215 protein-coding genes, 3 tRNA genes and 2 riboswitches (2 of these 220 only partly in view) are annotated in these 222232 nt (G+C 67.3%); of the genes, 110 read left to right on the top strand and 108 right to left on the bottom strand.

Translation table 11 applies throughout. The annotated features are described in order from the left end of the window. From FOA17_RS09905 to FOA17_RS09810, 21 genes are all read right to left on the bottom strand, one after another. Positions 1–799, bottom strand: partial view of a type II secretion system F family protein gene (locus tag FOA17_RS09905; protein WP_149141304.1) — the 5' portion only. It extends 131 nt beyond the left edge of the window; the window shows 799 of its 930 coding nt (coding positions 1–799); its start codon is at positions 797–799; the stop codon falls past the left edge of the window. A gap of 22 nt (positions 800–821) precedes the next feature. After that, on the bottom strand, positions 822–1772 hold the full coding sequence (locus tag FOA17_RS09900; protein ID WP_149141303.1) for a type II secretion system F family protein: 951 nt from the start codon (positions 1770–1772) through the stop codon (positions 822–824). A gap of 8 nt (positions 1773–1780) precedes the next feature. Continuing rightward, positions 1781–3193 (bottom strand): TadA family conjugal transfer-associated ATPase, encoded by a 1413-nt coding sequence (locus FOA17_RS09895; RefSeq protein WP_238991775.1) that lies wholly within the window; start codon positions 3191–3193, stop codon positions 1781–1783. A gap of 27 nt (positions 3194–3220) precedes the next feature. Further along, a complete protein-coding gene (locus tag FOA17_RS09890) occupies positions 3221–3790 on the bottom strand; it encodes a L,D-transpeptidase (protein ID WP_149141302.1) in 570 nt (189 codons plus the stop codon). Beyond that, positions 3787–4965: a CpaE/TadZ family protein gene (locus tag FOA17_RS09885; RefSeq protein WP_149141301.1), complete on the bottom strand. Its 1179-nt coding sequence runs from the start codon at positions 4963–4965 to the stop codon at positions 3787–3789. The genes FOA17_RS09890 and FOA17_RS09885 overlap by 4 nt, the downstream gene beginning before the upstream one ends. After that, positions 4962–5564: a TadE/TadG family type IV pilus assembly protein gene (locus FOA17_RS09880; protein ID WP_203232293.1), complete on the bottom strand. Its 603-nt coding sequence runs from the start codon at positions 5562–5564 to the stop codon at positions 4962–4964. Before FOA17_RS09880 ends, FOA17_RS09885 begins: the two co-directional genes overlap by 4 nt. Before the next feature lie 2 nt (positions 5565–5566). Further along, positions 5567–6022, bottom strand: coding sequence for a TadE/TadG family type IV pilus assembly protein (locus FOA17_RS09875; RefSeq protein ID WP_203232292.1), 456 nt, complete (start codon positions 6020–6022; stop codon positions 5567–5569). A 91-nt stretch (positions 6023–6113) separates the two neighbouring features. After that, positions 6114–6284, bottom strand: coding sequence for a hypothetical protein (locus FOA17_RS19740; RefSeq protein ID WP_162528219.1), 171 nt, complete (start codon positions 6282–6284; stop codon positions 6114–6116). 4 nt (positions 6285–6288) lie between these two features. Next, a complete protein-coding gene (locus FOA17_RS09870) occupies positions 6289–7734 on the bottom strand; it encodes a type II and III secretion system protein family protein (protein ID WP_203232291.1) in 1446 nt (481 codons plus the stop codon). 52 nt (positions 7735–7786) lie between these two features. After that, complete coding sequence (cpaB, locus tag FOA17_RS09865) at positions 7787–8854, bottom strand: Flp pilus assembly protein CpaB (protein ID WP_149141297.1); 1068 nt, start codon at positions 8852–8854, stop codon at positions 7787–7789. A 202-nt stretch (positions 8855–9056) separates the two neighbouring features. Further along, entirely contained in the window at positions 9057–9275 is a 219-nt protein-coding gene (locus FOA17_RS09860) for a hypothetical protein (RefSeq protein WP_162528218.1), read from the bottom strand. 427 nt (positions 9276–9702) lie between these two features. Beyond that, positions 9703–11238, bottom strand: a complete 1536-nt coding sequence (locus FOA17_RS09855) for a pilus assembly protein TadG-related protein (protein WP_149141296.1) — start codon at positions 11236–11238, stop codon at positions 9703–9705. A gap of 88 nt (positions 11239–11326) precedes the next feature. Continuing rightward, positions 11327–11815, bottom strand: coding sequence for a prepilin peptidase (locus FOA17_RS09850; RefSeq protein ID WP_149141295.1), 489 nt, complete (start codon positions 11813–11815; stop codon positions 11327–11329). 24 nt (positions 11816–11839) lie between these two features. Beyond that, the gene (locus tag FOA17_RS09845) at positions 11840–12361 is read right to left on the bottom strand and encodes a tetratricopeptide repeat protein (RefSeq protein ID WP_162528217.1); all 522 of its coding nucleotides are present in this window, start codon (positions 12359–12361) and stop codon (positions 11840–11842) included. Positions 12362–12494: 133 nt separating this feature from the next. After that, complete coding sequence (locus tag FOA17_RS09840; RefSeq protein ID WP_149141293.1) at positions 12495–13289, bottom strand: hypothetical protein; 795 nt, start codon at positions 13287–13289, stop codon at positions 12495–12497. A gap of 175 nt (positions 13290–13464) precedes the next feature. Then, a tRNA-Phe gene (locus tag FOA17_RS09835) sits at positions 13465–13540 on the bottom strand. Between the two features lie 80 nt (positions 13541–13620). Continuing rightward, positions 13621–13812: a DNA gyrase inhibitor YacG gene (locus tag FOA17_RS09830; protein WP_149141292.1), complete on the bottom strand. Its 192-nt coding sequence runs from the start codon at positions 13810–13812 to the stop codon at positions 13621–13623. Continuing rightward, positions 13809–14855, bottom strand: a complete 1047-nt coding sequence (locus FOA17_RS09825) for a ribonuclease E/G (protein WP_149141291.1) — start codon at positions 14853–14855, stop codon at positions 13809–13811. Before FOA17_RS09825 ends, FOA17_RS09830 begins: the two co-directional genes overlap by 4 nt. After that, the gene (locus FOA17_RS09820) at positions 14852–15430 is read right to left on the bottom strand and encodes a Maf family protein (RefSeq protein ID WP_149141290.1); all 579 of its coding nucleotides are present in this window, start codon (positions 15428–15430) and stop codon (positions 14852–14854) included. Before FOA17_RS09820 ends, FOA17_RS09825 begins: the two co-directional genes overlap by 4 nt. After that, the gene (gene infA / locus FOA17_RS09815) at positions 15427–15645 is read right to left on the bottom strand and encodes a translation initiation factor IF-1 (RefSeq protein ID WP_054301515.1); all 219 of its coding nucleotides are present in this window, start codon (positions 15643–15645) and stop codon (positions 15427–15429) included. The genes FOA17_RS09820 and infA overlap by 4 nt, the downstream gene beginning before the upstream one ends. Positions 15646–15737: 92 nt before the next feature. Next, positions 15738–16772 (bottom strand): dipeptidase, encoded by a 1035-nt coding sequence (locus FOA17_RS09810; RefSeq protein ID WP_149141289.1) that lies wholly within the window; start codon positions 16770–16772, stop codon positions 15738–15740. A 153-nt stretch (positions 16773–16925) separates the two neighbouring features. On the opposite strand from FOA17_RS09810, the gene FOA17_RS09805 reads away from it, so the two are divergent. From FOA17_RS09805 to FOA17_RS09785, 5 genes are read left to right on the top strand one after another with little or no spacing between them, the layout of a single operon-like run. Beyond that, the gene (locus FOA17_RS09805; RefSeq protein WP_149141288.1) at positions 16926–18524 is read left to right on the top strand and encodes an ABC transporter substrate-binding protein; all 1599 of its coding nucleotides are present in this window, start codon (positions 16926–16928) and stop codon (positions 18522–18524) included. Positions 18525–18569: 45 nt separating this feature from the next. After that, the gene (locus FOA17_RS09800) at positions 18570–19625 is read left to right on the top strand and encodes an ABC transporter permease (RefSeq protein WP_149141287.1); all 1056 of its coding nucleotides are present in this window, start codon (positions 18570–18572) and stop codon (positions 19623–19625) included. Between the two features lie 6 nt (positions 19626–19631). Beyond that, positions 19632–20534, top strand: a complete 903-nt coding sequence (nikC, locus tag FOA17_RS09795; RefSeq protein WP_149141286.1) for a nickel transporter permease — start codon at positions 19632–19634, stop codon at positions 20532–20534. Then, the gene (locus FOA17_RS09790) at positions 20531–21367 is read left to right on the top strand and encodes an ABC transporter ATP-binding protein (protein ID WP_149141285.1); all 837 of its coding nucleotides are present in this window, start codon (positions 20531–20533) and stop codon (positions 21365–21367) included. The genes nikC and FOA17_RS09790 overlap by 4 nt, the downstream gene beginning before the upstream one ends. 1 nt (position 21368) lies before the next feature. Beyond that, positions 21369–22118 carry an ABC transporter ATP-binding protein gene (locus tag FOA17_RS09785; RefSeq protein ID WP_149141284.1) on the top strand — a complete coding sequence of 250 codons (750 nt, stop codon included), beginning with the start codon at positions 21369–21371 and terminating at the stop codon, positions 22116–22118. Here the strand turns inward: FOA17_RS09785 and FOA17_RS09780 are convergent. Together FOA17_RS09780 and FOA17_RS09775 are read right to left on the bottom strand one after the other, a co-directional pair. Beyond that, the gene (locus FOA17_RS09780; protein WP_149141446.1) at positions 22115–22996 is read right to left on the bottom strand and encodes a carbon-nitrogen hydrolase family protein; all 882 of its coding nucleotides are present in this window, start codon (positions 22994–22996) and stop codon (positions 22115–22117) included. The genes FOA17_RS09785 and FOA17_RS09780 overlap by 4 nt on opposite strands. Before the next feature lie 78 nt (positions 22997–23074). Beyond that, positions 23075–23992 (bottom strand): LysR family transcriptional regulator, encoded by a 918-nt coding sequence (locus FOA17_RS09775; protein WP_149141283.1) that lies wholly within the window; start codon positions 23990–23992, stop codon positions 23075–23077. Between the two features lie 102 nt (positions 23993–24094). Here FOA17_RS09775 and FOA17_RS09770 point away from each other — a divergent pair, with 102 nt between their 5' ends. From FOA17_RS09770 to FOA17_RS09750, 5 genes are all read left to right on the top strand, one after another. Next, on the top strand, positions 24095–25303 hold the full coding sequence (locus FOA17_RS09770) for an acyl-CoA dehydrogenase (RefSeq protein WP_149141282.1): 1209 nt from the start codon (positions 24095–24097) through the stop codon (positions 25301–25303). Between the two features lie 65 nt (positions 25304–25368). After that, the gene (locus FOA17_RS09765; RefSeq protein WP_149141281.1) at positions 25369–27552 is read left to right on the top strand and encodes a dehydrogenase E1 component subunit alpha/beta; all 2184 of its coding nucleotides are present in this window, start codon (positions 25369–25371) and stop codon (positions 27550–27552) included. Beyond that, positions 27549–28580, top strand: a complete 1032-nt coding sequence (locus FOA17_RS09760) for an ACP S-malonyltransferase (RefSeq protein WP_149141280.1) — start codon at positions 27549–27551, stop codon at positions 28578–28580. Before FOA17_RS09765 ends, FOA17_RS09760 begins: the two co-directional genes overlap by 4 nt. 1 nt (position 28581) lies before the next feature. Further along, positions 28582–30081 carry an L-piperidine-6-carboxylate dehydrogenase gene (gene amaB / locus FOA17_RS09755; RefSeq protein WP_149141279.1) on the top strand — a complete coding sequence of 500 codons (1500 nt, stop codon included), beginning with the start codon at positions 28582–28584 and terminating at the stop codon, positions 30079–30081. A gap of 147 nt (positions 30082–30228) precedes the next feature. Further along, positions 30229–31308 carry a saccharopine dehydrogenase family protein gene (locus FOA17_RS09750; protein WP_149141278.1) on the top strand — a complete coding sequence of 360 codons (1080 nt, stop codon included), beginning with the start codon at positions 30229–30231 and terminating at the stop codon, positions 31306–31308. A 209-nt stretch (positions 31309–31517) separates the two neighbouring features. Here the strand turns inward: FOA17_RS09750 and FOA17_RS09745 are convergent, their stop codons facing one another. The 5 genes from FOA17_RS09745 to FOA17_RS09725 form a co-directional block, all read right to left on the bottom strand. Then, positions 31518–32420 carry a peptidoglycan DD-metalloendopeptidase family protein gene (locus FOA17_RS09745; RefSeq protein ID WP_149141277.1) on the bottom strand — a complete coding sequence of 301 codons (903 nt, stop codon included), beginning with the start codon at positions 32418–32420 and terminating at the stop codon, positions 31518–31520. A gap of 9 nt (positions 32421–32429) precedes the next feature. After that, entirely contained in the window at positions 32430–33029 is a 600-nt protein-coding gene (recR, locus tag FOA17_RS09740) for a recombination mediator RecR (RefSeq protein WP_149141276.1), read from the bottom strand. Beyond that, on the bottom strand, positions 33026–33370 hold the full coding sequence (locus FOA17_RS09735; RefSeq protein ID WP_149141275.1) for a YbaB/EbfC family nucleoid-associated protein: 345 nt from the start codon (positions 33368–33370) through the stop codon (positions 33026–33028). The genes recR and FOA17_RS09735 overlap by 4 nt, the downstream gene beginning before the upstream one ends. Positions 33371–33380: 10 nt before the next feature. Then, positions 33381–35138, bottom strand: a complete 1758-nt coding sequence (locus tag FOA17_RS09730) for a DNA polymerase III subunit gamma/tau (protein ID WP_149141274.1) — start codon at positions 35136–35138, stop codon at positions 33381–33383. A gap of 81 nt (positions 35139–35219) precedes the next feature. Then, positions 35220–36104, bottom strand: coding sequence for a DMT family transporter (locus tag FOA17_RS09725; protein WP_149141273.1), 885 nt, complete (start codon positions 36102–36104; stop codon positions 35220–35222). Positions 36105–36290: 186 nt separating this feature from the next. On the opposite strand from FOA17_RS09725, the gene FOA17_RS09720 reads away from it, so the two are divergent. Continuing rightward, the gene (locus FOA17_RS09720) at positions 36291–37610 is read left to right on the top strand and encodes an aminotransferase class I/II-fold pyridoxal phosphate-dependent enzyme (RefSeq protein WP_149141272.1); all 1320 of its coding nucleotides are present in this window, start codon (positions 36291–36293) and stop codon (positions 37608–37610) included. A 348-nt stretch (positions 37611–37958) separates the two neighbouring features. Next, the gene (locus tag FOA17_RS09715; protein WP_149141271.1) at positions 37959–39902 is read left to right on the top strand and encodes an AfsR/SARP family transcriptional regulator; all 1944 of its coding nucleotides are present in this window, start codon (positions 37959–37961) and stop codon (positions 39900–39902) included. Here the strand turns inward: FOA17_RS09715 and FOA17_RS09710 are convergent. The 3 genes from FOA17_RS09710 to FOA17_RS09700 all read right to left on the bottom strand — a co-directional run bounded on the left by FOA17_RS09710 (position 39878) and on the right by FOA17_RS09700 (position 43015). Continuing rightward, entirely contained in the window at positions 39878–40441 is a 564-nt protein-coding gene (locus tag FOA17_RS09710; RefSeq protein ID WP_149141270.1) for a hypothetical protein, read from the bottom strand. The two genes, FOA17_RS09715 and FOA17_RS09710, sit on opposite strands and share 25 nt — an antisense overlap. Positions 40442–40490: 49 nt before the next feature. Beyond that, complete coding sequence (locus FOA17_RS09705) at positions 40491–41978, bottom strand: peroxidase family protein (RefSeq protein ID WP_149141269.1); 1488 nt, start codon at positions 41976–41978, stop codon at positions 40491–40493. 107 nt (positions 41979–42085) lie between these two features. After that, the gene (locus tag FOA17_RS09700; protein ID WP_149141268.1) at positions 42086–43015 is read right to left on the bottom strand and encodes a YcaO-like family protein; all 930 of its coding nucleotides are present in this window, start codon (positions 43013–43015) and stop codon (positions 42086–42088) included. Between the two features lie 110 nt (positions 43016–43125). On the opposite strand from FOA17_RS09700, the gene FOA17_RS09695 reads away from it, so the two are divergent. The 3 genes from FOA17_RS09695 (at position 43126) to FOA17_RS09685 (ending at position 45263) form a co-directional block, all read left to right on the top strand. After that, a complete protein-coding gene (locus tag FOA17_RS09695; protein WP_149141267.1) occupies positions 43126–44400 on the top strand; it encodes a caspase family protein in 1275 nt (424 codons plus the stop codon). Between the two features lie 65 nt (positions 44401–44465). After that, a complete protein-coding gene (locus FOA17_RS09690; RefSeq protein ID WP_149141266.1) occupies positions 44466–44906 on the top strand; it encodes a DUF6484 domain-containing protein in 441 nt (146 codons plus the stop codon). Between the two features lie 6 nt (positions 44907–44912). Beyond that, entirely contained in the window at positions 44913–45263 is a 351-nt protein-coding gene (locus FOA17_RS09685) for a hypothetical protein (protein ID WP_149141265.1), read from the top strand. On the opposite strand, the gene FOA17_RS09680 is transcribed toward FOA17_RS09685, so the two are convergent. Genes FOA17_RS09680 through tssH form a run of 5 tightly spaced genes read right to left on the bottom strand, consistent with a single transcriptional unit; the run spans position 45254 to position 51992 of the window. Further along, the gene (locus FOA17_RS09680; protein WP_149141264.1) at positions 45254–46105 is read right to left on the bottom strand and encodes a hypothetical protein; all 852 of its coding nucleotides are present in this window, start codon (positions 46103–46105) and stop codon (positions 45254–45256) included. The genes FOA17_RS09685 and FOA17_RS09680 overlap by 10 nt on opposite strands. 13 nt (positions 46106–46118) lie before the next feature. Beyond that, on the bottom strand, positions 46119–47084 hold the full coding sequence (locus FOA17_RS09675) for a DUF4150 domain-containing protein (protein WP_149141263.1): 966 nt from the start codon (positions 47082–47084) through the stop codon (positions 46119–46121). After that, complete coding sequence (locus FOA17_RS09670; protein ID WP_149141261.1) at positions 47081–48133, bottom strand: 3-oxoacyl-ACP synthase; 1053 nt, start codon at positions 48131–48133, stop codon at positions 47081–47083. The genes FOA17_RS09675 and FOA17_RS09670 overlap by 4 nt, the downstream gene beginning before the upstream one ends. Further along, complete coding sequence (locus FOA17_RS09665) at positions 48130–49236, bottom strand: DUF2169 family type VI secretion system accessory protein (RefSeq protein ID WP_149141260.1); 1107 nt, start codon at positions 49234–49236, stop codon at positions 48130–48132. The genes FOA17_RS09670 and FOA17_RS09665 overlap by 4 nt, the downstream gene beginning before the upstream one ends. A 29-nt stretch (positions 49237–49265) precedes the next feature. Beyond that, positions 49266–51992 (bottom strand): type VI secretion system ATPase TssH, encoded by a 2727-nt coding sequence (gene tssH, locus FOA17_RS09660; RefSeq protein WP_149141259.1) that lies wholly within the window; start codon positions 51990–51992, stop codon positions 49266–49268. Positions 51993–52155: 163 nt separating this feature from the next. Between tssH and FOA17_RS09655 the strand changes: the two genes are divergently transcribed. The 14 genes from FOA17_RS09655 to tagF all read left to right on the top strand — a co-directional run bounded on the left by FOA17_RS09655 (position 52156) and on the right by tagF (position 70394). Continuing rightward, positions 52156–54276, top strand: coding sequence for a protein kinase domain-containing protein (locus FOA17_RS09655; protein WP_149141258.1), 2121 nt, complete (start codon positions 52156–52158; stop codon positions 54274–54276). A 93-nt stretch (positions 54277–54369) separates the two neighbouring features. Continuing rightward, positions 54370–55497 (top strand): type VI secretion system protein TssA, encoded by a 1128-nt coding sequence (locus tag FOA17_RS09650; protein ID WP_149141257.1) that lies wholly within the window; start codon positions 54370–54372, stop codon positions 55495–55497. Positions 55498–55500: 3 nt separating this feature from the next. Beyond that, positions 55501–56031 carry a type VI secretion system contractile sheath small subunit gene (gene tssB, locus FOA17_RS09645; protein WP_149141256.1) on the top strand — a complete coding sequence of 177 codons (531 nt, stop codon included), beginning with the start codon at positions 55501–55503 and terminating at the stop codon, positions 56029–56031. A 3-nt stretch (positions 56032–56034) separates the two neighbouring features. Continuing rightward, positions 56035–57549, top strand: a complete 1515-nt coding sequence (gene tssC, locus FOA17_RS09640; RefSeq protein ID WP_149141255.1) for a type VI secretion system contractile sheath large subunit — start codon at positions 56035–56037, stop codon at positions 57547–57549. A gap of 116 nt (positions 57550–57665) precedes the next feature. After that, on the top strand, positions 57666–58157 hold the full coding sequence (locus tag FOA17_RS09635) for an Hcp family type VI secretion system effector (RefSeq protein ID WP_149141254.1): 492 nt from the start codon (positions 57666–57668) through the stop codon (positions 58155–58157). Positions 58158–58183: 26 nt separating this feature from the next. Beyond that, a complete protein-coding gene (gene tssE, locus FOA17_RS09630) occupies positions 58184–58900 on the top strand; it encodes a type VI secretion system baseplate subunit TssE (protein ID WP_149141253.1) in 717 nt (238 codons plus the stop codon). 3 nt (positions 58901–58903) lie between these two features. After that, on the top strand, positions 58904–60784 hold the full coding sequence (tssF, locus tag FOA17_RS09625; protein WP_149141252.1) for a type VI secretion system baseplate subunit TssF: 1881 nt from the start codon (positions 58904–58906) through the stop codon (positions 60782–60784). Then, positions 60748–61806 (top strand): type VI secretion system baseplate subunit TssG, encoded by a 1059-nt coding sequence (tssG, locus tag FOA17_RS09620; protein ID WP_149141251.1) that lies wholly within the window; start codon positions 60748–60750, stop codon positions 61804–61806. The genes tssF and tssG overlap by 37 nt, the downstream gene beginning before the upstream one ends. Continuing rightward, positions 61803–63137 (top strand): type VI secretion system-associated FHA domain protein TagH, encoded by a 1335-nt coding sequence (gene tagH, locus FOA17_RS09615; protein WP_149141250.1) that lies wholly within the window; start codon positions 61803–61805, stop codon positions 63135–63137. The genes tssG and tagH overlap by 4 nt, the downstream gene beginning before the upstream one ends. Beyond that, a complete protein-coding gene (tssJ, locus tag FOA17_RS09610) occupies positions 63124–63570 on the top strand; it encodes a type VI secretion system lipoprotein TssJ (protein ID WP_149141249.1) in 447 nt (148 codons plus the stop codon). The genes tagH and tssJ overlap by 14 nt, the downstream gene beginning before the upstream one ends. A gap of 23 nt (positions 63571–63593) precedes the next feature. Beyond that, a complete protein-coding gene (gene tssK, locus FOA17_RS09605; RefSeq protein WP_149141247.1) occupies positions 63594–64925 on the top strand; it encodes a type VI secretion system baseplate subunit TssK in 1332 nt (443 codons plus the stop codon). Between the two features lie 4 nt (positions 64926–64929). Next, a complete protein-coding gene (gene tssL, locus FOA17_RS09600; protein WP_149141246.1) occupies positions 64930–66348 on the top strand; it encodes a type VI secretion system protein TssL, long form in 1419 nt (472 codons plus the stop codon). 3 nt (positions 66349–66351) lie between these two features. Further along, positions 66352–69897, top strand: coding sequence for a type VI secretion system membrane subunit TssM (gene tssM, locus FOA17_RS09595; RefSeq protein WP_149141245.1), 3546 nt, complete (start codon positions 66352–66354; stop codon positions 69895–69897). Beyond that, the gene (gene tagF / locus FOA17_RS09590) at positions 69879–70394 is read left to right on the top strand and encodes a type VI secretion system-associated protein TagF (protein WP_149141244.1); all 516 of its coding nucleotides are present in this window, start codon (positions 69879–69881) and stop codon (positions 70392–70394) included. The genes tssM and tagF overlap by 19 nt, the downstream gene beginning before the upstream one ends. Here tagF and FOA17_RS09585 read toward each other — a convergent pair. The 4 genes from FOA17_RS09585 to FOA17_RS09570 all read right to left on the bottom strand — a co-directional run bounded on the left by FOA17_RS09585 (position 70366) and on the right by FOA17_RS09570 (position 76915). Further along, positions 70366–72696 (bottom strand): type VI secretion system Vgr family protein, encoded by a 2331-nt coding sequence (locus FOA17_RS09585; RefSeq protein WP_149141243.1) that lies wholly within the window; start codon positions 72694–72696, stop codon positions 70366–70368. The two genes, tagF and FOA17_RS09585, sit on opposite strands and share 29 nt — an antisense overlap. Before the next feature lie 99 nt (positions 72697–72795). Next, on the bottom strand, positions 72796–75234 hold the full coding sequence (locus tag FOA17_RS09580) for an ImcF-related family protein (protein ID WP_149141242.1): 2439 nt from the start codon (positions 75232–75234) through the stop codon (positions 72796–72798). 3 nt (positions 75235–75237) lie between these two features. Beyond that, positions 75238–76143 carry a M15 family metallopeptidase gene (locus tag FOA17_RS09575; RefSeq protein ID WP_149141241.1) on the bottom strand — a complete coding sequence of 302 codons (906 nt, stop codon included), beginning with the start codon at positions 76141–76143 and terminating at the stop codon, positions 75238–75240. A gap of 4 nt (positions 76144–76147) precedes the next feature. Next, positions 76148–76915 carry a PP2C family protein-serine/threonine phosphatase gene (locus FOA17_RS09570; protein ID WP_149141240.1) on the bottom strand — a complete coding sequence of 256 codons (768 nt, stop codon included), beginning with the start codon at positions 76913–76915 and terminating at the stop codon, positions 76148–76150. A gap of 187 nt (positions 76916–77102) precedes the next feature. On the opposite strand from FOA17_RS09570, the gene FOA17_RS09565 reads away from it, so the two are divergent. Further along, a complete protein-coding gene (locus FOA17_RS09565) occupies positions 77103–77765 on the top strand; it encodes an OmpA family protein (RefSeq protein ID WP_238991774.1) in 663 nt (220 codons plus the stop codon). 10 nt (positions 77766–77775) lie between these two features. Further along, a complete protein-coding gene (locus FOA17_RS09560; protein WP_149141239.1) occupies positions 77776–78126 on the top strand; it encodes a hypothetical protein in 351 nt (116 codons plus the stop codon). A 4-nt stretch (positions 78127–78130) separates the two neighbouring features. On the opposite strand, the gene FOA17_RS09555 is transcribed toward FOA17_RS09560, so the two are convergent. Both FOA17_RS09555 and FOA17_RS09550 read right to left on the bottom strand, forming a co-directional pair. Next, entirely contained in the window at positions 78131–78556 is a 426-nt protein-coding gene (locus FOA17_RS09555) for a hypothetical protein (RefSeq protein WP_149141238.1), read from the bottom strand. A 2-nt stretch (positions 78557–78558) separates the two neighbouring features. Next, on the bottom strand, positions 78559–80718 hold the full coding sequence (locus tag FOA17_RS09550; protein WP_149141237.1) for a caspase family protein: 2160 nt from the start codon (positions 80716–80718) through the stop codon (positions 78559–78561). Between the two features lie 99 nt (positions 80719–80817). Here FOA17_RS09550 and FOA17_RS20295 point away from each other — a divergent pair, with 99 nt between their 5' ends. The 8 genes from FOA17_RS20295 to lptB all read left to right on the top strand — a co-directional run bounded on the left by FOA17_RS20295 (position 80818) and on the right by lptB (position 89253). Continuing rightward, on the top strand, positions 80818–83058 hold the full coding sequence (locus FOA17_RS20295; protein ID WP_149141236.1) for a hypothetical protein: 2241 nt from the start codon (positions 80818–80820) through the stop codon (positions 83056–83058). 83 nt (positions 83059–83141) lie between these two features. Further along, the gene (locus FOA17_RS09540) at positions 83142–83432 is read left to right on the top strand and encodes a hypothetical protein (protein WP_149141235.1); all 291 of its coding nucleotides are present in this window, start codon (positions 83142–83144) and stop codon (positions 83430–83432) included. Positions 83433–83439: 7 nt separating this feature from the next. Next, complete coding sequence (locus tag FOA17_RS09535; protein ID WP_149141234.1) at positions 83440–85710, top strand: glycosyl transferase; 2271 nt, start codon at positions 83440–83442, stop codon at positions 85708–85710. 105 nt (positions 85711–85815) lie between these two features. After that, complete coding sequence (locus FOA17_RS09530) at positions 85816–86430, top strand: ribonuclease D (protein ID WP_149141233.1); 615 nt, start codon at positions 85816–85818, stop codon at positions 86428–86430. Beyond that, a complete protein-coding gene (locus FOA17_RS09525; protein WP_149141232.1) occupies positions 86411–87376 on the top strand; it encodes a KpsF/GutQ family sugar-phosphate isomerase in 966 nt (321 codons plus the stop codon). The genes FOA17_RS09530 and FOA17_RS09525 overlap by 20 nt, the downstream gene beginning before the upstream one ends. A 4-nt stretch (positions 87377–87380) precedes the next feature. Then, positions 87381–88022: a hypothetical protein gene (locus tag FOA17_RS09520; RefSeq protein WP_149141231.1), complete on the top strand. Its 642-nt coding sequence runs from the start codon at positions 87381–87383 to the stop codon at positions 88020–88022. A gap of 8 nt (positions 88023–88030) precedes the next feature. Then, positions 88031–88516, top strand: coding sequence for a lipopolysaccharide transport periplasmic protein LptA (lptA, locus tag FOA17_RS09515; RefSeq protein ID WP_149141230.1), 486 nt, complete (start codon positions 88031–88033; stop codon positions 88514–88516). Further along, positions 88516–89253, top strand: coding sequence for an LPS export ABC transporter ATP-binding protein (gene lptB, locus FOA17_RS09510; protein WP_149141229.1), 738 nt, complete (start codon positions 88516–88518; stop codon positions 89251–89253). The genes lptA and lptB overlap by 1 nt, the downstream gene beginning before the upstream one ends. A 32-nt stretch (positions 89254–89285) precedes the next feature. Here lptB and FOA17_RS09505 read toward each other — a convergent pair whose 3' ends face one another. After that, positions 89286–90578 (bottom strand): calcium-binding protein, encoded by a 1293-nt coding sequence (locus FOA17_RS09505; RefSeq protein ID WP_149141228.1) that lies wholly within the window; start codon positions 90576–90578, stop codon positions 89286–89288. A 339-nt stretch (positions 90579–90917) separates the two neighbouring features. On the opposite strand from FOA17_RS09505, the gene hpf reads away from it, so the two are divergent. Further along, entirely contained in the window at positions 90918–91493 is a 576-nt protein-coding gene (gene hpf / locus FOA17_RS09500; protein ID WP_149141227.1) for a ribosome hibernation-promoting factor, HPF/YfiA family, read from the top strand. A gap of 31 nt (positions 91494–91524) precedes the next feature. Continuing rightward, a complete protein-coding gene (locus tag FOA17_RS09495) occupies positions 91525–91989 on the top strand; it encodes a PTS sugar transporter subunit IIA (RefSeq protein WP_149141226.1) in 465 nt (154 codons plus the stop codon). A 6-nt stretch (positions 91990–91995) separates the two neighbouring features. On the opposite strand, the gene FOA17_RS09490 is transcribed toward FOA17_RS09495, so the two are convergent. The 8 genes from FOA17_RS09490 to cysQ all read right to left on the bottom strand — a co-directional run bounded on the left by FOA17_RS09490 (position 91996) and on the right by cysQ (position 101275). Continuing rightward, complete coding sequence (locus FOA17_RS09490) at positions 91996–93393, bottom strand: nodulation protein NodH (RefSeq protein ID WP_203232290.1); 1398 nt, start codon at positions 93391–93393, stop codon at positions 91996–91998. A gap of 1 nt (position 93394) precedes the next feature. After that, entirely contained in the window at positions 93395–95092 is a 1698-nt protein-coding gene (locus FOA17_RS09485; RefSeq protein ID WP_149141225.1) for a DUF5927 domain-containing protein, read from the bottom strand. After that, positions 95089–96099 carry a glycosyltransferase family 2 protein gene (locus FOA17_RS09480; protein ID WP_149141224.1) on the bottom strand — a complete coding sequence of 337 codons (1011 nt, stop codon included), beginning with the start codon at positions 96097–96099 and terminating at the stop codon, positions 95089–95091. The genes FOA17_RS09485 and FOA17_RS09480 overlap by 4 nt, the downstream gene beginning before the upstream one ends. Before the next feature lie 37 nt (positions 96100–96136). Further along, positions 96137–97369 carry a glycosyltransferase family 4 protein gene (locus FOA17_RS09475; protein WP_149141223.1) on the bottom strand — a complete coding sequence of 411 codons (1233 nt, stop codon included), beginning with the start codon at positions 97367–97369 and terminating at the stop codon, positions 96137–96139. Between the two features lie 9 nt (positions 97370–97378). Further along, entirely contained in the window at positions 97379–98278 is a 900-nt protein-coding gene (gene galU, locus FOA17_RS09470; RefSeq protein ID WP_149141222.1) for a UTP--glucose-1-phosphate uridylyltransferase GalU, read from the bottom strand. 194 nt (positions 98279–98472) lie between these two features. Further along, positions 98473–99693 (bottom strand): glycosyltransferase family 2 protein, encoded by a 1221-nt coding sequence (locus FOA17_RS09465; protein ID WP_162528215.1) that lies wholly within the window; start codon positions 99691–99693, stop codon positions 98473–98475. Continuing rightward, positions 99690–100484: a 3-deoxy-manno-octulosonate cytidylyltransferase gene (locus FOA17_RS09460; RefSeq protein ID WP_149141220.1), complete on the bottom strand. Its 795-nt coding sequence runs from the start codon at positions 100482–100484 to the stop codon at positions 99690–99692. The genes FOA17_RS09465 and FOA17_RS09460 overlap by 4 nt, the downstream gene beginning before the upstream one ends. After that, on the bottom strand, positions 100481–101275 hold the full coding sequence (gene cysQ / locus FOA17_RS09455) for a 3'(2'),5'-bisphosphate nucleotidase CysQ (protein ID WP_149141219.1): 795 nt from the start codon (positions 101273–101275) through the stop codon (positions 100481–100483). The genes FOA17_RS09460 and cysQ overlap by 4 nt, the downstream gene beginning before the upstream one ends. Before the next feature lie 145 nt (positions 101276–101420). Between cysQ and FOA17_RS09450 the strand changes: the two genes are divergently transcribed. The 4 genes from FOA17_RS09450 to dnaJ all read left to right on the top strand — a co-directional run bounded on the left by FOA17_RS09450 (position 101421) and on the right by dnaJ (position 106209). Further along, positions 101421–102242, top strand: a complete 822-nt coding sequence (locus tag FOA17_RS09450) for an ABC transporter permease (RefSeq protein ID WP_149141218.1) — start codon at positions 101421–101423, stop codon at positions 102240–102242. Then, positions 102239–102880, top strand: a complete 642-nt coding sequence (locus tag FOA17_RS09445; protein ID WP_149141217.1) for an SH3 domain-containing protein — start codon at positions 102239–102241, stop codon at positions 102878–102880. Before FOA17_RS09450 ends, FOA17_RS09445 begins: the two co-directional genes overlap by 4 nt. Before the next feature lie 198 nt (positions 102881–103078). After that, positions 103079–104986 carry a molecular chaperone DnaK gene (dnaK, locus tag FOA17_RS09440; protein WP_149141216.1) on the top strand — a complete coding sequence of 636 codons (1908 nt, stop codon included), beginning with the start codon at positions 103079–103081 and terminating at the stop codon, positions 104984–104986. Positions 104987–105051: 65 nt separating this feature from the next. Beyond that, positions 105052–106209: a molecular chaperone DnaJ gene (gene dnaJ / locus FOA17_RS09435; RefSeq protein ID WP_149141215.1), complete on the top strand. Its 1158-nt coding sequence runs from the start codon at positions 105052–105054 to the stop codon at positions 106207–106209. 24 nt (positions 106210–106233) lie between these two features. On the opposite strand, the gene FOA17_RS09430 is transcribed toward dnaJ, so the two are convergent. Genes FOA17_RS09430 through dapF form a run of 3 tightly spaced genes read right to left on the bottom strand, consistent with a single transcriptional unit; the run spans position 106234 to position 110226 of the window. Next, entirely contained in the window at positions 106234–108114 is a 1881-nt protein-coding gene (locus FOA17_RS09430; protein ID WP_149141214.1) for a heavy metal translocating P-type ATPase, read from the bottom strand. Positions 108115–108139: 25 nt separating this feature from the next. Then, positions 108140–109393, bottom strand: a complete 1254-nt coding sequence (mtaB, locus tag FOA17_RS09425) for a tRNA (N(6)-L-threonylcarbamoyladenosine(37)-C(2))-methylthiotransferase MtaB (RefSeq protein WP_149141213.1) — start codon at positions 109391–109393, stop codon at positions 108140–108142. After that, on the bottom strand, positions 109390–110226 hold the full coding sequence (dapF, locus tag FOA17_RS09420) for a diaminopimelate epimerase (protein WP_149141212.1): 837 nt from the start codon (positions 110224–110226) through the stop codon (positions 109390–109392). Before dapF ends, mtaB begins: the two co-directional genes overlap by 4 nt. 109 nt (positions 110227–110335) lie before the next feature. Between dapF and FOA17_RS09415 the strand changes: the two genes are divergently transcribed. Continuing rightward, positions 110336–110411, top strand: a tRNA-Lys gene (locus FOA17_RS09415). 57 nt (positions 110412–110468) lie between these two features. On the opposite strand, the gene FOA17_RS09410 is transcribed toward FOA17_RS09415, so the two are convergent. Continuing rightward, entirely contained in the window at positions 110469–112079 is a 1611-nt protein-coding gene (locus FOA17_RS09410; RefSeq protein ID WP_149141211.1) for an FMN-binding glutamate synthase family protein, read from the bottom strand. A 240-nt stretch (positions 112080–112319) separates the two neighbouring features. Between FOA17_RS09410 and FOA17_RS09405 the strand changes: the two genes are divergently transcribed. Then, a complete protein-coding gene (locus tag FOA17_RS09405) occupies positions 112320–112646 on the top strand; it encodes a DUF3775 domain-containing protein (RefSeq protein ID WP_149141210.1) in 327 nt (108 codons plus the stop codon). 18 nt (positions 112647–112664) lie between these two features. Here FOA17_RS09405 and hemN read toward each other — a convergent pair whose 3' ends face one another. Next, complete coding sequence (gene hemN, locus FOA17_RS09400; protein ID WP_149141209.1) at positions 112665–114020, bottom strand: oxygen-independent coproporphyrinogen III oxidase; 1356 nt, start codon at positions 114018–114020, stop codon at positions 112665–112667. A 67-nt stretch (positions 114021–114087) separates the two neighbouring features. Between hemN and fnrL the strand changes: the two genes are divergently transcribed. Further along, a complete protein-coding gene (gene fnrL, locus FOA17_RS09395) occupies positions 114088–114828 on the top strand; it encodes a transcriptional regulator FnrL (RefSeq protein WP_149141208.1) in 741 nt (246 codons plus the stop codon). Here the strand turns inward: fnrL and FOA17_RS09390 are convergent, their stop codons facing one another. Continuing rightward, positions 114829–115509, bottom strand: coding sequence for an ArsR/SmtB family transcription factor (locus tag FOA17_RS09390; protein ID WP_149141207.1), 681 nt, complete (start codon positions 115507–115509; stop codon positions 114829–114831). It abuts the gene before it with no gap. A 72-nt stretch (positions 115510–115581) separates the two neighbouring features. Between FOA17_RS09390 and FOA17_RS09385 the strand changes: the two genes are divergently transcribed. Both FOA17_RS09385 and FOA17_RS09380 read left to right on the top strand, forming a co-directional pair. Further along, positions 115582–115911 (top strand): NIPSNAP family protein, encoded by a 330-nt coding sequence (locus FOA17_RS09385; RefSeq protein WP_149141206.1) that lies wholly within the window; start codon positions 115582–115584, stop codon positions 115909–115911. Then, positions 115908–116252 carry an antibiotic biosynthesis monooxygenase family protein gene (locus FOA17_RS09380; protein ID WP_149141205.1) on the top strand — a complete coding sequence of 115 codons (345 nt, stop codon included), beginning with the start codon at positions 115908–115910 and terminating at the stop codon, positions 116250–116252. Before FOA17_RS09385 ends, FOA17_RS09380 begins: the two co-directional genes overlap by 4 nt. Positions 116253–116288: 36 nt before the next feature. On the opposite strand, the gene FOA17_RS09375 is transcribed toward FOA17_RS09380, so the two are convergent. Then, a complete protein-coding gene (locus tag FOA17_RS09375) occupies positions 116289–117134 on the bottom strand; it encodes a universal stress protein (protein ID WP_149141204.1) in 846 nt (281 codons plus the stop codon). A gap of 206 nt (positions 117135–117340) precedes the next feature. On the opposite strand from FOA17_RS09375, the gene ccoN reads away from it, so the two are divergent. From ccoN to ccoP, 4 genes are read left to right on the top strand one after another with little or no spacing between them, the layout of a single operon-like run. Then, positions 117341–118948 (top strand): cytochrome-c oxidase, cbb3-type subunit I, encoded by a 1608-nt coding sequence (ccoN, locus tag FOA17_RS09370; protein WP_149141203.1) that lies wholly within the window; start codon positions 117341–117343, stop codon positions 118946–118948. A gap of 12 nt (positions 118949–118960) precedes the next feature. Beyond that, positions 118961–119686: a cytochrome-c oxidase, cbb3-type subunit II gene (gene ccoO / locus FOA17_RS09365; RefSeq protein ID WP_149141202.1), complete on the top strand. Its 726-nt coding sequence runs from the start codon at positions 118961–118963 to the stop codon at positions 119684–119686. A gap of 10 nt (positions 119687–119696) precedes the next feature. Next, positions 119697–119891: a cbb3-type cytochrome c oxidase subunit 3 gene (locus FOA17_RS09360; protein WP_149141201.1), complete on the top strand. Its 195-nt coding sequence runs from the start codon at positions 119697–119699 to the stop codon at positions 119889–119891. Between the two features lie 3 nt (positions 119892–119894). After that, positions 119895–120776, top strand: coding sequence for a cytochrome-c oxidase, cbb3-type subunit III (gene ccoP, locus FOA17_RS09355; RefSeq protein ID WP_149141200.1), 882 nt, complete (start codon positions 119895–119897; stop codon positions 120774–120776). Positions 120777–120859: 83 nt separating this feature from the next. Here ccoP and FOA17_RS19735 read toward each other — a convergent pair whose 3' ends face one another. Then, entirely contained in the window at positions 120860–121012 is a 153-nt protein-coding gene (locus FOA17_RS19735) for a hypothetical protein (protein ID WP_162528214.1), read from the bottom strand. A gap of 99 nt (positions 121013–121111) precedes the next feature. On the opposite strand from FOA17_RS19735, the gene FOA17_RS09350 reads away from it, so the two are divergent. After that, entirely contained in the window at positions 121112–122005 is an 894-nt protein-coding gene (locus tag FOA17_RS09350) for a LysR family transcriptional regulator (protein WP_149141199.1), read from the top strand. A 119-nt stretch (positions 122006–122124) separates the two neighbouring features. On the opposite strand, the gene FOA17_RS09345 is transcribed toward FOA17_RS09350, so the two are convergent. Beyond that, positions 122125–122805 (bottom strand): DUF2270 domain-containing protein, encoded by a 681-nt coding sequence (locus FOA17_RS09345; protein WP_149141198.1) that lies wholly within the window; start codon positions 122803–122805, stop codon positions 122125–122127. Between the two features lie 208 nt (positions 122806–123013). Here FOA17_RS09345 and ccoG point away from each other — a divergent pair, with 208 nt between their 5' ends. From ccoG to ccoS, 4 genes are all read left to right on the top strand, one after another. Next, positions 123014–124456, top strand: a complete 1443-nt coding sequence (ccoG, locus tag FOA17_RS09340; protein ID WP_149141197.1) for a cytochrome c oxidase accessory protein CcoG — start codon at positions 123014–123016, stop codon at positions 124454–124456. 61 nt (positions 124457–124517) lie between these two features. Beyond that, on the top strand, positions 124518–124973 hold the full coding sequence (locus tag FOA17_RS09335) for a FixH family protein (RefSeq protein WP_149141196.1): 456 nt from the start codon (positions 124518–124520) through the stop codon (positions 124971–124973). 3 nt (positions 124974–124976) lie between these two features. After that, positions 124977–127196: a heavy metal translocating P-type ATPase gene (locus FOA17_RS09330; protein ID WP_149141195.1), complete on the top strand. Its 2220-nt coding sequence runs from the start codon at positions 124977–124979 to the stop codon at positions 127194–127196. Continuing rightward, complete coding sequence (gene ccoS, locus FOA17_RS09325; RefSeq protein ID WP_149141194.1) at positions 127196–127354, top strand: cbb3-type cytochrome oxidase assembly protein CcoS; 159 nt, start codon at positions 127196–127198, stop codon at positions 127352–127354. The genes FOA17_RS09330 and ccoS overlap by 1 nt, the downstream gene beginning before the upstream one ends. A 24-nt stretch (positions 127355–127378) precedes the next feature. Here ccoS and FOA17_RS09320 read toward each other — a convergent pair whose 3' ends face one another. The 3 genes from FOA17_RS09320 to hemE all read right to left on the bottom strand — a co-directional run bounded on the left by FOA17_RS09320 (position 127379) and on the right by hemE (position 130624). Then, positions 127379–128584 carry an aminotransferase-like domain-containing protein gene (locus tag FOA17_RS09320; protein ID WP_149141193.1) on the bottom strand — a complete coding sequence of 402 codons (1206 nt, stop codon included), beginning with the start codon at positions 128582–128584 and terminating at the stop codon, positions 127379–127381. Between the two features lie 101 nt (positions 128585–128685). Continuing rightward, a complete protein-coding gene (locus tag FOA17_RS09315) occupies positions 128686–129588 on the bottom strand; it encodes a DMT family transporter (protein WP_149141192.1) in 903 nt (300 codons plus the stop codon). A 4-nt stretch (positions 129589–129592) separates the two neighbouring features. Continuing rightward, positions 129593–130624, bottom strand: coding sequence for a uroporphyrinogen decarboxylase (gene hemE / locus FOA17_RS09310; RefSeq protein WP_149141191.1), 1032 nt, complete (start codon positions 130622–130624; stop codon positions 129593–129595). A 132-nt stretch (positions 130625–130756) separates the two neighbouring features. Between hemE and hemC the strand changes: the two genes are divergently transcribed. After that, positions 130757–131701, top strand: a complete 945-nt coding sequence (gene hemC / locus FOA17_RS09305; RefSeq protein ID WP_149141190.1) for a hydroxymethylbilane synthase — start codon at positions 130757–130759, stop codon at positions 131699–131701. A gap of 4 nt (positions 131702–131705) precedes the next feature. On the opposite strand, the gene FOA17_RS09300 is transcribed toward hemC, so the two are convergent. The 3 genes from FOA17_RS09300 to FOA17_RS09290 all read right to left on the bottom strand — a co-directional run bounded on the left by FOA17_RS09300 (position 131706) and on the right by FOA17_RS09290 (position 133593). After that, positions 131706–132044 carry a hypothetical protein gene (locus tag FOA17_RS09300; protein WP_149141189.1) on the bottom strand — a complete coding sequence of 113 codons (339 nt, stop codon included), beginning with the start codon at positions 132042–132044 and terminating at the stop codon, positions 131706–131708. Positions 132045–132153: 109 nt separating this feature from the next. Continuing rightward, entirely contained in the window at positions 132154–132642 is a 489-nt protein-coding gene (locus tag FOA17_RS09295) for a hypothetical protein (protein WP_149141188.1), read from the bottom strand. 150 nt (positions 132643–132792) lie between these two features. Then, complete coding sequence (locus tag FOA17_RS09290) at positions 132793–133593, bottom strand: response regulator (RefSeq protein ID WP_149141187.1); 801 nt, start codon at positions 133591–133593, stop codon at positions 132793–132795. A 107-nt stretch (positions 133594–133700) separates the two neighbouring features. Between FOA17_RS09290 and FOA17_RS19730 the strand changes: the two genes are divergently transcribed. From FOA17_RS19730 to FOA17_RS09275, 4 genes are all read left to right on the top strand, one after another. Beyond that, positions 133701–133868, top strand: a complete 168-nt coding sequence (locus tag FOA17_RS19730; RefSeq protein WP_162528212.1) for a NepR family anti-sigma factor — start codon at positions 133701–133703, stop codon at positions 133866–133868. Continuing rightward, entirely contained in the window at positions 133865–134428 is a 564-nt protein-coding gene (locus FOA17_RS09285) for an RNA polymerase sigma factor (RefSeq protein WP_149141186.1), read from the top strand. The genes FOA17_RS19730 and FOA17_RS09285 overlap by 4 nt, the downstream gene beginning before the upstream one ends. 52 nt (positions 134429–134480) lie before the next feature. After that, positions 134481–136265, top strand: a complete 1785-nt coding sequence (locus tag FOA17_RS09280; protein ID WP_149141185.1) for a sensor histidine kinase — start codon at positions 134481–134483, stop codon at positions 136263–136265. A gap of 85 nt (positions 136266–136350) precedes the next feature. Next, on the top strand, positions 136351–136548 hold the full coding sequence (locus FOA17_RS09275; RefSeq protein ID WP_149141184.1) for a CsbD family protein: 198 nt from the start codon (positions 136351–136353) through the stop codon (positions 136546–136548). Between the two features lie 83 nt (positions 136549–136631). On the opposite strand, the gene FOA17_RS09270 is transcribed toward FOA17_RS09275, so the two are convergent. Next, the gene (locus tag FOA17_RS09270) at positions 136632–136997 is read right to left on the bottom strand and encodes a hypothetical protein (protein WP_149141183.1); all 366 of its coding nucleotides are present in this window, start codon (positions 136995–136997) and stop codon (positions 136632–136634) included. 55 nt (positions 136998–137052) lie between these two features. Beyond that, on the bottom strand, positions 137053–137397 hold the full coding sequence (locus FOA17_RS09265) for a hypothetical protein (protein ID WP_149141182.1): 345 nt from the start codon (positions 137395–137397) through the stop codon (positions 137053–137055). 230 nt (positions 137398–137627) lie between these two features. Between FOA17_RS09265 and FOA17_RS09260 the strand changes: the two genes are divergently transcribed. Next, entirely contained in the window at positions 137628–137801 is a 174-nt protein-coding gene (locus FOA17_RS09260; protein WP_149141181.1) for a DUF1328 domain-containing protein, read from the top strand. 110 nt (positions 137802–137911) lie between these two features. Here FOA17_RS09260 and FOA17_RS09255 read toward each other — a convergent pair whose 3' ends face one another. The 3 genes from FOA17_RS09255 to FOA17_RS09245 form a co-directional block, all read right to left on the bottom strand. Further along, positions 137912–138379, bottom strand: a complete 468-nt coding sequence (locus tag FOA17_RS09255; protein WP_149141180.1) for a hypothetical protein — start codon at positions 138377–138379, stop codon at positions 137912–137914. Positions 138380–138467: 88 nt separating this feature from the next. Further along, entirely contained in the window at positions 138468–139478 is a 1011-nt protein-coding gene (locus tag FOA17_RS09250) for a sensor histidine kinase (RefSeq protein WP_162528211.1), read from the bottom strand. 239 nt (positions 139479–139717) lie between these two features. Next, on the bottom strand, positions 139718–139999 hold the full coding sequence (locus tag FOA17_RS09245; protein WP_238991773.1) for a glycine zipper domain-containing protein: 282 nt from the start codon (positions 139997–139999) through the stop codon (positions 139718–139720). A gap of 99 nt (positions 140000–140098) precedes the next feature. Here FOA17_RS09245 and FOA17_RS09240 point away from each other — a divergent pair, with 99 nt between their 5' ends. Then, the gene (locus FOA17_RS09240) at positions 140099–140992 is read left to right on the top strand and encodes a ketopantoate reductase family protein (RefSeq protein ID WP_238991772.1); all 894 of its coding nucleotides are present in this window, start codon (positions 140099–140101) and stop codon (positions 140990–140992) included. 1 nt (position 140993) lies between these two features. Here FOA17_RS09240 and FOA17_RS09235 read toward each other — a convergent pair whose 3' ends face one another. Continuing rightward, positions 140994–142280 carry an ROK family transcriptional regulator gene (locus FOA17_RS09235; protein WP_149141178.1) on the bottom strand — a complete coding sequence of 429 codons (1287 nt, stop codon included), beginning with the start codon at positions 142278–142280 and terminating at the stop codon, positions 140994–140996. Positions 142281–142493: 213 nt separating this feature from the next. Here FOA17_RS09235 and FOA17_RS09230 point away from each other — a divergent pair, with 213 nt between their 5' ends. The 6 genes from FOA17_RS09230 (at position 142494) to FOA17_RS09205 (ending at position 149906) form a co-directional block, all read left to right on the top strand. Then, a complete protein-coding gene (locus tag FOA17_RS09230) occupies positions 142494–143519 on the top strand; it encodes a substrate-binding domain-containing protein (protein ID WP_149141177.1) in 1026 nt (341 codons plus the stop codon). A 123-nt stretch (positions 143520–143642) separates the two neighbouring features. Next, the gene (locus tag FOA17_RS09225) at positions 143643–144962 is read left to right on the top strand and encodes a sugar ABC transporter permease (protein WP_149141176.1); all 1320 of its coding nucleotides are present in this window, start codon (positions 143643–143645) and stop codon (positions 144960–144962) included. A gap of 12 nt (positions 144963–144974) precedes the next feature. After that, entirely contained in the window at positions 144975–145733 is a 759-nt protein-coding gene (locus tag FOA17_RS09220) for an ATP-binding cassette domain-containing protein (RefSeq protein ID WP_149141175.1), read from the top strand. 62 nt (positions 145734–145795) lie between these two features. Continuing rightward, a complete protein-coding gene (xylA, locus tag FOA17_RS09215) occupies positions 145796–147097 on the top strand; it encodes a xylose isomerase (RefSeq protein WP_149141174.1) in 1302 nt (433 codons plus the stop codon). Beyond that, entirely contained in the window at positions 147097–148383 is a 1287-nt protein-coding gene (locus FOA17_RS09210) for a vanadium-dependent haloperoxidase (protein ID WP_149141173.1), read from the top strand. The genes xylA and FOA17_RS09210 overlap by 1 nt, the downstream gene beginning before the upstream one ends. After that, on the top strand, positions 148380–149906 hold the full coding sequence (locus tag FOA17_RS09205) for a CRTAC1 family protein (RefSeq protein WP_149141172.1): 1527 nt from the start codon (positions 148380–148382) through the stop codon (positions 149904–149906). Before FOA17_RS09210 ends, FOA17_RS09205 begins: the two co-directional genes overlap by 4 nt. An 82-nt stretch (positions 149907–149988) precedes the next feature. On the opposite strand, the gene FOA17_RS09200 is transcribed toward FOA17_RS09205, so the two are convergent. Genes FOA17_RS09200 through thiB form a run of 3 tightly spaced genes read right to left on the bottom strand, consistent with a single transcriptional unit; the run spans position 149989 to position 153150 of the window. Continuing rightward, positions 149989–150678, bottom strand: a complete 690-nt coding sequence (locus tag FOA17_RS09200; RefSeq protein ID WP_238991786.1) for a thiamine ABC transporter ATP-binding protein — start codon at positions 150676–150678, stop codon at positions 149989–149991. Further along, the gene (locus tag FOA17_RS09195) at positions 150668–152194 is read right to left on the bottom strand and encodes an ABC transporter permease family protein (protein ID WP_149141171.1); all 1527 of its coding nucleotides are present in this window, start codon (positions 152192–152194) and stop codon (positions 150668–150670) included. Before FOA17_RS09195 ends, FOA17_RS09200 begins: the two co-directional genes overlap by 11 nt. Next, positions 152170–153150: a thiamine ABC transporter substrate binding subunit gene (thiB, locus tag FOA17_RS09190; protein WP_149141170.1), complete on the bottom strand. Its 981-nt coding sequence runs from the start codon at positions 153148–153150 to the stop codon at positions 152170–152172. Before thiB ends, FOA17_RS09195 begins: the two co-directional genes overlap by 25 nt. A 39-nt stretch (positions 153151–153189) precedes the next feature. Beyond that, positions 153190–153288: riboswitch (TPP riboswitch) on the bottom strand. A gap of 95 nt (positions 153289–153383) precedes the next feature. On the opposite strand from thiB, the gene FOA17_RS09185 reads away from it, so the two are divergent. From FOA17_RS09185 to modC, 4 genes are all read left to right on the top strand, one after another. Continuing rightward, positions 153384–153746: a winged helix-turn-helix domain-containing protein gene (locus tag FOA17_RS09185; protein WP_149141169.1), complete on the top strand. Its 363-nt coding sequence runs from the start codon at positions 153384–153386 to the stop codon at positions 153744–153746. Between the two features lie 62 nt (positions 153747–153808). Beyond that, positions 153809–154558 carry a molybdate ABC transporter substrate-binding protein gene (gene modA / locus FOA17_RS09180; RefSeq protein ID WP_149141168.1) on the top strand — a complete coding sequence of 250 codons (750 nt, stop codon included), beginning with the start codon at positions 153809–153811 and terminating at the stop codon, positions 154556–154558. Further along, on the top strand, positions 154559–155257 hold the full coding sequence (modB, locus tag FOA17_RS09175; RefSeq protein WP_149141167.1) for a molybdate ABC transporter permease subunit: 699 nt from the start codon (positions 154559–154561) through the stop codon (positions 155255–155257). Next, positions 155254–156318, top strand: coding sequence for a molybdenum ABC transporter ATP-binding protein (gene modC, locus FOA17_RS09170; RefSeq protein WP_149141166.1), 1065 nt, complete (start codon positions 155254–155256; stop codon positions 156316–156318). The genes modB and modC overlap by 4 nt, the downstream gene beginning before the upstream one ends. A 3-nt stretch (positions 156319–156321) precedes the next feature. Here the strand turns inward: modC and FOA17_RS09165 are convergent, their stop codons facing one another. Further along, positions 156322–156960: an NrsF family protein gene (locus FOA17_RS09165; protein WP_149141165.1), complete on the bottom strand. Its 639-nt coding sequence runs from the start codon at positions 156958–156960 to the stop codon at positions 156322–156324. After that, on the bottom strand, positions 156957–157505 hold the full coding sequence (locus tag FOA17_RS09160; RefSeq protein ID WP_149141164.1) for a sigma-70 family RNA polymerase sigma factor: 549 nt from the start codon (positions 157503–157505) through the stop codon (positions 156957–156959). The genes FOA17_RS09165 and FOA17_RS09160 overlap by 4 nt, the downstream gene beginning before the upstream one ends. Before the next feature lie 178 nt (positions 157506–157683). Between FOA17_RS09160 and FOA17_RS09155 the strand changes: the two genes are divergently transcribed. The 5 genes from FOA17_RS09155 (at position 157684) to FOA17_RS09135 (ending at position 162148) form a co-directional block, all read left to right on the top strand. Beyond that, positions 157684–157959, top strand: a complete 276-nt coding sequence (locus tag FOA17_RS09155; protein WP_149141163.1) for a BufA1 family periplasmic bufferin-type metallophore — start codon at positions 157684–157686, stop codon at positions 157957–157959. An 83-nt stretch (positions 157960–158042) separates the two neighbouring features. Continuing rightward, positions 158043–158879 carry an MNIO family bufferin maturase gene (gene bufB / locus FOA17_RS09150; RefSeq protein ID WP_149141162.1) on the top strand — a complete coding sequence of 279 codons (837 nt, stop codon included), beginning with the start codon at positions 158043–158045 and terminating at the stop codon, positions 158877–158879. Then, complete coding sequence (locus FOA17_RS09145) at positions 158866–159633, top strand: HvfC/BufC N-terminal domain-containing protein (protein WP_149141161.1); 768 nt, start codon at positions 158866–158868, stop codon at positions 159631–159633. Before bufB ends, FOA17_RS09145 begins: the two co-directional genes overlap by 14 nt. Next, positions 159630–160061, top strand: coding sequence for a DoxX family protein (locus FOA17_RS09140; protein ID WP_149141160.1), 432 nt, complete (start codon positions 159630–159632; stop codon positions 160059–160061). Before FOA17_RS09145 ends, FOA17_RS09140 begins: the two co-directional genes overlap by 4 nt. A 74-nt stretch (positions 160062–160135) precedes the next feature. Next, positions 160136–162148: an NADPH-dependent 2,4-dienoyl-CoA reductase gene (locus tag FOA17_RS09135; RefSeq protein ID WP_149141159.1), complete on the top strand. Its 2013-nt coding sequence runs from the start codon at positions 160136–160138 to the stop codon at positions 162146–162148. 4 nt (positions 162149–162152) lie between these two features. Here the strand turns inward: FOA17_RS09135 and FOA17_RS09130 are convergent, their stop codons facing one another. Further along, entirely contained in the window at positions 162153–163166 is a 1014-nt protein-coding gene (locus FOA17_RS09130) for a TraB/GumN family protein (protein ID WP_238991771.1), read from the bottom strand. Positions 163167–163347: 181 nt separating this feature from the next. Between FOA17_RS09130 and FOA17_RS09125 the strand changes: the two genes are divergently transcribed. The 4 genes from FOA17_RS09125 (at position 163348) to FOA17_RS09110 (ending at position 166780) form a co-directional block, all read left to right on the top strand. Next, positions 163348–163635 (top strand): co-chaperone GroES, encoded by a 288-nt coding sequence (locus FOA17_RS09125; protein WP_149141158.1) that lies wholly within the window; start codon positions 163348–163350, stop codon positions 163633–163635. A gap of 106 nt (positions 163636–163741) precedes the next feature. After that, the gene (groL, locus tag FOA17_RS09120) at positions 163742–165379 is read left to right on the top strand and encodes a chaperonin GroEL (RefSeq protein WP_149141157.1); all 1638 of its coding nucleotides are present in this window, start codon (positions 163742–163744) and stop codon (positions 165377–165379) included. 114 nt (positions 165380–165493) lie between these two features. Further along, positions 165494–166318: a DMT family transporter gene (locus FOA17_RS09115; RefSeq protein ID WP_149141156.1), complete on the top strand. Its 825-nt coding sequence runs from the start codon at positions 165494–165496 to the stop codon at positions 166316–166318. A 57-nt stretch (positions 166319–166375) separates the two neighbouring features. Then, a complete protein-coding gene (locus tag FOA17_RS09110; RefSeq protein ID WP_149141155.1) occupies positions 166376–166780 on the top strand; it encodes a low affinity iron permease family protein in 405 nt (134 codons plus the stop codon). A gap of 145 nt (positions 166781–166925) precedes the next feature. On the opposite strand, the gene FOA17_RS09105 is transcribed toward FOA17_RS09110, so the two are convergent. The 3 genes from FOA17_RS09105 to FOA17_RS09095 form a co-directional block, all read right to left on the bottom strand. Continuing rightward, on the bottom strand, positions 166926–167993 hold the full coding sequence (locus tag FOA17_RS09105; protein WP_149141154.1) for a 5-(carboxyamino)imidazole ribonucleotide synthase: 1068 nt from the start codon (positions 167991–167993) through the stop codon (positions 166926–166928). Continuing rightward, complete coding sequence (gene purE, locus FOA17_RS09100; protein ID WP_149141153.1) at positions 167986–168471, bottom strand: 5-(carboxyamino)imidazole ribonucleotide mutase; 486 nt, start codon at positions 168469–168471, stop codon at positions 167986–167988. Before purE ends, FOA17_RS09105 begins: the two co-directional genes overlap by 8 nt. A 64-nt stretch (positions 168472–168535) precedes the next feature. After that, entirely contained in the window at positions 168536–168754 is a 219-nt protein-coding gene (locus FOA17_RS09095) for a YdcH family protein (protein ID WP_149141439.1), read from the bottom strand. 223 nt (positions 168755–168977) lie between these two features. Between FOA17_RS09095 and FOA17_RS09090 the strand changes: the two genes are divergently transcribed. Together FOA17_RS09090 and FOA17_RS09085 are read left to right on the top strand one after the other, a co-directional pair. Continuing rightward, positions 168978–169433, top strand: a complete 456-nt coding sequence (locus FOA17_RS09090; RefSeq protein ID WP_149141152.1) for an Hsp20 family protein — start codon at positions 168978–168980, stop codon at positions 169431–169433. 12 nt (positions 169434–169445) lie between these two features. Further along, entirely contained in the window at positions 169446–169673 is a 228-nt protein-coding gene (locus tag FOA17_RS09085) for a DUF1150 family protein (RefSeq protein ID WP_149141151.1), read from the top strand. A gap of 150 nt (positions 169674–169823) precedes the next feature. On the opposite strand, the gene trxB is transcribed toward FOA17_RS09085, so the two are convergent. Next, entirely contained in the window at positions 169824–170762 is a 939-nt protein-coding gene (gene trxB, locus FOA17_RS09080) for a thioredoxin-disulfide reductase (protein ID WP_149141150.1), read from the bottom strand. A 209-nt stretch (positions 170763–170971) separates the two neighbouring features. Here trxB and FOA17_RS09075 point away from each other — a divergent pair, with 209 nt between their 5' ends. Next, the gene (locus tag FOA17_RS09075; RefSeq protein ID WP_149141149.1) at positions 170972–171472 is read left to right on the top strand and encodes an Lrp/AsnC family transcriptional regulator; all 501 of its coding nucleotides are present in this window, start codon (positions 170972–170974) and stop codon (positions 171470–171472) included. A gap of 462 nt (positions 171473–171934) precedes the next feature. Here the strand turns inward: FOA17_RS09075 and FOA17_RS19725 are convergent, their stop codons facing one another. From FOA17_RS19725 to lgt, 4 genes are all read right to left on the bottom strand, one after another. Then, complete coding sequence (locus FOA17_RS19725) at positions 171935–172093, bottom strand: hypothetical protein (protein ID WP_162528210.1); 159 nt, start codon at positions 172091–172093, stop codon at positions 171935–171937. Between the two features lie 230 nt (positions 172094–172323). Next, a complete protein-coding gene (gene pgeF, locus FOA17_RS09070; protein WP_149141148.1) occupies positions 172324–173094 on the bottom strand; it encodes a peptidoglycan editing factor PgeF in 771 nt (256 codons plus the stop codon). Positions 173095–173097: 3 nt separating this feature from the next. Next, the gene (locus tag FOA17_RS09065) at positions 173098–174153 is read right to left on the bottom strand and encodes a class I SAM-dependent methyltransferase (RefSeq protein ID WP_149141147.1); all 1056 of its coding nucleotides are present in this window, start codon (positions 174151–174153) and stop codon (positions 173098–173100) included. After that, on the bottom strand, positions 174140–175057 hold the full coding sequence (gene lgt / locus FOA17_RS09060; protein ID WP_149141146.1) for a prolipoprotein diacylglyceryl transferase: 918 nt from the start codon (positions 175055–175057) through the stop codon (positions 174140–174142). Before lgt ends, FOA17_RS09065 begins: the two co-directional genes overlap by 14 nt. Before the next feature lie 146 nt (positions 175058–175203). Here lgt and FOA17_RS09055 point away from each other — a divergent pair, with 146 nt between their 5' ends. Genes FOA17_RS09055 through FOA17_RS09045 form a run of 3 tightly spaced genes read left to right on the top strand, consistent with a single transcriptional unit; the run spans position 175204 to position 177559 of the window. Beyond that, positions 175204–175473: an accessory factor UbiK family protein gene (locus FOA17_RS09055; RefSeq protein WP_149141145.1), complete on the top strand. Its 270-nt coding sequence runs from the start codon at positions 175204–175206 to the stop codon at positions 175471–175473. A gap of 53 nt (positions 175474–175526) precedes the next feature. Beyond that, complete coding sequence (locus FOA17_RS09050) at positions 175527–176900, top strand: sensor histidine kinase (RefSeq protein WP_149141144.1); 1374 nt, start codon at positions 175527–175529, stop codon at positions 176898–176900. 8 nt (positions 176901–176908) lie between these two features. Then, entirely contained in the window at positions 176909–177559 is a 651-nt protein-coding gene (locus tag FOA17_RS09045) for a response regulator (protein ID WP_149141143.1), read from the top strand. Here the strand turns inward: FOA17_RS09045 and FOA17_RS09040 are convergent. Both FOA17_RS09040 and FOA17_RS09035 read right to left on the bottom strand, forming a co-directional pair. Next, the gene (locus tag FOA17_RS09040; RefSeq protein ID WP_149141142.1) at positions 177556–178173 is read right to left on the bottom strand and encodes a hypothetical protein; all 618 of its coding nucleotides are present in this window, start codon (positions 178171–178173) and stop codon (positions 177556–177558) included. The genes FOA17_RS09045 and FOA17_RS09040 overlap by 4 nt on opposite strands. Before the next feature lie 6 nt (positions 178174–178179). Continuing rightward, complete coding sequence (locus FOA17_RS09035; protein ID WP_149141141.1) at positions 178180–178713, bottom strand: hypothetical protein; 534 nt, start codon at positions 178711–178713, stop codon at positions 178180–178182. Positions 178714–178952: 239 nt separating this feature from the next. Here FOA17_RS09035 and FOA17_RS09030 point away from each other — a divergent pair. Next, positions 178953–179026: transfer RNA gene (locus FOA17_RS09030), tRNA-Gly, on the top strand. 207 nt (positions 179027–179233) lie between these two features. On the opposite strand, the gene FOA17_RS09025 is transcribed toward FOA17_RS09030, so the two are convergent. The 3 genes from FOA17_RS09025 to fabA all read right to left on the bottom strand — a co-directional run bounded on the left by FOA17_RS09025 (position 179234) and on the right by fabA (position 181845). Beyond that, positions 179234–180022: an enoyl-ACP reductase FabI gene (locus FOA17_RS09025; protein WP_149141140.1), complete on the bottom strand. Its 789-nt coding sequence runs from the start codon at positions 180020–180022 to the stop codon at positions 179234–179236. Between the two features lie 63 nt (positions 180023–180085). Then, positions 180086–181315, bottom strand: coding sequence for a beta-ketoacyl-ACP synthase I (gene fabB, locus FOA17_RS09020; protein WP_149141139.1), 1230 nt, complete (start codon positions 181313–181315; stop codon positions 180086–180088). 20 nt (positions 181316–181335) lie between these two features. Next, on the bottom strand, positions 181336–181845 hold the full coding sequence (fabA, locus tag FOA17_RS09015; RefSeq protein WP_149141138.1) for a bifunctional 3-hydroxydecanoyl-ACP dehydratase/trans-2-decenoyl-ACP isomerase: 510 nt from the start codon (positions 181843–181845) through the stop codon (positions 181336–181338). 127 nt (positions 181846–181972) lie between these two features. Here fabA and FOA17_RS09010 point away from each other — a divergent pair, with 127 nt between their 5' ends. Then, positions 181973–183235, top strand: a complete 1263-nt coding sequence (locus FOA17_RS09010; RefSeq protein ID WP_149141137.1) for an MFS transporter — start codon at positions 181973–181975, stop codon at positions 183233–183235. A gap of 77 nt (positions 183236–183312) precedes the next feature. Further along, positions 183313–183741, top strand: a complete 429-nt coding sequence (gene irrA / locus FOA17_RS09005; protein ID WP_149141136.1) for an iron response transcriptional regulator IrrA — start codon at positions 183313–183315, stop codon at positions 183739–183741. Positions 183742–183770: 29 nt separating this feature from the next. On the opposite strand, the gene FOA17_RS09000 is transcribed toward irrA, so the two are convergent. Further along, complete coding sequence (locus FOA17_RS09000; RefSeq protein ID WP_149141135.1) at positions 183771–184481, bottom strand: porin; 711 nt, start codon at positions 184479–184481, stop codon at positions 183771–183773. A 192-nt stretch (positions 184482–184673) separates the two neighbouring features. Between FOA17_RS09000 and FOA17_RS08995 the strand changes: the two genes are divergently transcribed. Both FOA17_RS08995 and aspA read left to right on the top strand, forming a co-directional pair. Then, positions 184674–185561, top strand: coding sequence for a LysR substrate-binding domain-containing protein (locus FOA17_RS08995; protein ID WP_149141134.1), 888 nt, complete (start codon positions 184674–184676; stop codon positions 185559–185561). Positions 185562–185725: 164 nt separating this feature from the next. Then, positions 185726–187132, top strand: a complete 1407-nt coding sequence (aspA, locus tag FOA17_RS08990) for an aspartate ammonia-lyase (protein ID WP_149141133.1) — start codon at positions 185726–185728, stop codon at positions 187130–187132. A 44-nt stretch (positions 187133–187176) separates the two neighbouring features. Here aspA and FOA17_RS08985 read toward each other — a convergent pair whose 3' ends face one another. The 4 genes from FOA17_RS08985 to FOA17_RS08970 all read right to left on the bottom strand — a co-directional run bounded on the left by FOA17_RS08985 (position 187177) and on the right by FOA17_RS08970 (position 191892). Further along, positions 187177–188253, bottom strand: a complete 1077-nt coding sequence (locus tag FOA17_RS08985) for an FAD-binding oxidoreductase (protein WP_149141132.1) — start codon at positions 188251–188253, stop codon at positions 187177–187179. Between the two features lie 5 nt (positions 188254–188258). Then, on the bottom strand, positions 188259–189494 hold the full coding sequence (locus FOA17_RS08980) for an aromatic ring-hydroxylating oxygenase subunit alpha (protein WP_149141438.1): 1236 nt from the start codon (positions 189492–189494) through the stop codon (positions 188259–188261). Between the two features lie 76 nt (positions 189495–189570). Continuing rightward, a riboswitch (cobalamin riboswitch) is annotated at positions 189571–189746 on the bottom strand. A 67-nt stretch (positions 189747–189813) separates the two neighbouring features. After that, positions 189814–190404 (bottom strand): DNA-3-methyladenine glycosylase, encoded by a 591-nt coding sequence (locus tag FOA17_RS08975; RefSeq protein ID WP_149141131.1) that lies wholly within the window; start codon positions 190402–190404, stop codon positions 189814–189816. Positions 190405–190644: 240 nt separating this feature from the next. Next, positions 190645–191892 carry an AGE family epimerase/isomerase gene (locus FOA17_RS08970; protein WP_149141130.1) on the bottom strand — a complete coding sequence of 416 codons (1248 nt, stop codon included), beginning with the start codon at positions 191890–191892 and terminating at the stop codon, positions 190645–190647. Between the two features lie 117 nt (positions 191893–192009). On the opposite strand from FOA17_RS08970, the gene FOA17_RS08965 reads away from it, so the two are divergent. Then, positions 192010–192609 (top strand): LolA family protein, encoded by a 600-nt coding sequence (locus FOA17_RS08965; protein WP_149141129.1) that lies wholly within the window; start codon positions 192010–192012, stop codon positions 192607–192609. 3 nt (positions 192610–192612) lie between these two features. On the opposite strand, the gene FOA17_RS08960 is transcribed toward FOA17_RS08965, so the two are convergent. Beyond that, entirely contained in the window at positions 192613–193200 is a 588-nt protein-coding gene (locus FOA17_RS08960) for a transglycosylase SLT domain-containing protein (protein ID WP_149141128.1), read from the bottom strand. A 219-nt stretch (positions 193201–193419) separates the two neighbouring features. Here FOA17_RS08960 and hspQ point away from each other — a divergent pair, with 219 nt between their 5' ends. Continuing rightward, positions 193420–193746: a heat shock protein HspQ gene (hspQ, locus tag FOA17_RS08955; protein WP_149141127.1), complete on the top strand. Its 327-nt coding sequence runs from the start codon at positions 193420–193422 to the stop codon at positions 193744–193746. 4 nt (positions 193747–193750) lie between these two features. Here the strand turns inward: hspQ and FOA17_RS08950 are convergent, their stop codons facing one another. The 3 genes from FOA17_RS08950 to FOA17_RS08940 all read right to left on the bottom strand — a co-directional run bounded on the left by FOA17_RS08950 (position 193751) and on the right by FOA17_RS08940 (position 196320). Further along, positions 193751–195322 (bottom strand): gamma-glutamyltransferase family protein, encoded by a 1572-nt coding sequence (locus FOA17_RS08950; RefSeq protein WP_149141126.1) that lies wholly within the window; start codon positions 195320–195322, stop codon positions 193751–193753. 211 nt (positions 195323–195533) lie between these two features. After that, positions 195534–195962 (bottom strand): ATP-binding protein, encoded by a 429-nt coding sequence (locus FOA17_RS08945; protein WP_162528209.1) that lies wholly within the window; start codon positions 195960–195962, stop codon positions 195534–195536. Positions 195963–195984: 22 nt separating this feature from the next. Continuing rightward, positions 195985–196320, bottom strand: coding sequence for an STAS domain-containing protein (locus FOA17_RS08940; protein WP_149141124.1), 336 nt, complete (start codon positions 196318–196320; stop codon positions 195985–195987). Between the two features lie 84 nt (positions 196321–196404). On the opposite strand from FOA17_RS08940, the gene FOA17_RS08935 reads away from it, so the two are divergent. Genes FOA17_RS08935 through FOA17_RS08925 form a run of 3 tightly spaced genes read left to right on the top strand, consistent with a single transcriptional unit; the run spans position 196405 to position 198455 of the window. Next, positions 196405–196863 carry a GAF domain-containing protein gene (locus tag FOA17_RS08935; RefSeq protein ID WP_420841698.1) on the top strand — a complete coding sequence of 153 codons (459 nt, stop codon included), beginning with the start codon at positions 196405–196407 and terminating at the stop codon, positions 196861–196863. Further along, on the top strand, positions 196850–197638 hold the full coding sequence (locus FOA17_RS20375; protein ID WP_149141123.1) for a GFA family protein: 789 nt from the start codon (positions 196850–196852) through the stop codon (positions 197636–197638). The genes FOA17_RS08935 and FOA17_RS20375 overlap by 14 nt, the downstream gene beginning before the upstream one ends. Before the next feature lie 46 nt (positions 197639–197684). Continuing rightward, on the top strand, positions 197685–198455 hold the full coding sequence (locus tag FOA17_RS08925) for a DeoR/GlpR family DNA-binding transcription regulator (RefSeq protein WP_149141436.1): 771 nt from the start codon (positions 197685–197687) through the stop codon (positions 198453–198455). Here the strand turns inward: FOA17_RS08925 and FOA17_RS08920 are convergent. Then, on the bottom strand, positions 198452–198880 hold the full coding sequence (locus tag FOA17_RS08920; RefSeq protein ID WP_149141122.1) for a glyoxalase: 429 nt from the start codon (positions 198878–198880) through the stop codon (positions 198452–198454). The genes FOA17_RS08925 and FOA17_RS08920 overlap by 4 nt on opposite strands. Positions 198881–198998: 118 nt before the next feature. Between FOA17_RS08920 and FOA17_RS08915 the strand changes: the two genes are divergently transcribed. Genes FOA17_RS08915 through FOA17_RS08905 form a run of 3 tightly spaced genes read left to right on the top strand, consistent with a single transcriptional unit; the run spans position 198999 to position 201168 of the window. Continuing rightward, a complete protein-coding gene (locus tag FOA17_RS08915) occupies positions 198999–199619 on the top strand; it encodes a LysE family translocator (RefSeq protein ID WP_149141121.1) in 621 nt (206 codons plus the stop codon). Between the two features lie 2 nt (positions 199620–199621). Then, the gene (locus tag FOA17_RS08910) at positions 199622–200518 is read left to right on the top strand and encodes a homocysteine S-methyltransferase family protein (RefSeq protein ID WP_149141120.1); all 897 of its coding nucleotides are present in this window, start codon (positions 199622–199624) and stop codon (positions 200516–200518) included. Next, positions 200518–201168: an RluA family pseudouridine synthase gene (locus FOA17_RS08905; RefSeq protein WP_149141119.1), complete on the top strand. Its 651-nt coding sequence runs from the start codon at positions 200518–200520 to the stop codon at positions 201166–201168. The genes FOA17_RS08910 and FOA17_RS08905 overlap by 1 nt, the downstream gene beginning before the upstream one ends. A 3-nt stretch (positions 201169–201171) precedes the next feature. Here the strand turns inward: FOA17_RS08905 and FOA17_RS08900 are convergent, their stop codons facing one another. The 6 genes from FOA17_RS08900 to FOA17_RS08875 all read right to left on the bottom strand — a co-directional run bounded on the left by FOA17_RS08900 (position 201172) and on the right by FOA17_RS08875 (position 208371). Continuing rightward, the gene (locus FOA17_RS08900) at positions 201172–201567 is read right to left on the bottom strand and encodes a hypothetical protein (protein WP_149141118.1); all 396 of its coding nucleotides are present in this window, start codon (positions 201565–201567) and stop codon (positions 201172–201174) included. Next, positions 201567–201905 carry an ElaB/YgaM/YqjD family protein gene (locus tag FOA17_RS19720; protein ID WP_162528208.1) on the bottom strand — a complete coding sequence of 113 codons (339 nt, stop codon included), beginning with the start codon at positions 201903–201905 and terminating at the stop codon, positions 201567–201569. Before FOA17_RS19720 ends, FOA17_RS08900 begins: the two co-directional genes overlap by 1 nt. Before the next feature lie 13 nt (positions 201906–201918). Beyond that, complete coding sequence (locus FOA17_RS08890; RefSeq protein ID WP_149141116.1) at positions 201919–203877, bottom strand: AI-2E family transporter; 1959 nt, start codon at positions 203875–203877, stop codon at positions 201919–201921. A gap of 151 nt (positions 203878–204028) precedes the next feature. Next, positions 204029–206401 (bottom strand): aldehyde dehydrogenase family protein, encoded by a 2373-nt coding sequence (locus FOA17_RS08885; RefSeq protein ID WP_149141115.1) that lies wholly within the window; start codon positions 206399–206401, stop codon positions 204029–204031. A 13-nt stretch (positions 206402–206414) separates the two neighbouring features. Further along, positions 206415–207374, bottom strand: a complete 960-nt coding sequence (deoC, locus tag FOA17_RS08880; RefSeq protein WP_149141114.1) for a deoxyribose-phosphate aldolase — start codon at positions 207372–207374, stop codon at positions 206415–206417. Continuing rightward, on the bottom strand, positions 207367–208371 hold the full coding sequence (locus tag FOA17_RS08875; protein WP_149141113.1) for a sugar-binding transcriptional regulator: 1005 nt from the start codon (positions 208369–208371) through the stop codon (positions 207367–207369). Before FOA17_RS08875 ends, deoC begins: the two co-directional genes overlap by 8 nt. 133 nt (positions 208372–208504) lie before the next feature. Between FOA17_RS08875 and FOA17_RS08870 the strand changes: the two genes are divergently transcribed. Next, positions 208505–211033, top strand: a complete 2529-nt coding sequence (locus tag FOA17_RS08870; protein WP_149141112.1) for a cation:proton antiporter — start codon at positions 208505–208507, stop codon at positions 211031–211033. Between the two features lie 25 nt (positions 211034–211058). Here the strand turns inward: FOA17_RS08870 and dnaE are convergent, their stop codons facing one another. Next, on the bottom strand, positions 211059–214553 hold the full coding sequence (gene dnaE, locus FOA17_RS08865; RefSeq protein WP_149141111.1) for a DNA polymerase III subunit alpha: 3495 nt from the start codon (positions 214551–214553) through the stop codon (positions 211059–211061). Between the two features lie 263 nt (positions 214554–214816). Between dnaE and xdhA the strand changes: the two genes are divergently transcribed. The 5 genes from xdhA to FOA17_RS08840 form a co-directional block, all read left to right on the top strand. Further along, entirely contained in the window at positions 214817–216214 is a 1398-nt protein-coding gene (xdhA, locus tag FOA17_RS08860; protein ID WP_149141110.1) for a xanthine dehydrogenase small subunit, read from the top strand. Further along, positions 216211–218628 (top strand): xanthine dehydrogenase molybdopterin binding subunit, encoded by a 2418-nt coding sequence (gene xdhB / locus FOA17_RS08855; protein WP_149141109.1) that lies wholly within the window; start codon positions 216211–216213, stop codon positions 218626–218628. Before xdhA ends, xdhB begins: the two co-directional genes overlap by 4 nt. Then, on the top strand, positions 218621–219571 hold the full coding sequence (gene xdhC / locus FOA17_RS08850; RefSeq protein ID WP_149141108.1) for a xanthine dehydrogenase accessory protein XdhC: 951 nt from the start codon (positions 218621–218623) through the stop codon (positions 219569–219571). The genes xdhB and xdhC overlap by 8 nt, the downstream gene beginning before the upstream one ends. Further along, positions 219568–221097, top strand: coding sequence for an ABC transporter ATP-binding protein (locus FOA17_RS08845; protein ID WP_149141107.1), 1530 nt, complete (start codon positions 219568–219570; stop codon positions 221095–221097). Before xdhC ends, FOA17_RS08845 begins: the two co-directional genes overlap by 4 nt. Positions 221098–221193: 96 nt before the next feature. After that, positions 221194–222232, top strand: partial view of an ABC transporter permease gene (locus FOA17_RS08840; RefSeq protein ID WP_149141106.1) — the 5' portion only. The gene runs 47 nt beyond the window's last position; 1039 of the gene's 1086 nt are visible here — the first part of the coding sequence; the start codon lies at positions 221194–221196; the stop codon falls past the right edge of the window.

The raw sequence follows: 222232 nt of genomic DNA, 5'->3' as shown, positions 1-222232 counted from the left end.
TGGCCTTTTCCTCGGCCTGGATCAGCCGCAACTCGCGCATTTCCTTGCTGTAGACCCGAAGCGTCTTGATGATGCTGGCGCCAAGTTCCTGCGACTGGCGGAACAGCACGGCCATGGTGCGCACCTCCTCCACATCCACACGCTGCGCCAGATTGCCAAGCGCCTCGTGCAAGGGGCGGCCGGCGCGGGTCTCCAGGCTGACCACCGCCAGATGCAGGCCGAAACTGGGATGGGTGCGCAGGAATTCGCGCGCCACGCGGTCAAGGGCGGCCTCGATGCTCATGCCCGCATCGACGCAGACGATGATGAGATCGAGCAGATCGGGAAACAGCCGGCGGAACTGCGTGACCTGGCGGTTGCCGATATGCTCCAGCACGATATTGCTGAGGATGAACGACACCCCACTGGCCAATGCGGCGAACAGAAAGACCAGCGCCGCCGAACTGGACTGGCGCAGGGTCTGGATCAGCAGCCAGACCCCGATGAACACCACCACCGCCACCAGCAGCCGCAACAGGTTGTAGCTGCGCTGCGCGTCGCGCGAAAAGAACCCCGCCCGGATCAGCCGCATTTCCAGCGAATTCGGCTCGGCCCGGCGCTGCACCTCCATGAAATAGGCGATCTCGTCATTCTCGCCGGCGAAAAGCTGATCGGGATCGAAGGCATGGCCGCGCTGTGCGCTGGTCACCTGCGCGATGTTGCGCCGGATCTGGCGCCGCCCGGTGATGAAGTTCAGCAGGCTGAACACCATGATCACGATGGCCAGGAATACCGCCGAGAGGATGAGGATATCGGTCACTTGGAATGCCCCCCGCGCAGCATCAGAAATCGAAGCGGACCATGCGGAACAGGATGTAGACCCCGACCGACATGTAAAGGATGGTGCCCACCACGATGGCGGTGCCGTGCCCGGTTTCCCAGATCGGGTCAAAGTAATCGGGCGCCAGCGTGTCGATGATCAGGAACAGGATGCCGGGAAAGACCGACATCAGGACGGCGGTGAACCGCCCTTCGGCGGAAATCGCCTTGATCTTGTTCTTGAGCATCATGCGGTCGCGGATCAGCCCGGCCAGGTTTTCCAGGATCTCGGTCAGGTTGCCGCCGGTATTGCGCTGCACGCTGATCGTGACGGCCAGCAGGTTCAGTTCATCCGCGCCGACCCGTTCATACAGGTTGTGAAACGCCTCGTCGAATTCCGACCCGAAGGTCAGCTGATCGGTCAGGATGCCGAATTCGCTGCCGATCGGGTCAGGCATCTCGCGGCCCACCAGCGACACCGCGGCATTCAGCGGATGGCCCGCCTGAAGCGAGCGCACGATGATGTCGATGGCCGGCGGCAACTGGATCACGAATTGCCGGATGCGTCGCCGTCGCACATGCGCCAGCGCGAACCACAGGATAAGCGGGGTGACGATCACCGTCACCGCCAGCCGCACCGGCAGCGAGGGCGTCGCCAGCATCACGAGGATCAGCACGACCAGCGTCACCAGCAGCACATAGAGCACCTTTTGCCGGGTGCTGAGCGTCAGCCCCGACTGGGTATAGAGATGGCGCAGGTCGGACATCAGCGCCAGCCGGCCGCCGCGCGACAGCGAACGATCCTTCAGCAGGCTCTGATAGGTGGCGTGGTGATCGCTGCCCCGGCTGATGCGGGACAGCCGGTCATTCACCTCTTGCCGGGCGGTGCGGCGCGCCACGATGCGGCGCAGCAGCGTATCCACCGCCAGAAGCGTGGCGGCAAAGACGAAGGCATAGATGATCAGCAGCGACATGCGGGGCCTTAATGCTTGATGGTCGGGTCAAAGACCCGCGCATCGACCTTGAGGCCGATGGTGGAAATCTCGGCCAGAAAGCGCGGGCGGATGCCGGTCGCGCGGAACTCGCCCTGGATGCGGCCCTGGTCATCGACGCCCAGCCGGTTGAAGCGCATGATGTCCTGGATCTGCACCACGTCGCCTTCAAGCCCGGTCAGTTCCGAAATCGCCGTCACCCGCCGCGTGCCATCGCGCAGGCGATTGAGCTGGAGGATGACATGGATCGCCGAGGCGATCTGCGCCCGGATCGACAGTTGCGACATCGGCATGCCCGCCATGCCCACCATCTGTTCCAGACGCGACAGGGCGTCGCGGGTATTGTTGGCGTGGATCGTGCTCATCGACCCTTCATGGCCGGTATTCATGGCCTGCAACATGTCAAAGGCCTCGCCGCCGCGCACCTCGCCGATGATGATGCGGTCGGGGCGCATCCGCAGCGCGTTCTTTACCAGATCGCGCTGCGTGATCTCGCCTTTGCCCTCCAGCGTGGGGGGGCGGGTTTCCAGCCGCACGACATGCTTTTGCTGCAATTGCAGTTCGGCCGCGTCCTCGATGGTGACCAGGCGTTCCTCATGCGGGATGAAGCCCGACAGCGCGTTCAGCATCGTCGTCTTGCCCGAGCCCGTGCCGCCGGAAATCAGCATCGACACCTTGCCCTCGACCGCCGCCGCCAGAAGCTGCGCCATACTTTCGGGCAGGGCATTCTTGGCCACCAGCGTGGACAGGCTGAATGGCCGGCGCGAGAATTTGCGGATGGAGACCTGCGGCCCGTCCACCGCGATGGGGCGGATCGCGGCGTTGACGCGCGACCCGTCGGCCAGACGCGCATCGACAAGCGGCGAGCTTTCGTCGATCCGCCGCCCGACCGAGGCCACGATCTTGTTCACGATGCGCAGCAGATGGCGTTCATCCTTGAACCGCACATCGGTCAGCGCCAGCTTGCCGTTGCGTTCGACATAGACCGTCTTCGGCCCGACGATCAGGATGTCGGCAATGCTGTCATCCTTCAGCAGCGGCTCGATCGGGCCAAGGCCCAGCATCTCGTCCGCCAGATCGGACACCAGATTGTCCACCTCGCGCGCGTTCAGCGCGACATTCTGGTTCTTGAGATAGTCGCGCACCATCGGGCGCAATTCGTCATGCAGCTGCGCGGGCTCCAGCGTGTCCAGCACGGCAAGGTTGATCTTGTCGAGCAGGAAACGATGCAGGTTAACCCGTTCCGAGACCAGATCGACCTCGGCCATCGCCTCGGCGGGCAGCACCAGCGGCGCGCGCGGATCTGGCGCAGGGGGGGGCGCGGGTTGCGGCGTGGACTGGGCCTCGGGGGCGGGGGCGACCGGCGTCGCATCGCCCGAGCTACGGAAAAAACGACCGACCACCGTGATCCTCCCTTGCGTCGAAACCCGTCATTTCACGATCACCTTCGCGCCCATGCGCACCTGATCGTAAAGCTCCATCACATCGGCATTGCTCAGGCGGAAACAGCCCGAGGTTTCATAGCCGCCCACCGTTTCGGCGGTATTGGTGCCGTGGATGCGGTAAAGCGTATCGCCCCCGCCGCTGAACAGATACAGCGCCCGTGCCCCCAGCGGGTTGTAAGGCCCCGACGGCACCATGTTCGGCAAGGACGGGTCGCGCTGGCGCATGGCGGCAGGCGGGCGCCATTCGGGCCATTCGGCCTTGCGCCCGACCGTGGTCGTGCCCGTCCACAGAAACCCGTCGCGCCCGACACTGATGCTGTAGCGCGCGGCCTTGCCGCCCCCCAGCACCAGATGCAGCGTCCGCTCGGTGTTGGAGATGATTATGGTGCCCGGCGCCTCGGAGGTCTGAAAGGGCACCACCTCGCGCGTGGTGCGGCCATGGTCGCGCGGCACCGGCTTCATCTCGACCCGGTGCAGGCCGGGGGGCAGATCGGAGGGCAGGGCGGGCTGCGCTCCGGGCAGGGCCAGCGCGGCCAGCAGGGCCAGAAGGATCATGCCTTGACCCCTTCGATATGCAGCACCTTGCCCGCATAGCGCGCCAGCGCCTTGAGCATCCGCGACGAGCGATTGAGATCCGACAACGGGATGCCGCGATCCATCGCCTCCAGCAGGGCATCGGTTTCCTCGGGCAGATAGCCGTAATCCACGCCGGCAAAAAGTTCGCGGATCCGCGCCTCGGCGATGCGCTGGCTGCCGAACAGCCCGCGCCGGCGCTTGTTGATCAGCACATGAAGCTGCGGTTTGCGCCCGCCGATATCGCGGAACCGCCCACAGAGCGCCAGCGCCTGCTTGATCGAGGGCAGGTTCAATTCGCAGACCAGCGTGATCGTGTTGACCTCGGCCAGCACATCCTGCCGCCAGTCGGTTTCGTGATAGGGGATGTCCAGCACCGTATGGGCATGCTGCGCCGTGACGGCATCCAGCATCCGCAACACCAGTTCATAGCAGTTCAGATGCGTGACCAGATCGGGATTGCGAAAGGAATAGATCGCAAAACCATGCGGGTGGCGCTGCTGGATCAGGCTGACGAATTCGGCATCCACCCGGCCCGGATTGTTCAGAACCCCGTCCAGGCTGAAGGTGTTTTCGGTGTTCAGCAGATCGCCGCAGCCGCCGGTCGAGAAATCCAGATCGAACAGCCCGACGCCGCCCCGGCCCGGATCGTTGCCCTGCGCCAGAAGATCGGCCAGCAGCACCGCGACCGTGGTCGCCCCGGCGCCGCCATTGGCCGATACCACCGCATGCACCTTGTTGCTGGATTGCTTGGTGACGCGCACACCGGTCAGAATGGCGTTGATCAGATCGCCCGAAGACAGCGGATGGCGCAACCAGTCATGCACCCGCAGCTTCATCAGCCGCCGCATCTGCGCATCGTCCAGCGCATCGCTGACCACGATCAGCGGCAGGTCCGGCGACAGCGCGCGCAGATTGCCCACCAGCTCGGCCTCCTCCAGGCCAAAGCCGGTCACATCCAGCACGACGATATCTGGCGCGTGGTCGCGCGCCTGTGTCACGGCCTTGTCGGCGGGGGCGGTGCTGGCATTGACGCCGGGCATGGTCTCCAGCACCTCCAGCACCTGCCGGAACCCGTCGCGCCCGGAATCGACCGCCAGAACGCTGGTCTTGCGACGGGATTTGGTATCGGAAAGCACAGGGTCGGCAGCGTTCATGTCGGAGGTCCGTTCAAAAGATCTTCGCTCGTGAAGGTTACGGAATGCGGAGGAATGGGAATGCTGTTGGCGCCGATCAGCGCATCCAAGATCAGAAAGTCGAAGGTCATGCCAAAGGTCTCGACCGTGATCGACAGGACCGGGCCGCCCGGCCTGCCCACATAGCCCAGCCCGTCGCGGCGATAGGTCACGCGCACGTTCTGGGCATTCAGCCGTGGAAAGAAATCGCACATGCCGCTGACGCCGCCGCCGATATTGGCATTGCAGGTGCCGTCGCTGCCCTGGATCAAACGGGTCATCCCCGCCGTGTCGCAGGCGGTGGTGCCGGCGCCGCAGGTGACCGAAACCACCGTGGCGGGGATCGCCACCCCGGCCTGAAGCCCCGACAGATCGTCGGTGAAGGGCGTCATGCTGGTCAGGATCGGCGCCGAGACCGCCAGTTGCCGCGCGCCGATCTGCACCGCCTTGACCGTCTGGTTCCACTGGAACATGGCAAAGCCAAACTCCACGAAAGCCGCCATGACCAGCACCAGAATGGGCAGCACCAGCAGCCCTTCGACCAGCACGGCGCCTTCTTCCGACCGGATCCCTTCGCGCATGGTTACCATCCGATATACCTCTGGCTGTAGGTATAGGTGAAGGTGATCGCCCCGATATTCAGCGCCCCGAACATGGGCGAGGTGACATAGCTGGCACTGCCGGTGCCGGTGACCAGCGACGCCGCGTTGGGGCTGGCCGGCGGGGTGACGGGGGTCAGCGTCAGTTCCGACGCCGCATCCCAGCCCGGCACCCGCAAGGTGCCGGTGCCCGCCGGATTGCCGTAAAAGGCGATATTGCGCGCAATGGCCTGGGTGCAGGGGTTGAAGGTCGGCCGGCAGCGCGACCAGTAGCGCACCGCATCCCGCACGCCGATCTGCATCTGCTGGCGCTGCCAGAGCATGTTGGAAAACTCCATGACACCGGCGGTCATGATGGTCAGCACCGGCACAACCAGCAATGTTTCCGCCAGCACCGCGCCGGTTTCTTCCCGGCCGAGACGGGCAAAAAGGTTTTTCAACGCGAACGGCACGGTCTTGCCTCCGGTTCCATGATCTGCCGTTGCGCGCCGGGCTGGTCTGTGCCGCTCCGTGATGTGACCCGGTCCGCGATCAGCGGCTGAAGGTGATATCGGTGTTCTCGGCATTATCCGGGAACGGATCTATCGTCTGAATCATCGCATTGGCCTCGGGCGCATTGCCGGCCCCGAGGGTAATACTGTCGCGCCGGTTCAGGTAATCGGCGCAGCCGCCCAGCATCAGGGCGACCGCCGCCAGCAGCACCAGCCTATTTCTTCTTGATGAGCGCATCGTCAAATTCCAGATCAATGATATGGCCATAGGGCCCCAGCACGCCATCCCCGCTGCGGAAGCCGCGGATCATGTCCTTGTTGACCTCCAGCATGCCCAGCATGAACAGTTCCACGTCATTGGAGGACCGCGCGCCATCCAGCGGCGAGACCATCGGCTCTGACGGGGCGCCCGGCCGCACCAGGCGCGGGGTGACCAGGATCACCAGATCGGTTTCCTTTTTCTGGAAGGCGGTGGAGCGGAACAGCGTCCCCAGGATCGGCACCTGGCCGATCCAGGGCACCTGTTTCAGGTTGCGTTCGTTATCCACCTGCAACAGGCCCGCAATGGCAAAGCTCTGGCCGTCGCGCAGCGTGACGGTGGTATCGGCCTTGCGCGAGATGAAGGCGGGCTGGCCGTTCACCGTGACCGAAGTGTCGATATCGCTGACCTCGGGGCGGACACGCAGGCTGATCATGCCGTCATCCAGCACGACCGGCATGAAATTCAGCCGCACGCCATATTCGCGGTAATCGGTTTCGGTGGCCACGGTGCCATTCTCGCCGGTGACGGCGCTGGAAATCGGCACCTCGCCGCCCACGACGAAATTCGCCTCGACCCCGCTGGTGGTCACCAGCGTCGGGTTCGCCAGGCGCCGTGCCAGGCCCCGGCCCTCCAGCACGTTGATGACATAGTCGATCTGGGTGCCCGCGATCTGCAACAGATTGCCGACAAAGCTGCCAAAGGGCGTATCGCCCGACACGCTGCCGCCGGTGGTCAGGCGGCGCTGGCCGTCATTGGTGCCGGTCAGGTTCACGCCCAATTCCCGCCCCGAGGTGCGGCTGACCTCAAGAATACGGACCTCAAGCTGCACCTGCTGCGGATCGGTGACGCGGATCGCGTTCACCACCGGATCGGTGGAGAATTGCGCCGCGATCTCCAGCACGCGCTTCAGATCCACACCATCCTTCACCGCGCCCGACAGCCGGATCCGGCCATTCACATTGTCCACCTCGACCCGCGCACTGGGCACGGCCGACCGGATCGCCCCGCGCAATTCGCCGAAATCGACCTCGACCTTGAGGATCAGCCCCCCCATCAGCACCTTGTTCGCGTCATAGAAACTGACATTGGTCGCGCCGGCGTTATTGCCCTGCACATAGGCCGAACTGCTGGTCAGCGGAAACACGTCGGCCACATCGGCATTGCCCACCACCACATCCGAATAGGGGACATTGGTGTTCAGCGTGACGGTGAAGCCCGGCTTGATGGTGATCGTCGTGACCGGCGCCCCCTCGCCCAGCGAGATGAAGCGTTCCTGCGCGCGGGCGGTGCCGGGGGCCGTTGCCAGGCTCAGCCCCAGGGCGCAGAGCGCCAGGAACAGCCGCCATCCCCCTCTTTTCACGGGGCCGCCATGTCCGGTCTTCGGGTCTGTGAGTTGCATCTGTGTCCGCCCATTTGCGACAGAGCGGCCCCGGGGGCCGCCGCGCCGCGCCTCAGTTTTCGTTCGACGTAACCACATAATCTTGACGTTTCCCGTTGCGCACCACGCCCACCGTCACGAAGGCGGGCTTGGTCGGCTCGGGGGGCACCTCGACCACCGGCTGCGGGGTCGGCTCGGGGGCGGGCAGCACAACCGGCGTGCCCGCCTTGGCAATCTCGTCCTTCAGCGCATCCAGCTGGGCGCCCACATCGCCGCCCATCGAACGCACCATCTCCTCCAACGAGGCGATGCGGCTGTCCTGTTCCTGCTGGCGCGCGACGGCGGCCTGACGCTCCGCCTCGGCGCGCAGCGCCAGTTCCGCCTCCAGATCCGAGGCGGTCGCGGATTGCGACATTTCGGCAAGCGTGACGCGCTGGCTGTTTTCGGTGTCCGACGACACGACATTGCGCAGCGCCAGCGACAGCGTGCCGACCGACGAGCCGAGCGTCAGCTTCTGCGCCTCTTCGGTCGAGACCTCGAAGGTCACGGTGCGCACGACGCTGGGCTGATCCTTGCGGTCATCGGCGATCTGGTCGATGGCCAGCACCCGCACGCCCTGCAACAGCACATCGACATAGGCGTCTTCGTCATTGTTCACCTCGGCCCGGGTCAGCAGCACATCGACCCGGTCGCCCGGCAGCACGAAACCCGCGACGCCCGCCACGTCATTGACGCGGATCGACATCGCCTTGAGGCCGGGCTTGATCGCGGTGGACAGTTTCGCGCGCTGGCCCGGATCGGTGATGCGGCTGGCCAGAACCGGCTCGCCCATCTCGATGGAGGACAGCACGAAACGGGCCTTTTCCTCGGAATTGTCGCCGATCTCCTCGATCGTGCGGAAGGCGCCGTTGGGCAGCGTGGCACTGGCCCAGGTGATGACCTCCAGCCGGTCGGGCGACACGCGGTCGCCAAAGCGCAGCGGCTCCTTGGCCACGACGATGGTGTTCTGGTTCTGGGCGGGCGTGCTGGAGGATGCGGCGATTTCCGCCCGCTGTTCGGCCAGCCAGGCCCGGGTGCCGAATACGGCCGCCAGGCCCAGAATGGCCGCGACCAACAAGCTCAGAAGTGTCGAAGTGCGCATGCCTGCCCCGTATCGTTATCTCTTGGTCGCCCCTTTCCGGGGTCTTGACCAGCCATCACCGGAAAATAAACCCGGTATGTTGCCCCAAGGTCAGCCTGTCTGCCCCGGGATGCCAATCCCCGACCCGCTTTGCGGGCCGGGGCTGAGTGAAGGCAATAAGCGCAATCACAAAGGTATTGGCGTGAAATGGAATGGGGGCAGGTTACGGGTTCGTCCAGCCCGTCGTCGGCACGGCAGTGTCGGCGAGGCCAATCCAGGCGGCCCATGCCTCCCAAGCGTCGCCCAGGTTGGTGCCGAACAGCAGCACGGCCGCGATCACACCGCCGACCAGCAGACCGAGCAGGATGAGGTATTCCGACAGCGCCACACCGTCTTCTTCGTCACGGATGCGCGAGGCCATGTATTTGATGAAGCTGAACATTTGTTACTCCAGATTGTTGCAAGGGTTTCAGGCACAAGCGCCACCCCGCCTGCCTGCACGTAGCTGCACTGGTCATGTGAAATTCGCTGAAACTGGCACTGATTATCACTCAACCGGGCCCGAGCCCTTGCCTTGAATTTGCCCCAGTTGGGCCGGATGCGTCAAGAAAATGTCCCAATTGCGGCGCTTTTGCCCAAGATCTTAAGGAACTGGCAAGGATTGTTCGCCAAATCGGAACAGGGCCGACCAAGGTGAAATGCGCCCCGGCAATTCAGGAATGACGACATAAACCGATCATAAACCTGTGGTTGTCGCACCTCTGTTTTCTGCTGCGAATCGGTCCAGGGTGATTCGTGTCAATTGCGAATTGCCATGCAGCCGCAACCGCGGAGGAAATCCGCCGAAACCGCGCCGCCAGACCCGCGGATCAGCGGACCAGCGTCGCCTCGTCGCGCACAAAGGTATCCAGCGACCCGTTGCCACCCCAGCCGGTGATATCCACGATCTCCACGTCGATCGTGCCATCCTCGCCGCCGCTGTTCTGTTCCATGGGCCGCGTCAGAAACAGCGAGGCATAGGAATTGACCCGCATCTCGGTGGCGCCGCCGCCTGCCTCGGCCAGGCAATCAATCAGCGCGGCAAAGATGATGCGCCGCCCTTCCTCGGCCGGCAGGGCGCCGTTCTTGCTTTGCGAACAGATCGGGGTGCCGACTTCCTCATACTGATCGGTGGCCGCCGGGTTGTTGCCGGTCGAATGCCGCGCGACCAGATCGTTGGCCGTGCCGCGCGTGGACAATTCATAGCGATAGACATCATAGCGCGAGGGCATGGCGATGCCGGGCGACTGCGCCGCGGGAAACGAGTTGAAATCGGCCAGGGCCGCAGGCGGTGTCGTCTGGTAATTCGCCTGCCAATAGGCGTTGATATCCCAGTTGCCCGACCCGATGAAGGCGCCGGGCACCCCCGATCCGGGCGCCTGCATCACCGCATTGGCAGGAAAATTCTGCGCCCAGGCTGGGGTCGCGGTCAATTCCTTGTTGCAGGCGTTGTTCGGCCCGGTGTTGGCCCGGACATAGCCCTTACGCACGTTCACATCCGGCGGATATTCGTCGGCGTCATTGCCCATCGGCCCGTCATAGATATCCATCCGCACATTCAGACCCTGGCGGATGCTGGTGGCCGCGCCGGGTTTCGTCGTCACCCGGCGGGCGCTGTAACAGGTCGGGTTGTAGGCGCCGGCAAAGACCCGGCGAATGGCATTGGCCGAGGCGGTCGTATTGTCATTCGCGCCATTGACCTGAAGAAAGCCGAAATTCCCCGGCGCCGCGGTGCCGTTGCCCTTGGGGTGCAACCGCAGCAGCCGGCCATGCAGCTGCCCGTTGGCAAAGGATTGTTGAAGATCGAGGTTCTGGCTTTCAAACGGATTGCAGATGAACAGCGGCGTCACATCGCAGGCGGCGGTCGCATAGGTCGCCACGGCCTCGGCCGCGACGGGGGCCGCGCCCAGCAGGTTGCCGGTGGTCAGCAGGTTCTGGCTCTGGGCATGGACCAGCACATAGGCGGCCTCTGTGCCGTCGGTCGTGCTGTTGGCGGCGATGAAGGTCGCATCCAGCGGCAGGTCGTCGCTCGCCGGGATCGCGGTCAGATAGGTGATCGTATAGGCGCTGTTCGTCCCGCCCATTTGCAGCGTGATGCGGGCGGTCGCGTCGGTCTGGCCCAGATAGCTGACCGAATTCGACAGGTTCGCCATGGCGGCATTGGCGCGGGTGATCGAATCCACCCCGCCATCCAGTTCGCGCGCACCGGCAAGCGCCATGGCATCGGCGGCGGCCTGAAGATCGGAATGGGCGTTGTTGCCGCGCCCCACATCAATCAGGACGACGGTAAACAGGATGAGGGCGGGCATCAGCACCAGCCCCAGTGTGGCGGCAAAGCCGTCGGTATCGCGGGTGAAATCACGCATGGTAATCCTCGGCGCAGGCTGAAAACGGGGCTTGGCAGGAACTGCGGTGATTATGCCTGTCCCGGGGGGGCGGTGTAAAGCGTTGCGGTCAGGCGCCGCGCAGGGCCAGCGCGACGAGCGCCGCCGCGATCATCGGCACCGCATAGGGATAGCGGCGGGTGCTGGCGAAATGCGCAAGGCGCGCGCGCAGCGCCCCTTCGGGCAGGATCGCCGGGCCCAGCCGCACGCTGAGCCACAGCAGAAGCGAGGCGGGGATCAGCGCCAGCGCGTAAAAGGCAAGGCCGCCCCAGCCGATCACGACGCCCAGCGGGAAATAGAGCTTGGCATCGCCCGCGCCCATCATGCGCAGCAGCCAGAAGACAAGGCCCAGCAGGAACAGCATCGCCCCCGCCGCCAGATCGGGCAGGATCGCATGGCCCGCGCGGCTGACCGAAAGACCAAGCGCCAGCGCGGTCAGCACCAGCACATCCGCGTTGCGGATCTTGAGCCGCTGCGCATCCCCCCAGGCGATGCGCAGCAGTTGCAGGATGACGGCGATCAGCAGCGCGCCCGCGATCCAGGGCAGAAGGGTCGCCATCCCCTGCACGCGCGCGCCCCTCGATCAGATCCCCCTCAGGTCGCCCTTGGCGCGGCGCTGGTAGCTGACCGAATTGCGCAGCAATTCCAGATTGTTGGCGACCTGCGGATTGTTGGGCGCCTTTTCATAGGCGGCAAGGAATTGCTTGCGTGCGCCTTGCAGATTGCCGCGCAGCAACAGCGAATAGCCGTAATTGTTGCGGAAGACGACGGTGGTGCCGATGATCGGCTCCAGCTTGCGATAGGCCAGGTCGGCCTGATCGAAACGGTTGAGCATGTCCGACGCGGCGGCATAGCCCAGAAGCGCCTCGGGGTCGCTGGGGGCGACATCGAGCGCTTTCTTGTAGAGCGTGGCGGCCTTGCCGTAATTGCGCGATTTGAACTGCGTCTTGGCCGAGACGAGCAACTGGTCATCGGGGTAATAGTCGCGATTGGCGGTATCGGCCACGGTGCTGGCCTTGTCGCCGAAACCGGAAACGTCCCCGGGGCCGCCATCCACACAGGCTGCGAGGGCCAGAAGGATCATCGCGGGCAAGAATCTGCGCATTTCATCGTCCCAATGCTCGAAATTGGGCCATCTTTGCGCGGCGGGGTAGGCGGTGTCTACCCATTGTGTTGCAGAACGGGGGCGGCCGGGCATTTTGGCGCAGACCTAGTGCGCCTTTGCCACGCTTGCCGGATCAAAGCCCGCTGAACAGGAACCACTTCAGCATCCACCAGCCACCCGCCAGATGGGTGGCAAAGATCGCCGCCCATGTCGCCGTGACCAGCAGCGCAAGCCGGCGCGGCATGGCGGTCTGCCGGGGGGCAAAGCTGTCGGGATGGTAAAAGATATGCGCCCCGATCAGACAGGTGAAGGCGAGCGTGGTGGATTGCACATGAACCGCCAGCGCGGTTGCAAAGGCCGAACAGGCCAGCAGCAGCGGCGCCGCCATCCGGGCCGAGAAGGCGCGGCTGATCAGCGCCAGGCAGCGCGCGCCATCCATCGGCCAGAGCGGCAGCAGATTGAGCGCGTTGAGCGCGGCGATCGTGCCGCCCATCCCCATCAGTTGCGCATGCAGCGGGCTGCCGGCGGTGGCGAATTGCGCCGCCCCGATCAGCAGCACCATCGGCCCGATCGACAGACCTGCGCCCATCAGGGTGACAAACGCCTCATGCCCCGCGCTGCGCAGCGCCTGTTCCGAGGCCGGGCCACGCGCCGCCATCGGCAGCAGGCGGAACCGCACGTCACTGTGCCCGCAGGCGCGATAGGCCAGGAAATGCCCCAGCTCATGCAGCACCAGCCCGACCACCAGCCCCGAGGCATGCGGCAGCCGGAATACCGAAAAGACCAGCGCAAAGAAGGCAAGGCCCAGCCAGAAGGACCGATACTCGACCTGCGGCAGCGTCAGGTTGCCCTGACCCACAGCCTGCCCGGGTCGCATCGCGACGGATGCAACAAGTGCGAGCGCAAGAATGACGATCAATCCGGCCATGTCGGTTTCCCTCTGCGTTACAATACGATCTTTCCGCATGGATTGGGCGCTAATTTGCAGGAATTGTGACCGCTTTGGGACAGATTGCCGTAAGACCCCTGCGAAAGGGTTAATAAAGCCGGGCCAAAAACGTTCCCGCGGCGGCAGTCAGATTTTTGCGAGGATAGGATATAAGTGGTGCCCAGAGCCGGAATCGAACCAGCGACACACGGATTTTCAATCCGTTGCTCTACCAACTGAGCTATCTGGGCACGCTGTCAGCCTGTGGCTGCTTGGTGGGGGCGTATTAAGCGAGGGCGCGGGGGCTGTCCAGAGGGATTTGCCGAAAAAATCAGTGCCGGGGCGGATTTTCGCGGGCGGCTTGCAGCAGGCCGTCAGGGGCGGTGTCGTCTTCCTCTTGCGCGGGGCCGGGAATGACATAGCCGCCCTTCAGCCAGCGCCCGAGGTCAATATCGGCGCAGCGGCGCGAACAGAAGGGGCGGTATTGCGGATCGCTGTCCTTCTGGCAGATCGGGCAGGTCATGCCCGGTCCCCCAGCAGGTCGCGCAGCGCCAGCCGGTCACGCTTGCGCACCAGCTCGTAAAGCCCCAGATGCGTCCAGCCCGACAGGCTGGTTTCCGCGGATTCGCCCTTGAATGCCGCGCGCAGCACCTGATCCAGCGTGGCGCGGTCTTTCTTGGGCATCGGGGCGAAGTCGATCACCACCTGACCGCCCAGACCCCGCAGCCGCAACTGCCGCGGCAGATCGCGGGCCGCGGCGATATTGGCCTTGAGGCTGGCGGCGGGCGAGGTATCGGCGCCGGTATTGACATCCACCGCCACCAGGGCGCGCGTCGGCTCCACCATCATATGCGCGCCGCCGGGCAGGGAGACCCGCGGATCGGCCAGCGCATCCAGCATCTCGTCAATGCCATGATCGGCAAAGCGGCCCTGCACCACCTCGTCGGGCGCGGGGTCGGCCCATTCGCGCCAGGCGGTTTCATGGGCGTTCGGGCCTTCGACCAGCAATTCGGGCGTGCCGTCCACATCATTCAGCACGGCAATGGCCAGATCGCGGGCCTCGAGGATATCCTCGCCGATCTCGGCCTCGTCGGCCTCGGCGCAGGCCGAGCGCAGGATCAGCCCGAGATCGCGGGGCGCCCCGTCCATCGCGGCCTGGGCCAGCGCATCCAGATCTGCGCGCAGATCCTCGTCATGAATGCGGCGGCTGATGTTCAGCCCCGGCGCGCCGGGCGTCAGAATGGCATAGCGGCCCTTGAACAGAAGCCGCGTCGTCACCGGCACGGCCTTGCCCGGTTCGGCGGTGCCGGAAACCTGCACCAGCACCGGCTGGCCCGGCGTCAGACCCGACACCTGGCGCAGAAAGCCGGTCCGGCCTTCGGGCAGGCGCACGAAGACACCGCCCTGGCCCTTCATCGGGCGATCCACCGTGCCGCGATAGATCGCGCCGGGCAGGGGCGCGTCATCGACCGGGTCGATCGCCAGATCCTGCAACACGCCATCCACGACCAGGGCGGCGGCCTGCCGGTCGCCCCAATTGTCCAGCACGATCACGCGGCCCTTCATGCGTCACTCCGATAGAGGGGATAGCCCGCCGCCGTCAGCAGCGCGGCGGTTTCAGCCACGGGCAGACCCACGACCCCGGTGAACGACCCGGAAATCCACGGGATAAAGGCCCCGGCCAGGCCCTGAATGGCATAGCCGCCCGCCTTGCCCTGCCATTCGCCGCTGGCGAGATAGGCGTTCAGCTCGGCATCCGACAGGCGCTTCATCTTTACATCCGTCACCACCTCGCGGCACCAGAGGCGGTCGCCCCGGCGCACGGCTACGGCGGTGATCACCTGATGGCGCCGCCCGCCCAGCAGGGTCAGGAACTGCGCGGCCTCGCCCGCATCGGCGGGCTTGCCCAGAATGCGGCGGCCAAGCGCCACGGTCGTATCGGCGCAGAGCACGACATCATCGCCCTCCGCCGCGACCGCCAGCGCCTTTTCCCGCGCCAGACGCGCGCAATAGGGGCGCGGCAATTCGCCCTTGCGGGGGTCTTCGTCGATATCGGGGGGCAGGATGGCATCGGGCACAAGCCCAAGCTGCGCCAGAAGATCCTTCCGGCGCGGGCTGGCCGATCCGAGGATCAGCTTCACTTGAAACGATAGTTGATGCGGCCCTTCGACAGGTCGTAAGGGGTCATTTCCACCTGAACCTTGTCGCCAGCCAGAACACGGATGCGGTTCTTGCGCATCTTGCCTGCCATCGTCGCGATCAGTTCATGGCCGTTTTCCAGCTCGACCTTGAATGTCGCGTTCGGCAGGAGTTCCTTCACGACACCGGGGAATTCGAGCAGTTCTTCCTTGGCCATGGTCACTCCAAATGGGTCTGGCCCGCGAGGGGTCGCAGGCTCGGGCGGTAAATGCGCCTGATTCCCCTGATTTTCAAGCGCGAAATGCGCGCCTAGCCGATCACGCGACGCAAAAGATCCATCCAGTTGCCCCAGCAGAGGCGCGCGATCAGCGTCTCGCCATAGCCGGCGGTGCGCATGGCGGCCACCAGGCGGGGCAGGTCGGCGGCTGATTCCATCCAGTCGGGCACCGTGGTGCCGTCGAAATCCGACCCGAGCGCCACCCCCCCTTCGCCCAGCCGCGCGATCAGGTGATCCAGATGTTCGATCATGCGGCTGGCCGGCATGGCGGGGTTCTTCACGCCGTCGGCACGCAGGAAGCCCACGCCGAAATTCAGGCCCACCAGCCCGCCGGTTTCGGCCATGGCGTCCAACTGCCGGTCGGTCAGGTTGCGCGTGGCGGGGCAAAGCGCATGGGCGGCGGAATGGGTGGAGACCAGCGGCCTTGTGCTGATCCGCGCCACGTCCCAGAAACCGGCCTCGTTCAGATGCGCCAGATCGACCAGCACGCCCAGCCGGTCGCATTCGACGACCAGCCGTTTGCCGGCCTCGGTCAGGCCGGGGCCGGTATCGGGCGAGGCGGGAAAGTTGAAGGGCACGCCATGGCCAAAGATGTTGTCCCGGCTCCAGACCGGGCCAAGGCTGCGCAGCCCGGCGGCATGGAGGACGTGCAATTCATCGAGCCCCGCGCCGATGCCCTCGGCCCCCTCGACATGCAGGATCGCGGCCAGCGCGCCGGCCGCGCGGGCGGTCTCGATCTCGGCCACCGTCCGGCACAGGCGGATCGCGTCGGGGCGGGCGGCGGCCATGCGGATCAGGATCGCCGCCTGTTCCATGGTGACGCGATGCGCCTTTTCCACGCTGACGGGCGGATAGGCGCGATAGGTGGCCATGGGATCGGGCGCACCGGCCTTTTCGCCGGGCACCCAGATGGCAAAGAAACCGCCCGCCATGCCGCCCGCATGGCAGGCCGCCTGCGACACCATGCCCGCGCGCCCCTCGAAATAGCTGCGCCCGTCATGATCGCCCTCGGACCAGAGGCAGGAGAGCAGATCGTTATGGCCATCGAAAATGGCAGGGCTGGTCATGGATGCTCCTTTTCCGGGCAGGCGTCGTGCCGGATCACGTCACGATTCAGCGCCGTTGACAAGGCTGCGCAAAAGTTGCCCAATTGGTCAAGGATTCTGGCCGGACCGCCAGAGGCCATCTAAAAAATGACAAACAAAAACAGGGAGTTCATCATGTTCCTTTCCCCGATCCTGCGCCATGCGGGTGTCGCTGCGACGGCTGCGCTGATGCTGGGCACCGCGCCGGGCGTCCTGCTGGCGGAAACCCCGCCCGATACGCTGGTCATCGCGGATGCGATCGACGATATCGTCTCGCTCGACCCGCATGAGGCCTATGAATTCTCGGGCCTCGATGTGGTCAACAACGTCTATGACGGCTTGGTGGAACTGGATCCGTCGCAACCGACCGGACCGCAGCCGGGTCTGGCGGAAAGCTGGTCGGTCAGCGAAGACGGCATGACCTTCACCTTCAAGATGAAGCCGGGCATCACCTTTTCCTCGGGCAATCCGGTGACAGCGGCGGATGCGGCCTATTCGCTGCAACGTGCGGTCAAGATCAACAAATCGCCGGCCTTCATCCTCAACCAGTTCGGCTGGACGGCGGAAAATGTCGATCAGATGGTCACGGCCGACGGCGATACGGTCGTGCTGAAGACCGACAAGGCCTATGCGCCGACCTTTCTCTATAACTGCCTGACCGCGGGCGTGGCCTCGATCGTCGATATGAAGACGGTGATGGAACATGACGCGAATGGCGACATGGGCAATGAATGGCTGAAAACCAATTCGGCGGGGACGGGCGCCTATGTGCTGAAATCCTACAAGCCGAACGAGGGCTATATCCTTGAGGCCCGCGCCGGGCACTGGCGGGGCGATGCGGCGATGAAGGCCGTGTTCATGCGCCATGTCCCCGAGGCCGCGACGCAGCGCCTGCTGCTGGAAAAGGGCGATATCGACATCGCCCGCGAACTGACCCCGGTCGATATCGAAGGCATCACCGGCAATGCCGACCTCAAGATCCAGAAGGATGTCGGCGGCCAGATCTTCTACCTGTCGTTCAACCAGAAGAACGAGCTTTACAAGAACCAGAAGTTCCTGGAGGCGATGCGCTATGCGATCGACTATCAGGGGCTGGCGGAAACCGTGCTGAAAGGCAGCATGGTGCCGCATCAGGCCTTCCTGCCGAACGGCTATCTGGGCGCGCTGGAAGACACGCCGTTCAGCTTAGACGTGGAAAAGGCCAAGGCCCTGCTGGCCGAAAGCGGCGTGACCGCGCCCAAGATCGTGATGGATGTGCGCAACGCCACCGACCGGATGGAAATGGCGCAGTCGATCCAGAACACCTTTGGTCAGGCCGGCATCACGGTGGAGCTGAATATCGGCGAGGGTGCCGAGCAGCTGAAACGCTACCGCGCCCGCCAGCATGACGCCACGCTGCAAAGCTGGGGCCCGGATTACCCCGATCCGCAGACCAATGCCGGGTCTTTCGCCTGGAACGACAACAATGCCGACGATGCCTCGACCGGCACGCTGGCCTGGCGCAACAGCTATGACCCCGGCCCGCTGAATGACATGACGGCGGCCGCCGTGATGGAGCGTGACGGCGACAAGCGCGCGGCGATGTATCGCGACCTGCAAGAGCAGCACCGCACCACCTCGCCCTTCATCGTGATGTTCCAGATCGGCTACAATTCGGCGATGCGCGGCAATGTGAACAACTTCTTCACCGGCGGCGCCATCGACAGCGCGGCCTACTGGCTTGTGACCAAGTAAGACGAGGCGCCCCCGGGGTTTGCTCCGGGGGCGCGGCTTTTTCCCATGACCGCATCCTCCGCCCCCGTCTCGCCCTGGCCTGCGCGTCTGCGCGGGCTTGCCGGTGCGCTGATTTCGCTGGCCCTGACCCTGCTCGGGCTGTTGTTCGTCACCTTCATCATCAGCCGCGTGGTGCCCATCGACCCGGTTCTGTCGATCATGGGCCAGCGCGCCTCGGATGCGCAGATCGAGGAGGCGCGGGTGGCGCTGGGGCTGGACAAGCCCCTGTGGCACCAGTTCCTGATCTATGTCGGCAACATGCTGCGCGGCGATCTGGGCACCTCCATCGGATCGGGCGAGCCCGTGTTGCAGGCGGTGGCGCGGGTGTTTCCGGCCACGCTGGAGCTGGCGACGCTGGCCACCATCTTTGGCGTGCTGGCGGGGGTGCCCGCGGGGGTGCTGGCCGCCACGCGGCCGGGCAGCCTGGCCGACCATCTGGTGCGGCTGGTCGGGCTCATGGGCTATTCCATGCCGGTCTTCTGGCTGGGGCTGATCGGCCTTTTGCTGTTTTATGGCATCCTGGGTTGGGTCGGCGGGCCGGGGCGGCTGGACGCGCTTTATGACATGCAGTTCCAGTTCGAGGTGACGCCCGTCACCGGGATGATCCTGCTCGATACCGCGCTGGCCGGCAAATGGGACATGTTCGCCAATGCCTTCAGCCATATCGTATTGCCGGCGGCGCTGCTGGGCTATGTCTCCATGGCCTATATCAGCCGCATGACCCGCAGCTTCATGATGAACGAGCTGGGGCAGGAATATATCACCACCGCCCGCGTCAAGGGCATGCCGGAATGGCGGGTGATCTGGGTCCATGCCATGCGCAACGTGCTGGTGCCGCTGATCACGGTCATCGCGCTCAGCTATGCCTATCTGCTGGAAGGGTCGGTCCTGACCGAGACAATCTTTGCCTGGCCCGGCCTTGGCAGCTACATCACCGAGGCGCTGGGCCGCAACGACATGCCCGCCGTGCTGGGCGGCACGGTCGTCGTGGGCGTGGCCTTCATCACGCTCAATCTGGTTTCCGACCTGCTCTACCGGCTGGTCGATCCGCGCGCGAGGTAAGCCGCCATGACCCTGACCGAATGGTTGCGCGACCCCAATCCGGCCTCGCGGCGGCAGGCCCGTCTGGGCCAGGCCTGGCTGGCCTGGCTGCGCCTGAAACGCAATCCGCTGGCGATGGCGGGGCTTGCCATCATCGTGCTGCTGCTGGTGCTGGCCGCGTTTGCGCCGGTTCTGGCCACGCATGACCCGATCGCGCAGAACCTGCAAAACCGCCTGCAACCGCCCGGCAGCCCCGGGCACTGGCTGGGCACCGACGATTTCGGCCGCGATATCTGGAGCCGGATCGTCTATGGCGCGCGGATCACCCTTTCGGTCATCGCGCTGGTTGCGGTGACGGCGCCGGTGCTGGGGCTGATCATCGGCACGGTGGCGGGGTATTTCGGCGGCTGGGTCGATGCGGTGCTGATGCGGGTGACCGACATCTTCCTCGCCTTCCCGCGCCTGATCCTGGCGCTGGCGCTGGTGGCCGTGCTGGGGCCGGGGATCGAAAACGCGGTGCTGGCCATCGCGCTGACCGCCTGGCCGCCCTATGCCCGCGTCGCCCGGGCCGAGACGCTGACCGTGCGCAATTCCGACTATATCGCCGCCGTGCGCCTGCAAGGGGCGGGGCCGGTGCGCATCATCTGGGGCCATATCATGCCGATGTGCCTGCCCTCGGTCATCATCCGCGTCACGCTGGACATGGCCGGCGTCATCCTGATTGCCGCCGGTCTGGGCTTTCTGGGGCTGGGTGCGCAGCCGCCCTTGTCGGAATGGGGCCTGATGATCAGCGCCGGCCGCAAATACCTGTTCGAGCAATGGTGGGTCGCCACCATGCCGGGCCTCGCGATCTTTATCGTGTCGCTGGGTTTCAACCTTCTGGGCGATGGTCTGCGCGATGTGCTGGACCCGAGGAGCGCGGGCAAATGACCCTTCTGTCGGTGGAAAACCTGCGCGTCACCTTTGACACCGAGGCCGGGCGGGTCGAGGCCGTGCGCGGCGTTTCGTTCAGCCTGGGCCGCGAACGGCTGGGCATCGTGGGCGAAAGCGGGTCGGGCAAGACCATGACAGGCCGGTCGGTCCTGCGGCTGATCCGGCCACCGGGGCGGATCGAGGCCGACCGGATGGAGTTTGACGGCCAGGATCTCATGCGCCTGTCCGAGCGCGAGATGCGCGCCCTGCGCGGGCCGCGCATCGCCATGGTGATGCAGGATCCGAAATACAGCCTGAACCCGGTGCTGCGGGTCGGCGATCAGTTGATGGAGGGGCTGCGCCAGCGCGACCGGCTGGGCCGCGCCGCCGCCCGCGCCAAGGCCATCGCCGCGCTGGAGGCCGTGCAGATCCGCGATCCCGAACGGGTGATGGATGCCTATCCGCACGAGCTTTCGGGCGGGATGGGCCAGCGGGTGATGATCGCGATGATGCTGATCCCCAACCCCGACCTGCTGATCGCGGATGAACCGACCAGCGCGCTGGATGTCACCGTGCAGGCAGAGGTGCTGCGCATCCTGGACGATCTGGTGCGCGAACGCGGCATGGGGTTGATCTTCATCAGCCATGACCTGCGGCTGGTCGCGCGGTTCTGCGACCGGGTGCTGGTCATGTACAAGGGCCGCGTGGTCGAGGAACTGGCGGCGGCCGATCTGCTGAATGCGCGCCACCCCTATACGCAGGGCCTGTTGAACTGCCTGCCGCGCATCGGCGGCGACCGTGGCCCCCTGCCGGGGCTGGACCGCACCGCCCCCTGGGCGCAGGAGGCCTGACATGGCGCTGATCGAGATCGACAATCTATCCGTCACCTTCACCGCGCAGGGCCGCCATGTCCGCGCGGTGGAGGGTGTCAGCCTTTCGGTGCCGGCCCGCGAAAGCTATGGTCTGGTGGGCGAAAGCGGATCGGGCAAATCCACCATCCTGCGCGCGATCTGCGGGCTGGCGCCGGTGTCGGCCGGCACGATCCGCATCGGCGGCGAGGTCTTGCGCCATGACAAGGCCTTTGTGCGCCGCGTGCAGATGGTGTTCCAGGATCCCTATGCCAGCCTGCACCCCCGGCACACGCTGGACCGCACCCTGTCGGAACCGCTGGCAATTCACGGTCTTGGCGATGCGGACCGCCGCGTGATGCAGGCGCTCGAGGCCGTGGGCCTGCCCACGAGCTTTCGCTTCCGCTATCCGCATCAGCTTTCGGGGGGGCAGCGCCAGCGCGTCGCCATCGCCCGCGCCCTGATGCTGGAGCCGGAGATCGTGCTGCTGGACGAACCGACCAGCGCGCTGGACGCCAGCGTGCAGGCCGAGGTGCTGAACCTGCTGTCGCGCCTGCGAGACGAACGCGGCCTGACCTTCCTGATGGTCAGCCATGACCTCGCGGTGATCGACCATATGTGCGACCGCGTTCTGGTCATGCAGCATGGCCGCGCGGTCGAGGAACTGACCCGAGACGCCCTGGCCGGCGCGCAGATGAAGACCGATTACGCCCGCAGCCTGTTCGAGGCTTCGGCCGACCGGATGATGGGCTAGGCGCGGGTCACGCCGGCGGCGATGCGCGCCGCCTGCTCGTCCCAATGCATGTGGTTCAGCACGCCGCCCGCCCGCCGCACCGCCGCGATATCGGCACGCGAGACGGTGGCATAGGCCCAGCCGGGCTGGTTGAGCGGGGTTTCGGCAAAGATCCCGCTTTCGGGAAAGCCCAGATCGGGCGGGCCATAAATCGCGGCGGCGCCGATGTTTTCATCGACCGCCGGGCAGAAGTCGCACAGGCCCACCGTGGGCGCATGCACGACGACGCACTGGTTTTCCAGCGCCCGCGCCATGGCGCCGACCCGCACGCGGGAAAAGCCGCGCAGGCTGTCGGTGCAGGAAGGTGCGAGCAGGATCTCCGCCCCCGCCTCGACCAGGGCGCGCGAAAGCAACGGAAATTCGCTGTCATAGCAGATGACCACGCCGATACGTCCCAGGGCCGTGTCGAACAGCGTCAGCCCCGTGCCGGGTTCGACAAACCAGGTCTCGCGTTCGAACCGCGTCATGATCTGCTTGTCCTGATGGCCCAGCACGCCGTCCGGGCCATAGAGCGTGGCCCGGTTCACCGGGCGGTCGCGGCCGGGCAGAAAGACCGGGCCCGAGGCGCCGAGGATATGAACGCCGTAGTGCCGGGCAAGCCGCTGATGCAGCAGATCGACCTGCGGTTTCCAGCGCGCGACTTCGTGCAGGCAGGCCTCCAGATCGCCGGCAACGGCGCGACCGCCCAGGCTTCCCAGTTCCATCGCGCCATATTCGGGAAAGACCAGAAGCTGCGCGCCATGGTCGGCGGCGCCTGCCACCCAATCGGTCAGCTTGGCCTCATAGGCGGCGAAATCCGTCAGGAAATCCAGCGGATAGGCGGCGGCGGCAATGGTCAATGCGGTCATCTTCGATCCCTTGGTTGCGGGGTCAGTCTGGCGGGCCGAGGCGGGCATGGCGCGCCCGGGGGCGACACCTTACCATGCCAGCACGCCGTCATCGGTTTCACCGCGCACCTCGCGGCGCAGCCAGTCGCGAAAGGCCACCAGCGGCGGATAGGTCTCGGCGGCCAGCGGCCAGACCAGGTAATAGCTGCCCCGGCTGGGCACCGGCCCGCCCCAGGCATCGACCAGCCGCCCGTCGGCCAGTTCGGCCTTGGCCAGAAATTCCGGCAAGAGCGCGACCCCCATGCCATAGATCGCCGACTGGATCATCGGCGCGAACTGGTCAAACAGCATCCCCAGCGGCGCGCTGCCCGTCACCCCGTGATGCGCCAGCCAGTCCGCCCAGGCATTCGGCCGGGTCTCCAGTTGCAGCAGGGGCAGGCCGATCAGATCTTCGGGGCCGGAAACCGGATGGCTGGCCAGAAAGCCCGGCGCGGCGCAGGCGACCATGCGTTCGTCAAACAGCTTGGCAAAGCCCGCGCCCGGCCAGGTCGCCTCGCCGAAATGGATGGCCGCGTCAAAGCCCTCTTCGGCGAAATCGAAGGGGCGCAGCCGGGTGCCAAGGTTGATCGTCACCCCGGGATGCGCTGCCAGAAAGCCCGGCAGCCGCGGCGCCAGCCAACGTGTGCCGAAGGTCGGCAGGATCGACAGCGCCAGCGTGCCGCCGCCGGGGGCCGAGCGCACCCGCATCGAGGCGCGACTGATCAGATCCATCGCCTTGGCCACGTCGCGCGCATAGGCCAGCGCGGTGTCGGTCGGCACCAGCCGCCGCCCCTCGCGCCGGAACAGCGCGACGCCCAGCTGCGCCTCAAGGTTCTGGATCAGCCGGCTGACCGCACCCTGGGTCAGACTCAGGTCATGCGCGGCGGCCAGCGTCGATCCGGTGCGGATCACCGATTCGAACGCCATGAGCAGCGAAACAGAAGGCAAGAGGCGGCGAGGGGTGGCCATGATGTATGTCTTTTAGGCATTCATAAACGCCAATCTAACGTTATTCAGCCGTGAAACAATCCCTTATACACATATCCAACAGATCACCCGAAAGGCAGACCGATGGCCCTGAAACCGAAAGACGCCCCCGACCTTGGCCGCTTCGACTGGGAAGATGCGTTCCGGCTGGACGCGCAGCTGACCGATGACGAACGCGCCCTGCGCGATGCCGCCCGCGCCTATGCGCAGGACAAGCTGCAACCCCGCGTGATCAAGGCCTTCGCGGCCGAGGAAACCGATCCGGCGATCTTCCGCGAGATGGGCGAGATGGGCCTTCTGGGCGTGACCGTGCCCGAGGAATATGGCGGGCTGGGCGCCTCCTATGTGGCCTATGGCCTGGTGGCGCGCGAGGTGGAGCGGGTCGATTCGGGCTACCGTTCGATGATGTCGGTGCAGTCCTCGCTGGTGATGTATCCGATCTATGCCTACGGGTCGGAGGAGCAGCGGCTGAAATACCTGCCGAAGCTCGCCTCGGGCGAATATATCGGCTGCTTTGGCCTGACGGAGCCCGATGCCGGTTCCGACCCGGCGGGGATGAAGACCGTGGCGCGCAAGACGGCCAATGGCTATGTGCTGAACGGCTCGAAAATGTGGATCTCCAACGCGCCGATCGCGGATGTCTTCGTGGTCTGGGCCAAGTCCGAGGCGCATGGCGGCAAGATCCGGGGTTTCGTGCTTGAAAAGGGCATGAAAGGTCTCTCGGCGCCGAAGATTGGTGGAAAGCTCTCCCTCCGCGCTTCGGTGACCGGCGAGATCGTGATGAAGGATGTCGAGGTCGGCGAAGATGCGCTCTTGCCCGGCGTCGAGGGGCTGAAGGGGCCGTTCGGCTGCCTCAACCGCGCCCGCTATGGCATCAGCTGGGGCGTGCTGGGCGCGGCCGAGTTCTGCCTGTCGGCGGCGCGTCAATACGGGCTGGATCGCAAGCAGTTCAACAAGCCGATCGCCGGCACGCAGATCTATCAGCTGAAGCTCGCGAACATGCTGACGGAAATCAGCCTGGGCCTGCAAGCCAGCCTTCAGGTCGGCCGGCTGATGGATGCCGCCAATGCGGCGCCCGAGATGATTTCCATCGTCAAGCGCAACAATTGCGGCAAGGCCTTGGATATCGCCCGCTGGGCGCGCGACATGCATGGCGGCAACGGGATTTCCGAGGAGTTCCAGGTCATCCGCCATATGGTGAACCTGGAAACGGTGAATACCTATGAAGGCACCCATGATGTGCATGCCCTGATCCTGGGTCGCGCCATCACCGGCCTGCAAGCCTTCTTCTGAGCCAGACCGGCCTCCGGATTTTCGTCGAAAATCCGGGCGCCACACTCATAGCGACGGAACAGGGCATGGATCGCGCCGATATCGTTCACGACAATTTCCTGCGTCGCGTCGCGACGCGGGACTTTTCCCATGGCCGCGCCCCTTCGGGGGCGCTTTCGGCGTTTCAGGCGGTGGAGATTTACCGCTCCGCCTGTCTGAGCCGCGCGCTTGACCGGCAAAGCCGGGTGATGCAGCGGGCAGGGCAGGGGTTCTATACCATCGGCTCGTCCGGGCATGAGGGGCTGGCGGCGGTTGCGACCGCGCTGCGCCCGACCGACATGGCCTTCCTGCATTACCGCGACGCGGCCTTTCAGATCGGCCGCAGCGCGCAGGTGCCGGGGCAGAGCATCGCCTGGGACATGCTCTTGTCCTTTGCGGCCTCCAGCGAAGATCCGATTTCCGGCGGGCGGCACAAGGTGTTGGGATCAAAGGCGTTGAGCATTCCGCCCCAGACCTCGACCATCGCGTCGCATCTGCCCAAGGCCGTGGGCGCGGCCTATGCCATTGGTGCGGCACGGCGCCATCGGCCCGAACATGCCGAACTGCCCGACGATGGCATCGTCTATTGCAGTTTTGGCGATGCCTCGGCCAACCATTCCACCGCGCAGGGCGCCTTCAACACCGCGCAATGGACCTCGTATCAGTCGATCCCGCTGCCGCTGCTGTTCTGCTGCGAGGATAACGGCATCGGGATTTCCACCAAGACGCCAAAGGGCTGGATCGGGGCCACGTTCCAGAACCGCCCCGGCCTGAAATATTTCGCCTGTGACGGGCTCGACATCTTTGACACTTTCGCCACCGCGCAGGCGGCGGCGCATTACGTCCGCACCCGGCGCAAGCCCGCCTTCCTGCATATCCGCACCATCCGGCTTTATGGCCATGCCGGCGCGGACATGCCCACCACCTATCTGCCGCGCGAGGAGGTCGAGGCCGAAGAGGCACAGGATCCGCTGCTGCATATGGTGCGGCAACTGGATCAGATGGGGGCGATGACGGCCGAGGCCGCCTTGCAGGTCTATAACGACACAAACGCCCGCGTCGCCCGTATCGCCGCCGAGGCGGTGACGCGCCCGCGCCTGCGCGATGCGGCCGGCGTCATGGCCTCGTTGATCCCGCCGAAGCGCGATTGCGCGCCGACCAACGGCCCCTCGACTGATGCCCGCGCGGCGGTTTTCGGCAGCGACATGAAGCAGATGGCCGAGCCGCAGATCATGTCGCGCCTGATCAACTGGGCGCTGACCGACCTGATGCTGGCGCATCGCGAAATCGTCATGATGGGCGAGGATGTCGGCCGCAAGGGCGGCGTCTATGGCGTCACGCAAAAGCTGCAACAGCGTTTCGGCCCCGACCGGATGATCGACACGCTGTTGGATGAACAAAGCATTCTGGGCCTTGCCATCGGCATGGCGCAGAACGGCTTCATCCCGATGCCGGAAATCCAGTTCCTCGCTTATCTGCACAATGCCGAGGATCAGCTGCGCGGCGAGGCCGCGACGCTGCCCTTCTTCTCCAACGGGCAATATACCAACCCGATGGTGCTGCGCATCGCGGGGCTGGGCTATCAGAAGGGCTTTGGCGGGCATTTCCACAACGACAATTCCTTCGCCGTGCTGCGTGACATTCCGGGGCTGATCCTGGCCTGCCCGTCCAACGGCGCCGATGCCGCGCGGATGCTGCGCGAATGCGTGCGGCTGGCGCGCGAGGAGCAGCGGCTGGTGGTGTTTCTGGAACCCATCGCGCTCTATCCGATGCGTGACCTGCACGCCGACAAGGATGGCGGCTGGATGCAGACCTATCCCGACCCGTCGGAGATCATCCCCTTCGGGCGGGTGGGCAGCCATGGCGCGGGCGAAGATCTGGCCATCGTCACCTTCGGGAACGGGGTTTACCTGTCCCGCCAGGCCGAACCCGCGCTGGCGGCGGCCGGGATCAAGACCCGGATCATCGACACGCGCTGGCTGTCACCCCTGCCGAAAGCGGCGCTGACCGAGTCGGTCAGGGGCGCGAAACGCATCCTGATCGTCGATGAAACCCGCCATACCGGCGGCTTTGCCGAAGCGCTGATGGCGCATTTCCACGAGGCCTGCCCGGGCACGCCGCTGTCGCGCCTGACGGCCGAGGACAGTTTCATCGCGACCGGCCCGGCCTATGCGGCCACCATGCCCTCGGCCGCGCAGATCGTCGCGGCGGCGCAGGAGATGATGCAATGAAAACCGCGGTCGTGATCTGCCCCGGCCGGGGCACCTATACCAAGACCGAACTGGGCGTGCTGGGCCGGCATTTCCACGACAAGGCGCTGCTGGCGCAGTTCGACGCCCGCCGCGCGGCCTTGGGGCAGGAAACCCTGTCGGCGCTCGATGGTGCGGCCAGCTATTCGGTGGCGAAACACACGCGGGGCGACAATGCCAGCGCGCTGATCTATGCCGCGACGCTGGCAGATTTTCGCGCGCTCGAAGGCGTGGAGGTGGTCGCCGTCACCGGCAATTCGATGGGCTGGTATTCGGCGCTGGCCTGCGGTGGCGCGCTGACGCCCGAGGGCGGGTTCGAGGTGGTCAACACCATGGGTACGCTGATGCAGGAACGGCTGATCGGCGGCCAGATCATCTATCCCTTCATGGGCGAGGACTGGCGCCCCGACCCGGCCCGCAAGGCCGAAATCATGGGCATTGTCGCCGTGATCGGCGCCCGCCCCGATCATGTGCTGGGCCTGTCGATCGACCTTGGCGGCATGCTGGTTCTGGCCGGCAATGAGGCCGGGCTTAAGGCGTTTGAAACCGCCGTGCCGCCGGTGCAGGGCCGCTTTCCCATGCGCCTGGCCAATCACGCAGGCTTTCACACCGCGATGCAGGCCCCGGTGGCCGAGGCCGGGCGGGCGCGCCTTGCCCCCGGCCTGTTCGCGCAGCCGAAGATCCCGATGATCGACGGGCGCGGCCATGTCTGGTGGCCCGGCGCCTGCGATCTGCACGCGCTGTGGGACTACACGCTGGGGCATCAGGTGGTGGAACCTTATGACTTCACCCGCGCCATCACCCACGCGGCGCGCGAATTCGCGCCCGACCTCTTTGTCGTCACCGGCCCCGGCACCACATTGGGCGGGGCGGTGGCGCAATCGCTCATCCTGGCCAACTGGCGCGGGATGGGTGGCAAATTCGATTTCCAATCGCGGCAATCCGCCGATCCCCTTCTGGTTTCGATGGGGATGGAGGATCAACGCCGTCAGGTCACCAAGGGAGACTGATATGACCCATGCCGACATCCTTCAGGCCAACGGCCTGAGCCAAGCCGAACTGACTGGCGGCACGCTGGCCGTGCGTTCGCCCATTGATGGCGAGCTGGTGGCTCATGTCCACGAAACCGACGCCGCCGACATGCCCGCGATCATCGCGAAATCGCAAGCCGCCTTCCGCGCCTGGCGCAGCGTCCCGGCCCCGCGCCGGGGCGAACTCGTCCGTCTGCTGGGCGAGGAGCTGCGCGCCAGCAAAGAGGCGCTCGGTGCGCTGGTGACGCTGGAGGCGGGCAAGATCACCTCCGAAGGTCTGGGCGAAGTGCAAGAGATGATCGACATCTGCGATTTCGCCGTCGGCCTGTCGCGGCAGATCTATGGCCTGACCATCGCGTCGGAACGCCCGTCGCACCGGATGATGGAAACCTGGCACCCGATGGGGCCCTGCGGCATCATCTCGGCCTTCAACTTCCCGGTCGCGGTCTGGTCGTGGAACGCGGCGCTGGCGCTCGTGTGCGGCGACCCGGTGATCTGGAAACCGTCGGAAAAGACCCCGCTGACCGCCATGGCCAGCATGAAGATCATGGAACGCGCGCTGGCCCGCTTTGGCGACGCGCCCGAGGGGCTGGTGCAACTGGTGATCGGCGGCCCGGCCGTGGGCGAGGCGCTGGTCGCGTCGAAAGACGTGCCGATCATTTCGGCCACCGGCTCCACCCGCATGGGCGGTATTGTCGGCCCGAAAGTCGCGGCCCGCTGGGGTCGCCCGATTCTGGAGCTTGGCGGCAACAATGCGATGATCGTGGCGCCCTCGGCGGATCTCGACATGGCGGTGCGCGCCATCGCCTTTTCGGCGGTCGGCACCGCGGGCCAGCGCTGCACCACGCTGCGCCGCCTGATCGCGCATAATTCGGTCCGTGGCGAACTGGTGGAGCGGCTGACCAAGGCCTATGCCAGCCTGCCCATCGGCGACCCGCGCCGCGCGACCACGCTGATCGGCCCGCTGGTCGATCATGCCAGCCGCGACCGGATGCTGGCCCAGATCGAGAAGGCCCGCGCCGAGGGCGGCACCGTCCATGGCGGCCAGACCGTGACCGACGGCGTGCCGCAGGGCGGCGCCTATGTCAGCCCCGCCCTGATCGAGATGCCGCAGCAGACCGACACCGTGCGCGAGGAAACCTTTGCCCCCATCCTCTATGTCATGGGCTATGACACGCTGGACGAGGCGCTGGCGATCCAGAACGACGTGCCGCAGGGCCTGTCCTCCTGCATCTTCACGCTGAACATGCGCGAGGCCGAGACCTTCCTCTCGGCCGCGGGTTCCGATTGCGGCATCGCCAATGTCAATATCGGCCCCTCGGGCGCCGAGATCGGCGGCGCCTTCGGCGGCGAAAAGGAAACCGGCGGCGGGCGCGAAAGCGGCTCGGACGCCTGGAAGGGCTATATGCGGCGCCAGACCAATACCATCAACTACGGCGCCACCCTGCCGCTGGCGCAGGGCGTGAAGTTCGACTTCTGATCCTTCGCGGTGCGGCTGGCATTTTGCCCGCCGCACCGATTTTTCGCCGAAAAATCGCTACACTTCGGGCGGTCTGTCTGGCGAAATCGGCAAGCCTGTCGCTTACCCTGAATCTCTCAAGACAGGTTCAGCGGACAGGAAATTCCCATGTCATTCAACAAGATCGCGGTTCTCGGCCTCGGCAAGGTCGGCCATCTGGCGGCCGAGCTGCTGGTGGAAAGCGGTTTTACCGTCACCGGCATCGACGCGCGCCCCACCGAGGCCGCCTTTGCCACGAAAACCGTGGATCTGAGCGACGCCGCCGCGCTGAAAGCCGCGCTGGCAGGGCAGGAGGCGGTGCTGTCCTGCCTGCCTTATCACCTGAATATCAGCGTCTCGACCGTCGCGCATGGGCTGGGCCTGCATTACTTCGACCTGACCGAGGACGTGCCGACAACGAAGCACATCCGCGAGCTTGCCGAGACCTCCAAGGGTCTTATGGCGCCGCAATGCGGCCTCGCCCCCGGTTTTGTCGGCATCGTCGCCGCCGATCTGGCGGGGCAGTTCGATACCGTGCGCTCGATCAAGCTGCGCGTCGGCGCCCTGCCGCAGAACCCCACCGGCCTGCTGGGCTATGCCTTCAACTGGTCGCCCGAAGGCGTGGTGAACGAATACCTCAACGATTGCGAGGTGATCGAGGAGGGGGTGCTGAAAACCGTTTCGGCAATGGAATGGCTGGAGACGATCTATATCGACGGCATGCAGCTGGAGGCCTTCACCACCTCGGGCGGCCTGGGCACCATGTGCGAAACCTATCTCGGCCGCATCGAGAACCTGGACTACAAGACCATGCGCTATCCGGGCCATGTGCAGCTGATGAACTTTTTCTTCCACGAACTCCTGATGCGCGAGAACCGCGCCGAGGCGGGCCGTATCCTGACCAATGCCAAGCCCCCGGTGGATGAGGATGTGGTCTATGTCCATGTCGCCGCCGAGGGCCGGGTCAACGGACAGATGCGCCGCAAGGAATTCGTGCGCAGCTATTACCCGATCGAGATCGGCGGCAAATCCCGCACCGCGATCGCCTGGACGACCTCGGCCTCGGTCGTGGGCGTGATCGAGATGGTGCGTGCCGGCGCCCTGCCGCAGCAAGGCTTCCTCAAGCAGGAGGATATTCCGCTGAAGCCCTATCTGGAAACCCGGACCGGGAATTATTACCAGATCGGCCACCGCGCGCGCCACGCCTGAACCTGATCCAGCGGAGCGGGGCCTGTCGGCCCCGCACGTCTTTTGCCTCGGCCGCGCCCGCCTTCGGCGGGGACGGCCTCAGGCGTTCTTGAGTATTTTTGCAAGAAGCAAAACCCGAAGGGGCGCGCCGTTTGGCCGCCCCTTTCTGCGTTCTGGCATTTGCTCCTTGCCCAAATACTCAAATGCCGCCGCTTGCCGCGGGCGCCCGGTCAGCGGGTGAAGGCGGATGCGGGCAGGCGCAGGATCAGGTTGGGATCCGGGCTGATCTGTTGCCAGATATCCCACAGGCTTTCATGGCCGACGCCGAAGAAATTGCCGTCGGTCTGGTCGAGCATGTCGGTGATGATCTGGAAATGCAGGTGGGGCGCCCAGCCGCCGTTTTCGGGCCAGTCGCCCAGATGGGCGATCACGCTGCCTGGGGCGACAATCTGGCCCGGCTGGCACAGAGAGGGGAGGCTGGCGCCGAGATGGCCGTAAAGCGTGCGGAAGCGGGTGCCGTTTGCCTCATGTTCCAGCATCAGCGTATGGCCGTAATCCAGCGGGTCGGCATTGTAGCTGACCGAGGCGACGCGACCGGGCAGCGGGGCATGGACCGGGGTGCCGGCAGGGGCGAAGACGTCGATGCCCAGATGGATCATCCGGCGTTCCGGGCTGGCGCGGTCGGCGAATTGGGCGGCGGTATAGACGCTGCGCTTTTCGCCATAGGGGCCAAGGCCGTAGCGCGCGCCCTGTGCGGCGAACCATTGGTCGAAGGCCGGGTCGGAATAGGCGGGCATGTCGGGCATCTGGCCGGCGGTCAGCAGCGCCATATGCGGGCTGGTCGCGATATCAGGGGCAAAGACCGGCGCCGGCGTCGTCATCGCAAGGTGGTCGGTCACGATCTGTGCGCCGCGCAGGGCGGGCAGGCCGGCTCCGCTGCGGATCACAGCGCGCAGCAGCCCCTGATCAACCGAGCGCAGGCGCGCAGCCTCCTCTGCCGGGCCAAGCGCGGCATAAAGGGCCGGCAGCAGGTCTTCGGCCTGGGCGGGGCCGAGGCCGGTGCCGGCCCGGCGCAGGCCGGCGTAAAGATCGCTTTGGCCGATCAGGCTGGCGGCGATGCGGGCGATGTCCATTCCGGTCTCCTATAGCTGGCGCCGCGCCCGCAGCGCCGCGCCGATGGTGCCATCGTCGAGATAATCCAGCTCTCCCCCGACCGGCACGCCCTGCGCCAGCGAGGAGAGCCGCACCCCGGTTCCGGCCAGGGCATCGGCGATGTAATGCGCGGTGGTCTGGCCATCGACCGTGGCATTGAGCGCAAGGATCACCTCGCGCGTGGTCTCGTCGCGCACACGGGTCACCAGTTGCGGGATGCGCAGATCCTCGGGGCGGATATTGTCGAGCGCGGAGAGCGTGCCCCCCAGCACATGATAGCGGCCCTTAAACACGCCCGCGCGTTCCATCGCCCAGAGGTCGGCGACATCTTCCACCACGCAGATCTCGCCCGTGGCGCGGCGCGGATCGGCGCAGATCGGGCACAGATCTTCGGTGCCGATATTGCCGCAACTGGCGCAGTCGCGGGCCGTTAGGGCGACATGCGCCATGGCCTGCGCCAGCGGCGCCATCAGCGGCCCGCGTTTGCGCAGCAATGCCAGCACCGCCCGGCGGGCCGAGCGCGGGCCGAGGCCCGGCAGGCGGGCCATCAGCGCGATCAGATCCTCGATATCGCCGGGGGCGGACATCAGAAGGGCAGTTTGAAATCGGGCGGCAGGCCAAGCCCTTCGGTCAGGCGGGCCATTTCCTGCTGACCGCGGGCCGCGGCTTTGGCCTGCGCGTCCTTGATCGCGGCGACGATCAGGTCTTCCACCACCTCTTTTTCCGAGGGCACCAGAATGGCCGGGTCGATCTCCAGCCCGGTCAATTCGCCCTTGGCGGTGCAGCGCGCCTTGACGAGGCCGGCGCCGGCCTCGCCCATTACCACGGTATTGGCCAGGGTTTCCTGCAATTCGGCCATCTTGGCCTGCATGTCCTGCGCGGCCTTCATCATCTTGGCCATGTCGCCCAGGCCACCGAGATTCTTGAACATGCGCGTCTCCTCAGTCTTCCTCGAAGGGATCCCATTCATCCTCGACCTCGGGCAGGGCCTGCACGGCGGCGGCCTGTGCCAAAGCCTCGGGGGTGCGGATTTCGGTGATCTTCGCGCCGGGAAAGCTGGCCAGAACCGCCTGCACCAGCGGGTTTTCCAGCGCCTCCGTCTCGGCCTGGCGGCGGTCGGCGTCGCGCAGTTCGGCCACGGTCGGCGCGCCGCCCGAGCCCACGACCGAGACCGCCCAGCGGCTGCCGGTCCAGCCTTGCAGGCGCTGCGCCAGCGTGGCGGCCAGATCGCGCGGGGCATTCGCGGCGGGTTCGAACTCGATCCGGCCGGGGGCGTATTTCGCCAGCCGCACATGGCTTTCCACGGCGAATAGCAGCGTCATGTCGCGCTTGTCGCGGATCAGGTCCAGCACATGATCGAAGGTGGCATAGACCTGAAGCCGGTCCTCGGCCATGGCCAGCGCGGCGCCCCCCTGCATCGTCGGGCCCATGGCGGGGCCGCGGGCGGGCGCCATCATGCGCGGCGCGGCATGGACCATGCCGCTACCACCGCCGCCCGCCGGCGCACCGCCCCCGCCCGGCTGCACCGGCGGCGGGCCGGATTGCAGGCGGCGCAGCAGCGCCTCGGGGTCGGGCAGATCGGCGACATGGGTCAGCCGGATCACCGCCATTTCGGCAGCCATCATGGCATTCGGCGCCAGCGCCACCTCCTCGATGGCCTTGAGCAGCATCTGCCACATGCGCGTCAGCACCCGCATCGGCAGGCGCCCCGCCATATCCAGCCCGCGCGCGCGTTCATCCGGCGGCACGGTCGGGTCTTCGGCGGCCTCGGGCGTGATCTTGATCACGGAAATCCAGTGCGTGATCTCGGCCAGGTCGCGCAGGACCGCCATCGGGTCGGCGCCGTCGGAATATTGCGCGGCAAGTTCGGCCAGCGCCTCGGGGGCGGCACCCCGCAGGATCATGTCGAACAGATCGAGCGTGCGGCCCCGGTCGGCCAGGCCGAGCATGGCGCGCACCTGATCGGCCGTCGTCTCGCCCGCGCCATGGGCAATCGCCTGATCCAGCAGGCTCATGGCGTCGCGGACCGACCCTTCGGCGGCGCGGGTGATCAGCGCCATCGCGTCGGGGGCAAGCTGCGCGCCCTCCAGCCCTGCGATGCGCGCCAGATGCGCCATCATCACCTCGGGTTCGATCCGTTTCAGGTCGAACCGCTGGCAGCGTGACAGGACGGTGACCGGCACCTTGCGGATCTCGGTCGTGGCAAAGATGAATTTCACATGGGCCGGCGGTTCCTCCAGCGTCTTGAGCAGCGCGTTGAACGCGCTGGTCGAGAGCATGTGAACCTCGTCGATGATGTAGATCTTGTAGCGCGCGCTGGCGGCCCGGTAATGCACGCTGTCGATGATTTCGCGGATGTCGCCCACGCCGGTGCGGCTGGCGGCGTCCATCTCCATCACATCGACATGGCGGCCCTCGGCGATGGCCTTGCACTGGTCGCAGACCAGACAGGGTTCGGTCGTCGGCCCGCCCTGGCCATCGGGGCCGATGCAGTTCAGCCCCTTGGCGATGATGCGGGCGGTGGTGGTCTTGCCCACGCCGCGCACCCCGGTCATCACGAAGGCATGCGCGATCCGGTCCGCCGCGAAGGCGTTTTTCAGCGTGCGCACCATCGCCTCTTGCCCGATCAGATCGGCAAAGGTGGCGGGGCGATATTTGCGGGCCAGAACCTGATAGCCCTGCGCTTCGGTCTCGGACATGCGTATTCCCGGATTCTTGCCGTGCCAACCTAAGCATTGGCGGGGGCTTCGTCCACCCGCCGCCTTGCGCGTCGTCGCGGCTCAGGCCGGTTTCGGGCGGCGGCTGGCCAGTGCCACGCCAAAGGCCGACAGCGCCATGCCCGCCCAGGCGGCCGGCGGCATCGCCTCGCCCAGCAGGGGCCAGGCAAACAGCGCGGCGAAGGCCGGCACCAGATAGAACAGGGCGGAAACGCGGCTGACCTCTCCCGCGCGGATCATCGCCAGCAAAAGCGACATGGCGAGCAGCGAATTGCCGATCACCAGATACACCATGATCCAGACGAATTCGGCGTTCCAGTCCAGCCGGGTTTCCTCGGTCAGCAGGGCCAGCGGCACGGTAAAGCCGGCGCCGACCGCATATTGGATCAGGTTCGAGGTGACGGGATGATGGCTGACGCCAAAGCGTTTCTCATAGAGCGTGCCGCCCGTCATCCCCAGCAGAGCCAGCACCGTCAGGGCGATGCCCAGCGGCGGTTCGGCCTGCACCGATCCGCGCGACAGGATCACGATGATCGCCCCGGCCAGCCCCGCGCCCAGCCCCAGCCAGACACGGCGGCCCACCGGCTCGGCCACGAAATGCGGGGCGACCAGGGCGACCAGCACGGGTTGCAGGCAGACGATGATGGCCACCCCTGCCGCCGACATGCCGATCTTGAAGGCGACGTAACACAGGCCGAAATAGCCGACCTGGATCAGAAACCCCACCAGCGCCACATCCGCCCAGGCGCGCGGAGTGCGAGGCATCGCCGGCCGCAGAATCAGCGCGACCGGCGCCAGCACCGCCAGAACCAGACTGTAGCGTAGCGCCAGCAGCGTGAGGGGCGGCGCATGGGCAAGGCCCAGCTTGGCGATGGCGAAGCCCGCCGACCACAGGATCAGAAAGATGGCGGGCGCGGCGATCAGCCAGAGGGGGCGGTGCGGTGTCATGGCGCGACTATCGCCGCCTTTCGCCGGCCGGGCCGCGTCAGACCCGACAAGGATGTGTCGCTTTTACGCAGCTGCCCTGTGCCGTCAGGCGGGACATTGCGGCGCTGACGCTGGGCTGACGCTGGCTTTGGCAAGGTGGATGAAAGGCCCGTGACGGGGCCGCTTCCACACGAAGGACCGACAGCCATGACCCGCCGGATCGCCCAGGATGACCTGCTTCACAGCACCGCCGCCGATTGGCGCGATGCCGACAATGTCGATCTTCTGGCGCGCTGGCAGCCGATGACCGACTGGATGGATGCCCGCCTTGCCGAAGGGCTGGATGCCGGCTGCAAGTCGAACTCGGCCCGGATCGGGCCGCATGTCGTGGGGCGCGACCGGGCGGGGCGCGGGCTTTCGGGCCTCAATCTCGCGATGCAGGACGCGCTGTCGCTGGCCTCGCATCCGCAGATCCTGACGGCGGCCTCGGCGGCGGCGCGGCGTTTTGGCGTGCATGCGGCGGGGCCGGCGGCGCAGATGGGCCTGTCAACCCTGACCGCGATGCTGGAGGACCGCCTGTCGATGTTCCTCGGCTGCGAGGATGCGACGGTTTTCGCAAGCGGCTGGCTGGCGGGCTATGGCGCTGTCACGACGCTGGTGCGCGAGGGCGATCATGTGCTGATCGACCGCTGCACCCGGTCTTGCCTGCAAGACGGCGCCCGGGCCTCCGGCGCGCGGCTTCATCCCGTGCCGCATCGGGGTGAGGGCACCATCGCGGATCGCCTGGAACGCCTGCGCGACGAGGATCCGCAGGCCGGCATTCTGGTGGTTGTTTCGGCCATGGCCCCCTGCGAGAGCGAGGCCGCCGATTTGGAGCGCCTGCAACGCCTGTGCAAGCGCCATGCCGCCACGTTGATGGTGGATGTGACGCATGATCTGGGCATTCTGGGCCAGACCGGGCGGGGCGTGCTGGAAATGCAGCAGATGCTGGGCAAGGTGGATGTGGTTCTGGGCAGTTTCGCCCGGGTCTTTGCGTCGAATGGCGGCTTTGTCGCCTCCAGCCATCCGGCGCTGAAGCTGGCGCTGCGACTGGGCAGCAGCACGCAGGCCGATACCACGGCGCTATCGCCCGTGCAGGCGGCGGTGGCGCTGGCCGCGCTGGACATCATCACCAATCAGGAAGGCGCCGAGCGCCGCGCCCGGCTGATCGACAATGCCCGCCGGCTGCGGCAGGGGCTGGATGCGGCGGGTTTCCGCAGTTCGGGCCAGCCCGGCGCGGTGATCTCGGTGCCGCTCGGCCGGGTGGGACCGGCGCGGCGACTGACCGCCGACTTGCTGGCCCATGGCGTGCTGGTCAACCTTGAGGAAGGGCTGGACGATCCCGGCGATGCCTGCTGGCGGCTCAAGCCGATGGCCGATCATTCGCCCGAGGATATCGACACCTTCATTTCGGTGCTGACCGCCGCGCGCGATCGCCTGATCGCGGCCGATGAAAGCAGCTACCGCGCCCGTTACGCGGTGGCCTGACCCTATTCCCGAGTGTCTGAAGTGCGAGTTGCGGCCAGGGCGCCGCGGGCGAATCATGCGCGTCCGCCCGGTGCCCGCGCCGATCTGCATCCCGTGTTGCGGTGCTTTCGCCCTTTGGGTGGACCCGCGATTGCGGGCCGCGCCCGCTTCGGTTCCCCTCCCGAGGCGGGCGCCTGGCATTCCGCGCCCCTGCCGGGCGGCTGTAGGGCGCTAAGCCTGCCGAGGTGCTGAATATTCAAGCATCTCGCGCGCAGGTTTTGCGCCCTGCGCGCCAATCGCGCATGGACGCAACCGCCCGCCTGTTCTATCCCTGAGAACAGGGAACAGGACATTGGGGCAAGGGAGTGCATGGCCGCAGGCTATGGGTATCGAATCCTGGACAGGTTCAGCCTGTCGCGGGACGACGCCGAAATTCCGGCGCGCGGGCAGAAGCACAAGGCGATCCTCGCCTGGTTCTGCCTGACCGGTGCCGGCACGATTGGGCGCGACAAGATGGCCGACCTGCTCTGGTCCGATTCCGGTGCCGACAAGGCGCGCGGTTCGCTGCGCAACACCCTGCATGTGCTGGCCAGGGACGCCCAGCCGCATGAGCTTTTCGTATCGGGGCGCAGCGATCTGCGCAGCCTGATCGGCGCCCCCCCCGACGAGATCGAGCGCGATCTGGCCGATTGGGATGCCGGGCACACCGCGCCCTTGGCCGCGCGGTCGCTGACCGATGCCGACATGCGCTTTGCCGCCGATCTCTGGGGGCTGGATCCGGTCTTTGACGCCTTTCTGGCCGAACGGCGCGCGACCTGGCTGACGCAGACCGCGCTGGCGCTGCGCAGCCGGCTGATCCAGGCCACCGCCCCCTCGGCCCGGCGCATTCTGGCCGAACGCCTGCGCGAGCTGGAACCGCAGGACGAAGAGGCGACCCGCGCCCTGATGCGGATCGAGATCGCGGCGGGCAACAATGCGGCGGCGCTGGATCATTACCGCCGGCTCTGGGATGTGCTGGACGAGGAATTCGACATCGAACCCTCGCAGGAGACCCAGGCCCTTGCCGTCGCGGTCAAGATGGCCGGCGGCCCCCCCGCCCCGCCCGAGACCGATCCGGGCGCCGGGGCCGAACGGATCACCATCTTTCTGCACCCCTTCGCCTTTGGCGCCGTGCCCGACGATATCCAGATCCTCGTGACCTCGGTGCAGGCCGAACTTTCGGCCGCGCTGTTCGCGGTCGAGGATTGGGTGACGATCGAAGCGATGCCGGGCATCGACCTGCCGCGCCGCGCCGGTCATTACGAATTGCGTGGCACCCTCTCGCCGGGGCTGGAGGAGATGCGGCTGATCCTCACGCTGAAGGATCTGGCCTCGGGCACGATCATCTGGACCTGGCCGCTGAGCCTGCACCCGGATGAATGGCTGCGCAATTCCGGCTTTGCCGTGCAGCGCATGGCGATCCGCCTGACCGGCAAGCTTGAGGCGCATTACATTTCGCGCATTGGCGATTATCGCGACGAGGAGCTTGCCGATTTCCGCAAGCTGATGCGGGCGCGCTGGCTGATGCGCGACTGGTCTGCCGATGCCGACCGCCGGGCCGAGGCCTTGTTGCGGTCGGTCGCCTCGGCGGGGGAGCTGGGCATCCGCGCGCGGGTCGGCCTGGCCGAGATCCTCAATAGCCGCGAGCTGATCTTTCCGGGGCTGGGGCCGGTGCATGCCGGCGTGCCCGAGGCGCTGGAAATCGGGCGCCACTGCACCGAGGCCGCGCCCGACCGGGGCGATGCCTGGCTGGCCTATGGCTGGAGTTCGATCCTGTGCGACGATGTGGAAACCGCCGGTCAGGCGGCGGGCATCGTGGCGGATCTGTCGCAAAGCAACCCCCGCCGCCTGTCCGGCGCGGCCGAGATGATGGCGCTGTCGGGGCAGGTCGCCCGGGCGGTGCGGCTGGCCGATGCGGCGGCGCGGCTGGATGCCGGGGTCTGCCGTGTGTCGCTGGGCTATCGCGTGCCGGTCGCCTTTCTGAACGGCGATTATGCGGCGGCGATGGATCTGGCGGAACGGTCGGGCGGGCCGATCCCCTTTACCTATGCCTATGCCGCCGCCGCCGCGCATCTTGCACGAGAGCCGCTGCGCGCGCGGTCATTCTGGACGCGGTTCTGTGCCGATCTGAACCGGCGCTGGCAGGGCAGCGCCCCGCCATGCCCCTTGCAATGGTTCCTGGCCGCCAGTTCGATGCGGCGTGGCCATGGCCTCGACCTTGTGGCCGAGGCCCTGTCCGCGCTGGACGATCAGCGGCAGGAACGCGTGGTGTAATCGCCGACATTTGCCCAGACGAACTGCATCGACGACATCTCGCCTTCGAAATAGGGTTCGATATAGGGCATGTTGTCAAAGCGCGTGCCGGCGGCATCATGTTCCAGCGCGAGATCTTCCTTGGCGGCGATGTTATGCGGCTCGGGCAGGCGGATATTGACGTGATCGGCGGTGTTGTGAAACAGCCGCATCTTGGCGCCACGCCGCACATTGCGGACCTCCAGCACCGTCTCCACCGCCCAGATGCCCAGCGGATCGGCCGAACCGTCCCCCTCCAGCGGGGTGAAGGTGACGGCGAACTTGTCGCCCGCGACCGGCGCATCGGGGATATCGGGCGACCGTTCGATCCGGCCGGTTTCCGAGGTCAGCGTGCCGGCATGGGCGCGGGCATAATTGCCCAGCAGCGTCACGAACCCCTCGACCGTGGTCGGCAGCGCGGATTCGGGCTGGCGGGTCAGCGCGATCATGAAGGCGCCGGTCAGGGTAAAGTTGATGGTTTCGTATTTCACATCGGCCGGGATCGGGGTGTCGGGGGTCATTCAGGCAGTCTCCCTTGGGTTCTGGATGGGCCAGATCCGGGGCTGAATCTCAGGCGCTCAGCTTGCGGATCAGGTCGGGCATCGACACGGGCAACTCATACCCCGCCCGTATGGGGGCTGCCGGCAGCGCGGCCTCGGAAGCCGCGAGGGCCGCATGGATCGAGGCCATGAGGATACCCGACCCAAGCGCGCCCAGACTTGCGCCATTGCCATAACCTTCGGCCTGTGGCCCCGCGCCCGCCTCTGCCAGCACATACAGATAGAGCGGGGGATCTTCGATCAGATGGCGCTGCGGGGCAAGCCCCGCCTGCGCATAAAACCGCTGGATCACCCCGCGCCGCCCCCGTGCCGTCCAAAGCCGCCAGTCGGGAAAGCTGCCCTGCCAGCGCGGCGCCAGCCGCTTGGCCAGCACGCTGACCCGTTGCAGCCCGCCATCCACGCTGCGCGCGAGGTCACGCAGGCACAGGTCATTGTCGCTGCTGGCCAGCGCGGAATGGATCTCCAGCCGGTCGGGCAGCGCATAATCCGACCCGAACATCGCCGCCACGCCCCCCCCAAGCGCCAGCGCATGTTGCGGCGGGTGGGCGGGGTCGAGGTCAAAGAAATTGCGCCAGTCGATGCGCCAGAAATTCTCGCTGCCCGGGCGGCGGCGGCGCTCTTCGATATCGTCGATGCCGGCCAGTAGATCGGCGGTGGCGACGGTATCGCGGTTCATGCGGTACTGGCTGCGCACCATCCAGTGCCCGAAGCGCATCACCGCATGGGTCAGCTCCACCGGAATGGCGGCGGCACCGCGCCGGTCGGGGCGGGTGCCGGTCATGCCGGGCAGGCACAGGCGCGGCAGGTAATCGCGGCGCAGGATGTTGTGCCAGGACCGCACCGTGCGCAGCCGCGCGGTCAGCCGAGCCGTCGCCGGATCGGTCCCCGCATCCAGCAGGCCCGCCTCGATCCGCTGCGCAAGCAGGATGAACAGCGCGCAAAGCTGCGCGATCATCGGGTTGTCGTCATTTCGCGCGTCCGCCACCGCGCCCAGGCTGCGCTTTGCCCGCCCCTGCCGCCGCAGCCGGGGCAGATCGACCGAGACGAAGGGAAAGCCGGGCGTCGGCGTCGGAAACCGCCACAGCGCCGGCCCCGCCGACCGGGCCGCGACTGGCCCCAGCAGCGATTCCAGTTGCAGGGGCTGGCCCCGCCGCGCCGAGGGTTGCGCCACCGCCTGCGCAACGCCATTCAGCGGGTAGTCGAACACCCCCTCCGATGCGCCGCAAAGATCATGCGCCAGCAATTGCCCCAGATAGGTATAGCCCGCCGGGATCGGGCTTTCCTCCTTGGCCGGCTTGACCAGACAGTCGGCGATCGGCACCAGTTCGCGCACCGATTGCAGCAGACCGCCGCCCCCGCAATGCAGCGCGTTCTGCGCCGTGGCGCGGTGCGGGCAGCCGAAGTTCCGGCGGTCGTCGGGCAGGCTGCGGGCGGGAAGGCGGGCCTGCGCCGGATCGGCCCGCCAGTCGAGATAGGGGGAATCGTCCTTGGGAACCATCGCAAATACCACATGTCGATCCCGGCACGCCGGGCATTGAAAAAGGATCACGAGGAAATCAGGCAACGCTGTGCGTCCAGTCTGGCGCAGCGAACGTCAGCGCAGCGTCATTGCCCGCGCGCGGGTGGCGACAGGGGCGGGGCCGGGGCCAGCGCCTGCCGCGCCAGCGGCCAGCCGGGGCAGATGCAGCGCGCCGCCGGCAGCCCAAGGGTCGGGTGGCTCAGATCGGCAAAGCCGCAGTCCAGCCCCGCCGCCCGCATCCGGGCGATCAGCTCGGGCAGGTCGGCCGGGGGATCGGCCTCGGTCGGCGCGCAGCTGCGGGGCAGGCGGGCGCGCAGGCCCTGGTCGCGGTGGTCACGCTCGGCCTCATCGGGGTGCCGGGGCGGCAAGAGCCAGGCCAGTTCGGCCTGACACATCTCGCGCAGCGCGGCGCCGGCGGCGCGGGCGGGGTCGGGATGGGCGGCGCTGCCCATCGACTGCCGCGCGCCATCGGCATCGGCACTGACGGCCAGCCGGATCGCCAGCCCGGGCAAGAGCGGCAGCGCGAACAGCCGGGTGATGCGTTCATGGCCGGCCCCAAGGCGCAGGCGCCGCAGATCGGGCGCCGCGTCGGCACGGATCGCCAGCCGCCCCTGCCACCACAGCGCCAGCGCCGCGCGCTCGGCCCTTTCGCAAAAGGCGGCGGCGCGGGCAGCCTCGGGCGTGGGGCCGGCGGCGCACCCCTCGCTGCCCGGGCCATCGGCGCCCGGCACCGCGCGGGCATCCGCGCAGAGGATCCGTCCCCCCGCCGAAACCAGCACGGGCGCCGGATGCGCCGCCGCGCAGATCGCCAGGCTTTCGCCCAGTTCCCCCAGGGCGCGACGGCGGGCCTCGGCCTGGGTCTGCCCGATCCCCGCCGCGCGCGGATCGAGGATCGGCGCCGCGCCCTGCCAGCGCGCCAGAACCAGCACCAGCCCCGGCGCCCAGGGCGGGCGCAAGGCGCGCAGGTCGGCCTCGGCGGCCAGGGCCTCGAAGGCGGGGGAAAGCGGCGCGTCCATCGCCCCATGCAAGGCCGCCCCCGCCCGGATTGCAAGCCCCTTTGCCGGAAAGCGCTTGGCGGGAATCGCCGGCCGACCTAGCCTTGCCCCGTTCCGGGACCGGAGAAGCGATGTCTTTCCTGCGCCTTGCCCTGCGCCTTTGCGGTGCTGTTCTGCTGTTGGTCACGCTGGCGGCGCCGGCCCTTGCGGGGCAACGGCTCGCGCTGGTGATCGGGATCGACGATTATGCCGCGCTGAGCGATCTGCAAAAGGCGCGCAACGACGCCACCGCCATTGCCGCGCTGCTGGAGCGAGAGGGCTTTGCCGCGACGCTGCTGCTTGACGCCGACCGGCGCGCCATCGGGCGGGCGGTGTCGGCGGTCGCGGCGCGGCTGGGGCCGGGCGACGAGGTGCTGTTCTATTTCGCGGGCCATGGCGTGCAGATCGCCGGGCGCAATTATCTCATCCCCGCCGATGCCCCCGCTGTCGGCCCCGAGGACGAGGCCTTTCTGACCTCGGAAAGCATTGCCGTCGATCAGGTGCTGGAGACGTTTCAGGCGCGCGGCACGCGGGTGGCGGTGCTGATCCTCGATGCCTGCCGCGACAACCCGTTTCCGCGCAATGCGACGCGCGCGGTCGGGTCGGGGCGGGGGCTGGCGCCCGCCAACCCGACCGAGGGCGCCTTCATCCTGTATTCCGCCGGGTCGGGGCAGACCGCGCTGGACCGGCTGGGCGATGGCGATGCCAACCCCAATTCGGTCTTTACCCGCACCCTGCTGCCGCTGCTGGCCCAGCCGGGGCGCCCCTTGCAGGATATCGCCCGCGCCCTGCGCGCCGAGGTGGAGGCCCAGGCCGCCCGTATCGGCCATGACCAGCGCCCGGCCTATTACGATGAACTGACCGGCGATTATGTGCTGCGCGCCGGCGCGGCCCCCAGCCCGCAGGCGGCGGCGCCGGATGAACCCTGCACTGCCGCCCGCCGCGAATGGGACGGCATCGCCGTCGAGAAAGACCCCGCCCTGCTGCGCGCCTTTGCGGTGCTGCATTTCGCCTGCGAGCCGTTCCGCCGCGCCGCCCTGGATCGTGCCGCGATGCTGGAGCGGGTGGCGCCCCAGCCGCAGCCCCAACCCCAGCTTCAAACGCGCGCCGACCCCGCGCCCGCCGATCCGCCGGCGGCGGGGCCGACCTGGCGGGTGCGCCCCGATGTGTCGGACGGGTTTCTGAACCTGCGCAGCGGCCCCGGCACCCGCCATCCGGTGCTGATGCGGTTGGATGCGGGCACCGGGGGCCTGCGGCTGGGCAGCTGTCGGGCACCGGATTCGGGGCAAAGCCGGCTTGACTGGTGCCAGGTCGCCCTGCGCGGCCGCGAAGGCTGGGTCTGGAGCGGCGGGATCGAGCGCGACTGACGAAAACGCTTCGTTCCCCGGGCGATTCGGCCCTATGCTGCGGCATTCTTGCAGGAATTTTCGCGATGATTTCAGACCCTGTCGAAACTGCGGCCCGGCCGGTGGATGGCGTGGTGATCGGCCTGTTCCTGGGCTTTCAGGACGCGGCGCCGCTGGTCGTCTTTCCCGGCAATGCCGCAGATCATGCGATCCCCGCGCGCAGCCTGGCGCGGCTTGGCCCCGAGGATGCGGGATCCGAGGTCGCGCTGCTGTTCGAGGACGGGCGCCGCGACCGGCCGCTGATCGTGGGTCGTGTCGTAGAACCCGTGCGCGCGCCCGATGCCGCCCGGGTGGTGCATGATGGCGAATGCCTGCGCCTGACCGCGCAGGAACGGATCGAACTGCGCGTCGGCCGTGCCTCGATCATTCTGGAAAAAGACGGCCATATCACCATTCGCGGCACCTATCTGGTCAGCCATGCCTCGGCGTCGAACCGCATTCGCGGCGGCTCGATCAACCTGAACTGACCCGCGATGGCCGCCCCCGTCCTGCCGCTGATCCTGCGCCAGCATGCCGAACAGGCGGCCTTTCTCTGGACGGTCTATGACCGCGCGCGGCTGTTTCCCGACGAAAACCCCGAGATGGACGATCTGCGCATCGCCCGCCTGCTGGAGCGGCTGGAGGCGCATCTGGACGGGCTGCGCATCGCCGGCGACGAGGGCCGCGCCATCGCCGAGGCCCGCTATCAGGATTACCCCGAGGCGGGCGAGCTGTTCGTGCTGCGCATGCTGCAACCCGGCGCCGAAAACCATCGGATTGCCGATCTCGATCTGGGCCGGGTGCGCGACTATCTGGCGGCAAAGCTGGGCGCGGGTCAGCCGTAGCTGTAGCGCAGCCAGATCTCGCCATCATGGCGGATGACCGAGGGGCCGCCGGCAAAAGCGGCATAGCGGCCGGCGGTGCGGATGCCGTGGGCGATGAACGTATCCCGCACGATCTCAATGCCGTTATCGGTCAGGCGCCCCACACCGGCCTCGCCGCATGCCAGCCAGACTTCATCGCCGTAGCGCGCCATCTCGTAAAGATCATGAGCTGTCGCGGTCAGGTCGGCCCAGTCCTCACCTGCGCCCCGAAACAGCGCGCCGTTGTCGCCGCAGACCAGATAGCCCGCGCCGTCACGCAGAAGGTCCTGAAAGGTTGCGTCGGTGGGCAGGTCCACGCGGCGGCCTGGCCCTTCGCCTCGCCAGAGCCATAGGGCCCCTTCATCCCCCGCCGCCGCGAAATCCTGCGCGCCTTGCCCAGCCAGCGCGTTGATCCAAATACCCAGATCCGGTGCCATTGCGCGCCAGCCCCTAGCGTCCAGCCGGTAGACCCGCCCACCAGTGCCGCCGGTGATGACCGTGCCATCGGGCAGGCAGGCAATCGCGCGCAGCCCGTCGGGGGCGACCGGGGTTACGCGCCAGGTGCCGCTGGCATTGTCATGCACATGACCATCGGCATCGCAGGCATAGACCGCCCCGTCCGGCCCCTGCGCCAATGCGGTGATCCAGAATTGCCCTTCATAGGCGGCCTCGGCCGGGCCACCTTCGGCGGGGCGGGCAATATCGGGGATCTCCGACAGCATGGTATAGAAATCCTCGCCATCCGTCGCCGTGAGGTTCACGAGGATCTGGCCGCCGGGATGCAAAAGCAGGCCGGTCACGGTCCAATCGGCGTCATCGCTCATCGCTCTCTCCTTGTCATGCCGAACCCGATGTTATCTTTGGAGCTTTGGGCTTGAATTTGCCGGAGCCCGGGCAGCGCACCTGGGTATTTTCACCTGTCTTCTTGTCCATCTTCGGGAGGAAGAAAGCATCGCAGACCATGCGCAGGCATTCGATGGCAGGATGTTCCTTGCCATCGGGGGAATCCGCGATGGCGGGCTTGGCCTTTTTCATCGCTTCCATATTGCCATCGCGGGCCTGCTTGTAGGTCGGGTTCTTGCCGCTGGCGCGCTGTTTTCTGGTCCATTCCTTCTGGGCCTGGGTCTTGCGCCCGTGTTGGGTTTTTTTGTTCGTCGCATCATTCAGGCAGACGCAGGGCGCCTCGTTCAACTGGTAATCCGGCACCGAGGAGATCCCTCCGGCGGCGTTGCGGCTGTTCATGAAACAGGCATTCTGGATGATGTGATCGGATTGCTGGCCGGTTTTGCATTCCTTGCCCGCATGTTTGTAGGCATGCACCTTCATCCCGTGTTCGGCGAGAATCTTGGCGCAGCTGATGCCCCCCACCGACAGTTTGGCGATCTCGGGCCAGGGCGGGGCATTGCCGGCGGGCGAGGCATGGTTATGGGTCGCGAGGTCGGTCATGCGGATGACCGGCTCGCCCTCGAATTTCACGTCGCCCGACCAGCTGTTGAAATATTTCTTGCCGGTATTCTTGGAGGTGATGATGCCCTTCTTGGGCGCGCAGCCGGCCTCGGTGCCGCTGGTCTTGGATTCGTCGGACTTGTTCTTGATGTTCACGGGCTTGCCCGCGATCATCACCGTCGCCGTGCCGTTTTCGGTATCCGAGGCCATGCCGAAGGACGGGTAGGGGATCGGCACGCCGGGCGGCGTGGCGGGGGTCTGCGGCGGGGTGAAACAGGTATCGGGAAAGGCCGCGATGGTCTTGGCATCCACCGCCTTGCCCGAGATCTCCAGCCCGTTGGCATAGACATTGGTCATGCGGGCGCCCTCCGGTCTGCCGGGCGCACCTCATGCAGCACGCAGGCCCCGCAGGCGCCGTCATCGCCCGATCCCTCGATCAGCACCGGGCTGCCGGGGGCATAGGCCTTGCGGCTGGCGGCCAGCGCCATGGCCAGCATCGCCGGCACCACGGCGGCCCCGATATTGCCCAGACTTTCCGCCGGGCTCCACAAATCCTGAAACGGGGTGCGGCCGCGTTCCAGTCGCAGGCTCGCCAGCGCGGCCTGCTTGAAGAAATACTGTTCCCCGATCAGGTCCGAGATGCGGTATTCCACATGCGCCAGATCGACATTGGCCTCGGTCAGCGCCTGGCGATAGGCCTCGGTCATGCCATCGCCGCGCAGGGGCAGGGGGGCGCCATCCTCGCCCAGCGTGTTATGGGCATGTGCCACCTCACGCGCGAGGCCAAGGCCGGTCAGCCGCAGGGGGCCGACGCCGGCGCGGCACAGCACCGCCGCCGCCGCCTCGCCCGGGACGAAACCGTCGGCGATGCCGGGGGCCATCAGGCGCGCGTGATCCAGGTAATGCGCGATGCTGCGCGCGGTCAGGTAGCTGTCCACCCCCAGGATCATCACCTGCGCCGCGCCGCCGGCGATCATGCGCCGCGCCCGTTGCAGCGCGACAAAGCCCGACGGCCGCCCATGCGCGATGACATGAACCGAAGGCGCGGCCGGCAGGGCCAGGATCTCGGCCAGCAGCCGGGCAAAGGCGGCAGGATCCGGGATGGGGCGACCCGGGCGCCCCTCTTCGGCCAGGCACAACAGCAGCGGCGTGCCCGCGGCGGCGTCGCCCTTGCCCTGCATCACATCCGACAGCGCGCCGGCCGCCAGATGCGCCAGCCGCCGCATGCCGATCCAGTTGCGCGGCAGCGGCACCGGCGCCCCGATCAGCCAGTTGCCATCGCCCCCCATGAAGCGCGTTTCGGCAAAGCCGTCCAGCCGCCCGCGCATCGCCGCACAGGCCGAGGCCGCGTCCAGCCCGACCGCCGTCACCAGCCCCGCCGCAGCGATATGGAGCGGCAGGTTCATGGCAGCGGTTCCTCCGGCGCGTCTTCTTCGGTCGCGACCGCGCGCAGATAGTCGCGCCCTTCGGCCCGGGCGCGCAGCATGGCAGGGGTGGGCGGGCCGATCCAGGCCTCGGTCCATTCGGCCAGCGTGCGGCGGATCGGCGCCCAGGTGCGCCAGACCAGCATGAAGACCCGTGCCTCGGTGTCAAAGATCAGCGTATCGGGCAAAAGCACCGCCTCATGCGCGATGTCGCGGCCGCGCAGCAGGGTGACGGGCAGGCGGGTCTCGGGCAGGCGGAATTCCTCGCGCCCTGCCGGCGTCAGGCCCACGACCACCACGGGGGTCATCGGCGCGGGCGGGTCGATCTGCTGATCCTCGGGCGCCATCTGGTAATAGCGTTCGTCGAAATCGGCGGGCAGGAAGGGGAACACATTGTCCTTCCAATGGTCGTCATAGGTGCCGGCATGGCGCGCCCGCGCCGGCCAGGCCCGCCCGATCGGGCCAAGCGCCATGGGCCGATGCGCGCCAAAGGGCGAGGTGACGGGATCGTCCACCGCCTCGGTATTGGGCAGGGCCAGCCCGTCGATCTGCGCGCCGGGCGACAGGGTTGCAAAGCCCAGACCCACCGGATTGTCGGCAAAGACCGGCGGCGCCGGATCGTCGGGGCGCGCGCGGTCGGGGCCGCCAAAGGCCGTGTCATAGGAAAACGGCTGGCGGGTAAAGGGATGGGGGCGGGTCGCGGTGATCGCGGGGCCCAGCACGCGCCATTGCCGCGGCCCCACCACATCGAACTGCTTTACCCACTGGCCCACCCGCAGCCCCACGCGCACCCGTTCGGCCGGGCGCCCGCCGGGGGCATGTGCGGCACCCTGCGCCACCACATCGCAGCGCGCCTTGCGAAAGGCGAAGTCTGTTTCCCACAGCGTCGCGGAAAAGCCCGGCGCGCCGGTCGCCTCATCCGCCATCACCAGCGGGCGCTGCGGATCCAGCAGCCCGGGTGCAGCGCCGGGCTGGTCGGGGAAGGCGAAGCTGCCCTTGATCACCAGCGAGACAAATTCCCGCCCCGCCACATCCATGCCCATTGTCATCTGATGCACGAAGCGCGTCTGGTTATGGACCTGCATCTTGCCGCGCCTCCGCTGGCCGACCCCTTTCAGGCAAAGTCATAGGCAAAACCGTCCGTCGTGCCGGTGACGGTGACACGGGTCAGCGGGCTGCCCTCCAGCTTGCGGTTCAGCACCTGCCGGCTGAGTTCGGGCAGCAGCGTGTTGGTCAGGATCGCGTCGATCATCCGTCCGCCGCTTTCGATCTCGGTGCAGCGCGCCTTGATCTGATCCATCACGCCCTCGCCGATCACCAGTTCGGCGTCATGCCCGGCCATCAGCCGCCGCGCGATGCCGCGCAGCTTGTGCCCGGCAATCGTCTCGATCATCGCATCCGACAGCGGATAATAGGGGATGGTGACGATCCGCCCCAGCAGGGCGGCGGGGAACACATCCAGCAGCGGCGGGCGCAGCGCGGCGGTCAGATCCTCCAGATCCGCGCCGGTCTTGCCGCTGTCGGTCATGGTCATGATCTCGTCCGAGCCGACATTGGAGGTCAGCAGGATCAGCGTGTTCTTGAAGTCGATCCGCCGGCCCTCGCTGTCATCCATCATCCCCTTGTCAAAGACCTGGAAAAAGATCTCATGCACATCGGGATGGGCCTTTTCCACCTCATCGAGCAGGATCACCGAATAGGGCTTGCGCCGCACCGCCTCGGTCAGGATGCCGCCCTTGCCATAGCCGACATAGCCGGGCGGCGCGCCCTTGAGGGTGGAGACGGTATGCGCCTCCTGAAATTCGCTCATGTTGATGGAAATCAGGTTCTGTTCCCCGCCGAACAGGGTTTCGGCCAGCGCCAGCGCGGTTTCGGTCTTGCCCACGCCCGAGGGGCCGCAGAGCATGAACACCCCCACCGGCTTTTCCGGGGCGCCAAGGCCCGCGAGGCTGGTCTGGATGCGGTTCGCGATCATGCCCATGGCGTGATCCTGCCCGACCACCCGTTCCGCCAGAATGCTGGCCAGCGTCAGCGCGCGTTCGGTCTGGCTGGCCAGCATCCGCCCCATGGGAATGCCGGTCCAGTCCTGCACGACCGACCCGACCGCCAGCCGATCGACCGAAGGCAGGATCAGCGGGCGTTCGCCCTGAAGCGCCGCAAGCTCCGCAGTCAGCGCGCGCAGCCGGTCAAGCGCGATGGCGCGTTCGGCCTCGGTCATGCGCGGGGCCGGGGCATCTTCGGCGGCATCGACCCCAGCGGGCGGTTCGCCCGTGTCCTCGGGCAGTTCGGCGGTGTCATCGACCGCCAGCCCCTCGCCGCGCAGCGTGGCACGCAGCGACAGCACCTCGTCCACCAGCCCGCGCTCGGCCTCCCAGCGGGCCTTCGCGGCCTCCAGTTCCGTCGCGGCCGCGGCCAGCGCGGCGGTCACCGCGGCGCGGCGGTCCTCCACCTCCATGCCCACGGCGGCCTCGCGCGCGATGATCGCGGCCTCCACCTCCAGCGCTTGCTGGCGGCGCTCGATATCCTCGACCTCGGCGGGGGTGGCGTGCTGGCTGACGGCCACGCGGGCGCAGACGGTATCCAGCAGGCTGATCGCCTTGTCGGGCAATTGCCGGGCCGGGATATAGCGGTGCGACAGGCGGACGGCGGCGTCGATCGCCTCGTCCAGGATTTCCACCCGGTGATGTTTCTCCAGCACCCCGGCCACGCCGCGCAGCATGCGGATCGCGGCCTCCTCTGAGGGTTCCTCGACCTTGACCACCTGAAAGCGGCGGGTCAGCGCCGGGTCTTTCTCGATATGTTCCTTGTATTCGGCCCAGGTCGTTGCGGCGATGGTGCGCAATTCGCCCCGCGCCAAGGCGGGCTTGAGCAGATTGGCCGCATCGCCGGTGCCCGCGGCGCCGCCGGCCCCGATCAGGGTATGCGCCTCGTCGATGAACAGGATCACGGGTTTCGGGCTGGCCTGCACCTCGTCGATCACCGCTTTCAGGCGCTTTTCAAATTCGCCCTTCACGCTGGCCCCCGCCTGCATCAACCCGATATCGAGCATATGCAGATCGACCGCCTGCAATTGCGGCGGCACATCGCCGCGCGCCAGGCGCAGGGCAAACCCCTCGACCACCGCCGTCTTGCCCACCCCGGCCTCGCCGGTCAGGATCGGGTTGTTCTGCCGCCGCCGCATCAGGATGTCGATGATCTGGCGAATTTCGGCGTCGCGTCCGATCACCGGGTCGATCTTGCCGGCCTTGGCGCGTTCGGTCAGGTTGGTCGCATATTGCGCCAGCGCCGATTTGCCCTGGGGTTTGGCCCCCTGCGGCGTCGCCTGCGCCGGGGCGGCGGCGGTGGTCTCGACCGAGGCCTCCAGCAGCCCCTCCAACTGGCCTTCCATCGCTGCCGGGTCGATCTTGTCGAATTCGGCCGAGATCTTCAGCAACAGCCCTTCCAGCACCGGCACCTTGAGCGCGGCCAGCAGGATGAAGCCCGACCGCACACTATCCTGCCCGCGATCGAGCGAGCCAAGCGTCCAGCCCTCGCGGATGGCGTGAAAGATGTGGTCAGAAAATTCCTCCACCGCGCCGGCGCCATAGGGCAGGCGATCCAGCGCGCGCTGGATATCGCCCTCCAGCCGGGCGGCATCGACACCGGCCGACTGGCACAGGATCTCGAAATCCGACCGCTCCGCGCGACTGAGCTGTTCGATGAAATGCGCCAGTTCCACATAGGGATTGCCGCGGGCCTTGGCGCTTTGCGCGGCGGCGGAAAAGGCGCGCAGGCAGGTTTCGTTCAGCTTGCCGACAAGCTCTTTGCGTTTCACGGTTTCCTGGGAACCACGCGGGGCCATCCAGTTGCCCTTTCGTCAGAAAATGGGGTGCAAGAACGTCTGATGCAGAAAAAACGGGAAAACTCCCGGGACTCAGTCTAGTCTGGAATCATCCGTTGCGCGACAGTTTTGCGAGGGGCACGATTTTTCGCCCCGAAGGCTTTGAGAGCATGAGGGTTTTCAGATGATCGAGGCTTTGCCGGGCGACATTTTCCAGCGCGGGCAGGTGCTGAACAACACCTATGAGATCGAGGGCGTGCTGGGCCGGGGCGGCACCGGCGAGGTGTATCGGGCGCGCAACCTCATCTCCGGTCGCGTGGTGGCGATCAAGGCGCTGAACGCGCAATTCTCCGGGCAGGACGGCTACATCGAACTGATGCGCCGCGAGGAACAGATGCGCGACATCCGCGATGATGCGGTGGTGCGCTATACCGAATGTTCGCGCAGCGATCAGGGGCATGTGTTTCTGGTGATGGATTACATCGCCGGCCCCTCCATCGCCGATCTGATGCAGCAACGCCGGCTGGAGCCGCGCGAGCTGATGATCATTGCGCATCGCATCGCCGAGGGGCTGACGGCGGCGCATCGTCAGGGCATCGTGCATCGCGACCTGTCGCCCGATAATGTGATCCTGCGCGATGGCAGCCCGGAGCGCGCGACGATCATCGACTTTGGCATCGCCAAGGATACGGCGGCGGGCGCGCGCACCATTGTCGGCAACGATTTCGCCGGCAAATACGAATATGCCGCGCCGGAACAGCTTGAGGGCCGGGCCGAGCCGCGATCGGATCTCTATGCGCTTGGCGCGCTGCTGCTGGCGGCCTATCGCGGGCAGATCCCCTTTGCCGGGCAGACCCCGGGCGAGATGATCCGCCGCAAGCAGGAACCGCTGGAAACTCAAGGGTTGCCCGAGCCGCTGAAGGGGCTGATCGAATGGCTGTCGGCCCCGAAGGCCGAGGCGCGCGCGCCCAGTGCGGCGGCAGTGGTCGCGCAACTGGACAAGACGCTGAAGGGTGGGGGCGCGCCCGAAACCCGCGCAGCCCCGCCGCCCCGCCGCAAGGAGGCCGCCCCCGCACGGCGCGGGGCGGGCTGGCTGTGGCTGCTGCTGCCGGTCGTGCTGGGGCTGGGGGGGGCGGGCGCCTGGATCGCCGGGGTGTTCGACCCGTTCCTGACGCCCACGCTGCCCGTGGTCAGCCCCTACACGCTGGAGGCATCGGCCCCCGAGGGCGGCGCGCCGCAACTGGCGGCCCATGCTCCCGATGCCGCCGGGGCGGCGGCGCTGCGGGCGGGGTTCGCCGCCCTGGCCGGGGCCGAGGCGCCGGAAAGCGCCGTCACGCTGGCCGCCGGCGCGCCTGCGCCCGACTGGCCGCAAACGGCGGCGGCGGGCTTCGCGGCGGCCAAGGGCGTGCAGGACTGGTCGTTCCGGCTGAGCGACCGCAAGGCCACCGTCACCGGCCTTGCCCCCGATGCCCGCACCGCCGAAACCATCCGCGCGGCCCTGGAGGGCTGGGCCAGGGCGGGCCAGATCGACCTGAGCCTGTCGCTGACCGTCGGGCCGAAACTGCTGGGCCGCGATGTGCTGGACCCGGTGCTGGAATCGCGCGCGACCTGCGGGCGGCTCAGCCTGGTGGACCCGCCGGCGGGGGGCTATCCGTTCGGGGCCACCATCGCCATCACCGGCGCCGCGCCCGATACCGGGCTGGCGACGGATCTGCAACTGGCGCTGCGCGACATCGTGGGGGATCGCACCGTGGCGCCCGCGCTGACCGTGCTGAACCCCGACCTCTGCGCCGTGCGGCAGGTGCTGCCCGATGTGCCGGGCAATGCGCTGTCGGTCTGGCTGGGGCAGGGCGCCACGGGCGAGGCCAATCTGACCGGCGTCTATCACAAGGGCGACAATCCGGTGGTGGAGGTGCTGGCCCCCGCCACGCTGAGCGAGGGGCGGCTCTGGGTCATGGCGGTGGACAATACCGGCAAGGTCTTCAACCTGGTGCCGAACATGAATGCCGGCGAAACCGCGCTTTCGGCGCTTGGCACCGTGGCCGACGGGGTGCGGCGGGTGCGGGTGCTGTGGTCGGTCGATGAATTCAAGGCCGACCGCACGCGGCTGGCGATGCAGGTCACCGACCGCGATTTCGGCAAGAGCGAGATCCTCGCCATCCTGACCCGCGAGGATCTGTTCGACACCCGCCGCCCGCGCGACGAATCCATCGCCTCTTTCGCGGAATCGCTGGCCGTGGCGCAGAAAGAGCGGCCGGGCAACATCATCGGCCTGGCCTCGCGGCTGCTGGAATCACGGCCCTGATCGCCGCGCGTCGGTCCTGCACGGCAGCGTTGCAAGAATCGCGGTGCCGTGCCAACCTTGGCCACATTCTTTTTGATTTACAGTTCTGGCACCATGGATATTGAGGCGTTTCTGCAACCGCTTGATTCCACGCATCCGTCCGGTTCGGATTTGCGGAACGATGCCCGCTTTCACGCCCTTGAAAATCGACTGCAACCCGCCGGCCGCGCCGCGCGTCTGCGCGCCGTAGAAAATGGCGGCACCGGCGCGGTGGAACTGGATTGGTCCGAAATGGCCGATGAGGCGCGGGTGCTGGCGCAATCGGGCCGCGACCTGCGGTTGCTGGTCATTGTCGCGCGGCTGATGACCAACGAAGACGGGCTGGCCGGGCTGGCGGGCGGGCTGGATCTGATCACCCGCAGCGTCGCCGGGTTCTGGGAAAGCCTGCACCCCGCGCTGCGCCCCTCGCCCTCGCCGCGCGAGGCGGCCTTGCGGCGGATCAACGCGCTTTTCCAGCTGGAAAACAACGATGGCGGCGTGCTGGGCGATCTGGAATTCGTGCCGCTGCTGGCGCCGCGCGGTCTGGGCGTCATCACCGGCGGCGATCTGGCCGCGGCGGCGCTGACCCGGCAGGCCTTTCTGGCCGAATGCCCCAGCGGGCTGAACGACAAGGAACTGGCCGATCTGGCCACGAAACACGAGGCGCGGCTGAACCGCGTGACGGCGGCCTGTCGCGCCACCACCGCCGAACGCCCCGATGAAATGGCCGCCCTGCGCGAGGCCACCGCCGCGGCGCTGGCCGGTATCGCCGCATTGGAAACCGCGCTGGCCCCCCATGTCACCGATAATGGCGTCGCGGTGAAATTCGACGGGCTGAGGAAATTCCTTACCCGCATCGCCACCGCGCTCAATGCCAGCGACAGCACGCCGCAACCCGAGGCCGCCATGACCGCCGCCGCCCCCCAGACCGCCGCCGCAGCTGTGCCCGCCGCCGCCATGGCACCCGCCATCCCCGGCCAGATCAACACGCGGCGCGATGTCGAGAAATGTCTCGACCTCATCATAGACTTTTACGAACGCACCGAGCCTTCGTCGCCGATCCCGCATCTGGCACGGCGGATGCGCAAGATGGTGCCCATGAATTTCATGCAGTTGATGGAAGAAATCGCGCCCAGCGGCCTGAAGGAATTTCGCAGCGTCGCCGGGGTTTTTGAAGACAAATCCAAAGCCGGGAGAGAATGAGCGATGAGCGAGAGCAAGGCGAAGGTCATTGAGCGGAACCGCGCCCCGCGGGTGCAGATCGCCTATGATGTGGAGCATTACGGAAGCCCGACCACGATCGAACTGCCCTTCGTCATGGGCGTCATGGCCGATCTCGCGGGCAGTTCCGAAACCCGCGAGGCGCAGAAACCCCCGGCCGAGCGCGCCTTTGTCGAAATCGACGCGGGCCGCTTCAACAAGTTCATGGAGGCGCTGTCGCCCCGGGTGAAGGCGCGGGTGCCCAACACGCTGCCTGCCGCCGACGGCGCCGCGGCCGATGAGGAGATGTTCGTCGATCTCTCCTTCCGCAACATGGGCGATTTCGCCCCCGACAAGGTGGCCGAACAGGTGCCCGCCCTAGCCGAACTGCTGGCCATGCGCCGCCAGCTTGAGGAACTGCTGGGCTATATGGATGGCAAGGTGAATGCCGAGAAACGCATCGCCCAGCTGCTGACCAATGAGCCGCTTCTGGCGCAGGTCGCCGAAGAGGCGATGAAATCCGAAAGCGGGGAATAAGCCATGAGCGACGCGAAACAGACCGAAGGCGCCGCCGGAGCCGCCGAGGCCCAGGCCATCGACCTGGGCGAATTCAACGACCTGCTGGAAAAGGATTTCCGCGTCCGCGAGGATGACGGCGCCAAGTTGCAGAAACTGGTGCAGAACCTGGCCGTCGCCGCCCGCGACCGTTCCGGCACCGCCACGATTTCCGGCAATGCGGTCAAGTCGATCAAATCGCTGATCGCGGGCATCGACCAGATCCTGACCAAACAGGTGAACGAGATCCTGCACGCGCCCGAGATGCGCCAGATCGAAGGCACCTGGCGCGGGCTGCATTACCTGGTCAACAACACCGAAACCGACAGCAAGCTGAAGATCCGGGTGCTGAACATCACCAAGGATCAGCTCGCCGACCAGCTGGAGGATTTCGAGGGCCAGATGTGGGACCAGTCCCCCGCCTTCAAGAAAATCTATTCCGACGAATATTCCATGTTCGGGGGCGAGCCCTTTGGCGCGCTGGTGGGGGCCTATGAATTCAGCCATCACCCGCGCGATGTGGGCCTGTTGCGCAACCTGTCTGGCATCTGCGCCAGCGCGCATGCGCCCTTTATCGCGGCCGCCGCGCCGCAGCTTTTCCGCATGGAAAGCTGGCAGGAACTGCCCAATCCGCAAGATCTCAAGCAGATCGTCTCCTCGCCCGATTACGCAAGCTGGCAAAGCCTGCGCGAAAGCGAGGATGCGCGCTATATCGGCCTGACCATGCCGCGCGTGCTGGCGCGGCTGCCCTATGGCGCCAATACCGTGCCGGTCAAGGGTTTCGCCTTCGAGGAGGAAATCGACGGCAAGCACGATCATTACGTCTGGATGAACGCGGCCTTTGCCATGGGGGTGAACATCAACCGCAGCCACAAGCTCTATGGCTGGGGCACCCAGATCCGCGGGGTGGAATCGGGCGGCACGGTCACCAATCTGCCGGTGCATACCTTCCCCACCGATGACGGATCGGTCGCGATGAAATGCCCGACCGAGATCGCCATCGACGATCGGCGCGAGGCGGAACTGGCCAAGCTGGGCATGATGCCGATCCTGCACCGCAAGAATACCGATCTGGCGGCCTTCATCGGTGCGCACAGTCTGCAAGACGATGACGCCCGCGCCGGGCGGCTGGTGGACCCGGACGCGCAGGCGAATGAGCGGCTCTCGGCCAATCTGCCCTATCTGCTGCCGGTCTGCCGCTTCGCGCATTACCTCAAGGCCATCGCGCGCGACAAGATCGGCACCTTCAAGGAACGCAACGACATGCAGATCTGGCTGTCGGAATGGATCAACCGCTATGTGCTGGCCAATACCGCCATGGCCGATGACAAGGCCAAGGCCAAGCGGCCGCTGGCCATGGCAGAGGTGCAGGTGGACAGCGTCGAGGGGCGGCCGGGCTATTACAATGCGCGCTTCTTCCTGCGGCCGCATTACCAGCTTGAGGGGATCAACGCCTCGCTCCGGCTGGTGTCGGAACTGCCCTCGGTCAAGGGCTCCTGATCCGGTTTCCCTGTCCCGGGGCCGGTTTGCGGCCCCGGCTTTCCCTTTCCAAGACCCGCCCCTTGCCGGGGTGGCAGAATTTCTTCCCCGAACAGAGCTTTTGAAAGGACAGACCCATGGCATTTACCGGCTATCTCAAGATCGAGGGCATCGACGGCGAAAGCCGCCGCGCCGAACATGAGGGCGAGATCGACGTTTTCGGCGTGTCGTTCGAGGCCTCGCAATCCAGCTCCGCCTCGGTCGGCTCGGGGCGCACCCGCGGCCGCGCGACACTGAGCGATTTCACCTTCTTCAAATGGTTCGACGCCGCCTCGCCCTATCTGGCGCTGGCCTGCGCGCGGGGCAAATCCTTCTCCGAAATCGTGTTCACCGCGCGCAAGGATTCGGGCGATGCCCATCTGGATTACCTGATCATCACGCTGACCAACTGCATCATCTCGGGCTATTCCATGAGCCAGAACGCCCCCGAGGACAGCAGCCCCGAACTGATCTCGGAACGGATCGGCGTGTCCTATGAAAAGGTCGCCATCAAATATGTGGTGCAGGCCGACGATCATTCCAAAGGCGATGAACACGAGGTCGAATACGATCTGGTCGCGGCGCGTTAAGCCGCGGCAGGCGAAAGGGGGCGCGTTTGGCCCAGGGACCAGCCCAGCAACAGGCGCGGCGCGAGGCCGTGCAGCCCAGCCTCTGGGATCGTCTGGTGGACGATCTGCCGGGGCTGGTCAGCGAAACCGATCACCGGCACCGCGAGATCGGCGCCGTTATCGGGGCTGAACGGCTGGAGGCGATCATCGCGGCCGGGCCGCGCGCGGTGGATCAGGCCACCGATCTGGACGAGGAGCGGCGGCGGGAACTGGCACAGTTCCTGGCGCTGCTGTCGCGCCGCACCTTTCTGGAGGAGCGCGGCATCATCATCAATGCCGATGTCCTGCGCGAGGCGGTGCGGCGCGATCTTGAGGAATTGTTCGGCATGGAGCGGCTGCAATCGCGCTTTCTTCTGTCGGACATGGAGCGCGGCGGCGCCGAGGATCCGGGTGACGTGCTGGAGGATTTTCCCCATGTGCGCCGGTCGGTGCTGAATTACGGCGTGCCCGCCTTTTCCGGCCGGCAGGCGCGCGATTTCGACCCCGAGGCGCTGAGCCGCGAATTGCGCGAGGTGATCGCGGTCTTTGAGCCGCGGCTCAAGCGCGACACGATCCGGGTGATCGTCGATGCCTCGCCGCGCGAGGGGCTGCGCATCCGGCTGGAGGCGGTGCTGATGCTGTCGCCCGTTCCGGAACGGCTGCGGCTTTCGACGACGATCGACCTCGACAATGGTCGCGCCGCGACCCGGATCGAGGAGGGCTAGGCGATGGACCGCGCCTTTCTGGGCTATTACGAAAGCGAGCTGGCCCATATCCGCGAGCTCGCCCAGGAATTCGCCGCGCTGCATCCGACGGTGGCGCGGAACCTGTCGCTTGATACGCTGCCCTGTCCCGATCCCTATGTGGAACGGCTGCTGGAGGGGGTGGCCTATCTGGCGGCGCGCACCCGGCTGAAGCTGGATGCCGAAAGCCAGCGCCATGTGCGCGGCGTGCTGGATGCGCTTTACCCGGATCTGGCGGGGCCAGCCCCCGCGATGTCAAGCGTGGTGCTGCATCCCGGCCCGCAGGTTCAGACCATGGCCGAGGGCCATGTGGTCAAGCGCGGCACCCGGCTGGTGGCGGCGCTGCGCGAGGGCATCGCGACCCGCGCGACCTATACCACGGTGCAGGATGTCACGCTCTGGCCGCTGGCGCTGGAGACGGTCGAATATCTTCAGGATCGCGGCGCGCTGTCGGCGGCGGGGGTGCCCGATGCGCGGATGCGTGGCGCCGAGGCCGGGCTGCGGCTGGTGCTGCGGCGCAGCGGGGTGGGGCTGCTGTCGGAACTGGCGCTGGATCGGCTGGAACTGGATTTCTCGGGTGGGGCACGTTCGGGCGCGATCTTTGACGCGCTGTTTGCTGCCCCCTTGCCGGGGCTGGCGCGGCGGGCCGAAGCGGCGGCGGCGCTGCATGAACTGCCCTTGCCCGGCCTTGTCGGCATCCGCGACGACGAGGCGCTGTTGCCGCGCCTGCGCGGCGCCTTCGAGGGCTACCGCCTGATGCGGGAATATTTCCTGATGCCCGAACGGTTCCACGGCCTGCGCCTGACCGGGCTGCGCCCGGCGGTGCTGTCCTGCGGCAGCAAGGCGCTGGAGGTGATCCTGCCGCTGGGGCGCCCGGCCTCGGCGCTGTCCGCGGTCTCGGTCAAGGATTTCCGGCTGTTCGCGACGCCGATCGTCAATCTGTTCGAAAAGGAATGCAACGTCGTGGATCTGGACCCGCGCGCCACGGCGCATGTCGTCCATGCCGACCGTTCCCGCGCGATGGATTTCGAGATCCACCGCCTGCTGCGCGTGGCCGATACCGAGGCCGAGGGGCCGGAGGCCGACCTGCAATCGCTGTTCACCCCGGCGGCGCGGCTGGGCTCGGGGCTGGTCTACAGCACCGAGCGCCGCCCCCGCCGCCCTGGCCCCGAGGAACTGCGCCGCGGCCAGACGCGCACCAGCTATACCGGCGACGATCTTTTCATCACCGTCTCGCGCCCGGCGGGCGTGGTGCAGACCCGGCCGCTGCGGCGGCTGGATATCCGCGCGCTCTGTTCCAACCGCGATCTGCCGATCCTGGACGACACGCCGCGCCTTGCGCTGGAAACCGGCGATCCGGTGATGCGGATCGACCTGCTGTCGCCGATGCGCCGGCCGCGTGGCGCGCTGGTCGCGGGCCTGCCGCAACTGGGCCGCGACGGCGAGGCGCAACTTGATGACCTGACCTGGCGGCTGATCGGGCAATTCTCGCTCAATCATCTGTCGCTGGCCGAGGAAAGCCGCAATGCCGAACCGCTGCGCGCCATGCTGGAACTTTATGCCGACCGTGGCGACCCCGCGCTGGCGCGGCATGTGCGCTCGGTCGCGCGGGTCACTTCGCGGCAGGTGATCGAACGGCTGCCGCTGCCCGGCCCGCTTTGCCTGGGCAAGGGGATCGAGATCACGCTGCATATCGACGAGGGGCCGCTCTCGGGCGCGTCGTCGCTGCTGCTTTCGGCGCTGCTGGCGCAATTGTTCGCGCGCCATGCCAGCATCAACGCCTTTGTGCGCACCCGCACCCGGCTTTCCCAGAAACAGGAGGAGGTGGCATGGCCGATGACGCCGGGCACCCGCGCCCTGATCTGAGCTTTCGCAGCCCCGCCCCCGAAAACCTGCAGTTCTTTGAACTGCTGCGCCGGCTGGAACGCGGGGGGCGGCGCTTTGGCCGGTCGGGCGGGCCGGGGCAGGAGCCCGCGCGTCTGGGCCAGCGCGCCCGTCTGGGCTTTGCCACCCGCGACGTGGCGGGCTTTCAGCCGGGGCAAGAGGACGAACCCGCCCGGGTCGAGATCGAGGTGCTGGGCCTTTTCGGCCCCGAAGGCGCGATGCCCCTGCACCTGACCCGCTGGATCATGGCGCGGCAGGCGGAACGCTGGTTCAGTTCGGGCGCGGCCCGGGCCAGCGCCGACACGACCTTCCTCGATTTCTGCAACATGCTGCAACACCGGATGCTCGCGCTTTATTGGCGGGCCTGGGCCGATCAGCACCCCGAGGTGCAGGTGGAACATCCCGGCGGCGGGCGGCTGGGGGCGATGATCTCCACGCTGGCCGGCGTGGGCCTGCCCGGCCTGCGTGAGGCCAACAGCGCCAGCCGCGACCCCGATCTGGCGCTGCGACTGGCCACCTCGCTGGCGCAAGAGGTGAACGGGCCAGAGCGGCTGACCCTCTATCTGTCGGATTTTCTGGGCGCGCCGGTGCGGCTGGTGGAATTCATCGGCGACTGGCTGGAGATCCCGGCCCCGCTGCAATCGCGGCTGGGGCAAGCCCATGCCCGTCTGGGTCAGGGCGCGGTGGTGGGCGCGCGGGTCTATCAGCGGCAGGGCCGGGCCGAGCTGCGGGTCGGGCCGCTCAGCCTGTCGCGCTATGTCGGGCTGGTCACCGACCGCGCCGAACGCCGCGCGCTGCGCCGGGCGATCCGGCTGGTGGCGGGCACCGACATCGCCTTTGACCTGCGGCCGATCCTCGCGCGGGATGAAATTCCGGCGCCGCGTCTGGGTCAGGTGCGGCTGGGGCTGGATTGCTGGCTGGGCGCGCCGCGCGGCGGGGGCGATGCCGATGACCACCTGTTGCGCGGCTTTTCCGCCCGCGAGGACGAGGGGGTGGCGGCATGAGCCTGCGGCTGATCCTGGAAAGCGGCCCCGGCACGCAGGCGCGGCGCGAGATGCGTCTGGCCGAGGGCAGTCTGTCGATCGGGCGCGGCGCCGATTGCGACTGGCAGATCGACGATCCGCAGATGTTCGTGTCGCGCCGGCATTGCGTGATCGTGGCACAGGGCGGCCAGTTCAGCGTGACCGATGAAAGCCGGGGCGGGCTGTTTCTGGATCAGGCGATGCAGCCGCTGGGGCAGGGCGTGACCGCCACGCTGATGCCGGGCATGCGGCTGCGGATGGGCGATTTCGTGATCCGGGTCGAGGTCGAGGCCGCTGCCGCGCCGGCCCCGCCGCCGGCCGCGTCCTCGATGTTCGGCGACGATTTCTTTACCCCGCGCCCCGAAGCCCCTGCGCCGCCCCGCCCGGCCTCTTTGCCCGACCCGTTTGACGATGCGCCGCCGCGCGCCGCCTTTGCCGCGCCCGAGGCCGCCAGCGCCCCGCCGCCGATGTTCGACGACCCGTTCTCGATCGACCTGCCGGCGCGCCCGGCGGCGGCGGTGGATCTGACCCCCGCCGCGCCCCGGCCGGATTTCGACTTTGGCGATTTCGGCCTGCCGCGCGAGGTGGTGCGCCCCGCTGCGCCCCCGCCCGCGCCCCCCGCTATGCCCGAGGCGCCCCCGCCCCCTGCGGCGCCGGTGGTCCCCGCCCCGCCGCCACAACCGGCGCCACAGGCCGCCGCACAACCCGCATCGCTGCCCGAGGCAGAGTTGCTGGCCCATCTGTTGCGCGGCATGGGCATCGCGCCGCCCCCCGGATTTCAGGGCAGCCCCGCCGAAATCGAGGCGCTTGGCCGCCGCTTCCGCCTTTTGGCCGAGGGGCTGGTGCAGCTCTTGCGGGCCCGGGCGCGGGAAAAGGGCTCTGCCCGGGTGGCGCAGACGGTGATCGGGGCCAGCGACGTGAACCCGCTGAAATTCCTTGTGACGACCGAGGATGCCCTCACCGCCCTGATCGCCGCGCGCGGCCCCGGCTATCTGGACCCCGACACCGCGATCACCGCTGCCTTTCGCGACCTGCACGACCACCAGCGCCGCACCTGGAGCGGCCTGCAATCCGCGCTGCGCCGGATGATCGACCGTTTCGACCCCGCCGCCTTTGAATCCGAGATCGAGGATGTCGGGCTGCTCAAATCCCTGGTGGCGGGGGGGCGGCCCGCCCGGCTCTGGCAGCTCTATGCCGACCGTTATCGCGACATCGCCCGCGCCGCAGAAGACCGCTTTCTGGGCGAGGTCGGCGCGGATTTCCGCAACGCCTATGAAAACGAGAGGAGCTTGGACGACGATGGAAAGACGTGATTTTCTGCTTGGGGCGACCACGCTTGGACTGGTCGCCTGCACCCCCGCCGGCCCCGGTGCCGTGACCATCGTGGCGCAGGGTGCTGCCGGCATGAACCCCGGCCCCGACGGGGTGGACCGCCCGCTGACGGTGCAGATCGTGCAGATGCGTTCCGCCGGCGCCTTTGACGGCGCGGATTTCTTTGCCTTGCAGGACCCGGCGACCGCGCTCGGGGCCGAGTTCATCAAGGCCGACCAGATCGCGCTGACCGCGGGGGCCAAGCAAAGCCGCACCATCGGGCTGGATGCCGGCACCACCGTGATCGGCGTGATCGCGGGTTTCCGCGACCCGGGCGGCAAGCGGTTCCGCGCCAAATCGCCGGTTTCGGCCACCGACAGCGTGACCTTCAGCCTGGTGATCAGCGGCAGCGGCGTGGCGCTGAGCCCGGCATAAGACGGCACCGGAAGGGGAAGGGTATGACCGAACGCAACAGGGTTGTCTGGTCCGAGGGGCTTTACCTGCGGACGCAGCATTTCCAGCAACAGGACCGCCATACCGAGGCGCTGATGCGGGCGGGTCTGCTGGCCACGCCCCACCAGCCCTGGGGCTTTGCCCGGCTGGAGCTGGACCGTGCCGCGCTGGATGCCGGGCAGGTGGCGATCCGTGCGGCGCGGGGGCTGTTCCCCGATGGCACGCCCTTTGCCATTCCCGAAGACGCGGCGCCGCCCGCCCCCGTGGCGATTGCCGCCGGGGCGGCAGGCGCGGTGCATCTGGCGCTGCCGGTGGAACAGCCCGGCGTCGCCACCATCGACCCTGCCCATGCCGAAGGCGCCGGTGCCCGCTATCGCGGCGAGATCGCCGAGATGCGCGACACGATCCGCAACGGCGCCGATCCCGCCGAGTTGGAGGTGGCGCGGCTGAACCTGCGGCTGCTGGCCCCGGGCGAGGCGGTGGCGGGTTTTGTCACCCTGCCGCTGGCGCAGGTGGAGGGCTTGCGCGCCGACGGATCGGTCGCCCAGCCCGAGGGCGATCTGGTGCCAGCCCTGACCATCGCCGCGCTGCCCTGGTATGCCGGGCTGTTGCAGGAAATCGTCACCGGCCTTGACCGCATCGCCGAGGCGCATGGCGCGCTGGTGCTGGGCGGCGCCGGCCGCTCGATCGAGAACCTGCTGATCCTTGAACTGGCCAATGCTGCGCGCCCGCGTTTCGCGCATCTTCTGGCGCAGAACCTGTGTCATCCCTGCGCACTTTACGAGGAACTGGTGGCGCTGGCGGGGCGCATGGCGACCTATGGGTCATCCTCGCGCCGGTTGTCCGATCTGCCCGCCTATGACCATCGCGCGCCCGGCCCGGCCTTTGCGGCGCTGGCCGATACGCTGCGCTCGCTCATGCTGTCGCTGCGCCATGTGGAGCCGAAATCGCGGGCCCTGCCGGTGGCGCGGCACGCGCAGAACATCTGGAAGGTGCGGATCGACAACCCCGAAATCCTGCGCAATGCGCGGATCGTGCTGCGCGTGGGGTCAGACCTGTCGGACGAGGCGCTGCGCCGCATCTTTGTCGATCAGGCGACGGTAGGGGCGGCGGATGCCTTTGAAATGCTGTGGAAATCGCGCCTGCCGGGCATCGCGCTGAAACCGCTGCATTCGCAGCCGCGCGAGATCCCGTATGACGGCGAAAGGCTCTGCCTGGAGCTGGACCAGAAATCGGAACATTGGGGGCAATTGTTCACCGCGCCGGGCTTTGTCATCGGCGTGTCGGGGCAGTTGGAACGCGAACCCCAGATCGACTGCTATGCAGTAAGCAGGTGACGGCATGAGCGACAAGGACGATCCCTTTGGCCTGGGCACCGATGCCGGACGGACGCGGATCCGCCCGGTGGCCGGGGCCGCGCCCTTGCCGCCGCTGACCCCGCAACCGCCCCCGCAGCCGACACCGTTCCAGCCGCTGCACCAGCCCTCGCCCTATGGCGGGGTGCAGGCGCCGATGACGCCGGCGCCGCCCTTGCGCCCCCGCGCCGCGCGGGCCAACCCCAACCCGCTGGTCACCGCCTTTGCGCCGCTTCTGGAACTGGCGCCCGAACTGGAAAGCGCCGCCCCCCCGGCCCAGCCCGAGATCCTGCGCGAACGCATGCAGGCCAGCCTGATCGAATGCCGCGACAGTGCCGTCGCGCTTGGCCAACCGCTGACGCGGGCCAATCAGGCGGCCTGGTTCGTCGCCGCGCTGATCGACGACATCGCGCTGAATACGCCCTGGGGCGGGCACAGCGCATGGCCGCGCCAGCCGCTTGTTCTGTCGCTGACCGGCGAGGTGGATGCCGGCACCCGGTTTTTCCGGCATCTGGAGGAGTTGGTGCGCCACCCGACCCGTGACCCCGATCTGCTGGAGCTGGCGTTCCTGTGCCTCTCGCTCGGGTTTCGCGGCCAGTATCGCCCGCAAGGCGCCACCGGCGAGGCGGCGATCATGGCGCTGCGCAGCCAGATCGCCCGGCTGATGCGCAACCCCGAGGCTTTGGCCGCGCCGCTTTCGCCGCATTGGCAAGGCGTCGATGCCCCGGATGAGCCGCGCCGCTTTGTCGTGCCGATCTGGACGGTGGGGCTGGTCGCCCTGGCGCTGATCGCCGCGATCTATACCGGGTTGTCGCTGCAACTGGGCAGCAAGGCGGAACAGTTGTTCGCCACCGCCGCCAGCCTGCCCCCCAAGGACCGGGCCGAGATTTTCCGCCCGCTGCGCAACACCGACGCGCCGCCCCCGCCGCCCGCCGCCGCCCCGGTTAGTTTTGAATTGCTGCCGCTGTTCGCCGCCGGCGCGCCCAAGGAAACCGCCGCCGCGCTGAAAGGGCGCGAGGATGTGTCGCTGGCGGTCCTGATGGTGCAGGGCACCGCGCCCGAGGTGTTCCGCTCTGCCAAGGCCGATCTGAACGCGGAATACGCGCCCCTGATCGCCTCCATCGCCAAGGTCATTCAGGAGAATGCCGAGGTGATCGGCCGCATCACCGTGGTCGGCCATACCGACAGCGTGCCGGTGCAGCGCAGCAATCCGTTCCAGTCCAATCAGGGCCTGTCGGAGGCGCGCGCCGCCACCATCGCGCGGCTGCTGGTCGAGGCGGGTCTGCCCGCCGATCAGGTCAGTTCCGAAGGCCGCGCCGATACCGAACCCCTGGGCGACAACGCGACCAAGGCGGGCCGGGCGCAGAACCGCCGGGTGGAAATCCGCATCGAGAAAAGGCTCTGACCCATGCGCGCGATCAAGGCCATCCTTCGTTTCTTCATCTCGCGCCGGTTCTGGGTCTTTGTCGGCATGGCGCTGCTTTGCGCGCTGATCTGGCAATTCGGCGCGCTGCTGGCCTTTGGCGACCTGCATCCGCTGGAAACCGAACTGTCGCGCCTGATCGCCATCGGGGTGATCGTGGTGCTGTGGCTGTTCACGGTGCTGATCGGGCAATTGCGCGCGGCCCGGCGCAACCGGATGTTCGTGACCGAACTGGCGGCGGCGCCGGTTGCCCCCGCCGCGAAACCGGGCGACGCCAATCTGGCCGAGGTGACGGGCAAGTTTCAGGACGTGCTGGCCCAGATGCGCAAATCCCGGCTGGGCACCAAGAAATTCCTGCGTGAAATGCCGTGGTACATGATCATCGGCCCGCCCGGCACCGGCAAGACCACCGCGCTCAAGCAATCGGGGCTGCATTTCCCGATTGATCTGGGCGACGATATCAAGGGCGTCGGCGGCACCCGCAACTGCGACTGGTTCTTTACCGATACGGCGGTGCTGGTCGATACCGCCGGGCGCTATGTGCAGCAGCAATCCGACCCCGAGGTGGACGCCGCCGAATGGCGCGGTTTCCTCGATCTGCTGCGCAAGCATCGCGGGCGGCGGGCGCTGAACGGGGTGATTGTCACCCTGTCGATGCAGGAATTGCTGGGCGACGAAGGCGCGCTGCGCCAGCATGGCCGCGAGATCCGCAAACGTCTGGCCGAATTGCGCGAACGGCTGGAAATGCAGTTGCCGGTCTATCTGATGATCACCAAGGCCGATCTGGTGCCCGGCTTCGAGGAGTTCTTTGCCGATCTGACCAGCCGTGACCGCGAACAGGTCTGGGGCGCCACGCTGGCCCCCGATGCGCGGCCCGACCCGACCGGGATCGCGCGCGAATTGCGCGGGCTTCTGTCGGCGCTTGAGGGGCGGGTTTCGGCCCGTCTGGCCGAAGACAACAACCTGACCGCCCGGGCCGAGATGTTCCGCTTTCCCGCGCAGATGGAGCGGGTCGAGGGCCCCTTGCGCATTCTGGTCGAGACGGTTTTCGGCGAAAGCCGCTATGAGGCAACGCCCTGGCTGCGCGGGTTCTACTTTACCTCGGCCGCGCAAGAGGGCTCGCCCATCGACCGGATGCTGGGCGATACCGCCGCCGCCTATGGCCTGCGCGCGCAACCGCCCCTGCCGCGCCGCGCGGGGGAACAGCGCAGCTATTTCCTGCGCAACCTGCTGAGCGAGGTGATCTTTGCCGAATCCGGCCTTGGCCTGTTCGACCGCGCGGCCGAGGAGCGGCGGGTCTGGCTCTGGCGTGGCTCGGTCGCGGGGGCGACGCTGCTGGTGGTGCTGGCCGGCATCCTGTTCCTGTTTTCCTTCCTGCGCTGGTCCGGGGCGATTGCCGATCAGGCCCGGCTGACCGCCGATCTGTCGGCGCGGCTGACCAATGTCGCGGCGCGTCAGGCACCGACCGATCCGCTGGATCTGGACTTGGCACTGGAGGCGATGACCGGGATCGAGGCCGCGCGCAGCCCGGTGCAGGCCAGCCTGCTGACGCTGGCGGGGCCTTCGGCGCAGACCGATCTGGGCCGGGCGCAGCAGATTTCCTACGATCACGGGCTGCGCACCATTCTGGAACCGCGCATGGTCGCGCTGCTGGAAGCCACGATGCTGCGCGAGATCCGCAACCCGGAATATCTGCTGGGCGCGCTCAAGGCCTATCACATGATGACCGGCCGGGCGCCCTATGACCCGGATTTCCTGGCGCGGTTCTGGCAGGAACAATTGCCCGGCCATGCCCCGATCGACCCTTTCCCGACCGAGGCCGCGCTGGCGCATCAACTGGCCGCCATCGACCGCGCCGCGGGCGACGAGGCCGCGGCCCGCATCACCGCCGATGACCGTCTGGTCGCGGCGGCGCTGCAATCCATCTGCACGGTGCCGCTGTCGGTCCGGGCCTATAATGCGTTGATGCAGGATGCGGCGGTGACGGCGCTGCCCGATTGGGTGCCCGCCGACAAGGCCGGGCCGAACAGCGCGCGGGTGCTGACGCGGCTGTCGGGCAAGACGCTGCGGGTGGGCCTGTCGGGGGCCTATACCTTTGCCGGTTTCCACGACACCGTGCTGCCGCTGCTGCCCGAGGTCGCAGCACAGGCGGCACTGGACCGCGAGGTGTTTGCCGGTGGCTGTTCCGACAGTTCCGACACCTCGGTCGAGACGTTGCAGGCCGATATGCTCAAGCTCTATTCCGATGATTTCATCGCGCAATGGGACGGGTTCCTGCGGGATGTGCGGCTGGCGCCGATTGCCGATCTGCAAACCGCGACCGCCAATCTCAAGGATCTGGCCAGCCCCGACAGCACGCTCAAGCGGCTGTTGCGCGCGGTGGTCGAGGAAACCGACCTGACCCGCCCGCCGCCCGAGGACAGCGCGGCGGATGCTGTGCCCGACGGGCTGATCGGGGCCGCGACCAAGAAGCTGGGCAAACTGGGCAAGCTGGCCAGCAAAGGATCAAAGCTGATCCCCGCCGGCAAGGGCGACACCCCGGCCCAGCCGCCGGGCACCGTGATCGCCACGCATTTCGCCCCGCTCAAGGCCACGGTGACCGAGGTGGACGGCGTGCCCCCCCTGATTACCGATGCCGAAACCGCGCTTGGCGCGCTGGCCAACGAATTGCAGACCGTCGCCGCCAGCCCCGACCCCGAAGCCGCGTTGCTGGCGCGGGGCGGGTTGCCGCAACTGACCGGGCAGTTGAGCAATGTCGCGGCCATCCTGCCCGATCCGGTGGATGACTGGCTGACCGGCCTCGCGGGCGATACGATCAGCGTGACGCGCGAAGCGGTGGTGGCGCAGCTCAACGCGCGGTGGCGGGCGGATGTGCTGCCCTTCTGCACCTCGGCCACCGCCGGGCGCTATCCGTTCGAGGCGGGCTCGGCCATTGACGTGAATACCGCCGATTTTCAGCGCCTGTTCGGCCCCGGCGGGCTGATCGACACCTTCACCAACACCCATCTCATTCAATATGTCGATACCACGGTGCGGCCCTGGAACTGGCGCGCCGATTTCGGCCTGCCGGCGGCCAGCCTGCAACCCTTTGAACAGGCGCGGTCGATCCGCGACGGGCTGTTCCCCGGCGGGGCGGGGCCGATCATGGCCTTCACGCTGGAGGCCAAGGATCTGTCGGCCAATGCCTCGCGCGTGACGCTGAATGTGGACGGGCAGCAACTGGTCTATTTCAACGCCGCCACCCGCCCGCAGGCGATGACCTGGCCCGGCAAGGACGGCACCAACCTCATCTCGCTTTCCTTCACGCCGGTCGATGGCGCGGGCGAGGTGATCGGGTCGGAAACCGGCGCCTGGGCCTGGCTGCGGCTGATCCGCAAAGGCAAGCTGGGGCGCACCAACCTGCCGGAACTGTTCACCCTGTCGCTGTCGCTGGGCGGCTTTTCCGCGCAATTCGAACTTCGGGCGGCTTCGGTCGAAAATCCCTTCGACCTGAGCATGTTCGGCAATTTCAAATGCCCGCAGAGCTTCTGACTCTGGTCGGGTTTCACGGCAAACTTCCGGTGACGGGGGATTTCGTCACGCGGGGGCTGCCGCACGGGTTCCGCGTCTATTGGGATCGCTGGGCCGCGCGGTATCTGGTGACGCAGGAGGCATGGCCTGAGGGGGGCCTGCGCCTGCGTCTTGCCTCCGGTGGGCGTGTGGCCTGCGGTGTTGCGGTGCCAAGCCGCGATATCGCAGGCCGCCGCTTTCCGCTGGCGGCTTTCGCGATCGCCGGTGATCTGCCTGATCCGCCGGCACTGGACCGCTGGGCCGATGCCGCCCATGCCGCGCTGACCGCCGCGCAGGCAGGTGGGCAGGATGCCGAAACGCTATGGGCGGCACTGGCGGCGCTACCGCTGCCCGAAGGCGCGGCAGGGCAGGGCGCGGCGATGCAGGTCTGGCGGCGTGGCCAGCCGGCGCAGGCGGTGGACCCTGACGCGCCGGCGCTGGCGCCGCTGTTCAGTTGTTCAGGATCTTCGATCCCTTGATCACCACATCGCCCGAGGCCTTGGCATTGATCTTGCCCGAGCCTTTCAGCGTGATGTCCTTGCCTTCGATGGTGATCGTGCCGTCCTTCTTCATCGCGATGGCGGCCGATCCGCATTTGAGCGTGATGGCATCGCCCGCCTCGAGGATGATGGTCTTGCCGGCCTTCACCGCCCAGCTTTCGCCGATCTTGTGCGCCTGGCTCTTGCCCACCTCGATACCGCGGGCGCCGCCGACCTTGGCGATCTGATCCTTGCCGATCTGCGTCACCTGCCCGCCGCCGATGGTGACGGTCTGGTCGGCGCCGATGTCGATCGACTGGTTCGACCCGACCGACCATTGATCGTTGCTGCCCACGGCATGCACCTGATCCGAGCCGACGGTCATGCGCCGGTCGGCGGCCACGGTGTTGATCTGCCCGGCCCCCACGCTGCGCACCTCGGCCGCGCCCACGGTATCGGTGCGGGCGGCCCCTACGGTGATGGTCTGCGCGACGGCGACGGTCTGGCTATGGTTCGCGCCGATGGTTTCAGTCGAATTGCTGCCGATGGTGATCGTTTCATTCGCGCCCACCGTCAGGCTGCGGTTCGACCCCACGGTTTCATCGTCATTCACGCCGATCTGCACCGTGCGGTTGTTGCCCACGCTGACCTGCTTGTCATGGCCCACGCTTTCGGTGCGGTCGTGGCCGATGGATTGCTGCGCGTCATGGCCCACATCCTCGGCGAAATCATTGTCGATCTGGCGGGTTTCGTTGTGCTTGATCCATTCGCGGTGGTCTTTCTGCGCCTGGAAATACACTTCCTCCGCGCCGGCCTTGTCTTCGAACCGCAGCTCGTTCCAGCCACCCCCCCCCGGGGTAGACCAGCTTTTCCACCCCGATTGCGAGGCATTGTCGGGCAGGCCATAGGGCACCGGCTGCTGCGCGTTATAGACCCGCCCGGTGATCAGCGGCTGATCGGGGTCGCCCTCCAGGAAATCCACGATCACCTCTTGCCCGATGCGCGGGATCTGGATGAAGCCCCAGCCCGCCCCGGCCCAGACCGAACTGACCCGGATGAAGCAACTGGTATTCTCGTCGTGCCGGCCCAGCCGGTCCCAATGGAACTGCACCTTTACGCGCGAATACTTGTCGGTGAAAATCTCCGACCCGGCAGGCCCGACCACGACGGCGGTCTGCGGCCCCGCCATGCGCGGGCGCGGCGTGATGCGTGGCGGCCGAAACGGTTGCGCATGCGGCGAGACGACCATGCTCATCTCATAGCCTTCCTCGTCACTGGCCTGGCCGGCACGCAATTCTTCGTCCCACAGCGAATAGCGGGCCGAGACGACGAAGTAGTCGCCATTTTCGACCTCGCGCGGGAAATGCTCCAGCACGAAAGATTGACCCGGCGCCAGCAAAAGCGCCGTGGTCTTCGCGCTGACACGGCAATGATCTGCCTGTGCCTCCTCCAGCCGGCGTTTCGCGATGGCCTCGCCCGTCCCCAGATCCACATAGCGACCCGGATAGTGATAGAGTTCGGCCTTGTTCTGGGCCTGTCTTGGCTCTGCGATCTGCCTGGCTGTCAGGTCAAGGGCCGGTTTTTCGAAATCATAGTCGCGGGCGGTGAACTTGCCACTGCTGACCTGCGTGCGCGGCGCCCAATGCGTGATGTAGTGGCGCCCCGATTGATGTTGGAAGACGTCGGGCTGATAGGTCAGCGGGATCCAGTCCTTGGCCGGATTGCTGTCGCAAAGTATCAGGACATGCCCGGTTTCGTCATGGGTGAAGTAATAGAATATGCCTTCGTCTTCCAGCAGGCGCTGCACGAAATCCAGGTCGCTTTCGCCATATTGCACGCAATATTCCCGCTTATCATGTCGGCCGCCGATCCTGGATTTGAACCGCGCCTCGGGCCAGTCGCGAAACACCTCCTCCACGATGTCGGGCACCGATTTTTCCTGAAAGATGCGGTTGTCGGTTTCCAGTGACAGGAACCAGAGCCAGGGCCGCAGCGTGAGCCGGAAAAACGCCAGATCGTCGCGTATCTCCTCCAGGGCGAAATCGGTGACGAAGCCGTGAAAATGGCGCGGCTTGTGCAGCTTGTGGGTCACCAGCGCCGGGGTGCCCAGCACGGTTTCCGGCTTCAGGTTCATGTCCTTGCAACTGATCAGAAGACTGTAGGAAAAGCACTGGCTCAGCTGTTCCTCACCGTCCATGCGCGCGAAGAAATGCTCCTGTTCGATGGCGGGGATCGACACGGTGATACGGGAGGGCCCGCCCGCCGGCAGATCGTCATCAAACTCTCTCTCTCTTGTGACCATGGCAGAGTCTTTCGTCAGATATATGTTCAAAACAGGCTTGGCGAAATGCCGGGGACAATAGCGGGCAGTATGACGCAATTCCCGCGATTCGGGCGGAAATCACAGGACGGGCGGGCAGGTCAGGCCGCGCATCAGCCCGCGCAGCGCCAGCGGGTTCTGCGGGCTGTCGAATTGCAGTTCCAGAAACAGCCGGGCATCCTCGGCCTTGAGGTCGATCAGAAAACGCTGCCCGCCATCGCGTTCGCGCAGCCGCAGCGGCGCCAGCAGCCGCAACAGCCCCCAGAGACCGGGCGCCGTCAGCCGCGCCTCGCCGCCCGCGCCGGTAAAGCGCGCCTCGATCCCGGCAGCGGGGTCGGGGCCGGGCCAATCCAGCCGTAGCGCCTCGGTCGTGGCCTCGACCGGGCCACCGGTGCCCCCCAGCGTGACAAAGGCCCGCCCGCGTTCGGCCAGTGCCGAAAGCGTCAGCGTGGCGCGCAGGTCACCCTTGCCGAACAGACCGGCGCCAATCGCCTGCGCGCGTTGCAGGAAGGCGGCGCTTTCGGGGGCCAGCCCCTCGAACCTTGCCTCGGGCTTCCACCGCCAGGGGGTTGCGCTGGTATCCAGCATCTCGGCGGCGCGGCCGGTCACGAAGCGGTCGATCAGCCCGCCGGGGCCGAACAGGTGTTGAAGGGTGGCGGGCTCGGCCTCCTCGGCGCTGTCGGCAAAGGGAAAGTGGCCGGCGGTGGCCTGAAGGCAGGTTTCCAGCACTTGCGCCTGCCAGATCTGGGTCAGCGGGTTGGACAGAAGATCGGCATGGGCGGCGCCGGTCTGGGCCAGCGTATCCTCGACGATCTGCACGACCACGGTCGGCGCCACCCCCAGCGTGGCGACCGAACGCCCGCGATCCTGCGCCGACATCAGGCGCTGCTGGCCGGTTTCCTCGGTCCGGTCCATGGCGCCAAGCGCGACATTCAGCCCGGCGAACAGGGCGGCAATCTCTTGCATGCGGCCTTGTTCGACATATTGGATCATCGGCCCGAATTCGGCGGCAATGGCCAGTTGCTGCGGATGGCTGCGGCTTCGGTCGCGCCCGCCCGCCTGCTGCCAGACCTGCGCCAGAAGCTGTTCCAGCACCGAATTGCGCCGCGCCAGTTCGCCCGAGATGCGGACCGAGGCGTCGGGCGTGGTGAATTCGCGCACCCGCAGATCGGCCAGATAGCCGGACCAGACCGCCAGCGTCTGCTGTTGCAGCCGGTCCATCAGAATGTCGGGCGTGTCGTTTTGCGGCGGGGGCGGGGTAGGGAACAGCCGTGCCGCCTGATCGCGCGCCGCCTGCACCGCCAGCCCGGCGCCGAAATCGCGTGCCTCGGCCCAGCCGGCATCGGTGAAAAGCCCGTCAATCGGCGTGTCAAAGGCGAGGTCCGATTTACGCCGCAAGACCGCCGACAGGCCCGGCACCGCCTGATCGGGGCGCCAGTCGGGCGGGGCGGCGGTGGCGGCGGCGCGGTTCAGTTCCAGATAGGCGCGGTCGGGCTCTGGGGCCTCGGCGGCCAGGATACGGGCCTGGGCCAGCAATTCGGCATCCGGCGCGGGCGGGGCGGTGGCCGGCGGGGCCAGCCGCGCGACATGCGGCGCCAGCCCGCGCAGCGCCGCATCCTCGGCCACGCGCGCCGCAGTCCAGCCAGCGAGCCAGTCGGGTTGCCATTCGGTCGCGCCTGACAGCACCGCATGGGCGCGCAGCGTGTCATAGGCGGCGACCGGCTCGCCCTCGCGGGCCAGCGCATCATCCAGCGCGCGGGCCAGCAACGGCGGCAGGTGACGCGCCAGCGCATCGGCATAGGTGGCCTGCGCCCGGTCGGCGGCATCATAGCCGGCCAGATGCGCGAACAGGTTGACCGGCGCCCGCGCCCGGGTGGCGGCGGTGGTATCGGCGGCGGCGGCCAGCGCATCCAGCCGCGCCGCCAGATCGACAAAGCTGCCGTCGCGGTCCAGCCCGGTGGCCAGTGCCTGCGCGTCAAAGGCCGCCGCCAGATCGCGGTGAAAACGCCATTCGACCCAGGCGCCCCAGCCAAGGATTGCCAGCACATAGGCGCTGATCAAGACGAGCAGGATTCCGGTCCAGTTCGTCGTGACCGGGCCGCTGTCATAATGCCGCCGCGCGCCCTCCAGCCGGGCAAGGCAGGCGGCCAGAAACCCCGCCGCGCCGACATAATCCGGCCCGGCCCCCGCCGCGCGGCGCTGATATTCCGCGATATCCGCCAGGGCGACGGTGCGCCCCTCGAACAGCAGGCGGCGCGCGCCCTCGCCCCAGAGCGCGGGGTCGATCTCGCGATTGGCGCGGGCCTCGTGATCCAGCACCAGCCCAAGCGCGAGCCGCGCCGGCAGCACCGCCGGCCCCGGCACGCCGGCCCGTTGCAGCCCCGACCCGAAACGGTCAAGCAGCACGGTCGCATGGCGCAGCAGATCGCCCAGGCGTTCGCCCCGCACATCGGCCAGCCGGTCGGCATAGGCCAGCACCGGATCGGCCAGCCGTTGATAGACCTCTGGCCCCGCCGCCATGACCTAAAGCCGCCCTTCGGCCTTCCAGGCGCGCAGGGTTTCCTCGCCCACCTCGAAATGCATCGAATCCTCGCGATTATAGGCGGCGCCCCAGAACCAGCCTTCGTCATTGAAATATTCCGCCAGGATCAGCAGCCCGAACTGCGTGCCGCCATCGGCGAAACCGTCCAGCTTGCCCTCCAGCGTCAGGTCGATCGCCGTGCCCCAGGAATGGTTCGAGACCGAGGTGGTGGAGCCGCGGATGAACCGCGCACAAAGCGCGCCGGCGGTGCCGACCTTGGCATAGATGTCGGGGTCGCTTTCCTTCAGCCGGTTCAACACCCGTTCCAGGCTTTCCAGTGCGGGCCGCAGCATGGAGACCTTGATCGGCCCCACCTGCCGCGTCTCGATCAGGCCCTTGAGCGCGGGGTTGCTGACCGGCTGGCAATCGGTGTTGTAGCTGTCGCGCGGCGGGCCCAGCAGTTCCATCATGATGCGGTTGCGCGGCTGGGTGACACCCTTGTTGAAGCGGGTCTTGGCCAGCTTCATCTGTTCGGTCAGCGCCTCGGTCGGCGCGGTTTCGAAATCCTCATCGGGCAGGAGTGCGGCCGGGTCTTGCAGCGGCGGCGCGGCCAGCAGGGCCTCGGCGCCCGAAGCGGTTGTCGGCAAAGCGGGGCCGCGATTGGCCAGCAGGCTCATTTCCTCGCGCAGCCGCGCGAGGTCGGCCTTCTGCCCCTCGGCCTGCGAGGCGGTCTCGGCCCCCTGCGCCTCCAGCCGCGCCACGGCATCCTCCAGCCGTGACAGCCGCAGTTCCGCCGCGCCGTCCGCGGTATCGAGCAGCACCGTCACCACCGCAAAGGCGATGGCCGCGACCACGACGCCGATCGCCACGATGATCGGCCCGATCAGGGTGCCCCTTGCCTGTGCCATGCCGTTACCCGCCCGTCAGATCGACCACGATGACCGAGACATTGTCCGGCGCGCCCTCCTCCAGCGCGCGGCGGATCAGGATCTCGGTCGCGACAGTGGCGGTTTCGGCCAGCGCCAGCAGCGCCTCGATCACGCTTTCATAGACGCAGCGCGGCAGCCCGTCGGAACACAGCATCAGCCGGTCGCCCGGCACCAGCGGCACGGCGGCGTGGTCGATCTCCAGTTCCGGCGCGGCGCCCACGGCGCGGGTGATCACATGTGCCTCGGGGTGGTGTTCGCGCGCCTCGGCGGCCAGTTGGCCGCGATCGACCAGATCCTGCACCACGGTATGATCATGGGTCAGCATCCGCAGCCGCGTGCCGCGCAGCAGATAGGCGCGGCTGTCGCCCGCCCAGGCGACATGGGCGATGCCCTGGTCGATCAGCACCGCGACCACGGTCGCCCCCATCATGCCCGCGCCGCGTTCGGCCGCCGCCGCGCGCACCCGGGCATTGGCCTCGGTCAGCGCCGCGTCCAGCGCTTCGGCCGGGTCGTCCTCGTCGCGGATGGCGGCCAGCGTGTCGATCACCAGATCCGAGGCCAGCGCGCCGCCCTCATGCCCGCCCATCCCGTCGGCCACCGCCCAGAGCCGCCCGCTCGGATCGGTCAGGATCGCGTCCTCATTGGCGCTGCGCACCCGGCCACGATGGGTCAGCCCTGCGCCAAGCGCGGTCGGCACGGCGGCAGGCCAGCGCGCCGGGCTGCGCGGGACAAAGGTCGTGGGCTGCGTCATGGCCCGTCACCCGGGGCCAAGGGGGCAATGCAATCGGGCATCTGTGAATGATCCGGAAAAGGGTCGCAATTGAAAACAGAGCCAATCTAGCATAGGATGGGTCCATCCTTAATTGATATTTTCGGGTGCTTTCATGCGACGTTCGGGCCTTTTCGCCGCCTTGGTCTGCGGCCTTTTCCTTCCTGTCTTGGCGGTCGGACAGACGCTGAGCGACGATGAGCTGCTGCGCATGTTCCAGATGCAGCGCGAGGCGTTCCAGGCGGTGCAGACCGGCACCGGCAAGACGCGCGGCCTGACCCTGCTGACGCTGGACGAGACCGGCGAGGCCGTGGCCCCGGCCACCGGCGATGTGGCGGCGGCGGCCCCTGTCACCGGCGACAGCCCCGCGCCGCTGGGCACCGATCCGCAGGGCGGCGCCGTGACCCTGACCGAAGCGCCGATCACCGCCGATCAGCCGGTCGCGCAGAATGCCCCCGCACTGGTGCAGCCGGTGACCTTTGGCCTTTTGCCCAAGGAATTGCAGGTCAATATCCGCATCCGCTTCGATTTCGACAGCGCCTCGATCGCGGCCGATCAGGCGCCGGTGCTGGATCAGATGTGCAAGGTGATGAAGGCCAGCGATATCAAGCTGTTCCGCATCGTCGGTCATACCGATTCCGCCGGGACGGACGCCTATAACGAACGCCTTTCGCTGCTGCGCGCCGAAGAGGTGAAGCGCCGCATGGTCAAGGATTGCGGCATAGGCCCTGACCGGCTGGAGGCCATGGGGCTGGGTGAACGCTTCCTGTTCGACCCCGCCGATCCCAAGGGGCCGGAGAACCGCCGCGTCGAATTCCAGGCGCTGAGCTGAGGGCGCGGGGATGGAGGGGTTCGAGGTTCTGACCGACGAGGATCGCCGCAGCTATGCCTATGCGCTTTGCGTGCTGGGCATGGTGGCGGCCGGCGGCACGCTGGGGTCGATGGCGGGCGGGATGACGCTGCCCGGCGCGGCGGGCGGGCTGGCCTTTGGCCTGCTGATGTGCCGCACGGTGGAAAAGCCGCTGAAGCAGAAGCTGTTCGATGCCTCGGCGCGGATGACGCCCGAGGAATTCCGCCTGCTGGCAGGCCAGACCGCGCGCAGCCAGCCGGGGCTGACGCGCAAGGGGGTGCTGGATCTGCTGGCGCAGGCCCGGTCCGAGGCCGCCGCCGCGCCCGCGCAGTTCCGCTGCTGATCGTTCAGCCCGTCATCGCCTGGCCCTGGCGAAAGCTGTCGAAATCCTGCCCGAGGGTGATTTCCTCGGTGATCTGCCATTTCGCCAGCACCAGTTCCCAGCGGGCGCAGAGATAGCCGTCATATTCCGCCGGGTCGAGCACGGCCAGATCGCGTCGGCGCGGCAGCAATTCCACCGCCGCGGGGCAATCCACCAGAAAGGGCAGGGCAAGGTCGGTGGCGCAGATCACCGGGCGCCGCCCCTCGGCCTTGAGGCGCGGCACCAGGGCTGCCAGCACGGTTTCGCGGTTTTCCAGATCGGGGCCAAGTGCGGTGACCAGACAGCGCGGCACCGCCAGATCGGGCGCCGGATCGTCGATCAGGGCCAGCAAGCCCCGCCCGGCGGGACGTGGCGGGGCAGGGGCGGGGGTGGCGGGTTGGCGGCGCCACATGGTCAGAGCCCGTTCTGATCGAGAAAGGTCTTCACCTCGGCCCGGATCGCGGCGACCCGGTCGGCGGGCAGGGTGGCGGCGAGTTCCTCGACCAGCGGGGCGGCCTGCTTTACCCGCCCGGCCTCGGCAAAAAGCGCATTGCGCAGCGCGGCTTCCAGGTCGGGCGGGGCGCCGAAGGCGCCCTTGCGATGGCCCTCGGCCAGTTCCAGATAGCCGATGGCATTGCCGCGCCGGGTGGCGTCCTCGAACAATTGCCGGGCGCGGGGCGGATCGGCCGCGATACCGCCACCGCCCTCCAGATAGAACCGCCCGGCATAGACCGGGGCAAAGCCGTTGCCCATGCCGCGCGCCCGGTCCAGCCAGGCCAGCCCCTGCGCCGCATCCGCCGCGACGCCGCGCCCCGCCAGATAGGCACGGCCCAGATTGGCCATGGCGGTGGTCTGCCCCATCTCGGCGGCCGAACGATAGAGCGCCACCGCTTCCTCTGGCGTGGCGGTGACGCCGGTGCCGTTCATATAGGCGTCGCCAAGTGCGTTCACCGCATGGGGCCACCCCATCGAGGCCGCCAGCCGCAGCCACAAAACGCCTTCCTCGGGGTTCTTCTCCACCCCCTCGCCCAGCAGGAAGGCATTGCCCAGATTGGTGCGCCCGCGCAGATTGCCGCCCTGCGCGGCGCGGGTGTAAAGCGCGAAGGACAGGTCGGGGTCGCGCGCGCCGCCGCGCCCCATGCGGGCATTGAAGCCGCGATTGACCATGGCGGCGCTGTAGCCGCCTTCGATCGCGGCCTCATACCAGGCATTCGCCCAGTCATGGCGCCGCGCCACATCCAGCACCCGCCCGAACTGGAACAGCAGCCGGGGGTTCTGCGGGTCCGCGGCCAGGGCAAAGGCGCAGGCGCGCAGCGCGCGGCGGATGTTCAGATTGGCATCCGACACGCCGGGCGAAAGTTTGTCGGGGTCTACCGGATCGGCGGCCTCCTCGTCGCAATCGGTGGCGCTGGCGGCCAGCCCCGCCTTGGTCGCCGGCAATTGCAGCGGCCAGGTGCGGAAACTGTCGCGCATCACATAGCTGCCCGACTGGTCGATCAGCACCGAGGCGCGGCCCGTCTCGCCCGGATCGGGGCTGGCGGCGCCCATCTCGGTCACGATCTCTTGCGGGCTGAGCCGCACCCCATCGCGCGAGACCGATTGCGCATCGGCACGGGCGAGCGTCTGGCCCTGCCGGTCGCGGGCCTCGGGGGCGTGGGGGCTGTCGGGAAATACCTCGGCAAAGCGGCGGAAATCGTCGGGGTTCACGCTGCCTTGCAGGTAATCCCACAAGACGCCATCCAGCGTCAGCACCGCGCCGCCCTGGGTGCGCACCACCGCGCCCGCCGCAGCATCGGCCGGCACTGGCGCCGCGCGGGTCAGGGCCGGGCGCAGCACCACCGACGATTCGATCGAGCCGGTGATCCAGGGGATCTGCTGCCCCCCCGTGCCCGACCGCACCGCGCGGCGCACGCTGCGGAACACGTCATAAAGATCGGCGCCCGACTGTTGCAGCGCATTGGCCAGCGCGGTCGTATAGGGGCTGTTCACGCCGCCGGCGGAATCGAAGGCCACCTCGCCCGCGCCGGTGGAAAAGGCGATCAGCACCTCGCCACGCGGCGCCTCGACAAAGCTGAAACCGGATTTCAGCTCGCCCTCGGGCGCACTGGCGGCCAGCGCGTTGCGGCAGGCATCGAGGATCACCAGCCGCACCCCGCCGCCCCCCGCCGTCGCCGCGCCCAGCATCCGGCTCAGCGGCAGGCCCGCCCCCGCGATGCCCGCGACCGAGGTGAAATCGGTATCCACCGGCAAAAGCAGGTTCTCGTCCCGGAATTGAAGCCCGTGGCCCGCGTAATAGACCACCGCCACCTCGGCATCGGCCAGCTTTTCCTGCACCCGGTCCAGCAGCAACGGCATCTGCGCGCTGCTCACATCCAGAAACAGCGATACGTCAAAGCCCAGCTCATCCAGCGTCTGCGCCATCAGCCGGGCGTCGCGGTCGGGGTTTTCCAGCGGCGCGCCGGGATAGGCGCTGTTGCCGATGACCACGGCACGGCGCCCCTCGGCCCAAAGCGGCTGGGCGCAGGTCAGGGCGACCAGAAGAACCGGCCAAAGCCGGACAGGATAGCGCGTCATGAAAACACCCGATCGGCAAGAGCGGCAGGGTTTGTTGACACAAGGCCGCCCCGCCCGGATAGTCAAAGCAATAAGCCCATTCTTGTTGAGCCCTTTCAGATGTCAACGAAAATCCCCGGCCCCGATCCGCCGGGCGAGGGGCCGGCCGCCGCCTTTCTGCGTGCCGCCCGCGCCGCCCAGCCGGAATATTTCGCCCGGATGCGCGGCCGTGTCGCGCGGCTGGAAATCAACGAAGCCGAAAGGTTCGCGCGTGCCTTTCTGCGCGATCAGGTGACCGGGCCGCAGGCGCCGCTGGCCGGGGCCGAGGAGGCCATACTGGAGGCGATCGAGGCCGCCCCCCGCGTGCCGGGCCTGGGGCTGGTCGCGGCGGCGCTGCTGGCGATCGGCCGGCAGGATTGGGCCCGCGCCGCCCGGCTGGCCGAACGCGCCTATGCGGGCGACCAGCACGAAACCTTTGCGCAGCGCCTGTTCCTGGCCGCCGAGGAGCGTAGCGCCAGCCTGCGTCTTGGCGTGGATGACTGGTTGCAGGACCGGTTCTGCCCGGCCCCCTTTACCGATCTGGAAATCATCGGCAATGCCGACCTTTACACCTGCTGCGCCGCCTGGTTGCCGGCGCCCATCGGCAATGCCCGGCGCGACGATCCGCTGTCCGCCTGGCAGGGGGCGGCGGCGCGGGAACTGCGCCGCTCGGTGCTGGAGGGCGATTTCGGCCATTGCTCGCGGCTCAGCTGCCCCTATATCGCGCGCCGCAGCCTGCCGCGCCGGGACGAGGTGAAAGATCCCGCCCTGCGCGCGGTGATCGACGGCACCGCCCCCGTGCCAGAGGCGCCGCGTCGGGTGTTGTTGTCCTATGACACGTCCTGCAACCTGTCCTGCCCGTCCTGCCGCAGCGCGCTGATCGCGAAATCGCAGGCCGAGGTGCGCGATCTCGATGCCTTTTACGACGCCCGCGTCGCGCCGCTGCTGGCCGGGGCGACGGCTATCAAGGTCACCGGCAGCGGCGATCCCTTTGGCAGCCGCCATTTCCGCCGCGTGCTGGGCAAGCTGACCACCGCCCCCCCCGTGCCGGGCCAGCCGCGCCTGCAACTGCACACCAATGGCGTGCTGTTCGACCCCCGCGCCTGGGAGCGCCTGCGGCTGGAGGGGCATGTGCGGTCGGTCTGGGTCTCGGTCGATGCGACCGAGGCAGAGACCTATGCGATCCTGCGTCGCGACGGCGATTTCGTCCGCCTGCAACGCAACCTGGATTTTCTGGGCGGGCTGCGGCGCGACGGGCGGATCGGGCAATTGCGGCTGGATTTTGTGGTGCAGGCGCGCAATTTCCGCCAGATGCCGGCCCTGGTGGCGCAGGCGCGGCGGATCGGGGCCGATGGCGTGCATTTCCTGATGCTGCGCAATTGGGGCACCTTTACCCAGGCCGACTATCTGGCCGAGGCCGTGGCGCAAGAGGGTCATCCCGAACATGCTGAACTGCTGCGCCTCTTGGCCGACCCGGTCTTTGGCGCGCCGGATGTCGATCTGGGCAATCTCGCGCCGCTGCGCGCGGCGCCGCCGGTGCCGGCTGTGCCCGCCGCCGCCTTGCCGCCCGTTCTGCTGGTGCTGGGATTGCAGCGGTCAGGCAGCAATCTGCTGTTCGATGCGCTGGAAAGCTGGTCCGACCTGATGGTCCTGCGCGAGGTCTTCAATCCCCGCGCGGCCTATGGGGCGGATGACGCGCTGGTGGCGCATTTGGCGGGCTGGATGGGGCATGACCTGCTGGGGCCGGCCGATCACCGGCTGGTGCGGCGGCTGCGGGGCGATCCGGGCGGGGCGCTGGTGCAACTGCGGCGGGCAGCGGCGGCGCGCGGGGCGGCGGCGGTCGCGATCAAGGTCTTTCCCGGCCATGTGCCAGAGGCGGTGCTGGCTGCGTGGCTGGCCGATCCGGCGATCCAGCCCGTGCTGCTGCACCGCCCGCTGCTCGATTGCTGGATCTCGTGGCAAAAGGCGCGCAGGACCGAACGCTGGGCCAATACCGACACCACCGGCCAGCGGATCGAGGCCGATCCGGCGGCCTTTCTGGATTGGGCGCAGGGCATGCAGGAATGGCAGGACGGGCTGCGCGCCGCGCGGGGCGACCTGCCGCTGGCCGAGATCGACTATGACCGCGATCTGGCGCCGGGGCCGGGGTCGATGCGTGACGCGATCCTGCGGGCGCTGGCAGATTCGGCGCTGGTGCTGGCGCCGCCCGGCCCGTTCCATCTGCGCCATCGCCGGCAGGACCGCAGCACCGACCCGCTTGCCCGCCTGTCCAACCCCGAGGCATTTCGCGCCGCGCTGCGGGACGCGGCCCGTTTTCCTTGACCGCTTTTCGGCGGGGATGTTACGCTTTTCATATTTCAGGTCTCCGTTTTCCGCCCCGCTTTCAGTCACGGAAGGAATTGCCCATGCGCAGATATCTCTTGCCGCTCTGGCTTTCGGTCTCGGCCCTGGTCATCGCGGCTTGCCAGCCGGTGCTGGATCCGAACTGCAAACCCACCGAGGCCGAGAAAAAGGCCTGGGCCGGCGCACAGCGCGCGAAAAGCGCCGATGCCTATCGCAAGTTCCTGAGCGCCTATCCCGACAGTTGCTATGCCGCGATGGCGACGAATGCGCTGCGCAAGCCGGTCGCGCCGGTCACGGCGCGGCGGCTCAATGATGGCGGGGGCTTTGCGCCCGGGGGCGCCGATCCTTACTGAGCGCATGATGCCACCGCCCGCCCCTGTGCATTTCGATCTCGTGCATGCGGGCGATCCGCGGTATCGCGGCGGCACGGCCTCGGCCCTGCGGGGCGAGATTGCTTTGGCGCATGGCTGGGGTTTGCGCGCCGCGCTGCTTCCGTTTCTTGGCCGCCGGGGCGGCAAGGTGCAGGGCTTTGACCCGCGCATCGTGGCGCTGATGGATGCGACGGGGTTTCCGCTGCTGGATGCCGCGACCCCGGCCAGTTGCGACATCCTGCTGGCGCATCATCCGCATGTGTTTCAGACCATGCCCGACCGCCCGGTCGCGCTGCGCCCGGCGCGGGTGGTGCTGGTGCTGCATCATCCGCCGGTCGATGCGGCGGGGGTGGCGCAATATGATCTGGACCGGGTGATCCGCAATCTGGAGCGGGTCTTTGCCGTGCCGGTGCAGCTCGCGCCGATCAGCGCGCTGGTGCGGGCGCAGCTGCTGCGGCTGGGGCAGGATCCGGCGCGGATGCTGGCGCATGATCTGTGGAATGTCATCGACATGGTGGAATATCCGCCGCGCGACCGCCCGCCGCCCCGCGCGCAGGCGGTGATCGGGCGCCATTCCCGCGCCGATCCGATGAAATGGCCCGCCGACCCGGAGGCGATTCGTGCCGCCTGGCCCGACGATCCGGGGCTGGAGGTGCAGATCCTCGGCGCCGCCCCGCTGCCCGGCGGCATGGCGCGCCCGGCGAACTGGACTGTGCTGCCCTTTCGCGAGGAAGGGGTGGACGACTTTCTGTCGCGGCTGGATTTCTATGTCTATTTCCATCATCCCGACTGGGTGGAGGCCTTTGGCATCGCCGTGGCCGAGGCGTTGGCCAAGGGGCTGGTCTGCATCCTGCCCCCGTCATTCAAGCCGCTTTTCGGCGCCGGCGCGGTCTATGCCGAACCGGCCGAGGTGCGCGGGATCCTGGCGCAGTTCATGGCGCGGCCCGACGAATATGCCCGCCAGTCGCGCGCCGCGCGGGCGATGATCGACGAACGCTATTCGATCGAGGCGGGGAAGGGGCGGTTGCAACGGCTCTGGTCCGATCTGGGGCTGGAACTGCCGCGCGATCTGGCGCTGCGCACCGAGGCCGAGGAACGCCCCGGGGCCGTGCCGCCCGCGCCGCTGCCCGCGCTGGTCGCGGCACCGCCGCCTTGCCGGGTGCTGCTGGTCTGTGGCAATGGCATCGGGCTGGGCCATGTGACGCGGCTGATGGCCATCGCCCGCCGCCTGCCCGCCTGGGTGGAGCCGGTCTTCCTGACCCTGTCGCTGGGCACCGAGATTCTGCGCGCCCAGGGCTTCAGCGCCGAATATGTCGCGACCCATATGAAACAGGGCGTTACCGGAGCCGGCTGGAACGAGGCCTTTGCCCTGGAATTGCGTGCCCTGCTGGATGCGACGGGCGCGCGGATGGTGGTCTTTGACGGCAATGACGCCTTTCCGGCCATCCGCGCGCTGATCCCGCATCGGCGCGATGTCGCCTGGGTCTGGCTGCGGCGTGCCCTTTGGCAGGAACATCATCAGATCAACCCGGCCACGCTGCCGCTGTTCGACATGATCATCGAGCCGGCCGAACTGGCGGGCGACGAGGATCGCGGCCCGACGCGGCAAGAGGGCCGGGTCGAACGGGTGGGCACGATCCTGCTTCATGATCCGGGCGATTGCCTGCCGCGGGCAGAGGCTGCCGCCCGGCTGGGGCTTGATCCGGCGCGCAAGGCGGTGCTGCTGCAACTGGGCTCCAGCCGGAATTTCGACATGGCGCCGCTGCGCCGCGCCGCGTTGGCCGCCCTGCGCGGCATGCCCGAGGTGCAGGTGCTGGAAATCGCCAATCCGCTGGCCAGCCCGCCCGAGCCCGCGCCGGACGATCCGCCCCGCCGCGCGGTGTTTCCGCTGGCCCCGCTGGGCCGGGCGATGGATCTGCTGATCACCGCGCCCGGCTATAACAGCTTTCACGAGGCGGTGTTCGGCGCGGTGCCGGCGCTGTTCGTGCCCAATCAGGACGGGATCATGGATGACCAGCCCCTGCGCGCCGCCTATGCCGCCAGCACGGGCCTTGGCCTTGCGCTGACCGTGGCCGGGGGCGCGCGGGTGGGCGGGCTGATCCGGCAGGGGCTGACGCCGGAATTTGCACAATCCGTCGCGGCCCGCGCGGCCCGCCTGCCCCCGCCCCGCGGCGCCGAGGAAACCGCCCGGCTGCTGGTGGAACTGCTGCTGTCGGTGCGCACCGACCGGCCGCTGGCCACGGGGCAGGCCCGGCTCTAGCCGCGGTGGCGCCGATCCGCGCGCGGGCGCCGCCTGCCGATTGGCCCCGTTGACCCTGCCCCCTGCCGGGTCTATCCCCGATCCATGCTGCCAGCGGAGGCTTCCTTGACGATCTACCTGCACAAGTCCGACCTGCCCGACGGGCTTGACCTTGGCCCCGTGGTGGCCATCGACACCGAAACGATGGGCCTCGACCCGCGCCGCGACCGGCTTTGCGTGGTGCAGCTTTCCTCGGGCAATGGCGATGCGCATCTGGTGCAGATCGCCAAGGGCCAGACCCGCGCGCCCAATCTGGAACGGATGCTGACCGATCCGGCGGTGATCAAGCTGTTCCATTTCGGCCGCTTTGACATTGCCGCGCTGCAAAAGGCCTTTGGCGTGACCACCGCGCCCGTCTGGTGCACCAAGATCGCGTCGAAACTGATCCGCACCTTCACCGACCGGCACGGGCTGAAATACCTGCTGGCCGAGCTGGTCGGCGTCGATGTGTCGAAGCAGCAGCAGACAAGCGACTGGGGCGCCGAGGTGCTGACCGAGGCGCAAAAAGACTATGCCGCCTCGGACGTGCTGTATCTGCACAAGCTGAAAGACGCGCTGGAACAGCGGCTGATCCGCGAAGGGCGACTTGAACTGGCGCAGAAGTGTTTCGATTTTCTTCCCACGCGGGCAGAACTCGATCTGCTGGGCTGGGAGGAACCGAATGACCTTTTCCACCACTGATTTTCTGGCCATCGGTCGCCGGGTGATCCGGCGCGAGTCAGAGGCGCTTGACCTGCTGGCCGATCAGCTGGGCGACAGTTTCACCGCCGCCGTTCAGGCCATTCTGGGCGCGCAGGGCCGGGTCATTGTCTGCGGCATGGGCAAATCGGGCCATATCGCGCGCAAGATCGCGGCGACCTTCGCCTCGACCGGCACCCCGGCGCAATTCGTCCATCCGGGCGAGGCCAGCCATGGCGACCTTGGGATGGTGACCGAGGGCGATGTGGCGCTGGTGCTTTCCAATTCCGGCGAGACGCCGGAACTGGCCGATATCATCGCCCATACCAGACGTTTCGGCATTCCGCTGATCGGCGTGGCGGGGCGCGAGGGATCGACCCTGCTGCGCCAGTCGGATGTGGCGATCCTGCTGCCCGCCGCGCCCGAGGCTTGCGAAACCGGCATCGTGCCCACCACCTCGACCACGATGACCCTGGCGCTTGGCGATGCGCTGGCGGTGGCGTTGATGGAGCATCGCCAGTTCACGCCCGAACATTTCCGCGTGTTCCACCCCGGCGGCAAGCTGGGCGCAAAGCTGGCCACCGTGCGCCACCTGATGCATCAGGACGTGCCGCTGGTGTCTGAGGATACCCCGATGGGCGAGGCCCTGCTGGTGATGAGCCAGAAGGGCTTTGGCGTGGTGGGCGTGACCCGCGCCGATGGCGGGCTGGCCGGCATCGTCACCGATGGCGACCTGCGGCGCCACATGCGCGGGTTGCTTGACCTGACCGCCGCGCAGGTGATGACGGCGAACCCCCGCACCATCGGCCCCGAGGCCCTGGCGACCCGCGCCGTCGGCATCATGCAGGATCGCAAGATCACTGCGCTGTTCGTCGTCGATCCCGAGGGATCGGCGGATGTGGTGGGGCTGATCCACATCCATGACTGCCTGCGCGCAGGGGTGGTGTGATACCATGGGGGGGCGCGACGGGCATTCGCGACTGGTGGGCTGGCTGAAAGTGGCCTTGCCGCTGCTGGCGCTGGCGATCCTGTCGAGCCTGTTTCTGGTGGCCCGCACCATCGACCCCGAAGGCGCCATCACCTTTTCCGAGGCCGAGCTGGCCGACCGCCTGCGCGAGCCGCGCGTGACCGCCCCCGCCTTTGCGGGCGTGACGCGCGATGGCGCCACGGTGACGGTGACGGCGGCCATGGCCAAACCCGCGACCGAAGGCGGCGCCTCGGCCGAGGAGGTGCGCGCCCAGCTGGAAACCCCCGATGGCGCAAGGTCGGTGCTGACGGCGGGGGCGCTGGCGCTGGCGCAGGATGGCAAGACGGCCACCCTGCGCGGCGGCGTGTTGCTGGCGCATTCGCTGGGCTATGAATTCCGCACCGACAGCATGGTCCTTGAACTGGATCGCACCGGCGCCCAAAGCGAAGGCGCGGTCGAGGGTTTCGGCCCGCTCGGGCGGCTGACTGCGGGTCAGATGACCCTGTCGCAGCCCGAAGCGGGGCGCCCCGACTATCTTCTGGTTTTCAACAAGGGCGTCAGCCTGATATACCAACCCGGCGCGGCCGAGGGCGCTTCTGCCCCGTCTTCCGCGGTATCTTCCGATTGAGGCCGATCATGTTTCGCCCCCTGCTTTTGACACTGTTCTGTGCGCTGGCCCCCCTGACCGTCGCGGCCCAGAACGCCAATGTCAGCTTTGGCGGGCTCAAGCAGGATACCCGCCTGCCGGTCGAGGTGAAGGCAGAGACGCTGAACGTCAATCAGGCCGACGGATCGGCCACCTTTACCGGCAATGTCCGGGTGGCGCAGGGCGAGATGCGGCTGGCGGCGCAAAGCGTGCGGGTCGAATATGGCGAAAGCGGCAAGAGCATCGAAAAGCTGCATGCCACCGGCGGGGTGACCCTGGCCTCGGCCACCGATGCCGCCGAGGCGAAAGAGGCGGTCTATACCATCGCCACGGGTCTGGTGGTGATGACCGGCGATGTGCTGCTCACCCAGGGGAAAAGCGCGATTTCCGGGCAGAAACTGGTGATCGACCTCAAGGCCGGGACCGGCCGGATGGAGGGGGGCGTCTCCACCATCTTTGTGCCGGGTGGCAATTGATGCCCGAAAAGACCGAAGGCTTGCAGGTGCGCAACCTGCGCAAGAGCTACAAGAAACGCCCGGTGATCCGCGACGTGTCAATGCGGCTGGACCGGGGCGAGGTGGTCGCGTTGCTGGGGCCGAACGGATCGGGCAAGACCACCTGCTTTTATTCCATCGCCGGTCTGGTGACGCCCGAAGGCGGCGAGGTGATCATCGACGGCAAGGATGTGACCGCCCTGCCGATGTATCGCCGCGCCCGGCTGGGGGTCGGCTATCTGCCGCAGGAAATGTCGATCTTCCGGGGGCTCTCGGTCGAGGATAACATCATGGCCGTGCTGGAAATCCGCGAGCGCGACGGCCACAAGCGGCGCGAGCGGCTGGAGGAGCTGCTGTCGGAATTTTCGATCACCCATCTGCGCCGCGCGCCAGCGCTGGCGCTGTCGGGCGGTGAACGGCGCCGGGTGGAAATCGCGCGCTGTCTGGCGGCGGATCCGAAATATCTGCTGCTGGACGAACCCTTTGCCGGCGTCGATCCCATTGCCGTGGGCGAGATCCGGCATCTGGTGCAGGATCTGAAATCGCGCGGGCTGGGCGTGCTGATCACCGATCACAATGTGCGCGAAACGCTGGAGATCGTGGACCGCGCCTATATCCTGCATGACGGTCATGTGCTGATGAGCGGCACGACCGAAGAAATCGTGCAGGACGAAACGGTGCGCCGCGTCTATCTGGGCCAGAATTTCCGCATGGTCTGAGGGGGGCGCCCCTTGGCGCCCCGCCGCTGCGGTTACAGAACGATGTCGCGTTCGGTCAGCGCGGGGGCGCCAAAGATCTGGATCTGGAAATCGGCCGCCCCGTCGCCGTTGATGTCGCCGGCCAGCGTGCCGCCAGAATAGCGAAGCTGCCCTGCAACGCGGGTGAAAGCCCCGCCCTGGATGAAGGTGAAGCCCTGATCGCCCGCCAGCGCGGTATTGGCGTCGATCTTGTTCAGCACGATTGTGTCATCCCCGGGCCGGAAATCACGGATCAGGTCGCGGCCGCTTCCCACGCCCGCCCCGGCGGTCGTCTGGAACAGGAAGTCGTCGGCGCCGCTGCCCCCCAGCAACAGATCCTTGCCCGTGCCGGCAACCAGCGTGTCATCGCCATCGCCCCCGCGCAGCACATCGGCGCCATCGCCATCATAGATCACATCGTCGCCCGCGCCGCCGCGCAACAGATCGTCGCCATTGCCGCCAAAGAGAACGTCGTCACCCAGGCCCGAAGTGATCAGGTCATTGCCATTGCCGCCATAGATGTTGCCCTGCACGTTGCCATTGGCCCCGCGCAGCACGTCATTGCCGTCGCCGAGCATCACGTCGCGCAGCAGGGTGCCGGTGTTGACCACGCTGTCATTGCCGCCGCCCATGTCCAGCTTGCCGGTGATGCGGCCGGAATTCAGCACCGTGCCGACCCCGTTGGACAAAAGGATCGCCCCGACGATACGCGCGGAATTGTCGATATTGACGATATTGCCGGCGTCCGAATTGGTATCGTGAATGGCGATGCGCAGGTTGTTGGGCGCCGGCAGCGCGGTATTGAGCGACCCCTTGATCAGCCCGGTATTGGTGATGTCGATCACCCCCACGCCAATATAGCTCAGCCGGATCGCCGCGGCCGGCTCGCCAAAGAACAGGCTGCCCCGGCCGGTCGCAAGGATCTGCCCGGAATTGTCGATTGTTGCAGAAATGCTGTTGCAGTAGATCCCGCTGCCGCCGCGCACAATGCCGGCATTGTCGATCACCGTGGAATCGCCGCTGGTATAGACTGCCGCGCTCCAGTCGCGGGAAACGATGCTGACGGCTGCCGCGTCACCGATGGCAATGACCGAACTGTTGCCATAGGACTGAATGGCGTTGATGTCCGAGTAACACTCGATCCGCCCCTCGACCAGCATGGATTGGCTGTTGCCATAGCCATAGATCGCGCCGGTGGAGGCGACGATGCGCACCCCGCTCGCGATCAGGCAGACGGAGCCGCCGTCGGAGCCGAGATTATAGGCGACGCCAATGGTGGCGCTGGTCGTGATGATCTGATTGGGCATGATGCATACCTGAAAAAAAGCAACAGAAAGTCGGGGAGATTGGCAATTGCGGCGGCATTATAGCGGTGCCAATGGGCTTGGCAATCGACCGCCGAGGCGCGGCCGAACCGACGGCCCGAAGCCGCCGCTCCGTCGCAGGAAGCCATTGACAAAGCCCGGTCCGCTGCCGCCAAATACCCAGGATGCGTGCGAGAACCGCCCCCCTATCCATCCGCCCCGCGGCAGGGATTTTCCTTCCGAAGGCTGGTGCTTGCGCGGTGGCGGCCCCATGTCAAATTCATCAGTCGGAAACCCTGCATGATGCAGGATATGCCGGACTGTCATCGCGAAGGAGGAGCCATGCGGTATCAGATCAGCGGTAAACAGATCGACATCGGTGAGGCGCTGCAAACCCATGTCAAAGCCGAACTGGGCGAGGTGATCGAAAAATATGCCCAGCGGCCGACCGATGCCGTGATCGTGTTTTCCAAGAATGCGCATGAGTTTGTTTGCGAGTCGACCGTTCACCTGTCCACCGGCCTGAATGCCGCCGCCAAGGGCGCCGCGGGCGAAATCTACGCCGCTTTCGAGGCCTGCCGCGAACGTCTGGACAAGCAGTTGCGCCGTCACAAGCGCCGCCTGCGCGACCATCACAACCGCCGCACGGCCCCTGTTGAATTCGACGGAGGTTCCGCCTATATCCTCGCCCCGACCGAAGAGGGTGACGATGCCGATGCCGGCGCGCTGCAACCTGTCGTCATCGCCGAGATGGAAACGAAGATTCCTTCGATCACCGTCGGCGAGGCCGTGATGCAGCTGGAACTGGCGGGGCAGAAGATGCTTGTCTTCCGGAACGAAGGACATGGGGGCGTGAACGTCGTTTACCGTCGTGATGACGGCAATATCGGCTGGATCGACCCGCGCAACAGCAAGTGACGCGCCGCCGGGCGCCGGATGGACGACCCTGATGGAACTTTCGAAGATACTTGATCCGCAAGCCGTCAGGGTTGTCAGCCAGATGACCAGCAAGAAGCGTCTCTTCCAGGAAGTGGGAGAGATCGCCTCGCAGGCCTACAAGCTCAATGCGCTTGTGGCCATCGACGGCTTGCAGGAACGCGAAAGCCTTGGCCCGACTGGTGTGGGCCATGGCATCGCGTTGCCGCATGCCCGGCTGGAGGAGGTGCAGGGCATTGTCGGCGTGTTCCTGCGTCTGGAAAAGCCGCTGGATTATGACAGCGTGGACCGTCAGCCGGTCGATCTGGTCTTTGGCCTGTTCGCGCCCAAGGAATCGGGGGTGGACCATCTGAAGGCACTGGCGCTGGTCAGCCGCACCATGCGCGATGCCGGCATCTGCGCCAAGCTGCGCGCCAATACCGATCCGGCCAAGCTTTACGCCATTCTGACCGAAAGCCGCAGCTCGGCCGCCGCCTGACGGCGGTCAGCCCTTCCAGCCGCCAAATCCAAAGGCAAGGTAGTCGCGCTGATAGGCGTCGCGCGCGGCGTCCTGCACCTCTTTGTCGGCGATGTCGCGCAGGGCAAAGGGCAGGGCGGGCGCGGTATCGGGCCGCAATTCGGGCGCGGTGATGCCCGTTTCTGCGGCAAGGAAGGCCAGCCCCTCGGCCAGCCGCTCCTCGCGCAGCACAAGGTCGGGCGTCTGGAACTGCGCGAAACCTTGCAACACGGCGCTCTGGCTGGCCAGGGCGGGGTCGATCTTCTGCCCGGTCTGCCCGCCCAGATAGATCCGCAACCAGCGCAGAAAGGCCAGAAATCCCGTCCGATGCGCCTCGGGCGTCACCTCGGCCCCGCGCGGCAGATCCAGCCCATAGGCCTTGGTCAGCAGGCGATAAAGATCATTCTGCCCGTCCAGCACCAGGCGACAATAGCCGTCATGCGCCCGTGCCAGCGGATGCCGCAACACGGTAAAGCCGCGATGCGCGCCGGTCTGCCGCTTCCATTGGCGCAGGGTCTTTTGCACGAAATCGCCGACGATCCCGCCCTTGCCGATGCGGCCCAGCCAGTCGGCCACCTGCGCCTCGGGCGCGCCCTTGACCGGCATGAACAGCAAGGGCGCATCGGCCGCCGCGACAAAACCCGGAATGCCGGGCGCGCGGCGGGGTTCGAAATTCGGGGTGCGGCTGAGGTTGAACCGATCGAGCCGGGCCAGCGCGGCCTCCATCTCGGCCGGGTTCAGCACCTTGTCGGTGACCTCTTCGGGGTTCTGTTTCTTGAGCCTGGGGTCCAGCCCCTCCAGTCGGGCGGGCACGCCCAGAAAGGCCGCGAGGCCGTTCAGCACCGCAAGATCGTTCAGATCGTCATAGTCGATGTAAAAGGCGGTCTGCCCGGTCACCTGCAAACCGCGCAACAGCATGACCTGAAACGCCTGCGCATCCTGCAAATGCGCCTCGAACTCGGATGCGGAAAAGCCGATCCGCGTGGTTTTCAGGTTCTTGGCATTGGTCAGCCGCCACTGATCGGTCGCCTGCGCGATCTTCAGGCTGACATAGCTTTCGATCGGGTTGCGGGTCAGGATGATCTTGGCGCAACCCGGATCGGCCAGCACTTCGGCGATCACCCGCGCGTCGTGATCGTGAAAGCAGCGAAAGCCGGCCAGCCCCTCGGTCTGGTCGCGCATCGCCGCCAGCACCCGCAGCGGATCGGCCTCGCGCGCGGCAAGGTCATGGCCAAACAGCGCAAGATTATCCTTCTTGCCCATGAAATGCGGGTTGAACACCTCGCCATGGCAGGTCACGCCGGGCAGGGCGTTCAGATTGGCCTCCAGAAAGTTGGAGCCGGTGCGCATTTCGGCGAACATCACGAAGGAATGGAAATCGGCCACGTCATTTCACCAGATAGGGGCGGCCCCGCCGCGTGGTCAGCGGGCGCGGGTCGTCGCCGGCCGGGAAATCGCCCATCAGCACCGGCTGCATGCCCTGATTGCGCAGGTTTTGCAGGAACTGGCCAAAGCCGGTCAGGTCGGCCATGCGCGGCGCCTCGGTCAGGCGGCGCAGGCTGCGGGGGCTGATCTCGTCGATGATGGTCTGCAACGGCTCCATCGGGTTTTCGACGAATTCGGCCAGCGTCCAGATCCGCACCTTAGCCTTGGCATCGGCGGCGCGCAGCACCTCCAGATGCGCGGCCTCGATCTTTTGCAGCCGCGCGGCCTGCTTGCGGATTTCACCGAAATTCGCGTTGGCGTGGAACAGCGGCACCGCCCAGGCCCCCGAGATGACCGAGATCTGCGCATTCGGGTCGCGCGCGAGGAACGGCGCGATCTTCTGCCGGTCGCCGGGGCCGAACTGGAAACACTGCCGCTCGCCCCGGGTGTTCCAGATCAGGCTGCCCAGAAAACCGCGCGGATTATAGTCGCGCAGCGCCGGCGCATCGCAAAGCGCCCCGTTATAGACCGTCTCGCCGCCGGCGAAGGCCACGCGGTCCGGCGCGAAAAGATGGCCATGCACCCGGGTTCCTGCCACCTTGCCCAGCCAGATGTCGAAATTCTCGAACAGGTCGGCAAAGCCCTCGAACACCGAATAGGGCGCGGCGGTCATGCCGTTTTCCCAATTGGCGCGCGGATAGCGGCTTTGCATGTAGAGCCCGGCGCGGCCCTTGGTCCGCCGCTCCACCGCCTTGGCGAACAGCCGGTCGATTTTGCCCGGATTGGGTTCGCCAGAGGCCTGCCCCCCGGCATCGTCGGACAGGAAGGTGCGATAGAGCCTGTCGGCCTGCGGCCAGATCTTGCGCGCCACGAAACAGTCGGATTTGCGCAGCAATTGCAGGTGATCGTCGTAAAAGATATGCGGCTTGCCCTGGAAATCGAACTTCGACAGCGTGAGCGACCGGCTTTCCACATTGGCCGAGACCTGCCGCACCAGCGTCTGAAAATAGCTTTCATCCGGGATCCAGACCCGCCGGAAATAGCGGTCATGTTCGGCCCGGTCGGGGCTTTCCAGAATGGTGCTGAGCGTCTGGCGGGTCAGGCACCACCATTGGCTGCCCAGATGCGGCACCAGCCCCTTGGGGATACGCCTGCGAAAGCCCAGACGGCGTTGCAGGCGCACATAGCTGTCGAACAGGTGGCGCTGCTTGCGCCAGGAAAACGGAAAACGCAGGGTAAAGCGTTCGATGTTAAGCCCGCCGACAGTCCAGCCGACATCCTCGGTCGTGACGCTTTCGATGAAATCGGTGCGCGGGCGCGCATCGAGATAGGCGACCAGTTCCTGCACCGGCCGCAAGGGCAGGCAGGAGCCGGAGGCCAGATAGACATGCCGAACCCCCGGAAAATCGCGCAGCATCAGCGTGGCGGCGGCCTGGGTCGCGGCGACCAGCCCCCAGGTGCCCCATTCGCAGGCAAAGCGCGTGCTGAAGCGGATATCGGCCACGCCCTCCAGCGACTGCCGCATGCGGTCAAAGGCCGTGCGTTTCACCCGGCGATCGACATGGATCACCACCGGGCAGCCGCGTTCCGCCCAGTGGCGCGCCACCTGGGCGGCGCGGTCCAGTGCGGTATGGCACAGCATGACGAAGCCGACGCTCATGCCCAGTTGCCCTTCGACATCAGGCCCAGAATCTCCAGCTGGCGCCAGTTGATGTATTTCTCGCTCCACTTGCACCAGAAATCCGGGCTGGCGGCCATGCCTTCCTGATAGGCGCGGTATTCGTGGCTGTTGGCGTAATGCTGCTTGCGCGCCAGTTCTTCCTGCGCCTTCTGGGTGAAGGTGTCGATGAACTTCGCGTGCAGCAGGCAGCCCGAGGCTTTTTCGCCGCCCCATTCGTCATAGACGAGGTTCAGCCCGCGCGGCAGCAGCATATGGGTCGAGCTGACATAGGCATAGTCGCGATCCCATTTCACCAGCGGGATCTTGTTCAGCGCAGGCGCGCGTTCGGGGTTGTCGGTAAAGAACATCCGCGCGCGCGGGCCGCCCTGGATCCACAGGTTTCCATAGGCGGCGTTGCGGGTCATGGTGTAATTGCCGCTGTCGAACCAATTGGCGATTTCCAGCGGATCCTGCCCTTCGCGGTAGGGGTGCTGGCTGATCGGGCCCTTGGGATACATGTCAAGCATCATGGCGGAAAACGACCGGATCGAGCTGGCATCGAGCCAGTCGGTCAGCGCGCGCAGCGGGCGGGTGTCGCAGAACGGATAGACCAGGAATTCGTCGGGATCGACGACCACGGTCCAATGCCCATGCCCGTAGCGCATCAGCAGCCAGTTCACCCAATCGACGCCAAAGCGCGACCGTTTATAGCCGGCAGAGGTGGCCCAGACCGAGACATCAGCCTGTTCCGCCAGATATTCGCGCGACCCGTCATCGCTGTCATTGTCCACGAAAAGGAAATGATTGATGCCAAGGTCACGGTAGTAGCGCAGGAACCAGGGCAGGCGCACCTTTTCATTGCGGACGGTCGAGACGAGCAGCAGGTCATCGGGGCGGATATTGACCACGCGGCTGACCACGGGCCGCAGTTCCCTCCGCTTGCGGAAGGCCCTGATGCGCCAGCGTTTGCGTGCCAGCCGCAGCCGGTATGTCGTCAGTATGCCCAAGCCCCGTTCACCCTGGCCGAAAGTTTCTTCCAGCCTGTCAGACGATGTTTAAGACAGCGTTGAAATGTGCGTCCCATGTTGGGGCGATCCAGCGCCGCGTCATCGTTCCTTTGCCACCCACACCCTTGTCCGTTAGGCGTTCTACCCCGGAAAGTCGTTCAATTGTTTCCAACCAAGAATAAACATCCGTCGGCTTCAGGTAAACCGGATAGTCACCCAGCATTTCGCGCAACACCGGCAGGTCGCTGACACAGACCGGCGCGCCCAGGCTTGCCGCCTCCATCGGGGGCAGGCCAAAGCCCTCGACATGGCTGGGAAACAGCAGCCCCTGCGACGCCTGAATCAGCCCGGACAGCGCCGCATCGCCCAGACCCGCCACCTCGATCACGCCGGCGGGGCGGGAGTCGAGCGCCTGAAACACCGCCATGTTGCGCCAGCCGCGGCTGCCGGCGATCACCAGTTGCGGCAGTTGCGGCAGTTGCGCGGGCGGCAGGCGGCGGGCCAGCTCCGCCCAGACCGCGAGAAGCAGTGCGTGGTTCTTGCGCGGCTCGATCGTGCCGACGGTCACGAAAAACCGGCGGGACGGGTCAAGCCCCGGCACCTGATACGCCCCCGGCGCGGCGGCGGTGATGCCCAGCGGCGCGACGATCCCCGGCGGCACCCGCCCCAGCCGCGCCAGATGCGCCTCGGTCACGGCGCGCGTGGCTGCGGCGCTATGCACCACCAGATCGGCCCGGGCGGACACCGCGGCCAGCTTGCGCGTAAAGACGGCCGGGATATCGGCCCGGGTGAATTCCGGGTGATCCAGCGGGATCGTGTCATGGATCAGCACCACCACCGGCCCGCGCAGCGCCGCCATCACGCGCGGCGTCAGGTTGGAATGGCCCATGTTGAAATAGGCGGTCTCTGCCGGCAGGCGGCGCAGCAGACGCGGCAGCCCCGGCACGGCACAGCGCGCAAGGGCAATCCGGCGGATCTCGGCCTCGGCCCGGGCGCGCAGCGCGTCCCCCCGGCGGCTCAGCCGGCCGATCAGGTCGGGCGGGCCCAGCGGCGCGCCATCGGTCAGCGCCAGCACCCGCCGCACCCCGGCGGCATCCAGCAGGGCAAAGCCCCAGGCGTTGCGCACCAATGCAAAAAGGGGGGCGCCCTGTATGGCGTCCCCCTTCAGCAAATGTTCGGCCCAGGCCCGTTCGACCCGATCGACACCCGTCAGCGCCGGCCGCCCCAGACGCGAGACCAGCCGCGTCAGATCGAGCAGGCGCGGCGTCACCCCATGCCCTTACTGCGCGGCCTTCTGCTGCGCGATCACGTCATGCAGATAGGTGGTGAATTCGTCGCGCAGATCGGGGCGCGACATGCCGAAGGCGACGGTGGCCTGAAGGAAGCCGGGCTTGGAGCCGCAATCGTAGCGCTGCCCGCGGAAGCGATAGCCATAGACGCCGGTCCCTTCGGGCCCGATTTCCTCGGCGATGGCGTCGGTCAGCTGGATTTCGCCCCCCGCGCCCTGCTTCATCTTGTTGAGGTTGTTCATCACCTTGGGCGATAGGATATAGCGCCCGATCACCGCAAGGTTCGACGGCGCCTCATCGGCCTTGGGCTTTTCGACCATGCCCTTGGCGCGGACCATGGTGCCCATGTCTTCCTCGATGTCCAGCACACCATAGCTGGAGGCCTTGGCGGGCGGCACTTCCATCGCGGCGACCATGTTGCCGCCGGTCTGCTCATAGGCTTCGACCATTTGTTGCAGACAGGGTTTTTCCGCCGCGATCACGTCATCGGGAAGCAGCACGGCAAAGGGTTCGTTGCCGACCAGACGCCGGGCGCACCACACGGCATGGCCCAGGCCCATCGGCCGGTTCTGCCGGACATAGGCGATGGCGCCGCTATCCATGTTGGTGGTCTTGAGAATGTCCAGAAGCTCGGTCTTGCCGCCGCGTTTCAGCGTGCTTTCCAGCTCGGGCGCGTGGTCGAAATAATCCTCCAGCGCGGATTTCCCGCGCGAGGTGACGAAGATGAATTCCTTGATCCCGGCGGCGCGCGCCTCGTCGATGGCGTATTGGATCAGCGGCCGGTCCACCAGGGTCATGATTTCCTTGGGGATCGACTTGGTGGCCGGAAGAAAGCGCGTGCCCATACCCGCAACCGGGAAAACCGCCTTCGTGACCTTTCTCGACTTCATGTTCAGCTCGATTCTGTAATCGTTATATCGCGTGTTTTCATCACCTGCCCGGCGATTGCGGGGCAGAATAGGGGAATTTCGATGTCCATGCAGCGAAAATCCGAATCGGGGGATGCGGTTCCCGTGCCGCGTGGGCTTTCTGCACCTTCTGGCGAAGCGCCCCTGCCGCTGCAAGGGCAGGTCAGGCCGCCCCGTCAGCCTTGGCGAAGATTTGCCCAATGCGCGGCTTCGCGCGCGACCCGCGCCCCGAACCGCCAGAGCCGGAAGGCCGGGTCGTCGCGCCGCGACTGGCCGAACAACCCGCCCCATTGTTCCCAATAGCCGTCGGGGTGAAATCCCGCGCGATGGCGCAGGCCGGTGGGCGACAGGCGGATGACGGTCGCCACCGCCCCGGCCTCGGCCGCCGCGCGCGCCTCGGCCGCAAGGCGCCGGCGCTGCCAGAGCCGCCCTGCGATGATGCGCGCCGGGCGTGGGCCGGTGCCGGGCAGCGGCGCAAGATCGAGGTCGGGCGCAGGTCGCGCGGGCAGGGGGGGCAGGGCCCGCCGTGCACCCTCGGCAATGCCGCGTTCCAGCGTCAGCAGCAGCCGCTCCACCTCGCGCGGCTCGATCCGGCCTTCGACCATCAGCCGCAGCGCGCGGCGGCGCTGATCGGCGCGCAGCAGTTCCAGCCCCTCGGCCCATTGCCGTTCGGGCGCGTGGCGGCGCAGGAACACCATGGAGGAGGCGCCGATTTCATGGAGGCTCAGCGGCACCCGATCGGCGCGGCGGCGGTCGCTGGCAGCAAAGCCATGATGCACCTGCGCCGCGGGGATCACCGCCGTCAGCCCAAGCCCGGCCAGCCGCAGGTTCAGATCGGCCTCATCCAGATAAAAGCGATAGGCAGGGTCAAAGCCGCCCGCCGCCCGCAGCGTCGCGGCGCGAAAGGCGCAGTTGGTGCCCTGCGTCTTGATCGCCCGCCCGGCGCGGCTGGCCAGCAGCGCGGGTTCGGCCAGATCCAGCGGGTGATCGCGGCCCAGCTGATCGACCTCGGCCGCCTGCCATTGAAAGGAAATGCCGTTACGCCCGCGCACAAAGCCGGTCGCGGCGATCACCTGACGGTCGGCAAAGGGCGCGGCCAGCCGGCGCGCCCAGCCCGGTTCGGCGGCGGCGTCATCGTCGATGAAGGCGACCACCGCCCCCGCCGCCTGATCCAGCCCCAGATTGCGCGCAACCGAGATATTGCCGCCGGGATTGGCGATGACCCGGCTGACCGGCGGCAGCGCCGCGCCGACCTGCGCGCAGGCGGCGGGGTCGGCCACCAGGATCAGCTCCATCGCCGGGTGGTCCTGCTGATGCAGGGCGACCAGACAGCGGCGCAGGTCGTCCGGCCGCTGCCAGCTTGCCACGATCACGCTGATCGTGGGCAGATCGGTCACGCGCCGGCCATCTCGGCCATCATGGCCTCGATCCTCGGCACGTCCTCGGGGTTGTTCAGCTCCCAGAACTGGCGGCCCCGGGCCTCCACCTCCACGCAGAGGACGTTGCGCCCCTGTTCCAGAAAGCGCAACTGCTCCAGCCCTTCCAGCGTTTCCAGGGGGCCCACCGGCCAGGACGGATAGGCCCGCAGCGCGCGCGGCCGATAGGCATAGACACCGACATGATGAAACACCGGCGTCGGCGCGTCATCGGCATAGGTCTTGCCGGTATAGGGGATCACTTCCTTGGAGAAATAGAGCGCCCGCCCGCCAGTGCCAAAGACGGCGGTCGTGCCGCCCACGCGCCCGGCGCGACGGTCGGCCAGAAAGCTGCTGACCGCGCGGCCATCGCAGCGCAGGACGGGCGTCGCGATATCGGCCTGACCATCGGCGCGGAGGCCCGCGATCAGATCCTCCACGAACCAGGCGGGGGTCAGGGGGGCGTCGCCTTGCAGGTTCACCACCATCTCGAAGCCCGGCAGTTTCGCCGCCACCTCGGCGCAGCGCTCGGTGCCGTTCTGGCAGGCAGAGGAGGTCATCACCACCTCGGCGCCAAAGCCTTCGGCATGGGCCTTGATGCGGTCGTCATCGGTGGCGACCACCACCCGGTCGGCGCCCTTGACCGCGCGCGCCGCCTCCCAGCTGCGCTGGATCAGCGTCTTGGCGCCATCGGGGCCGTTCAGCACCACCAGCGGCTTGCCGGGATAGCGCGTCGAGGCATAGCGGGCCGGAATGGCGATCAGCACGCTCATTTCTTCAGCTCCACCCCGGGGGCATAGGCGATGAAGAACGGATTGTCCCAGCCCGATTTGCCATAGGCCAGCGGGGTGTGGTCGTCAAAGCGCACGATCTGGCCACCCGCGCCGCGCAGCACCGCGTCGCCCGCCGCCGTATCCCATTCCATCGTGCGGCCAAGGCGGGGGTAAAGATCGGCCTCGCCCGTGGCCACCAGACAGAACTTGAGCGACGACCCGGCCGAGCGCATGTCCTTCACATTGTATTTGCCGATATAGTCATCCGTCGCCGCGTCGCGATGCGATTTGGAGGCCACGACCATCAGCGCGCCATTGTCGGGCAGCGACACCCCGATGCGCCGCCGTGTGCCGGGCGATTGCTTGTCCAGCGCGCCGGTCTCCTCCACCGCATCGCCATTGGCCTCGGTATAGAACAGCCGGCCCTGCGCCGGCGCATAGACAACGCCCCGCAGCGGCACGCCATCCTCGACATAGGCGATGTTCACGGTGAAATCGCCGCGCCGCTGCACGAATTCCTTGGTGCCGTCCAGCGGATCGACGATCAGGAACGTGCGGGCCGACAGCGCGTGGCTGGCGGCCTGTTCCTCGGTGATCAGCGGCACATCGGGGAATTCGGCCTGCAACCCGGCCGAGATCAGCGCATCGGCGGCCTCGTCAGCCTCGGTCACGGGGCTGGCATCGCCCTTGGCCTTCACCTCGAATTCGGGGCTGTTGTAAACCTCCATGATCCGGTCGCCGGCCTCAAGCGCAAGGCGGCGGATGACGGGGACAAGGCGGTTGAAATCCATCTGAAGGCTCCGGTTCTGGCGGCAAATCCGGGCGCGGGGCCAGCGGAGTTGCGAAAATTTCCAATGCTCCTTATCATCGCTTGCTAAGGGAACAGCAAGATTTCCCGCGCAGAATACCCCGAGGCGGCCGTATGAGGTCAGGCAGATGTTTCAGGTAGAGCAGCCGCGTTCGTCGCTCGGCTCCGCATTCGGCATGATGGAGCTGATCTTCCATGCCGCGGTGCGCCATGTCCGCAAGAGCCATGGCAATGCCGTCATGGGGCTGCTGCTGAACATCGTGCAGACGGTGCTGCTGATCCTGGTCTTCTACACGATGATGAACATCATGGGCGGGCGCGGCAATGCGATCCGCGGCAATTTCGTGCTTTATGTCATGTCGGGCGTCTTCATGTTCATGACCCATACCAAGGCCATCGGCGCGGTATCGGGGTCAGACGGGCCGACCTCGCCCATGATGCTGCATCGGCCGATGAACACGATCGTCGCCATCGCCTCATCGGCGCTCAGCGCCTTGTATTTGCAGGTTCTTTCAGCCGCGGTTGTGCTGTTCGTCTATCACGTCGCCTTCACGCCCATCACCATTCACCAGCCGGTCGGCGCCATGGGGATGCTGATCCTGTCCTGGGCCTCGGGCGTGGGGATCGGCATGATCTTTCTGGCGGCAAAGCCCTGGTCGCCCGATTTCTTCGGCATCGTCGTGCAGGTCTACATGCGCGCCAACATGATCGCCTCGGGCAAGATGTTCGTGACCAATGCGATGCCGCACCGCATTCGGCAATGGTTCGACTGGAACCCGCTGTTCCACACGATCGACCAGGGGCGGGGCTATATCTTTCTAAACTATCACCCGCATTACACCGAACTGGCCTATCCGCTGAAGGTGACCATCGCCTGTGTCATGCTGGGCCTGATGGGCGAATATTTCACCCGCAAGCACATTTCCGCAAGCTGGAGCGCCAAGCGATGATCCGTGCCCTTCTGACGATCCTGATGCTGTCGGCGCTGCCCGCCCAGGCGCAAACAGCGCCCGAGACGCTGCCCGCGCTCTACCGTGTCAGCGGGGTTGCGGCCGATGACGTGCTGAACCTGCGCGCCGCGCCCGATGCCGGGGCGGCGCAGCAGGGCAGCCTGCCGCCCGATGCGACCGGGGTCGAGGTGGTGGCCCTGTCGCAGGACGGCAAATGGGCCCGCGTCAACCTGGGCGAGGGCGCGGGCTGGGTCGCGCGGCGCTTCCTCACGCGCGAGGCCGGGCCGGACTGGCTGAGCCTCGATCGCCCCATGACCTGCTTTGGCACCGAACCCTTCTGGTCGCTGGCCTATGACCCGGCGCGCCGCAACATGATGCTGGCCCAGATGGGCGATGAAAACGGGCCGCTGGGCCTGTGGATCGACTGGCACCTGACCAGCGCCAGCCGCCCCGGGCAGATCGGCTGGAAGATCGACGGCCCCGCCCGCAGCGGCTTTGCCACCCTGACGGCCGAGGCCTGCGGCGACGGGATGAGCGACCGCGCCTACGGGATTTCGGTCAGTTTCTTCCTCAACCCCGCGCAGGAAAGCGGGGCCGCGCCGCTGGCCCTTGCGGGCTGTTGCTCGCTGGCGAACTAGCCCGGCGGAACGCCGCGCATTTTCGCGGTTTTGGCCGGAGATTCCTCGCACCTGCCCGCTTGCAGCCCTGAAAGCCCCTGCCTATATACGCCGGGAAGCCGGTGGGGCAGGCCGCCCCGCCGCTCCACTGGGATCGGGGACGGAAGCCTTGTCAGGGTCCGCCCCCATAACATCGCCGAAAGAATGAGGTAGCATATCATGGCCAAAGTCATCGGGATCGACCTCGGGACCACCAACTCCTGCGTCGCCATCATGGACGGGTCGCAGCCGCGCGTCATCGAGAACTCCGAAGGGGCCCGCACCACCCCCTCCATCGTGGGCTTCACCGAAAACGAACGTCTGGTCGGACAGGCCGCCAAACGGCAGGCCGTCACCAACCCCACCAATACCGTCTTTGCGGTCAAGCGCCTGATCGGCCGCCGCGTCACCGATGCCGAGGTGGAAAAGGACCGCAAGCTGGTGCCCTATTCCATCGTGAACGGCGGCAATGGCGACGCCTGGGTCGAAGTGCGCGGCGAGAAATATTCGCCGGCGCAGGTTTCGGCCATGATCCTGCAAAAGATGAAGGAAACCGCTGAATCCTACCTGGGCGAGACCGTCACCCAGGCCGTGATCACGGTGCCCGCCTATTTCAACGACGCCCAGCGTCAGGCCACCAAGGATGCCGGCAAGATCGCCGGGCTCGAGGTGCTGCGCATCATCAACGAACCCACGGCCGCCGCGCTGGCCTACGGGCTCGACAAGAAAGACACCAAGACCATCGCCGTCTATGACCTTGGCGGCGGCACCTTCGACATCACCATCCTGGAAATCGACGATGGCCTGTTCGAGGTGAAATCGACCAATGGCGACACCTTCCTGGGTGGCGAAGATTTCGACATGCGCATCGTCAACTACCTGGCTGACGAGTTCAAGAAAGAGCATGGCGTGGATCTGACGCAGGACAAGATGGCCCTGCAACGCCTGAAGGAAGCCGCCGAAAAGGCCAAGATCGAGCTGTCCTCCTCCAGCCAGACCGAGATCAACCAGCCGTTCATCTCGATGGACCGCAACTCGGGCACGCCGCTGCACATGGTCATGAAACTGACCCGCGCCAAGCTGGAAAGCCTGGTGGATGACCTGATCAAGAAGTCGATGAAGCCCTGCCAGGCCGCGCTCAAGGATGCGGGCCTGTCCACCAGCGACATTGACGAGGTGGTTCTGGTCGGCGGCATGACCCGCATGCCGAAGGTCATCGAGGAAGTGACCAAGTTCTTCGGCAAGGAACCGCACAAGGGCGTGAACCCCGATGAGGTCGTGGCGCTTGGCGCGGCGATCCAGGCCGGCGTGCTGCAAGGCGACGTGAAGGATGTGGTCCTGCTCGACGTGACGCCGCTGTCGCTGGGCATCGAGACGCTGGGCGGCGTGTTCACCCGGCTGATCGACCGCAACACCACGATCCCGACCAAGAAAAGCCAGGTCTTCTCCACCGCCGAGGACAACCAGAACGCCGTGACGATCCGGGTGTTCCAGGGCGAACGCGAGATGGCGGCCGACAACAAGCTGCTGGGCCAGTTCAATCTGGAAGACATCCCGCCGGCCCCGCGCGGCATGCCGCAGATCGAGGTGACCTTCGACATCGACGCCAACGGCATCGTGTCGGTGTCCGCCAAGGACAAGGGCACCGGCAAATCGCAGAACATCACGATCCAGGCTTCGGGCGGTCTGTCCGATGACGAGATCGACAAGATGGTCCGCGACGCCGAGGCCAATGCCGAGGCCGACAAAAAGCGCAAGGATCTGGTCGAGGCCAAGAACCAGGGCGAAAGCCTGCTGCATTCGACCAAGAAATCGCTGGCCGAACACAGCGACAAGGTGGACCCCTCCACCGTCGAGGCGATCGAACTGGCCATGGGCGCGCTGGAGGAAACCCTCAAGTCCGAAGACGCGGGCAAGATCAAGGGTGGCATCCAGAACCTGACCGAGGCCGCGATGAAGCTGGGCGAGGCGATCTACAAGGCGCAGGCGGCCGAGGCCGATGGCGCTGACGAAGATGGCCCCCGCGCGGCGGATGACGACATCGTCGATGCCGATTTCGAAGATCTCGGCGAAGACAAGCGGAAGTAAGACCGCGCGACACGGCAGGGGGGCGGTCCGGCAACGGGCCGCCCTTCGCCGATAGGGGATGATCCATGGCGAAACGTGACTATTACGAGGTGCTGGGCGTCGCGCGCGGGGCCTCGGCCGATGAGCTGAAAAAGGCTTACCGCGCAAAGGCCAAGGAGCTGCACCCCGACCGCAATTCCGACAACCCGGATGCCGAGGCGCAGTTCAAGGAAGTGAACGAAGCCTATGACGTGCTGAAGGATGCCGACAAGAAGGCGGCCTATGATCGGTTCGGTCATGCGGCCTTTGAAGGCGGCATGGGCGGGGGCGGCGGGCCGCGCGGCGGATTCCAGGGCGGCGGGGCGGATTTCGCCAGCGCCTTTTCCGACGTGTTCGAAGACCTGTTCGGCGATTTCATGGGCGGTCGCGGCGGGCCAGGGGGCGCGCGCAGCCGGGCGCAGCGCGGATCCGACCTGCGCTACAACCTGCGCGTCTCGCTGGAGGAGGCCTATCAGGGCGTCCAGAAAACCATCAACGTGCCAGCCTCGGTCGCCTGCGATGCCTGCCACGGCACCGGCGCCGAGGGGGGCGCCGAACCCGTCACCTGTCCGACCTGTTCGGGCATGGGCAAGGTGCGGGCGCAGCAGGGCTTTTTCACGGTCGAACGCACCTGCCCCACCTGCAACGGCATGGGGCAGATGGTCAAGAACCCCTGCAAGGTCTGCGGCGGCGCCGGGCGCACCGAGAAGGACCGCGCGCTGTCGGTCAACATCCCCGCCGGGGTGGAGATGGGCACCCGCATCCGCCTGGCCGGCGAGGGCGAGGCGGGGCTGCGCGGCGGCCCGACGGGGGATCTGTATATCTTCATCGAGGTGAAGGAACACCCGATCTTCCAGCGCGACGGCGTGCATCTGTTCTTCCGCGTGCCGGTGCCGATGGCGACCGCCGCCATGGGCGGCGAGGTCGAGGTGCCGACGATCGACGGCGGACGTTCGCGCGTCAAGGTGCCGCCGGGCAGCCAGACGGGCAAGCAGATGCGGCTGCGCAGCAAGGGAATGCCCGCCCTGCGCGGCGGCGGCGTGGGCGATCTGTTGATCGAACTGGTGGTGGAAACCCCGGTCAACCTGACCGCCCGCCAGAAAGAGCTTTTGCGCGAATTCGAAAAGCTGAGCGAGGAGAACAACCCCGAAGCGTCGAGTTTCTTCAAGAAAGTCAAAAGCTTCTGGGATGGGATGAAGAACTGATCAGGGCGCCTTCGGGCGCCCTTTTCACACCTTGCGGATCGGGTCGGCCAACAGGCGCAGTCCGTTCAGCACCACCAGAACCGTGCCGCCTTCGTGCCCCAGCACCGCCAACGGCAGCGGCAGTTCAAAGAACAGGCCCCCCATCACCAGCAGCACCATGGCACCAAGCGCGAAGGCCAGGTTCTGCCGGATCACCCGCGCGGTGCGCTTCGCCAGCCGCTGCGCGGCGGCCAGTTGGCCCATCTCGTCCGACAGCAGCGCCACATCGGCGGCCTGAAGCGCGACCTCGCTGCCGGCGGCGCCCATGGCGATGCCGACATCGGCACGCGCCAGTGCGGCGGCATCATTGACCCCGTCACCGACATAGGCCACGCGCCCGCTTTCGGCCAGCTTGCCCACCAGCCGGACCTTGTCTTCGGGCAGCAGGTCGGCATGGATTTCGGGTGCAGACAGGCCCAGTTCGGCACCGATGCGCAGGGCGACCGGCCGGCGGTCGCCGGTCATCAGTGCGATCTCGGTCCCCGCGGCCTTGAGCCCCGCCAGTGCCGCGCGCGAACTGTCGCGCGGGCGGTCGGCCACGGTGGTGCCGCCCAGAAGCTGCGCCCCGCGCCCCAGCCAGATCAGCGTTTCGGCACCGTCGCTGACCCCGTCCAGATGCGGCAGGGTGGCGCCCATGCGCGCAGCCATCCGGGCATTGCCGGCCCAGATCGCCCCGTCATCATCGCGGCCGGTGATGCCCTCGCTTGGGTGGGCCTGCACGTCGGTGACGGGGGCAGGGGTCAGCCCCTCGGCCGCCAGCCGGCGGCGGATCGCATCGGCGATCGGATGTTCCGACTGCGCCTCCAGCCCGCCGATCAGCCGCAGAAAACGGGTCGGATCGGCGGCATGGATGCCTGTCACCTCGGCCCGGCCCGTGGTCAGCGTGCCGGTCTTGTCAAAGGCAAAGGCGCGCACGGCCGCCAGATTTTCCAACGCGGCACCGCCCTTGAACAGCACCCCGCCCCGCGCCGCCGCCGACAGCGCCGACAGGATCGCGGCCGGGACCGAGATCACCACCGCGCAGGGGCTGGCCGCGACAAGCAGCGTCGCGGCGCGGTAAAGCGCGATGTCATGCCCCGCCCCAAGCGCCAGAAACGCCAGATAGGCCAGGCCGGACCCCAGCAGCACCAGCACCGTATAGCGCTGGCCGAACCAGTCGGAAAACCGCTCTGACGGGGCCTTCGCGGCCTGCGCTTCGGTCACAAGCTGCACCATCCGCGCCACGGTGCTTTCGGCCACGGCGCGCGTGATGCGCACCTCCAGCACGGCATTGAGGTTCACCGTCGCCTCGAACACCTTGTCGCCCGGCCCCTTGTGAACGGGCATGGATTCGCCGGTAAGGGTGGAAAGGTCCATAGAGGCCTCGCCGCCGACAATCACCCCGTCGCTCGGCACGCGGCCGCCGGGGCGGATCACCACGATGTCACCGGGCACGAGCCTGTCGGAGGCGACCTCGGTCACACCCTCGGCGGTTTTCAGAAAGGCGCTGTCGGGGCGCAGCGCCATCAGCGCCTCGACAGCGCGACGCGCGCGCCCCATGGCGCGATGTTCCAGCGTCTCGGATATGGCAAAGAGCGTGAGCAGCACCGCGCCTTCCAGCGCGGCCCCGACCACCAGCGCCGCCAGCGCGGCCAGTGCCATCAGCAGGTCGATATCGAGCCGCCGGTGATGCCAAAGCTCCCGCAGGGCCGAAGCCAGCGTCGGCACACCCGCCGCCAGATAAACCGCCGCCAGCCCGACCGGCCCCCAAATGCCGGGCAGGGCAAAGGCGTCCAGCGTGGCCAGCGCCATACCGACAAGCGTGATGCCGGTCAGCAGCGCCTCCAGGCGGTTGTCGTCACTATGCTGGCTGTGGTCATGACCCATGGCGCGCTCCGGTTTTCACGGCAGCCTAGGCGGTCAGCCGGCCATCCGCAAACCCGGTAATGCGCGCCGTGACGATCTGCCCTTCGGGTTGGGCCTGGCTAAAGCTGACCTCGGTGAATTGTTCGGTCCGGCCAAGACGCGGCCCCTCCAGCAAGATGCGGTGAGTCTGGCCGATGGCGCCCGCCAGATGTCGCGCAAGTGCGGCCTCTCCCGCCGCGCGCAGACGGGCGGCGCGGTCGCGGATCGCCGGGCCTTTCACCTGCGGCATGCGGGCGGCGGGCGTGCCCTTGCGCGGGCTGAACGGAAAGACATGCAGGAAGGTCAGGCCGCAATCGTCGATCAGTTTCAGGCTGTTGGCGAACATCTCCTCGGTTTCGGTCGGGAAACCGGCGATGATGTCGGCGCCAAAGACGATCTCGGGGCGCAGGCGCCGCGCCTCCTCGCAAAAGCGGATCGCGTCGTCGCGCAGGTGGCGGCGCTTCATCCGTTTCAGGATCATGTCATCGCCGGCCTGAAGCGACAGATGCAGATGCGGCATCAGGCGCGGCTCGGTCGCGATGGCCTGCATCAGCGCTTCATCCGCCTCGATACTGTCGATCGAACTGATGCGCAGGCGTGGCAGGTCCGGCACCAGGCGCAGGATGCGCATCACCAGATCGCCCAGGCGCGGCGCGGCGGGCAGGTCGGCGCCCCAGCTGGTCAGGTCCACCCCGGTCAGCACCACCTCGTTGAAGCCCTTGTCCACCAGGCGCCGGATTTGCTCGACCACGACCCCGGCCGGGACCGACCGCGAATTGCCCCGACCAAACGGGATGATGCAAAAGGTGCAGCGGTGATCACAGCCGTTCTGCACCTGCACATAGGCCCTGTGACGGCCGAACCCGTCGATCAGATGGCCGGCGGTTTCACGCACCGACATGATGTCATCGACCTGCACCTTTTCGGTCGTGCCGATCAGGTCGGGCACCCGCAGCCCGGCCCAGGTCTCTGCCTGCATCTTTTCGCTGTTGCCGACCACGCGCGTCACCTCGGGCATGGCGGCAAAGGTCGCGGGCTCGGTCTGCGCGGCGCAGCCGGTGACGATCACCGGCGCGCCGGGGTTTTCACGGGCCAGACGGCGGATTTCCTGCTTGGCCTTGCGCACGGCCTCGGCGGTGACGGCGCAGGTATTCACCACCACGGCGTTTTCCACGCCGGCAGCGGCGGCCAGTTCCTTCATCGCCTCGGTCTCATAGGCGTTCAGGCGGCAGCCGAGGGTGGAAAAGACCGGCGCGCTCACAGCAGTCCGTCCAGAAAGGCGGGGGGCAGCACGCCGTCAAAGCTGCGCGCGACCGGGCCGGCCATCCAGACCCCGTCGTCGCGCCAGTCGATTTCCAACACGCCACCATCGAGGTCAAGCGTGACATGCCGCCCCGTCAGCCCGCGCAGATGCGCCGCCACCGCCGTCGCACAGGCGCCAGATCCGCAGGCCAGCGTGATGCCGGCGCCGCGTTCCCAGACCCGCATGCGCAGGCGGTCGGGGGCGGTCAGGCTTGCGAATTCGACATTGGTGCGCTGCGGGAACAGCGGGTCGGTTTCAAAACGACGCCCCTCGGCGGGCAGGTCCACCGCCTCGGCATCGGCGACGAAGAAAACGCAATGCGGGTTGCCCATGCCAATGGCGACCGGATCGCCCGGCAGCGGCAGATGGAGCGTGTCGGCGGCATGCGCCAGCGGCACCTCAGCCCAGTCGCGCTGCGGCGCGCCCATGTTGACGCTGACCCGGCCATCGGCCAGGCGGAGCGCATGGAGCCGCCCGCGTTGTGTCACGAAGCTGACCGCGTCGCGGCCGGTCTGCTGCATCATGTAATCGCTGACGCAGCGCGAGGCATTGCCGCAGGCCCCGGCGCGGCTGCCATCGCTGTTCCAGAAATCCAGAGCGAAATCAGCGACATCCGAATCGCGAATCTCGGCCAGCTGATCAAAGCCGACGCCGCGATTGCGGTCGCCCACGGCCCGTGCAAGCGCAGGGGTCGTCACCGCCCCGCGCCCGCGCGAGTCGATCACCACGAAATCATTGCCTGCGCCGTGCATCTTCATGAACGGCAGGCCCCGGGGAAATGCCTGTGTCATGCGGGCCTTCTACCCCCATTTCAGGTTATTTGCCAGACGGACGCATTTTTGTGATTTTTCGCTCTTGACCCCCTGCGGCCAACCCCTTAGTTAGCCGCTCACAGACGGCGGGCCCGTAGCTCAGTTGGTAGAGCAACTGACTTTTAATCAGTGGGTCACAGGTTCGAATCCTGTCGGGCTCACCACTGTTTTCAAAGGCTTGGGTAGCAATACCCAAGCCTTTTGAATTTCCGGCCCCCCCCTCAGATTCCGCCGTCATGCGGCTCGAACTGCTCGGCACGGGCGCGGCGCCAGCGCTTGAGATAGCCAAAGCGATCGTCATCCTCGCGCAGCAGAAACCCCTCGGGCATGTAGGGATACACCTCGTCGCCGGTGACCATGTCGCGGTCCTTTTCGCGCATCAGCAGGTGATGCGGCAGAAAGCCCGACGGATGCAGCAGCCCCGCCGCCCCGGACATGTCGCCCAGAGCCTTGAGCGTGTTCTTGTGGAAATTATAGACCCGCTCGGCCTTGTCGGGCACAACCAGCGCCTTTTGCCGGGCCGGATCCTGCGTGGCGACCCCGGTGGGGCAGTGGTTGGTGTGACAGCTTTGCGCCTGGATGCAGCCGACCGCGAACATGAAGCCGCGCGCCGAATTCGCCCAGTCGGCGCCTAGCGCCAGTGCCTTGGCGATGTCGAAGGCGTGAATCAGCTTGCCCGAGGCGCCCAGCCTGATCCGGTCGCGCAATCCCGCGCCGCGCAGCGTGTTGTGGGCGAAGGTCAGCCCCTCGACCAGCGGCATGCCCATATGGTTGGCAAATTCCATCGGGGCGGCGCCGGTGCCGCCCTCCTTGCCGTCGATCACGATGAAGTCGGGCGTGATGCCGGTTTCCAGCATCGCCTTGACGATACACATGAATTCGCGCCGATGCCCGATGCAGAGCTTGAACCCCGCCGGTTTGCCGCCCGACAGTTCGCGCATCCTGGCGATGAATTCCATCATCTCGATCGGCGTGGAAAAGGCCGAATGCGAAGCGGGCGAGACGCAATCCACCCCCATGGGCACGCCCCGCGCCTCAGAGATCTCGGGCGTGATCTTGGCGCCGGGCAGCACGCCGCCCTGACCGGGCTTGGCACCCTGCGACAGTTTCAGCTCGACCATCTTGACCTGCGGATCGGCGGCGGTTTCGGCAAAGCGGCCGGCATCGAAACTGCCATCTTTTGCACGCGCGCCGAAATAGCCCGAACCCAGTTCCCAGATCAGATCGCCGCCGCCCTGGCGGTGATAGCGGCTGATGCCGCCCTCGCCGGTGTCATGGGCAAAGCCGCCCTTCCTGGCGCCGCTGTTCAGCGCCAGGATCGCATTGGCCGAGAGCGCGCCAAAGCTCATGGCGGAAATGTTGTAGATCGAGGCGTCATAGGGCTGCTTGCAATCGGGGCCGCCGATGGTCACGCGGAAATCGTTGCTGTCGATCTTTCGCGGGCGGATCGAATGCGTAAGCCATTGATATCCGCTGTCATAAACCCGCTTGCGGGTGCCGAAGGGGCGCTTGTCCTCCACGTTCTTGGCGCGCTGATAGACGATTTCGCGCTGTTCGCGCGAAAAAGGCACCTCATCCTCGTCGCCCTCGATCAGATATTGCCGGATCTCGGGGCGGATATCCTCGAACCAGTAGCGGAAATGGCCGATGATCGGATAGTTGCGCAGCACGGCGTGGCGGGTCTGGGTCACATCACGCAGCCCCAGCAGCACCAGCCCCGCGCAGAGCAGCGCGATCCACCAGGCCGCCGGGAACCAGATCAGCAGCAAGAGCGACAGGAACAGGCCGATCACGCTGCCCGCAAACGTCGCCAGTCGAAGATATTGAGACATTCAGCCCTTCCTCCGGCATGTGTCTGTCCGTCAGGCCTGACAGCAAAAGCTGAACCTTTCGTGAACAGGTAAAGACCGCGGCGGCCCGGCATGGTGTGCCGCCCTGCTTAATTTATGGGCGGCCTCTTCCGGCCCGGTCAACCCCCGATCCATCCGGCGCGGGGCGTGACCGAATCCGGGGCATCTTGGCCCTTGTCTCGCGCGCGGCGAAAGCGCACCATCGCCGGCAGGAGGCCCCAAATGCTTGAAATCAGTCCTGCCAAGGTCGTGCACATCATCTACCAGTCGCGTGAGGGCAATATGGGCGAGCGCGAGCTGCACGCCTTCATTCAGGGCCTGAACGAGGATGAACAGGCGCATCTGGTTGCACTGGCCTGGGTGGGGCGTGGCGTCTATGAAGCGGGCGATTTCGCGGATGCGGTGGAAACCGCCTTCAACGAACGCGCGGCGCCGACCGATCAATATCTGATGGGCATGCCGCATCTGGCCGAAAACCTGGAGGCCGGGCTGGAGGCCATGGGCTTTGACGTGGCCGAGGTCGAGGACGATTTTCTGCGCGACCACTGAACGCGGTCGCGCAGGGGGTCAGATCGCGGCCGAATGCTTGGCCTTGCTCTGGTCATAGGCGTCGAAGGCGCGTGCGATCATGCGCGTCAGCGGCCGCCCCGCCGGCGGGATCGACAGGCCCTGCGCATCCAGCCGGACCATGTCGCCGAACTGGGCCTGCGCGGCGGCGAACATCGCCTGAACCTGCGCCTCGGTCGCGCCGTATTGCGCCAGAAGTTCCGCCCGTTCCACCCGGAAATCGCACATCAGCGCCTCGATGATGCGGCCGCGCAGGCGGTCATCTGGGGTGAAGACATGGCCGCGATGCGTGGTGAACCGGCCCGCGCGCACCGATTTGGTGTAATCCGAGGTGCCGGAGGCATTCTGCGCATAGCCTTGCGGAAAGCGCGAGATCGACGAGGCGCCGAGCCCGACCAGAACCTGTGCGGTATCGTCGGTATAGCCCTGGAAATTGCGCCGCAGCCGGCCATCGCGCGCGGCCACCGCCAGCCCGTCATCGGGACGTGCGAAATGGTCGATGCCGATCGCCTCATAGCCGTCCCAGCCGAACAACTGCGCGGCGGTCTCGAACAGGCGCAGGCGCTCCTGCGGGGTGGGGATCGCGTCCGAGGGGATCAGCTGCTGGCGCCGGCTCATCCATGGCACATGGGCATAGCCGTAAAGCGCCACGCGGTCGGGCGACAGGCTGAGCAGCTTTTGCACCGAATCCGCGATGCGGCTCTGGGTCTGGAAGGGCAGGCCATAGAGGATGTCGGCATTCAGGCTTTTGACCCCGCGGTCGCGGATCATCAGCGCGACATCGCGGGTCAGTTCATAGGGCTGGATCCGGCCGATGGTTTTCTGGATTTCGGGGTCGAAGTCCTGCACCCCGATCGAGGCGCGGTTCATCCCCGCCGCCGCCAGCGCATCCAGCCGCGCGGCATCGACCTCGTCCGGGTCGATCTCGACCGAGAATTCGGCGCCTTCACCCATCGGCACGATGTCAAAGATCGTGCCGGCCAGATCGCGGATCAGCCCGGGCTGCAACAGCGTGGGCGTGCCGCCGCCCCAATGCAGCCGGCTGAGCCGCACCCCCGGCGCCAGATGCCGCCTGAGCAGCGCCAGTTCGGCTTTCAGCGTCTCCACATAGGCGATGACCGGATCGTCGGTCGCGGTGCCCTGCGTGCGGCAGGCGCAGAACCAGCACAACCTGCGGCAAAACGGCACATGGAGATAGAGCGAGATCTCCGCCCCCGGCGGGATCGCCTCGATCCAGGTGGTAAATAGTGCTGACGACACGGCATCGCCGAAATGCGGCGCCGTGGGGTAGCTCGTATAGCGGGGCACCCGGGCGTCGAACAAACCGAGCCGGGCGAGTTGCGATTCCTGTTCCATGGGGATAAATTCGCCGGAACGCCGCGAAACAGCATTGATGTAAATCAAGTCAGGAAACGGAAGCCAGATGCAGGACATGCACCTTGTGCATCACGAGTGCGGGGATTGTCCGATCCGCCACCGCGCCGTCTGCGCCCGTTGCGAAACGGACGAACTGGCCCGGCTGGAGCAGATCAAATACTATCGCAGCTATCAGGCCGGCCAGACCGTGATCTGGTCGGGCGACCGGATGGATTTCGTGGCCTCCGTCGTGTCGGGCATCGCCACGCTGACCCAGACGCTTGAGGATGGGCGGCGCCAGATGGTCGGCATGTTGCTGCCGTCGGATTTCGTGGGCCGTCCGGGCCGGGCGACCGCCGCCTATGACGTGACGGCCACCACCGATCTGGTCATGTGCTGTTTCCGCAAGAAACCCTTTGAAGACATGATGGTGACGACGCCGCGCGTGGCGCAGCGCCTGCTGGAAATGACGCTGGACGAGCTGGATGCCGCGCGCGAATGGATGCTGCTTCTGGGCCGCAAGACCGCGCGCGAAAAGATCGCCTCGCTGCTGGGCATCATCGCGCGGCGCGATGCCAGCCTGCGGCTCAAGACGCCCAAGGGCGCGCTGATCTTCGATCTGCCACTGACGCGCGAGGAGATGGCCGATTATCTGGGCCTGACGCTGGAAACCGTCAGCCGCCAGATCTCGGCGCTGAAGCGGGACGGGGTGATCCATCTGGATGGCAAGCGCCATGTCACGATCCCCGATTTCGACCGCCTGATGGACGAGGCGGGCGATGACAGCGATGGCGGCGTGCTGGGCTGATCAGCCCGGCGGCGGAAAGGCGTGGTCAAAGGCCGCGCGGCCCGTCGGGGTGAAACGCAGCGCGCGGCTGTCGCCGATCCGGGTGATCCAGCCCATTTCCTGCATCCGTGTCAGCAAGGCCTGGCCGACCGGCCCGGCCAGATGGCTGCGCCTTTCGCTCCAGTCAAGGCAGGCACGGCAGAGCGGCTTGCGGCGCAGCCCCTCGGGGGCGATGCCCATCGTGTGCAGAAAGGCGGTGCCCGCCCCGGTCAGTGCCGGGCCGTCGGGCGCCAGCATCAGATGGCCGCGCGCGATCAGGCTTTCGTAAAGCTGAACCCCGGCCTCGCCCGCCAGATGGTTGTAGCACAGCCGCGCGGCACGCAAGGCCGGGTCGCGCGGCCCGGTGCGGTGCCGCAACTGCCCGCGCGCGGCGGCAAAGCCCATCAGCGCCTCGATCAGCCGGGCCGCCTCGGCGCCGGACAGGGTGAAATAGCGGTGCCGCCCCTGTGCCGTCGCGGCAATCAGCCCACCCTCCAGCAGCTTGCGCAGGTGGCTGGAGGCGGTCTGCGCGGTGATCCCAGCCTCATCCGACAGCTCGCGCGCGGTCAGCGCCTTGCCCGACATCAGCGCGGACAGGATATTGGCGCGGGCCGGGTCACCGATCAGCGCGGCGGTCAGGGCGATATCGGGTCCATCCTTCATGCTTCGATCCTGATCGAAACATCAGTTGCGGACAATAGGCAATATGGGGGCAGAGCAATTGCCGGAGGCCCCATGCTGACCTGTATCATCCGCTATCAGATCGACCCGACCCAAAGGGCGCAGTTTGAAACCTATGCCCGCAACTGGGGCCAGGCCATTCCGCGCTGCGGCGCCGATCTGATCGGCTATTTCGCCCCGCATGAGGGGTCTTCGACGCTGGCATATGGCATCTACAACATCCCCTCGCTGGCGGAATACGAGGCCTATCGCGCGCGGCTGGCCGCCGATCCGCTGGGGCAGAAAAATTACGCCTTTGCGCAAAAGGAACGCTTCATCCTGCGCGAGGATCGCACCTTTCTGCGGCTGGCCTCGGCGCCGCATGGGCAGAAGGGGACGCCATGATCGCCGTGATCTTCGAGGTGGAGCCGGCCCCGGGGCGTGCGGATGACTATCTGGATCAGGCCGCCGCCCTGCGCGCGGAACTGGAGCGGGTGCCGGGCTTCCTGTCGGTCGAACGGTTCAGCAGCCTGACCACGCCGGGCAAGATGCTGTCGCTGTCCTTCTTTGACAGCGAGGAGGCGCTGCACCACTGGCGCAACCAGCCCGAACACCGCCGTGCCCAGGCGCTTGGCCGGGGCGGGGTGTGTCGCGATTACCGGCTGCGCGTCGCGCAAGTGCTGCGCGATTACGGACTGTCGGCGCGCGATGAGGCGCCCGCCGACAGCCGGGAAAGATGGGGCTGAGGCCGCCCCCGGCGTGAAAGAGGCCCGCCGCGGGCCTCAATGCGCCATGAAAACCGGCACTTCGGCCTGTTCCAGCATGTTGCGCGTCGCCCCGCCCAGAATCGCCTCGCGAAAGCGGGAATGGCCATAGGCGCCCATCACCAGAAGGTCGCCATCCATGTCGCGCACATGCCGGTTCAGCACGTCCGAGATGCGCGGCATGGTGCGCGCCAGCACCGAGACCTCGGCCTTGATGCCATGGCGGACCAGCAGCTGACACAGCATCCCGCCCGGATCAGACCGTTCCGGCCCGTGCTGCGGCGGGTCGATCACCGCGATATCCACCAGCTTGGCCGCCTTGAGGAAGGGCAGCGCGCGGCGCACCGCCACCATCGCCTCGCGGCTCTGGTTCCAGCCGATGACGACCCGCTGGGGCAGGGCGGCGGGCAGCGGCTTTTCGGGCAGGACCAGCACCGGGGCCTGCCCCTCGAACAGCGACGCCTCCAGCACGGCTTCGGCCTCGACGCCCTTGCCCTTGCCATAGGGGCGCGGCAACACCACCAGATCGGCGAAACGCGCCCGCAGCGCCACCAGTTCATTCAACGCCCCGACCTGCGCCACGGCACTTTCCAGCGACCAGCGCAGCGAAACGGGCTGGTTTTCCAGGGCCGCGCGCGCGGCGGCCTCGGCCTCGCGGGCGTCGGTCTCGGCGCGTTCCAATGCGACCTGGAGGAACACCCCGCCGCCGCCCAGATAGGAATAGCCGGCCTGCGTGCGGTCCACGCCCAGGGCCAGCGCATCAAGATGCGCATCGGTCAGTTGCGCCAACTGCGCCGCGCCTGAAATGGCGGGATTTGCGTCCTCGGGCGAGGTCACGATCGTCATCATGGATCTGAAGCTCATCTCAATCGCTCCTCAGGTGAGTGGAAACTGTTGTAAATCTATGCACTATGCCATTGTGCCGCATTGACCTCGATCAAGCGCGAGTGGCCTTTGGGTTGATATGGATCAAGGTTTGACAGGCCGTGTTCTGCGAAAGCGGAATGGTCAAAAAGTGCCCGGACGACTCGCGTTGACCGGTGGATCGGGCCAAGACGAAGGGACGCAAAATGTGGGATTACGTTAAATTGGTCGTGCTGGGCGCGATCGCGGTCTTTGCCGCGATTGCCGCCCAATACGGGCATGACCTCGCCTATACGGTGAACGCGATCGTCGTCATGCTTGCGGCTGCCATCACCTTCATCTGGGTGTTGCGGCGCATGTATGAACCGGCGGTGGTGGTTGACCGCAACACCTATAACGACGGCGTCGTGCGCGCCGGCGTGATCGCGACGGCCTTCTGGGGCGTCGTCGGCTTTCTGGTCGGTGTCATCATCGCCTTCCAGCTTGCCTTTCCGTCGCTCAACATTCCGGGCGTGGATGGCATCCTGAACTTCGGGCGCCTGCGTCCGCTGCACACCTCGGCGGTGATTTTCGCCTTTGGCGGCAATGCCCTGATCATGTCGGCCTTCTACATCGTGCAGCGCACCTGCGCCACGCGGCTGTGGGGCGGCAATCTGGGCTGGTTCGTGTTCTGGGGCTGGCAACTGATGATCGTGCTGGCCGCGACCTCCTATGTGCTGGGCGGCACGCAAGGCAAGGAATATGCCGAGACCGTCTGGTATATCGACTGGTGGATCGTGGTCGTCTGGGTGTCGTTCCTGCTGGTCTTCATGGGCACGCTGATCATGCGCAAGGAACCCCACATCTATGTGGCGAACTGGTTCCTGCTGTCGATGATCATCACCGTGGCCATGCTGCATGTGGTGAACAACCTGGCGATTCCGGTCAGCATGTTCTCGTCCAAGTCGGTGTCGCTGTTCAGCGGCGTGCAGGACGCGATGACGCAATGGTGGTATGGCCACAACGCCGTGGGCTTCTTCCTGACCGCGGGCTTCCTGGGCATGATGTATTACTTCGTGCCGAAACAGGCGGAACGCCCGGTCTACAGCTACAAGCTGTCGATCATCCACTTCTGGGCGCTGATCTTCCTCTATATCTGGGCCGGTCCGCACCACCTGCATTATACCGCGCTGCCCGATTGGGCTGCGACGCTGGGCATGGTTTTCTCGGTCATGCTGTGGATGCCGTCCTGGGGTGGCATGATCAACGGCCTGATGACGCTGTCGGGCGCCTGGGACAAGCTGCGCACCGATCCGATCATCCGCATGATGGTGGTGTCGGTCGGCTTTTACGGCATGTCCACCTTTGAAGGCCCGATGATGTCGATCAAGGCGGTGAACTCGCTGTCGCATTATACCGACTGGACCATCGGTCACGTCCATTCCGGCGCGCTTGGCTGGAACGGCATGATCACCTTCGGCGCGCTCTATTTCCTGGTGCCGCGCCTGTGGAACCGCGAGCGGCTTTATTCGCTGCGTCTGGTCAGCTGGCACTTCTGGCTCGCCACCATCGGGATCGTGCTTTACGCCGCCTCGATGTGGGTGACCGGCATCATGGAGGGCCTGATGTGGCGCGAAGTGGATGCGAACGGGTTCCTCGTAAACGCTTTCGCCGACACGGTGGCCGCGAAATACCCGATGTATGTGGTGCGCGGCACGGGTGGTCTGATGTTCCTGATCGGGGCGCTGATCATGTGCTACAACCTCGTGATGACCGTTCGTGCGCAGCCGGCCAAGGCGCCGGTCAACGCGAACGACTTCGTCCCGGCGGAATGAGGAGGGGCAAGCATGGCTTTTCTTGACAAACACAAGGCCATCGAGACGCATGCGACGCTGCTGCTCGTTCTGTCCTTCCTCGTGGTGACGATCGGCGGTCTGGTGCAGATCGTGCCGCTGTTCTACCTCGAAAACACCATCGAGAAGGTTGAAGGGGTGCGCCCCTACAGCCCGCTCGAACTGGCCGGGCGCGAGATCTATGTTCGCGAAGGCTGCTATGTCTGCCACAGCCAGATGATCCGCCCGATGCGGGATGAGGTCGAACGCTATGGCCATTACAGCCTGGCGGCGGAATCGATGTATGACCATCCGTTCCAGTGGGGGTCGAAACGCACCGGGCCGGATCTGGCCCGCGTCGGCGGCCGCTATTCGGACGAATGGCATGTCGATCACCTGATCAACCCGCAATCCGTGGTGCCGGAATCGGTGATGCCGAAATACGCGCATCTGATGACTCATGAACTGGAGCCGGAACTGATCGGCGACAGCATGTGGGCCAACCGCGTGGTGGGCGTGCCCTATTCGGACGAGATGATGGAAAACGGCAAGGCCGATTTCGTGGCCCAGGCCGATCCGAATGCCGATACCGAAGGGTTGCTGGCCCGCTATCCCAAGGCGCAGGTCCGCAATTTCGACGGGCAGGCCGCGCTGACCGAGATGGACGCCCTGGTGGCTTATCTGCAAGTGTTGGGCACGATGGTCGATTTCTCGACCTTCCAGCCCGACCCGAACCGCTGAGGAGGGGGGCATGGATACCTATTCCTTCCTTCGCCACTTTGCCGATAGCTGGATGCTGATCCTGATGACCGCTTTGTTCGTGGGGGTGGTGGTCTATGCCTTCCGCCCGGGCAGCGGCAAGCTTCAGGACGAAGCCGCCAACTCGATCTTCCGCAACGAAAAGCGTCCCGCTGCGGAAGCGGCCCGCAACTACAAGGAGGCGTGAACCATGTGCGCCAAACAAGTGAAGAAACCGGGTGAGGTGGCCACCACCGGCCATGACTGGGACGGCATTCAGGAATTCGACAATCCGATGCCGCGCTGGTGGCTGTGGACCTTTTACCTGACGATCATCTGGTCCATCGGCTATTGCATCGCCTATCCCGCCTGGCCGCTGATCAGCGGGGCGACGCAGGGGCTCTGGGGCACCAGCGCGGCGGGGGATACCCGTCTTGCCGTGGCCGAGGAGATCAAGCGTTTTGACGATGCCAATGCGCCGATCAAGGCCAAGCTGGTCGCGGCCGATCTGACCGCAATTGCCACCGACCCTGAACTGGACGGCTATGCCAAATCGGCCGGCGCCGCCGTGTTCAAGACCTGGTGCGCGCAGTGCCACGGGGCGGGGGCGGCCGGCAATGTCGGCTATCCCAACCTGCTGGATGATGACTGGCTCTGGGGTGGCGACATGGAGGCCATCCACACCACCATCACCCACGGCATCCGCAACACCGATGACGCCGATGCGCGCTATTCGGAAATGCCGAAATTCGGCGCGGATGGCATCCTGGAGCCGGCGCAGATCGGTGACGTGGTGGAATATGTGCTGCAACTGTCCAAGCAGGATCACGACGCGGCCAAGGCCACGGCCGGGGCGCAGATCTTTGCCGACAATTGTTCGGCCTGCCATGCCGAAGACGGCACCGGCGACCGGGCACAGGGCGCGCCGAACCTGACCGATGCGGTCTGGCTCTATGGCGGTGACCGCGCCACCCTGACGGATTCCGTGACCAATGCCCGTTTCGGCGTGATGCCGAACTGGAACGTCCGCCTCTCGGAAGACGAGATCCGCGCGGTGGCGGTCTATGTGCATGGTCTGGGCGGCGGCGAATAAGCCGCCCCTCAGCGGGACAAATTCAAAGGCCCCCGGAGCGATCCGGGGGCCTTTACTGTGGGTCTGCCATGATGCGTTGCCCTTCAGCCTTCGGCGCGGGGCGGGGCCATGCGATACCGCCGGCCCTGACGCAGATATTCTTCGTCTTCGCGGCGCAGACGGGCCTCGGTCTCGGCGCGCAGATGCGGCTCCATCCGGGCGGCCAGCAGCAGGCTTTGTGCAAAAATCCCTAACATCTTATCCTCCTGATCCTTCGGGTCATGTCTTGAAAATAATGCAGTAAAGGGCAGGATGCGACTCAGGCTTTTTTACAAGATGTAAGTCAGGGTTACAGGATGGACTGGCGCGGCTTTCCCCCGCTTTCGCAATTGCGGGCCTTTGCGGCCTTTGCAGATGCGGCCTCGCTCGAGCAGGCGGGGGCGCGGATCGGGGTGACCCATGCCGCGATCAGCCAGCAGATTCGCGCGCTTGAGGCGCATCTGGGCCTTGCGCTGGTCGAACGCGGCGGGCGCAGGCTGGCGCTGACCCCCGAAGGGCGCCGCCTGGCCGAGGCGCTGGAGGCGGGCTTTGGCCAGATCGCCGCCACGCTGGGCGCGCTGACCGGGGCCGATGCCAATGCGCCTTTGCGCATCACCACCACGCCCAGCTTTGCCGCCGGCTGGCTGATGCCGCGCCTGCCCGATTTTCGCGCCCGGCATCCCGGCGTCGATCTGACCATCGACCCCGCGCCCGAAAACCGCGAGATCGGCCGCGAGGCCGATGTCGGGCTGCGCTATGGCAATGGCCACTGGCCGGGGCTGGAGGCGCGGCTGATCCTGCGCTCCTCGGTGGTGGTGGTGGCGGCGCCGGGCCTTGTGCCCGAGGACGGCCCCGCCGGCCTGTCGCATCTGGAGGGGCTGTCCTGGTTGCAGGAACTGGGCACCAACGAGGCCAGCGCCTTTTTCGTCAAGCACGGCCTGACCCGGCGCGCGGGGGCGGCGATCATTTCGCTGCCGGGGAACCTGATGCTGGATGCCGCGCGCAACGGCCATGGCGTCGCGGTGATCGCGCAGGCATTTGTCGCGGCCGATCTGGCCTCGGGCCGGCTGCGCCTGCTGTTCGAGGATACCGAGCGCGAGGGCTATTTTCTGATCACCCGCCCCGGCGCGCAGCGGCCGACGCTGCGGGCCTTTTGCCAATGGGTGCTGCGGCAGGCTGCCGCAGAGCCGGCGATGATTCCGCCAATTTGATTCAGGTCAAGGCGGCGCGCGCCAATTCTGCGATTCTGCCTGCGTCCGGGTCGTGAAACTGGACATGGCACCGCCGCCCCATCCTGTTCGCGCGTTTCCTGGGGGTAGCGGTGCCTTTTTCACCCCATCGAGATGCCGCGCCCGCGCACCTTGCTGCGCCGCGTATCTGCATGGGTGACCCAAAGCGCCAGCCCCGCCCAGGTCAGGATATAGACCGCCCCCAACCCCAGCACGACCAGACCGGAAACCGGCCCGATATCGGCGCGGCCGACAAATTCGGTCCAGTCGCGCACCGGCGCCGGATGGACCAGCAGCTTGCCGATATAGGCCAGCGCCTGAATGAGCAGGATCCACAGGTAATTCGACCGCACCCGCCGCGCGACCGCGGTCAGATAGCTGACATGGTATTGGGGTGCGCGATAGTCGCGGGCCAGGATCGTCTGCCAGTCATCTTCGGTATGCAGGTCGCCGTCGATCAGCATCGGCACATAGAAATGCGTCTCGATCCAGCGGGCGCGGGCGCGCCAGACGTTGAAAAACCGATAGCGCCGCGCCTCGAGCGCCAGAAAGAACAGGATCAGCACCCCCACCAGCACCAGCGGCAGGGGCGAGGCATCGGGCGAGCTGAAGGTGATCGACAGCGCCACCCCCAGCGTGACCACCGACCAGTTCGTCGTCGTGTCCAGTCGCGTGCGCCACACGGTTGAGCGATAGACCTCGCCCCGATACAAATGTGCAAGCGCCCCGATTTCGGCCGCGCTGAATTCCTCGGTCTGTGCCGCGTTGCGTTTTCCGGTCATGCCCGTCCTCCTGCCCTCGGGGCAGCATGTCAGCGGCACGGGTCCGGGTCAAAAAGTGGTCCTGCGCGTGCAGCATGGCCGGCGCGAAATGACGCATGGCGAAGATATATCGCCGATGCAATTTTTGATACAGGTCAAAGCGCGGGTCCGTTCGTCGCCCCATACCTGCGCCAGACGAGCAAGCACGAGAGTCAACCGGAGCCTATCCGTGTCCAGCCAAGATACCGAACCGTCCCTTTATGCCGCGCGCGAGCCGGTTTTCCCCAAGCGCGTGAAGGGCAATTTTCGCACGCTGAAATGGTGGCTCATGGCCCTGATGCTGGGGGCATATTACCTTGCCCCCTGGATTCGCTGGGATCGCGGGCCGGCCTTGCCGGATCAGGCGATCCTGCTGGACATGGCGAACCGGCGCTTTTTCTTCTTCATGATCGAGATCTGGCCGCACGAATTCTATTTCGTCGCGGGGCTGCTGATCATGGCGGGGTTGGGGCTGTTCCTGTTCACCTCGGCCGCCGGGCGAGTCTGGTGCGGCTATGCCTGCCCGCAGACCGTCTGGACCGACCTGATGATTCTGGTCGAACGCTGGGTCGAGGGCGACCGCAATGCGCGGCTGCGCCTCTATCGCCAGAAATGGGATGCGGAAAAGATCCGCAAGCGCGCGCTGAAATGGACGCTGTGGTTCCTGATCGCCGTCGCGACGGGCGGGGCCTGGGTGTTCTATTTCACCGATGCGCCGACGCTGCTCCGGGATCTGGTCACCGGCAATGCCCATCCGATCGCCTATACCACCATCCTGATCCTGACCGCGACGACCTTCCTGTTTGGCGGGTTCTTCCGCGAACAGGTCTGCATCTATGCCTGCCCATGGCCGCGCATCCAGGCCGCGATGATGGACGAGGACACGCTGACCATCGCCTATCGCGACTGGCGGGGCGAGCCGCGCGGCAAGCATCGCAAGCAGGAAGGCGCCGAACAGCTGGGCGATTGCATCGACTGCATGGCCTGCGTGAACGTCTGCCCGATGGGGATCGACATCCGCAACGGGCAGCAGATGGCCTGCATCACCTGCGGCCTGTGCATCGACGCCTGCAACGACATGATGGACAAGGTCGGCAAGCCCCGCGGCCTGATCGACTATATCGCGCTGACCGATGAAACCCGCGAACGCGCGGGCCAGGCGCCCCGGCCGATCTGGAAACACATCTTCCGCCCGCGCACCGTGCTTTATACCGTGCTGTGGTCCGGGGTCGGCGTCGGGCTGATCGTGGCGCTGTTCCTGCGCTCGGATATCGACATCAACGTGACGCCAATCCGCAACCCGCTTTTCGTGACGCTCAGCGATGGCACGATCCGCAATGCCTATGACATCCGCTTGCGCAACAAGCTCGGCGAGGCGCATGATTACGCGGTGACCGTGACCGCCGGCGAAAGGCTGACGCTGCGGCTGGAAGGGGCAGAGAATAACGTGCTGACGGTGCCGGCCAATGACACGCTCTCGACCCGGCTGTATCTTGAGGCCGCGCCCGATAGCGGGGCCGCCCATGCGGAACGGACCGAGGTGCGCCTGTGGGTGATGGATGCAGTGCCGCCCGCCTCGGGCAAGGAGGCGCGGGTGCATCACGACACGGTATTCAACGGCAAGGCCGAGTGACGGCCCAGGGCGGCGGGCGCCAGGCCCCCCGCCGCGACCGACAGGAAAAGGAATGCAGGACATGGGGCAGATCACGGGTCGTCAGGTGTTTGTCTTCACCGCCGGGGCCTTTGCGGTGATCATCGGGGTGAATGTGCTGATGGCCTACAAGGCCATTTCCACCTTCCCGGGGCTGGAGGTCGAAAATTCTTACGTCGCCTCACAGGAATTCGAGGCCGCGCGCGATGCCCAGTCGGCCCTGGGCTGGACCCTGCAAGAGGAGTACCAGCCCGGCAGCGGGCTGACGCTGACCTTCACCGATGCGCAGGGCCTGCCGGCCGATTTGCGCAATCTGGATGTGCTGCTCGGGCGCACCACGTCGGCCGCGTCCGATCTGCGGCCTGAATTCCGCCGCGAGGCCGGGCGCTTTGTCGCCCCGGTCATGCTGGACCCGGGCAAATGGATGCTGCATGTCAAGGCCGAGGCCCCGGATGGCACGTTGTTCCAGCAGCGGCTGGATCTGTTCGTGAAAGGCTGAACCATGACCCTCGCAGAGCGCATTCCCGTGCAGGAGGAGGAGGGCAGGCTGATGGCCTCGGCCTGTCCGGCCTGCGTGGCGGCGCCTTCGGCCGAACAGCTTGCCCGGGCGGGCGCGGCCGCCGATGCGCGGCTGGTCCTGTCGATTCCGACGGCGCATTGCGCGGCCTGCATCTCGACCGTGGAACAGGCGTTGGAGCGGCAGCCGGGCGTGCGCTCGGCCCGGGTGAACCTGACGCTGAAGCGGGTTTCGGTCGATGCCGAACCGGGGGTCGAGGCCGCGCCGCTGGTCGCCGCGCTGAATGCCACCGGCTATGAGGCCTATGAACTGGACGCGGGCCTGCTTTCCGCGACCGAGACCGACCGCCAGGGCCGCGATCTGCTGATGCGGCTGGGTGTCGCGTTCTTTTCCATGATGAACGTCATGCTGCTCTCTGTTGCGGTCTGGTCCGGGGCAGGGGATGCGACGCGCGACCTGTTCCACTGGATTTCCGGGGCGATTGCGCTGCCGACCGTGGTTTTCGCGGGCCAGCCCTTCTTCAAATCCGCCTGGGCCAGCCTGCGTGCCGGGCGGTTGGGCATGGATGTGCCGATCAGCCTGGCGCTGATCCTGGCCTCGTCGATTTCGGTGTTCGAAACCCTGCATTCCGGCCATCACGCCTATTTCGATGCGGCGGTGATGCTGGCGTTCTTCCTGCTGCTGGGGCGCTATCTCGATCACCGCACCCGTGCCGTGGCGCGTTCTGCGGCCGAGGAACTGGCCGCGCTCGAGGTGCCGCGCGCCCTGCGCATCACCGCGGCGGGCGAGGAAACCGTGTCGATCACCGATCTGGCCGTGGGCGATCTGGTGCGCGTGCGCCCCGGCGGGCGGATGCCGGTCGATGGCGTGGTGGTCGAGGGCACCTCCGAGGTGGATCGCGCGTTGCTGACCGGGGAAAGCCTGCCGGTCTGGGCCGGCCCCGATACCCGCGTCAGCGCGGGCGAGGTCAACCTGACCGGCCCGCTCACCCTGCGGGTCACGGCGGCGGGGCGCGATTCCAGCCTGCACCGCATGGCCGATCTGGTCGCCGTGGCCGAAAGCGCCAAGACCCGTTACACCAGCCTCGCCGAACGTGCCTCGCGCGCCTATTCGCCGCTGGTGCATCTGCTGTCCTTCAGCGCCTTTGGCTACTGGATGTGGGCGACCGGGGGCGATCTGCGCTATGCGGTCAACATCTCGGCGGCGGTGCTGATCATCACCTGCCCCTGCGCGCTTGGCCTTGCGGTGCCGGCGGTGGTGACGGCGGCCAGCGGCAAGCTGTTCCGCAAGGGGCTGCTCATCAAGCATGGCACCGCGCTGGAGCGCCTGGCCGAGGTGGATACCGTCGTCTTCGACAAGACCGGCACGCTGACGCTCGGCACGCCCGAACTGACCAATCTGGGCGACCACCCGCGTCAGGCCGCCGAAGTGGCGCTGGCCCTGGCCGAGGCGTCGTCGCATCCGCTGGCGCTCGCGCTGGCGCAGGCGGCCCGGGCGGCGGGGTTGCACCCCGCGCCGGTCAGCGACCTGCAAGAGGTGCCGGGCTACGGCGTCGAAGGGCGGTGGCGCGGGCAGGTCGTGCGGCTGGGCCGTGCCGGTTGGTGCGGCGCGGATCGTGACCCGGGCGTGACGGCCACCTGGCTTTGCACCGGCGAAGTCGCGGCGCGGCCCTTTACCTTTACCGACCGCCTGCGCCCCGGCGCGGCCGAGGCCGTGGGCGCCCTGCGCGCGCAGGGCAAGGCGATCCGGCTGGTTTCGGGCGATACGCCCGGCGCGGTGGCGGCACTGGCCGAAAAGCTGGGCATCACCGATTGGCGCGCGGGGGTGCTGCCGGCCGAAAAGGCCGCGCTGGTGGCCGATCTGACGGCGCAGGGCCATCGGGTGCTGATGGTGGGCGACGGGCTGAACGACACCGCCGCGCTGGCGGCGGCTCATGTGTCCATCTCGCCGGCCTCGGCGCTGGACGCGGCGCGCACGGCCTCGGATATCGTGCTGCTGGGGCAGGACATGGCGCCGATCGCCGACGCCCTGCGCATTGCCCGGCAATCCAGCCGCCGCATCAAGGAAAACTTTGCGATTTCGGCACTTTACAACGTGGTTGCCGTGCCTTTGGCGCTGGTCGGGGCCGCCACCCCGCTGGCGGCGGCGCTGGCCATGTCGCTGTCGTCGATCTCGGTCACGCTGAACGCGCTGAGGCTGAAATAATGGAAATCCTGACCATCCTCATTCCTGTCTCGCTGTTTCTGGGCGGCATCGGGCTTGTGGCATTTTTCTGGGCGTTGAAGCGCGGCCAGTTCGACGATCCGCAGGGCGATGCGAACCGTATCCTGACCCGCGATTACGACGACCATCCGAAACGCTAAGGGGGCCACGCGGCCCCCTTTTCCTTAGTCGCGCAACAGCCGCCCCAGCCGGGCGATGCCCTCATCTATCTGCGCCTCCGACGCGCAGGAAAAGGACAGCCGCAGCGTGTTGCGGTTCGATCCATCGGCAAAGAACGCGCCCCCCGGCACGAAGGCCACACGCTGTTCGGCAATGGCACGCGCCAGCAGCGCGGCGCCGTCCATGCCTTCGGGCAGGGTCAGCCAGACGAACATGCCGCCTTCGGGCCGGGTAAAGCGCACGCCCTCGGGCATTTCGCGCGCGAGCGCCGCCAGCATCCGGTCGCGCCGGGCGCCATAGGTGGCGCGCAGCCTGGCGACGTGATCGTCGAACCGCGCCGCCGCCACGCGATGCGTGACCATCTGGCTCATGGTTGCGGAATGCAGGTCGGCCGCCTGTTTCATCAGCACCAGCCGGCCGATCACCTCTTTCGCGGCGCAGACCCAGCCTACGCGCAGGCCCGGCGCCAGCGTCTTGGAGAACGAGCCGCAATAGATCGTCCGGGTCTGTTCGATCCCGCCCGAGCGCGCGATGTCGAGCGCAAGGATCGGCGGCACCGCCTCGCCGTCATAGCGCAGCGACTGATAGGCAGCATCCTCGACAATCGCGATGCCAAGCGCCGCGGCCTGATCGAGCAGCGCCTCGCGCCCGGCGCGGCTGATCGTCTCGCCGGTCGGGTTGCAGAAATCGGCGGAAAGATAGGCGAATTTCACCCGCCCGCCCGCGGCCTCTGCCTCGGCCTGCACCGCCGCCGGATCGGCGTTGGAGAAAGGATCCAGCCGCAGATAGCGCGGCTCATAGGCGTTATAGGCGCCAAGCGCGCCCAGATAGGTGGGCCAGCCCAGCATCACCGTATCGCCGGGCGAAATCATCAGTTTGCCCAGATAATCCAGCGCCTGTTGCGACCCGGAGGTGATCAGGATGTTGTCGGCATCGCAGGGGATGCCGATCTTGCCCATCTCGGCCGCGATCCAGTCGCGCAGCGGCTTGTAGCCTTCGGAGACGGAATATTGCAGCGCGGCGGCGGCCTGGCCATCGGCCATCACATCGGCAAAGGCACGGGCGAAATCATCGGCCGGGAACAGGGCGGGGTCGGGAATGCCGCCCGCGAAAGAGATGATGTCGGGCTGATCCAGCAGCTTGAGCAGCTCCCGGATTTCAGACGCCTTCATTCTTGTGCTGCGGCTGGCCAGCACATCGGTCCACTGCATTGCATCCTCCCCTGATGCGACTCGACTGACGCAAATCGGAGCGGAGGTTGCGCCGGGTTGCGAAACAAGTCAACAAGACTGACCTGAATTGTGATCGTGTTTCAGGGGGCCAGGCGCATCAGCAGCGCCACGCCCAGCATCAGCACGCCAATGCCCGTCATCTGACGCGGGGTCACATGCTGGCGGAAGGCAAGCCGCGCGACGGCCAGTGCAAAGACCACCTCGACCAGCGCCAGCGTGCGCACATTTGCCGCCGAGGTCAGCGAAAAGGCAATGAACCAGAAGGCCGAGGCCAGCGCCCCCAGAAACCCCGCCGCCAGCGAAGGCCGCCATTCGCGCAGGCATCCCGTCAGCGCCGGGCGATCGCGCCACGCCAGCCACAGGCCCAGCACCGCGGTCTGAATCGCCAGCGACAGCACCAGCGCGGTCAGCGACCGGATCAGAAAGCCCCCCTCGGGCAGGGCGGTGATGCCGCCGCGAAAGCCGATGGCGGCCATGCCGAAGGCCAGCCCCGCCAGCAGCCCCATGGCCGCCGGGCCAAGCCCCGTCAACATGGCGCGGCCCAGCCCCGGTTTCAGCGTCAGGATCAGCACCCCCACCACCGCGACGCCGATCGCGCCCAGCATCGGCAGGGTCAGCGGGTCGCCCAGCACCGCCCAGCCGACCAGTGCCACCAGCACGGGTTCGACCTTCAACCAGGCGGTCGTGATGCCGAAACCTTCGATGCGCATCACCTGCAACATCAGTGCCGTCGCAGCGATCTGCGCCAGCGCGCCCATGGCGGTAAACCCGATGGCGCGCGGTGTCAGCGCCGGCATCGTCTCGCCGGTCCAGAGCAGCCCGAGCCAGAGGAACAGCGCCGCGAAGGGCAGCCCGAACAGGAAGCGCACATTGGTCGCGCCCAGCGTGCCCAGGCGCGCGGTCAGCCCCGATTGCGCAGCATTGCGCCCGGTCTGTGCCAGTGCCGCCGCCAGCCCGGCCCAGGCCCAGAGCGGCAGCGCCATCGCCTTACGCCCCGCGAATGGTGTCGATCATCAGCCGCACATTCTCGGGGTCGGCATCGGGGGTGATGCCATGGCCGAGGTTGAAGATATGCGGGCCCTTGCGGAACGCCTCGACCACATGGCGGGTTTCGCGCACCAGCGCCTCGCCGCCCGTCACCATATGGCCGGGGGCGAGGTTGCCCTGCACGCAGCCATCCACCTGCACATGCGCCGCCGCCCATTCCGGCGTGACGGAATTGTCAAGCGCCACGCAATCGGCGCCGGTCGCGCGGGCGAAACCGATATAGCCCTCGCCCGCCTCGCGCGGGAAGGCGATGATCGGCAGGCCGGGGTGGCGCGATTTCAGTTCTGCGATGATGCGGGCGGCGGGTTTCACCGCGAAATCGGTGAAATCATCGCCCTTGAGGCTGCCGGCCCAGCTGTCGAACAGCTTCACCACCTCGGCGCCGGCTTTCACCTGTTCCGACAGATAGTCGATCGTCGCTTCGGTGATCAGGTCGATCAGCCACTGAAATGTCGCGCGGTCGGCGGCCTTCAGCGTATGGGCCGGCCCCTGATCCCTGGTGCCGCGGCCGGCGATCATGTAGGTCGCCACCGTCCAGGGCGCACCGGCGAAACCGATCAGCGTGGTTTCGCTGGGCAGGTCGCGCGCCAGCCGCCGCACGGTTTCATAGACCGGCGACAGGCGGTCATGGATGGCATGGGCGGGTTTCAGGCCCGCAAGCTCCGCCCCGGTGGTGATGGTCGAAAGGCGCGGCCCCTCGCCGGTCTCGAACCACAGATCGGCGCCAAGCGCCTGACAGATCAGCAGGATATCGGCAAACAGGATCGCTGCGTCAAACCCGTAGCGGCGGATCGGCTGCAAGGTCACCTCGGCCGCCAGTTCCGGGTTGTAGCACAGCTTGAGAAAATCACCCGCCTGCGCCCGCGTCGCGCGGTATTCCGGCAGATAGCGCCCCGCCTGCCGCATCATCCAGATCGGCGGCGTGGGCAGGGTTTCGCCTTTCAGCGCGCGCAGGATCAGCTTGTCGGTCATCGGGGCACCCTTTTCTGGCTTGCCCCTGACTTGCGCGCTGGGGGCCGGAAGTCAAGCGGGCCGTGGCCGAAAGGGGGGCGCGGCAGGGTGTCGCCATTGCAAGAAACCGGGCCGCGCGCTAAGGCTTTCGCCATGACAAGCACGCTTCCCACCCCCGCCGAACCGCTCAAGATCGGCACCCGCGGTTCGCCGCTGGCGCTGGCCCAGGCCCATGAGACGCGCGCCCGCCTGATGGCGGCCTTTGACCTGCCCGAGACGGCCTTCGAGATCGTGGTGATCAAGACCACTGGCGACCGCGTGCTGGACCGCCCGCTGAAGGAAATCGGCGGCAAGGGCCTGTTCACCAAAGAGATCGAAGAGGCGCTGCTGACGGGCGGCATCGACATCGCGGTTCATTCGATGAAGGACATGCCGGTGGCCCAGCCCGACGGGCTGCTGCTGGATTGCTATCTCCCGCGCGAGGATGTGCGCGATGCCTTCGTGTCGCCGCATGTCGCGCGGCTGGCCGATCTGCCGCAGGGCGCCAAGGTCGGCTCGTCCAGCCTGCGCCGCCGCGCGCAGCTCAAGGCCCGCCGCCCCGATCTGGAGGTGGTGGAGTTTCGCGGCAACGTCCAGACCCGCATGAAAAAACTTGAGGACGGCGTGGCGGTGGCCACGTTCCTTGCCATGGCAGGGCTGAACCGGCTGGGCATGGCGCAGGTCGCCCGGTCGGCCATCGCGCCGGAGGAGATGCTGCCCGCCGTCGCGCAGGGCGCCATCGGGATCGAACGGCGGCAGGCTGACGCCCGGGCCGAGGCGATGCTGGCCGCGATCCATCACCGCGACACCGGCCTGCGTCTGGCGGCCGAGCGCGCCTATCTGGCGGCGCTGGACGGGTCTTGCGAAACGCCGATTGCCGGGCTGGCCCTGCTGGAGGGCGACACGATCTGGCTGCGCGGCGAGATCCTGCGCCCCGACGGGTCAGAGGTCATCGCGGGCGAGTTGCGCGGCCCGGTGGCCGAAGGCGCGGCGCTTGGCACCGCGCTGGCGCGCGATCTGCTGGGGCAGGCGCCCAAGGGGTTCTTCGACTGGCGCTGAGGGATCAGGGCGCGAGCAAGCCCATGGCGCGCAGCCGTGCCAGGGCGGGTTCGGCCCCATCGCAGGATTTCAGGCGGATCGCCACGCGGCTGGCATAGCCAAAGCGGCCGATACGCTCGGGGCGCAGGGTGACGGTCAGGCTGCCCTCTGCCAGCGCCAGCGCGGCGATGGCGTCTTCGGCGCCGAAATCCTCGTCATTCACCTCGAACCAGACCGGGCCACCGGCCAGCGGCTGCCGGAACAGGGCATAATTTTCCTCGCGCGCATCGACAAAGCCGACAAAGCCCTCGCCCTCGACCTCGGTCACGCTGGCATAGGCCGCCTTCACCACCAGTTCGCTCACATCCGCCTCCGTCGCGCTGTTGCGGCCTTGTAGCGCGTTGCGCGGCGGCGGAAAAGCAACGGCGTGCCCCGAAGGACACGCCGCGCCAACAGAACCCGAAGGCGACTGGTTATTTCAGGCGCTCCACCACGTTTTCGGCGAAGGCATGGATCATGGCCTGATAATGCTCGGGCGAATCCGACATGCTGGTCAGCGCGACGGTGCCCGGCGGCAGGTATTTGTTCGCCAGCTCCACCGAGACGGCAAGTTCGTAGCTGTCGAACTTGGTATTGTCGTCGCTGGAGATGTTCACATTGCCCACCAGCACCGAATCCGCGAGGCCGGTCTTGGTTTCAAAGCTGTTGGCCAGCGCGACCTCGTTGATATCGACCGAGATGCGCGACCCCTTGTCGGCGATGCGGTCCTGCACGCGGGCCAGGATCGCGGCTTGCAGGTCTTCGGCGATACCGGCCCAATAGGTCGCCGCGCGTTCGTTCTGCACGGCGGTCAGATCGGCCTCGACCTTGACGCTTTCGACCGGGGTCATCTCGGCATGGGCCATGGGGGCCAGCGGGGCGGCCAGCGCCGCAGACAGGGCGAGAAGGCGCAGGGTTTTCATGGTAACCTCCTGAAAAGATTGTGAAAAGGAAATCCTTTTCTTCATCGGGTCAACGCGCGGGCCGGGCAGGGGTTCCCGGAAATATGCTGCCGGCAAAGAAAAAGGCGGGGGTGTGCGCCCCCGCCTTTTCCAGTCTGGTCTGGCGCCGGTTCAGGCCGCCAGCGTCTCGGTCGAGGCAAAGAACATCGCCTGACTGACCGCGGAGCGCAGCTGTTCCTCGGAAAACGGCTTGGTGATCAGGAAGGCCGGTTCGGGCCGTTCGCCCGTCAGCAGCCGTTCGGGGAAGGCGGTAATGAAGATCACCGGCAGCGCGTCGAACTGGCCGAGGATCTCGTTCACGGCGTCGATCCCCGAGGAATTGTCGGCCAGCTGGATATCCGCCAGGATCAGGTCGGGGCGAATGCGGGCCGCCAGCGCGACCGCCTCGTCGCGGGTGCGGGCGATGCCGGTCACCTGATGGCCGATCTCGGTCACGATGTCCTGGATATCCATCGCGATGATCGCCTCATCCTCGATGATCATGACGCGACCGGCGACCGACTGTTCCATCTCGCGCATGGCGATCTCGACCAGATCGGCGGCCTCATCTGTGCCGACGCCGAGGATCTCCGCGATCTCGGCATCGCGGAATTCCTCGATCACCGACAGCAGCAGCGCTTCGCGCGAATTGGGGGTGACAAGCCGCGCCATGTGGCGTTCGGCGCGGGCGGCCAGACCTTCCTCGGCCTCGCCCACCGGGGCACCGGCACTTGACCAGACCAGATGAAAGGCGCGGAACAGCGCGACCTTGGGCGATGCCGCGCCCCGCACCATCTCCATGTCTTCCAGCAAGGCCTCCAGCGTGGCGGCGGCAAAACGGTCGCCGCTCGACTGGCTGCCGGTCAGCGCGCGCGCATAGCGCCGCAGAAACGGCAGGCTGGCCGCGATCGCAGACGTGAACTCCGCAGGCATGAATGTCTCCCCGTTCGACATTTTCACAAGTTTCTCGGGAACCAAACGCAGGTTCCGGTGTTTGGTTCCAGATAAAGTTGTGGCGCCACACACAAAGCGATGATGAAATGACCAGAACCTCTGCGAAGTCCAGTCTCCAGCAACAGATTGATGAGAACCTCAAGCGCGTCTTCGAGGAATCCCTGCATCAAGACGTGCCTGACCGCTTTACGGATCTGCTCGCGCAGCTTCGCGCGAAGGAACGCGCGAACCAGGACAAGGAAGCGCAGAAATGACCGCCCCCCGCGATCCGCGCGACGAACTGCCCGAGCATCTGCCGGCGCTGCGTGCCTTTGGCATCTCGCTCACGCGCAACGCGACCGAGGCCGATGATCTGGTGCAGGAAACCATCGTCAAGGCCTGGTCCAACTTCGATCGCTTTCAAGCCGGCACCGATCTGCGGGCCTGGCTGTTCACCATCCTGCGCAACACCTTTTATTCCGACCGCCGCAAGAAGCGCCGCGAGGTGGCAGACCCCGACGGTCTGCATGCCCAGACGCTGTTCGACAAGCCCCATCACGACGGGCGGCTGGCGATGACCGATTTCATCCGCGCCTTCGATCAGCTTTCCCCCGAACATCGCGAGGTGCTGATGCTGGTCGGCGCCAACGGCTATTCCTGTGAACAGGTGTCCGAGATGATGGGCGTTGCCGTCGGCACGGTGAAAAGCCGCACCAACCGCGCCCGTGCGCGTCTGGCGCAGCTTCTGCATCTGGAGGAGGGCGAGGGCCTTCTGGATGCGCAGACGGCGGCGACGATGGCGGTGATGACCCGTTCGGGCGTTCAGGCGGCATGAGGCAAGGCGGCCCCGGATCGCGGGGCCGGCGCAAGGGCAGGACGAGGCGGTCATGACGGCATCCCCCAAGGCGACGCGCAGGCGGGTCTGGCCCTTTTCGCGGCTGGCATTCCGGCTGATGGTCACCTTCGGCATCGTGCTGATGCCGCTGGCGCTGCTCAGCTTCGTGCAGATCCGGCAATATCAGCAAGAGGCCTCGGCCCGGGCCGAGGCGGCTGTGCTGGGGGCCACGATGCAGGCAGCGCTGCCGCTGATCGACCAGATCACCCGCGCCGAGGGCGCTGTGGCGGCGCTCGCAACGGCGGTGACGCCACTGCGGGATGACCCCGCCGCCTGTTCGGCGCTGCTGCGCCGTTTCATGGCGGTGCCCGGCAGCAGCGATTACAGCTTTGTCGGCTATATCCCGCGATCCCTGCGGATGGAGTGTTCACCGGGCGGTCCGCTCGATCTGACCGACCGGCGCGATCTGCTGGCGGTGATGGATGCCGGGATTTCCTCGGTGCGGGTCAACCCGCATGGCCCCGTGTCGCGCACCAGCGTCCTGATCTTTTCCGAACCCGTGCGCGATGAGACTGGCCGGGTCGTCGGGCTGTTGTCGCTGTCGCTGCCGCATCGTGCGCTGGCTGATCGCGGTGCCGCCGCCGGGCTGGGCCCGGGGGGCGGGCCGGATGTCTCGCTCATGACGCTGGATCGCAAGGGGCAGATCCTTTCGGCCAGTCAGGGGCTGGAGGATGCCGAACTGCGCCTGCCTGCGCTGCCGGATCTGGTGACCACGCTGGGCGAAAACCCCGGCAGTTTCACCGCGCTTTCGGTCCGCGGAGAGGAACGCATCTTTGCCGTCATGCCCATGCTTTCGACCGGGCTTTACGTTCTGGGCGACTGGCCCATGACCGATACCGATGCGCGGCTGTTTGAACGCACCTTCCCCATCATCGCCTTTCCCGCGCTGATGTGGCTGGCCAGCCTGCTGGTGGCGCAACTGGCCGCCGAGCATCAGGTGCTGCGCCATATCCGCCAGCTGCGCGGCGCGATCACCAGCTTTGCCGGCGGCAATCGCCGCGCCCCCGAGGTGCCGCTGCGGGGCGCGCCGCACGAGCTGAAATCGCTGGGCGGTGCCTTTGAACAGCTGATGGAGGCCGTGGTCCATGACGAGGCCGAGCTGGAGGATACCATCCACCAGAAAGAGGTGCTGCTGCGCGAGGTGCATCACCGGGTCAAGAACAACCTTCAGCTTATCGCCTCGATCATCAACATGCAGATCCGCAAGGCCCGCAGCCCCGAAACGAAGGGCCTGCTGAAAAGCCTTCAGGACCGGGTGATGAGCCTCGCCACCATTCACCGCGAACTGTATCAGACCACTGGCGGCAGCGATGTGCGGGTCGATGAATTGCTGCACAATATCGTCAATCAGATCCTCAAGATGGGCAGCCGCCCCGGGGCGCCCTTTGCGGTGGAGACCGATCTTGAGGATATTCACCTGACACCCGATCAGGCGGTGCCGCTGTCGCTTCTGGTGACCGAGGCGCTGACCAACGCGCTGAAATATGCCTCGGCGCCCCCGGGCGAACGGCCGCGCCTGCATCTGTCCCTGCACCGCACCGAGGATGGCCGGGCCGAGATCGTGATCCGCAACAGCATGGCGGATCAGCCCGCCCCGGTGAACCCCGCGCTGGACAGCGAGGCCGAAGGCGCGGGTCTGGGCGATGCGCTGGTGCGTGCCTTTGCCGCGCAGCTTGCGACCTCGGTCGAGCGTAGCCAGGAAGGCGGCGAATACCGGCTCGCCTTCCGTTTCACCCCGACCGCGCTGTCAGATGCCGAGGAGCGGATCACCACCTGACCCCCGGCTTTTCCGACCCCCGCATGCAACCTTTGGCAGTTTCGCGCGTTGTTTCAGTGACACCGAAACAGAAAGGAGATGCAGCATGAACAGCGATCAGATTCAGGGCGTCTGGAAACAGATCAAAGGCAAGGCCCAGGAAAAATGGGGCGATCTGACCGGCGATGAGCTGGACAAGATCGAGGGCCGCCGCGAACAGCTGGTCGGTCTGGTGCAAAGCCGCTATGGCCGCGCCAAGGAAGAGGCCGAGCGTGAGGTGGACAGCTGGATCGACAGCCTCTGACCTCCGGCCCTGCAAATGATGAACCCGCCCCCTGACCAAGGGGGCGGGTTTTTCATGTTGGGTTGTTGGGCGAGGCGGGCGTTTCAGGAGGGCATATGCGCCAGCACCTGCCGCGCCTGCTCCACCTCGTTGCGCAGACCGCGCAGCACCTGGCGCAGATCGTCGGAAAGGTCGGGCAGCCGGGCGGCGGCATCGAACAGCGCGAGCAGCCGGCTTTCCTGCGCCACAAGGCGCGTCGCGGTGATCGGCCCGTCGCCCGGCCCGCGCGCCGCCGGCGGACGCGGGCGGGCGCGGGTGATCCGGTGACGCAGCAGGATCGCCGCCCGCCTGCGCCGCGCCAGCAAGCCGGGCCAGAGCGGCCCCATCGCGCGTGCGTCCACGGCCTCCATCAGGTCGAGCGAGGCATCAATCTCTTGCAAGAGCTGGATCAGGGCGCGTTGGACAGGCATGGCGGTAACAACAGGTCAAGGTAACGGAAAGGAACAGGGGAAAGGGCGGCGGCGCTCAGCCCTCGGACCTGCGCATCGCGCCGGTCTGGCCGTCGGTGCTGCCCGGTGCGGCACGGATCGCGCCGCCCTCGTCCTCCCAGCGTTCGCGCATGATTTCGGCTTGCGACACGATCTCGTTGCGCCGGCGATGCGCCTCGGCCTGACGCGACAGCCGGTGCAGCCCGCGCAGCAAAAGCGGCAGGCCGATGGCCAGCCCCGCCAGCGCAGCGACCGCCCCCGGGCGCTGCCGCGCCACCGTCCCCGCCTGGGCCAAAAGGGCAGAGCCCTGGCTGGCGGCACGGGGCAGGCCCTCGGTCAGGCTGTGCATTTGATGGCGCAGGTCGGGATGAAGGAATTTCATCTGAGATCTCCTATGGCTGGGGGCCGCGCTGATCGGGTCAGGGCGGGTTGCCGGCAGGCCCCGATGCGGTCAAGGACGGCAGGGGCGGGCGGCAAGTTCGGTGGCACAACGCCCGGCGGGCGCCCCCGGTTCCCGCTGCCCTGCGATGCAATTTCAGGGAACCGGCACCGCCCCGCGGCGTTGTCTTTTCATGAAACGTCGGCAGACGCCGGATAGAGGAGTTCATCATCATGCTTGGCTGGGCTGTTACCTTTCTTGTCATCGCCCTTGTGGCGGCCGTTCTGGGCTTTGGCGGCATCGCCGGCACTGCGGCGGGGATCGCGAAGATCCTGTTCTTCATCTTCATCGTGCTGTTCCTGATCGCCATGATCGCGCGCGCGGTGCAGGGCAAACCGCCGGTCTGACCGGCGGTGATCGCCCCGGCAACGGGGCGGCAGAACAGATGAAAGGGCCGCGATCCGTCGCGGCCCTTTGTCCATTCCGGGGGCGGGGGGCGCGGTCAGGTGGCGCGCGGTCAGGTGGCGGGCCGCGCCGTCAGTTCGGCAATGCGCAGCGCGGCGCGGCTGGCGGCACAGGCCGTCAGCGAGACGCGGCCCAGATCGCGCGCCACCCCGGCATGCTGGGAAAAGACCCGCAGCGACCGGGCGGTGATCGGGTCGCTGTCATCGGGCTGCACGAACAGGAGCGTGGCGCCCGGCGCCATCACCGGCAGCACCGCCCGCGCCACCCGCAGCGCGGCAAGAAAGCCGCTTTCCCAATCTGTCGTGGCGGGGATGAAATGCGCGGCCAGCCCCAGCCGCCCGCGCTGGCGCAACTGCGCCTGAAGCCGCGCCAGCCCGGCGCGGTCGGTCGCGCGGCTTTGCACGAATTCCAGCCCGGCGCCGGTATCCGTCCCTGACAGGATCGCGCGCAGCAGCGCCGGATCCTCCAGCCCGTGCAGCAGAATCCGGCAATGCGTGGCAGTCAGCGGGTGCTGTGGCATCTGTCCCGTTCCCTCCGGTCTGGCGATGGATGCAGTCGGGGGCAACGCGCATGGCGCGCGCGGGTTCCACCCCCCGCGCGGCGCCGGGTCAGGAGGCGACGGGAAAGCTCAGGCTGGCGCGCGTGCCGCCGGGGGTGGGACGGTCGGTCATGGTCAGGCTGGCCCCCAGTTGCTGCGCGAATTGCCGCGCGATGCGCAGGCCCAGGCTGCGCGCCTGATCCAGGTCGAACCCCTCGGGCAGGCCCGGCCCGCCATCCGCCACCTCCAGCAGCGCGCGGCCCTCCCCCGCGGGGGTGCAGCGCAGCTCCAGATCCAGGCGCCCCGCACCATCGCGGCCATGTTCCAGCGCGTTCGCGATCAGCTCGGCGCAGATCAGCGCCAGCGGCACCGACTGATCGGAGCTGACCCGCACCGGCCGCGTGTCCAGTCGCAGCGCCACATCCTGCGCGCTGCCCGACATCTCCAGGATCTCGGGGGCCATTTCCTCCAGCAGGGCGGAAAGGTCGATCTCTTGCCGGTTCGGGTCATGCAGACGGCGTTGCACGCGGCTGACCATGTCGAGCCGGGCCGAGGCCATGTCGAGCGCCGCCTGCGCCGCCGGATCGGCCAGATTGCGCCGCTGCATCTTGAGCAATGAGGCGATGACCTGAAGGTTGTTCGACACCCGATGCTGCAATTCATGGAACATCAGCGCATTGGTGCGGGCCAGTTGCGTGGCGCGGGCATGTTCGCCGCTCATTTGCCGCAGGGCGCGGCGCATCAGTTCGATCAGCGCCAGATCGGTGCCGACGACCAGCACATAGAAGCCTAGCGCCACAACCGCGCCGCCCGACAGCGCAAACGAATTCGCGGGCGCGATGAAGAAATACCAGGCGCAAAGCCCGCAAAGCAGCGCCGACGCGATACCCGCGCGATTGCCCAGAAAGAACCCGGTCAGGATGACGGCCGGAAAGAAGGTCAGATAGGGAAAGCCCGGCGGCAACCAGTCATCGACGACAAACCGCAACAGCAGCGCGATGGCAACGCCCGCGAGGGTAATGGCGGCGGCACTGGCCGGGCTGTAGCGGCGCAGGGTGACTCGGCTGATGCGATAGAGCATCGGATGGCTACTCCGGCAGGCGGGATCCGGTGGTGAATATAGCCGGTGCCGGATCTTCCGCAACGGTCCTCGCACGGGGGGCATATATGCCTGCCGGGCAGGGCGCTGCGCGAAAAAAGCCCCGCCACGAGGGATCGGGCGGGGCAAGTCGGGGACAGTCAGGGAAACGAGGGCAGGGGCGCGGGACAGGATGCGCCTCTGTCACGGGATCAACCCGCGACGCGGCCTTTGGTTCCGCCTCAGCAGGCGGCGACGAACTGGCTCCCGTCGGCGGCGCGATAGATACACTGGCCGCTGCTGGTGCGCCCGATGACATTGCCGGTAAGCGCGCCGACGGCCGCGCCGATGGCGGCGCCTTCCAGCCGGTCGCCATCATCGGCCACGGCGGCGCCCAGGGCGGCACCGGCCAGCGCGCCGGTGGCGGTCGCGTTGCCGACCTGCGGATTGCCGGCGGTCTGGCAGGCGGCCAGCAGGGATACGCAGGGCAGGGCGATCAGGGTGGTGCGGATGGCGAGGGGCATTGCGGCTCTCCTTGGCGCTGTGGGATAAGGTTGCGAGGGGGCAACGCGCGGCTTGCGCGCGGGTTCCCATGGGAATGCAGGGCGCAGGGGATTTCTGGCATGGCAGGGCGGATCGCGGTGATGGGGGCGGGGGCCGTCGGGTGCTATTACGGCGCGATGCTGGCGCTTGCGGGCGAAGATGTGGTGCTGATCGGCCGCCCCGCCCTGGTAGAGGGCGCAGGCGCGGGCGGGCTTGTGCTGGAAAAGGGCGGCGCGCTCTTGCGCACGGCGCCGGCGGTCAGCGCCGATCCCGCCGCCGTCGCAGGGGCCGATCTGGTGCTGTTTTGCGTGAAATCGCCCGATACCGAAACCGCCGGCGCCGCCATCGCGCCGCATCTGGCGCCCGGCGCCACGGTGCTGAGCCTTCAGAACGGCGTGGGCAATGCCGACCGGCTGGCGGCGGCGATCGGCCGCGCGGTGCTGCCCGCCGTGGTCTATGTCGCGGTGACGATGACCGGCCCCGCGCGGGTGCTGCATCGCGGCCGGGGCGAATTGGTGATCGGCGCCGGTGCGGGGGCCGAGGCCGCCGCCGCCCGTCTGCGCGCCGCCGCGATCCCGACCGAGGTGTCTGCCGGGGCCGAGGCCGCGCTTTGGGCCAAGCTGGTGATCAACTGCGCGCTCAACGCCATTTCGGCGGTGACCCAGCAACCCTATGGCCGCATCCTGGCGGCCGAGGGCGGCACCGCGCTGATGCAGGGGCTGGTGGCCGAATGCCGCAGCGTGGCCGAGGCACGCGGCATCGCCTTGCCCGCCGATATCTGGGATCAGGTCTTGCGCATCGCCCGCACCATGCCGGAGCAGACCTCGTCCACCGCGCAGGATCTGGCGCGCGGCCGCCGCAGCGAGATCGCCTTTCTGAACGGCGAGATTGCGCGGCAGGCGGCGGCGCTTGGCCTTTCGGCGCCGCTCAATGCCGCCCTGACGACGCTGGTGCAACTGGCCGAGACGCGCTGACCTATTGCGCCGCGATCTCGCGCAGTTGCGGCGCCAGAATGCCCTCGGTCACTGCTGATAACGCCAGCGCCGCCGCGCCATGCGCCCAGAGCAGGTCGCCCCAGGCATGGATCTCGATCGGCAGGCGCGGGCGGCCGGTGCTGATGACCAGGCTGTCCATCTCGGCCAGTGTCTCTGAGGCATAGAGATAGTCATAGCGCATGCGTTCACCCGACAGGATGATCAGCTCCGGGTCGAACAGGTTGACCACATTCGCCAGGCCGACCGCCAGATAACGCCCGGCGCGGCGAAAGATGGATCGCGCGATGGCATCGCCAGCCTTGGCATGATCATACAGGCTTTCCAGCAGCACATTGATCGGCTGGCCCTCGCGATGGCCCCAGTTCAGCGCGGTCGAGGCCTCGCGCGCGAGCGCATAGTCGGCGATATAGGCCTCTAGGCAGCCGCGCTGGCCGCAGCGGCACAGGGCGCCGTCCAGCTGCACCTTGGTATGGCCCAGCTCCATCCCCAGCCGACGGGCGCCGCGATAGATGCGGTGGTTCATCACCACCCCCATGCCCACGCCATGTTCGATGGTGACCACGGCAAAATCGCTCAGCCCGCGACCGGCGCCGAACCACAGTTCCGCAAGCGCCACCAGATTGGCGTCGTTGTCCACGCTGACCGGAACGCCCAGCCGGGCGGTCACGATCTCGGCCAGCGGCACCTGCCGGTCACGCAGGACCGATGACCACATGACCCGCCCCTCGGCCATATCGACAAAGCCGGGCACGCCCATGCCGATGGCCGACAGATCGCCCCGCGCCACGCCGCCCTTGCGGCAGACCCGGTCGAGCAGGTCTTCCACCGCCGCCAGCATCTCGTCGATGGTCATTGGGCCGGGGCGGCGCGGGATCACGTCATCGGCGATCAGGTTGCCGGCGAAATCCACGATGACGGCGGTATGTTCGCGGTCCGACAGCTTCATCCCCGCGATGCGATGCGCGCCGGCCCGCACGCCAAGGGCCACCGCCGGCCGCCCGCGCCCGGCGGTTTCGCCATCGCGCGGGGCGGCGACCTCCTCGATCAGCCCGGCCTCCAGCAATTCGCCGGTGATCGTGGTCACGCTGGCGGGCGAGACGGCCAGTTCCTTGGCCAGTTGCACGCGCGGGATCAGGCCGGCGGCGCGGATGCGTTCGAACACCTGCTGGCGCAACGGGCGCTGCGCCTCGGAGAGGGGGGGGGGAATCAGCGGGCCGACGCCCTTGCGCGAATCGGTTTCGCCGGGGCCGGTCTGTGCGGGCTGCATTTATTTGGCCTCCTAACAAAAAACCGGCTCTTTCGGCGATTTCTGCAACTGCATTGCTGCGAGTGCACCTATATTTTCGCTTTATTGAGCCTGAATGCACCTTCGCGCACGATTCTTATTTTGACAACTGAAATTATTGCGGGCAATTTGTCTGCGTGCCGACTCGGGAGGTCGGACAGGCCGGCATGCCGGTCGAATCATTGGGAGGACAGAATGCACAAACTCATCCTCGCCGCCGTTGTCGCGGCGGCTGGTTTTTCGTCTGCGGCATTGGCCGAGGGTCTGACGGTCGGGGTGTCCTGGTCGAACTTCCAGGAAGAGCGCTGGAAAACCGACGAGGCCGCGATCAAGGCCGCGCTCGAGGCGGCGGGGGCCAGCTATGTCTCGGCCGACGCGCAGGCCTCGGCCGCCAAGCAGCTGACCGACGTGGAGGCGCTGATCGCCCAGGGCGTCGATGCGCTGATCATCCTGGCGATGGACAAGGACGCGATCGGCCCGGCCGTGGACAAGGCCGCCGCCGAAGGCATCCCGGTCGTCGGCTATGACCGCCTGATCGAGGACAACCGCGCCTTCTATCTGACCTTCGACAACAAGGGCGTGGGCCGCATCATCGCCGAGACGGTGAAGGGCGCCAAGCCCGAGGGCAATTATGCCATCATCAAGGGCGACCCCGGTGACCCGAACGCGGCCTTCCTGCTGGAAGGCATGATGGATGTCATCGGCGGCGATGTCGAGGCCGGCAAGATCAAGATCGTCGGCGAGGCGTTCAGCGAAGGCTGGAAGCCCGAAAATGCCCAGGCCAACATGGAACAGATCCTGACCGCCAACAACAATGCGGTCGATGCGGTTCTGGCCGAGAATGACGGCATGGCCGGCGGCGTCATCGCGGCGCTTCAGGCGCAGGGCATGAATGTGCCGGTCGGCGGGCAGGACGGCGATCTGGCCGCGCTGAACCGCGTGGCGCGCGGCACCCAGACCGTGTCGGTCTGGAAAGACAGCCGCCAGCTTGGCAAGGCCGCGGCGGAAATCGCCGTCGCACTGGCCGGTGGCACCGCCATGGATGCCGTGCAGGGCGCCGAGAAATGGTCGGGCGGTGAAAAGGGCGTGGAAATGAACGCCATGTTCCTCGCGCCCACGCCGATCACCAAGGACAACCTGAATGTCGTGATCGACGCCGGCCACATCTCGAAAGAGCAGGCCTGCGAAGGCGCGATGGACGGCGTGGCCGCCTGCCAATAATCCCGAAGGCCCCGGCACGCCCTTGCGCGTGCCGGGGTTTTTCAATCCCGGACCAAGGCTAGGCAGGGTTTGGCCCCGCTGCCTGCCCGTCTGCACCCTGACCCTTCAGTGCTGGACGAGGACATGACCCAGACATCCCCCACGCAATCAAGCGCCGACCCGACCCTGGGGCCGGTTGCCCGCTTTCTCAAAGCCACCGAAATCGACACTCGCCTCTTGGGCATGGTGGGCGCGCTTGTCGCCATCTGGATCGGCTTTCACCTTTACGGGGCCATCGTGAACGGCAATGGCGCCTTTCTCACGCCGCGCAACCTGTGGAACCTTTCGGTTCAGACCGCCAGCGTGGGCATCATGGCCTGCGGCATGGTGCTGATCATCATCACCCGCCATATCGACCTGTCGGTGGGCTCGGTGCTGGGCTTTACCGCCATGGTCATGGGCATCGTGCAGGTCTGGATCCTGCCGGATTACCTGGGCCTCGGCAATCCGCTGATCTGGGTGATCGCCTGTCTGGTCGGCTTGCTGGTCGGCACCGCCATCGGCGCCTTTCACGGCTGGCTGGTGGCCTATCGCGGCATTCCCGCCTTTATCGTGACGCTGGGCGGGCTGCTGGTCTGGCGTGGCGCGGCCTTCCTGCTGGCGCGGGGCGAGACGATCTCGCCGGTCGATGCGACCTTTGCCCTTCTGGGCGGCGGGCCGTTCGGCGCCGTGGGCGCGGTCGGCAGCTGGATCCTCTGCGTCATCGCCTGTGCGTCGATCCTGTGGATGATGGTTTCGGGGCGCAAGGCGCGCAAGGCGCATGGTTTCCCGCTGCGCCCGCTCTGGGCGGAATACACGCTGGCCGGGCTGAGCTGCGGTCTGGTGCTGGCCGCGACGCTGGTGGTGGACGCCTATCCCTGGCCCAAGGGTATCGTCAGCCAATATGCCGCCGCCAACAACATCACCGTGCCCGAAGGCGGGCTGTTCATCAGCCATGGCTTTGCCATCCCGCTGCTGATCATGGTGGCCGTGGCCATCGCCATGACCGTCATGATGGGGCGCACCCGCTTTGGCCGCTATGTCTATGCCATCGGCGGCAATCCTGATGCGGCCGAATTGTCGGGCATCAATACCCGGCTGATGACGGTCAAGATCTTTGCGCTCATGGGCTTCCTGACCGGGCTTTCCGCCATCGTCGCCTCGGCGCGGCAGACCTCGGCCACGATCTCGCTCGGGCAGCTTGACGAACTCTATGTCATCGCGGCCGCGGTGATCGGCGGCACCTCGCTGGCGGGCGGCGTGGGCACGATCTACGGCGCGATCCTCGGCGCCTTCGTGATGCAGAGCCTCAAGACCGGGATGGTGCTGATCGGCTTTGACGCCGCCATCCAGAACATCGTCGTCGGCATCGTGCTGGTGCTGGCCGTCTATGTCGATATCCTCTACCGCAAGCGCGCGAAATAAGGAGCGGGACCGATGAACAAGAACGGAACCCCCCTTGTCGAAATGCGCGACATCTCGATCTCGTTCGGCGGGATCAAGGCGGTCGATCATGTGACGGTCGATCTGTATCCGGGCGAGGTCGTGGGCCTTCTGGGCCATAACGGCGCCGGCAAATCGACGCTGATCAAATGCCTTTCGGGCGCCTATCGGCCCGACAGTGGCGATATCTTCATCAACGGGCAAAAGGCGGTGATCGAGAACCCGCGCGATGCCCGCAGTTTCAACATCGAGACGATCTATCAGACGCTGGCGTTGGCCGACAATCTGGATGCGGCCTCCAACCTGTTTCTGGGGCGCGAGCTTGTGGGGGCGGGCGGCTTTCTGAACGATGCCGAGATGGAGGCCGAGACGCGCAAGATCATGGGGCGTCTCAACCCCAACTTCCGCAAGTTCAACGTGCCGGTCTCGGCCCTGTCGGGCGGGCAACGGCAATCGGTGGCCATCGCGCGGGCGGTCTATTTCAACGCCAAGATCCTGATCATGGACGAACCGACCGCCGCGCTTGGCCCGCATGAGACGCAGATGGTGGCCGAACTGATCCAGGAGCTGAAGAAGCAGGGTCTCGGCATTTTCCTGATCGAGCATGACATCCATGCCGTGATGGAACTGTGCGACCGCGCCGTGGTGATGAAGAACGGCCAGCGCGTCGGCACGGTGAACGTGAACGAGGTGACCGACGACGACATTCTGGGGATGATCATCCTCGGGAAGAAACCGCCGCAAGCCTATTGATCCTAAGGGGCGCCGCAGGGTGCCCCTTTGCTTTCCCGACCGACACAAGCAAGGCACTGGCCATGACCGATTTCTTCAAGGGCATCCCGCAGATCCGCTATGAGGGGCCCGACAGCGACAACGAATTCGCCTTCCGGCATTACAACCCCGACGAGGTGATCCTGGGCAAGCGGATGGAAGACCATCTGCGCTTTGCCGTCGCCTATTGGCACAGCTTTGCCTGGCCGGGGGGCGACCCGTTCGGCGGCCAGACCCTTGACCGGCCGTGGTTCGGCGAGACCATGGCGCTGGCAAAGCTCAAGGCCGATGTGGCCTTCGAGATGTTCGATATCCTGGGCGCGCCCTTCTATTGCTTCCACGATGCCGATGCCCGGCCCGAAGGCGCCACCTTTGCCGAAAGCCTGCGCAACCTTGAGGAAATCGTCGATTACCTCGGGGAAAAGCAGACCGGCCACAAGGCGCGGCTGCTCTGGGGCACCGCCAACATGTTCAGCCACAAGCGCTGGATGTCGGGCGCCGCCACCAACCCCGACCCGGATGTCTATGCCTATGCCGCCGCCAATGTGAAGGCGAACATGGATGCGACGCATCGGCTGGGCGGGCAGAACTATGTCCTGTGGGGCGGGCGCGAGGGCTATGAGACGCTCTTGAACACCGACCTGAAGGCCGAACGCGAACATGCCGGGCGGTTCCTGCAACAGGTGGTCGAATACAAGCACAAGATCGGCTTCAAGGGCGCAATCCTGATCGAGCCGAAACCGCAAGAGCCGTCGAAGCACCAGTATGATTACGATGTGGCCACGGTCTACGGCTTCCTCGTCCAGTTCGGTCTGGAAAAGGAAGTGCAGGTGAATATCGAACAGGGCCACGCCATTCTGGCCGGTCACAGTTTCGAACACGAAATCGCGCTGGCCGCCGCGCTTGGCATCTTTGGTTCCATCGACATGAACCGCAACGATTACCAGTCGGGCTGGGATACTGACCAGTTCCCCAACAACCACGCCGAAAAGGCGCTGGCCTTCTATGAAATCCTGCGCGCGGGCGGCTATGCCACCGGCGGCACCAATTTCGACGCCAAGATCCGCCGTCAGAGCCTGGACCCCGAAGACCTGATCCTCGCGCATGTCGGCGGCATGGATACCTGCGCGCGCGCCTTCAAGTCGGCGGCGGCCTGTCTGGCCGACGGCGGGCTGGAACGTGCCCGCGCCGACCGCTACGCAGGCTGGAGCGGCGACAAGGCGCAGGCCATGCTGCGCGGCACGCTGGATCAGGCGGCGGCCCGCGTGACCGCCGAGGGGCTGGAGCCGCAGCCGAAATCCGGCCGGCAGGAACGGCTGGAAAACCTGTGGAACAGGTTCGTCTGATGGACCTGCGGCGCCGGCATTTCCTCACCCTTGCCGCCGCCGCGCTGTCGGCCCCCGCGCTGCCGGCGCGGGCGGCGGCGACCGGCGGCACGGAAAAGGTGATCCTCGACTGGTATCGCCTTATCCTTGAACTGGTGCGCCATACCGCCACCTATTCGCCCCCGGTGGCCGCGCGCGCCTTTGGCTATCTGGGCGTGATCGCCTGGGAGGCGCAGGCCGCCGCGCGCGGCTATCCCTCGCTGGCAGGCCAGGTGAACGGCCTGCCGCCGCGCCCGAACGACCGCATGGCGCGCGATCCGGCGGTGGTGATGCAGGGCGCGCTGACGGCGGGCGTGCGGGCGCTGTTCGGCAATACCGGCCCGACCGGGCAGCGTGCCATGAACGCGATGCAGAAACGCCTCGATGCGCTGGTGGGCGGGCGCGCCGCCGATCTGGCCAAGGGCGGCGAAATCGCGGCGCATGTGCTGGCCTGGGCCGAGGGCGATGGCGGCGCCGATGTGCAGAACCTGGGCTTTCCTGACGGCTATGAGCCCTCGAACCTGCCCGGCGCCTGGGTGCCCACCTCGGATATCCGGCTGCAACAGGCCCCGCTTCTGCCCGAATGGGGCCATGTCCGCCCCATGGCGATGGCCGATGGCATGGCCTGCACCCTGACCCCGCCGCCCCCCTATGACGAAACCCCGGGATCGGCCTTTCACGCCGAGGCGATGGAGGTTTACGAGACCTCGAAGACCCTGACCGATGAACAGAAGATCATCGCCCGCTTCTGGTCTGACGACCCGATGCTCTCGCCCACGCCGCCGGGGCACTGGATCTCCATCCTGATCGAGATCGCCGCGCGCGATGCCCTGCCGGCCGAACGGCTGGCCGATGCGCTGGCGCGGCTGGGCATGGCGCAGAACGATGCTTTCATCGCCTGCTGGCAGTCGAAATACGAATATAACCTGATCCGCCCGGTGACCTATATCCGCCGCCTGATCGACCCGAAATGGCAGACCCTGCTGATCACGCCGCCCTTCCCGGAATATCCGTCGGGCCATTCCACCATGTCGGGCGCCTCCGCCGAGGTGCTGACCGCGATCTTCGGTGACGGTTTCACCTTTGACGATGCCACCCATGCCGATGACGGCCTGCCGGTGCGCCACTTCGCCTCGTTCCGCGCGGCGGCGCAAGAGGCGGCGATTTCCCGGCTCTATGGCGGCATCCATTACCGCGCCGCCATCGAACGCGGCCTCGATCAGGGCGCCTGCGTGGCCCAACATGCGCTGCGGTTGAAGACGCTATGAAATGGCTGCCCCTCCTGCTGGTGGCGACGCCCGTCCTGGCCCAGGAACCGGCGGTGCCGCAATTCCGGGCCGAACCCGCCGCGGTGGCGCATCGCTTCAGCGGCGAATGGACCTTCATGGTCGGCGGCGGCGTCGCGGCCTTTGATTGTTCGGGCGATGGCAAGCCCGAACTGGTGATGGCCGGCGGCACCGCCCCGGCGGCGCTGTTCCGCAATGACAGCACCGAAGGCGCGCTGCGTTTTACGCCCATCCCGGCCGGGGTGGAAATGACCGATGTCGCGGGCGCCTATGCGCTCGATATCGACGCCGACGCTGTGACCGATCTGGTCCTGCTGCGCGTGGGCGAAAATGTCGTGCTGCGCGGCCTCGGCAATTGCCGCTTTGAACGCGCGAACGAGGCCTGGGGCCTCCAGGGCGGCGACGCCTGGACCACCGCCTTCGCCGCCACGTGGGAGGCCGGTGCCCCCTGGCCGACGCTTGCCTTCGGCAATTACATCAACCGCGCGGAAGAGGCCTTTCCCTGGGGCTCCTGCACCGAGAACTGGCTCTTGCGCCCCGATGGGCGCCGCTTTGCCGCCCCAATCCCGCTGACCCCCAGCTATTGCGCGCTTTCCATGCTGTTCACCGACTGGAACCGCTCGGGCCAGCCGGCGCTGCGGGTGTCGAACGACCGGGAATATTACAAGGGCGGGCAGGAACAGCTCTGGCATGTCGCCCCCGCCACCCCGCCGCGCCTCTATTCCGAGGCCGAGGGCTGGCAGCGCTTGCGCATCTGGGGCATGGGCATTGCCGGGGCCGATCTCGATGGCGACCGCTACCCGGAATATTTCCTGACCTCCATGGCCGATAACAAGCTCCAGCACCTCAAGGCGCCGGGGCCGGGGGCGCTGCCGCAATATGACGATACCGCCTGGGCGCGGGGCGTGACGGCGCATCGGCCCTATACCGGGGGCGATCCCCGCCCCTCGACCGCCTGGCATCCGGCCTTTGCCGATGTGAACAATGACGGATTCACCGATCTGTTCGTGGCCAAGGGCAATGTCTGGGAAATGCCGGATTTCGCCGAACAGGATCCCAACAACCTGCTGCTGCAAGGCGCGGATGGCACCTTCACCGAAGCGGGCGACCGCGCCGGCGTGGCCTCGGGGCTACAGGCGCGCGGCGCGGCGGTGGTCGATCTGAACGCCGATGGCCGGCTTGATCTCGTGGTGGTCAATCGCAACGGCCCGGCCGAGATCTGGCGCAATGCCGGACCGGGTGGGCATTGGGTGGCGATCGACCCGCTGCAAGAGGGCGCGCCGAACCGCAACGCGATCAATGGCTGGGTCGAACTGCGCGCCGCCGGCCGCGTGCAGCGGCAAGAGGTGACGGTGGGGGGCGGCCATGCCGGCGGCACCTTCGCGCCCCTGCATTTCGGCCTTGGTGCCGCCAACCAGGCCGAGGCAAGGGTGATCTGGCCCGACGGCACCGAAGGCCCCTGGCAGCCGGTGCCGGTCGATACCGTCACGCAGATCCGCCGCTGACCCTTTCATCTGTTCATAAATATCCTGCGGGGAGGTCCGGAGGGGTGCAAAACCCCTCCGGCGCCTGCCACGGGGCACAGGCTCAGAACGCAGCGCCCCCCAGATAGGCCGCGAGCGCCGGCGGCGGATCGGCGAACAGCGCAGCCGTCGGCACCGGCGGGGCCGCTACCCCCTCGGCCACCAGCACCGTGTCGCGGGCAAAGCGCCGCGCATCGGCGGGGTCATGCGTCACCATGAGAACCAGCGCATCCCCCGCCAGCGCATCGACCAGATCCAGCATCTCGGCCTTCAGCGCCGGGCCAAGCGCGGCAAAGGGTTCGTCCAGCAACAGGAGGGGCCGCTGCCGCAACAGCGCGCGGGCCAGCGCGGCCCGGCTTTGCTGCCCGCCAGACAGCTGCGCCGGGCGCCGCGCGCCCAGACCCGACAGACCCACCCGCTCCAGCACCGCCTCGACCGCCCGCCAGTCCACCCGCCGCAAGGCCGGATCCAGCCCGAGGCCCAGATTCTGCGCGATGGTCAGATGCGGAAACAGGTTCTGATCCTGAAACAGGATCGACAGCGGCCGCTGGCCGGGTGGCAGCGCGTCGATGCGCGCGCCTTGCCACAGCACCGCCCCTTCGCTGGGCGGCAGAAAGCCCGCGATGGTGTGCAGCAGCGTCGATTTCCCGGCACCCGAAGGCCCGATGACCGCGACGCGCCCGCCCGGCTCGGCGCTCCAATCCGCGCGCAGGGCGAAATCGTCCTGCACGATCGCCAGATGATCAAGCCTCAGTCCCGCCACGTCCCCACCTGTCGCCGATCCAGAACAACCCGAAGGCCAGCGCCACCAGCACCAGCGCGGCCCCCGCCGCCTGATCCATCCGATAGGCCCCCATCAGCCGCGAAATGGCTAGCGGCAGCGTGACCCCCGTCTCGGTGGCAAACAGCGCCACCACGCCCAGATCGCCCGCCGCCAGCGCCGCGCAAAGCCCAAGCGCAAAGCCCAGCGGCCTGCGCAGCCGTGGCAGCACCAGAAGCCGCAGCGCCGCCCCGCCGCGCAGGTCCAGCGCGGCGGCCAGCCGCCCGTAATCGGCCACCAGCGCCTGCGCGGCGGGGGCCAGAATGCGATAGGCAAAGGGCAGCGACATCACCGCCGTCACCAGCACGGTGACCGGCAGCGACAGCCGCGCAGGCGTGACAAAGGGAAAGGCGATCAGGAACAGCCCCGTCCCCAGCACCAGTTGCGATCCGGCCATCGGCAGCATCGCCACGGGTTCCAGCCAGCGGACGCCCTGCGCCCGGCCAAGGGCCAGCGCCAAAGCCCCGCCCACGGCCAGCGGTGCCGCGAGGCAGGCCACCAGCGCCGAGGCCGCAGCGGCAGGCCAGATGCTTGCCGGCAGGCTCAGCAACCCGGGCAGGCCGCGTTGCAGCACCGCCAGCAGCGGCGCCGCCAGAAACAGCGTGGCCAGCGCCAGCACCGCCGCGTCCAGCCCCCGGCGCCAGCCCGGCGGGGCGGGCAGGGGGTGCAGCCGGTCCAGCCCGGCGCCAAAGCCGGGCGCGCGCGCGACAAGCCCCGCCAGCCCGACCGCCCCGCCACAGGCCAGCACCTGCATCACCGCCAGCGTGGCCGCGCGCGGCAGGTCGAATTCAAAGCGGATCGCTTGCCAGATCGCCAGTTCGACCGTAGTCGCCGCCGGCCCGCCCCCCAGGATCAGCACCACCGCGAAGCTGGTCAGGCAGATCGCGAACACCGCCAGCAGCGCCCCGGGCAGCACCGCGCGCAGCATCGGGCGTTCCAGATGGCGCCAGACCTCGCGCGGGGTGAAGCCCAGGCTTTCGGCCAGGCGTAACCGCTCCGCCGGGATCGCCTGCCAGCCCTGCAAGAGCATCCGCGTCGCCAGCGGCATGTTCAGAAAGACATGCGCCAGCACCACGCCGCCCAGCCCGAAGATCGACACCTCGGGCAGACCCAGCCCTCGCAGCGTGGCATTCACCACCCCCGCGCGGCCAAACACCGCGAGCAACCCCAGCACCGCCACGATCACCGGCAGCAGGAACGGCGCGCCAAGCGCGGTGATCAGCGCCCCGCGTCCGGCAAAGCGCCGCCGCGCCAGTGCCCGTGCCAGCGGCACCGCACAGCCGACCGAGGCCAGCGCCGACAGCACCGCTTGCAGCAGGGTAAAGCGCAGCGCCGCCCAGTCGGGCGCGGTCAAGCCGCGCCCGCCGGCCTGCACCATGACCACCGCCACCGGCGCCAGCGTGACAAACGCCAGCGCCAGCGCGGTCAGCGTGCCAGCGCGGCGCGCCATTCGTCCAGCGCCGGGCCGCGCAGCGCCTCGGCCTCATCCGCAGAGAGGAGCAGCGATTTCGCCGGCTGCGCCAGCGTCTCGAACCCCTTGGGCAGCCCCTCGGCCGGGACATGGGCGGGATACATCCAGTTGGTCACCGGCAGCACCGATTGCGCCGCATCCGACAGCATGAAGGCGAGGAAACGGTCCGCCAGTTCCGGCTGGTCGCTGGCGGCCAGCTTACCCATCACCTCGACCTGAAGGTAATTGCCCTCGGCAAAGACCGCGGCCGCCTTGCTGTCATCCTGTTCGGCGATCAGGTGATAGGCGGGCGAGGTGGTGTAGCTCAGCACCATGTCGGCCTCGCCCTCCAGAAACATGCCATAGGCCTCGGACCAGCCCGGCGTCACGGTCACGATATTGTCGGCCAGATCGGCCCAGATCTGCGCCGCCTGATCGCCATAGGCGGCCTTGACCCACATCAGCAGCCCCAGCCCGGGGGTGGAGGAGCGCGGGTCCTGAATGACGATCTTCAGATCCGACGCCGCCAGCGCCTTGAAATCGCCGGGCGCGGTCAGGCTCTTGCCATGGACAAAGGCGAACCAGCCCCAGTCATAGGGCAGGAAATCCGCATCCGTGAAGGGCACCGGCAGCGACAGGTCGGGCGTCTGGCCATGCGGCGCGAACAGGCCGGTCTTGCGCGCGGCGGCGGTCAGGTTGGTATCCAGACCCAGCACCACATCGGCCTCGGTCCTGGCGCCTTCCAGTTGCAGCCGCGCCAGCAGCGCCGCGCCGTCGCCGGCGGGGGTAAAGCGCAGATCGCAGCCGCATTCGGCCTCGAACGCCTTTTCGATCGCGGGGCCGGGCCCCCATTCCGAGACGAAGCTGTCATAGGTCAGCACGTCCAATACCGGGGTTTCCGCCAGCGCCGGGGTGGCGATGGCCAGACAACCCGCAGCAAAACAAAGCGTTTTCATCGTCAGGCTCCATTTCACATTCGGGCGGAGATGGAGCGGGCGCAGCCCTGACACCTTCCCTCCGCCGGTTTTAACCGGATCAGGTTCAACGGGTCCGCGTCGCGCGTCTCAGCCCAAAGGGCACCCCGAGGTGCGCGCGAAGATAGGGCATCGCGCGCCGCGCGCAAGCACAATCGCCCGTCTTGGCCTTTCCTGCGGCGCAGGGCAGGATGGCAGGCAAAACCGGGGGCATCATGGCGGATGATCTGCGCATCTTTCTGCGGCTTTGGGCAGGGGACCGGAAATTCGGCCCCGGCAAGGTCGAATTGCTGGAAAGGATCGGGCAAGAGGGGTCGATTTCGGCGGCGGGCCGCGCCATGGGCATGAGCTACAAGCGCGCCTGGGGTCTGGTGGAGGAGATGAACGCCATGTTCGCCACACCGCTGGTCGAAAGCCTGCGCGGCGGGCCGGGCGGTGGCGGCGCGCGCCTGACCGAGACCGGGGCCGAGGCCGCGCGCCAGTTCCGTCTGCTGGAGGCGCGGCTGGCCGAGGCCGGCGCCGCGCCGCTGGCAGTGCTGGCGGCGCTGATGTCAGGCAATATGTCCGGTGGGAAATAACGCTTGCCACGGGCGGCGCGCGCGGTGATATGTTTGCCTGAACATAACGCCCGGAGGATGACATGTGGCGCGAACTGATCGTGATCGCCGCGCTCGTGGCGGCGCCTGCGGGCGCGCGGGCCGATGAGGTGGTGGTCTTTGCCGCGGCCTCGTTGAAAACCGCGCTCGACCAGATCGCGCAGGATTGGCAGGCGGCGACCGGCGACAGGGTGACGATCTCCTATGGCGGGTCGAACAAGCTGGCCACACAGATCCTGCAAGGGGCGCCGGCCGATATCTTTGTCTCGGCCTCGACCGCCTGGATGGACAGGGTTCAGGCGGGCGGCGATGTGGCGGCGGGCATGCGGCGCGATCTCTTGGGCAATCGTCTGGTTCTGGTCGGCGCGCCCGGGGCCGCGCCGGTCGATCTGGCGCCGGGTGCCGATCTGGCGGGGCTGCTGGCGGGGGGCAGGCTGTCGATGGCGACGGTGGATGCCGTGCCGGCCGGGCAATATGGCAAGGCGGCGCTGGAAAGCCTGGGCCTCTGGTCCGCCGTCGCGCCGCAGGTCGTGCAGTCAGAGGATGTGCGCGGCGCGCTGCGGCTGGTCGCGCGGGGCGAGGCGCCGCTGGGCATCGTCTATGCCAGTGACGCGATTGCCGAAGCCGGGGTCAAGGTGCTGGCCACCTTTCCGGCCGACAGCCATCCGCCGATCACCTATCCCGCCGCGCTGCTGACGGGCGCGGCCGATGCGGCGGATCGCGCCTTTCTGGCGGCGCTGGCCGCCCCGTCCGCGCAGGCGATCTTTGCCGCGCAGGGCTTTTCGGCGCCCTGAATGGCAGGCTGGCTTCCCCCCGAGGCGCTGACGGCGCTGGCGCTTTCGCTGCGGGTCTCGCTTTGGGCGACGGGGCTGAGCCTGCCCTTCGGCCTTGCCGTCGCCTGGCTGCTGGCGCGGCGGCGCTTTCCGGGGCATGGGCTGTTGAACGGGCTGGTGCATCTGCCGCTGATCCTGCCGGCGGTGGTGACGGGCTATCTGCTGTTGCTGGCCTTCGGGCGGCGCGGCGTGATCGGCGGCTGGCTGCACGAGGTGCTGGGCGTGACGCTGGCCTTTCGCTGGACCGGGGCGGTGCTGGCCGCCGCCGTCATGGCCTTTCCGCTGATGGTGCGCGCGATCCGGCTGAGCCTGGAGGCCGTGGACCCCCGGCTGGAGGAGGCCGCCGCCACCCTGGGCGCCAGCCGCCTTGCGGTCTTTGCCACGGTGACGCTGCCCCTGATCCTGCCCGGGCTGCTGGCGGGCGCCGTGCTGGCCTTCGCCAAGGCCTTTGGCGAATTTGGCGCGACGATCACCTTTGTCGCCAATATTCCGGGCCAGACCCAGACCCTGCCGCTGGCGATCTATACCTTTCTTCAGGTGCCCGAGGGCGAGGGGGCGGCGCTGCGCCTGGTGCTGGTGTCGATCGCCATCGCGATGACGGCGCTTGGCCTGTCAGAGCTGCTGGCGCGGCGCATCGCGCGGCGGGTGGGGAGGCGATGATGCTGGAGGTGGCGATCCGCTCGTCCCGGCCCGACCTCGATCTGGCCTTTGCCGCCCCGGGCGGGGTGACCGCGCTGTTCGGCCCTTCGGGCGCGGGCAAGACCAGCATCCTGCGCGCGGTGGCGGGGCTGGCCACGCCCGATGCCGGGCGGATCCACAGCGACCGGCCGCTGTTCGACAGCGCGACCGGGTTGAACCTGCCCCCGCATCGCCGCCGCATCGCCTGCGTGTTTCAGGAACCACGGCTGTTTCCGCATCTGAGCGTGGCGGCCAATCTGCGCTATGGTCAGCGTTTCGCGGCCGACCGGCCCAGCCTGCCGGAGGCGCGGCTGATCGAAATTCTCGGCATCGGCCCGATCCTGGGCCGCCGCACCGCCACGCTGTCGGGCGGTGAGGCGCAGCGCGTGGCGCTTGGCCGCGCCATTCTGGCCGCGCCGCGCCTGTTGCTGCTGGACGAGCCGATGACCGCGCTGGATGCCCCGCGCCGGGCCGAGATCATGACCTGTCTGGAGCGGCTGCGCTACGAGACCGGCCTGCCCATGCTGCTGGTCAGTCATGCGCTGGACGAGGTGGTGCGGCTGGCCACGACGCTGGTGATGATCGAGGGCGGGCGGCTGCGCGCGGCGGGGCCGGTGGCCGATCTGCTGGCCGATCCGGCGCTGGCCGAAACGCTGGGTGGGCGCGAGGCGGGGGCGTTGCTGGCGGGCCGGGTCGCCGGGCGTGACCCCGACGGGCTGACCCGGATCGACACCGCCGCCGGGCCGCTCTGGCTGCCGCAGGCGCTGGTGCCGGGCGTGGCGATGCGGCTGCGGGTGCGGGCGGCGGATATCACGCTGGCGCTGACCCGGCCCGAGGGGCTGTCGGCGCTGAACATCCTGCCGGTGACGGTGACGGCGCTGGTGCCCGACGGGCAGGGGCCGGGGGTGACGGTGCGGTTGGATTGCGCCGGCGCGCCGCTGCTGGCGCGGATCACCGCGCGATCCTGCGCCGCCATGGCGCTGCGCCCCGGCCTGCCGGTCTGGGCCGTGCTGAAGGCGCTGTCCATCGCCGGGGCGGGCTAGGGGTTACCAGCGCAGCCCGCGCGCCCCGGCCACCATGCCGGCCAGACCCGACAGCAGGATGGCGCCGCCATACCAGAACACGAAGAACAGCGGATCGTCCTCGGGGCAATGCAGCGCATAAAGGGTGGCCGCGGCCCCGCCCGCCGCCAGCCCGGCCAGCCCGCCGGTCAGCGCGGGGCGTGTGCTGGCCCCGGCGCGCAGGCCCCAGAACACCGCCAGAAACGGCCCCGTCGCCAGCCCGAGCAGCAGAAACAGGCATTGCGGCGCGGTGCGCCCCATCAGCGCCACCGGGATCTGCGGCGCCGACAGCGCCACCAGCCGCCAGACGACCAGTGCCAGCGCAACCAGCGCCAGCCCGGCCAGCGCCGGCCCCGCCAGGCCCACCCGCCCCTCGGGGCGCATCAGCCGCAGCGCGGCGCCACCGGCCAGTAGCGCGATCGCCGCCGGCAGAACCATCTTCAAGGTGGTGACCGGCACCGCCATCGCCGCCATGAAATCCGGCCGCACCCCCAGAAGCCCCAGCAGCAAGGCCAGCGCGGGAAGCCCCGCCAGCAGCCCCGCCATGACGACACGGCCGCCCGAGATCGGGGCGGTGGCAGGGGCCTCGGCGGCCAGTCGGGTGATCAGATCCTCGGTTTTCATCCTTCATTCCCCCGGCCCAAGGCCGCGAGCCTTTTCATCGCGCGGTGCAGGGCCACCCGCACCGCCCCTTCGGTCATCGCAAGCCGGGCACCGACCTGCGCGGTTTCCTCGCCCTCCAGATGCACGGCGCGCACGATCTCGGCCGAACGCGCGTCGATCTGGCCCAAAAGCCGCGCGGCATCGTGCGCGGCCAGCGGCTCTGGCGCCGGGGCGCCTTCCAGCGCTTCGGCGAAATCCTCGATCGGCAGATGCACCCGACCCGAACCCAGCCGGCGGAAGGCATCGACGACCTTGTAACGTGCCACGGCATAGAGCCAGGGCTTCACCGGGCTGTCGGATTGCCAGGTATGGCGCTTGAGGTGGATGGCAAGCAGCACTTCCTGCACCACATCCTCTTGCGCCTCGGCACCCAGGCCGCGCCCGCGGGCCCGGACCACGCTGCGCAATGCCGGGGTGACGGCGGTCAGGAACCGGGCATAGGCCCGCCCGTCCCCCGCATTCGCCGCCCGTAGCAGGCCCGCCAGCGTTTCGTCCGTCACACTCATGTCTGTAGATATCTTCGTTGCGATCGGGCAGATCGTTACACGCGATCCGCAAAAAAATCGCCCATGATCTGTTTTTCGAACACGAAAGCGTGAGGCTGTAACGCCGCCCCGTCGGGCCGCGAATGGTTTTGCAAGGGTGCGGCAGTCGCACACCTTGCGTTCCAATTCGGAGGACACCATGACCGCAATGACCAAAACCCTGACCCTGACCGCCTCGCTCGCCACCGCGCTGACGCTGGCCGCCTCGATGGCCTCGGCCGAGGGCGAGATGGAAAAGTGCTATGGCGTGGCGATGGCCGGCCAGAACGACTGCGCCGCCGGCCCCGGCACCACCTGCGCCGGCACCGCGACCAAGGATTTCCAGGGCAATGCGTGGAAATACGTTCCCGCCGGCACCTGCGTGACCATGGAAACGCCGAACGGCAAGGGCTCGCTTGAGCCGATCGCGATGTGATCGGCCGGGCCGGGGAAACCCGGCCCAATCGGGGCGCGCCTCTCCCCAGGCGGTGCGCCCCGCCCAAACGGAGGAACCCGACCATGACCCTGCCCGCCACCCCCGGTATCGGCTTCAAGCCCGAACATTTCGCCGCCATTCGCGAGACCCGGCCCGATCTCGGGTTTTTCGAGGTCCATGCCGAGAATTACATGGGCGAGGGCGGCCCCGCGCATCGCACGCTGGAGGCCCTGCGCGCCGATTATGCGATTTCGCTGCATGGGGTGGGCCTGTCGATCGGCGGCAGCCGCATCGACCGCGATCATCTGGCCCGGCTGAAGCGGCTAGTCGATCTGTACCAGCCCGAAAGCTTTTCCGAACATCTGGCCTGGTCGAGCCATGGCATCTACCTCAATGACCTCTTGCCGCTGCCCTATACCGAGGAGACTCTGGCGCTGGTCTGCGATCACATCGACGAGGTGCAGGCAGCACTTGGCCGGCGGATGCTGCTGGAAAACCCCTCGACCTATGTGCTGTTCGAACAATCCACGATCCCCGAGATTGATTTCATGACCGAGATCAGCCGCCGCACCGGATGCGGGCTGTTGCTCGATGTGAACAATGTCTTTGTCAGCTGCACCAATCACCGCATGGACCCGCGCGCCTATCTGCGGGATTTCCCACTGGATCGGGTGGGCGAGATCCATCTGGGCGGTCATGCCGAGGAGGAGCTGCCCTCTGGCCCCTTGCTGATCGACGCGCATGGCACACCGGTCGCCGATCCGGTCTGGGCGCTTTATGCCGAGGTGATCGCGGCGGCGGGGCCGCTGCCGACGCTGATCGAATGGGATAATGACGTGCCGGATTTCCCGGTGCTGATGGCCGAGGCCGACCGCGCCCGCGCCGTGCTGACCCGGCGGGTGGCCCATGCGGCACGCTGATTTCCTGCAATTCTTTCAGGACGGGCTGTTCACCGGCACCCTGCCGCCGGGCGTGACCGCCCGCGCGCCGGACGAGGCCGCGCAGCGTTTCGCGGTCTATCGCAACAATGTCGCCCATTCGCTGAGCCGGGCGCTGGCCGCCCGCTTTCCGGCGGTGGAGCGGATCCTGGGCGCCGAATTCTTTGCAGCCCTCGCGCCGCTTTTCCTGGCCGAACAGGGGCCGCAAAACCCCATGCTCTTTGCCTGGGGCGGCGGCTTTGCCGATTTCCTGACCGGCTTTCCGCCGCTGGCGGGGCTGCCCTGGGTCGCCGATGTGGCGCGGATCGAATTCGCCCGCGGCGAGGCTTATCACGCCGCCGATGCCGAACCCCTGCCGCCCGAGGCGCTGTCGCAGGCCGCCGCCGATGCCGGACGGGCGCGGCTGGCGCTGCACCCTTCGCTGCGGATCGTGCCCTCGCGCTTTGCTGCCGTATCGGCCTGGGCGATGAACCAGCCCGGCGCCACCCCCGCGCCGCTGGAGGTGAACCGCCCCGAAACCGCGCTGATCCTGCGCGACCGGCGCGACGATGTGCCGGTGCGGGCGCTTGGCCCGGGCGATGCGACCTTTGTCGCCGCGCTGCAATCGGGTCTCGTGCTGATCCGCGCGGCCGAGGCCGCCGCCACCGCCGAGCCGGGCCATGACCCCGGCGCCATTCTGCTGTCGCTGGCCCGGGCAGGCGCCCTGACCGGCCTTGCCTTCGGAGAAACCGCATGATCGCCCGTCTCAACGCCCTGTTCGACCGCCTGCCTTGGGATCTGCCCGCCCTCGCGCTGCGTCTTTTTCCGGCGGCGGTGTTCTTCATGTCGGGCCGCACGAAGGTCGATGGCTTCATGATCAAGGACAGCACGTGGTTCCTGTTCAAGGAGGAATACGCGCTGCCGCTGATCCCCTCCGACTGGGCCGCCGTAATGGCCACCATCGCGGAACATGCGCTGCCGGTGCTGCTGGTGCTGGGGCTGGCGACGCGGTTTTCGGCGCTGGCGCTGTTGGGCATGACGGCGGTGATCGAGATCTTCGTCTATCCCGAGGCCTGGGTGACGCATGGCCTCTGGGCCGCCTGTTTCCTTGCGCTGATCGCGCGCGGCCCGGGCCGGTTCTCGCTGGATCATGTGCTGGGCTGGGATCGCCGCGCGGTTTCGTGACGCAGCGTAGGCGGTGACAGCGCGGCGCGGCTTTGCCAGTTTGGCCCCCAGCCAAAAGGGGGGAGGCCCGCGCCATGACTACCTATCCGCATCTCTTGCAGCCGATCACGCTGGGCGCGGTCACGCTGCGGAACCGCGTGCTGATGGGGTCGATGCATACCGGGCTGGAGGAAACCGGCGACTGGAACCGCGTCGCCGAATTCTACGCGGCACGGGCGCGTGGCGGGGTCGGGCTGATGGTCACCGGCGGCATGGCGCCCAACCGCGAGGGCGGGGTGTTTCCCGGTGCCGCCGGCCTGTTCACCGCGCAAGACATCGCAAATCACCGCATCGTCACCGACCGGGTGCATGATGCCGGGGGCCGGATCGCCATGCAGATCCTGCATGCCGGGCGCTATGCCTATGGCCCCGATTGCGTCTCGGCCTCGGCGGTCAAATCGCCGATCTCGCCCTTTCCGCCCCGCGAACTGGACGAGGAAGGGATCGAGAAGCAGATCGCCGACATCGTGACCGCCGCCGCCCGTGCCATCGAGGCCGGCTATGACGGGGTGGAGGTCATGGGGTCCGAGGGCTATTTCCTCAACCAGTTCCTTGTCCGCCATGTGAACCGCCGCAGCGACCGCTGGGGCGGGAGTTACGAAAACCGCATGCGCCTGCCGGTGGAGGTGGTGCGCCGCGTGCGCGCGGCCATTGGCGAGGCGATCCTGATCTATCGCATCTCGCTGATCGACCTGATCCCCGACGGCTCCACCTGGGACGAGGTGGTGACGCTGGCCCGCGCGATCGAGGGCGCCGGGGCCTCGGTGCTGAATACCGGCATCGGCTGGCACGAGGCGCGGGTGCCCACCATCGCCACCTCGGTGCCCCGCGCGGCCTTTGCCCATCTGACCGCGCGACTGCGCCCCGAGGTCGGCATCCCGGTGATCACCTCGAACCGCATCAACACGCCGGCGGTGGCCGAGGGGCTGATTGCCGGCGGGCAGGCCGATATGGTGTCGATGGCGCGGCCCTTCCTGGCTGATCCCGATTTCGTGGCCAAGGCGGCGGCGGGGCGGGCCGCGGAAATCGCGCCCTGCATCGCCTGCAATCAGGCCTGTCTGGACCATACGTTCAGCGGCAAGCTGACCTCTTGCCTCGTGAACCCGCGCGCCTGCCATGAAACGGAACTGGTGATCGCCCCTACCGACACGCCCCGCCGCATCGCCGTGGTGGGGGCCGGTCCGGCGGGCCTGTCGGCAGCGCTGACCGCCGCCGGGCGCGGCCATGCGGTGACGCTGTTCGACCGTGCGGACCGCGTGGGCGGGCAGTTGCATCTGGCCGCCAGCATTCCGGGCAAGGAGGAGTTTCGCGGCCTGATCGAGTGGTTCGAGGCCAGCATCGCGGCCTCGACCGTCGATCTGCGGCTGAATACCGAAGCCTCGCCCGAGATGCTGGCGGGCTTTGATGCGGTGATCCTCGCCACCGGCATCACCCCCCGTCCCGCCGGGATCACGGGTGAGGGGGCGGCCAATGTGCTGTCCTATCGCGAGGTGCTGCGCGGCGCCCCGGTCGGGCCGCGCGTGGCGGTGGTGGGGGCAGGGGGTATCGGCTTTGACGTGGCCGAATTCCTGACCCATCACGGCACCAGCCCCACGCTGGACCCCGCCCTGTGGCGCCGCGAATGGGGCGTCGGCGATCCGGCCCAGGTGGCAGGCGGGCTGGCGCCGGAGGGGCCGCAGCCCGAACCGCCGGCGCGGCAGGTCTGGCTCTTGCAGCGCAAGCCGGAAAAGCCGGGCCGCAAGCTGGGCAAGACGACCGGCTGGATCCACCGCGCCACGCTTCAGATGAAGGGCGTCAGGATGCTGGGCGGCGTCAGCTATGACGCGGTCACGCCCGAGGGGCTGGCCGTCACGGTGAACGGCGCGCCGCAGGTGCTGCCTGTCGATACGGTGGTGATCTGCGCCGGCCAGGAACCGGAACGCGGGCTGGAGCCCGGCCTGCGCGCGATGGGTCTGCCCGTCCATATCATCGGTGGCGCCGATGTCGCGGCAGAGCTGGACGCGAAACGCGCGATCGACCAGGGCACGCGGCTGGCCGCCGCGCTGTGACCCGTCAGGGCGCCAGCGGCAGGCGGGTGACCTGCCAGCCGCGTTCGGCCAGCAGGTTCAGCACCCCGCCCTGGCCCGCCAGATGCAGCGCGCCAAAGGCCGCGACCACTGGCCCGCCGGCGGCCGCGTCTTCGATCACCGGAATCCAGGCGCGGTTGCGCTCGGTCATCAGCGCCTCTTCCATCAGCGCGAATTCGGCATCGGCGCGGGCCGGCGTATAATCGGGCATCCGCCCCGAGATCAGGCGCAGATATTCCCACATCCGGCGGCTGTCCTCGGCGAAATAGGCGGCAGAAAGGGTGATCGCGAAATCCGCCACCCGATCCTCCATCACCAGCGACGAACGCAGCATTTCCAGCTGCTGTTCCGGGGTCAGCCGGTCAAAGATGCGAAACAGGGTCGTATGCGGCTCCAGCGCGCGGATCGGGCGGCCGGCCTCTGTCGCCAGATCCATCACCCGATGATCCAGGCCGCGCCCGGCCGAGACCTCGGCCATGTCGCAAGGCGCGATGGCCAACATGGTCGCCAGATACCAGGGCCGCATCTTGGCCCCCATGAAGGGCGGGATCTTGCGCGCGGCCAGCGCCGCCGCGACGCGCTGCCATTCGGCAGCGGGCATCTGCTGCATCAGGCTGTCGCCCTCGGTCAGGAACAAAAGCGCGGGCGTCTCGGCGATGTCGCGCTTGAGCGCGCGCTCCTCCTCCGGCCCGGCCTCGACCAAGAGCGCCGTGGCCCCCGCGATCAGCGGGCGCATCCGGTCGATCACCGCCTCATGACGCGGATCGGCCATGTGATAGGTGCCCAGAAGCGTGACACTGGCGCCGCCCCGGGTCGCCTGCCACAGATTGCCGCGCGCAAAGGGCTGTGCCGCGGTCGCCGCCTCCAGCGCCAGGGAATCGGCAGGGTCGAGATGATCGAGCAGATTCGTGCCGGCGCAGCGCGCGGAGGCGGTGCCGGTCATCAGCACAAGCGCAAGTGTGGCGGTCAGGACGGGGCGGAGAAGCGACAGGATCGACATGGCGCCAGCCTGTCACAAGGGCGCAGGCCGCGAAAGCCGGGCGCCACCAAAATTTTCGCGAAAATTTTGGGCCCGCCGGTTGACAGGGTGCCGCCCCCTCCATAACTCTGCGGCGCGTTGGCACTCATCCTGGGTGAGTGCTAATCCCCATTCAAACTGGAAACCGAGGGAGTGTTACCAGATGGCTTTCAAACCGCTGCATGATCGTGTGCTGGTCAAGCGCGTCCAGAGCGACGAAAAGACCAAGGGCGGCCTGATCATCCCCGACACCGCCAAGGAAAAGCCGGCCGAGGGCGAAGTGGTCTCGGTGGGCGAGGGCGCGCGCAAGGATTCGGGCGAGCTGATCGCGCCGACCGTCAAGGCCGGTGACCGCGTGCTGTTCGGCAAATGGTCGGGCACCGAAGTCACGCTCGACGGTCAGGAACTGCTGATCATGAAGGAAAGCGACATTCTCGGCGTCATCGCCTGAGACGGCTTTCTGACGGGGCGTGCCCTGCGCGCACCGTCACCCCCACGGGGCGCGCGCGGTCCATCGCCGCACCCCACCCGCAATTTCAAGACACTGGAGCAAGCAAATGGCTGCTAAAGACGTCAAGTTCGATACCGATGCCCGCGACCGCATGCTGCGCGGCGTGAACATCCTCGCCGATGCCGTGAAGGTTACCCTGGGCCCGAAAGGCCGCAACGTGGTGATCGAAAAATCCTTCGGCGCCCCGCGCATCACCAAGGACGGTGTGTCGGTCGCCAAGGAAATCGAGCTTCAGGACAAGTTCGAGAACATGGGCGCGCAGATGGTGAAAGAAGTCGCCTCGCGCACCAATGACGAGGCCGGCGACGGCACCACCACCGCCACCGTGCTGGCGCAAGCCATCATCAAGGAAGGCCTGAAGGCCGTGGCCGCGGGCATGAACCCGATGGACCTCAAGCGCGGCATCGACCTCGCCACCGCCAAGGTCGTTGAGACGATCAAGGGCGCCGCCCGTCCGGTGAAGGACAGCGACGAAGTCGCCCAGGTCGGCACCATCTCCGCCAATGGCGAGGCCCAGATCGGCCGCTTCATCGCCGATGCGATGCAGAAGGTCGGCAATGAGGGTGTCATCACCGTCGAAGAGAACAAGGGCCTGGAAACCTCGGTCGAGGTCGTCGAAGGCATGCAGTTCGACCGCGGCTACCTGTCGCCCTATTTCGTGACCAATGCCGACAAGATGGTCGCCGAACTGGAAGACGCCCTGATCCTGCTGCACGAAAAGAAACTGTCGTCGCTGCAACCGATGGTCCCGCTGCTGGAAGCCGTGATCCAGTCGCAGCGCCCGCTGATCATCGTGGCCGAAGACGTGGAAGGCGAAGCGCTGGCGACCCTCGTGGTCAACAAGCTGCGGGGCGGCCTGAAGATCGCCGCCGTCAAGGCGCCGGGCTTCGGTGATCGCCGCAAGGCCATGCTGCAAGACATCGCCATCCTGACCGGCGGCCAGGTCATCTCCGACGACCTGGGCATGAAGCTCGAGAATGTCACCATCGACATGCTGGGCAAGGCCAAGAAGGTCACCATCAACAAGGACAACACCACCATCGTTGATGGCTCGGGCGACAAGGCCGAGATCGAGGCCCGCGTGGCCCAGATCCGCACCCAGATCGAGGAAACCACCTCGGATTACGACCGTGAAAAGCTGCAAGAGCGCGTGGCCAAACTGGCCGGCGGTGTTGCGGTGATCCGCGTCGGCGGTGCGACCGAAGTCGAAGTGAAAGAGCGCAAGGACCGCGTCGATGACGCGCTGAACGCGACCCGTGCCGCCGTTCAGGAAGGCATCGTTGTCGGCGGCGGCGTGGCCCTGGTTCAGGCCGGCAAGGTGCTGGAAGGCCTGACCGGCGCCAATGGCGACCAGAGCGCCGGCATCGTCATCGTCAAGCGCGCCCTGGAAGCGCCGCTGCGCCAGATCGCTGAAAACGCTGGCGTCGATGGCGCTGTCGTGGCCGGCAAGGTGCGCGAATCCTCGGACAAGAACTTTGGCTTCAACGCCCAGACCGAGGAATATGGCGACATGTTCACCTTCGGCGTGATCGACCCGGCCAAGGTGACCCGCACCGCGCTGGAAGACGCGGCTTCGGTCGCCTCGCTGCTGATCACCACCGAGGCGATGATCGCCGACAAACCGGCCGACAAGGCCGCGCCGGCGATGCCGGGCGGCGGCGGCATGGGCGGCATGGATTTCTGATCCAACCGCTTCAGTCAGGGAAAAGGGCGCCTTCGGGCGCCCTTTTTTCATGCGCACGCCGCTGCGACCAAGGCAGGGCTTGAGGGCGGCGTGCCGCTCCCCTAGCGTCGCGGGATGCGTCTCCTGGCCCTCACCCTGCTGACCCTCTGCGCCTTCGCGGCCAATTCGATCCTGACCCGCGCCGCGCTGACCGAGGGCGCGGCCACGCCGCTGGTCTTTGCCGCCCTGCGCGTGGCCTCGGGCGCGGCGATGCTGGTTCTGCTGCTGCGCCTGCAAGGGCGGCCCCTGCCGCCGCCGCGCCCGGGCGCGGTGCTGGCGCTTGCGGCCTATATGCTGGGCTTTTCGCTGGCCTATCTTGATCTTGCGGCAGGGGCGGGGGCGCTGATCCTGTTTGGCGGCGTGCAGATCACCATGTTCGCCGGCGCCGCCCTCATGGGCGAAGACCTGCCCCCGCGCCGCATCGCCGGGGCGGCGCTGGCCTTTGCCGGCCTTGTCTGGCTGATGCTGCCGGCGGCGGGCGCGGTGCCGGGGGCGCTGCCGGCCGCGCTCATGCTGGTGGCGGCCCTGGGCTGGGGCCTCTATTCGCTGGCCGGCAAAAGCGCGGCTGACCCGCTGGCCGCCACGGCCAGCAATTTTCTCTGGACCCTGCCGCTGGTTGCGCTGCCGCTCCTCTGGACCGGGGCGCCCTCGCCCAGTCCGACGGGCTGGCTGCTGGCGCTGACCTCGGGGGCGGTGACCTCGGGCCTGGGCTATGCGCTCTGGTATGCGCTGCTGCCGCAACTGGGCGCCGCCCGTGCCGCGGTGGCGCAACTTGCGGTGCCGGTGATCGCGCTGATCGCCGGCGCGCTGCTTCTGGCCGAACGGCCCGCCCCGGCCGCCCTCGCCGCCGCGACACTGGTCCTTGCCGGGGTCGCCCTCGCCAGCCGCAGCCCGCGCTGAACCCTTGCCGCGCCCGCCGCTTTCTGCATGATGCGACGACCATCACAGGGGAACCCGATGCCCGCCGGCTACAGCTCCATCGCCAAGCGCGTCTCCCGCTGGACGGGCAAGCCCATGACCTTCCTGCTGGCCCTCGGCATCATCCTGCTCTGGATCGTCACCGGCCCGATCTTCGGCTTTTCCGATACATGGCAACTGGTGATCAACACCGGCACCACCATCGTCACCTTCCTCATGGTCTTCCTGATCCAGAACACCCAGAACCGCGACACCGCGGCGCTGCAACTGAAACTCGACGAACTGATCCGCGCCACCCAGGGCGCGCATAACGCGCTGCTTGACCTTGAAGAACTGGAGGAACGCCAGCAAGAGGCCTTCCGCAGCCGCTATGAACGCCTCGCGATGGAGGCGCGGCGCAAGCTCGCCGAGGGCGGCGCCGACACCGACACGCCCGAAAGTTGACCCGCGACCGGCTCTTGCTTCTTGCCCAAATACTCAAAAAACCCACGCCATCGCCCGCATGGCGCCGGGCAAAGGCGGACCGGCCCCGCCTCCCATGGCAATGCCGGCCGAGGGGGCTCGATGCCCCCGAGGGCGGCCCCTGTCTTCAGGTCACCACGCGGTTCACATGGCCCATCTTGCGGCCCGGCCGGGCTTCGGCCTTGCCATAGAGATGCAGCGCTGCATTGCGTTCGCGGGCGATCTCGGGCACGCGCAACACATCGTCACCGATCAGGTTCTCCATCACCACATCGGAATGGCGGCTGCCATCGCCCAGAGGCCAGCCGGCCACGGCGCGGATATGCTGTTCGAACTGGTCCACCGCACAGCCATTCTGCGTCCAGTGGCCCGAATTATGCACCCGCGGCGCGATCTCGTTCACGATCAGCCCGGCGGGGGTCACGAACAGTTCCACCCCCATCACGCCGACATAATCCAGCGCATTGAGGATGCGCGCCGCCAGCAGAACCGCATCGCCACGCTGGCCCTTGCTCAGCCGCGCGGGCAGGGTGGTGGTATGCAGGATGCCGTCGCGATGCACATTCTCGCCGGGATCATAGCAGGCGACCGACCCGTCCAGCCCGCGCGCGGCGATCACCGATACCTCGTGGCTGAACTCTACAAAGCCCTCCAGCACCGCCGGGGCGCCCTGCATGGCGGCCAGCGCGGCCTCGGCATCGTCCGGCGTGCGGATCCGGGCCTGGCCCTTGCCGTCATAGCCCAGCCGCGTGGTCTTGAGGATGGCGGGCGCGCCGATCCGCGCCAGCGCCACGGTCAGATCCTCGATCCCGTTCACCGCCGCATAGGGCGCGGTGGTCAGGCCCAGCCCGCTGAGGAAATCCTTTTCCAGAATGCGGTCCTGCGACACCGCCAGCGCCCGGCGATTGGGGCGGATCGGGCGCCGCGCCTCCAGCAGGTCAAGCGCCTCGGTCGGGATATTCTCGAATTCATAGGTGATCACATCGACCGAATCGGCAAAGGCGATCAGCGCCGCCGCATCGCCATAACCGGCGGTCGTCACCCGGTCGGCCACATGCGCGGCGGGCGGGTTTTCGGCCGGTTCATAGACATGGGTCCGATAGCCCAGCCGCGCCGCCGCGACCGAGAGCATGCGCCCCAGCTGGCCACCGCCCAGAATGCCGATCACCGATCCGGGGGCAAGCATCTCATTCATCCTTCGGCTCCTCCGGGATCGAGGCCGACAGCGCCGCGCGCCAGGCATCCAGCCGTGCCGCCAGCGCCGGGTCGGAAATCGCGAGGATTCCCGCCGCCATCAGCCCGGCATTCGCCGCCCCCGCCGCCCCGATCGCCATCGTGGCCACCGGATAGCCCTTGGGCATCTGCACGATGGAATAGAGGCTGTCCACGCCCGACAGGGCCTTGGTCTGCACCGGCACGCCGATCACCGGCACGCGGGTCTTCGACGCCATCATGCCCGGCAGATGGGCCGCGCCGCCGGCCCCGGCGATGATGACCTTCAGCCCGCGCCCCGCGGCCTCCTTGCCATAGGTCCAAAGCCGGTCGGGCGTGCGATGCGCGCTGACGATGCGGGCCTCATAGGGGATGCCCAGCTCGTCGAGGATCGTCGCCGCCTCGCGCATCGTTGGCCAGTCGGACTGGCTGCCCATGATGATTCCGACGTCAACGGCCATGGCGTCCCCCTTTGTTTGCTGGCGCTTTAGCGCGGGGCGGGGCGGGGGGCAAGCAGGGAAGGGGTCAGGCGATGATGTCGGGGATCAGCTGATCCTCGATCTTCACGATCTGGTCCTTGAGCGCGAGCTTCTGCTTCTTCAGCCGGCGCAGGGTCAGCTGATCGGGGCGGCCCGTCTCCTCCAGCGCGGAAATCGCCTCGTCAAGGTCGCGATGTTCGCGGCGCAGAACCTCAAGCCGGATGCGCAGCATCTCTTCGAGGTTGAGTTCCATCGACGCATTCATGGCATGATCCCGGGGCATGTTCCTGACGCGCGGCTGGGTTCGAGTCGCGCAACTGGTATAAATATACCGATTTTTCCGTGCATTGGGAAGAAATCTGCCGCAATTCCGCGCGATCCGTCGTAGCCCGCGGGGCTTGCGCGGCGGGCGCGACCTTCCCATATTGAACGCAAGCCGGCGCCCGACGGGGCCGCGCGCAAGTTGTCGCTTTTCCAAGGACACATCCATGACGAAGATCAGTTTCGGGGCGCATCCCTATCTGCTCGGCTTCGAGCAGCTGGAACGTCTGGTCGAACGCACCGCCAAGTCGGGCGACGGCTATCCCCCCTTCAACATCGAGGCGGTGAGCGAGAACGCCTATCGCATCACCCTGGCCGTCGCGGGCTTCCGCGAGGAAGAACTGGCCATCACGGTAGAGGATCGCCAGCTGGTGATCCGGGGCCGTCAGGCCGATGACAGCGCCGAACGGGTCTGGCTGCATCGCGGCATCGCAAGCCGCGCCTTTCAGCGCAGTTTCGTGCTGGCCGACGGGGTGGAGGTGGCGGGCGCCCATATGGAACACGGGCTGCTGCATATCGACCTGCGCCGCGTGGTGCCCGAGGCGGTGGTGCAGACCATCCCGATCCGGTCGGGGCGCAGCGACGCGCCGGTGCCGCCGGTGAAGCGGATCGAAGCCAAGTGAAGGGAGCGGATCATGGATACGAAAGTGAATTTTCTGGCCGAAGCCGAGGATCGCATCGTCTATGTGCGGCCGGTGGCGGTGACTGAACTGCCCGAGGAGATCCGCGCCCAGGCGGCCGGGCTGGACCGGCTTTATGCCCTGCATCGCCCCGATGGCGCCCGTCTGGCGCTGGTGCGTGACCGCGACATGGCCTTTGCGCTGGCGCGGCAGAACGATCTGGCGCCGGTCAACGCGCATTGATCGGGGCGCGCACTGACCCCGGTGCCTTTACCCCGGCCTTCGCGCGGCTGCGCGGGAGGAATTTGAGTATTTGGGCAAGAAGCAAAGCCCGGAACGCAGAAAGGGGCGGCAAAACGGGCCGCCCCTTTTTCATGTTTGCGCCTGACCGGATCAGTGCCCGGCGAGGAAGCGTTCCGCGTCCAGCGCGGCCATGCAGCCCATGCCGGCGCTGGTGATGGCCTGGCGGTAGATGTGATCGGTCAGATCGCCCGCCGCGAAGACACCGGGGATCGAGGTGCGGGTCGAACCGGGTTCGACCTTCACATAGCCGCCATTGTGCAGCTCAAGCTGGTCCTTCACCAGTTCCGAGGCCGGGGCATGCCCGATCGCCACGAAGAAGCCGGCGCAGGGCACATCGGTCGTCGCGCCGGTTTCGACGTTGCGGGCGCGGACGGCGGTGACGCCCAGCGGCGACTCGGTGCCCAGAACCTCGGTCACTTCGTGGTTCCACAGCAGTTCGACCTTGGGGTTCTTGAACAGCCGGTCCTGCATGATCTTTTCGGCGCGCAGGCTGTCGCGGCGGTGGATCAGCGTGACCTTGGTCGCGAAATTCGTGAGGAACAGGGCCTCTTCCACCGCGGTATTGCCGCCGCCGATCACCACCACCTCCTTGCCGCGATAGAAGAACCCGTCGCAGGTGGCGCAGGCCGAGACGCCAAAGCCCTTGAACTTTTCCTCGGAGGGCAGGCCCAGCCATTTGGCCTGGGCGCCGGTGGCGAGGATCACCGCATCGGCGGTATAGGTGGTGCCGCTATCGGCGGTTGCGACAAAGGGCCGCTGCCCGAGATCGAGCGCCGAGATATAGTCGCTGACGATGCTGGCGCCCATGGCGCGGGCATGTTCCTCCATCCGCACCATCAGGTCGGGGCCCTGGACATGCGTGTCGCCGGGCCAGTTTTCCACCTCGGTGGTGATGGTCAACTGCCCGCCCGGTTGCAGGCCCTGCACCAGAACGGGTTCCAGCATCGCGCGGGCGGAATAGACGGCGGCGGTATAGCCCGCCGGGCCGGAGCCGATGATCAGAACCTTGCTGTGCCGCGTCTCGCCCATATTGCCCTCGTCGCCCTGCTGTCTGCATCTGTTGCGGGCTTCATATAGGCAGGCGCGGGGCCAAGGGCAAACCCCTTTGCTGCGGGGTGGAAGCGGTGTCGAAACGGGCAAGATGCGAAATAATATTGCGCAGGGCGGCGTAAAATCCTAATGTCCGCGCAAAGACACCGCCCGACCTGACTGCGGTGCGCACAACAAGGAAGTATCTCATGGCCGGTTCGCGGCTGGACCCGATCGACCGTCACATCCTGGCCGAGTTGCAGGCCGATGGGCGGATGACCAATGTGGAATTGGCAAAGCGCGTCGGCATTTCGGCGCCGCCCTGTCTGCGCCGGGTGCGCACGCTGGAGGAGGCGGGCTATATCCGCGGCTATCACGCCGATATCGACGCGCGCGAGCTGGGATTTGAAGTGGCAGTCTTTGCCATGGTGCGGCTGCACAGCCAGGCGGAAAGCGATCTGTCGGCCTTTGAGACGCGCTGCCGCAACTGGCCCTTGGTGCGCGAATGCCACATGCTCAATGGTGAGATCGACTTCATCCTGAAATGTGTGGCGCCCGATTTGTCGAGCTTTCAGGGCTTTCTGACCGGCGAATTGCTGAAGGCCGAGAATGTGGCCAGCGTGAAGACCAGCCTGGTGATCCGCTGCGCCAAGGATGAGCCGGGGCTGCCCTTCGACGTGCTGGAGGAACGGCTGACCCGTTCGGCCTGACCGCCGCATAGCCCCACGGCCCCGCGCGAAACGATCAAAGCCGCCCGAGGGGCGGCTTTTGTATTGGGGCTGAGGGGATTATGGGGTCTGGGGGGATTCAGAACAGGCGGCCCCTTTAGCCTGGCAGAGGGTCCCGGCAGGGCCGCCCGTACTGGAGCATCACACACGAACCTGACCGGCGGAACACTCCGGCCTCGGGCGAGGGGTGCCGATGGTCTTACCGCGCCATCGCCCGATACAGCCCACCCGCAGTTGGGTCGACTGTAAGGCAAAGATGGCAAAAGCGCGGCGCTGTGTCAAAGAAATTCCTCTTTATGTTCCGTCGGTTCGACAGTGCCGCGGGCGGGGCGGGACTGTTTCCGACGGTTGGGCAATCCCGGCGCTGCGCGGCCGAATCAAGCTGGGCGCAAAAGAAAAGGGCCGCCCCGGCGCAGGGCGGCCCTTGGTCATGGAGCGGAGAGATCAGCGCGCGGCGCGGGCGGCGCTTGCGGCAGGGGTCTTCGCCTCGGCCGGTTTCAGCGCGGCGGGGCGGCGGCGTTGGCCACGCGCCCAGGGCATCGCGGGTTGCGCGGTTTCCGACGCGGCGATCACGGATTTCAGCCAGCGGCGTTCTTTCTTCATGGGCTTTCCCTTTTCTCTGCTCGGTGTGGTGACCCGTTCGGGCTTGAGAGAAGGATGACAGGCCATTGCGGCAAGGCTGGGCGGGGAATGTGGCATTTTCCGACCCGGGGCCGGCGGGGCCGGCTGCGGCGCAAGCCGAGGCGGCATTGGCGACAATGCCGATCTTCTGCGCCGATTGTTGCGCCCTTCGCGCGCCGCGCCCTGTTTTCGCCACAATTCGCGGCGCCCGGTTACAGCCGGATGCAGGAAATCAGCCGCCCGTAATCCGCCTCGCGGGCATGAGTCGTGCGGCGATAGGAATAAAAGCGCGCGGGGTCGCGATAGGTGCAATGCCGCGTCCATTCCGCCGATCCGATCCCGGCCGCCCGAAGCCGCCACAGCGCATAGCCGGGCAGGTCGAACAGCGCGCGGTCGCCTTCGCCCTGGGCGAAAAACCGGGCGGTTTCGCGGTCATCATCCAGAAAACCATAGACGAATTCCGGCCCGACCTCATAGGCCGCCTGCGAAATGGTCGGCCCGATGACCGCCGTGATCCGGTCGCGCCGGGCACCCAGCCGTTCCATCGCGTCGAGCGTCGCCTCCAGCACGCCGTCCCGTGTGCCGCGCCAGCCGGCATGGGCGGCGCCCACCACGCCCGCGTCGCGATCGGCGAACAGCACGGGCTGGCAATCGGCGGTGAGGATGCCCAGCACCAGGCCGGGCGTCGCGGTGACCATGGCATCGGCCTGCGGCACCGGGCCGTCATGCGGCCCCTCGATCACCGCGACATCGGGCGAATGCACCTGATGCACGGTGATCAGCCGGGCGGGCGGGGTGCCCATGGCCTCGGCCACACGGGCGCGGTTGATCTGCACCACCTCGGCGATGTCGGTCGATCCGGTGCCACAGTTCAGCCCGGCAAAGATGCCGGACGAGGCACCGCCCTTGCGGGTGAAAAAGCCGTGCTGCACGCCGGAGAGCGCGTCAGAGGTGATGATCTCGATCTGGGCGACATGGGGCATGGGTCAGGCAAATCCGGGCGGGGGCGGGGTTCCGGGGGCATGCAGCGCGAGCGCTTTGAACAGCGTCCCCATTTCAGAGGGGTCGGTCAAGCGGCGCGTGGCGGCGAGATGGGATTCAAGCGCCGGTCCGGTCAGCCGGGCGGCCAGCGCGGTGCTGCGTGCGGCGATGCCAAGCGCGGCCAACAGCGCGCCCTGGGTGACGCAGGCGCCGGCGCAGGGGGCAGCGGCCTGGGCCAGGGCCTCGAAATCGACATGGGCGGTCAAGTCGGCCTCACCCGGCGCGGCCAGCGGATCGGCAAAGGCGTGGTGGCGCAGGGCCTGGAACGTGTCGCCGCGCGACCGCCAGCCACCATAATCGACGATCAGCGCGACGCCGCCATGGTGGGCGATCCGGGAGGCGATCTCGGCCATGATCGGGGCGGCGGCGGGGCAGATCTCCACCACCTCGCCGGGGCTGGTATCGGCCAGCCGGTGATCGAGCGCCGCAATCGGCGCCGGCGCGGCGCGCGCAAAGGCCAGCCGGTCGGGCGCGGTGACCATGGTTTCGCGCCAGCCGGCCGCATCGCGGGTGAATTGCCGGATCGGCAGGGCGTCGAAGAATTCGTTGGCGATCAGGAACAGCGGCGCCTCGGGTAGGGCGCCTGCCGTGTCGGCCCAGGCCACAGGATGGGTGCCCAGCGTGGCGCGTTGCCGGTCCCGCAGCGCGGGAGACGCCTCGACCAGCACCACCTGTGCGGCGGCGTGAAAGCCGGGCACGCGGGCGGTGGCGCGCAGGATGTCGGCCATCAGGGTGCCCCGGCCCGGCCCCAGTTCGGCCAGGGTAAAGGGCGCGGGCGCCCCGCGATCGAGCCAGGCTTGCGCCAGCGCCAGCCCCAGCAATTCGCCGAACATCTGGCTGATTTCGGGGGCGGTGGTGAAATCGCCCTCGGCGCCAAAGGGCGGGCGCGTGGTGTAATAGCCATGCTGCGGGTGCAGCAGGCATTCGGCCATGTAATCGGCCAGCCGGATCGGCCCGGTAGCGCGGATGCGCCGGATCAGCAGCGCCTCAAGCGGGGTCACGACGCGCCGCCCGGATCACGAACCACAGCCCCGCCGCGATCATCGGCAGCGACAGCAATTGCCCGGCGGTCAGGCCGTAACCGCCCAGTTGCAGATAAAGGCCCAGCGGGTTGTCTTGTGTCACGAATTGCGCATCCGGTTGGCGGAAGAATTCGACCGTGAACCGCGCCAGACCGTAACCCGCAAAGAAGATGCCGGCGATCAGGCCGGGCCGGCGCAGCGCATTCCTCGCCCCGAAGACGAGCCAGAGCAGCACAAGCCCGAGCAGCAGCCCCTCCAGCCCCGCCTCATAGAGCTGGCTGGGGTGGCGCGGCACTTCGGCCCCGGTCAGGAACCACTGCCCCGGCACCGGGCAGCCCTGCGCGGCCGGGTCGTGGCACATGGTCGGGAAGATCACGCCCCAGGGCATCTCCGTGGCGCGGCCCCACAGTTCGGCATTGATGAAATTCGCCAGCCGCCCCAGCAGCAGGCCCGGCGGCGCGGCCAGCGCCAGCAGATCGGCCATCGGCAAAAGCGCGATCCCCTCGCGCCGGCAAAAGATCAGCCCCGCCACGACAACCCCGAGGAAGCCGCCGTGAAACGACATGCCCCCCTCATAGACTTTAAGGATGTCGAACGGGTGCGACAGGTAATAGCCCGGCTGATAGAACAGCACGAAACCCAGCCGCCCGCCGATCACCACGCCAAGGATGATCCAGGTCAGCAGCCGGTCCAGTTGCTCTGGGCTCAGTGGCGGCGCGGCGGACCACAGGCGCGGGGTGCGGATCGCGCGTGCCACCAGCCACCAGCCGATCAGCAGCCCCGCGATATAGGCCAGGGCATACCAGCGCAGCGCCAGATGCAGGCCGAACAGGTCGATCGCGAAAATCTCGGGCGAGAGGCCGGGGAAGGGCAGGCTGGACATGCGGGTCTCCGGGGTGGGTCCGGCGGGCGGAACTGGCCCGGTTGTCGGGCGGGGCTGCGGCATTGTCAACCGCCGCCACCCGCCCCCGGCCCTTGCGGGCGGCGCCCCGGCACCGCATATAGGCAGCATGGCACAGGAGTAGGCCCATGCAGACGCGCAGCAAGATCCTCGACGACATTTCGCAACTGATGACCAATGCCATGGGCGTGGCGCAGGGCGCGAAGACCGAGGCCGAAACCGCGATGAAAAGCCTGATCGACCGCTGGTTGGCCGATCGCGACTTCGTCAGCCGCGAGGAATTTGACGCCGTGCGCGCCATGGCCCAAAAGGCCCGCGAGGAGAATGAGGCGCTGTCTGCCCGTCTGGCCGCGCTGGAAGCTGCCGCCGCGGATGGCAAGGCCACCAAGAAGAAGTGATCTTCGGACCTTGGCCCGTATGCGCCCGCCGAAAGGCGCGCTAGAACAGGGGCATGACTGGCCAAATCACCTTCTGGCGCCGCCTTTCGCTTGCCGCGCAATTCGCGCTGGCCGGGGGCGTGGTCATGCTGGTCGCGATGCTGGTCGTCGGCCAATGGGTTGCCGCGCGGATCGAGGAGACGGTGATCCGCAACTGGGCCAACGCGACCGCCCTATACATGGAAAGCTTCATCTCGCCGCTCAGTCAGGATCTGGCCGCCAGCGATGAGCTGAGCCCGCTGGCGCATCGCGCGCTGGACGAGGTGTTTCAGGCCACCTCGCTGGGCGAAAGGGTGGTGTCATACAAGATCTGGAAAAAGGGCGGGCTGGTGGTCGATGCCTCGGATCACAGCCTGTTGGGACAGCGCTTTGCGGTGGATGATCACCTCAAGGCCGCCTGGGGCGGCGAGGTATCGGCCGAGCTTTCGGCGCTGGACGCGGCCGAAAACGTGGGCGAGGCCTCGCTGGGGATGGAGTTGCTGGAAATCTACAGCCCCATCCGCGAGGTCTGGTCGGGCCGGGTGATCGGCGTGGTGGAATTCTATGAACGGGCCGACGGGCTGATCGGCGATATCGCCCTGGCGCAGCAACGCAGCTGGGCCACCGTGGCCGCCGTCTTTGGCGGCATCGCGCTGGCGCTGTGGGGGATCGTGGCGCGCGGCAGCGCCATGATCACCAGCCAGCGGGCAGAGCTGGAACGGCAGGTCGCCGCGCTGGCCGAAATGTCGGAACATAACCGCGTGCTGCGGCTGCGGGTGCAGGGGGCGGCGGCGCGGGTCGCCGCGGCGCAGGATCAGGTGATGCGCCAGATCGGGGCCGATCTGCATGATGGGCCGGCGCAATTGCTGGGCTATGCGGCGCTGCGGCTGGATGGAATGCCGGTGCACGACAGCGCGACCGAGCGCCTGCAAGAAGTGGAACGCGCGGTCAAGGATGGCATCCGCGAACTGCGCTCCATCGCGCGGGGGGTGGCGCTGCCCGATATCGCGGCGCGCAATGCCTGCGACATCGTGCAGGGCCTGGCCGAGGCCCATGCCGCGCGCAGCGGCGCGCCGGTCGCCGTCAGCTGCGACGACACCGGCCTGCCGGTGCTGGGCGTGGCCGAAAAGACCTGCCTGTACCGCTTTGTGCAAGAGGGGCTGAACAATGCCTGGCGCCATGCCGACGGGCAGGATCAGGCGGTGACGCTGGTCATGCAGGGCGAGCAGCTGGTGCTGACCGTCAGCGATCGCGGCCCCGGCCTGCCGGCCGACCCGGCCGCCTCTGACGGCATGGGCCTGGCCGGGCTGCGCGACCGGATCGAGGCCCTGGGCGGCACCTTCACCATGGCGAACCGGCCCGGGGGCGGGGCCGAGTTGCGCATGACGCTGACGCCCGCATCGGCATGAGGGACGGAATGGACCAGATCAGGATCGTCATCGCGGATGACCACCCGCTTTATCGCGAGGGCGTGGCGCGCAGCCTGATGGAGGATGCGGGCCTGTCGGTCGTGGGGCAGGCGCAGGACGCGCCCTCGGCGGTGGAACTGACGCGGCGCCTGTCGCCGGATCTTCTGCTGCTTGATATTTCCATGCCCGGGGGCGGCGGTCTGGCCGCGCTGCGTGAGGTGCGCGCCCTGCCCAAGCCCCCGGTCATCGCCATGCTCACGGCCTCCGAAGAGGATGACGAGGTGATGCAGGCGCTCAAGGCCGGGGCGCTTGGCTATGTGTTGAAGGGCGTGGGTGCGCGCGACCTGATCGGCATCGTCAAGGATCTGGCGCGCGGGCAAAGCTATGTCTCGCCGGTGCTGGCGGCGCGGCTGCTGGCGGCGATACGCGATGGCGGCGCGGCGGCCCGGCAGGCCAATCCGCTGGCCGATCTGTCGAAACGCGAGGAAGATATCCTGCGGCTGGTCGCCGAGGGGCGCAGCAACAAGGAAATCGGTCTGTCACTGGATTTGCAGGAAAAGACCGTCAAGCATTACATGACCTCGATCCTGCAAAAGCTGCATCTGCGCAATCGGGTCGAGGCGGCGGTGCTGGCGCGCGAACATCTGAAGCCGCGCTAGCGCGGGATCATCTGGCGCAGCCGCGCGGTGTCTTCGGTGGTCAGCGGCCGGCGGCTGACGATATTGCCGCGCGGGTCGAACAGCCGATAGCGCCGCGCGCCAAACTCCTCGCGCCAGCCGGCGCTGTCGGTGATGGTGATCTTGCCGGGGCGAATGTCGATCAGCGCGGCAAAGCCGCTATCGACGCGGCGGGTCAGCCGGTTGCGATCGGTCGCGGTGGCGGCGCGGTGTTCCACAAGCTGACCACGGGCATTGCTGCGCTGATACTGCCCGCGCCGGATCTGTTCGCGGCTGCCATCGCGCGACAGGCGGATCACGCCTTCGGGCAGGCGGGGCAGGCTGTCAGGGCGGTCGCTGGCGCGGCGCGAATCGGACCTGTGATCGTGGTCGTCATCATCGTCCGACCCACCACCGCCCGGCCCGCTCTTGTCATCAACATCGTCGTCATCGTCGTCGCCCCGGTCGTCACCCCCGCCGCCCGAGCCACTGTCGTCATCATCGTCGTCGTCGTCATCATCGCCATCATTGCCACCCCGTGCCCATGCCGGGGCCGCCAGCCCCTGCATCGGCAGGCCCACAAGCAGTGTCAGCAGGAAAAGACGACGCTCCAGCATGGCAGTTCAGCGCAGGCCTCTCAGACGGGTGTAATCGGCGGTGGTGGCGGTCCGGCGGGTCACGGTGCGGCCGGCGGGGTTCTTGCGTTCATAAATGCCAAATTCGATCTCTTCCTTCCAGCCATTCGCATAGTGCACCTCGATGTGGCCCGCGCTGCGCTCGATCTCCACCACCTGACGACCGGCACGGGTGGCGGTGCCGCGCGGACGGCGGTCATCGGGCCGATGGTCATCGGTGCTGCGCCCCCGGCGATGGCCGGCACGGTCGTCATTGTCATCATCGGCACCATGGCGGCCGCCCCGCCGGTCATCGCCGCTGCGATCGTCCCGGCGGTCATCGCGCCCGCCCCGATCATCGCGACCCGAATCGTCATGGCCGCCCCGTGCCTCGGCGATGCTGGCCTGCACCGTCACGGTGCCGTCCTGCGGATCAAGCCGCAGGGACAGCGGCGTGGCGGCCATCAGCGTGGCCAGCGCCAGCAATACGCCCCCATGACGAGAAAGCGGGAAAAGCGGGGCGGGGAAAGGGGTCTTGGTCATGGTCGTCGTCTCCGGTCCTGGCCCGCCGGAAGTGACGGGGCCTTTCCGTGGTGACACGGGCCCGGCCCCGCGCCCATCCCGGCCCGACCTTTGCGCCGGGGCGGCAGACCTCCGCCACCCCATCATCCGGCAATGTTCGGGCACTGTCACCGGACCTTGGTCTGATCGAATATGGCCCGCGCGACCATCCCGGGGGGTTGCGGATCCGGCCAGCCCGATGATAAGCGGGGGTCAGAGCGGCGGGTATGGTGTAGTGGTAGCGCCTCAGCCTTCCAAGCTGATGGGGCGGGTTCGATTCCCGCTACCCGCTCCAGTTCTTCCCTGACGATTTCGGCCTGTTTCCCGGATGGCAGTCGCGCCTTTCGCGCGCCCCCGTGCCATCATGGCCTGCGATTGCATCCGGTGGCATGATCGCCGCGATGCAATGAAGAAGGCCGGGAGCATCCCCCCGGCCTTCCGATCCGTGATGCGGGTACTGGGGATACCCGCATCACGAAATTCCTGTTCAGGCGCCGATCCCTCAGAGATTATCGGCCTGCGGCATGCCGAGGACGTGAAAGCCCCCATCCACCCGCACAACTTCGCCCGTGGTAAAGGCGCCGTAATCGGAGCAAAGCCAGACTGCGGTGCCGCCCACGGCCTCCAGCGTGGCGTTGGAGCGCAGCGGGGCATTCTGTTCGGTATGACGATAGGTGGCGCGCGCCCCGCCAATGGCGGCCCCGGCCAGCGTCTTCATCGGCCCGGGCGAGATGGCGTTGACGCGAATGCCCTGCGGACCCAGATCATTCGCCAGATAGCGCGTGGCGCTTTCCAGCGCGGCCTTGGCCACGCCCATCACGTTGTAATTCGGTGTCACGCGGTTCGACCCCTGGAAGGTCAGCGTGATCAGGCTGCCGCCCTCGGGCATCATCTCGGCGGCGCGGCGGGCCACGTCGATAAAGGAAAAGCACGAAATATCCAGCGAATGCTTGAAATTCGCCCGGCTGGTATTGATGAACCGCCCGGTCAGCTCGTTCTTGTCGGAAAAGGCGATGGCATGGACGAGGAAATCCATCGTCCCCCAACGGTCCTTCAGCGCGGCAAAGCAGGCATCCAGACTTTCGTCATTGGTCACATCGACATCGACCAGCACATCGCTGCCGACCGAGGCGGCCAGCGGTTCCACCCGTTTGCCAAAGGCCTCGCCCTGATAGGAAAAGGCCAGTTGCGCCCCTTCATCCGCCAATGCCTTGGCGATCCCCCAGGCGATCGAGCGTTCATTGGCAACGCCCATCACAAGGCCCCGCTTGCCTGCCATCAATCCGGCCATGGCCTTCTCCGTCAAACGATTTTTCGTCGAAAAATCGGGGCGCGGCGGCCCCGAAACCTGCGCTCAGTCGCGATACTTGCTCATCACCAGCGTCGCATTGGTGCCGCCGAAGCCAAAGCTGTTCGACAGGACGGAATCCATGCCGACATTCTCGCGATAGGTGGTGGCGATTTCCTCGGGCTTCAGTTCCGGGTCAAGCTGGGTGACATTGGCCGAAGCGGTGATGAAATCGCCTTGCAGCATCAGCAGTGAATAGATCGCCTCATGCACCCCGGTCGCGCCCAGGCTGTGCCCGGTCAGCGATTTGGTCGAGGAGATCGGCGGCACATGGCCTTCGCCAAAGACGCGGCGGATGGCCTTCACCTCGGTCACGTCGCCCGCGGGGGTCGAGGTGCCATGGGCGTTGATATAGCTGATCTTGCGGCCTTCCGGCAGCGTGGCAACCGCCAGCCGCATCGAGCGTTCGCCGCCCTCACCCGAGGGCGCGACCATGTCATGCCCGTCGGAGGTGGCGCCATAGCCGGTGACCTCGGCATAGATCTTCGCGCCGCGTGCCAGGGCATGCGACAGCTCCTCCAGTACCACGACCCCGCCGCCGCCGGCGATGACGAACCCGTCGCGCGTGGCGTCGAAGGCGCGGCTCGCGGTGGCGGGCGTGTCGTTATACTTGGACGACATCGCGCCCATGGCGTCGAACAGGCAGGACAGCGTCCAGTCCAGTTCCTCGCCGCCGCCGGCAAAGACGATGTCCTGCTTGCCCATCTGGATCAGTTCGGTGCCGTTGCCGATGCAATGCGCCGAGGTCGAGCAGGCCGAGGTGATCGAATAGTTCACGCCCTTGATCTTGAACGGCGTGGCAAGGCAGGCAGAGTTGGTCGAGGACATGCAGCGGGTGACCATGAACGGCCCCATCCGCTTGGGCGCGCCCTTTTCGACCACGATCTTGTGCGCCTGGAAGAAGTTGGAGGTCGAAGGCCCGCCCGAGCCGACGATGATCCCGGTCCGTTCGTTCGACACGTCGCCTTCGTCCAGCCCGCTATCGGCGATGGCCTGCTGCATGGCGAGAAAGTTGTAGGCCGCGCCCGGCCCCATGAAGCGCAGGTCGCGCTTGTCGATATGATCTTCCAGCACGATCTGCGGCATGCCGTGAACCTGGCTGCGGAAGCCGTGTTCGGCATAGTCGGGGGCAAAGACGATGCCGGATTTCCCGGCGCGCAGGCTGGCTTCCACCTCGGCGGCATTGTTGCCGATGGGCGAGACGATACCGATGCCGGTGATGACGACGCGACGCATGGTGTTCATTCCTTCCGGGATCAGGAGGCCGAGAGGGCGACCTTCATGTCGGTGACTTGATAGATGACCTCGCCATCGGCCTCGACGATGCCGTTGGCCACGCCCATGGTCAGGCGGCGGGTCTGGAGGGCCTTGGTGAAATCGACCTTGTAGGTCAGCATCTTGCGGTCGGGCCGCACCATGCCGGTAAGCTTGACCTCGCCCACGCCAAGCGCATAGCCGCGCCCCTGCCAGCCGCGCCAGCCCAGATTGAAGCCGGTCAGCTGCCACAGCCCGTCAAGGCCCAGGCAGCCGGGCATGATCGGGTTGCCGGGAAAATGGCAGTCGAAGAACCACAGGTCGGGGGTGATGTCGAATTCGGCAACCACATGGCCCTTGCCATGTTCGCCCCGGTCTTCGGAAATGTCGGTGATGCGGTCCATCATCAGCATCGGCGGCGCCGGAAGCTGGGCATTGCCCGGCCCGAACAACTCGCCCCGCGCGCATTTCAACAAGTCGTCCTTGGTGAAGCTTGCCGGATAAAGCGCCATTTTGTCCCGCCCCCTCGTCATGACCGGGCGTCATGCCCGTGCAGGCGCCCTTTGGTTTCCTCTATCACCCCGGCTTTGGCCGTGGCAAGGGTAGGGGCGGCGGCAAAAGGGCCGCAAGAGGTGCGAGATGAAGGGTTTGCGGTATTTTATCGCTGCGACGGGGTTGGCCAATCTGGCCGACGGCATCGCGACGGTGACCTGGATCTGGGTGGCGACGCTGCTGACGCGCGATGCGGGGCTGATCGCGCTGGTGCCGGTGGCGCTGCGCCTGCCCTGGGTGATCTGCGCGCTGCCGGCGGGGCTGCTGGCCGACCGGCATGACCGGCGGCGCATCATCGTGGCGATGGATGCGCTGCGCGCCGCGGGCTTTGCGCTGGCGGCGCTGGCGCTGTGGCGGGCGCTGCCGCTGCCGCCCGCGCCGGCGGCCGGGGTCAGCTCGGTCCCGCTGTTTGCCGCGCTCTGTCTGGCCGCGCTGACCGTCGGCGTGGCCGAGGTGTTTCGCGACAATGCCGCGCAATCCTTTCTGCCCGCCATCGTCGCGCCGGCGGATCTGGAACGCGCCAATGCCCGGCTCTGGACGGTGGAGAATATCGGCAACGCGCTGATCGGCCCCGCCCTGGGCGCCAGCCTGCTGGGCCTGGCGCTGCCTTTGCCCTTTGGCGTGAATGCGCTGGCCTATCTGCTGGCCGGGGCGCTGGTTGCGCGCATCGCCACCCGGCGCGGGCCGGCGGCGGCGCGGGCGCTGCGCAACTGGCGGCGCGAACTGGCCGAGGGCTGGGCCTATCTGCGGGGATCGCCGCTCTTGCGGATGCTGGCGGTGACCACGGGGTTCTGGAACATGTTTGACAGCATGGTCATGTTCGCGCTGGTGCTGCTGGCGCAGGAAAAGCTGGGCCTGCCCGCGCAGAGCTACGGGCTGGTGCTGGCCGCGGCGGCACTGGGGGGCATCGCCTCGGGGCTGGTGGGGGAACGGGTCGTGCGGGCCATGGGCACGGTGCCGCTGATGCGCGTGGCCTGCCTGTCGGGCGCGCCCTGCTTTGCCCTCCTGACCGTCGCGCCGGGGGCCATGACCCTGGGCCTTGCCTTGGGCATGGCCTGGTTCTGGGGCACGACCTGGAACATCGTCTCGGTCTCGACCCGGCAGCGGCTGGTGCCGGATGCGCTGCGCGGGCGGGTGAACAGCCTGTACCGGCTGCTGGCCTGGGGCATGATGCCGGTGGGGGCGCTGCTGGCTGGGCAGGTGATCCGCTGGGGCGAGGGGCCGCTGGGTCGCATCGGCGCGCTGGAGGCGCCGATCTGGCTGGCGGCGGCGGGCACGCTGGCCCTGACGATCCGGGTCTGGCAACCGCTGGGGCGCCTGTTGCCGGGGGCTGCGCCTGCCCCGAACTGAACCGCGCGCGGGTTTGCATTTGAAATTCGGCAGTGGAACGCCTAGATTTGCGCGATATGCAGCAGCGGACACGCAGGATGACGGCGATCACCGAGGAAATGGCGACGGAACGCGCGACGGGCTGGCTGGCCCGTGGTGGCCTGCGCCCGACGCGACAGCGCATGGCGCTGGCCCGGTTGCTGGTCGGCGATGGCCATGACCGCCATGTGACCGCCGAAAGCCTGTTCGCCGCCACCACCAGCGGCCCCGAAAAGGTCAGCCTTGCCACGGTCTACAACACGCTCAAGGCGTTTTGCGAGGCCGGGCTGATGCAAGAGGTCGTGGTGGATGGCGCGCGCAGCTATTTCGACACGCGCATGGATGACCACCCGCATTTCTTCTGGGAAGACAGCGCCCTCCTGACCGACGCCCCGGCGGAGGAGCTGGAGATCGCGCGCCTGCCGACCCTGCCCGAAGGCACCGAACTGGCGCGCGTCGATGTGGTGATCCGCCTGCGCCGCAAATAGGCGGGCCGTTTCCGGCCCGCGCCGCCGCCTTACATCCCCGGCAGGAAGTTGAACAGCGACCGCGTGCCAAAGCTGGTGCCGCCCTTCTGGCCAAAGCGGAAATCGACGCCCAGCTTCACATAGGTCTCGTTCACCGAATTGCCGGCATTGTCATCGGCATTCACACGCCCCAGCTCGCCCCGCAGCCGTGTGGAGGCGCCCAGCGTGTAATCGCCGTTCAGGCCAATGCGCGTGCCATCGGCCAGATTGTCCGACGACATGTAATCGACCGAGGCGCCAAGCCCGATCCGGTCATTCATCGCCATGCGGCCCGACAGGCCCGCCATGGTGCCATTGCTGCCCGGTTCGTCGATGATGGCGACAAAGCCCTCAACCTCGGTCCCGCCCAGGGCGCGGGCATATTCCAGCCCGTAGAAATCTTCGCTGCCCACCACCTTGTCCCAGCCATAGAACAGGCCGGCGGTGCCCATCTCGCCGAAGGACCAGCCCAGGTGGGTGGTGATGTTCAGCGCCGTGTCATCCAGCGCATGCAGCCCGCTCAGCGACAGGTCGGTCTGCGTCACGAAGCCCGGGCCAAAGCCCCATTCCAGCTGCACCCCGGCGGTGGATTTGGCCAGGCTGCCGTCATTGACGAACATCGAATGGCTCACCTCGGCGCGACCGCCCAGGAATTCGGCCTTGGCGATGCCGGGCAGGATGGCAAATACGGCAAGGGCCGCGGTGAAACGGGGAAAACGCATGACTGGCTCCTGTGATCGGGCAGGGGATGCCCGCGACTGCTCGTGGCCTTTGGCCTTTTATCCACCAAGGATAGCGTCGGGGCGGGGCGCGCCGCAAGGGGGGCAAGGCGCGGGCAGCGCCCGCGTGATGCAGCGCCGACACGGCTTTTCGCCGCCGCCCGGCTTGCATAAGATGGCGACCGGGGGGCGCGGATGGATTTCAAATGGCTGGAAGATTTCCTGAGCCTGTGTGACACGCACAGCTTTTCGCGCGCCGCCGAACAGCGCGGCGTGACGCAAAGCGCGTTTTCCCGCCGCATCCGCGCGCTGGAAGACTGGATGGGCGCGGAACTGGTCAGCCGCGACAGCTTTCCCGTGACGCTGACCCCAGAGGGGCGGCTGTTTCGCGAAACCGCCGAGGAGGCGGTGCGCATGATCGACGCCCGCCGGGCCGAGTTTCGCCACCAGAAGGACAGCGGCCCGGTCATCGCGCTGGTGGCGCTGCACAGCCTGACGGTGACCTTTCTGCCGCATTGGCTGACCCGTCTGCGCGAGGTGCTGGGGCCGGTGGCGACCCGGGTCAAGCCCGAGAATTACGACCGCTGCCTGGAGGCGCTGACCGAGGGCGGTTATGATTTCTTTCTGACATTTCACCATGATGCGGTGCCGACACCGCTGGATCCGCGCGGCTTTCCACATCTGGTGGTGGGGCAGGATGCGCTGGTCGCCGTGGCCCGGCCCAACCGCCCCGCGCTCTGGGCGACCGAGGGCGAGGCGATGCCGCTTCTGCAATATTCGCGCGGGTCGTTCCTGGGCCTGATGGCGGCGATTGCCCAGGCCCAGCCCGGCGCCCCGCGCGTCTATGTCGCCCATACCAACGAGGCCAGCATGGCCGAGGCGATGAAATCCATGGCGGTAGAGGGGCATGGCATCGTCTGGCTGCCGCGCCGCATGGTCGCGGCGGAACTGGCCGACGGGCGGCTGGCCGTGGTCGGGCCAGAGCTGCCGCTGGAAATCCGGCTCTATCGCAACGCCGCGCGCGGGCGTGGCTTGACCAACCGGGTCTGGGCCGCGGCGGCCAGTCTTGAGATTATTCCGTAACGGAATAACCTTGCCGATATTGGCATTGGAAATGCCGCTTCCTTGGGCATATCTCAGCGATACCGGCCGCGAACAGGCCATGTGAGATCAAACAAAGTCCAATCCTGCATGACCGCCGGGCATTCCGCCTTGCGCGGCCCCAGCACCTTCATGCGATGGAACCCATGAAAAGAACCCGCAGCGAACACGATCTTCTTGGCGACCGCGATGTGCCGGCGACGGCCTATTGGGGGGTCCACAGCCTGCGCGCGGTGGAGAATTTCCCGATCTCGGGCCAGAGCATCGGTCAGGTGCCGGATCTGATCGTGGCGCTGGCCGCGATCAAGCAGGCCGCAGCACTGGCCAATGCCGATCTGGGGCTGCTGTCGCCGGTGCGCCGCGACGCCATCGTCGCCGCCTGCGAGGAGATTCGCGCCGGCAAGCTGCATGACCAGTTCATCGTCGATCAGATCCAGGGCGGCGCCGGCACCTCGACCAACATGAACGCCAATGAGGTCATCGCCAATCGCGCGCTGGAAATCATGGGCCGCAAGAAGGGCGATTATCGCCACCTGCACCCGAACGAGCATGTGAACCTGAGCCAGTCCACCAACGATGTCTATCCGACCGCGCTGCGTCTGGCGGCCTGGGCGGGGATGCACCGGCTGATTGCAGCCATGGCCTCGCTGCGCGGCGCCTTTGCCGACAAGGCGGTCGAATTCGCCGATGTGCTGAAGATGGGCCGCACCCAGCTTCAGGAGGCCGTGCCCATGACGCTGGGGCAGGAATTCAACACCTACGCCGTCATGCTGGGCGAGGATGAGGCCCGCCTGGCCGAGGCCGCGCAGCTGATCCGCGAGATCAACCTGGGCGCCACCGCCATCGGCACCGGCATCACCGCCCACCCGGATTATGCCGAGCGCGTGCGCGAACGTCTGGCCGAGGTGACCGGCATTCCGGTCATCACCGCCGCCGATCTGGTCGAGGCCACGCAGGATTGCGGCGCCTTCGTGCAGGTGTCTGGCGTGCTGAAGCGCGTCGCGGTGAAACTGTCGAAGACCTGCAACGACCTGCGGCTGCTGTCTTCGGGGCCGCGCGCGGGCTTCAACGAAATCAACCTGCCCGCCAAACAGGCCGGATCGTCGATCATGCCGGGCAAGGTGAACCCGGTGATCCCCGAAGTGGTCAATCAGGTCGCCTTCGAGGTGATCGGCAATGACATGACCATCACCATGGCGGCCGAGGGCGGGCAGCTTCAGCTCAATGCCTTTGAGCCGGTGATCGCCTACAGCCTGTTCCGCTCGATCAGCCATCTGTCCGCCGCCTGCAAGACGCTGGAGGAAAACTGCGTGCGCGGCATCACCGCCAACCGCGAGTTGCTGCGCGAGACGGTGGAGCGGTCGATTGGCCTTGTCACCGCGCTGAACCCCTATATCGGCTATGCCGCCGCGACCGAGGTCGCGATGGAGGCGCACCGCACCGGCAAGGGCGTCTATGAGCTGGTGCTGGAAAAGGGGCTGATGAGCCAGACCCGCCTCGACCGCATCCTGCGCCCCGAGGAACTGACCCGGCCGCAAAAGATTGTCGCCTGACAGGCGGGGGGAGGGGGCCGCAGCCGTTGCGGCCCCTTGCCATTTCAGACCTCGACGCTGACCGCGCCCAGGGGGTGCGAACAGCAGGCCAGGATATAGCCCTTGGCGATATCCTCGTCGGAAATGCCGCCGTTATGCACCATATGCACCTCGCCTTCGGTCTTTTTCACCTTGCAGGTGCCGCAAAGGCCAAAGGTGCAGCCCGAGGGGATGTTCAGCCCCGACCGTTTCGCCACGGCCAGCACCGTATCGGTTTCGGCGCAGGCGGTGGTCACGCCCGAGGCGGCGAAGGTCACGCTGGCCTTTGACGTGGCATCGGGCACCACATCGTCCAGCACCGGCGCCTCGGCCTCGGTCGCGACGGGGGCGCCAAAGCTTTCCTGATGATAGCGGCTCATGTCATAGCCAAGCGCGTTCAGCATGTCGCGCACCGCCTGCATGAACGGCTCCGGCCCGCAGCAGAACACCTCGCGTTCCAGATAATCCGGCGCCATCAGGCCCAGCATGATCTGGTTGAGCCGCCCGCTGAACCCGTGCCAGACGCGGAAGGGATCGGGCTCCTTCACGGTAAAGCGCAGCTGCAAGCCGGGCACGCGATTGGCGAATTGCTCCAGCCGTTCGCGGAAGATGATCTCGGAGGGGCGCTTGGCAGCATGGACAAAGACGATGTCGGGCATCTCGCCCGAATCCCAGGCCCAGGTCGTCATCGCCATCATCGGGGTGATGCCCGACCCTGCCGAGATGAACAGGTATTTCCGCGCCGGGTGCTTGTGAAAGCTGAAGATGCCGTTGGGGCCATAGGCGCGGATCTTCATCCCCGGTTTCAGATGGTCCAGCATCCAGCGCGTGCCGATGCTGTCCGCCTGTGCCTTGGCCGTGATGGAGATTGACAAGGGCCGCGACGGGCTGGAGGAAATCGTATAGGTGCGCTGCACATTGCCGCCGGGCACCGGCAGATCCAGCGTGACGAACTGCCCCGGCTGATAGTCGAACCACGCGCCCGAAGGCGCGCGGAAGGTGAAGGTTGCCGTGTCGCTGGTTTCCGGCACGATCATGGCGCATTCCAGCAATTCGCTGTCCTGCCACGGCTCGGCCGACCAATTGGCGCGATACTTGCCCATGCCGGTCACTCCGCCGCGACGGAAGCGGGCGACAGCCGCTCGGTCATGGTGCCGCAATACCAGTCAACGAACTGGATCACGCCCTCTTCCTGGATCGTCGAATAGGGGCCGGGCTCATATGCGGGCGACAGGATGCCGGCCTGATTTTCCTCGACCACCTGGCGGTCTTCGTCATTGGTGTTCATCCAGACTTCGGTCAGGTTTTGCAGATCGTAATCCACCCCTTCCACCGCATCCTCGGGCACTAGCCATTTCGTCGTCACTTCGGTCTCCGTCGGGCTGATCGGCAGAATGCGGAAGACGATCGCGTGATCGGGCAGGAAGTGGTTCCAGGTGTTCGGATAGTGGAAGAACAGCAGGCTGCCGGCATCGCTGAATGGCATCGTGCCCATGCGTCGCGCCACGGCGGCCTTGGTGGACATCGTATAGCTTTCGGCATTGTTCAGCAGCGGAATGCGCGCAAGCCGCCACTGCATCCGCGGATGGTTCACGAAACGCGAGGGCAGGCCCGCCGCCTCGCAGCGCTTCCAATGCGCGAGAATGTCGGGGCTGGCCGAATCCGGGCCTTCCATCGCGGTCATGCGCGGGTTGTCGGAATAGGTCCGGCACAGCGAGGGGTGCGAGCCGCCGCAGTGATAGCATTCGCGGTTGTTTTCGATAACCAGCTTCCAGTTGCCCTTTTCGACGATGGTCGAGCTGTGGGCGACCTTGGCATTCTTCAGCCCCGAAGGGGCGAGATAGGGCATCATCACCTTGGCCAGATCGGCGATCGGCGGCGGCACCTCGGCCAGGCAGACAAAGACCATGCCGCCCAGATCGACGCAATGCACCTTTTTCAGCCCATGCTCCGCAGGGTCGAACCCCTCTTGCATGTCGCGCGCATAAAGCAGCTTGCCATCCAGATCATAGGTCCACTGGTGATAGGGGCAGACCAGTTTCGGGCTGCTGCCGGTGGGTTTCGCACAAAGCCGCTGGCCGCGATGGCGGCAGACATTGTGGAAGGCGCGGATCATGCCGTCATTGCCGCGCGTGATCACCACCGGATAGGCGCCGATCTGAAGCGTGGCAAAGGCGCCGGGCTTGGGCAATTCGCAGGCGGGGATGGCGAACAGCCATTCCCGATAGAAAATATGTTGCAGATCATGGGCATAGACGCCCGGATCGCAATAAAGCGCCTGATCGAGCGCATAATTCGGACGGCGCGCGCCAAGGCGCGCCAGCATGTCGGACTGGCTGAGCATCATATCCTCGCTGACCCGCGCCTCCCCGCGCAGGCGTTTCCTGTTGGCACGGGCGCTGCGGTCCCTGGGCCGCAATTCCCGCATAGCGTGCAAGGCTGGTATCCGGGCTGGGGAAGCGACGCTTGCGACCGGCCCGGGATGCACCTCCCGGGGGTCTGCACGCGGTCTTCCGTCACCGATGCGGGGGCAGCGCCGGGGTTGCACCGGCTTCCCAATTCTCCGCGAGGCGGCACCTTGCAAGCTGACGCTACGGCAAAAACGACATGCCGCATGGGCGAATTGCGACATGCGGCGCTGCAATTGCGGACGGCGCGCGGGATCAGCCGGGGGCGGAGGCGGTGGTGGCGGGAAAGCGGCGCGACAGATGCGGCGAGCCGGCCCAGCCAAAGCGCCAGGGCAGGTCGGCCGCGCGGGTGATTCCGATGCGTGTCCCGGTCAGGACTGCCGGTGTCTCGCCCGGCGAAAGGCAGAGGTCGGGCTGGTCAAAGCGCAGGCCGTCCAAGGCGCGGGTCACGCCAAGCGCCTGTCCCAGCCGCCCTGGCCCGCGGGCCAGCAACGCCGGCCGATCGGCGCCGCGCCGCGCGGCCATCAGGTCAAGGCCCAGTTGCGGGTCCAGCGCGCGAAACAGCACGGCCTCACCGCGCCGGCAGACCACGTTCAGGCACCAATGCACCCCGTAGGAGCGATAGACATAGGCATGCCCCGGCGGGCCGAACATCGCCGCATTGCGCGCTGTGGGGCCACGAAAGCTGTGTGAGGCGGGGTCGTTGGCGCCGTAAGCCTCGGTTTCGGTGATCAGGCCGGCGGTGGCGCCGATCCGCAGCCAGGCACCGATCAGATCGGGGGCGACCTCGGGCGCGGGACGGTCGAAAAAGATGGCGGGAAAGGGCGTGCGGTCAGAGCAGCGCAAGGCCGAGCATCAGCCACATCCCCGATCCGAGCGAGATGGAGGGCAATATCCACCAGCCCCGTGCCGCCTCAGCCCCGATACAGGGCCGTCTTCCCGAAATTCCCGTCCGCATCCGCTGCCTCGATCTGCTGATAGCTCGCCCCTTATGCGTGCCTGCCTTGCCGGTATTGTTTCCGAAATGTGAACGCAGGAACGACACCGCGTCAACCTTCAGGTTGAACGCAAAAGGTTGAGAAAGCGTTAATCCGCCAAGTTGGCCAGCCCGCGCGCCGCATGCGACAAGCCGGGGACCAGCGGAAACAGCGCGGCCTGCACCGAATGATAGATGTCGGGCTTGCCGTGGAACTGGGTCGCGGCGGGGCGGCCGGCGGCATCCAGTTCGGGGAACCAGCCGCCGCGCGCATGGTCGATCAGACGGGCATCGGCAAAGGTCCAGAGCCGGCGATACCAGACCTCATCCGCGGGGCGCGGCGCCAGCTTGATCAGCGCGGCAATGGCGCCGATTGCCTCGGTCACCGGCCACCAATAGCGGTTCGCCACATCGACCCGCCCGTCGAAATGCAGCGTATAGGCAAAGCCGCCCTCGGGCAGCCAGGCCTGCAAGGCGGTGTCGATCAGCGCCCGCGCCCGGTCGGGCGTGCCATCCTCGGGTCGCCCGGCCAGATCCCACCATTGCAGCGCAAGTCGGCCAAATTCAAAGGAATGTCCCGGTGTCGTGCCCGCCGGGCGGAACATCGGATTGCCGGCATAGGCGCGATCCGGGGTCCAGTCGGCATGGTAATGTTCGGGGATGCGCCAGCCCTCGGCCGGGGCCATGCGGCCCAGAAAGAAATCCAGGATGCGCCCCGCGCGGTCAAGAAACACCGCCTCGCCCGTCGCCTCATGCGCGGTCAGCAGCGCCTCGGTCGCGTGCATGTTGGCATTCATCCCGCGATAGGTGGAAAACGGCGTCCAGTCGCGGTTGAACTCATCGGCGAACAGGCCCGGCCCTTCCTCCCAGAACCGTTCGTCCAGCACCGCCCAGACATCGCCGATCAGCCGGTCGGCGTCGGGATGGCCCGCCAGCTTGGCCGAAGCCCCGGCCAGCAGCACGAAGACATGCCCATAGGCCAGCTTGCGCCCGTCGGCGACCTTGCGCCCCTCGGTGCCCCAGACATAGCCGCCATGGCGCGAATCACGGTGATGCGACCACAGATATTCCATGCCCTGATCGACGATCTCACCCGCCCCGGCCACGCCCGCCGCCACCCCAAGCGCATAGGAATGCACCAGCCGCGTGGTGGTATGCAGCTCTTGCAGCGCGTCGGGCAGCGGGGCGCCGTCATGGCCCAGCACATGAAAACCCGGGGCCGCGCGTGGATAGCGCCGGGGGCTGGCGGCAAAGAACGCGAATTGCCGCGCGGCCTCGGCGCGCAGAAAGTTGCGATGCGCCGGATGGTCGCGCCAATGGCCCGGGGCATCGGCAGGGCCAAGATGGGTATGCGGCATGGGGCACCTCCTGTGCAGAGTGTGGCGCAGCTTGGCGCCCCTCACAAGATGCGGCGACCCGCTCACGAAATCCGGAAGGGGGCTGTGCGGCGCGCCGGGCTGCACTATATCTGTCGCATGAACCGTCGTATCGCGCTTCTCGCCCCGCTCGTCTCGCTGGCCCTCGCCTTTCCCGCGCAGGCCGAGAAAATCTCGCTTGCCGCGATTTCCAAATATCTCAACAGCCTGACCACGGCCGAGGCGGAATTTACCCAGGTGAATGCCGATGGCTCCATCGCCACCGGGCGCATCTTCATCAAACGGCCCGGTCGCGTGCGGTTCGAATACGCGCCGCCCGACCGCAATCTGGTGCTGGCCTCGGGCGGGCAGGTCGCGATCTTTGACGGCAAATCCAACCAGCCGCCCGAACAATATCCGCTGAAACGCACGCCGCTGAACCTGATTCTGGCCGACAAGATCGACCTGACGCGCGCCAAGATGGTCGTCGGCCACCGCGAGAACGGCAACAAGACGGTCGTGCGCGCGCAGGATCCGCAGCATCCTGAATATGGCTCGATCGAGATGGTGTTCACCGCCAATCCGGTGGAGCTGCGGCAATGGATCATCACCGATGATGCCGGGTCGCAGACCACGATGATCCTGGGCGACATGACCAAGGGCCGCGACTACAAGCCCTCGACCTTTTCGATCGAGATCGCGACCCAGCGGCGCAAATAACGCCTACAGCCGCCCGCAGGCCGCCAGCTGCATCTGGTAGGTCTGCGAGCGCTGTCCCACACGATCTGCCACATCGACCAGCCAGGACTTTGCGTTATAGCTGCCATTGGCAAAGCCGGTCCGCCCTTCGTGATAGGCAAGATACTGGCTGCGGGCGTCGAATTTCGACACGCCCAGCCGTTGTTCGGTGCCATTCATGTACCAGCCCATGAAATCGGTCGCATCGGCGATCCGGTCACGGCGCGCGCTGCGATTGCCGGTTTCGCGCTGATATTCCTCCCAGGTGCCATCAAGCGCCTGACTATAGCCATAGGCCGTGCTTTGTCGCCCCATCGGGATGATGCCCAGCACGAAACGGTGCGGCGTTTTGGCATTGCCGACGAATTTGCTTTCCTGATGGATGGTGGCCATCTGCACATGGATCGGAATGCCCCAGCGGCGTTCGGTCGCCTGCATGGCACGGTAATATTCCGGCCGCTCGCGCAGCAGGGCGCAAGCGTCATCCAGATTGCGGGGCGCCGAAAACTTGCCACCGCCCCCGCAGGAGGCCAGCAACAACAATAGGATCGACGCACGGAGAAGTCTGCTCATCTGCCCCTCGCGTGTCTTGTTATTGCCCACAAGGATAAGGCAATTCCGCGGGCGAGTGAATGGGGCGCGACCGGCTGCCGCATCAGAAATCCGCGAGGCGGGGCCGCAATTCCGCCGCCTTTGTCTGATTCGGGCCGACAGACTGTTTCCTGCGAATCACCCCTCGGCTGATGGACGGCACAGCCCAAAAGGATTACTAATCTGTTGGGGGACTGTCAGATGTTGAAAACACAAGCCAAATATCATCTTGGTCAGGTGCTCAGGCATCGCAAGCACACCTTTCGGGGCGTGGTCTTCGACGTGGATGCGATGTTCTCCAATACCGAGGAATGGTATGCCGCCATCCCCGAGGAAAGCCGCCCCGACCGTGACCAGCCCTTCTATCACCTGCTGGCCGAAAACGATCAGAGCTTTTACGTCGCCTATGTCTCGGAACAGAATCTGATCCCGGATGACACGGGCGAACCAGTCGATCACCCCGATCTGGGCGATCTGTTCGGCGATTTCGAGGATGGGCGCTATCCGTTGCAGTTCAACCTGAACTGATCGGTCACATCCCCAGGGCGCAGCCATCCTTGCGCGGGTCCGACGCGGCCTCCAGCACGCCTGACGGATGGATCACGATCGCCTGCGCGCCGCCCAGCGGTTCGTCGGCCGGCTGCACCCTGTGGCCCATGGCATGCAGCGCGTTCAGCATCGGGGGGGCATAGCCGCGCTCCAGCTTGAGACCTTCGGGCCCGGCAAAGCAGCGTGGCGCGTCGATCGCGCTTTGCAGGTCCATGCCGTAATCCTCCAGATTGGTGATCAGCCGGGCATGGCCGCAGGGCTGATAGGCGCCGCCCATCACGCCAAAGGGCATGACCACCCGCCCGTCCTGCGCCATCATGCCGGGGATGATCGTGTGCATCGGGCGCTTGCCGCCGGCCGCCTCGTTCGGATGTCCCGGGGTCAGGCTGAACCCGGCGCCGCGATTCTGGAAGATGATGCCGAACTTGCGCGAGGCAAGGCCCGAACCGAAGCCCCAGAAGATCGAATAGATCAGCGACACCGCCATGCGATCACGATCGACCACGGTGATATAGACGGTGTCCTTGTGGACGGCCTCGGTCAGCGAGGCAGGGTCGGGCATCGCGCGGTGCGGGTCGATCAGCGCGGCCAGTCGTGCGGCGGTTTCCGGCGCCAGCATGTGATCGAGCCGCGCGGTCGGATCGGCGATGAAGCGGTTGCGCGCGTCATAGGCCAGTTTCGCGGCCTCGGCCTCCAGATGGGCGCGCGGGGCGCCAAAGGGGTCGAGCGCGGCCAGATCGAACTGCCGCAGGATGTTGAGCATCAGCAGCGCCGTCGCGCCTTGGCCGTTCGGCGGGTGTTCCAGCACATCCACCCGGCGATAGCGGGCGGTGATCGGGTCGGTCCAGTCGGCCTGCACGGCGGCGAGGTCGGCATGGCTGTGCCCGCCGCCCAGGGCGTTGAGCGAGGCGATGATGTCCTCGGCCACCTCGCCCTCATAAAACCCGGCGCGACCCGCGCGGGCAACCCGGCGCAGCACTTCGGCCTGGCCCGGGGCGCGGAAGACCTGCCCTGTCTGCGGCGCTGCGCCGGCCAGCAGGTAATGCGCCCGGGCATCGCCTTGCAGCACCGACGCATCCTCGGCCCAGTCGCGCGCCACGCGCGGCGCCACCGGCACGCCCTCCTCGGCGTAGTGAATGGCGGGGGCCAGCACATCGGCCAGCGGCAGGCGACCCTGCGCCGCATGCAGGCGCAGAAAGGCATCCATCGCGCCGGGCAGGGTGACCGTCTCGATGCCGTGGATCGGCATTTTCGCATGACCCGCCGCCCGCAGCGCCGCGGCATCCAGCGTGGCCGGCGCGCGGCCCGACCCGTTCAGGCCGATCACCCGCTCCTCGCCCGCGGGTTTCAGTAACACAAAGCAATCGCCGCCGATGCCGGTCATCTGCGGCTCGCAGATCCCCAGCAGCACGGCGCCCGCGATGGCGGCATCCGCCGCCGTGCCGCCTTGCGCCAGAATGTCGAGCGCCACCTTCGCCGCCAGCGGGTGCGAGGTCGCACAGGCCGCATTGCTGGCAAAGACCGCCGACCGGCCCGGCATCTGGAAATCGCGCATCGCAGTCCTCCCCTGTCTGGGGCCAGACTAAGCATGCGGAGGGGCGGGGGGAAGTGCCTCGGCGCCACGATCTGGGTGGGGGCATTGCTCGCGGCGCCGAGGGAAGCTTTATGCAGCTACAGGGACAGACTGCCGTAACGGCAAGGCGGTATTGCGAAGCCATCAAGGCATTTTCAGGGCGATGTTGCGCTTGCGCGAACAACCCGGGCCATCAGTCCTTGTCCGTTTCCGGAATGGAAAAGGTCACCACATTGCTGCCGCCGACGCGCGCATAGCTCAAGTCTCGGGTCAGACAGCGGATCAGATGCCAGCCGAATCCCCCTTCGGGCAGGTCATCGGGCAGGCGCGGGGCCAATTGCCCGGCGGGCAGCGCGCCGCCCGGCATGGCCTGCCCCCAATCCTGCACCCGGCATTGCAGCCCACCCGGCCGCGCCCCCAGCTCCAGCAGGATCGTGCCCTGCCCCTGCGCATAGGCATGTTCGACGATATTGTTCAGCACCTCTGCCAGCACGAGTTCCAGATCCCCCCGGCGATGTGGTGCCAGCCCGGTGGCCAGCCGATGCCCCAGCACCTGCGACAGCGCCGCGCGCACGGCGAGGGGGGTGCTGTCGATTTCCAGTCGCAGATCCGGCTGTGGCATGGTGAACCCGCCTGACCCGAAGTCAGCCCGCATCGCGCAGATCATCGGGCGCCGCCGGGTGAATGACAAAGACCGAATCCATGCGCGTCAGCCGCAGCACCTTTTCCACATTGGCGGTCAGCGCCGCCAGTTCCAGCTTGCGATCCGGCCCCAGCAGCTTCATCACGCCGACGACGGCGCCCAGCCCCGAACTGTCGAGGAAACCGACCTGCGACATGTCGAGCATGACACGCCCCTGTGCCGGAGCGATCAGTTCGCGCATGCGATCCTTGAACTGGATGGCCCCGGCGGCGTCGATACGATCCTGCCCGACCCGAACCAGCAACAGGCCCGGCAATTGCGTGGCGATAAGTTCCATCCGCGACTCCTTCCTTCTGACTCCTTTGCAGGCTAAGCGCCGTTCGTTAGCATTCGGTAACCGGCGCAATGAAAGGACAGCGGCATGGCGGTGGATTACAATGACCTTGGCGCCCGGATCGACGCGCTGTGCCATGGCGAAACCGATACGGTCGCGCTGATGGCAACGGTGGTGTGCGAGCTGCATCACGGCCACCCCCTGTCGGACTGGACCGGATTTTACCGCGTGACCGGGCCGGAAACCCTCAAGATCGGGCCCTATCAGGGCGGGCATGGCTGTCTGGTGATTCCCTTCGCGCGCGGGGTCTGTGGGGCGGCGGCGCGCACCGGCCAGACCCAGATCGTGCCGGATGTGGAGGCCTTTGCGGATCACATCGCCTGTTCCTCCTCGACCCGGTCGGAACTGGTCTTGCCGGTGTGGAACGGGGCAGGGCGGCTTTTGGGGGTGCTCGATCTCGACAGCGATACCGAGGCCGCCTTTACCGAAACCGATGCCCGCGCATTGGAGGCCATTCTGGCCCGGGTGTTCCATGACGCGGCCTGAAACCCATCGCGGCGCCTGCCTCTGTGGCGGGGTGGTGTTCGAGGTCGATGCCCCCCTGCGCCCGGTGACCACCTGCCATTGCACGCAATGCCGCAAGCAATCGGGGCATTTCTGGGCGGCGACCTCGGTGCCGCATGACCGTTTTCGCCTGATCCGCGACACGGGCCTGCGGTGGTTCCACGCCTCGGACAGCGCGCGGCGCGGCCATTGCGGGCAGTGCGGCGCCTTTCTGTTCTGGGAACCGGCGGGCGAGGCGCGGATCTCGTTCGCGGCAGGCGCGCTGGAGGGCACAACCGGCCTGACCATCGCCGAACGCTGGTTCACCGAGGATGGCGGCGATTACGACCCCGAGGCCAATGCCCCCCCGCAAGGCCTGCCCGAACGGCTGCCGGCCAGTTGCCTTTGCGGCGATTGCCGCTTTGACCTGCCCGCCCCGGCCGGCCCGGTGACCGCCTGCCATTGCCTGCAATGCCGCGTTCTGTCAGGCCATTTCAGCGCCAGTTTCGACGCCGATCCCAACAGCCTGCGCTGGCAGTCCCGCCTGTCGGAACGTGTGTTCACCACCCCCGGCGGCGCCTCGCGCGGCTTTTGCGCGACCTGCGGCAGCAAGCTGTGGTTCCGCGCCGCCGATGGCCGCTTTTCGGTCGAGGCGGGCGTGGTGGACGGGCCGACAGGCGGGCGGCTGGCGCGGCATATCCATGTGGCGTCGATGGGCGATTATTACACGATCGGCGACGGATTGCCGCAGCACGCCAAAGATGCGTCCGACGCATGACTTTTCGTGCCGCTTGTGGCAGGACCGGGGAAAGGTGGAGGAACAGGTGGCGCTCAGTTTCCGGCAGACCGAAATTCTTGCACTGGCCCGCAGCGAGGGCCGGGTGGTGGTGGAGAGCCTGGCCGAACGCTTTGGCGTGACGCTTCAGACCATCCGGCGCGACCTGACCGAATTGTCCGATGCCGGCCTGCTGGACCGCGTGCATGGCGGCGCGATCCTGCGCAGCGGGGTCAGCAATATCGGCTATGAGGAACGCCGCAGCCTGCATGACGCGGCCAAGGCGGCCATTGGCCGGGCCTGCGCGCGCGAAATTCCCGACAATTGCTCGATGATCCTCAATATCGGCACCACGACCGAGGCGGTCGCGCGCGAACTGGTGCAGCATCGCCAGATCACGGTCGTCACCAACAACATGAATGTCGCCAATATCCTGGTCGCCAACCCCTCTTGCGACATCATGGTGGCGGGCGGCGCGCTGCGCCGGGCGGATGGCGGTCTGGTGGGCGATCTGGCCAGCCAGTTCATGCAGCAATTCAAGGTCGATTTCGGGGTGATCGGGATTTCGGCCATCGACCAGGATGGCGACCTGCTGGATTACGACCTCAGCGAGGTGCGGGTGTCCGAAACCATCATCCGGCAGTCGCGGCAGGTGTTTCTGGTGGCGGATGCGTCAAAGTTCAGCCGGGGCGCGCCGGTGCGGTTGGGCAATCTGGCCGGGATCGACGCGATCTTTACCGATGCGCCGCTGCCGCCCGCGCTGATGAAGCTCTGCGCCGAGGCCGGAACGGCGGTGCATGTCGCCGATCCCGCCGCCTAACCCAGCGGGCGCGAGGGCACCCAGGCATAACCCTCGGGCGACAGTATCACCGCCTCGCGCAGGCCATGGCCGGCCTTGTCGGTCGGCGGATGCAGGATCGTCGCATCCGGATGCGCCGCCGCGCGGGCACAGGCGGCATCGGGGTCGCAATCGTAAAGCCGCAATTCCAGCCCCGCGCCGCGCGGTCTCGCCTCGGGCAGCAGGCCATGCAGCGGATGGGTGGCAAAGGCGATATCGCCATGCAGCTGGAACAGATCGCCCCCCAGCGTCATGATCGCAAAGGCATCCGAGACCCGATGCGCCGCCATGCCGAAGACATCGGTCAGGAAGGCCGCCTCGCGCCGCAGGTCGCGGCATAGCAGGTTCAGGCCAAGCCCGCGCAGACCCTGACCGAAATCCCGCGCCGATATCGTGTCGTAATCCATCGCGGCGCCCCTGCGGTTGTTCCGGCCCAGGATGGCGCGGGGCGGCGCCGGGCGCAAATGACAAGGCTTGATCTTTCGCCCCACGCCCCGGAATGTCGCCCGATCGCAGGAGCCGCCCATGACCGATATTCTGACGCTGATCCCCTTGCCCGAACTGCTGGCCTTTCTGGCCGCCGGTATCGTGCTGAACCTGACGCCGGGCGCGGATGTGATGTTCGCCACCGCATCCGGCCTGCAAGGCGGGCCGCGGGCCGGGGCGGTCGCGGGGCTGGGGGTCGGGCTGGGCGGGTTCTTCCATGTCACGCTGGCGGTTCTGGGGGTGAGTGCGCTCCTGGCCGCGCATCCGTCGGCGCTGGTCGCGCTGAAATGGGCGGGCGCGGCCTATCTGGCCTATCTCGCCGTCAAGAGCTGGCGCGCGGGCGACGCGGCGCCCCGACAGGGCGAGGGGCGGGCCGCGCGTGCCTTGTGGCGCGGCTTTGTCACCAATGCGCTGAACCCCAAGGTCGCGCTGTTCGTGCTGGCGTTTCTGCCGCAATTCACCGATCCGGCGCGCGGGCCGGTCTGGCAGCAGATCCTGATCCTGGGTCTGGTGTTTACCTTGACCGGCACCGCGATTACATCCGGCTATGGCCTGGTCGCCGGTCTGGCGGGGCAGGCGCTCGGGCGGCGCATGGGGGCGCTGAACAAGGTGGCGGCGGTGCTGTTCGGGGCATTGGCCGTGCGGCTGGTATGGGAATAGGCATGGCACGGATCACGCTGCTGGATGGCGGCATGGGGCAGGAACTGGTGGCGCGGTCGGGCGATGCGCCGACGCCGCTCTGGGCGACACGGGTGATGCTGGATCATCCCGGCCTCGTGCGGGCGATCCATGACGATTACTTTGCCGCCGGGGCGACCATCGCCACCACCAATACCTATGCGATCCATCATGACCGGCTGGAGCGTTTCGGGCTGGATGACCAGTTCACCGCGCTGCACAGGGCGGCGCTGACCGCCGCGACCGAGGCGCGCGCCGCGCATGGCCACGGTCGCATCGCCGGTTCCATCGGGCCGCTGGTCGCCACCTATCGCGACGATGTGGTCCTGCCGGTGGATGAGGCCGCCCCAAAGGTGGCCGAGGTCGCGCGCCTGCTGGCGCCGCAGGTCGATTTCATCCTGCTGGAGACACTGGTCAGCCTGACCCAGATCGAAGGCGCGCTGAAGGGCGCCGTGCAGGCGGGCAAGCCGGTCTGGCTGTCGGTCTCGGTCCATGACCGGCAGGGCGAGCGGCTCCGCTCGGGCGAGGCATTGGCGGATCTGGCGCCGCTGGTGGCCGCCTGGCGCCCGGCCTCGATGCTAGCGAATTGTTCGGTGCCCGAGGCGATGGCCGATGCGCTTGCGGTGCTGGGCACGTTCGGTCTGCCCTTCGGCGCCTATGCCAATGGCTTTACCCATATTTCCGACGGGTTCCTTGAAGACGCGCCGACGGTGGCGGAACTGACGCATCGCCACGACCTGACGCCCGAAAAATATGCCGATTTCGCGATGGGTTGGGTGGCGCAGGGGGCGACCATCGTCGGCGGCTGCTGCGATGTCGGCCCCGCCCATATCGCGGAACTTGCGCGCCGGTTGCGCGCCGCCGGGCACGAGATCGTCTGATGCCGCCCTATGAATACAACCCGCCCGATGTGCCGCTGTCGATCCTGCATCACGACAGCGCGCTCTTGATCGTGGACAAGCCGGCCGGGCTGCTCTCGGTGCCGGGCAAGGATCCGGGCAAGGAAGATTGCCTGATCGACCGCCTGCGCCGAGTCTTCCCCGAGGTGCTGCTGGTGCATCGGCTGGATTGCGATACCTCGGGCGTGATGGTCTTCGCGCTGAACAAGGCGGCGCAGGGCAATCTGGGCCAGCAATTCGAGAAACGGCAGACAAAAAAGGTCTATCTCGCGCGGCTCTGGGGGCATCTGGAGCCGAAGGAGGGCCGGGTTGACCTGCCCTTGTGCGTCGATTGGCCGAACCGTCCGCGCCAGCATGTGAACCATGAACAGGGCAAGCCCGCCATCACCGATTGGCGGGTGCAGCGCCATGATGGCAAGACGACCCGCGTGCGGCTGATGCCGCTGACCGGGCGCAGCCATCAATTGCGGGTGCATATGCTGGAACTGGGTCACCCGATCCTGGGTGACCCGATCTATGCCACGGGCGAGGCGCTGGACTATCCGCGCATGATGCTGCACGCCGAAAGCCTTCGCCTGCGCCACCCCGAAACCGGCAAGACCCAGACCTTCAGCGCGCCCGTGCCGTTCTGAGCGCTATTTGCGCAGCTTCATCGCCAGGATCAGCCCGCCGGCAAAGGCGGTCATGAGCGACAGGCCCGGCGCCTTGGCCACCGCGCGCGGCACGGCGGCCATCGCCTGCGCGGCCTCGGTTTCCAGCCCGGCCAGCGGGGTGGTCAGCGCGGGTTGCGGGCGGTGGCGGGCGCTTGCCCAGACGATCAGCGCGATGACCAGGAACACCCCGCCAAACAGCAGCGCGGTGAGGATCGCGCCCAGATGCGGCAAGACCGCCAGAAAGGCCGCGCCGACCAGAAACCCCGCGCCGATCAGCGCCAGCAGCCCCGCCAGCGCGGTCAATGCCGCCCGCCGCGCGAAATTCTGCGCGCTGCGCGCGGCCTGACCGCTGGCCAGACCCAGAAGCAGGGTCCACATCAGCGCCGCCCGAACAGAAGGCCGAAGACCAGCCCGGCGCCGGCGGCGATGCCGATCGCGGTCATCGGGTTTTCCCGCACATAGGCGCGGGCTTCCTCCACGGTCTGCCCGGCCTGATCCGACATGCCGGCCATCGCCGCCTCGCCCTTGGCGCGCAGCTTTTCCGCCTCGGCCCCGGCCATTTCGGCAAAGGCCGCCCCGCGGCTGGCGACCACCGATTTCACGGTTTCGGCCATGGCGGCGAGATCGGCGCGCAGCGCAGAGATCTGCGCCTCCAGCCGGGCCTTTTCCTCGGTGTCGAGGATCTTGTCTTCAGCGGTGCGTTGGGTCTGGGCCATGTGGGTCATCCTTTCATCTGTCTGCTGCGCGGGCCGCGGTGGTGCGACGCTTGCGCGGGCGCCCCGTGCCGGGTCCGCTGGTTGCGGGCAACGGCCGGGGCTCTGTATCAACAAGCGCTTCGGCCAGCGCCGGTTCCAATCCGTCCACCACAAAATCGGCGCCGATCGCCTCGGCCTCGCGGTGTTTGGCCTCATTCGGCGGGGCGGCCACGGGGGCGGCGCCATTGCCCTCGTCGCCCGGCAGCGCCGGCATCCGCCACAGCACCACGCCGACCCGCAGATGCGGCCAGCCGCGCTTGAGCCGCCGCAGATGCAACAGCGACAGCCGCGCCGGCGCCGGGTCCAGGAAGTTCAGGATCACCACCTGCGCCGAGGCGAGATCCAAGCCCGACAGCCGCGACGGCGCGAGGTCGTCATGCCCGTGGGCCGTGGTCTCGGCCCCTTCGGCCGCCAGGGCCTGCGCCAGCATCGCCGCCGCCACATCGTCCAGATCGCTGCGCCCGCCCAGGCACAGCACCCGCCGCCCCGCGCCGGGCAAGGGGCCTTCGGCATCGCTGCGGCTTTCCTCCAGCTCGTCGCCCACCACGGTTTGCAGATCCGACACCATGGCCAGCGCGGTGGCCGCCACGCGGCTTTCCTGCGCGCTGGTCAACACGCCGCGCGACCAGTCGTTCTGCGCCAGCAACAGCGCCGGCAGCGCGGTGTCGCGATAGTAATCGGCCAGCCATTCCTCCTCCAGCGCGTCTTCGGCGCGATAGGTGCTTTCGATGGAATCGCCCGCCAGCCAGCGCTGATACAGCCGCGCATGCGGCGCCAGCACGGGTTCGTCGCCGAACAGGATGTCGAACAGTTCGAATTGCGGCAGGTGCCTGCCCAGCACCACAAGGCAGACCGTCAGCGGCGTGGACAGAACCAAGCCCAGCGGCCCCCAGATCCAGGTCCAGAAGATCGCGCTGATGATGATGGCCAGCGGCGAAACCCCGGTGCGCGACCCATAAAGCCAGGGTTCGATCACGTTGGAGGTGGCCAGTTCCACCAGAATGAACAGGGCCGCCGTCCACAGCACGGCCGACCATTCCGGGCTGACCGCAAAGGCCAGGAACAGCGGAAAGGCCGCCGACAGGATCGACCCGATATAGGGCACAAAGCGCAGGACCAGCGTGAGCAACCCCCAAAGCGGCGCATTGGGCACCCCGATCAGCCATAGGCCCAGACCGATCGGCACCGCATAGATCACGTTGACCAGCAGCTGAATCAGCAGATAGCGCCCGACGCGGCTGCCCGCATCCTCCAGCACCTGTGTCGTGCGGTGCAGGTCGTTCGACCCGATCAGCCGGATGAAACGGTCGCGCAGCTCCTCGCGCTCCAGCAGCATGAAGATCACCACCACCACGACCAGGCCGGCGGTAGCGACCGGCTTGACGATGGGCAGGACAAGGTTGACCAGCGTGTCGGTGGGGCTTTGGCGCTCGATCACCTCGACCTGCATCGGGCCGGCCCCGGCGCGCGGCGGCGGGTCGCCGGTGGTGGCGCCGGGCAGGGCATCGCTGATTTCGGCATTGATCGTGCCGGCCATGTCGGCCAGCCGCCGCACGATGCGATTGCCCGATCCCTCGTCCTTCAGCGCCTCCAGTTTGACCAGGATGTTTTCCTGAAATCCCGGCAGATCGCGGGCCAGCGATGAAAGCTGGCTGGCCACCACGACCGAAAACACCGCGATGGCGGAAAAGGCCAGAAAGGCCACGATCAGCACCGAGGCCGTCAGCGGCACGCCGCGCTTGCGGAAACGGGTGACGGCGGGCGACAGGGCAAAGGCCAGTAGCACCGCGATGGACAGAGGCAGGAACACCTCTTGCCCCAGATGCAGCACCGCCGCGACCCCGACGATCACCGCCAGATGCGACAGGGTCATGCGGCGGGCCTGCGGTGCCTCGGCGGGGGGCTCTGTCGCGGCGGCGTTTCTCAGGGGCATTGCCGCATTCTCCTTCGTGCCGGCCGCGGGGCCAAGGTTTGCCCAAGGTTTGCCCAAGGTTTGCACGGAAAGGGCGGGCTCTGTCACGCGCAATTCCGCACGAGCGCAACCCGCGGCCGGGGCAATGGTTCCCGGCCGCGAGGCGCGGGCGTCAGGCGCCGTAGGGCAGCCAGATCGTCTTGACCTGACAGGCGCGGCGCAGCCAGTCGCGACCCTGACCCTGCGCCGGGTCGAGCCAGTCGCGCAGGCGGCCCTGATCGGTCCAGACCGGCTTGAGGTTGCCGGCGCTGGCGGTCTCGACCATGCCGGCGCCTTCGGCGCTGCCGCAATACCAGAGCGCCGCCACATCGTCGTGATCGGCCAGCGTGCGGGCCAGTGCATCACGCTCGCCGGTCAAGAGGTTGACGACCCCCGCCGGCAGGTCCGAGGTTTCCAGCACCTGATAGAGCCGCGCCGCGATCAGCGGCTGGCTTTGGCTTGCCACCGCGACCACGCGGTTGCCCATGGCGATGGCGGGCAGGATCAGCGACATCAGGCCCAGAAGCGGCGCCTCGTCGGGCGCGATCAGGCCCATCGTGCCAAAGGCTTCGTTCACCGTCATCGTCACATGGCGGGTCTTGGTGGCGGTCACCGCGCCGTCGAACTTGTCGGCCTGCGCGGCATACCAGAAGGCGCGGCGGATCGTCGTCTCCACTTCGGCCGCCGGTTTGGGTGTGCCGGCGGCGGTCAGCGCGGCCACGAATTCGGCCTGACGCTGCGCCAGATTCTCGGCCAGGAAATACAGCACCTGCGCGCGGTTATGCGCGGTGACGCCGCCCCAGCCGCCAGCCTTGGCCGCGGCCTCGACCGCGTTGCGCACATCCTTGCGGTTGGCCAGCGCGGCCTGACCCAGAACCGCGCCGCCCTTGCCGGTGACGCTGTAGCTTTGCCCGCCATCGGCCCGGGCCTGCTTGCCGCCGATATAGAGCTTGGCCGTCACGTCGATCCCGTCGGGCTGGGCGCGGTCGGCCGGCGTCACGGCGGGCACGGGGGCGGGGGCAGGGCGGGGCTTGCCGGCCTTTTCCCAGGCCGGGGCCAGATATTCCAGCATCCCCGCGCGCCCGCCCTCGCGGCCAAAGCCGCTTTCGCGATAGCCGCCAAAGGGCGCGCCCGCGTCAAAGATATTGGTCGCGTTGATCCAGACCACCCCGGCCTTGACCTGCGCCGCCACCTCGATCGCGCGGTTGATGTTTTCCGACCAGACCGAGGCCGCCAGCCCATAGCGGCTGTCATTGGCCAGCGTCACCGCCTCATCCGGGGTGCGGAAGGTCAGCGTGGTGGCGACGGGGCCGAAGATCTCGGTCTGGTTCACCGCATGGGCGGGGGCGGTGCCGGTGAAAAAGCCCGGCGCGCAGAAGGCGCCTTTGGCCGGCAACTGCCCCGGTGCGCGATGCAGCACCGCGCCCTCGGCCTCGCCCTGCGCCAGCAGCGCCTCGATCCGGGCGCGCTGGCGCTGCGACACGAGGGCGCCCACATCCATCGTCTTGTCCAGCGGATCGCCGACCCGCAGCGTTTCCATCCGCGCGGTCAGCTTGGCGAAAAAGCGCGGCGCCACGCCCTCTTGCACCAGAATGCGCGACCCGGCGCAGCAGACCTCGCCCTGGTTGAACCATATCGCATCCACCACGCCTTCCACCGCCGCATCCAGATCGGCATCCTCAAAGACGATGAAGGGCGATTTGCCGCCCAGTTCCAGCGACAGCTTCTTGCCCGATCCGGCGATCTGGCGGCGGATCGTGCGCCCCACCTCGGTCGAGCCGGTGAAGGCCAACTTGTCCACGCCCGGATGCCCGGCAATCGCGGCGCCGGTCGCCCCGTCGCCATTGACGATGTTCAACACGCCAGCGGGCAGGCCGATCTCGCGGCAGATCTCGGCAAAGGCATAGGCGGTCAGCGGCGTGAGGTCGGCGGGTTTCAGCACCACCGTATTGCCGGCGGCCAGTGCCGGCGCCACCTTCCAGGCCAGCATCAGCAGCGGGAAGTTCCACGGGATGATCTGGCCGCAGACGCCCACCGGCGCAAGGCCGGGCAATTCGGTCTCCAGCACCTCGGCCCAGCCGGCATGATGATAGAAATGCCGCGCCACCAGCGGGATGTCGATATCGCGCGTCTCGCGGATGGTCTTGCCATTGTCGAGCGTTTCCAGCACCGCCAGAAAGCGCTCGCGCTTTTGCACATGGCGCGCGATGGCATAGAGGAACCGCGCCCGTTCATGGCCGGGCAGGGCGGCCCATTTCGGTTGCGCCGCGCGGGCCGCGCGCATGGCCGCATCGACCTCGGCCCCGGTGCCAAGCGCCACGCGGCACAGCACGGCACCGGTGGCGGGGTTCAGCACCTCGGTCGTCGGGCCTTCGGGGGCGGTGAAGCGGCCATTGATGAAATGGCCCAGCACCGGGCGGTCGGCGATCCAGGCAGCGGCTTCGGCATGGGCTTCGGGGGCGGGGCCGTATTCCATGGTCTGCATGATGTCCTTGATGGCGGGCATGGTCTCGGTCTCCTCAGGCCAGGGCGTGCCGGTTGGCGGCCGAATAGCGGCCCGTCACATGATGTTCCAACTGCCGCTCGATATCGCCCAGCATGGACGAGGCACCGATGCGGAACAGATCGGGCATGCACCAGCGCGTGCCCATCTCCTCTTTCATCAGGATCAGCCAGTTCATCGCATCCTTGGCGGTCTTCAACCCGCCGGCGGGCTTGAAGCCCACCCATTGCCCGGTCCGGTCGCGAAAGTCGCGCAGCGCTCGCACCATGGTCAGCGAGACGGGCAGGGTGGCGTTCACCTCCTCCTTGCCGGTGGAGGTCTTGATGAAATCAGCCCCCGCCTGCATCGCCACCATGCTGGCCTTGTAGACATTGCTCAGCGTCTTAAGATCGCCGGTCGCAAGGATCGCCTTCATATGCGCCGCGCCACAGGCTTCGCGCATCTGGGCGATTTCGTCATACAGCGCGGCCCAGTTGCCGGTCAGCGCATGTTCGCGGGTGATGACGATGTCGATCTCGGCCGCGCCCATCTCCACCGCATAGCGGATCTCCGCCAGCCGCAGCGGCAGGGGCGTCAGCCCGGCGGGAAAGCCGGTGGCGACCGAGGCGACCGGGATGCCCGACCCGGCCAGCGCCTTGACCGCATGGGCCACCATGGTCGGATAGACGCAGACCGCGCCCACCGTCAGCCCCTCCAGCCCCAGGGCCTCGGCCAGGTCGGCGCGCAGCGGCTGGCGCGCCTTGGCGCAGAGGCGCTGCACCCGTCCGGCGGTATCGTCGCCCGCAAGCGTGGTCAGGTCGATGCAGGTGATGGCGCGGGCCAGCCAGGCCGCCTGCCAGTCCTTCTTGACCGTGCGCCGCCCCGGCAGGCTGGCCGCCCGGCGTTCGGCGGCCGAGGTATTGACCGAGACGGTCTCGAACCAGTCGGGGGTGAAGGGCGTGCCCGTCATGCGGGCAAAGCCTGTGGCTTCAGTCATCGCTTTCCTCCAGCAAGGCGCGTGCGGTCGCATCGTCGGTGACCAGCACGGTGACATATCCGGCCCTGAGCGCGGCACGCGCCACGGCCTGTTTCTCGGCCCCCGCGACCAGCGCGAGGGTATGGGGCTTGTCGCGCAGCCGGTCCAGCCGCAGCCCCAGCGTGCGCGCATCAAGGGCAGGGTCGGCAATCGCGCCATCGGCTGTCACGAAACGGCCCAGAATATCGCCCACGGCGCCGTGCGCGCGCAGCTGGGCCATGTCTGCGGCGGTCAGATAGCCCTGGGCATGCAGCACCGAATCCTCGGAGACGCCGCCCATGGAAAAGGCCAGCAGCGGCGCGGCCTCGGCCCGGGCTAGGGCGCGGGCGATCACCGGATCGGATTCCAGCGCGTCACGGGTGGCGGACTGGCCCAGAATGGCCGGCACCGGCAACAGCGTCGCCCGCCCGCCCGCGGCCTGCGCCACCGCCTCGGCCACGGCGGAACTGGCGGCGTCGGTCACCGTCAGGGCGGCGGCGCCGTTGACCAGCACCACCTCCAGCCCCGGCGCCCAGCCCTGCGGCAGGGCGCGGGCCAGCGCGGCCATGGTGCGGCCCCAGCTGACCCCCATCAGCGCCGGGCGCGGATGCAGCCCCGCCAGCCAGCGCGCGGCGGCCTGCGCCACGGCATCGTTCAGCAGACCCTGATCGCTGGCGCCGCCCATCGGCACCACGATAGCCTCGCGCAAGCCCCAGCGGGATTGTAGCGCCACCTCCAGCCCGGCGGCGCGGTTGGCGCGGGGCTGGATCTCGATCCGCACCACGCCTTCGGCCCGCGCCTCGGTCAGCAATTTGCCGACCTGCCATCGCGTCAGGCCCAGATCGGCGGCGATTTCGGCCTGGGTGCGGTTCAGCTCGTAATAGAGTTTTGCCACCTGAACCATCAGGTGATCGCGGCTTTCATCGGCCGGCAGGCGCGCGGCATAGCCGGGGTTGGGGGCGGGGTCGGGCAGGGTCATGCCTGCATATGTAGCATTAACCTGCAAATGCAGCAACCGAGTCGTGCCACCGACTGCCCGGCCCCGCGATACCCGCCGCAAAAAACCGTGAAGGCCCGTTCCGCCCCCGCGCCGCATCGCATATCCTGCGGAAATGGATATCGTTTTGCTCGTATCGGCGCTTGCGCTGCTGTTCGTCGTCATCGCCCTGGCCGAGCCGGTGGCGGAGCGTTTGCGCCTGCCTTATTCGGTGGTGCTGGCCGTGGTGGGGGCGGCGCTGGGCGCGGCCTCGGTCGGGCTTTCGACCGCCTGGGGCGACCAGCTGCCCGAAAGCGTCACCACGCTGCTCGCGCTGCCGATCAAATCAAGCGTCTTCCTCTATGTCTTTCTGCCGACGCTGATCTTTCAGGTGGCGCTGGGCCTCGATCTGCGGCGGATGCTGGATGACTGGGTGCCGATCCTTGTCATGGCGGTCTTGGCGGTGCTGGTGGCGACCGCCTTTGTCGGGCTGGCGCTGACGCCGTTCAGTTCCATGCCGGTGCTGGCCTGTTTCCTGCTCGGGGCGGTCGTCTCCACCACCGACCCTTCGGCGGTGGTCGGCATCTTTCGCAGCCTGGCCGCCCCGCAGCGTCTGGCAAGGATCGTGGAGGGCGAAAGCCTGCTGAACGACGCCGCCGCCATCGCGCTGTTCGGGTTCTTTCTGACCTTCGTCATGGCCGGCGTGCCGAACCCCACGCTGCGCGATGCCTTTATCGGCCTGCCCACCATCATCGCGACCGGCGTGCTGACCGGCTGGCTGATCGCGCGGGTGGCGCTGCGGGCGATGCGGCTGCTGGCGGCCTGGCCGCTGGCGCAATTGTCGCTGTCGATCGCGGTACCCTATGGCACCTATATCATCGCCGATACGCTGCTGGGCGCCTCGGGCGTGGTGGCGGTGGTGGTGGCGGGGATGACGCTGAACTGGGTCGGCCCCGGCCGGCTGGCCCCCGCCGTCTGGACCAACCTTCGCGAGACCTGGGATCTGCTGGCGCATTGGGCCGGGGCGCTGATCTTCGTCATGGCCTCGCTGCTGATCCCGCGGCTCTTGAGCGATGCGCGGCCCTGGGATTTCCTGCTGATCCTCGTGGTGATCCTGGCCGCCACGGCGGCGCGGGTGGTCATGCTCTGGGGCGTGCTGCCGATGCTGTCGGCGCTGAACCTCTCGCCGCAGGTGGAGCGGCCCTATCGCATCGCGATCCTCTGGGGGGGCTTGCGCGGTGCGGTCACGCTGGCCCTGGCGCTGGCCGTGACAGAAAACTGGCGTGTGCCCGCCGATATCCGGCGCGAACTGGGCATCCTGGCCACCGGCTTCACGCTCTATACGCTCTTCATCCAGGGCTCCAGCCTGCGTCGGGTCATCCGGGGGCTGGGGCTTGCGCGCCTCGCGCCGATCGACCTGGCGCTGTCGCGGCAGGTGGTCGCGGTCGCGCTGCAAACCGTGCGCGAGGAAGTGGCCGAAAGCGTGAAGGACCACGACCTGACCCATGACATCGTCCGGTCCGAGGCCAAGGGCTTTGCCGCGCGGCTGGATCAGGCGGTGGCGCTGGCCGATGCGGATGACGCGATCCGGCAAAAGGACCGCATCCCGCTGGGCCTGCTGGCCATGACCGGGCGCGAACGCGACATGGTGCTGGAGGCATTCCACGATCAGGAATTGTCACCCGAGGAGGCGGAGCGGATGCTCTCCGATACCGACCGCCTGCTGGAAGCCACGCGCAGCGGCGGGCGCGCGGGCTATCTGCGGGGCGCCCGGCGCGCGCTGCGCTTTGCCCGGGGCGAGCGGGTGGTGATCGAGCTGCACAACCGCCTGCGCATCTCGCGCCCGTTGGCGGCGCTGATCGCGCGGCGCTTCGAGATGCTGCTGAGCCAACGCCGGATCCTTGAGGAACTGCACCTTTACATCGACACCAAGATCCGCCGCATCCATGGCCGCCGCGTGGCAGAGCTGCTGCATCAGGTGCTGAAGACCCGGCAGGATGCCGGCGCGCTGGCGCTGGACGCGCTGCGGCTGCAATATCCCGGCTATGCCGAGGAGCTGGAGCGCCGCTTCATCCGCCGTCTCGCCCTGCGGCTGGAGGAACGTGAATATGACACGCTGCTGAAAGATGGGCTGATCGGGCGCGAATTGCACACCGCGCTGCGGCAATCGCTGGCCGGGCAGCGCAAGCGGCTGACCATCCGCCCGCGCCTCGATCTGGCGGTGCAGAAGACCGAAATGCTGCGCCAGTTGCCGGCCTTGGCCGGGCTGGATGCGGCGCAGTTGCGCATGGTGCAAAAGGGCATCGCCACGGTTTACGCGCAGCCCGGCGATGTGCTGATCCGCAAGGGCGACCCGGCGCGGCATGTGTTCTTCATCGCCTCGGGCGCGGTGGAGGTGGCCTTTGCCGGACAGTTGCAGCGGCTGGGCCGGGGCGAAATCTTCGGGCAACTGGGCATCCTGACCCGCCGCCCGCGCCGCGCGCAGGCGACCGCCATCACCCATTGCACGCTGCTCCGGCTGGATGAGGCACGCTTTCTCACGCTGTTGTCCAAGGATGACACGCTGCGACAGGCCGTCGAGGAAAGCACCCGCCGCCGCCGCTTGCTGGAGGGCGAGGCCGGCCCCGCCCCGCGCCCGCCGGCCGAGACGGGGACCGCAGCCTAGACCCGCCGACAGGGCGCTGCGGCGCTCAGACCTCCTCGACCATGACCACGCCCTGCATGGCCTTGATCGCCCCCTTGATCTGCGGGGTGACGGGGTAGGGGTCGGGCAGGGTCAGGTCGATCTCGCGGCCCTGATCGTCGGCCACGGTAAAGGTGATCTGGCCGCGCTGGCGCCCGGCCTCGATCCGCCCGAACAGCGCCGCGACCGAGGCCACCGCCTCGGCCCGGTCCAGATGGATGCGCAGGTTCGACCCGCCGGCCTCGGCCGCCACACTGTCGATGGGCGAGGCCGCGCGCGCCAGAAGCTTCAGCGTCTCGCCCTCCAGATTGGCCTCAACGGTGAGGACGACATTCTTGCCCGGCTCCAGGTGATCGCGGCATTGCTCCAGCGTGTCGGAAAACACCGTGACCTCGTAAAGCCCGGTCGGATCCGACAATTGCACAAAGGCGAAACGGTTGCCCTTGGCCGATTTGCGTTCCTGCCGGCTGCTGACCGAACCCGCCAGCTTGCCCGTCACCACGCCGCGCTGTTCGCAGGCGGCGGTCAGTTCGACCAGCGTCATCACGTTCTTGCGCTTGAGCGGCGCCATGTAATCGTCCAGCGGATGCCCCGAGAGGTAAAAGCCGATGGCCTGATGTTCATGCCCCAGCCGTTCGACCGGCAACCAGTCGTCGCGGTTGCGCAGCCGCGGTTCGGGGATGTCGGAGCCCCCCTCGCCGAACAGCGACACCTGATCCGAGGCCGCCGCATCATGCACCGCCGCCGAATAGGCCACCAGCGCATCCAGCCCCTCGAACACCCGGGCGCGGTTGCCGTCCAGCACGTCGAACGCCCCGGCCCGGGCCAGCATCTCCAGCGGGCGCTTGCCCACGCGCTTGAGGTCAACCCGCCGCGCCACATCGAACAGCGAGGCAAAGGGCTTTGCCCCCCGCGCCTCGACGATCATCCGCATCGCCTCCACGCCCACGTTCTTGAGCGCGCCAAGCGCATAGACGACGCGGCCCTGATCCACGCTGAACGTGGCCAGACTGCGGTTCACGCAGGGCGGCACCACCGGGATATCCAGCTTGTCCAGCTCGCGTTTGTAGATGGCCAGCTTGTCCGTCAGATGGATATCGCAATTCATCACCCCGGCCATGAATTCGACCGGGTGATTGGCCTTCAGCCAGGCGGTCTGATAGCTGACCACCGCATAGGCCGCCGCGTGCGACTTGTTGAAGCCGTAATTGGCGAATTTCTCCAGCAGGTCGAAAACCTCGCCGGCCTTCTTGGCGTCGATATTATGGGTGGCCTTGGCGCCTTCGATGAATTTCGGGCGTTCCTTGGCCATTTCCTCTGCGATCTTCTTGCCCATGGCGCGGCGCAAGAGGTCGGCCCCGCCCAGGCTGTAGCCGGCCATGATCTGCGCGATCTGCATCACCTGTTCCTGATAGACGATGATGCCCTGGGTTTCCGCCAGGATCGGGTCGATGGTCGGGTGCAGGCTTTCCAGGGGCCGAAGCCCGTGCTTCACCTCGCAATAGACCGGGATATTCTCCATCGGGCCGGGGCGATACAGCGCCACCAGCGCCACGATATCCTCGATGCATGTGGGCTTCATGCGCCGCAGCGCATCCATCATGCCCGAACTTTCCACCTGGAACACCGCGACCGTCTTGGCCTGCGAATACAGCTCATAGGTGGCTCGGTCATCCAGCGGGATATGGCCGATATCGTTCTCGGCCCCCGGTTTCGGGTCATAAAGCCGCGTGCCATCGGCGCCTTCATGCAATTGCCGCCCGCCGCCCCGGATCAGGTCGATGGCGTTCTGGATCACCGTCAGCGTCTTGAGGCCCAGAAAGTCGAACTTCACCAGCCCGGCGGCCTCGACCCATTTCATGTTGAACTGGGTCGCCGGCATGTCCGAGCGCGGATCCTGATAGAGCGGCACCAGCCGGTCCAGCGGCCGGTCGCCGATCACCACACCGGCCGCATGGGTCGAGGCGTTGCGCAACAGCCCCTCGATCTGCATGCCGTAATTCAGCAGGCGGTCCACCACCTCCTCGGCCTTGGCGGCCTCGCGCAGGCGCGGCTCGTCGATCAGCGCCTTCTGGATGGAAACGGGCTTCACCCCCTCGACCGGGATCATCTTCGACAGCCGGTCCACCTGCCCATAGGGCATCTGCAACACGCGCCCCACATCGCGCACGGCGGCCTTGGACAGAAGCGCGCCGAAGGTGATGATCTGCCCCACCTTGTCGCGCCCGTAACGCTCCTGCACATAGCGGATCACCTCCTCGCGGCGATCCATGCAGAAGTCGATGTCGAAGTCGGGCATCGACACCCGTTCCGGGTTCAGAAAGCGCTCGAACAGCAGGGCATAGCGCAGCGGGTCAAGGTCGGTGATGGTCAGCGCATAGGCCACCAGCGACCCGGCCCCCGACCCCCGCCCCGGCCCGACCGGAATTTCATGCGCCTTGGCCCATTTGATGAAATCGGCCACGATCAGGAAATAGCCGGGGAACTTCATCCGCTCGATGATGTCCAGCTCGAATTCCAGCCGCTTTTCGTATTCCTCCACCGGCGCGGCATGGGGGATCACCGCCAGCCGGGCGCGCAGCCCGTCCCAGCTCTGGCGGCGCAGCTCCTCCACCTCGTTATCGGCAAAACGCGGCAGCAGGGGCGCGATCTTCGCGGCCTTGTAGGCGCAGCGCCGCGCGATCTCCACCGTATTGGCCAGCGCCTCGGGCAGATCGGCGAACAGCGCGCACATCTCGGCTTCGGATTTGAAATAATGCTGTGGCGTCAGCCGCCGGCGCGGTTCCGCCTGATCGACATAGGCGCCCTCGGCGATGCAGATCAGCGCGTCATGCGCCTCATACATCTCGGCCTTGGGGAAATAGACATCATTGGTCGCGACCAGCGGCAGACCCCTGTCATAGGCGATCTCGACAAAGCCGCGCTCGGTCAGCGCCTCGGCCTCCATCAGGCGGCCACCCTCGCCGGGGTGACGCTGCAATTCGACATAGAGCCGGTCGGGAAAAATCTCCGCCAGCCGGTCGATCAGCGCCTCGGCCCGCGCGCGGTTGCCGGTTTGCAGGAACTTGCCCACCGGCCCCTCGGCCCCGCCGGTCAGACAGATCAGCCCCTCGGCATGGGCCGCCAGATCCTCCAGCGTCAGATGCGGGATCTGGCCGGATTTCTCGATGTAAAGGCAGGTCGAAAGCGCCATGAGGTTCAGATACCCCGCCTCCGACTGCGCCAGCAGCACCAGCGGCGCGGGGGGGCGCGGCTTTTCGCCCATGCGGGCGGGGTCGTGCATCAGGGCCATCTGGCAGCCGACAATGGGCTGCACCCCGGCCCCCGCCGCAAGGGTCGAAAATTCCAGCGCGGCGAACATGGCGTTGCTGTCGGTGACCGCCACCGCCGGCATGGATTGCGCGGCGCAGAGGCCCACCAGCTTCTTGACCGGCACCGCGCCTTCCAGCAACGAATATTCGGTATGGACGCGGAGATGGATGAATCGGACGGGTTCTGACATGGCGGCAGACTAGCGCAGCCCCGCCGGCCCCGAAAGCCCCGCCGGTGCCCGTGACGCCCGCGCCGCTTTGCTGGGCATTGCCCCGCCCGCGCGCCTGATTTTCGTGCATTTCCATCAGGTGCTTTCGGCTTTCACGGAAAGGTAATGCTTGCCAGACCGGCCCGGCATGGGGTCTGCTGGAAATAACCACAACAAGGGCCGCCCCTCTTACGCCGCATCAGGGGGGATGCACCGGCCCGGGGAGTATCGCGGCGGGACGACGTATGACCGACCTCGCGTTTCTGCTGAACGGAACGCCGGTGCGCCTGTGCGGGGTGAACCCGACGCGCACGCTCTTGCAATATCTGCGCGAAGATCGCGGGCTGACCGGCACGAAGGAGGGCTGCAACGAAGGCGATTGCGGCGCCTGCACCGTGATCGTCAGCGATGAGAGCGGCCCGCGCGCGATGAATGCCTGCATCCTGTTCCTGCCGCAATTGCAGGGCAAATCCATCCGCACGGTCGAGGCGCTGTCCGGCCCCTCGGGCGAAATGCACCCCGTCCAGCAGGCCATGATCGACCATCACGGCAGCCAATGCGGCTTTTGCACCCCGGGCTTCATCGCCTCGATGGCCGCCGCCCATGCGCAGGGCCGCCGCGATCATGACGTGGTGCTGGCGGGCAATCTCTGCCGCTGCACCGGCTATGCCCCGATCATCCGCGCGGCCGAGGCCGCCGCCGCCCAACCCGTCCCCGACTGGATGCGCGACGATGCCGCTTTCATCTGTTCCGAAATATCCTCGGGGGTCCGGGGGCAGACAGCCCCCGGGGCTTTCCGCCCCGAAACCACGGATGAACTGGCCGACTGGTATGAAGCCCATCCCGAGGCGACGCTGGTCGCGGGCGCCACAGATATCGGCCTTTGGGTTACCAAACAGCTGCGTGACCTGCCTGAGGTCGCCTTCCTGAACGGCATCGCCGATCTGCAAAGGATCGAGACGCAGGGCGACAGCATCCGCATCGGTGCCGGCGTCACCCTGACCGATCTGCACGCCGCCATGGCCGGGCCGCATCCGCATTTCGCCGCCATGCTGACCCGCTTTGCCAGCGAACAGGTGCGCAACGCCGCGACGATCGGCGGCAATATCGCCAATGGCTCGCCCATCGGGGACGGGCCGCCCGCGCTGATCGCGCTTGGCGCGCGACTGCATCTGCGCAAAGGCGCCGCGCGGCGCGACCTGCCGCTGGAGGATTTCTTCCTAGATTACCGCAAGCAGGACCGCCAGCCCGGCGAATTCGTCGAGGCGGTCACCATCCCCGCCCGCGCGCCGGGGCTGCGGGTCTGGAAACTGTCCAAGCGCTTCGATCAGGATATTTCCGCCGTGCTGGGCGCCTTCAACCTGACGGTTGCGGATGGCACGATCACCGCCGCCCGCATCGCCTTTGGCGGCATGGCCGGCATCCCCAAACGCGCCGCCGCGATGGAGGCCGCGCTGATCGGCCAGCCCTTCGCCCGGCCGGCCTTCGAGGCCGCCCGCGCCGCCGCCGCGCAGGATTTCACCCCGCTGAGCGACATGCGCGCCAGCGCCGCCTACCGGCTTGAGGCCGCGGGCAACATGGCGCTGCGCTATTTCCACGACCTCAGCGGCACCGCCACCGATCTGCATGAGGTGCGGGCATGAGCATGGGCAAATCGCTTCCGCATGATGCCGCCGCCCTGCATGTGACCGGGGCTGCGCGCTATACCGACGACATCCCGCTGCCGGCAGATGCGCTGCATCTGGCTTTCGGGCTTTCGACCTGCGCCCATGGCGCGATCACCGCGATGGACCTGTCGGCGGTGCGGGCCGCCCCCGGGGTGGTCGCGGTGTTTTCCGCCGAAGACTGGTCCGAGATGCCCGATTGCTCGCCCTCGCTGGGCGACGAGCCGCTCTTGGCCACGGGCGAGGTGCATTATGTCGGCCAGCCGGTGTTTCTGGTAGTGGCCGACAGCCATCTGGCCGCGCGCAAGGCCGCGCGTCTGGGCAAGATCAGTTATGACGAACGCCCGGCGCTGCTGACGGTCGAGGCCGCACTGGCCGCGAACAGCCGGTTCGAGGCCGGCCCGGTGATCTGGGCGCGGGGCGATGCGGCGGCGGCGATCGGCAAGGCGCCGCAGGTGGTGGAAGGCCAGTTCGAGGTCGGCGGGCAGGAGCATTTCTATCTGGAAGGTCAGGTCGCCGCCGTCCTGCCGCAAGAGGGCGGCGATATGGTGGTCTACGCCTCCACCCAGCACCCGACAGAGATCCAGCACAAGGTCGCCCATGCGCTTCATCTGCCGATGAGCGCGGTGCGGGTCGAGACCCGCCGCATGGGCGGCGGCTTCGGCGGCAAGGAAAGCCAGGGCAACCACCTGGCGATTGCCTGCGCCATGGCGGCGCGCGCGACCGGGCGTCCTTGCAAGATGCGCTATGACCGCGATGACGACATGGTCATCACCGGCAAGCGCCATGACCTGAAGATCGGCTATCGGGCGGGGTTTGACGCGACGGGGCGGATCCTGGGGGTGGAGTTCACCCATCTGTTCCGCTGCGGCTGGAGCCAGGATCTGAGCTTGCCGGTCGCCGACCGGGCGATGCTGCATGCCGACAACGCCTATTTTCTGGAGCATATCCGCATCGAGAGCCACCGGCTGCGCACCAACACCCAGTCGAACACCGCCTATCGCGGGTTCGGCGGGCCGCAGGGCGTGGTGGGGATCGAGCGGGTGGTGGATCACGTCGCCCATGCGTTGAAGCTGGACCCGGTCGCGGTGCGGCGGCGGAATTTCTATGCGGAGATGGCGGAGGGGGGGCTGTCTGCCCCCCCCGTCCCCCCCGAGGATATTTCCGAACAGATGAAGTCAGGCGCGTTTCGCGCAGCCGCGCCGGGGACGGGGCATCGCTATGGCGGGGCGCATTCGCCGAAAGCGGTGGTGCAGGCCACGCCCTATGGCATGCCGGTCGAGGATTTCTGTCTGCGCGCCATGTTGGACGAGCTGGAGCGCAGCTCGGATTATGCCGCGCGGCGGGCCGAGATTGCGCGCTGGAATGCCGGATCGCCGGTGTTGAAGCGCGGCATTGCGCTGACGCCGGTGAAGTTCGGGATTTCCTTCACGCTGACCTGGCTCAATCAGGCGGGGGCCTTGGTCCATGTCTATCAGGACGGCTCGATCCGGCTGAACCATGGCGGGACCGAGATGGGGCAGGGGCTGTTCCTGAAGGTCGCGCAGGTGGCCGCCAGCGTGTTTGGCGTGGATGTGGCGGCGGTGAAGATCACCGCGACGGATACGGCCAAGGTGCCCAATACCTCGGCCACGGCGGCCTCATCGGGCAGCGACATGAACGGGATGGCGGCGCAGGCGGCCTGTCTGACCATCCGCGACCGGATGGCGGCGTTCATGGCCGGCAAGTTCGGGGTGGAGCCGGGGCAGGTCCGGTTCGAGGGCGGCATGGTGCGGGTGGCAGGCGAGGCTTTCGCCTTTGCGCAGGTCGCGGCCTGGGCCTATCAGGCGCGGGTCTCGCTGTCGGCAACCGGGTTCTATGCCACGCCCAAGCTGCAATGGGACCGGGTGAAGGGGCAGGGGCGGCCGTTCCTCTATTTCGCCTATGGCGCGGCGGTGACCGAGGTGGTGATCGACACGCTGACCGGCGAGAACCGCATTCTGCGCACCGATATCCTGCATGATACCGGCGCCAGCCTGAACCCGGCGATTGATATCGGCCAAGTCGAGGGCGCCTATGTGCAGGGCGCGGGGTGGCTCACCACCGAGGAACTGGTCTGGGATGGCAAGGGCCGGCTGATGACCCACGCGCCCTCGACCTACAAGATCCCGGCCTGTTCCGACCGCCCGCCGGTCTTCAACGTGGCGCTGTGGAACCGCCCCAACCGCGAGGAAACGGCGGGCCGGTCCAAGGCCGTGGGCGAGCCGCCCTTCATGCTGGGGATCTCGGCCTTGATGGCGCTGTCGGATGCCGTGGCGGCCTGTGGCGATGGCGCGGCCTATCCGGCGCTCGATGCCCCCGCAACGGCGGAGCGGGTGCTGGCCGCCGTGCAAAGGCAGGGCGGCGATGCTTGACCGGGACGAGTTGGCAGAGGCGCTGGCGGCGCAGGTTGTGGTCTTGCGGGTGGTCATCGCCGAGGTGAAGGGATCCTCGCCGCGCGAGGTGGGGGCGGCGATGCTGGTCTGGCCCGGCGGGCAGGCCGGCACCATCGGCGGCGGCGCGCTGGAGCATCTGGCGACGGTGCGCGCGCGCGAGATGCTGGTGCGGGGTGAGCTGCGGCATCTGGCGCGCTATCCGCTGGGGCCGGCGCTTGGCCAGTGCTGCGGCGGCGCGGTGGCGCTGCTGTTCGAGCGGTTCGAGGCCGTGCCGGAGGGCGAGGTCATCGCGCGGCCGGTCACGGCGGCGGCGGTTGGCGCGATGCCGCTGGCGGTGCGCCGGGTTCTGGCGGCGCAGCGGGCGCAGGGCGTGGCGCCTGACTGCCAGCTGGTGCAGGGCTGGTTCGTGGAGCCGGTCGCCCGCCCGTCGCGGCAGATCTGGATCTGGGGCGCGGGGCATGTGGGCCGCGCGCTGGTGGGCGTGCTGGCGCCCCTGCCGGATCTGGCGATCACCTGGGTCGATACGGCGCCCGAACGCTTTCCGACCGCGATCCCGCCCGGGGTGACGGTGGTGCCGGCGGCCGATCCCGCCGGGCTGGTGGCCTATGCGCCGCAGGGGGCGGAGCATCTGGTTCTGACCTATTCGCATGCGCTGGATCTGGAACTGTGCCACCGCATTCTGGGCCATGGCTTTGCCGGGCTCGGGGTGATCGGGTCGCAGACAAAAGCGGCGCGTTTTCGGGCAAGGTTGCACGATCTGGGGCATTTGGTTACGGAAATTCAACGGATTACCTGTCCGATCGGCGATGTGCGCCTTGGCAAGCACCCGCAGGCCATCGCATTGGGAATCGCGGCCAGCCTGCTGGCCGGGGCAGGGCAGGCGGCCAGCCGTCCGCGGACAAGAGGGGAGAGACGGGCATGACCAGCGACGCCGCGCTGTTGCGCATCGAGGGCGTGACCAAGGCCTATCCGGGCGTCGTGGCCAATAGCGACGTGTCCTTCACCATCCATGAGGGTGAGGTCCACGCCCTTTTGGGCGAGAATGGCGCCGGCAAATCGACCCTCGTCAAGATGATCTACGGGCTGGTGAAGCCCGATCAGGGGCGCATGGTCTGGCGCGGCGCGCCCTATGCGCCGGCCAAGCCCTCGGCGGCGCGGGCCTCGGGCGTGGCGATGGTGTTCCAGCATTTCAGCCTGTTCGAGGCGCTGTCGGTGGCCGAGAATGTGGCGCTTGGCATGGAAACCCCGCCGCCGATGCGCGAACTGGCGGCGCGGATCCGCGCGGTGAGCGAGGAATATGGCCTGCCGCTCGACCCGTCGCGCATGGTGGGCGATCTGTCGGCGGGTGAGCGTCAGCGAGTGGAGATCATCCGCTGTCTGCTGCAATCGCCGAAACTGCTGATCATGGACGAACCGACCAGCGTGCTGACGCCGCAAGAGGTGGAAATCCTGTTCAAGACGCTGCGGCAGTTGAAGGCGGAGGGCACCTCGATCCTTTATATCTCGCACAAGCTGGAGGAGATCCGGGCGCTGTGCGACGAGGCGACGATCCTGCGGCGGGGCAAGGTGGTGGCAACCTGCACCCCGCGCGAAAAGACCGCGCGCGAGATGGCCGAGATGATGGTCGGCGCGACGCTGACCCCGCCGGAGCGGCGCGCCGGCACCCGCGGCGAGGTGGCGCTTGGCGTGAGCGACCTGTCAGTTCCCTCGCCCATCCCCTTTGGCACCAGCCTGAAATCGGTGAGCTTTACCGTGGCGCGTGGCGAGGTGCTGGGCATCGCGGGCGTCGCGGGCAACGGCCAGGACGAGCTGTTGCTGGCGCTGTCGGGCGAATTGCGCAGCGATGCCGACCGGGTGCGCATCCATGGCCGGCCGGTGGGCGATCTGGGACCGGAGGCGCGGCGGCGCGCCGGGCTGGTGGCGGCACCCGAGGAACGGCTGGGCCACGCGGCGGCGCCCAACATGTCGCTCACTGAAAACGCACTGCTGACCGGGGCGACCCGGCAGGGGTTGACCCGGCGGGGCTTCATCGACTGGCGCAAGACCGAGGCCTTTGCCGCGGCGGTGATCCGCGATTTCGACGTGCGCACGCCGGGCACCCATGTCGCGGCGCGGGCGCTTTCGGGCGGGAACCTTCAGAAATTCGTGGTCGGGCGGGAATTGTCGCAAAGCCCCGAGGTGATCGTGATCAACCAGCCGACCTGGGGTGTCGATGCCGCGGCGGCGGCGGCGATCCGTCAGGCGATCCTTGACCGTGCGGCGCAGGGCGCGGCGGTGGTGGTGATCAGTCAGGATCTGGATGAACTGCTGGAGATCGCCGACAGTTTCGCCGCGCTGAACGAGGGCCGGCTGAGCAAGCCCCGCCCGGTGGCGGGGCTGACGGTGGATGAGATCGGCCTGATGATGGGCGGCGCGCATGGCATGGAGGTGGCGCATCATGGGGCCTGAGACCGGCGCGGGGCGGGCGGGCGTCGCCGGGGGGCTGTCGGCCCTCCGCACCGCCCAAGGATATGCAGGAAAAGAAGAAGGCAGGGGGCGCATGCCATGCTGAAACTGGAAAAGCGCCCTTCGCCTTCGGTGATGTGGAGCCGGGCGACCCCGGTTCTGGCGGTGGCGCTGACGATGGTGGCGGGCGGGATCATGTTCGCCGTGCTGGGCAAGAACCCGTTCGAGGCGATCCGCACGATCTTCTGGGATCCGCTGTTCGGGGAATTTGCCTTTTATCTGCGCGGGCAATTGCTGGTGAAGGCGGGGCCGCTGATCCTGATCGCGGTCGGGCTGAGCCTGGGGTTCCGCGCGGGTATCTGGAATATCGGTGCCGAGGGCCAGTATATCATGGGCGCGATCTGCGGGGCGGCGCTTGGCCTTGCGGTGTTTCCGACCGAGAACCGGCTGATCTTTCCGGCCATGGTGGTGGCGGGCGCCCTGGGGGGCTGGGCCTGGGCGATGATCCCGGCGGTGCTGAAGACGCGCTTCAACACCAATGAGATCCTGGTTTCGCTCATGCTGGTCTATGTGGCGCAGACGGTGCTGGCCATGGCCTCGACCGGGTTTCTGCGCAACCCGGAGGGGATGGGCTTTCCGGGCAGTCGCAATTTCTCGGGCTATGCGGCGGCACGCAACGGCTTTCTGTGGGAGGGGGCGGGGCTGCATTGGGGCGGCGTGATGGCGCTGGCCACGGTGGTTGCGGCCTATGTGTTGTTGCAGCGGCACATGCTGGGGTTCCAGATCAAGCTGTCGGGGCAGGCGCCGCGCGCCGCGCGTTATGCCGGCGTGCAGCCCGATCGGCTGGTCATGCTGTGCATGGGGGTGGCCGGCGCGCTGGCGGGGATGGCGGGCCTCTTTGAGGTGACGGGGCCGGCGGGGCAGATCTCCATCGACTTCAATTCCGGCTACGGCTTCACCGCGATCATCGTGGCCTTTCTCGGCCGGCTCAATCCGGTGGGGATCCTGTTTGCGGGGCTGCTGATGGCGCTGACCTATATCGGGGGTGAGATGGCCTCGACCAATCTGGGCCTGCCTTCGGCGGCGATCCAGGCCTTTCAGGGGATGCTGCTGTTCTTTCTGCTGGCCTGCGATCTGT

The organism is Gemmobacter caeruleus, assembly GCF_008271655.1.
Taxonomy (GTDB): domain Bacteria; phylum Pseudomonadota; class Alphaproteobacteria; order Rhodobacterales; family Rhodobacteraceae; genus Gemmobacter; species Gemmobacter caeruleus.
This window is presented reverse-complemented; position numbering and strand designations above follow the sequence as displayed.

Bases quoted from the DNA above. Each gene is read 5' to 3' on its own strand.
- hspQ (WP_149141127.1), top strand. From the start codon at position 193,420: ATGTTGAAAACACAAGCCAAATATCATCTTGGTCAGGTGCTCAGGCAT.
- modC (WP_149141166.1), top strand. From the start codon at position 155,254: ATGATGCTGGAGGTGGCGATCCGCTCGTCCCGGCCCGACCTCGATCTG.
- FOA17_RS09195 (WP_149141171.1), bottom strand. From the start codon at position 152,194: ATGGCGCGCCGCGCTGGCACGCTGACCGCGCTGGCGCTGGCGTTTGTC.
- FOA17_RS09050 (WP_149141144.1), top strand. From the start codon at position 175,527: ATGACTGGCCAAATCACCTTCTGGCGCCGCCTTTCGCTTGCCGCGCAA.
- FOA17_RS09260 (WP_149141181.1), top strand. From the start codon at position 137,628: ATGCTTGGCTGGGCTGTTACCTTTCTTGTCATCGCCCTTGTGGCGGCC.
- FOA17_RS09695 (WP_149141267.1), top strand. From the start codon at position 43,126: ATGTCTTTCCTGCGCCTTGCCCTGCGCCTTTGCGGTGCTGTTCTGCTG.
- FOA17_RS09450 (WP_149141218.1), top strand. From the start codon at position 101,421: ATGTTTCAGGTAGAGCAGCCGCGTTCGTCGCTCGGCTCCGCATTCGGC.
- FOA17_RS09205 (WP_149141172.1), top strand. From the start codon at position 148,380: ATGAAATGGCTGCCCCTCCTGCTGGTGGCGACGCCCGTCCTGGCCCAG.
- xdhA (WP_149141110.1), top strand. From the start codon at position 214,817: ATGACCGACCTCGCGTTTCTGCTGAACGGAACGCCGGTGCGCCTGTGC.
- FOA17_RS09105 (WP_149141154.1), bottom strand. From the start codon at position 167,993: ATGAATGAGATGCTTGCCCCCGGATCGGTGATCGGCATTCTGGGCGGT.
- FOA17_RS09375 (WP_149141204.1), bottom strand. From the start codon at position 117,134: ATGAGCTTCAGATCCATGATGACGATCGTGACCTCGCCCGAGGACGCA.
- FOA17_RS08985 (WP_149141132.1), bottom strand. From the start codon at position 188,253: ATGGGCAAGTATCGCGCCAATTGGTCGGCCGAGCCGTGGCAGGACAGC.
- hemE (WP_149141191.1), bottom strand. From the start codon at position 130,624: ATGACCGACAAGCTGATCCTGCGCGCGCTGAAAGGCGAAACCCTGCCC.
- FOA17_RS09665 (WP_149141260.1), bottom strand. From the start codon at position 49,236: ATGCAGGTCCATAACCAGACGCGCTTCGTGCATCAGATGACAATGGGC.
- dapF (WP_149141212.1), bottom strand. From the start codon at position 110,226: ATGACACAGGCATTTCCCCGGGGCCTGCCGTTCATGAAGATGCACGGC.
- lptB (WP_149141229.1), top strand. From the start codon at position 88,516: ATGCCCGAAAAGACCGAAGGCTTGCAGGTGCGCAACCTGCGCAAGAGC.
- FOA17_RS09700 (WP_149141268.1), bottom strand. From the start codon at position 43,015: ATGGACGCGCCGCTTTCCCCCGCCTTCGAGGCCCTGGCCGCCGAGGCC.
- FOA17_RS09870 (WP_203232291.1), bottom strand. From the start codon at position 7,734: ATGCAACTCACAGACCCGAAGACCGGACATGGCGGCCCCGTGAAAAGA.
- FOA17_RS08920 (WP_149141122.1), bottom strand. From the start codon at position 198,880: ATGGATTACGACACGATATCGGCGCGGGATTTCGGTCAGGGTCTGCGC.
- FOA17_RS09410 (WP_149141211.1), bottom strand. From the start codon at position 112,079: ATGTCTCAATATCTTCGACTGGCGACGTTTGCGGGCAGCGTGATCGGC.
- FOA17_RS09725 (WP_149141273.1), bottom strand. From the start codon at position 36,104: ATGACACCGCACCGCCCCCTCTGGCTGATCGCCGCGCCCGCCATCTTT.
- FOA17_RS09085 (WP_149141151.1), top strand. From the start codon at position 169,446: ATGGATACGAAAGTGAATTTTCTGGCCGAAGCCGAGGATCGCATCGTC.
- FOA17_RS09830 (WP_149141292.1), bottom strand. From the start codon at position 13,812: ATGACCTGCCCGATCTGCCAGAAGGACAGCGATCCGCAATACCGCCCC.
- FOA17_RS09765 (WP_149141281.1), top strand. From the start codon at position 25,369: ATGGATCGCGCCGATATCGTTCACGACAATTTCCTGCGTCGCGTCGCG.
- hpf (WP_149141227.1), top strand. From the start codon at position 90,918: ATGCGGTATCAGATCAGCGGTAAACAGATCGACATCGGTGAGGCGCTG.
- FOA17_RS08970 (WP_149141130.1), bottom strand. From the start codon at position 191,892: ATGCCGCATACCCATCTTGGCCCTGCCGATGCCCCGGGCCATTGGCGC.
- aspA (WP_149141133.1), top strand. From the start codon at position 185,726: ATGAAAAGAACCCGCAGCGAACACGATCTTCTTGGCGACCGCGATGTG.
- FOA17_RS09225 (WP_149141176.1), top strand. From the start codon at position 143,643: ATGACCCAGACATCCCCCACGCAATCAAGCGCCGACCCGACCCTGGGG.
- FOA17_RS09805 (WP_149141288.1), top strand. From the start codon at position 16,926: ATGTTCCTTTCCCCGATCCTGCGCCATGCGGGTGTCGCTGCGACGGCT.
- FOA17_RS09555 (WP_149141238.1), bottom strand. From the start codon at position 78,556: ATGTGGCGCCGCCAACCCGCCACCCCCGCCCCTGCCCCGCCACGTCCC.
- FOA17_RS09675 (WP_149141263.1), bottom strand. From the start codon at position 47,084: ATGACCAATGTCTATGCCAACGGGCTGGAGATCTCGGGCAAGGCGGTG.
- hemN (WP_149141209.1), bottom strand. From the start codon at position 114,020: ATGGAACAGGAATCGCAACTCGCCCGGCTCGGTTTGTTCGACGCCCGG.
- FOA17_RS09860 (WP_162528218.1), bottom strand. From the start codon at position 9,275: ATGTTCAGCTTCATCAAATACATGGCCTCGCGCATCCGTGACGAAGAA.
- FOA17_RS09840 (WP_149141293.1), bottom strand. From the start codon at position 13,289: ATGGCCGGATTGATCGTCATTCTTGCGCTCGCACTTGTTGCATCCGTC.
- FOA17_RS09185 (WP_149141169.1), top strand. From the start codon at position 153,384: ATGGCGGATGATCTGCGCATCTTTCTGCGGCTTTGGGCAGGGGACCGG.
- fnrL (WP_149141208.1), top strand. From the start codon at position 114,088: ATGCAGGACATGCACCTTGTGCATCACGAGTGCGGGGATTGTCCGATC.
- FOA17_RS09485 (WP_149141225.1), bottom strand. From the start codon at position 95,092: ATGAGCGTCGGCTTCGTCATGCTGTGCCATACCGCACTGGACCGCGCC.
- FOA17_RS08885 (WP_149141115.1), bottom strand. From the start codon at position 206,401: ATGCCCGCCATCAAGGACATCATGCAGACCATGGAATACGGCCCCGCC.
- xylA (WP_149141174.1), top strand. From the start codon at position 145,796: ATGACCGATTTCTTCAAGGGCATCCCGCAGATCCGCTATGAGGGGCCC.
- dnaE (WP_149141111.1), bottom strand. From the start codon at position 214,553: ATGTCAGAACCCGTCCGATTCATCCATCTCCGCGTCCATACCGAATAT.
- lgt (WP_149141146.1), bottom strand. From the start codon at position 175,057: ATGTCCAGCCTGCCCTTCCCCGGCCTCTCGCCCGAGATTTTCGCGATC.
- dnaJ (WP_149141215.1), top strand. From the start codon at position 105,052: ATGGCGAAACGTGACTATTACGAGGTGCTGGGCGTCGCGCGCGGGGCC.
- FOA17_RS09750 (WP_149141278.1), top strand. From the start codon at position 30,229: ATGTCATTCAACAAGATCGCGGTTCTCGGCCTCGGCAAGGTCGGCCAT.
- FOA17_RS08915 (WP_149141121.1), top strand. From the start codon at position 198,999: ATGACCGATATTCTGACGCTGATCCCCTTGCCCGAACTGCTGGCCTTT.
- FOA17_RS09345 (WP_149141198.1), bottom strand. From the start codon at position 122,805: ATGACCGGAAAACGCAACGCGGCACAGACCGAGGAATTCAGCGCGGCC.
- FOA17_RS09295 (WP_149141188.1), bottom strand. From the start codon at position 132,642: ATGAAAACCCTGCGCCTTCTCGCCCTGTCTGCGGCGCTGGCCGCCCCG.
- FOA17_RS08995 (WP_149141134.1), top strand. From the start codon at position 184,674: ATGGATTTCAAATGGCTGGAAGATTTCCTGAGCCTGTGTGACACGCAC.
- galU (WP_149141222.1), bottom strand. From the start codon at position 98,278: ATGAAGTCGAGAAAGGTCACGAAGGCGGTTTTCCCGGTTGCGGGTATG.
- FOA17_RS09430 (WP_149141214.1), bottom strand. From the start codon at position 108,114: ATGGGTCATGACCACAGCCAGCATAGTGACGACAACCGCCTGGAGGCG.
- FOA17_RS20295 (WP_149141236.1), top strand. From the start codon at position 80,818: ATGTCAACGAAAATCCCCGGCCCCGATCCGCCGGGCGAGGGGCCGGCC.
- FOA17_RS09770 (WP_149141282.1), top strand. From the start codon at position 24,095: ATGGCCCTGAAACCGAAAGACGCCCCCGACCTTGGCCGCTTCGACTGG.
- FOA17_RS09125 (WP_149141158.1), top strand. From the start codon at position 163,348: ATGGCTTTCAAACCGCTGCATGATCGTGTGCTGGTCAAGCGCGTCCAG.
- FOA17_RS09705 (WP_149141269.1), bottom strand. From the start codon at position 41,978: ATGGTTCCCAAGGACGATTCCCCCTATCTCGACTGGCGGGCCGATCCG.
- FOA17_RS09785 (WP_149141284.1), top strand. From the start codon at position 21,369: ATGGCGCTGATCGAGATCGACAATCTATCCGTCACCTTCACCGCGCAG.
- FOA17_RS09235 (WP_149141178.1), bottom strand. From the start codon at position 142,280: ATGCAGCCCGCACAGACCGGCCCCGGCGAAACCGATTCGCGCAAGGGC.
- FOA17_RS09360 (WP_149141201.1), top strand. From the start codon at position 119,697: ATGGATACCTATTCCTTCCTTCGCCACTTTGCCGATAGCTGGATGCTG.
- FOA17_RS09775 (WP_149141283.1), bottom strand. From the start codon at position 23,992: ATGGCCACCCCTCGCCGCCTCTTGCCTTCTGTTTCGCTGCTCATGGCG.
- FOA17_RS09650 (WP_149141257.1), top strand. From the start codon at position 54,370: ATGGATATTGAGGCGTTTCTGCAACCGCTTGATTCCACGCATCCGTCC.
- FOA17_RS19725 (WP_162528210.1), bottom strand. From the start codon at position 172,093: ATGAAGAAAGAACGCCGCTGGCTGAAATCCGTGATCGCCGCGTCGGAA.
- FOA17_RS09380 (WP_149141205.1), top strand. From the start codon at position 115,908: ATGATCGCCGTGATCTTCGAGGTGGAGCCGGCCCCGGGGCGTGCGGAT.
- FOA17_RS09255 (WP_149141180.1), bottom strand. From the start codon at position 138,379: ATGCCACAGCACCCGCTGACTGCCACGCATTGCCGGATTCTGCTGCAC.
- FOA17_RS09495 (WP_149141226.1), top strand. From the start codon at position 91,525: ATGGAACTTTCGAAGATACTTGATCCGCAAGCCGTCAGGGTTGTCAGC.
- ccoS (WP_149141194.1), top strand. From the start codon at position 127,196: ATGGAAATCCTGACCATCCTCATTCCTGTCTCGCTGTTTCTGGGCGGC.
- FOA17_RS09585 (WP_149141243.1), bottom strand. From the start codon at position 72,696: ATGGTCACAAGAGAGAGAGAGTTTGATGACGATCTGCCGGCGGGCGGG.
- FOA17_RS09635 (WP_149141254.1), top strand. From the start codon at position 57,666: ATGGCATTTACCGGCTATCTCAAGATCGAGGGCATCGACGGCGAAAGC.
- FOA17_RS08940 (WP_149141124.1), bottom strand. From the start codon at position 196,320: ATGGAACTTATCGCCACGCAATTGCCGGGCCTGTTGCTGGTTCGGGTC.
- FOA17_RS09025 (WP_149141140.1), bottom strand. From the start codon at position 180,022: ATGGCCGGATTGATGGCAGGCAAGCGGGGCCTTGTGATGGGCGTTGCC.
- FOA17_RS09270 (WP_149141183.1), bottom strand. From the start codon at position 136,997: ATGCCTGTCCAACGCGCCCTGATCCAGCTCTTGCAAGAGATTGATGCC.
- hemC (WP_149141190.1), top strand. From the start codon at position 130,757: ATGACAAGCACGCTTCCCACCCCCGCCGAACCGCTCAAGATCGGCACC.
- FOA17_RS09240 (WP_238991772.1), top strand. From the start codon at position 140,099: ATGGCAGGGCGGATCGCGGTGATGGGGGCGGGGGCCGTCGGGTGCTAT.
- thiB (WP_149141170.1), bottom strand. From the start codon at position 153,150: ATGAAAACGCTTTGTTTTGCTGCGGGTTGTCTGGCCATCGCCACCCCG.
- irrA (WP_149141136.1), top strand. From the start codon at position 183,313: ATGACGGCGATCACCGAGGAAATGGCGACGGAACGCGCGACGGGCTGG.
- purE (WP_149141153.1), bottom strand. From the start codon at position 168,471: ATGGCCGTTGACGTCGGAATCATCATGGGCAGCCAGTCCGACTGGCCA.
- xdhB (WP_149141109.1), top strand. From the start codon at position 216,211: ATGAGCATGGGCAAATCGCTTCCGCATGATGCCGCCGCCCTGCATGTG.
- FOA17_RS09245 (WP_238991773.1), bottom strand. From the start codon at position 139,999: ATGCCCCTCGCCATCCGCACCACCCTGATCGCCCTGCCCTGCGTATCC.
- FOA17_RS09115 (WP_149141156.1), top strand. From the start codon at position 165,494: ATGCGTCTCCTGGCCCTCACCCTGCTGACCCTCTGCGCCTTCGCGGCC.
- tssH (WP_149141259.1), bottom strand. From the start codon at position 51,992: ATGGCCCCGCGTGGTTCCCAGGAAACCGTGAAACGCAAAGAGCTTGTC.
- FOA17_RS09855 (WP_149141296.1), bottom strand. From the start codon at position 11,238: ATGCGTGATTTCACCCGCGATACCGACGGCTTTGCCGCCACACTGGGG.
- FOA17_RS09580 (WP_149141242.1), bottom strand. From the start codon at position 75,234: ATGGCGGCGGGGCCAGAGGTCTATCAACGGCTGGCCGATCCGGTGCTG.
- tssG (WP_149141251.1), top strand. From the start codon at position 60,748: ATGGCCGATGACGCCGGGCACCCGCGCCCTGATCTGAGCTTTCGCAGC.
- FOA17_RS09760 (WP_149141280.1), top strand. From the start codon at position 27,549: ATGAAAACCGCGGTCGTGATCTGCCCCGGCCGGGGCACCTATACCAAG.
- FOA17_RS09715 (WP_149141271.1), top strand. From the start codon at position 37,959: ATGGCCGCAGGCTATGGGTATCGAATCCTGGACAGGTTCAGCCTGTCG.
- FOA17_RS09045 (WP_149141143.1), top strand. From the start codon at position 176,909: ATGGACCAGATCAGGATCGTCATCGCGGATGACCACCCGCTTTATCGC.
- ccoN (WP_149141203.1), top strand. From the start codon at position 117,341: ATGTGGGATTACGTTAAATTGGTCGTGCTGGGCGCGATCGCGGTCTTT.
- FOA17_RS09000 (WP_149141135.1), bottom strand. From the start codon at position 184,481: ATGCGTTTTCCCCGTTTCACCGCGGCCCTTGCCGTATTTGCCATCCTG.
- tssF (WP_149141252.1), top strand. From the start codon at position 58,904: ATGGACCGCGCCTTTCTGGGCTATTACGAAAGCGAGCTGGCCCATATC.
- FOA17_RS09145 (WP_149141161.1), top strand. From the start codon at position 158,866: ATGCGGCACGCTGATTTCCTGCAATTCTTTCAGGACGGGCTGTTCACC.
- FOA17_RS09110 (WP_149141155.1), top strand. From the start codon at position 166,376: ATGCCCGCCGGCTACAGCTCCATCGCCAAGCGCGTCTCCCGCTGGACG.
- tssC (WP_149141255.1), top strand. From the start codon at position 56,035: ATGAGCGACGCGAAACAGACCGAAGGCGCCGCCGGAGCCGCCGAGGCC.
- FOA17_RS08945 (WP_162528209.1), bottom strand. From the start codon at position 195,962: ATGCCACAGCCGGATCTGCGACTGGAAATCGACAGCACCCCCCTCGCC.
- FOA17_RS19735 (WP_162528214.1), bottom strand. From the start codon at position 121,012: ATGTTAGGGATTTTTGCACAAAGCCTGCTGCTGGCCGCCCGGATGGAG.
- FOA17_RS09320 (WP_149141193.1), bottom strand. From the start codon at position 128,584: ATGCAGTGGACCGATGTGCTGGCCAGCCGCAGCACAAGAATGAAGGCG.
- FOA17_RS09445 (WP_149141217.1), top strand. From the start codon at position 102,239: ATGATCCGTGCCCTTCTGACGATCCTGATGCTGTCGGCGCTGCCCGCC.
- FOA17_RS09520 (WP_149141231.1), top strand. From the start codon at position 87,381: ATGGGGGGGCGCGACGGGCATTCGCGACTGGTGGGCTGGCTGAAAGTG.
- FOA17_RS09315 (WP_149141192.1), bottom strand. From the start codon at position 129,588: ATGGCGCTGCCGCTCTGGGCCTGGGCCGGGCTGGCGGCGGCACTGGCA.
- FOA17_RS09850 (WP_149141295.1), bottom strand. From the start codon at position 11,815: ATGGCGACCCTTCTGCCCTGGATCGCGGGCGCGCTGCTGATCGCCGTC.
- FOA17_RS08870 (WP_149141112.1), top strand. From the start codon at position 208,505: ATGGATATCGTTTTGCTCGTATCGGCGCTTGCGCTGCTGTTCGTCGTC.
- FOA17_RS09095 (WP_149141439.1), bottom strand. From the start codon at position 168,754: ATGAATGCGTCGATGGAACTCAACCTCGAAGAGATGCTGCGCATCCGG.
- FOA17_RS09845 (WP_162528217.1), bottom strand. From the start codon at position 12,361: ATGCGCAGATTCTTGCCCGCGATGATCCTTCTGGCCCTCGCAGCCTGT.
- FOA17_RS09220 (WP_149141175.1), top strand. From the start codon at position 144,975: ATGAACAAGAACGGAACCCCCCTTGTCGAAATGCGCGACATCTCGATC.
- FOA17_RS08905 (WP_149141119.1), top strand. From the start codon at position 200,518: ATGCCGCCCTATGAATACAACCCGCCCGATGTGCCGCTGTCGATCCTG.
- FOA17_RS08960 (WP_149141128.1), bottom strand. From the start codon at position 193,200: ATGAGCAGACTTCTCCGTGCGTCGATCCTATTGTTGTTGCTGGCCTCC.
- groL (WP_149141157.1), top strand. From the start codon at position 163,742: ATGGCTGCTAAAGACGTCAAGTTCGATACCGATGCCCGCGACCGCATG.
- FOA17_RS09680 (WP_149141264.1), bottom strand. From the start codon at position 46,105: ATGAGCGATGACGCCGATTGGACCGTGACCGGCCTGCTTTTGCATCCC.
- FOA17_RS09010 (WP_149141137.1), top strand. From the start codon at position 181,973: ATGAAGGGTTTGCGGTATTTTATCGCTGCGACGGGGTTGGCCAATCTG.
- FOA17_RS09335 (WP_149141196.1), top strand. From the start codon at position 124,518: ATGGGGCAGATCACGGGTCGTCAGGTGTTTGTCTTCACCGCCGGGGCC.
- bufB (WP_149141162.1), top strand. From the start codon at position 158,043: ATGACCCTGCCCGCCACCCCCGGTATCGGCTTCAAGCCCGAACATTTC.
- nikC (WP_149141286.1), top strand. From the start codon at position 19,632: ATGACCCTGACCGAATGGTTGCGCGACCCCAATCCGGCCTCGCGGCGG.
- FOA17_RS08935 (WP_420841698.1), top strand. From the start codon at position 196,405: ATGGCGGTGGATTACAATGACCTTGGCGCCCGGATCGACGCGCTGTGC.
- FOA17_RS09330 (WP_149141195.1), top strand. From the start codon at position 124,977: ATGACCCTCGCAGAGCGCATTCCCGTGCAGGAGGAGGAGGGCAGGCTG.
- FOA17_RS09160 (WP_149141164.1), bottom strand. From the start codon at position 157,505: ATGAGTGTGACGGACGAAACGCTGGCGGGCCTGCTACGGGCGGCGAAT.
- FOA17_RS09890 (WP_149141302.1), bottom strand. From the start codon at position 3,790: ATGATCCTTCTGGCCCTGCTGGCCGCGCTGGCCCTGCCCGGAGCGCAG.
- FOA17_RS08965 (WP_149141129.1), top strand. From the start codon at position 192,010: ATGAACCGTCGTATCGCGCTTCTCGCCCCGCTCGTCTCGCTGGCCCTC.
- amaB (WP_149141279.1), top strand. From the start codon at position 28,582: ATGACCCATGCCGACATCCTTCAGGCCAACGGCCTGAGCCAAGCCGAA.
- FOA17_RS09735 (WP_149141275.1), bottom strand. From the start codon at position 33,370: ATGTTCAAGAATCTCGGTGGCCTGGGCGACATGGCCAAGATGATGAAG.
- FOA17_RS20375 (WP_149141123.1), top strand. From the start codon at position 196,850: ATGACGCGGCCTGAAACCCATCGCGGCGCCTGCCTCTGTGGCGGGGTG.
- FOA17_RS08875 (WP_149141113.1), bottom strand. From the start codon at position 208,371: ATGACCCTGCCCGACCCCGCCCCCAACCCCGGCTATGCCGCGCGCCTG.
- FOA17_RS09790 (WP_149141285.1), top strand. From the start codon at position 20,531: ATGACCCTTCTGTCGGTGGAAAACCTGCGCGTCACCTTTGACACCGAG.
- FOA17_RS09525 (WP_149141232.1), top strand. From the start codon at position 86,411: ATGACCTTTTCCACCACTGATTTTCTGGCCATCGGTCGCCGGGTGATC.
- FOA17_RS09880 (WP_203232293.1), bottom strand. From the start codon at position 5,564: ATGCGCGAAGGGATCCGGTCGGAAGAAGGCGCCGTGCTGGTCGAAGGG.
- FOA17_RS09900 (WP_149141303.1), bottom strand. From the start codon at position 1,772: ATGTCGCTGCTGATCATCTATGCCTTCGTCTTTGCCGCCACGCTTCTG.
- lptA (WP_149141230.1), top strand. From the start codon at position 88,031: ATGTTTCGCCCCCTGCTTTTGACACTGTTCTGTGCGCTGGCCCCCCTG.
- FOA17_RS09275 (WP_149141184.1), top strand. From the start codon at position 136,351: ATGAACAGCGATCAGATTCAGGGCGTCTGGAAACAGATCAAAGGCAAG.
- FOA17_RS08890 (WP_149141116.1), bottom strand. From the start codon at position 203,877: ATGCCCCTGAGAAACGCCGCCGCGACAGAGCCCCCCGCCGAGGCACCG.
- FOA17_RS08845 (WP_149141107.1), top strand. From the start codon at position 219,568: ATGACCAGCGACGCCGCGCTGTTGCGCATCGAGGGCGTGACCAAGGCC.
- tssJ (WP_149141249.1), top strand. From the start codon at position 63,124: ATGGAAAGACGTGATTTTCTGCTTGGGGCGACCACGCTTGGACTGGTC.
- ccoP (WP_149141200.1), top strand. From the start codon at position 119,895: ATGTGCGCCAAACAAGTGAAGAAACCGGGTGAGGTGGCCACCACCGGC.
- FOA17_RS08910 (WP_149141120.1), top strand. From the start codon at position 199,622: ATGGCACGGATCACGCTGCTGGATGGCGGCATGGGGCAGGAACTGGTG.
- FOA17_RS09570 (WP_149141240.1), bottom strand. From the start codon at position 76,915: ATGACGCAGCCCACGACCTTTGTCCCGCGCAGCCCGGCGCGCTGGCCT.
- FOA17_RS09265 (WP_149141182.1), bottom strand. From the start codon at position 137,397: ATGAAATTCCTTCATCCCGACCTGCGCCATCAAATGCACAGCCTGACC.
- pgeF (WP_149141148.1), bottom strand. From the start codon at position 173,094: ATGCCCCATGTCGCCCAGATCGAGATCATCACCTCTGACGCGCTCTCC.
- fabB (WP_149141139.1), bottom strand. From the start codon at position 181,315: ATGCGTCGCGTCGTCATCACCGGCATCGGTATCGTCTCGCCCATCGGC.
- FOA17_RS09250 (WP_162528211.1), bottom strand. From the start codon at position 139,478: ATGCTCTATCGCATCAGCCGAGTCACCCTGCGCCGCTACAGCCCGGCC.
- trxB (WP_149141150.1), bottom strand. From the start codon at position 170,762: ATGGGCGAGACGCGGCACAGCAAGGTTCTGATCATCGGCTCCGGCCCG.
- deoC (WP_149141114.1), bottom strand. From the start codon at position 207,374: ATGACTGAAGCCACAGGCTTTGCCCGCATGACGGGCACGCCCTTCACC.
- FOA17_RS09280 (WP_149141185.1), top strand. From the start codon at position 134,481: ATGACGGCATCCCCCAAGGCGACGCGCAGGCGGGTCTGGCCCTTTTCG.
- FOA17_RS09035 (WP_149141141.1), bottom strand. From the start codon at position 178,713: ATGACCAAGACCCCTTTCCCCGCCCCGCTTTTCCCGCTTTCTCGTCAT.
- FOA17_RS09560 (WP_149141239.1), top strand. From the start codon at position 77,776: ATGGAGGGGTTCGAGGTTCTGACCGACGAGGATCGCCGCAGCTATGCC.
- FOA17_RS09730 (WP_149141274.1), bottom strand. From the start codon at position 35,138: ATGTCCGAGACCGAAGCGCAGGGCTATCAGGTTCTGGCCCGCAAATAT.
- FOA17_RS08900 (WP_149141118.1), bottom strand. From the start codon at position 201,567: ATGTGGACCCTGCTTCTGGGTCTGGCCAGCGGTCAGGCCGCGCGCAGC.
- FOA17_RS09460 (WP_149141220.1), bottom strand. From the start codon at position 100,484: ATGAGCGTGCTGATCGCCATTCCGGCCCGCTATGCCTCGACGCGCTAT.
- tssM (WP_149141245.1), top strand. From the start codon at position 66,352: ATGCGCGCGATCAAGGCCATCCTTCGTTTCTTCATCTCGCGCCGGTTC.
- FOA17_RS09720 (WP_149141272.1), top strand. From the start codon at position 36,291: ATGACCCGCCGGATCGCCCAGGATGACCTGCTTCACAGCACCGCCGCC.
- FOA17_RS09075 (WP_149141149.1), top strand. From the start codon at position 170,972: ATGGCCGGTTCGCGGCTGGACCCGATCGACCGTCACATCCTGGCCGAG.
- tssL (WP_149141246.1), top strand. From the start codon at position 64,930: ATGAGCGACAAGGACGATCCCTTTGGCCTGGGCACCGATGCCGGACGG.
- FOA17_RS09670 (WP_149141261.1), bottom strand. From the start codon at position 48,133: ATGAACCTGCCGCTCCATATCGCTGCGGCGGGGCTGGTGACGGCGGTC.
- FOA17_RS09505 (WP_149141228.1), bottom strand. From the start codon at position 90,578: ATGCCCAATCAGATCATCACGACCAGCGCCACCATTGGCGTCGCCTAT.
- FOA17_RS09040 (WP_149141142.1), bottom strand. From the start codon at position 178,173: ATGCTGGAGCGTCGTCTTTTCCTGCTGACACTGCTTGTGGGCCTGCCG.
- dnaK (WP_149141216.1), top strand. From the start codon at position 103,079: ATGGCCAAAGTCATCGGGATCGACCTCGGGACCACCAACTCCTGCGTC.
- FOA17_RS09210 (WP_149141173.1), top strand. From the start codon at position 147,097: ATGGACCTGCGGCGCCGGCATTTCCTCACCCTTGCCGCCGCCGCGCTG.
- FOA17_RS19720 (WP_162528208.1), bottom strand. From the start codon at position 201,905: ATGGCCCAGACCCAACGCACCGCTGAAGACAAGATCCTCGACACCGAG.
- FOA17_RS09690 (WP_149141266.1), top strand. From the start codon at position 44,466: ATGATTTCAGACCCTGTCGAAACTGCGGCCCGGCCGGTGGATGGCGTG.
- fabA (WP_149141138.1), bottom strand. From the start codon at position 181,845: ATGGCGCTTTATCCGGCAAGCTTCACCAAGGACGACTTGTTGAAATGC.
- FOA17_RS09285 (WP_149141186.1), top strand. From the start codon at position 133,865: ATGACCGCCCCCCGCGATCCGCGCGACGAACTGCCCGAGCATCTGCCG.
- tagH (WP_149141250.1), top strand. From the start codon at position 61,803: ATGAGCCTGCGGCTGATCCTGGAAAGCGGCCCCGGCACGCAGGCGCGG.
- tssK (WP_149141247.1), top strand. From the start codon at position 63,594: ATGACCGAACGCAACAGGGTTGTCTGGTCCGAGGGGCTTTACCTGCGG.
- FOA17_RS09535 (WP_149141234.1), top strand. From the start codon at position 83,440: ATGCCACCGCCCGCCCCTGTGCATTTCGATCTCGTGCATGCGGGCGAT.
- FOA17_RS09685 (WP_149141265.1), top strand. From the start codon at position 44,913: ATGGCCGCCCCCGTCCTGCCGCTGATCCTGCGCCAGCATGCCGAACAG.
- FOA17_RS09575 (WP_149141241.1), bottom strand. From the start codon at position 76,143: ATGGCACAGGCAAGGGGCACCCTGATCGGGCCGATCATCGTGGCGATC.
- FOA17_RS09130 (WP_238991771.1), bottom strand. From the start codon at position 163,166: ATGTCGATCCTGTCGCTTCTCCGCCCCGTCCTGACCGCCACACTTGCG.
- FOA17_RS09550 (WP_149141237.1), bottom strand. From the start codon at position 80,718: ATGACGCGCTATCCTGTCCGGCTTTGGCCGGTTCTTCTGGTCGCCCTG.
- FOA17_RS09885 (WP_149141301.1), bottom strand. From the start codon at position 4,965: ATGAACGCTGCCGACCCTGTGCTTTCCGATACCAAATCCCGTCGCAAG.
- ccoO (WP_149141202.1), top strand. From the start codon at position 118,961: ATGGCTTTTCTTGACAAACACAAGGCCATCGAGACGCATGCGACGCTG.
- FOA17_RS09655 (WP_149141258.1), top strand. From the start codon at position 52,156: ATGATCGAGGCTTTGCCGGGCGACATTTTCCAGCGCGGGCAGGTGCTG.
- modB (WP_149141167.1), top strand. From the start codon at position 154,559: ATGGCAGGCTGGCTTCCCCCCGAGGCGCTGACGGCGCTGGCGCTTTCG.
- modA (WP_149141168.1), top strand. From the start codon at position 153,809: ATGTGGCGCGAACTGATCGTGATCGCCGCGCTCGTGGCGGCGCCTGCG.
- cysQ (WP_149141219.1), bottom strand. From the start codon at position 101,275: ATGGATTTCAACCGCCTTGTCCCCGTCATCCGCCGCCTTGCGCTTGAG.
- FOA17_RS09230 (WP_149141177.1), top strand. From the start codon at position 142,494: ATGCACAAACTCATCCTCGCCGCCGTTGTCGCGGCGGCTGGTTTTTCG.
- tagF (WP_149141244.1), top strand. From the start codon at position 69,879: ATGCCCGCAGAGCTTCTGACTCTGGTCGGGTTTCACGGCAAACTTCCG.
- FOA17_RS09405 (WP_149141210.1), top strand. From the start codon at position 112,320: ATGCTTGAAATCAGTCCTGCCAAGGTCGTGCACATCATCTACCAGTCG.
- FOA17_RS09155 (WP_149141163.1), top strand. From the start codon at position 157,684: ATGACCGCAATGACCAAAACCCTGACCCTGACCGCCTCGCTCGCCACC.
- infA (WP_054301515.1), bottom strand. From the start codon at position 15,645: ATGGCCAAGGAAGAACTGCTCGAATTCCCCGGTGTCGTGAAGGAACTC.
- FOA17_RS09090 (WP_149141152.1), top strand. From the start codon at position 168,978: ATGACGAAGATCAGTTTCGGGGCGCATCCCTATCTGCTCGGCTTCGAG.
- FOA17_RS08980 (WP_149141438.1), bottom strand. From the start codon at position 189,494: ATGCTCAGCCAGTCCGACATGCTGGCGCGCCTTGGCGCGCGCCGTCCG.
- FOA17_RS09390 (WP_149141207.1), bottom strand. From the start codon at position 115,509: ATGAAGGATGGACCCGATATCGCCCTGACCGCCGCGCTGATCGGTGAC.
- FOA17_RS09810 (WP_149141289.1), bottom strand. From the start codon at position 16,772: ATGACCAGCCCTGCCATTTTCGATGGCCATAACGATCTGCTCTCCTGC.
- FOA17_RS09350 (WP_149141199.1), top strand. From the start codon at position 121,112: ATGGACTGGCGCGGCTTTCCCCCGCTTTCGCAATTGCGGGCCTTTGCG.
- xdhC (WP_149141108.1), top strand. From the start codon at position 218,621: ATGCTTGACCGGGACGAGTTGGCAGAGGCGCTGGCGGCGCAGGTTGTG.
- FOA17_RS08950 (WP_149141126.1), bottom strand. From the start codon at position 195,322: ATGCGCGATTTCCAGATGCCGGGCCGGTCGGCGGTCTTTGCCAGCAAT.
- cpaB (WP_149141297.1), bottom strand. From the start codon at position 8,854: ATGCGCACTTCGACACTTCTGAGCTTGTTGGTCGCGGCCATTCTGGGC.
- FOA17_RS09290 (WP_149141187.1), bottom strand. From the start codon at position 133,593: ATGCCTGCGGAGTTCACGTCTGCGATCGCGGCCAGCCTGCCGTTTCTG.
- FOA17_RS19730 (WP_162528212.1), top strand. From the start codon at position 133,701: ATGACCAGAACCTCTGCGAAGTCCAGTCTCCAGCAACAGATTGATGAG.
- tssB (WP_149141256.1), top strand. From the start codon at position 55,501: ATGAGCGAGAGCAAGGCGAAGGTCATTGAGCGGAACCGCGCCCCGCGG.
- FOA17_RS09745 (WP_149141277.1), bottom strand. From the start codon at position 32,420: ATGGACATCGCCCGCATCGCCGCCAGCCTGATCGGCCAAAGCGATCTT.
- FOA17_RS09385 (WP_149141206.1), top strand. From the start codon at position 115,582: ATGCTGACCTGTATCATCCGCTATCAGATCGACCCGACCCAAAGGGCG.
- FOA17_RS09800 (WP_149141287.1), top strand. From the start codon at position 18,570: ATGACCGCATCCTCCGCCCCCGTCTCGCCCTGGCCTGCGCGTCTGCGC.
- FOA17_RS09710 (WP_149141270.1), bottom strand. From the start codon at position 40,441: ATGACCCCCGACACCCCGATCCCGGCCGATGTGAAATACGAAACCATC.
- FOA17_RS09540 (WP_149141235.1), top strand. From the start codon at position 83,142: ATGCGCAGATATCTCTTGCCGCTCTGGCTTTCGGTCTCGGCCCTGGTC.
- FOA17_RS09825 (WP_149141291.1), bottom strand. From the start codon at position 14,855: ATGAAGGGCCGCGTGATCGTGCTGGACAATTGGGGCGACCGGCAGGCC.
- FOA17_RS09140 (WP_149141160.1), top strand. From the start codon at position 159,630: ATGATCGCCCGTCTCAACGCCCTGTTCGACCGCCTGCCTTGGGATCTG.
- FOA17_RS09165 (WP_149141165.1), bottom strand. From the start codon at position 156,960: ATGAAAACCGAGGATCTGATCACCCGACTGGCCGCCGAGGCCCCTGCC.
- FOA17_RS09135 (WP_149141159.1), top strand. From the start codon at position 160,136: ATGACTACCTATCCGCATCTCTTGCAGCCGATCACGCTGGGCGCGGTC.
- FOA17_RS09055 (WP_149141145.1), top strand. From the start codon at position 175,204: ATGCAGACGCGCAGCAAGATCCTCGACGACATTTCGCAACTGATGACC.